Source organism: Ruegeria sp. BH6 (assembly GCF_056538105.1).
Map to the genome: position 1 here is coordinate 57,492 of NZ_JBQFSR010000006.1, position 210,937 is coordinate 268,428.

The following is a 210,937-nucleotide window of genomic DNA, read 5'->3' on the forward strand; positions in this document are numbered from 1 at the left end:
CATGTCCGAAACCGGCTCGTTACGGCAATGGCTGTTCGTTGATTTTGCGGTAATGACTGTCAGCTGGTTAACTGCACGTCTTGCGCTCAGGCGTTGATTGCATTTCTTTCCGTTGCGTCTTATTTGACGTCAATGCCGCAAAACAAGGTTCCGACATGAACTGGATCACAAACTACGTCCGTCCCCGGATCAATTCGATCTTCTCGCGCCGGGAAGTGCCCGAAAACCTTTGGCACAAGTGCGATGAATGCGGCACGATGCTGTTCCACCGCGAGCTGGCGGAAAACCAGAATGTATGCACCCAATGTGATCACCACATGGCGATCACCCCGCGGGACCGTTTCGCACACCTGTTTGACGGTGGTATTTTCACCGAGGTCGAAGTTCCCGCACCAACAGCTGACCCGCTGCAATTCCGCGACCAGAAGAAATACCCGGATCGCATGAAAGCAGCCCAGAAAAAGACCGGTGAGTCTGAGGCAATGCTGGTTGCTCGGGGCGAAATCGGGCGCACCCCGATTGTGGCTGCCGCACAGGACTTCTCGTTCATGGGTGGATCGATGGGCATGTATGTCGGCAACGCCATCATCGCCGCCGCGCAAGAGGCGGTGAAATTGAAGCGCCCGTTGATTCTGTTCTCAGCCGCAGGTGGCGCACGGATGCAAGAAGGTATCCTCAGCCTGATGCAGATGCCGCGTACAACCGTGGCCGTTGAGATGCTGAAAGAGGCGAACCTGCCCTATATTGTCGTGCTGACGCATCCCACTACCGGTGGCGTGACCGCATCTTACGCGATGCTGGGCGATGTCCATATTTCGGAACCCAATGCGCTGATCTGTTTTGCAGGGCCGCGCGTGATTGAACAGACCATCCGTGAAAAACTGCCCGAAGGGTTCCAGCGCGCGGAATACCTGCTGGATCATGGCATGTTGGACCGTGTGACCAAGCGGACCGAGATGCGAGAGGAACTGATCACCATTACCCGGATGCTGATGAACCAGCCGCCAGCAGTCAAAGGCGATCTTCCCGCGCCCCAGCCCGAAGAGGCCAAGGCCGAAACCCCAGCCGAGGAAACGGTCGAAGAATGACCAGCCCGACATCTGACGTCATCCTCGACCGGATGATGGCGCTGCATCCCAAGATCATTGACCTGACCTTGGATCGTGTCTGGCGTTTGCTGGCAGCTTTGGACAATCCGCAGGTCAAGCTGCCACCGGTGATCCATATCGCCGGAACCAATGGCAAGGGCTCGACCCAGGCGATGATCCGTGCAGGGTTGGAGGGCGCGGGGCTGTCAGTCCACGCCTATACCTCGCCCCACCTCGCGCGGTTTCACGAACGCATCCGATTGGCCGGAGAGCTGATTTCGGAACCCGCTTTGACCGCCGTTCTGGATGAATGCTACGCCGCCAATGATGGCGAAAACATCACTTATTTTGAGATCACGACCTGCGCGGCCCTGCTGGCTTTTGCACGGACGCAGGCAGATTACACGCTGCTTGAGGTCGGCTTGGGTGGCCGTCTGGATGCCACGAATGTCATACACGAACCGGCCGTAACGGTGATCACGCCAGTTTCGATCGACCACGAACAGTTTCTGGGAGATACGCTGGGCAAGATCGCAGCCGAAAAGGCGGGCATCATAAAACCTAGTGTGCCCTGTATCGTCGGCCCGCAACAGGACGAGGCGCTAGAGGTCATCGAATACACCGCCGCACGCCTGGGAGCGCCGCTGCTGGTCCACGGTCAGCACTGGCATGTGCATGAGGAAAACGGGCGCCTGATCTATCAGGACGAAACCGGGTTGCGTGACCTGCCATTGCCCAACCTGCTGGGTGCGCATCAGATGCAGAACGCAGGTGCTGCGCTGGCCGTTCTACGGTACCTTGATCTGGGCGACGACGCCTACGAGGCCGCAGTGACCCGTGCCGAATGGCCCGCCCGTATGCAGCGCCTGAAAACCGGTCCCCTGGTCGAGGCTGCGCCACAAGCTGAGCTGTGGCTGGATGGTGGTCACAATACCGCCGCCGGAGTAGCACTGGCGGATGTTTTGACCAAACTGCCAGAGCGCCCGACGCATATGATCTGCGGAATGCTCAACACCAAAGACGTGACAGGTTACCTCGCACCGCTCGCAAAACAGGCCCAAAGCCTGACCGCAGTATCGATCCCTGGCGAGGCCGCAACGCTGAGTGCCGAAGACACGGCCGCTGCCGCGGCTAAAGTCAACTTATCCGCCACAACCGCCGACAGTGTTGCCGACGCTCTGAAAGCAATTGTCGGGGAAAACCCACAAGCCCGCGTTCTGATCTGCGGCTCGCTGTATCTGGCGGGAAACATCTTGCGCGAAAACGGCTAAATTCTCTGCCCGCAGGGGCTTCATCTGGCCAAAAATACCTCGGGGGAGCCACGCAAAGCGCGGCGGGGGCTCAGCCCCCTATTTCCCCCAGTCCTGATCCTGCATTTCCCGCAGTCGCGAGGCAGTGCGTTCAAACTCGAACGTCCCTTCGCCTTCGACATACAACATCTCGGGCTCAGCCGCGGCGGAACAGATCAACCGAACCTTGGCCTCGTACAAGGCGTCAATCAATGTGACGAACCGTTTGGCTTCGTTGAAGTTGTTGCGCGACAAGCGCGGGATGTCCTCTAGCACCAGAACCTTCAACTCATCTGCAATTGCCAGGTAATCCGCCGGGCCTAACATGCGACCACACAGATCGTAGAACGTGGCCCGGGCAACTCCGTTCCGAAAGGCCGGCAGCTCGACCGACCGGCCTTTGACGTGCAAGACTAGCGGTTCCGCCGCACCGCCCGACAAATCGGTCCAGACGTCACGAATGTTATGCCGTGCCTCGGGTCCGATTGGGGTGAAGTATACCGGTGCGCCCTCCAGCCGGTTTTGGCGGTAATCTGTGGGGGATACCAGCTCCCACACCTGAAGCTGTTCCTTGATGCGGGCGATGAAAGGCAGGAACAACTGCCTATTCAGCCCGTCCTTGTACAAATCGTCAGGGTGCCGGTTTGACGTGGTCACAACCACAACGCCGCCTTCATAAAGCAGGTCGAACAGACGCCCGACGATCATGGCATCGGTGATATCGATAATCTGCATCTCGTCAAAAGCAAGCAGCCTGACCGAATTCACGACCTCTTTCGCCACCGGAGCCAAGGCATCCTCGACCCCATCCTGACGGGCTTTGTGCATGCCGGCATGAATTTCCTGCATGAACGCATGAAAATGCACTCGACGCGCAGGAATATCCTCCAGCGCATCGACAAACATATCCATCAACATGGATTTCCCGCGCCCCACGCCACCCCAAAGATACAACCCCTCGGGCGGGGGCGGAGCCTTGCGGAACAACCCGCGTTTAACCGGGGCGGACAGCGCCGCGCGGATGCGTTCGAAATGGGGTAGGACGGCCTCTTGCGCATCGTCCCGGGTCAGGCTGCCCTCGGCAATGCGGGCGTTGTAAATCGAAATCAGATCCGTCATGGGACCGAGCCATAGCGCCCACGTTGAGCCTTGAAAAGCGGCCATTTCCCACGACCCATCAAAATTACTTATCCGTGACCGCAAATCTGCTGATTTGACCAGCTGTTCAAATCCGCTACCGTCCGTCGAACCGATACCCCCGAGGTCCCTATGTCGCATTCTACGCGCCTGCTGAATCCGATCCTGATCGTAGGATGTATTATCATCACGGTCAGCTTTGCCGTGCGGGCGTCGTTCGGAGTGTTCCAGATTCCAATTGCCACTGAGTTTGGTTGGCTACGCACCGATTTCTCGCTGGCCATCGCGATCCAGAACCTGGCCTGGGGGATTGGACAGCCGATCTTTGCTGCAATGGCTGAAAAGATTGGCGACCGGAAAGCCATCATTCTTGGCGCGTTGACCTATGCGGCTGGTATGGTTCTGTCGGCTTGGTCTGTAACGCCGTTTGGTCATCAAATGTATGCGTGGCTGGTTGGATTTGGCATCGCGGGCACGGGATTTGGTGTCGTACTGGCGGTGGTCGGGCGTGCGTCGTCCGACAAGAACCGCTCGATGTCTTTGGCCATTGTCACGGCGGCGGGCAGTTTCGGACAGGTGATTGGCGCGCCGACGGCAGAATGGTTGCTGAGCTTCCTAGCTTGGCAACAGGTATTCCTTGTCTTTGCGGCCGCGATCCTGGGCCTAGTACTAACGCTGCCTTTCATGCGCGCGCCGCAACCGGTCAGTAAGGCCGAGCTTGAGGAAAGCATGGGCGAAATTCTGGGAAAAGCGTTGCGGGACCCGTCTTATGCGCTGATCGCCTTGGGCTTCTTTAGCTGCGGCTACCAGCTTGGTTTTGTTACCGCACATTTCCCGGCCTTCGTGACCGAGATGTGTGGCCCGATTCAACCCGGCGGAGTCCTGCACTCTATCGGAGTTACGACGACCTCGGCCTTGGGGGCTGTTGCGATTTCTCTCATCGGGTTGGCCAATATAGGCGGCACTCTACTGGCGGGGTGGGCTGGGAAACATTTCCCCAAGAAATATCTACTGGCTGCCGTCTACGCCGGAAGAACTCTCGCAGCGGCCGCGTTCATTCTGTGCCCGATCACACCGTTGACGGTCATCGCATTTTCACTGGTCATGGGCTCGCTGTGGTTGGCGACGATTCCACTTACCTCAGGGCTTGTCGCGCATCTGTTCGGGCTGAGATATATGGGCACTCTGTATGGCATCGTCTTCCTCAGCCACCAGATCGGCAGCTTTTTGGGCATCTGGCTGGGCGGGCGCATGTATGACATTTATAGCGACTACACGATGGTCTGGTGGATTGGTGTGGCCGTTGGTGCCCTCAGCACCATTGTCCAACTGCCCATCCGTGAAAATCGACCGGTTGCAGTGGTGGCCTGATCCGGGCCACTGCGGATTTGTCAGCGTAGTTCCGCTTCGGTGTTTCCGCCATCGACGGTTACGACATGACCCGTGGTCCGTTCCATTTTGGCCAGTGCCGCAAAGGCGCAGGCGACATGGACGGCTTCGACCTCGCGCCGCAGCAGGTTGCCTTCCATATAGGTATCGGTCGTAACCCCGCGCGCCTTGGCGCGTTCATTGATGAAATCATCCGTCAGCAACCCGGACCGGATGCGGTCGGCATTGACGCCATTGACCCGCACCCCGAACTCAGCGAGTTCCAGTGTCAGTTGCCGCAGCAGGAACAGCGTGGCCGCCTTGGGCGTGCCGTAGGCGCCCATGTTCCGGCCTGGATTGATCGCTTGTTTTGAGATGTTGAACAGAATCTGCCCGCCGCGACCCTGCGCCTGCATCACGCGGGCCGCGCTGAGGGCAAAAGATTTGTGCGCAAAGAAGTTTAACTCAAACGCGGCGCGGAACGCTTGATCGCTCAGCTCCAATAGCGCGCCGCCGGTGGCAGACCCTGCATTGCTGACAAGGATATCGAGGCCTCCGAACCGCTGAACGGCAGCCTGAACCGCAGCATTGGCCGCACCCTCCTGCGTGATGTCGCAGGCATGGGTGGCATGCCACCGTCCCAGCGATTTGCCTGCCTCGGCCAGAGCGGTTTCGTCCCGGTCCACTAGCAGAACATTTGACCCTTCACGGGCGAACGCCTTCGCCGTTGCCAGTCCGATTGCCCCTGCTCCTCCCGTGACCACGACCACCTTGCCCTGAAAGGCAGGGCGCTTACCCTTACCGAGTTTGGCCTGTTCTAGTGACCAGTATTCGCAGTCGAACTGGTCTTTCTCGTCCAGCGGGTAATATCCACCTGCATCTTCTCCAACAGCACGGACCCGCAGGTTTTGTTCGGCCAGATCAGCGGCGATGGAGGCCGCCTTGGCATTCACACCCATTCCGACCACGCCGATCCCTTCGACCCAGGCATGTTTCGGGTCGGTCGATAGGATTTTCTTGGGCTCGTCAGTCTGCGCCGCCTGACGTTCAAAATAGGCGCGGTAGGTTTCGGCGAATGCCTTGACCTTTTCCTTCAGTCGCGCAGGCCCACCCGACAGATCATGCGTGCGCAGCACCAGCGGAACCCCCTTGGTGCGCAAGACATGGTCGGGCGAAGCCATACCGCGCGCCGCCAAGGCCTCAATATCCGTCCGGTTAAAAAACGCCATCACGTCAGATCCGTTGCGCAGGTCAAACACCGGCATTGGATCGTCGCGCCCGGCTGAGACATCGGCAATGGCTCCGCGCAGGGCGGGCAGCACATCCAGATTATCCGCAGGATCGCGCACGCCCAGGGGCGTTAACTCTTTCATACTGAAATAGGCGGCGACCTCGTTGGTATGCGCTACGATCCGGTCATAGCTTTCCCGCGCATTCTCTCCGAAAGTGAAATGCCCGTGCTGCAACAGCAGCAACCCCTCAACTTCAGGGTTTTCCTCAAATACCTCAGCGGCTTTTTTTGCCAGCCCGAAGCCCGGCATGATGTAAGGGACAATGCCCAAACGATCACCAAAAATCTCGCGGCAAACCTCGGCAGCGTTGGGCAGGTTTGCCAGAACCAGAAACGGTGTAGCATGCGTATGATCGACGTATTTATGCGGCAGAAACGCGTGCAGCAGCGTTTCGACCGACGGATTGGGTGAACCTGAATCCAGCAGGTTGGCACGCTGCACGTTCACCATGTCGAAATCAGACAAACGATCCAGTGCGCGCAGCTTCATCAGTGGATCAAGCCAAACGCCGGGAAGCCCCGGTGGCTCAATCGTGTCCAGATCCCAGCCCGAGCCCTTTACGTGAAGGACACGCTGCATGTGACCAAACAGATCGGGGCGTTCCAATTTGACCGAGGTGTTTCCGCCCCCATGCATCAGCAGGTCGGGGTTTTGACCGATCAGACGCGACGTGTAGATACGCTCGCCCAGCTCCTGATCCGCAGGGTCCGCACCCGCGTTCTGACGCCATTTCTCGGCCTCATCCGCCTTGTACCAGTTTTCAATCATCGCTTTTCCCAGCCCATTTCTTCAACGCCTCTACAAGCGGTGGCCGCACCTTCCGGAATGCCTGAAAACAATTTGTTAACCGGCGCGCTCGGGAAACAGCTCCGCAAGCCCCTCGGCGGATGCATCGCAGATGCCGCGTTCGGTGATCAGACCCGTCACAAGCCGGTTGGGCGTGACATCAAATGCCGGGTTGCCGCCCTCGGTTCCGTTTGGTGTGATCCGGACATCTTCAACGGCCCCGAGATCGTCCACGCCCATGATGTGAGTCACTTCGCGCTGATCGCGCTCTTCAATCGGAATCTCCGCCACGCCGTCCAGCACGGTCCAGTCGACGGTGGGCGAGGGCAGGGCGACATAGAATGGTACACCGTTGTCATTGGCCGCCAGTGCCTTGAGATAGGTCCCGATCTTGTTACAGACGTCCCCTTGTGCTGTTGTGCGATCGGTTCCGGTGATTACCGCATCGACCAGCCCGTGCTGCATCAAATGCCCGCCTGCATTGTCGACGATATAGCGATGGGGAATACCGTGCTCGCCCAGCTCCCACGAGGTCAGCGCGCCCTGATTGCGGGGCCGGGTTTCATCGACCCAGACCTGAACGGGAATGCCGGCCTCATGTGCGTGGTACATGGGGCTGGTGGCGGTGCCCCAATCTACTGTGGCCAGCCATCCGGCGTTGCAATGGGTCAAAAGACGCACCGGCTCGCCTTTAGGCTTGCGAGCGGCAATCTCCTTGATCAGGTCCAGCCCGTGCCTTCCGATTGACGCGTTGATTTCGACATCCTCATCCGCAATCTCCTGCGCCAGCGCCCAGGCGTAGCCCGCACGGTCGCTGAGGGCCAAAGGCATCAACGCGTCCCGGCACCGATCCAGCGCCCAACGAAGGTTGATCGCCGTGGGCCGCGTGGCATACAGAATCTCGTAAGCGGCGTCAAATGAGGCATCAGAAGCGTCGCGCGACATCTGCTCGGCAATCCCGAAAGCGGCGGTCGCGCCAATCAGCGGCGCGCCACGAACCCACATCTCGCGGATCGCCGCGGCAAATTCGTCCAACGATTTGATCGTGACAACCCGAAACTCATGCGGCAACCACCGCTGATCGATGATCCGAACCTCTCTGGCCGCTTTGTCCCACCAAATCGACCGGTAATGATCGCCGTTCACCTTCATTATGCCGTCTCCCGTTTCAAATGCGCGCTCCTGTTTGGGCTTGAGTGTCCGGGTTGTGGTCGTAATGCGCAAGTGAAAGCTGCCGCCAAATCAGGGATGTGACGTTTTGGCCTTTCCCGCGCGACAGATGGATAAGCTACCGGCGAAGCGCGGCCCTGATCTCGCGTTCCAGCGCGTCCAGAAACCGGGATCGGTCGGCTTTCCCAAAAGGTTTACCGCCACCACCGGCACCCAGCGGGTTGGCGGCGCGCAGATCGGCCATCAGATCGCGCATCGCCAGTTGCTGACCTATATTGGCAGCCGTGAATGCCTCACCATTGGGGCGCAACACCCGCGCGCCGGCCTCGACGCATTTTGCAGCCAGAGGGATGTCCGACGTCACCACCACATCCCCTGATCCACAGCGTTCCGCGATCCACTTGTCGGCTTCATCAGCGCCCTCGGACACGATGACGACCTGCACCAAAGGATTGGCCGACGGCCGCAGCCCACCATTCGAGACCAATGCCACCGGCACCTTGTGGCGTGTCGCCACCCGCTCGGCTTCGGCCTTCACAGGACAGGCATCGCCATCGACATACAGGGTGGTCACGCCTTCTTGGCCTGTTTCTTGGCGGGTTCTGCGGGTTTCTTGCGCACCTTGAACTCTTCGGGGATCGGCATCCGGTTGAACGCGTCCAGACCGGCGATCTTGTAGGCTTCGGCCAAGGTCGGGTAGTTGAACGTGTTCTGCACGAAGTAGTCCACCGTGCCTTTCAGGTTCAGCACCGCCTGCGCGATATGGATTAACTCAGTCGCCCCTTCGCCCACGATCTGCACGCCCAGCACCCGGCGGGTTTTCAGCGAGAACAGCATTTTCAGCATGCCATGCTCCAACCCCATGATATGCCCGCGCGAGGTTTCGCGGAATCGTGCGACACCAACCTCATATGGGATGCCGCGTTCCTCCAATTCTTCCTCGGACATACCGCAGGTGGAAATCTCGGGCACCGAATAGATGCCATATGGATACCAAGGGCTTTCTGGCAGTGTGGGGGTGTCCAACGCATGACAGGCCGCGACACGGCCCTGTTGCAACGAAGTTGAGGCCAACGACGGGTGCCCGATCACATCGCCGGTGGCATAGATGTGCGGCACAGTGGTCTGATAGGTTTTGCGGTCCACCTTGATGCGGTTGCGATGGTCCGTCTCCAAACCAACTGAGTTCAAATTCAGCGCCGAGGTCGCACCCATGCGCCCGGCCGCAAACAGCAGCATTTCAGCACGGACATGGCGGCCATTATCGAGTGTGACTTCGACATGATCCCCTGTGTCCTCGATCTTTTCCACGGCAGAGCCCAGCCGCAGATCGACGCCGTTTTCGCGAATTTGATGGGTGAAATCGTGGATCAACCGCTTGTCGATGAAATCAAGGAAGGTTTCGCGCGGCTCGATCAGGGTCACGCGCACATCCAGTGCCGAGAACATCGTGGCATATTCAACGCCGATTACCCCCGCGCCGATCACGACAAGCGAGCGCGGAATCTCGGCCATTTCCAGAAAGTCATCGCCGTCGACCACGGTTTTGCCGTTAAAGGGCACGTAATCCGGTCGGTAGGTTTTGGTCCCTGTGGCGATCAGGAACTTGGCTGCAGTCAGGCGTGTGGTTTCACCGGCATCAGTGGCGACCTCAATCTCATGGGGGCCGACGAACCTGGCCAGACCGTTCAGGGTTTCCACGTGGTTGCGGTTGAACTGATGTTCCAGCACGTCAACCTCGTGATCCAGCGTCATGTGCAGACGCGCCTTGAGGTCTTCGGCGCGGATTTGATCCTTGACCCGGTAAGACCGGCCATAAAAACTGCGCTCGCGCCAGCCGGACAGGTTTAGCACCGTTTCGCGCAAGGTTTTCGAGGGGATTGTGCCGGTATGAACCGACACGCCGCCAAATCGGTCTTTGCGGTCAATCACCAGCACACGACGTTTCAGTTTGCCCGCCTGGATTGCCGCGGAACGCCCTGATGGCCCTGACCCGATGATGATCAGGTCATAGTCAAATTTGCTCATCCGTCAGTCCCCGTACAGCGCTTCGGCGTGGAAGGTGATGTGGTCTTCCATGAAGGTCGATACAAAGAAATACGAGTGATCATAGCCCGGTTGTAAACGATAGGTTGCCTGCTGGCGTCGTTCCGCGATGGCTGTCGCCAGCGCCTCGGGACGCAGTAGGTCGATGAACTGATCATTTGCACCGGTGTCGATCAGGATCGGTCCGTCAAAGCCAACCTCTTTCATCATCAGCGAGGCATCGTGCTTGGCCCAGGCAGCTTCGTCATTACCCAGATAGGCGCTCAGCTGTTTGCGCCCCCAATCCGCGCCGGTCGGGTTCGAAATCGGCGCGAAGGCCGAAACCGACCGAAACCGACCTGGCAAGTTCATCGCCAGGGTCAGCGCCCCGTGGCCACCCATTGAATGACCAGTGATCGCTTGACGATCCATGTCGATGGCGAAGTTTTCTGCCAGCAGGTTCGGCAGTTCCTCGGCCACGTAGTTCCACATGTTAAAATGCGGTGCCCATGGGGTTTGTGTTGCATTCACATAGAATCCAGCGCCCTGGCCCAGATCATAGTCATCGTGATCGGCCACGCCTTCACCCCGTGGAGAGGTGTCGGGGAACACAACGGCAATGCCTTGTTCGGCTGCCCAGGCCTGCGCACCGGCCTTGGTCATGGCGTTTTCGTGTGTGCAGGTCAGGCCAGACAAATACCACAGGACGGGAACCGGGCCGTCCTTCGCCTCGGCAGGTAGAAACAGACCAAAGGTCATGTCGCATTGGCAGGCTGACGACGCATGGCGGTAGACGCCCTGCACGCCACCGAAACAGGCGTTTTCCGAAAGGGTTTCCATCTGGCAGAGTCCTTAAATTTAGATCGCGTTATGGCTAACGATCCAAGGACGCCGCGTAAAGGCCGCACGACTTCGGCGCGCATTTTTTTGAATGCTTTGGCTCAGAGCGTCCCAACCCAGGCGATGACCACCGGCACGGTCAGGATACTGACCGCAGTCGACAGCAGGATCGCTGCCGAGGCCCGGTGCGGGGCCACACGGTAGTGGGCCGCCAGCATGTAAACATTTCCGGCCACCGGCAGCGCCGCTGCCGCAATTGCGACCGTGGCGGAAAAGGCATCGACTGGCATCAACCACAGCAGCACCACGGCCACACAAGCCGGGTGAATGACCAACTTGCAAAAACTCAGCCATGCCGCAACCTGAATGCGTTCGGCGGACTTGGACGCCAAAGAGGCCCCAATTGCAAACAAAGCCCCCGGTGTGGCCGCCCCGCCCAGAATGGTCAGAAAATCATTGAGTGCCGCCGGAACCGGCATTTGCAAAGCCGACCACAGAAGCCCTGCGGAAATCGAAACGATCATTGGGTTCTTCAACAATCCCAACCCAATCAGGCGCAACGTTGCCGGGGTCAGCCGCCCGTCGCGCCCCGCGTTGATCAAAATCACGATCAAGGACGAAAACACCACGAGATCAACGGTCAGAACCAGCATGACCGGCCCAATGGCGGCCTCGGACAACAACAGCGCCAGCATCGGTAGTCCCAGAAAGCCGACATTTCCGATGGCGGCACATTGGGCCTCGACCGCCGCGGTAGGAATATCAAGCCTGCGAACCCAGGCCACTCCAGTTGCCAGACCATACACGGCGAGAGTTCCCAGCAGATAGCCCGCCATCAGCCGACCATTGAAAATGTCGGCAAAGGGCAGGGTGGCGGCAAAGCGAAACAGCATCGCCGAAAGTGCGAAATAGAACACGAACTTTGTCAGATAGGCTGTCGCGTCTTCGGTGAAAAAGCGGCTGCGCCCGGCCCAGTATCCCAGGCCGATGATTGCAAAAAACGGAAGCGTGCGCAGAAATATTTCGACCATGCCCAAAGTGTTAGCATCGTTTGACCGCGCAGCAAGCCTTGAACGACAACGACCGGAAGCCGCGGGTTTGCGGGGCAAAACATTCAGAATTCACATTCCGTTACGCAACGGGACAACGCGAATCGTTGTATCTGTACTGATCGGTTTATAGTTTGAGGGGAACATTAACCCTAGGAGAGCTCATGACTCAGACAGCCGCCATCCTTCGCACGGGCCGCAAATTCGATCAGGTTTTGCGCGGAGCCCGAGAAGTTTTCATGGCGGATGGGTTCGAAGGTGCCAGCGTCGATGACATCGCTCGAGCGGCGGGCGTGTCCAAGGCGACGCTCTACAGCTACTTCCCCGACAAGCGTCTGCTGTTCATGGAAGTCGCCCAGACCGAATGCAAGCGTATGGCTGAAAGAGTCATTTCGATGATCGACGACTCCAAACCTGCGCGCGAAGTGTTGACGATCACGGCGACGCAGCTAACCGCATTTCTAGTGTCCGATTTCGCGCAGCAGGTATTTCGTATCTGCGTGGCCGAGCGGGATCGGTTCCCTGAATTGGGCCAAGCGTTTTACGAATCCGGACCTCAGAATGGCCAGCGTCATATGGTCGAATATTTGGAAAAGGCCGTTCAAAAAGGCGAATTGGTAATCGAAGATGTTCAGATTGCAGCCGAACAGTTCTCAGAACTGTGCAAGGTTCGCTTCTGGACCAAAGCCGCGTTGGGCATCCAGACCAATTTCAAACAATCCGAGATTGATGAGATCGCGTTGCACGCAGTGGACATGTTCATGGCGCGTTACGGCGTCTGACACTTAAGCACCCATTGATACTGGTTGGATCGGGACAACGATCTCAGAAATGCCTGCGCCCAAATCGCGGGCGCAGGCAGCCGTAATCACTCGATAAAGGTCTTGGCCAACCGATCGCTGATGGGTTGCGACAGATAGCTTATGACGGCGCGTTCGCCGGTATTGACGAACAAATCTGCGGGCATGCCGGGCACCAGTTCCAATGCGGCCACGTCTCGCGGTTGTTCGGCATTCAGCTTTACCCGCGCCTTGTAATAGGCTTCGCCGGTGCGTTCATCCTCAAGCGCATCGGCTGAGATGTCGAAGATATGCCCCAAAGCTTCGGGCACGTCCGCTTGCGCAAAGGCCGACAGGCGGATGCGCGTGGATTGACCGATCCGCAGCTTGTCAATGTCGCCGGTCTTGACCCGCGCCTCGACGATCAGGGCCTGATCGGCTGGGACGATATCCATGATTGGCGCACCCGGGCGGATCACCCCGCCATTGGTTGACACTTCCAAATTCACAACGCGTCCGCTGGTCGGGGCCAGAACCTGTGTTCGCTTCAGGCGTGCCAGCGTGCCCGCGAATTGCGGTCGAACCAGATCAAGCTGGGCCTCAACAACAGCCAACTCTCCGGCGAGGACCTCATCGCGTAGTTTTTGCTGGCTGAGCAGGGACAGCTCCAACTCTTGCACCTGATCTTCGGCCTGGGCGATCTGGGTGCGCAATGATGCGTCAACGCCAGCCAGCCGTTCCAACTCGATCTGCCGTGCGCTGACCCGCGTGGCGGCGACCAGACCCTTATTCAACAGCGTCTCTAAGTTGGACAACTCAACCCGCGTGATCTTGATCTGGTTCCGGGCCGCGCGGCGCTGTTCATCCAGACCTGTGACCTGGTTGCGTAGGCCCGCGATACGTTGCGCGTTGATCTGCGCTTCGGTCCGGCGGGCACGGGCTTCGGCGTCAAATAGTTGTTTCTGGGTCAGGTAGGGCGACACCCAATGCAGGCGGTCCATTCCTTCGCGGAATCCCGCCAGGGCGGTGGTTTCTTCAAATTGGCCGTCTGTGACCAGGATCGACTGAATTATGCCGCCGTCCAGATGTTCGACCGTTTTGCGTTGGCCCTCTACCACAAAGGATGCGGGTGCAACCACGGCACCATCGAGTTTCGAGGCAAAGGCCCAATAGGCGCTGCCGCCGACGAATACCGCCAGGGTGAACAGGCCGAACAGGACATAGCGGGCGATGCCAGGGGAACTGTCAGAAATCTCTTTCAGCTGTGTCTCGTGAAATCCCACGGCTGTGCGAGGGGCTGAGTATTTGACCAGGTCAGTTATTGGGCCGCTCCTGTGATCTGAGTTTCATCCACCCGACTGGGTGCCGGTTGTGTTGGTTTGTCCAGAACGTTGCGGCGATTGACTTTCAGAACGTCTTGCTTGTCGCCGAACTGGGTTTGATTGCCATTGCGCAACACCATCACCTTGTTCGCCGCCTGCAGCGTGGCTGGGCGATGCGTCATGACAATGGCAATCCCGCCGCGTTCCTGCACGGCCAGCAAAGCATCGCGCAGGGCCTGTTCGCCCTCGGCGTCCAGATCCGAGTTGGGTTCATCCAAAACCAGAACAAACGGATCACCGTATAGCGCACGTGCCAGAGCCAGCCTCTGACGCTGACCGCCGGACAGGAAAAAACCGCGGCCAAGCCTGGTTTCGTACCCGTCGGGCAAACCGCTGACCAGTTCGTGAACCCCTGCTTCGCGCGCGGCACGCAGGACCTCGGCATCGTCGATCGCGGTGGAGAACCGGGCAATGTTTTCGCGGATTGTGCCATCGAACAGCTCGACATCCTGTGGCAGGTATCCGATCTGTTTGCCCAAGTCTTCGGGGTTCCATTTCGACATCGGGCTGCCGTCCAGCAGAACCTCGCCCCGTTGCGGATGCCAGATGCCCGCAAGCATCTTGCCTAGCGTGGTCTTGCCCGAACCACTCTGGCCAATCACTGCCAGAACGTCCCCGGCCGTGAGGCTAAAATCAATCGCCCGGATGGTGGCATTGAGCGCAAGTGGAGGGCCTGCCTGAGCGATGCGGACGTCCATCGATTTGAACGCACGCGGCAAGTTCAGATTTGGAGGCGCCTCGGCGAAATCTTCGGTCAATTGTTTGATTTTGCTATAGGACCCGCGTGCAGCCAGAAAAGTGCGCCACTGGCCGATCAACTGATCAATCGGAGCAAGCGCGCGGGCCAGAACAATCGTGGCGGCAATCATGACGCCTGCGGTGGACTCGCCGATCACGGCCAGTGCCGCACCCATCCCCAGAACCGCTGATTGCAGGCCCATACGTATGGTCTTGGACAATACGGAAAAGCTGGCCACCCGATCAGCGGCGCGGGTTTTGTGTTGATGCGCGTCAGTTTGCAGCGCGGTCCAGCGGCGTACCAGATCGGATTTCATACCCAGCGCATGGACCAGTTCGGCATTCCTGTCGCTGATCTTGAACAGCGCATCCGACCGCCCTCGTGCCTGCGCGGCCTGCTGCATCGGGCCTCGGGATCGGGCGTTGTTGATCAGCGCCATCAATGTCAAGGTCAGCGCTCCGGCCAGACCCAACAGACCCAGAAACGGGTGCAGCACATAAAGAACCATCAAATAGATTGGTATCCACGGAGCATCGAAAAAGGCGGTCAGGGTGGTGCCGGAAATGAATTCGCGGAACCCGTTCACATCCTCGACCAGGTTTTCGCCTGCCTCAACTTCTCCTTGGACCCTGCGGCGCATGGCGGCCCCCAGGACGGGCGCGCCGACGCTGAGTTCGAACCGGGCGGCCAGGCGGCCCAGAATGCGCATCCGCATCAGGTCGAGGCACGCAATGACGATGAATACCCCCGCCAGCAGCACGGACAAGGCGATCAATGTGTCTATGTTCTGGCTGGTCAAAACCCGGTCATAGACCTGCAGCATGTATAGCGGCCCGGCCAGCATCAAGAGGTTCAGGAACAGGCTGAAGATCGCAACCGCAACAAAGCCTTTGCGCAGCGATCCCCAGGCGGTTTTGACGGGATTGGAATTCTGGAACATCGGATAGCCCTTTCCGGTTTGGCAAGCGGGGCGGCCACAAGGCCGCCCCGTTGTGGATCGCTTAGGCGACGAAGTCGTCTTCGGTTAGGTCTGCGCTGTTGATCCCAGCCAGACGGACCGAGCCTTCGTTGCCAAAGGTGATCAGGGTGTCATTGCCATCCTGCGCGACATTCACCGCGCCGCCGAAATCGGGTCCGAGGTCGCCGAACTGCAGCTGATCGCGACCGATCTCAAAGTCCTGGATCACGTCATTGCCGAAGTCTTCACCGAACGAGAACGTGTCTCGTCCCAGCCCGCCGATGAGAATGTCATCACCGCCTTCGCCCGAGATCAGGTCTCCGCCCGCGCCGCCATTCAGCACGTTGGACAGATCGCTGCCGACGATCACGTCGCCATCATCGGACCCGATGACGTTTTCAATGGACTGCAGCACGTCGGTCTCGAACTGGTTTTCGACAACATCCTGACCGATGACACCGGTGCCCCCGGTCGCATTCACATCCAGCGTTGCACCTGCGTCGACCAGAGTGTCCTGCACCACCGGGCCGTTCACGCCCGCCGGAGCATTGTGCAGATGGATCGCCGAAACAGTACCCGGGATTGGGGTGCCCAGCTCTGCTTCGCTGATGCCAACAACGCTCAGCTCGCTGGAATAGGTGACCTCACCAGTGTTCAGGTTCTGCGTGATGACAACGGTGGCCTCACCGGTCGCTTCGCTGTTTGACAGCGGCCCTGGCTCTTGCGCCGCGTCCAAACCGCCACTCAGGCTAACGGTGCGGATACCGTTTTCGGTCACGTCGCTGTCGACCGATAGCTGCCCGCGGATTTCACCCGCCGGGAACTGGTTGGTGTGGATGTTGTAGTAGAGGTTGCCTTGAACCGCCTGCTCAACAAAACCGGCACCATCGGCAATGTTGGACCCGAACTGATCCGGTGCCACGATAACCGCATCGGTGACCGAGATGTTGAACCCGGTATCGCGGGTGGCGGTGCCATTGCCGTTGGCGTCCAGACGAACCTCGACCGCGACGTCCAGATCCGAGAAGTCGGCCGTGTCGATGCCGTCTCCACCGTCGATGAAGTCATTGCCCAGACCACCGGTCAGAACATTGTCGGCATCGCCGGCAATCAGAACGTCATCACCTGCGCCGCCGTCGATGTCACCATTGGTAGTGCCCAGATCGACAAAGATATCGTCGCCATCGCTCAGCAGAACGTCACCGTTGATCACGCCTTCGTCGTCGTTAACGATGGTGACGGTGCCTGCGTCCGAGGCGTCGATTGCGTTGACCGTGCCGCGGATTTCGCCCTCGTTCAGGACGGCACCAACAAGGTTCAGACCGCCATCAACGCGCAAGCCCGCCGCAGCGTCCGAGTCCTCGGATCCCGCGATCAGACCTTCGTTGACGACAACTCCGGCAAAGGACGCGTCATCCTGGCTGGTGAACAGGCGCAAGCCATCGCCCACCTGGTTGCCCTCTGCGGCGTCTCCGCGGCCTTGCAGCGTGCCTTCGTTGACGACAGCGGCCGAGACCACATCCCCAGACACATCGCCGGTTTGCAACGAGACGGCTGAGCCGTTATTGCCTTCGCCTGCGTCAACCAGACCTGTGTTGGTAAAGGTATAGTTGTCGGCGGTACCATCGGCATAAACCGTACCGTTGCGCTGGTTGCCGGTGCCCAGAATGTCACCTTCGTTGATGACCTCGAGCCCTTCTCCGTCAATATTCAGCGCGCGGCTGTCCGAGGTGACAGTACCCCGGTTGACGAAGGACCCGCCCGAATGATCGCCTGTGCCAAAGTAGACACCGTTCTGACCACCCGAAAAGACGCCGGTTTCCTCGTTGACCAGTTGGCCTTGGAAATTGACGTTGTTCACAGCGCGGAACGCGCCGACAGTGCCATTTGCACCTTCGGACGAGACCGAACCTGTGTTGGTGATCGTTCCGGTGAACAGAGCAGGGCCAAAGCCGCCGCCTTCCAGCCGGGCGCCTTCCAGACGGATGCCATCTCCGGCGGTGCCCAGACCAGCGCCTGCATTGCCGCGACCGGCGACGGAGCCTGCGTTGGTCACTTCGACCTCACCATTGCCTTCGGCAGACAGGGAAAGTGAAACGCCAGCGCCTTGGTTGCCTTCGCCCGCATCGATTGAGCCGGTTGCCAGGTTGTTGATCGAGAAATCAGACGCGGTGTCGTCGGCGTAGATCGTGCCGTTGCGCTGATCGCCAGAGCCCAGAATGTCACCGCCATTGACCAGATCAACGCCGGAGCCGTCGATATTAACCGCGCGGCTGCCTGATTGGATGGTGCCAAAGTTCAGCACATCCAGATCATGTTCGCCTTCACCGATATAGAGACCGTTGCGAGGTCCTTCGATCACACCGGTCGAGGTGTTCAGAATCTCACCTTCGGCATTTGCGCCATTGGCAATGCGAATACCGGCGGCGGTGCCTTGATTGCTTTCGGTCGAAATCAGACCGCTATTGATGATCTCGGTTTCAAGAATGGCACCTTCTGCACCATCATCGATGCGGATGCCGTCTCCGGCCAGACCTGTATTTGCCGCCGCCTGACCGCGGCCTTGAATGGTCGCGCCAAAGCCGTTGAACACGTCGGTTTCCACGCGGTCTCCGAGTTCATCACCGACTTGCAGCGAAATACCGGCGCCCTGATTGCCGTCACCGGCATCAATCGTGGCGCCTGAGAAGTTCGAGATCGAAACATCCTCGGCGGTGCTGTTGGTATAGATCGTGCCGTTGCGCTGATCGCCGGTGCCGATGATGTCGCCAAAGTTGCGCACATCAATGCCCTGACCCTGAATATCAACCGCACGACTGTCCGAACTGATCACGCCGCCGCGGAAATTATCCAGGCTGCCAGAGCTGTCAGGCCCGGCAAACTGCACTCCGTTAAATTCCCCGGCTATCTCTCCGAAGTTTCGGACTGCGGCGCTGCCGGTCACCTGAACGCCGGTGGCCAGAACTTCGGGACCGTTATTTGCTTCGATCCGGCCCGAGGCAAAGTTGAAGATGTCGACATCTTCACCCTGCGCCTTCACCGCGGCCACCGCGTTGTTGGTGACTATCTCACCAAAGTTCAGCAGGCGCGAGAAATCATTGGCTAGCACAAAGGCCGGAGTGTCATCGACAACCGTGCTTTGGAAAAAGTTGTTCAAAAGGGTTTGGCCATCGCGGCTGGTCTCTTGCGCCAATGTGGACGTGGTTAAGAGACGTTCGCGTAAGCTTTCCATAAGTTGGGACAGCATGGGGGACTCCATCATGGGTTTGCGTAATGCGGTCCGCCCGCTGGTCTGGGCATTCCACGTAGCAAAGGGGTAGTCACCACCACGGCGCAGCTAAAATTCATCCTTCGAATTGGCGGTATAACCAATACAAATAGTCACGGATGGCGTGATATCTGGCCACCGTGCCTCGTTTCTTTTCAATTGGTTACGTGGCGTGTCTCCGCAGTGCCCTTCTATTCAATGGCGCGGATTGACGGTTTTGTCAGTGATTGTGATGCCGATTTCCTGCAGCGGCGCGCCGGTTGGCGTATGTAAAGGGCATCCCCAGCGGGATCGGGAAACGGATCACGGGCCCAAAACCATGAATTTCAGAGACCTGGAATATGTGCTTGCCATTGCCAGACACGGTCAGTTCAGTCAGGCGGCTGTGGCCTGCAATGTCTCGCAGCCCGCTTTGTCTAATCAGGTAAAGAAGCTGGAACAGGAATTGGGAACGGATCTGTTCCTGCGCCTGAATAGCGAAGTGCGCCCCACTGCCTGTGGCAATCGCGTGATCGCCATTGCCGAGCGCATCCTGAAAGACGCACAGAACATCCGCGATACCGCGACTCAGTTTCGCAACCCCGAGGCAGTGCCTTTCAATATCGGTATGACCCCGACACTGGCCCCCTATCTGACGCAGTATTTTTCCGAGCTGTTCAGCGCGCTTTTTCCCAACATGCGTGTCACCATGGTTGAAGATCTGCCACAGAACATGTTGCAAATGGTTGAAGATCACACGCTTGACGTCGCCCTGGTGGCAAAGGTCAACAACAGCGAAGCGCTGGATTTCACTTCGATCTGGTCTGAACCCCTGTTTCTGGCCGTACGCGAGGGCCACCCACTGTGCATGTTGCCATCCATCGCGCCAGAAGATGTGCCGGTGCATGACTTTATTCGGCTTCCCCATAGTTTTGGTTATGAACTGGAAGACCGGTTGCCTGAATCAGACCCCTCGAACCGGGCCAGCAAGCGGTTTGATCTAAGTGCGCTTCGGTTCGAGACGATCTGCCGCCATATCTGCCATTCGGATGATTGCACCATCGTCTCGGCATTGGCGGCGGAACAGTTCAAACGGGACAAGTGGCCTTTGTGCTTTGTCCCATTCGAAGGCCCCGGCAATCTGCGAAACTTGGGCGCGGCAACGCGTCCGGGCTGTCCCCGCCGACCGCTTTTGGACCGTATCGGTGCCTATATTAATGAACGGCCACCTGTCGGGGTTACGCCCACTTTTTCGCACTGAGCGCCAACTGATCTCTTGTATCTTGACCTGCGATGGCGGCCGGCACGCTGTCACGTAGCAAGACATGGGCCGTTAGGTCATGGTGATTATCCTCTTGCCCGAACGACCCAAAAGGCCGAACGTGTGGGGGTATCCGCCTTGTTAACGGGTTGCTCAAATTAGCGTGTGCAAGTCAGTTGACAATGGATTTTGTATTTTGGATACATTGGGCAGAGACATCGCGATGACACGAGTCGTCTAGGAATGCTCTGACCACAAAGAGCAACGCGAATGTCTGAATAAATTCATTTCTGGGAGACCCACATGAAACTGAAATTGATGGCCGCAACTGCTGCGATCGCCTTGTCGGCTGCCGCGGCACAGGCAAACACTCTGGTGTATTGCTCTGAAGGATCGCCCGAAGGGTTCGATCCGGCCCTGTTCACCGCCGGGACGACTTTTGATGCGTCTTCGCACCCGATCTACAACCGCCTGCTGGAATTCGAAACCGGAACGACCAACGTCATTCCCGGTCTGGCCGAAAGCGTCGAAGCCAGCGATGACGGTCTGGAGTACACGTTCAAGCTGCGTCAGGGCGTCAAGTTCCATTCCAACGACGAATTCACCCCGACCCGTGACTTTAACGCCGATGACGTGATCTTCTCGTTCATGCGTCAGAAGGACGAAGGTCACCCGTTCAATCAGGTGTCCGGCGGCACCTGGGAATACTTCCAAGGTATGGGCATGCCAGATCTGGTCGAGTCCATCGAAAAGGTCGATGACTATACGGTCAAATTCACTCTGACCAAGCCTGAGGCGCCGTTTGTGGCCAACATGGCGATGGATTTCGCCTCGATTCTGTCGGCCGAATATGCCGATGCGATGATGGCAGCAGGAACACCTGAAAAGCTGAACACTGCGCCCATCGGCACTGGTCCGTTCTCGTTCGTGGCCTATCAGAAAGACGCCGTGATCCGCTATGCGCAGAATGCGGACTACTGGAAAGACCCGGCGGACGTGGAAAACCTGATCTTTGCGATCACTCCAGACGCTTCGGTTCGGTACCAAAAGCTGAAGGCTGGCGAATGCCACATCATGCCGTATCCGAACCCGGCTGACATTCAGGCGATGAAGGATGACGGCGACATCAACATGATGGAGCAGGAAGGCCTAAACGTCGGTTATCTGGCCTACAACACCACTATGGAGCCGTTCGACAATCCGAACGTCCGCAAGGCGTTGAACATGGCGATCGACAAAAACGCCATCATCGATGTGGTGTTCCAGGGCTCAGGCCAGGTGGCCAAGAACCCGATCCCGCCAACCATGTGGGGCTATAACGACGCCATCACCGATGATGCCTATGATCCCGAAGCGGCCAAGGCGATGCTGGAAGCCGAAGGTGTTTCCGATCTGTCGATGAAGATCTGGGCGATGCCGGTACAGCGTCCGTACAACCCGAACGCACGCCGCATGGCGGAGTTGATCCAGGCGGATTTTGCTAAGGTCGGTGTGGATGTTGAGATCGTGTCCTATGAATGGGGCGAGTATCTGTCGCGCTCGAAAGAACTGAACCGCGATGGCGCCGTTCTTCTGGGCTGGACCGGTGACAACGGCGATCCAGACAACTTCCTGGCCGTACTTCTGGGCTGTGACGGTCGCGAAGCATCGAACCGTGCACAATGGTGCCACGAACCGTTCGAAGATCTGATCCTGAAAGCCAAGCAAACCACCGATCAGGCTGAACGCACCAAGCTGTATGAAGATGCTCAGGTCGTCTTCAAAGAGCAGGCGCCATGGGCGACCATCGCACACTCGGTCGTTTACATGCCGATGAGCAATAAGGTGCAGGGCTACAAGGTGCACCCGCTGGGTGGCCACATCTTCTATGGCGTGAGCGTCGAATAAATCACCACTCACTGACCGGAGCCGCCCAAATTGGCGGCTCCGGTTTTCTATTTCTGGAGGTCGGCGCGAATGCCGGATTTGTCCGAGTACCGTCAACTGGCAAAGGACATGTCAGTAGACGCCGTGGCGCTGGTGCCTGGCCCGAATTTCACCCGCGCTTTGGGAAAACCCTTCATGAGCCACGAACGGCCTTTCGTGGTTGTGATTCCAGCCGAAGGTGCCCCGGCCGCGATTGTGCCAAATCTTGAGCTGGGGTCATGGGCGCTGGTCGGGTTTGACGGCGCTGTCTTTGATTGGCGCGATCAAGCAGGCTATGACGAAGCCTTTGCCGCGCTGGCCGCGCATATGACTCTGTCGTCACTGGCGGTCGAAGGTCAGGTGATGCGGGTTTTCGTATCAAAGGCGCTGACCCGCGCGATGCCGGATCTGCGCATTGTGGACGGCGAGCGTGAAATTTCCGGCTTGCGCATAACCAAGACCGATGAAGACATCGCGGCGCTGCAGGCTGCGATTGACATCTCGGAACGGGCGTTGCAGCGGGTCATCGAAGATGTGCGTGTCGGCCAGACCGAGGTTCAGATCGAACAGGCTCTGATCCAGGCGTTGTTTGCCGAAGGCGCCGCCTCGCTGGCTTTTGCGCCGATTGTGGCCGCGGGTGATAACTCGGCTCAACCGCATGGCAAGGCGCGGGCGGATTACAGGATCAAACCCGGCGACGCGCTGTTGTTCGATTTCGGTGCCCGCAAACACGGTTTTGCCGCCGATATTACCCGGACCTTTTTCGTCAAAGAGGTCTCGGACGAGGGCAGGGCGGTCTACGATACAGTCCTGCGCGCCAATCTCGCCGGTTTCGAGGCCTGCCGCCCCGGCGTGACCGCGCACGATATCGACGACGCGGTCATCAGCGTGCTTGAGGCCTCGCCTTTTGCCGACCGCATCCGCACCAAGACCGGACATGGTCTGGGCCGGGACGTCCACGAGGCACCGTATATTATGCGCGGGAATGACCAGAAAATCTTGCCCGGAATGGTCTGGACCAACGAACCGGGCCTTTATGATCTGGACAATTTCGGCGTTCGCATAGAAGATGACGTGCTTGTTACACGGGATGGCTGCCGGTCGCTGACCCGCTTTCCCAAAGATCTCACAATCATAGGTCGCTGATGTTTGGCTACTTACTCACACGCCTTGGCATGTTCGTTCCGACATTTCTGGGCGTGACGCTGATTTCCTTCATGTTCATCCGGGTCCTGCCCGGTGATCCCATCATCGTCATGGCTGGCGAACGCGGCATGACCGAGGAACGCTATCAGGAGATGGTCGAGAAGCTGGGCTTCGACAAACCGGTCCTGCAACAATACTGGGATTACCTTGTCGGCGTCCTGCATGGCGATCTGGGCGAGAGCTTTGTCACCAAAAAGCCGGTGTGGGATGAGTTCTTCGCCTTGTTCCCTGCCACGCTGGAGCTGTCGCTTTGTGCAATGATCTTTGCGGTGGCACTGGGATTGCCTGCCGGCGTGATCGCGGCGGTGAACAGGGGCAAGTTCTTCGATCGGGCGCTGATGTCGTCAGCCCTGGTCGGGTATTCGATGCCGATCTTCTGGTGGGCGCTGCTGCTGATCATCGTGTTCTCGGGCAATCTGGGTTGGACGCCAGTCTCGGGTCGGATCGACCTGCTGTATTATTTCCCCAGTGTCACCGGTTTCATGCTGATCGACAGCCTGCTGTCCGGGCAGCCGGGAGCGTTTGGATCGGCCGTGAGGCACCTAATCCTGCCGACGATCGTACTGGGCACCATCCCGCTGGCGGTGATTGCACGTCAGACACGCTCGGCCATGCTTGAGGTTTTGGGCGAGGATTACATCCGCACTGCCCGCGCCAAGGGTCTGGCGCCGACACGGATCAACGGGCTGCATGCGCTGCGCAATGCGTTGATCCCGGTGATTACCGTGATCGGCCTGTCGGTCGGCACGTTGTTGGCCGGCGCGATCCTGACCGAGACGATCTTTAGCTGGCCGGGCATCGGCAAGTGGATGGTCGATAGCATTTTCCGCCGTGACTATCCGGTGGTGCAAGGTGGCCTGTTGATGATCGCGGTGATTGTCATGCTGGTGAACCTGCTGGTCGATGTCCTCTACGGCATCATCAACCCCAAAATCCGGAGGCGGTGATGGCTGAACTATCCGCAACCCCACCCAAAACCGAAGACCGCCCCAGCGCATTGCGCGAGTTCTGGTATTACTTCAGCGAAAACCGCGGCGCGGTCATGGGGCTTTGGGTTTTTGCCGCGTTTGTTTTGTGTGCCGCCTTCGCTCCGCTGCTGGCGCCTTACGATCCGACGGAACAGTTCCGCAATCACATCCTGCAGCCCCCGGCGTGGCAAGAGGGTGGCAGCTGGGCCTTTCCGCTGGGCACTGACCCATTGGGCCGGGATATGCTGTCGCGCCTGATCATGGGATCCCGCTATTCCTTCTTTGTCGGCATCGTTGTGGTCTGTGTGGCCGTGACAGGCGGTGTGATCATTGGTCTGTTGTCCGGCTTTGCACCCAAATGGGTTGATACGATGATCATGCGGGTGATGGATATCATTCTGTCCTTCCCGTCGCTACTGCTGGCATTGGTTCTGGTCGCCATACTCGGGCCCTCGCTGACCAACGCCATGATCGCCATCGCCATCGTTTTTCAGCCGCACTACGTGCGTCTGACCCGTGCCTCGGTCTTGTCTGAACGGCAGAAGGATTATGTCACCTCGGCCCGCGTGGCAGGTGCCAGCAAAGCGCGGCTGATGTTTAAGACCGTGCTGCCCAATTGCCTGGCCCCGATCATCGTGCAGGCGGCGCTGTCCTTCTCGACCGCCATTCTGGACGCCGCAGCCCTTGGCTTTCTGGGCATGGGCGCACAGCCGCCCACGCCGGAATGGGGCACCATGCTAGCCGAAGCGCGAGAGTTCATTCTTCGTGCTTGGTGGGTTGTGACATTCCCCGGCCTGGCCATCCTGGTCACCGTGCTGGCCATCAACCTGATGGGCGACGGTCTGCGCGACGCGCTGGACCCGAAACTAAAGCGGAGCTGACGACATGAGCCTGTTGGACATCCGAAACCTCACCGTCGAATTCGCCACCGCTTCGGGGAAATTCCGCGCCGTGGATGGCGTTGATCTGTCCGTCGACAAGGGTGAGCTTATGGCCATCGTCGGCGAAAGCGGCTCGGGTAAATCCGTGTCGATGCTGGCGTTGATGGGCCTGCTGCCATGGACGGCTACGATCACGGCCGATCAACTGAGTTTTGAAGGCATCGACCTCACCAAAATTTCGGCTCGTGACCGCCGTAAGATCATCGGCAAAGACATCGCCATGATCTTTCAAGAGCCGATGTCGTCACTGAACCCCTGTTTCACAGTCGGCTTCCAGATCAAGGAAGCCTTGCGGATTCACCTCGGCCTGAATCGCAGGGATCGCCACCAGCGCGCCATCGAGCTGTTTGATCAGGTCGGTATCCCGGCCCCCGAAAGCCGCTTGAACACTTTTCCGCACCAGATGTCGGGCGGGATGAACCAGCGCGTCATGATTGCCATGGCCATTGCCTGCAATCCCAAGCTGCTGATCGCAGATGAGCCGACAACAGCGCTGGACGTGACCATTCAGGCGCAAATTTTGGACCTGTTGGTTCGGCTGCGGGACGAACAAGGGATGGGGCTGGTACTGATCACGCACGATATGGGTGTGGTCGCTGAAACCGCTGAACGGGTTCAGGTGCAATATGCCGGTCAAAAGGTCGAGGAGCAGCCAGTCAAGGACTTGTTCCGCACCCCGCGCCACCCCTATACGGCTGCCTTGCTGAGCGCGTTGCCAGAACGGGCGACCTCGAAACTGTTGCCGACTATTCCTGGTGTCGTGCCCGGTCAGTTCGACCGGCCCAAAGGCTGCCTGTTCAGCCCCAGATGCCAATATGCGGACGACCTCTGCCGATCTCTGCCGCCAACCCCGCACAGCGCGGATTTCGGTAAGGCCCGTTGCCATTATGTTGAAAAGATAACCGCCGGAGAACTGGCATGACCGCCCCCATCGTTCAGGCCAGCGCATTGGCCAGATTCTATTCTGTCAAAGGCGGATTGCTGTCGAAACCGGCAACGGTCAAGGCTCTGTCAGGTGTGGATTTTGACCTGCAACCCGGCAAAACACTGGCGATTGTCGGAGAATCCGGCTGCGGAAAATCCACGCTGGCGCGCGTGGTAACGATGATCGAAGAACCGACCTCGGGCAGCCTGACCATTGATGGGGTCGACATTACCCCGTCGAAATGGGCGCAAATGCGCGAGACGGTGCAGATCGTGTTTCAAGACCCCTATGGTTCGCTCAACCCGCGTCAGCGGATCGGGCAGATCCTGCAGGAACCGCTGATCATCAACCGCCCCGACATGTCTGCCGCCGACCGCGAGGCCCGAGCGCGTGAGATGATTGACCTTGTCGGCCTGCGCCCCGAGCACTACGACCGCTATCCGCACATGTTCTCAGGCGGTCAGCGCCAGCGCATCGCCATTGCCCGCGCGCTGATGCTGAACCCCAAAGTACTAGTGTTGGACGAACCGGTCTCGGCGCTGGACGTGTCGATCCAATCGCAGATTCTGAACCTGCTGGTCGAGTTGCAGGAGCGTTTGAACCTTGCCTATCTGTTCATCTCGCACGACCTGTCGGTGGTAAAACATTTCGCAGATGATGTGATCGTCATGTATTTGGGCCGCGCAGTTGAAAAAGCCCCGAAAGAGCTGCTGTTCGCCGCGCCCCGTCATCCCTATTCGAAGGCTTTGTTGTCTACGACACCCCGCGCTGACCCTGAGGCCCGGAAAGAGCGGATCAAGCTGGAAGGTGAATTGCCGTCCCCGATGAATATCCCCAAGGGCTGTGCCTTTGCGCAGCGGTGCTGGCTGGCCACCGAAGAATGCCGCGCCGCGCCGCCCGAGCTGAGCGGAGACAGGCATCAGGTCGCTTGCTTGCACCCGTTGGACTAAACCCGTTTATTCGGTTTTTCGCGTCGCCGTAATCATGGCTAGCAATTGTTCCTTGGTGCGCTGGATATGCCGGGTCAGCAGATCGCAGGCATCATCGACCCGGCCCGCACGGGCCAGCGACAATAGCTCGCGGTGGTCTTTCTTGGCGGGTTCGCGTTGCTCCATGACACTTAGATGCATGCGAACATAGCGGTCGGACTGCACGTTTACCCGCTGAAGGATTTCGTTGCTCAGCCCGCGACCAGCAGCGGCGTAAAGCGCCATGTGATATTCATTGTTCAAGCTGCCCCAGCGGCCCACATCATATGCATCATAGGACTTTTCCATCGCATCCAGAATCCGATCGCATTCGTTGAAATCGGCGGCAGTCATCTGCTGAATGGCGCGTTTGAAAAGATCCACCTCAAGCAAGACACGCAGGTCGAAAATCTCTCCGATTTCGGACAGGGAATGCGATGTGACCGCAGCACCTCGGTTGTTGGTTAGCTGCACGAGGCCCTCGGCATCCAGCCGTTTCAGTGCCTCGCGGATCGGCATGCGCGAGACGTCGTAATCCTCAGCCAGTGCCTCTTGACGAATGGTTTCACCTTCGGCGATTTCACCGCTCAGAATCCGCTCGCGCAGGTCGTTGGTGATGACGTCGGGCAGGCTTTGTCGGGGGATCGCACGCGTTCTGGGCATTCACTTCGTCTCGGGTACTGGAAACTTGTATCCAAAATACAAAATGCCTGAACAATTTCCAAGCCTTTTGCAATAAGGATAACAATTAGCTGTCGCACAGATTCTGACGGACCATGAGCAGGGATTTCTTTGGTACGAAAATGGCGTTCTGAGGGTACGAAACGATATACAGGATAATTGACGTATTTATCTATGAAACAACAGCGGCGCTTAAGAAAAATGGACGGGATCATGAATACATCCGACATTCGCAACGAGGGCATGCGCATCGGGGGGCAGATCGTTTTCACCGAGGCTACGGTTCCCGTTCACTACCCTTATACCAACGAGGTTATTGGCACGGTGCCAGCAGGCACCGCCGAACACGCACGCAAGGCTTTTGAGGTCGCTGCAAGTTATACCCCCAAGCTTACCCGGTACGAACTCAGCCAGATTTTGCAGCGCGCAGGTGAATTGATCGGTGATAAACGCGACGATCTGGCGAAGTGGCTGACGCTGGAACTTGGCATCTGCCACCAGCATGCGATTTACGAAACCAAGCGGGCGCAGGATGTATTTCTGTTCGCCGCAGCCGAAGCGCTGAAGGATGATGGTGAGGTGTTCTCGTGCGATCTGACCCATAATGGCAAGCAGCGGAAGATTTTCACCAAACGCGAACCGGTCAAAGCTATCAGCGCGATCACGTCCTTCAACCACCCCCTGAACATGGTCAGCCACAAAGTTGCCCCGTCGATTGCCACCAACAATTGCATGGTCTGCAAACCGACCGAATTGACCCCGCTGACAGCGCTGACACTGGCTGACATCCTGTACGAGGCAGGGTTGCCGCCCGAGATGTTCCAGGTGGTCACTGGCTGGCCACAGGACATTGGTGATGAAATGGTCACCAATGAAAACATCGACATCATCACCTTCACGGGTGGAGTGCCGGTGGGCAAAATGATTGCTGAAAAAGCGGGGTTTAAACGTCAGGCGCTAGAGTTGGGCGGCAACGATCCCCTGATCGTCTTGAACGATCTGAGCGAGGCCGATCTGGACCGGGCCGCAGCCATCGCCGTGGCCGGGGCCACTGGCAATTCCGGGCAGCGTTGCACGGCGATAAAACGTATTCTCGTACAGGACAGCGTGGCGGATAGATTTGTGCCGTTGGTTCTGGAAAAGGCCAAGGCCATTCGCTTTGGCGATCCGCAGGATCCTGAAACGCAACTGGGCTGCGTGATCCATTCCGAGGCTGCGGAACTGTGCGAAAAACGTGTTTACATGGCTGAAGGCGAGGGCGCGGTGATCCTCTATCACCCCGGTCGTCAGGGCGCGCTTTTGCCGCCGATTGTCGTCGACAAGGTTCCCCACACCAGCGAGCTGGTGATGGAGGAAACCTTCGGTCCCATCATACCCATCGTCCGCGTGCCAGATGATGACGCCAAGGTCATGGAAATCTCAAACGGAACTGCGTTTGGCCTGTCCTCGGGCGTCTGCACCAACGATCTGAACCGCGCGATTGCCTATATCAATGGTCTGAATGTCGGAACCTGCAATATCTGGGAACAGCCCGGGTACCGGATCGAAATGTCGCCTTTTGGGGGCATCAAGGACAGCGGCAACGGGGTCAAAGAAGGGGTCATCGAGGCGATGAAATTCTTCACCAACGTCAAGACCTATTCCTTGCCCTGGCCAGAGTAAGGGTGTTCAGCCCTGCACTACGTCCTGTCGCTGCACGCCCAGCCCTTGGATGCCCAATTCCATCTTGTCACCGGGTTTCAGATAAATCTGAGGGGTCCGTCCCATACCCACACCCGGTGGTGTTCCGGTTGAAATCACATCCCCCGGCTGCAGTGACATGAACTGCGACAGGTGCGAAATGACTGTGGCCACACTGAAATGCATCGTATTGGTCGAACCATCCTGATAGCGATGCCCGTTCACCTCAAGATACATCTGCAGGTTCTGTGGATCGGCGATCTCGTCCCGGGTGACCAGCCAGGGTCCGATCGGGCCGAACGTGTCGGCCGATTTACCTTTGACCCACTGGCCCGAGCGGTGGAGTTGAAAATCCCGCTCGGACAGATCGTTGATCACACAATATCCGGCTACGTGGTCAAGCGCCTCGGCCTCGAAAATATATTTGGTGCGCTTACCGATGACGACGCCCAGTTCAACCTCCCAATCGGTCTTGACCGAACCGCGCGGGATTTCGACCGTGTCATTCGGACCTATGATGGCAGAGGTCGCTTTGAAGAAAATCACCGGCTCGTCGGGCAGGTCCAGACCGCTTTCGGCTGCGTGATCGGCATAGTTCAGGCCGATGCAGACGAATTTGCCAACATTCCCGACACACGCCCCAATCCGCGGATCACCGTCGACGACAGGCAATGTTCCAAGGTCGAGCCCACGCAGCCGCGCCATGCTTTCATCGCCAAGCATCGCGCCAGTTACATCGTCAACAATCCCCGACAGATCGCGGATTTTACCGGCCTCATCCAAAATACCGGGCTTTTCCGCGCCAACCGGCCCATAGCGTAACAGCTTCATATCCTGTTCCCTTTCAACTCAGTTGGTCCAGCCGACGAAGACGGCAATAGGCTGTTCGATGTGACCAAATCACCACCGCCTTGGGCGTGCAATAGACAAACCGGTGCGGTGCATACTTCAGGATCGTGCAACCAAGGGCATGTTGATCTTCGGCACGCCGGGTTCTGATCTTCGCAACCATAGGTATATAATCGCCGGGCCGCTTTTTTCCTATTTCGTATTTGTTGCCTATGTATGTTAGGCTCTGGGGTGTATATTTTCTGATATTAGTTAAAGGTAGTTGATCCATTGTCAGACAAGTCCGACAGCGTATTCAAACTGCGCCCACTTGAAAAAGCAGATCTGGAGGTAATCACACCCTGGTTTCAGGATATTGAGGACCTCGGCCGATTTGATCGTACATCGCGGATTCCGTTCAACCTTGCGCACACCGAAGACGTCTGGCGCGATGCATTCAGTGCGTCAGGCAGCAACGGAAAGTGCTGGTTCGTTGTCGTCTCCAATAGCGGACAAGTGGTGGGGATTGTTGGGCTCGAGGCGATTTCCCCGGTAAACCGGGACGCGGTCATCGCCATGTTTGTCGAAAAATCGGTTCGGCGTTTGGGCCTTGCCATCAGAGCGACGGCACTGGTGGCGGATTTTGCATTCCGTCAACTGGGTTTGAACAGGCTGACCTCATATTACAGGCAGGATAATCATATCAGCCGCGACCTTGTGGAAAGACTGGGATGTCAGGTCGAAGGTACCATGCGGCAAGCCTGGTATGCAGACGGAACGTTTCATGACATGATTGTTGTTGGACTTCTCCGTCAGGATTGGATGAATACTCGTCCGACCCTGGCAAAAAGCATTAGCTCAGAAACAGTTGTGACTTTCGGAGAGAACGGGTGCCCAAGCTGGTCTTGGCCACCACAGGTTGATAAGTGTGACTAACGGGGTGTGCAATTGCTCTGCAAGCGCAGAGGCACATTTTGCTATAAGGTGACCATAGGGTTCGAACGCAGCCCCTAATACGAGTTATGAATGTGAACACCAAGAGTCCAAACTCTTCCATAACGCAGAAGCTGGGTGCAGTCTTGTTTGCCGATGTCGTCGGGTATTCCCGCCTGATGAGTGAGAACGAGCTGGACACCTATAACGCATTGAAATCGTTGATTTCTCACCTTGAAGAGACCTGCGCCCGTTTTCAGGGCCGGGTGGTCGAGGTGCGCGGTGATGGTATTCTGGCTTTGTTCGAAACTGCCACCAGTGCCGTGGAGTTCGGCGTCGAACTGCACCGCATTGCCAGCCAGCACAATCAGGATCGCGCCGAAAATCAACGAATCAACTTTCGCGCGGGCGTCCATCTGGGCGAAATCCTGATCGACGATCGCGGCATTCATGGCGACAATGTGAATATCGCGGCGCGTCTTCAGGAAATTGCTGAACCAGAAAGGGTTTACGTCAGTTCCGCCGTTTATGACCAGGTCTGTAACCGGCTGCGCTATGGCTATGAATTTCTCGGTCCGCAACACCTGAAGAACATCCTTGCGCCTGTCTCGACCTATTGTGTCCGCAGCGAAGTCGCTGGCGCCACAATGGCTGGAACGATGCGGCCGGATATGCCAGGAAATATTCTGGAACGTCCCGATACACCCTCGGTGGCGGTTCTGCCCTTCAGCAGTAATGGCGGGGACGAATCTGACAGCTGGATTGCGGAAGGGTTGACCGACGACATCATCATGAACCTGTCCAAGTTCCGTAATCTGTTCGTAATCGCGCGGAACTCGTCCTTTTTCTTCAAGACGCAGGGGATGCCACCGAAAGAGGCCGCGCAAAAGCTCAACGTGCGGTATATCGCGCGAGGCAGCGTGCGTCGCTCGGCCAGCCGCATTCGGATCACGGCGGAACTGATCGATGCCTCAACCGAACGCACCATCTGGGGTGAGCGGTTTGATCGTAATATCGACGATATTTTCGACATTCTGGATGAGGTGACCGAGTGCATCGTGGCCGCAACCGCGGTGATGATCGAGTCGCATGAAAAGCAGCGGATGATCCAGTCGGTCCCATCCGACCTCGAGGCTTATGGCTCTGTTTTGCAGGGCCAGTATCACATCTTCAAATACACCAGGAATGACAACCGGAAGGCGCAAAACTTCTATCAGAGTGCGCTTGACCGGGATGGGGGTTATGCACGCGCTGCGGCTGCCCTGTCACGAACGCTGAATATCGACTGGCGCTATTCCTGGTCCGAAGATCCTACGCAAGCACTGGATCAGGCGCTGACTTTCGCACAGCGGGCGATTGAACTGGATCCCACGGACGCGCGCGGTTTTGGTGAATTGGGGTATGTCCACTTATACCGCAAGGAACATGACGCGGCCCTACAGTCGTATAGGCGGGCGTTGGCATTGAATCCCAACGACGCCGATATGCATTCAGACTATGCCGACGCGCTGGCTCACTACGGTGACAACGAAACGGCAATCACTCATCTGCAGCAGGCGATGCGGTTGAATCCATACTTCCCGGACCAATACTTATGGCATCTGGGTGGGGCATATTTCAATCTCAGGCAGTATCAAGACGCCATCGACGCCGTAAACAAGATGAACAACCCTACAGAAGGGCAACGTTTGCTGGCAGCAAGCTATGCACAACTAGGTGAAACCGACATTGCGCGTCAGATCGCGGATAAGCACCGTGTCGCGCATCCTAATTTTTCACTGGCACGTTGGGAAACAGTGCAGCCGGACAAGTTGGAAGAAGACACGCAACATTTTGTTGGGGGCTTGAAAAAGGCAGGTTTCTAAAGAAGACAGGCCCTGTTGAACCAGGACCTGTCGCAATCTTTAGTGATGTGAACCTTGGGTTCGATTCCGCGTCAGTCTTCTGAACCCCGTGCACGTGCGCCACTGACTCTGGCACCACTCACGCGTGCGCCGCTGACTCTGGCTCCGCTCACGCGTGCGCCGCTAACCCTAGCACCACTTACGCGTGCGCCGCTGATTGCTGGGCTGTCGAAGCCGAAATAGATGTCCAGCAGAACCTGTTCAAACTGACCAGTCATTACATCCATCCGGACGGTGTAATCGGCCTTGTCATAGTCCCAAACCTTAATGTCATTGGCGATCTGATAATCAGCTGAGGCAACGCCAGAGAGGGTTGGATCACTCGGGGCTCTGGACGCAAGGTTACCGGGTTTGTTACCTTCAGTTGGGCTTTCACCTTTACCGTGAACCAGGAAAATAGTGGGCTCCGGCAACTCATAATAGGTGCCCTCGTAAGAGAACCCATAGATACGCGCCAATCTGGCGTCATCGCCATATTGATCTTTGAGCTGCTGATTGGCTCCAAGTTTTTCTGAAAGTTCCTTACGGAATACAAACTCTTGCTTATTGAAGCCAGTCGGCGTGGGCAAAGTCTGTTCCCAATAGCTGTCTGCGTATTTATCCCCATCGGTGACCTTAACAAGAGCGCCCTCTTTCACCCGTGTCTGACTCTCTAGTGTATAGTTAGGGCTCGTTACTTTAACCGTGTAGATACCGTTCTTTTTGGGGCGATTTCCGGTAATCAGAACCTTGTCGTTATTTGCAACTTCTTCACCGTCGATAGTGTCATCCGCGACGGACAAAGTCTTGTTCACTTTGACCTTTTTCTTCGCAACAAGCTTTACGGTTTTAGCCGGCGTCACATTCTTCGAAGCTGCGACCTTCAGATCATTCAACAAACGGCCAAACAACAACACTTCTGAAAAACTGAGCAAAGATTCGGACATCTCATTTTCTCCCAACTATGGGATCGACGGAGTCTGAACCCTCATCTCCCCCCTTAAATTGAACTCGAACAAATAATTCGAGCAAATACATTCCAATAATCACCCCAAGATTGAATGCCATAAAACCATTTAAAAATAAAGGATTTTAGACGTTATCCCGGCATCTGCGTGCGAACCGAATGCGAATGGCTGTCTCCCTCAGGGTCCGGCACGCGAGGACCGGCCGTTGTCAGGCCGATATCACGCATGCGGAAATTACCCTCGATGATGCGGCGAAAGGCGCCGCCAGTAATCTCTTGATCCACGGCCAGCAAAGCCTTTTCGACACCGAAATAGCTTAGCATATCCGCGTCCAGTCGCTCCCACGCGTCAGCCAGATAGGTGCCCAGATAATCGCGCGCCTCAATCAGGGCGATGCGGAACCCTTCGGGGTTTTGGGCGTATCGTTTGTCAAAAATTCCCTGCATCACCCGGCTGTACTCGGGTGTGCCTTCCAGTTGATCTGACAGGTTTTCCTCTTCGGCTGAGATCAGGCCGTGTACCAGCAACCTCTCATGGTAAATATCGACAAAGACATCAAACATCGCGCCGGTCAGGGGTTCCGACAGGGCATGCTCGCTGGACCAACCGGCAGCGAATTCCGACAAAGAGCGGTCATTGGCGGCGATCCGGATTTGTGCGTTGTCCGACAGTTCTGCAAATCGGCTGAGACGGTTGAAAGTATAGAGATTACCCCGGGTGTTTTCGAGTAACGTGTCCACCACCGAACCGAAATGCAGTGACGCCAACAAGGCCACCAGATCGGCGGCAGATTCATGAAACCCGTAATACTCGCCTGAAGCATCTCCATCCGACGGCATCCCGATCACACTATAGATAATGGCATGGCCGATTTCATGCGCGACCACGTCGAAATTCAGGCTGTAGGGACGGTATTCATCTCCGTGTTCATGGGTGCCGCCAGTTTCCAGAAAACCCCAACCGATATGCGCATTGTCGAGGCTGGGCAGAAGTGACAGTTCCAGACGGTCGAAGTCGCGGGCAAAGTGCCATGGGATCGGACGGTCGAAATACCCCTGCCAAACATCCATGGTGAAATGGGCCGAACCATAAAGATGCGCTGCTTCGAAGGAGGGGTCGGTAGGATCGATATGGATGAAATTTCCGAATTCATCCGGCATGGCGGGCGGTTGGATATAGCCATCCCAAGGGGGCAGGTACATGCCGGGCCCGTTCGGCCCCGGTACAATCGCCCCATAAGGCGTGGTTTTGCCCACCGGGTTTACCGTGTACATGCGCGGCCCAGACGGTCCCGGGCCAACACTACCCTGAGGGGCAGAGATTTCGACCAGTTCCAGCGGGGCGTCAGGCTCAAGAAAGGGCGACTGTGGGTACAGCAGGAATCGGGTGCCGGGTTCTTCGTCTTCGATCTGTTCGGGGTAGTTCACAAAAATGCCCTCCCGTGTTGTGCCCGGTAAATTCCGGTGGCCTGCTATTCGGCGGCTCCGGTGTCGGCACTTCTATGGCAGTATAAAAACTCGGCTTCTATCAGGTCATAAAACGCGTCGCGCCCGGCCAGACCAAGCGCCACTGCGTAGGAGTCAAGATCATCAGGCACCTCTTGGTCAAGACGAGATTCAAAATACCACATTAGCACCCGCAATCGATCCACTCCGGATGAGCCCGCCGGAATGGCGTTCTGTCCCTTGCTGGCGGCCCGATCCCGCAACTGGGTGTATTGACCCGTGCGACGCAATTCTGACAGCAGTTGTGTGTCCAAATAGCTCGCGCGGGATGCAACGGTGGCGTCGATCCGCGCAGCGTCTGCCAGCATAGCCTCATAGCTTTCGGGGTTCAGATCGTTCGCCTCAATCCACGCCATCAGGTCAGACCGCCGTGACAAGCCTGTTGCCGCCCTATGATCGTCCATCTTCCGGACCAGATCAGCGCGTGTAGGGGTACGATCCCGTCTAGAGGCATCTTCGCGCGACAGCAGCGCCAACGCGGCGCGATCTTTCAATTGCGCGTATAAGTCAGGGTTCAGACGCAATTCGTCGACAATGGCGCGATCAGCTTTCGGCTCACCGCCATCCACCCTTGCGCATAAGGCTTTCCACATCAGGGTTGGTTCGGTACGCGTCACCTCGGTCGCGGGCAAAGGTGTACCATTCAAGTGGTCCGACATGCGGGTCAGCATGGCGCATGCGTCAACCGCCTTGGCGTCGACCCGACCCGTCGGCAGCCAATCCGCGAAACCGTCCACTCCTGGCAAGTCCTGCACGGCAGAGATAATATCCGCCCAAATTCGCTGGCGATAGTGCATGACCTTGGCGAGATGTAGCATCTCAGACGCCGTGTCCGTAGGCAGGACACCCGCAGCCTGCGCTTGCTCCACAGTTGCGCGGATCGACACCATCGGCTCGCTGAGAGGTTGGAACCCCAGTTCGGCCGGGCTGTGTAGCACGGCAACCTCATCGTCATCCTGCAGGACATCGGTGTAATAGTCCTGAAAGATCTGACCAACCCCGATCATTCCGAAATCAGCCAGCTCGGCCGCGCGCAACGCGCCCATGCTGGCGCTGCCAAAGACCGGAATACCCTGTTCGATCGCCCATAAGATTTCCTTGTGCCATACCGATGGAACCCCTTCGAAAAATCCGTCTATGATACCAATTGCGGTCGGTTTTTCGCGCGCGACGCGATAGACGTCGCCTTGTCGAACGGGTGGCAGAATGGTCGCATCCAGATGTTCGGCCACTGCGTCAGACGTCAGGGTAGGTCCCACAAAAACAACTGCCGTCATGCCAAACCATCCACTATGCACTGTGCCCGGGGGCCGGGCACGTAATCTGGATCGTCATGCGGAGCCTCCAGCCCGGGGATCACAGCCCGGATCACGGCGATATCAATTTCAGGCCGCGACAGATCAACCGTCACCACCTGTGAAATGCCCACGGCGGCAAGCCGTTGCAGCAGCAATTCCAGGTCTTCGTCAAAGGACCCGGTCACATGAGACGGACAATCGTCAAATCTTTGATCCGCTGCGGTACTATCAATTAGGTCACGCACATAGCGCCCCCGATCCATCTTGGCCTGATCGGTGAATTCCTCTGGATCCAGATCATCCCGCGCGCCAGAGATATAGGTAAGTCGCGTCTGTGCCGCCTCGGTCAGGGCCCGCAGCAATGCGATCGCACGGTCTGGGTGGCAACCATCACCAATACCGATATGGCCGGGCTGTCCGCCGCCTTCGCAAATCACACAGCGGAAACTGGCAATTCCTATATCTGAAGTCGTGTTCCACAACCCGATCTCAAGCCCGGCTGTGGCAATCATTTCGATGGCCTGACTACAGCGCGGGTCATCCACAGTGTCTGTATCAAGGCGGGGGGCGCTCGCACGGTAATGCCACAATGTTGTGGCGTCCCGTTCGATCAACTCGCAGATGGCGTGACAGCTGGCCTCGGCCACGTTGTTTCCCGACGCTAGACCGTTGGTCGTGCGAGGAAAGGCAGCCAGACCGCCAACCGGCGCGGTGGTATAGTCGGTATCGACCATCTCAAGTGGAACCCAGCACGCGTTGTCCGTGCCCAGATCACGACCCAAAACCCACAGCATGTTGGCATGCGGGTCGAAATGCCCGCCGGTCACGCGCGGCAGTTCCGCCACTTCAACAACGGTCGCGTTCTGGACCAATTCGGCATATCTGGCCAGACGCTGAGGCAAATGCACCCGTTCAGCATGCCAGGATTCAATCGCCTCCATGACGCCTGATGCTTCGGCTGCGCGCAGTGACAACCCTTTTCCCAGTGACACAGCAACCGACCGGGAATTGGGTCGGGCGACCATCACAGTGGGCAATCCGATCCTGTCCAGACCGGTCAGGTTTGCGATCCGGGTGATGCCCATGCCTTTTAGAAATGGTTTGACGATTTGCAAGGTGTGCTCGGGGTCGCGCAGCCGATGCGTGTCCAGCACATATTGCTTCTGCGATCCATCGGGCATGCTATGAGCCTTGCTTGAAATTGCCTCAACGTGAAATTAACTGCGCCGGGCCAGTCTGTTACGGGGCAGGATGATAGATCATACCCTGTCGGTCAACCGCTGCGGCCCTCGGACGTGCTGTGATCTGGGGCTAAGTTTTGCATGGGCCAGGTCATCTCTGCAATCGGATCGAACTTCGGTAGCCAATTCCGCGATTTGTATTAAAGGGCAGATTCCGGGCGTGCGGTGTCCTTAGCGGATCATCTCGGCCGCTTCGATTCCTTTAAGGAAGGTGGTTGCGTAATGGAAAGAGTTGAAGTCTGGCCGTTGGTATGTTCGCCGAAGCCATTGAGTATCATGTTAACAGCTTTGATTCCGGCGGATTTAGATACACGTTCATCGATCCAAATCTGTTGCGGATAGCCAATAGCTTCCAACATCCGGGGAATTAGCTTTGTCGCTGCCGAATTGCTTCGGCGTTGAGAAGGCATGGAATCCAACTTGTAGTTTGAAATGCTTGTTCCTTGCCAGTTCTTTCGATCGAATCGAGTGTTTAATAAAGGGGCTGGCGGTTAATAATTTACCATAACGCCGATTACGCGAAATTGTGTTGCAACCGGAATACTACTAACCGCTGCTGGTGAAACTTTTGCAGTTTCCGCGCAATGTTTGGTGCAAGTCTTTATATCTAAAGTGCGTTTTCCAGTTTCACGCCCAGACGTGCTTGAATCTGTTGGCTGAACCCCTGCGTGATGCGGTCGGCGATCATTGCGATGATGGCCATGCCTATCCCGGCAGTCATCCCGACCCCGAAATCGCCATCTCCGAGGCCGATATAAATCTGCTGGCCCAGATCGTCGGTTCCAACCAGTGCAGTGATAACCAACATTGAAATCCCGAACATGATTGTCTGGTTTAGGCCCAGCATGATTGATGGCACCGCAAGTGGCAATTTCACCTGCCACAGCAACTGCCGGGGCGTCGTTCCGATGGCTGTTGCCGCCTCGATCACGTCATGCGGCAGGTTGCGTAGCCCATGTTCGGTGTATCGGATCGCCGGAACAATCGCATAGACGATAATGGCCAGAAGAGCCGTGAATTCACCAATCTTGAACACCATCACAAAGGGGATGAGGATCACGAATAGCGGCATGGTCTGCAACGTGTCGATGACGGGCCTTACTATGCGGGACACAGTGTCATTCTCGGACGCCCAGATGCCGATGACGCTGCCGAACAGAAATGACAACAGAACGCCCACGCCGCAGAGGTACAAGGAAATGACTGACGGTTCCCAAATTCCGGTCAGAAGCAAAAAAGCGACCCCGGCCAGCGCCCAGAGTGCAAGGTTCTTCCCTCCGGCCTGCCAGGCCAGGGCCAAGATAACGGCGCAAAGCGCAATCCAAGCCAGCCCGGTCAGGCCGGAATACAGGACCAGCCCGAATAGGATCACCCAAAGAGCCTGCAACTGCTTGCCTTTGAACGCGAAATACCCTGCTATTGCCGCGACGATCAGTGCATACCCCGTGGTCACGGCGGGTGTCATGGCAAAACCCCAGGTAAACGGGCTGACGGCCTGAGACAGCCCGATCTTGATTGGCAGCATCAGGTAGAACAGCGCGACACGTTTGATTGCTTCAAGCGTGGTGCGGAATTCGACAAAGATCCACTCAAGCCCCGCGTTCATAGCCGGGGCGGGGTTTAGCACCCACGCTTCGGGCCAGTCTTTGAGGGGTGGGAAAACCATGGCCAGCGCCCAAGCAACGACAAACAGCGCTGCGCAGATGATCCAGCCCTTGGCCCCGCGTTTAGCTGAACTGGACTGCACCGCGAACCCCCAGGTGATCCGATCCAGCACCATGGCCATCAACGCGATCACGATCCCTGCCAATAGGCTTTCACCGAACTGCGCTTTGCGCATGGTCGATAGCACCTCCCAGCCGATATCGTTGGTGCCGCCGATGATCGATGCAATGATCACCATGGACAAGGATGCCATCGTTGTTTGGTTCACCCCCAGCAGGACTTGCCGCTGCGCCGTTGGAACCCGCACGCGCCAGAAAAGCTGGGATGGGGTGGCACCGCTCATCAGGCCGGACTCGATCACTTCGTCCGGAACACCGCGCAGGCCAACGATGGTATTGCGCACCATTGGAGGAAAGGCGAACAGGATGGAAGCGACCAAACCGACCGTAGTGCCAAATCCGAACAACAGCAGGATCGGCAGCAGATAGGCAAAGGCCGGAACGGTTTGCATCAGATCCAGGACTGGCATGATGATCCGATAGGCTCGGTCAGACAGAAACCCCCAGGTTCCCAGCGCAAAGCCCAGTGCCACCGCCATTGGAATCGAAACAACCACAAGCGCGAAAGAGTTCATGGACTGTGTCCAGAACCCAAACGTGACCATGTATAGAAGGCTGACGGCAGTAAAGATCGCAAGCCCCCGACCCCCTGCACGAAGGGCCAGATAGACCCACAGTATAAACCACGCCACCCATGGCACCGCATGCAGAACCGTCTTGGCCAAAAGGATGGGCCAATCCAACAGCCAAGAAATGGCTTTGAAAAACCAGCCGAAGGTCACCACAAACCACCGCATCGCGATATTCATCGGGTCGGTTACCGGCAGAACCAGTGCATCAGGATAGGTGACCAGTGGCCCAAGGCTTTTGGCAAAGACGACGCAAATGGCCACAAGCACTGTGACCGCAAGCCAGACCACCAGCGATCTGTTCGAAACTGCATCCATTAGGTCAGTCCTTGACCGCTGAGGCGTCTGATACACCGCTGGCCAAAGCGGCAATCACGTTCTGACTGGTCATGTGTACCAGCGCATTGTCGTCCTTGCGCACGGCCACCCCGTTGTCGTGTGAGGCCAGATAGGGCAGCAGATCGGCCACATTGGTTGAGGCCGGAACCTCTTTGATCCCGCTCGGCGGGACGTTGTCCGAAGCCACATCGCCCGCCGTCAGGATCAGCTCCCACGGGACGTCATTGGTGAATTCACGCACATAATCGTCGACGGGGTTCAGGATCAGATCGACTGGGCGCCCGATCTGAACCACTGCGCCATCCTTCATGATTGCCATTCGATCGGCAATGCGCAGCGCTTCAAGAAAATCATGGGTTATGAAGACGATAGACTTGTGCAGCTCTTGCTGTAGCCGCAGAAACTCGTCCTGCATCTGGCGTCGGATCAATGGGTCCAGCGCGCTGAAGGGTTCGTCCAGAAACCAGACCTCTGGTTCTACAGCCAGCGACCGTGCAATGCCGACACGCTGTTGCTGCCCGCCCGACAATTGGCTGGGAAAGCTGCTTTCGCGCCCTTCTAGGCCGACCAATGAGATCACGCGCTCGGCGCGCTCCAGACGCTCTTTGTCGTCCAACCCTTGCAACTTCAGGGGAAAGGCCACGTTTTCCAGAACGTTCAGGTGCGGCATCAGGCCAAAGCTTTGGAACACCATCCCCATCTTGTGACGGCGAATGTCTATCAGTTCCTTCGCCGAGACCTTCAGCAGATCCTCACCATCCAGCAATATTTCCCCGGCGGTGGGTTCGACCAGACGGGACAGGCAGCGCACAATGGTGGACTTACCCGAACCTGAAAGCCCCATGATCACAAAAATCTCGCCCGGCATGACATCAAAGCTGACATCGGTCGAGGCGACAATGCCGCCGTCATCGCGAATGTGTTGAGCCAGGGCCTTAGCCTCGCTTGGGTCCTGACCTGCCACACCGATGTTGCGCAGATGTTGATCCGCCCCTTTACCGTAAAGTTTCCAAACATGTTTGCAGGACAGTTTCGGGGTGCTGGTTGGGGAAGATGCAGTCATTTTAGCAGCCTTACAAAGGGTGGAGCGCATATGTCGCGCTCCACCATGGTCAGAGACGGGTTACTGTTTTGCCGCTGCAACCCAGGGCTGCCACACGTCTTCGTTTGCGCCCATCCACTCGGCCACGACTTCTTTGACTTCGCGCCCGTTCTGATCCACTTCCAGGATCAGTACGTTCTGTACGTCGTTGGTCAGGTTCATTTGCTCAACCATCTTCATCGCATCCGGATAGGTCGACGCGAAATCTTTCGAGACGATCTTATCGACAGTCGCCTGCTGGAAGCCGCACGCCTCGCCGCGTTTCTGGCTGGCCTCGTCGCAGGTGCCATGCGGCGTGTCCCATTCGACCCAGTTCACATCGGTCTCGGCAAAGACCCAGTGCGGCTGCCACATCATCATCAGGATAGGCTGCTCGGCGGCCACGGCGCTTTTCAGTTCGGCCAGCATCGCTCCTTCGGAACCGCCCGGAACCGGCTTGAACGGCAGATCGATCAGCTCAACCAGATCGGCTGACCGGGTTCCCCAGTCTGCCGGGTAGGTGATCAGACGACCATCCGGGAAGGTATCTGCGGCGGCAAAAGCCTGCGCGCAGTCATACAGCGCCTCATAGGCCGGTAGGCCAGGGCATTTTTCGGCCATGTATGGCGGATAAATCCAGCCTTCCTGCGGCTCAAGCCCCAGGCCGCCAACGACAATGATATCCCCGGCCTCAACGGCCTTGGGGTAGATGTCGCCGACATTGTTGGTCCAAAGTTCCGGCTGATAATGCAGGCTGCCCTCGGCAATGGCGGCCAGCTGCGGCACGGCACCGGCGGTCACGTACTCGACCTCGTGGCCCAGCTGTTCGAACAGCGCCCCTGCAAAATGGGCCGAGATATGCTGACCGGTCCATTCGTTGACAGCAATCTTGATGGGATCGGCCAGAGCAGCGCCCTGGCTTAAAAGCAGTGCGGCTGAAGCCAGCAAAGCAGGCTTCAGAGAGTTTGAAATAGTCATTGTGTGACCTCCGTTGGTGGACTGGCCATTTTGGCCTTTATTGTTTGCTGTATCGAAAAACAGTACAGTTGCAGGTATTTGGCCCAACAGACTGCTTTCTATCAACAGTGTTTTTATTAGCTCTTTCGAATGCGATCTTCACTTGCACCAAGTTGAGCATGAACGCGATCCTAACATGAGAAAACAGACCATCAAGGATTTGCACCGTAAGTAATTGATGCGCAACACGGGTTCGGTTCTTTTGCGCATCACTACACGATAAAGATCTGTACTCTGCTGATGATTGACCAGCCCGACCCAGATACCAATAAGACACGCTTCGGTATTTGTTTTGACCACCAAACCCGATCCACAAATAAAAATTCTTGAATTGTTAAGAAGCCGAAGGTTATTTGACTGCTGTACGTTCGTTTTTTGTTTTTTACGAGTTTTCCATGCCGACAACATTTACCGTCTTTTCCCTTGGCAACCAGCAAATCTGGGACACGGCTGAAGGCAACCAAACCCTTTCAACCGGCGCAGTGAATTCGTCCCTTGGCACCTATGGGTCTGCGGGAAATCCTCTGTTTGACAGTAGACAGACTTTCGCCGAGGCAGGGTCTGGTTTCAGCGGCGGGGATTCTACGGCCTATGATCTGGACAACAACGTCTCGAACGATCAGTTCAGCATCGACGGTGGGTCACCGCAGTCGTTTGATGCAGCAATGCAATTCGATGCTGTCATTACATATACCGATGGCTCGACCGTAAGTATTACAGCTGTTGTTTTTCAAGATACCAACGGCAACACCTATTGGGCACCGGAATTTCAGGATAACGCGGATCAGGACGCGATCGACGCAAGCGCGATCGAGTCGATTCAATTGGTCTCGCCGATCTATGCGAACGGCTTCAATACCGGATACTCGCTGTTCGGGGAAAGGGCCGATTCCGATCCGTTGTGTTTTGTGCGGGGGGCGTTGATTGCCTGCCCGGACGGGCCCAGGCCCATCGAGTCCCTGAAAGCGGGAGATCAGGTGCTGACCATGGATAGCGGCGCACAACCAATTCGTTGGATCGGTCGACGTACGATGGCGGCTATTGGAAAATTCGCACCCATCCGAATCCGCGCGGGTGTTTTGGGCGCCGAGGACACATTCGAGGTCAGCCCGCAACATCGCCTTCTGTTACAAGGCGCCGACATCGAGTTGCAGTTTGCCAGCCCACAGGTTTTGGCAGCAGCAAAGTATCTGGTTGACGGTGACGGAATATCTGTGCGCATCGGTGGCGAAGTCGAATATTTCCATCTGCTTTTTGATGATCACCAGATTGTCTGGGCCAATGGTGTCGCGTCAGAAAGCCTTCTTCTTGGCAAAGCGGGGACAGCCGCGCTGGATGAAGAGGATGTTTCGGAAATCCAGACGTTGTTTCCGGAACTTGATTTGCAATCAGGGCGGGGTCTTGAGGCTGCGCGCCCGGTTTTGAGATCTTATGAGGCGTCGTTGATGACCGCGGGGCGTTCAACGGAAAATCCAGGTGCCCTTAGAAAGATTGCTTGAGGCGGCGGAATAATTTCCTGTTTTAGAATGGCACGGATCGGGGAATTTAAGCCTCTGCGTCTTGCGGATCAGGATTAAAACCTCAGAAATATCTCTCAATTTTAGGCGTGTAGAGAAGTTAGAGCGCGAACGTGCGATATCTCGCAAATGCCTGGCTATGCGCAACAAGGTGATCCATCGCCTTTTTGGCAGTCGCGGTGTTGGTCGAGTGACCATTATTAGAGAGCTTTCCGCAAGAAACGGGTCGCGGTGTTGGGGGCGCGCGGACTAGTTTTTTGGGAGAAGCATTAACGAGGAACAGGCAACAAATGACTCCGCAGCCCATGCCATCGATGGATTTGAAGGCCACTGCCATGCTGCTGTTGCTTGCGGCCGTTTGGGGCGGTTCGTTTTTCTTCGGCGAGGTTGCCCTGACCGAAGTGCCGCCACTGACAATTACGCTGCACAGGGTGATCTGGGCGGTTCCTATTCTTGCCCTGATCGTCATAATCGAAGGATTGAGCGTGCCACGCACCCCTCAGATATGGGGCGCTTATCTTGTTATGGGCGCGCTCAACAATGCCATCCCATTCTCGCTGATCTTCTGGGGGCAAACGCAGATCGACAGTGGACTTGCGTCAATTTTAAACGCAACGACGGCAATGTTCGCAGCAGTTGTGGCTGGTTTGCTTCTCAAGGATGAGCCGTTGACGCCAAAGAAGATAGCAGGTGCTGCGCTAGGTATTTTGGGTGTGGCCTTTATCATGGGGCCAAGTGCGTTGACTGAGTTCAATCCCAGCAACCTGGCACAGTTGGCTATCCTTGGGGCCACACTTTCCTATGCTTTTGCCGGCGTCTGGGGCAGAACTGCCCTTTCAGGCCAACCGCCGCTTGTGAATGCGCTCGGTATGCTGATTGGCAGCACCGTGCTTATGATCCCAATTGTTCTTGTGATGGATGGCGCCCCCAATTTTGCTTTGTCTTTAGGCGTTTGGTCTGCGCTTCTTGGGATGGCCGCGTTGTCAACGGCATTGGCCTATGTTCTTTACTTTGCAATTCTTGCGCGTGCGGGTGCGGCCAATCTTCTTTTGGTGACGCTGCTGATCCCACCGTTTGCTATCGGTCTTGGCGTGACATTCCTTGGTGAGAGGATGGAGCCGAGCGCGTGGATTGGGTTCGCCATCATTGCTTTGGGCTTTGCCGTGACCGACGGTCGACTCTTTTTCACGCATCGCTAAAGGCAAGCCCAGACAAGCGGAATGAGACGCATCTTTGAATTTCACCGCATAATGGCAGGCGCGAGAAACACGAAGTTCGAATATGGATAACTTCTACATGGAATGAGGGAAGTTTCAGTGCAACAGGACACTAAGCAACATGGAAACTGCCCAGTGGCTTTCAAACAATAGCACTCACTTTCCGACTATTTCGTGAAACCGGTGTACTCACCGGCACCAACTTGGGCGGTCGTGGTATGGACGAGGTTCGGTGGCTTGCTCCTGTTTTCCCGGACGACACGCTCTGCGCTCGTAATACGGTCGAAGCGCTTACGCCGTCTCGTTCCAAACCCGACCGAGGAACGGTACGGTTTCGCTATCGGACATTTAATCAGGATGATGTCGAAGTGCTGAACTTGGTCATGCATCACGTGATGGTGCGGCGGGAATAAATCGGTTCATCTACGTATTGCCAGAGTTAGGTTCTGAGCCTTTAGCAAATCGCGAAACGCACATTCCGGGCGTTCTAAACCAGCTGACATTGGTGATTTTGGATCGAAAACAGCGCCCTTCTTCACACCGGCAACCTTCAATTTTAAGTTTCAGCCAAAATCTTTCAGAAAGAAATCCTTGCTCCTCCGATAGTTTCAATAAGCGGGGTTAGATGAGATTTGTAGTTTAGCCATTTTTCCTTTGAGGACTTGTACAGCGGCTGGCGCACTTGCTGAACACTGGCGGTACGAACTCGCCGCGCATCTTTGTGAAATTCAAGACAGCGATCATCCCATTCAAGACCACAAAAGGCGATCAGGCGACGCGCTTCAAACTCAATGTTCTCGACCAGGTTTTCATAGTGAACGGTGTGAAAACTGCCCGACGGAAGGATATCATTCCAGTGTTGCATGACGCGAACATAGGCGTTGAAGTACCGGCCAAGCTCGACCTGGTCATAGCTGTGATACTGGCTGCGCTGAAAAACCCGTGTGAAACAGGACAGGCACGTATCCATTGGATTGCGCGCGACATGCACGATCCGTGCGTTGGGCATGATCGCATGTATCAGACCAACCATCAGAAAATTCGCAGGCATCTTATCGACGATAAACGGTTTACCAGGCGCGTGCGCGTCAAGCTGCTGGATATATTGTTGGGCGCGTTTCGAAATCTCGTGATCCGGCAGAGCGGCGATCAGACTGCCCGTCTTCTTGTTTCCACCGCGCAGCTGATCGGTAAACAGCTTGTGCATATAGCTCAACTCTCCGGCCCCAAAAACGTAGGGGTGGCTGGCGAGGATCGACTCGGTCAGCGTGGTTCCAGATCGGGGCATACCAACAACAAAGATCGGCTGGCTGCTATCTACAGAATTTTGGCGGAGCTTTTGGACCAGCTCTGGCGTAAACATCGAAATCAGATCGTCGGCGGTTTCCTCGATCTGGTCCGCGTCAAAATCGATAATGCTGCGCTTTAGCGCGGCCCCTTTTGCAAAATGCTCAAAAGCGCTGTCGTAGCGCTTGAGGTCCTCATAGCATTTCCCCAAAGCGTAGTGATACGAAACCGATTGTTCGGGCGGCAACTTGTCGACCCCGGGCAACGCGGCCACAAGAGCCTGAAAATCAGGGTTGTCTTCGGCAACCTTGTCCAACCTGACCAACGCGATCTGCGCATTCAGACGCGCCTTGTCCCTTTCAGCCGCATTGTTGAACCAACTGCGGGCGGCGTCAAAGTTACCGCGCTCCATCTCCAGATGCCCCAATGCGATCATCGTGGCCGAAAAATCTGGTTTTAGTTCAAGGGTCTTTTCGTAGTTGGCAAAACCAGCCTCAAGGTCGCCAAGGTGCGATTTGCAGACGGCGATATAGTGATACGCAGGTGCGTGGCTGGGGTCTAAACGCTGCGCTTTTTCAGCCTCGACAAGGGCAAGTTCATGCAGGTTTTTCTCGGTCAGAACCTGTGCAAGCCCGACATAGGATTCGGGCTTCTTCTCATCCAGCGAAATTGCATTCCGAAAACAGCGTTCGGCTTCGTCCCATTGGCACTGCAAAACGTGTAACCGTCCCCGATTGCGATGCAGCTCTGCGGAAACATGTCCCTTGCCAAGGTAATCATCTGCCAGCTCTGTGGCCTCTTCCGACTGTTCAGCTTCGATCAATACGGAAATGAGGTTGTTGACACTCTCCAGATAGCCCGGGCGCAGGTCCAGCACCCGGCGATAGAATGAAATTGCCCCTTCTCTGTCCTCGTTGTCGCGCGCGATCGATCCCAGATTATTCAACGCCGCAATCAGATCGGGGTTTAGGGCCAACGCTCTTTTCTGACAGGCTTCGGCTTCGAACAGTTCACCCATATCATAATAGGCCAACCCAAGGTTTGAATGCGCATTTGCAACTCCCGGAGCAAGCTGAACCGCACGTTTACCGACCTTGAGTGCTTCTTCAGGTTTTCCGTTCGTGCGCAATACCTCGGTAAAATTTGACAGGAACCCGGCATTGTCTGGCTGCAATCGGATCGCTTCGCGCATGGCATTTTCGGCAGGCCCGGTCTGACCGGTTTGAAACGCAATTACGCCAAGCAGTTGATGCGCAGGGGCATATTCGGGCGCCGCCTTGAGGACTTGGTTCAGAACCTTGACAGCTTTGTTCAATTGCCCTGTTTCAAATGCCTGAACACCTTGGTTATAGGCCTCTCCGATAGACAAAGTCTGGTTTTTTGGCATTCAAGTAGCTCCGGGCTGGCGCATGATAGCAACCTGATACCAAGCGCCGTCAAATTGCCACATTGTGTTGCAGTTTTCCTACGAATTTCCAACAGCAATAGATCATCTTATGCAATGCAAAATTGGTGGATTGCATATATGTTAACGACTTTTTAACAGTTCATAAGCGGAGCCGATCGCGAATACGCGGCAAGCTTCGACAAAAAAGACAAAAAAATCTAACGGGATAGTAAATGTCTAAAAATGGGTCGGGGGTGAACGCCCCCAAGCTCCGTGGGGGGCGTCTTTTCAAGTGGAAAGGCCAAATTGTGAGTGCGGCTCCTGCCGCGTTGCTGGCACAGGTATCGATGGTTGCACTGACTGCCGGGAACGTACATGCGGATACGATCTCGAATGTGGTGACGACGCCTCAGGTTTTCGCAACCGATGCGGATCACGAAGTGACCGCAAGCGGCGCGATTGAGATTACATCTTCGACGGCCGCCGCCCTGACGATCACTACGGATTACTCAAGCACGTTTACCAATAACGGGTCGATTTCGGTCACTGCCACCGACACGGATACGGCGACGGGCCTGCGCCTGGATGGCGGCCTGCTTGAGGGCGGCGAACTGGTGAATAACGGCTCCATATCGCTGGATATTACGGGCTCAGACCCTCAGGATATTTATGCAGTCCAGGTCAATGGTGATGTCGCCGGTTCGATCGTGAACAACGGCACCATAGAGGTCGATGTGCAATCGACTGATGGGGACATCGAAGCTTGGGGTATCTATGTCGATGGAGACCTTACAGAGACCGGCGAAATCCTGAACACCGGCACGATAAGGGTCGATGGGCTTATCAACACCTCTGCAGGAAGCACCGCATCTATCTACGGTATCGCCGTTGATGGCGACGTTGGCGGCTCCATCCGAAACACGGGTACAATCGATGTACGCGCCAGATCCTTCGCCGACGATTACGCCTATGCCTGGGGCATCTATGTCGAGGATGACCTGCTAGAGACCGGTGAGATTGTGAACTCGGGCACCATAAAATCGGTTGCCATCACCACCGTTGACAGTACTGCCTCTGCATTCGGGATTTTCGTTGATGGCGATGCGTCCGGTGTGATCTTGAACACGGGCACTCTGGACATTTTCGCATCTGCTCCAACAACCTATGAGGCGATCGCCTATGGCATTGCTGTCGATAGTGATCTGTCCGGCCGAATTGAAAACAGCGGTACGATCAAAGTAACTGCCTTGGCGGTTGAATCCGACGCTTCGGCATATGGTATCTTCGTCGATGATGATATGCTGGAAGGCGCAATCATCATCAACAGCGGCACGATCACTGCATTCGCAAGTGCCGATACCGATGATGAGGCCTATGCAGGCGGCTTTTACCTCGAAGATCTGGTTGAAGGCACCGTAATCAACTCGGGTACGATCACCGGGACCGCGCTTTCTCTAAATACCGGTGACGAGGCGACAGCTTCGGGCATGTATATTGGCGATGACGTTTCGGGAACGGTCACCAACTCGGGGACCATGACCTTGCGTGCCGAGGCTGCCGAAGACTCGGCAACTGCCGCAGGATTTTATCTGACAGACAATCTGAGCGGTACCATCACAAACTCGGGCAATATCACGGCCACCGCCATCTCGCGGGATACCGAGGCCGAAGCCTACGGCGTATACGTCGACGAAACCGCAACCGGAGACATCTCGAACTCGGGCAATATCACGGTCACCGCCCAGGGTGGGATGGATGGCGGTGGACTATCGCCGGACCAATCAACGGCAATCGGTATCTACGCCAACGACATGCAGGGATCGTTCTCGAACACCGGACAGATCACTGTTCATGGGACCGGTTCTGCCGGGACACGTGCTGCCGGTATCCAATTCGACAACTTTGACGGCACGATCGACGGCCTAGGAACCATCCGGGTTTCCGGCAATGACGAGGTTTATGCCGTTTATCTCGGGACGGGTTCGGGCACGCTTAACGCTGACACCAATGATGATGTCGACGGCGTCATACGAGTCGACGCGCACAACGTAAATCTCGACGCGCAGGGCGGCAGCGCTGTGTTCAATTTTGAAGACGCCACGCCCGGAGCGGGTGTTTTCACGACCACCGTGTCCGAAGAGGGCTCTGCCTGGTTCGTGCAGGATGAGGGCGGAGCAGCACCGGTATATGCCGCTGTAGATGCTGATGATTTTGCGGTTTCAGGCGACGTCGTCGCCTTTTACGGCAGCGTCGTAGGCAGCAGTGGCAACGCGCTGAACTATGCACCGTCAGAGCAAGTTGCGCAGGGGTTCACCTTTGCGGGCTTCAGGCCATTTGCGATGATCGACGCACAGTATCGAGAGTTCGACCCTGAAACCGGCAGCGATCTGGACGTATCGCTTTTCAGCGGCAGCGCCGGGATTACCGGTCAAATGGACAACGGCATTGCGTTGGCTGTTGGCATGGGCGTGTTCTCGGCGGACGGAGATAACGAGTCCGCGGACTTTGACACGACCGGCTTTTATCTTGACGCCGCCGTGGGTCGACAGATTGGTGCCTATACGCTTGAAGCTGGGTTTGGCTATGGTTGGCTCTCGACAGACCGTACCCGTCAAATCAATGGCAGCGATGATGCTCATGCCGATTATGACAGCAGGCTGTTGACAGCGCATATCGCGGTCGAACGCGGGTTCGACGTCAGTGGTGATTTCGGGCTGCTCGGATTTGCGAACGCGCGCTATACCAACCAGAAGGACGATGGCTACACCGAAACACGCTCAAGCGCCAACGCCACGGTCGGAGATGTCACCACCGAAGTCATCGAAGCCCAACTGGGTGTAGAGGCTGAAAAGCAGTTCGGTAATGGCGGTATCCTAAGCGGGCAGCTCAGCGGTGTTCTGCGGCGCGATCTGGGAACAACAGATGCTGATGTGACCGTATTCTCATCGACTCAGTCGCTGATCTTTGCATCTACCGACTTCACCGGCGCTCGTGTCGCGGTTGGCTACGAGCAAGATATTGTTGAGGACATTCAGCTTGAACTGAATGCCGAACAGGAAATCGGCAGCGACGCCCAGGGCCCCTTCCTTCGGGCGGGACTTCGCTGGTCGTTCTAAATAAAAAATCTCCGCGGCACCCGGGACGGTGCCGCGGAATTTCAATTGGTCGAACTCACGCATTGCGGATAGAGCATCATTCGCTTCAACTGCTTCGACACAAGTCACTTAGCCTTCTGCATCCCATCTCAATTCTTTGGCAGGAACTACTGCGCTTCCCATGATCTTTATGAATGCAGCCTCTATGTCCTTTTTATGCTTGTCACGAAATCCCAAGTTCGAATCCGGACCAATTTCTTCTGCCAACATCACCCATTCAGAAAATTCACTTGCAGCTACGTTCCCATATTCATGAATGAAATGCGTTACATGCATCGGTTTCCCATCAACGACACCTCCACAATAGCCATAGCGGACGCAGACGAAATCCATCAGTTCATCAAAACGATTTTGGAGCATTTAGCATTCGACACGCTAGAGCTGTCGTGTGGCGCTAGATGAGCGCAGATTAATTTGTGTAGCTTGTCAAAATCGCAGAGAACCGCTGAACGTAAAGGGCCGTTTTCCCAGGCTGTGTTGCAAAGTACGGGCTCGAACCGAACATTCGCTGCGCCGATCATATATGACCGCTCCCCTGCTCGCACAATGTCAGCGAGAACAGCGATGAATACCTACAACAAATTCTGGGAATAGGTTCAATGGTCAGGAACTGGCCCTGATGTTCCCCGTGCAACCAAGGTCGCGGAATGCTCAAATTGACGGACTGGCAGTTCGGGTGTTCGCATTCGGTCCAGAAGGATTTCAGCCAATCGCGTGCCTAGTTTCTTTGGGTTGATTGCCATGGTTGAAAGGCCCGGCGTCGAAACGGCCGCGTCTTCGATATCGTCGAACCCCACGACCGAAAAATCATGTCCGGGCTTCAAGTTGGATCGGATCAAGCCAAAGCAGGCTCCAAGGGCAACGACATCCCCATTGCAAACGATGCCCGTCACCTCGGGGTGTTGGTGGCGAGGCGCGGCGATTGCTTCCACGCCCGAGCGCATTGTTTCCTCACATGGCCAAACAATCGGGCGCACGCCGTCCAATTTATCAAGGGCGCTAAGGTAGCCGGCAATGCCTTCCTCGCGCACCAAGGTTTGTTCGATGCTACCAAAATAAGCGATGTGCTTGTGCCCAAAATCAGTCAAATGCTGGGTCGAACGCACCGCCGGGCTGATGCATATTGAGCAACTTCAAAAACGCTATTCGGGTGAGCTGTCCGGCGATCAACGCCAACGTATTGCGATTGCCCTCGCATTGGCGATGGAGCCGGATGTGATTCTCATGGACGAACCCCTGTCGAACCTCGACGCGCTGTTGCGGATGGAAATGCGTGCCGAGTTGAAGGGGGTTCTGGCCGAAAGCAAAACCGCCGCCACTTACGTGACTCACGATCAGGTCGAGGCCATGTCCATGGCTGACCGGATCAGTGTCATACATCAGGGCAAAATTGTTCAGGCAGCCTCACCCATCGAGGTATATCGGGATCCAGCGGCCGAGTTTGTGGCCAGTTTCATCGGCGATCCGCCAATGAATTTCCTTCCGGCTGAGTCTTCGGGCTCTGGTCGCTGGACAGTTGCAGGGCAAAGCCTTGAGGGTCCAGCCAGCGGCAAAAACCTGAAATGGGCCATTCGCCCGGAAGATTTGCGCGTTTCGGATCAGGGCCTTGGCACGGGCCAAGATTGTGGAACCAATGGGCCCACATATGCTGGTGACGTGTGACGTGTGACGTGTGACGTGGAAGGGCACCAGTTCCGCGCGGTACTGGACAGTGAGCTTAGAGTGAAGCCCGGCGACGTTCTCACCCTGGCGCAGCAAGAAGGCCAGGGACGCTGGTTTAGCTATTATGTTCTGGATGTCAGGCTACGATCCGATCTGGATCGGTTCATTCTTTGCGACGTTCACCATGCCGTTCTTCCTGATGGTGCTGGCCGGAGCGTTGGTCATTTCCCGAACCTCGAAGAACCTGCCGGTGATCCAACTTATCAACCTGTCTGCCGTAGCTTGGGTAGTCTACCAAATTTCCGCGCGCGGCGGTTTCACGACCCCAAGTGAATACGTTGCCGTAGGACTGGCCTTGTTTGGCGCGATTACCATGCAATTGTACATCCACATCTTCTCGAACTATGGCCGCAAGCCGAGCGTTGCCATTGTGAAATGGTCAAGCATTATCTGAATTGCCGCTGCAACGGCTGGACGAAACGCACACGACCTCCGCGTCCTTTACAGGCGAACAAACACTGCTGGTTTTTTTCGCGCCAACTGGTGCCCTTTCTGCATAAACCAGCTCAAAGAGGTGAAGGCAAAGGCGGGTGTGAAGGTAAAGTTCATCTCTAACCAAGGCATCAAGAATTCCGAGAAACTAGCAAAGAATCTGATGTTACCGGCCCATTTCGAGATCCTTCAGGACAACGGATTGGCCGCCGCCAAGACCCTGGGCATCGAAGATTTGGGTGGAGCACCGTCTGAGATGCCCGGTTACCCTAGCGATAGTGTCAAAGCGACTGTCATCGCACTGGATGAAGTTGGCTCAGTGATCTCCGGCGATGAGACGGACAACTATCGCATTCGCCCTCATCCCGACACGTTCCTGCACGTCTTCGAACCGCGCGGCAGCGTTCAGGCCTTCTCGGCGGCATAAGTGTCGCAACGAACAAAGCAACGCGCGCCTGCGCGGTGCTGCTGCCCAACCAGACATTAGGATTGGACAGTTTCTTCAGGACAGTGGTGATACGCAAACAATCAGAAAAAGTGGTGCGGGTGGAGGGACTTGAACCCCCACGCCTTGCGGCGCCAGAACCTAAATCTGGTGCGTCTACCAATTTCGCCACACCCGCACGACCGGCCTTGAGCGCCGGATTGACGTGCTCAATAACAAAGGCTGCGACCGAGTGCGAGAGGGAAATTGGCTTTTGGCAAAGATTATTGCCCCCTTATTGGCGACAATCTTGGCGAGGCTGATCGTCATACCCGGCGCGCAGAATCCAAGCCTCTGAGGGTTCGTGAGCAGACTGAATCGGGCCAATAGTCTCAATTTATTGAATGTTTGGAACTTAGATCTCTGGCGAAAATCAGTACGACAGCATTTGATCCCTCAATTGGTCGTCCTACCAATAGTTGACGATTCATGCACATTAAAGATGGCCGAAAAATTACACTCGCTTACGTTGAGTTATCTGATTGAAAGACGGGCGCACCTAACACGGTTGCTTCGATCATCGCATCGGGAGGGTCGGAAAACCGGCTCGTAGATAAAATCTCTCTTCTAATTTATATTGTTATAAAACAATATATTACCCGCCACTCCCTCAAGATAGTTTATCCTACAATCAACGCCTTGCTCAGCTATGGCGCCTTGATCCTTCAGTGTCGAAATTCTTCCCACTCGGCCATGAGTTGAGCGATTGTAGGGGCTGTGACCATATTTGCGCCACAATTCAAACGCCAAAAAATCTTATTCGCGTCAAAATAACACCGCCTTGCCAACAATTATGGAGAGCGGGAATTAATGAGTCTTTTTGCCTTCGGGCAAGTACGAGTTTCTTTTTTGCTCAACTCGAACACGAGGATCTTAACCGTGACCAATATGATGAACGCTGCTTCTGCCGAGCAAGACGCCATTGGTCTTGCCCGTGAAAGTTTTCTTGGTGAACTGAAGTCCTTGAACCGGAATCATCCGAACACAGGCTTCGGCGTGTCATTGCGTACGCATTCGGGGGGTCACTACCTGTTGGCCAACTCGCGCATGCCGTTGCCCCGAACGAAATCAAAGAGTTTTCCGACCGGGCGTCGCCTGGCTCTGCTGGAAAACAGTGAACAGTTCAGCGAGATCGAAGTGCTTGCCGATTCTCAAGCTTATGAAACGATCTCACCCGGTGACGAGGCCGATATTCTGGGCACCGCGCTGAATCTGATTGCTCGTATCGACATCATGACCAGCTCTCATGACGGTCAGGACCACAATCCCATTGCTGCCACTGGAACCGGAGGCTGACCATGGCCCGAAACGACCATCTTCTGTCCGTAGGAAATGAGGCGCTGACGCCGATGACTTCGGCCATGACTGCCCTGTCTACGCAGATCGACCAATTGACAGAGGTGGCAGATGCGCGATCCTCGGCGCGGCTTGCAACGCTAAAGACGAAGATGGAGAATTTTACGGCCAGTGTGACACTGGTTGGGCAGGTCAAGGCTGGCAAATCCTCGATCGTGAACATTCTGGCCGGGCGCCCCGCCCTGCTGCCGTCGGATGTGAACCCGTGGACCTCGGTGGTAACCACGCTGAACATCAACACCCGCACGGAAGGCGACAAAAAAGCCAAGTTCACCTTCTTCGAACAAGAAGAGTGGGACAACCTGATGGTCGGCGGTGGCCGATTGGGAGAACTGGCCAATCGCGCCGGGGCCGATGATGAGATGGAAGATATTCGCCGCCAGATCGGCGAGATGAAGGCCAAATCCGAATCCCGCCTGGGCCAGCATTTTGACCTGATCCTGGGACAAAGCCACCAGTATGACTATTTCGACGACGAACTGATCCAGCGCTATGTCTGTCTGGGCGATGACGAAGACCCGGATATCAACCCCAAGACTGGGCGTTTTGCCGACGTTACCAAATCTGCGGAACTGTTCATGGACATTCCGCAATATCCGATTTCGCTGAAACTCTGCGATACACCCGGCGTGAACGATACGTTTATGGTGCGCGAACAGATCACGCTGCGCAGCCTGCGCGGGTCCGAGGTTTGCGTTGTTGTTCTGGCCGCCAGCCAGGCGCTGACCACCATGGATATGGCGCTGATGCGGATCATCGCACAGTTTGAAAACCGCCAGATCATCCTGTTTGTGAACCGCATCGACGAATTGTCAGATCCGGTCAATCAAGTGCCGGAAATCCGCGACCGCATTCAGGACACGCTGAAACAGAATAATATCGACACGAGCACAAGCGTTGTGTTCGGCAGTGCCCTTTGGGCCGAAGCCGCCCTGACCGGCAATCCCGACATTCTGACAGAAGAGTCGCGGCAAGCCCTGAATACCTTCTATTTGGCAGCAGGGTTTGGTGATCAGGCCCCGTCGCTGGATAAAATCTGGGCATTGTCGGGTCTTCCCGATCTGCTGCTGGCGATGAATGAACGGATCGCTGACGGAGCGGGTACTCGCCTGTTGGATCGCGTCCGGCATCGCGCCCGCAATATCGCCAGCCAGATTCGGGCGACGGCTGTGGCCAAGAACCTGTCCGACGGCCAAGGGATCGTGCGGGATCTGGATGGTGTGACCCCGGAAGAGGCAATCGCCAAGGTTGCTCAGGAATACGATAAGAAGGCTGGGGAACTGACGACCGCCTTGCGCGACAAAGTGCTGGAACGTCTGAAATCGGCCGAGGCGAACTTTGTCAAACGCGCAACGGACTCTTTGATTTCGCATCTCGAACAGAATGGCGAGGAAGGCACTTGGCAATATGACCCGGCGGGTCTGCGTACATTGCAGAAAGCGGCCTATTTCAGCTTTGCCCGTGCGATGCGCAAAGAGGCAGGCGCGCTTTACAGTACCGCCGCGGCGGATGTCGAAGCGCTGTATCAGAAGCTTTTGGGCAACCATCTGGGTGAATTCAGCATCGAAGCCCCAATCGTCCCTCGCGTACCTCCGCCACTGGGCATCGGGCGCACCATTGCGCTGGACCTGCAAAGCACATGGTGGCGTCGCTGGTGGCAACGACGCAAAGGGTTCGAAGCATACGCTGCCGATTATACGCGCCTGATCGCATCCGAGGCGAACTCGATCACCAAGGACCTTGAGGAAAATCAGATCGCGGCGGTTCTGGAAAATGTCCGGGCCGGGTTGTCTGACTTCCTGCGCGAGCAGGCCGAGACCCTGTTGAACATCTCGGCCTCAGCCGAGCAAGACCCAAGCCAGGCCGCGCTTATGGCCGGTATAGCACCCAAGAAATCGCGCGACGATATCCTGGGTGACATCCTGAAAGATCTTAGTAACGAGGCAGCATAAGTAGCGATATGGCAAAAGACACACAAACCCGCTTCGTCTCTCCTAAGGCATGGGAACGCATTGAGCAGTGGTCCCGGCGCAAACCGATCTTTGCGCTGATGGGAGAGTTCAGTGCCGGAAAATCGACGCTGATGAACTTTTTGCTGCGCTCGCACGCGCTGCCAACGCAGGTCACGGCCACGCAACTGCCCCCCGTCTGGTTCAGTTGGGGAAAAGGTTCGGCCTATGTGCAGCGCCATGATGGTAGCCGCGAGAACATTACGCTGGACCAGCTTGATACCGTAGGGGTCAACGACGTTCAGTTCGTTCGCATTTTCCTTGAATCCGACATTCTGGAAGCGGTGGACCTGATCGACACCCCCGGCATTTCCGACCCGAAAATTTCCAGCGATGTCTGGCGTCGCGCGGTCGGGCAAGCCAATGGCGTGCTGTGGTGTACTCATGCCACCCAAGCCTGGCGCGAGACCGAGCGGGCGACATGGGTGTCATTGCCCGAACGGTTGCAGCATAACTCGCTGCTGTTGGTGACCCGCGCAGATGTGTTGGGCCAGAAAGATCGCCAAAAAGTGCTGCGCCGCGTGAACCGCGAAGCCGGTCATCTGTTTAACAGATCAATCCTGTTCTCGGCTCGTGACGCGATCACGGCGCGGGACAAAAGCGGTGACGCCGAACTGTGGGCCCGCAGCGGTGGCGGCAAGATGGTCGACAGCTTCCTCGAAATCACCGAACAGATCATGGACAACCGCGCTGATATGCTGGCGCGTTACCAGATCGACAACAGCCTGTCAGGCGACCTTCGTGTTCAGCCAATTCGCCCCAAGCGAAAGGAAGAACAGGCCGACGAACCGGCGCCGTTGAAACTGGTCGACCCCGTATCCGAATCCGAGGCGGGTGGCGCAGACGAAGTGGTCACCAACTTTCCAATTCGTCCAACGCGTGTCGAGCGCCGCGCCGAGGATACCGACCGGGAAGAACGCATCGATGCGGCCGAGGCCGAGCGCCTGCGCGCCGAAATGGTGGCGGAAAAGCAGGATGCTGAACCCGTCCAGGACGCCCAAGAGGACGAGCTGCGCGCCTTTTTCCGCGACACGCCGGATACCGGCCTGAACCTGTCCGAGCACGTGCGGGGTTTCGACGAGGAAGACTCGTTCGATCTGCTGGATGATGACGAATTGGACGAAGATGACGATATCAACCTGTTGTCTGACCCCGAAGTGGACAGCCCTGCCGAAGAACTGGCCGCTTCGGACCCGATCCTTTCCTCGCCAGAAAGCGAGTTGGCAGACACGTCCGAGCAGAGTGAGAGCGCCGAACAGGCACCGGAAGACCGTCGCGCCGATGTCTCGGTGTCATCAATTACGGCTTTGCTGGCGGAACAGGCGAAAGGCGCAGATGATGAGTATGAGCCCGAGCCCGAATCCAGTGGTCTTGTGGACATGCAAGTTGTGCCGCTGTCCAACGGTGCTGCCCCTGACGAGGCAACCCCGGCCGCAAAAAACGGCGAAAAACTGGAAGACTTGCTGAACGTACCGGCAGGAAAACCGCTGAGCGCGGCGTCCATGTGGCGCGACATCACTGCGGATGAGGATTTGCCGGACGACGCTGAAGGCATGAAAAATGTGTTCGACGCGTTCCTCAAGGAATTCGACCAGATCGCAGCCGAACATTACGCACGTCAGGCCAAGGATTCGATGCATACGGTTCCGAACGCTTCGAAAAACGGCGGGGCGGAATTCCATGTGTTGTGACCCGAAGCGCAGGTAGCAAGCGATGACAATCGAAGCCGCATTGAACACCGCGATGGACACCATACCCGACTGCATTGCAGCCGGGTATGTCGATATGGAAACGGGGATGTTGCTGGCGACCAACACCTTGGACACAGACAGCGCGGACGTTCTGGACACTTTGGCCATTGCCGTGGCTAACCTGTTTCAGGGTCGCGGCGTCAAAGCCTTTGAGGAATTGTTGCGCTCGGCCACAGCAGAAGAGTCGGATAGTCCAGGATTTGGGGAAATCGCGGTGTTTTCGAACGATCGGCTGCACATCTTTCTGCGGACCCGGGAATATCCCGATCACGTGGTCTGCTACATCTGTCACAACAGCGCCAATGTCGGGTTGGCGTTGACCAAATCGCATCTCAGCCTGGGGCCGGTAGCGGCTGCAGTTTAGACCGGACCAGAGGGGGGTCCCGGCATGATGGACACGGACATACTTGATCTGCTCGACGATATCGGTCGCGCATCTGTCGCCCGCCTGAATCCGGCGGTGACCGTACCAGGCGAAACTGCCCAGGCGCGGCGCGAAAAGGTTTTGCGTACCATTCGCGGCACCATCCTGCCCCGTCGGTTGGAATTCACCGCCGCCAACGGCGATTGCCTGGCGATTGAGGTCAACAGCTCTCGGGTGACGGATGTGTTTCGCGTGCAATCCGGTATTGCCCCGGATTTCGAAACGGAATCGCGTGAGGATCTGGCCGTCAAACTGGCGCAGCTGGTCACGGACATCGCCTGTGCTCCTGCTCCGCTTGAGCTTGTTTCCCTGCAACCAGACACGGCGCTTGAGGCGGATGACGTTGGCATAACCTACAGCGAGATCGAAACCGCCTGTGAAAACATAGAAGTGCCGACAGAGCCGGTTATTTCCATTGTTGCGGATGCCGACCCGGACGAAATAGCATCCGTCGATGAAGCTTTGGAAAGCGAAGAAAACGACACTCTTGCGCAGCGTTTCTATGACGGGTCCGAGCGGTTTGCACAGGGGCGTGTTCTGGCAGCCGGGGCCGACGGGGCAGCACTGCAAATGGCAGGTGATTGCCAAGAAAATGGATCATTACACCCCGATTCTGACCTGCTGGCCCGCTTTGCCCGCGATCTTGCTGGTTGGAATGGCGACAGCGCCGCCGTGATGGACCATCCGCAATTGATTGTCATGCGCCCTTCGGGTGGCAAAGACGCCGGGCTGGCAATCCTGAACGATGGTAAAAACCTGGCAATGGCCGTACACGAGGCGCGCAAGCTGGGTGCCGTCGTCAATCTGTGGACCAACCTGAAGAGGCCGGACGGATGATTTCGGCCATAACATTCAATTTTTCGACTAATTCTATCCGTGATTACAAGTTACCAGGGTAAAGTTTATGAGTGAGAACAACCGTCGCGAGTTAATCCGTATTGCCGATGACATGAACGGCACCTCTAATGAAGAGACCCGCCAGTTCATTTCGCGAATTGTCAGCGACCTGACGAATCTGAAACCTTCGATTGCCTTTGTCGGGCAGATCAAGGCCGGCAAATCCCGTTTGATCAACGGCTTCACCGGGCAGGCCGAATACCTGCCGTCGGATGTGAACCCGTGGACGACGGTGATTACCGATATGCATTTCGGCCACCCATCGGGACGCACCGCAGGGGCCGAATTCCACTTTTTCGACAACCGCCAGTGGCAAGCGCTGATCGCCGAAGGCGAAGAGCTGCGCAACATGTTCCCCGATGACGAGGACAGCTATAAGCGCGAAATGATCGAAGAGCAGGTCGAGGCGATGAAAACCCGCGCCAAGCTGCGTCTGGGTGAAAGCTATAAACACCTGCTGGGTCAGCATCACGATCTGGATGACCTGAATTCGGACGATCTGGCGCGCTATGTCTGTGCCGGGGATGATCCGACCGAAGAGGGTGAGCACGACCCTGGATCAGATCGTGGTCTTTACAGCGACATCACCCGCAAGGCCGAGGTCTATTTCGACATCGGCCACTTCCCGTTCCCGCTGACGGTGACGGACACGCCGGGCGTCAACGACCCATTGCTGATCCGCGAGGAGATCTCGCGCCAGTACCTCAAGGAATCCGACTTCTTTGTTGTGGTTCTGTCTGCGCATCAGGCCCTGTCACGCGCCGATCTGAAACTGTTCCGCCTGATGCAGGCGCTGGAACTGGGTCAGATCGTAGTCTTCATCAACCGCGTCGACGAATTGGGCGGTGGAGCCGAAGATGCGGGCAAGGTCCGGGCCGATGTGATGGACGGTCTGGAAAAAGCACTTGGCAATTCGGATATCGATGTGCTGATGGGCAGCGCCCAGTGGGCGCACTATGCGCTGACCGGGGACGAAACAGGTATCAACCATGATGAGGTCCTGGCCTGGCTGCGCGCGCATCCGGAACAAATGAAGCAATATCTGGACGGGGTCGAAGAAATCAAACGCGGCTCGGGCCCGATCAGCCGCGAAGGCGTCTTGCGGTTTGCCGCCATGATCGCTTCGGGCTTGCCAGACCTGCGCCGTCACGTGACCAGTGCGCTGACCGAGGGACCGCGCAATGAACAGCTGCGGATGGCTTGGCAGCACCTCAACAGTTTTGCCCAAGGCGAGCTTGAGCGCAGCAAGGCCCATCTGCGCGTCATCGAAGAGGAAATCAGCCCTGCCCCCGACAGCGGTGACGAGAATAGTAAGACGCTCGCCGATCTGCGCACACTGGTAACGCAAAAAACCTCGGAAATCGTCAATGACATGGACGATGTTCTGGCCAATCTGCGCGGGGTCATGGACGATACCGTGGCCGAGTCTGTCTCGGCTGTGGTTCGGGGACCGAATGGCGACTCACCCCTGCTTGCTAAGGGTGGGGATACCGAACTAAACTTCACTCCGCTGCGCGACCGAATGCGCGAGTTGGTTCAAGGGGCCACGCAAGTGGTGCGGCAGCGGATGCTGAGCGAATTGTACTCGATTGATATGCAAAGCAATGCCGCCTTGCGCGCCCTGCCCGGCTGGCAAGACCCAAGCGACAACCGCATGAATACCAGTGCCGTACGCTGGTTCCGCCCGGATATCACAGCTCTGACCCGCGGCATTACGGTTGAACTGCGGGTCAGCTGGCTGTCACGTCTGATTTCACGCAAAAGCGTTGTCGCCCGCGCCGAACGCATGATCGTTCAGGAATTCGAGATGATCGGCGATGATCTGGTAGACACCGCCCGCAGCGATTTGTTGGAGCGCCTGAACACCGTTTTGGATCACTATCTGGCCTTGCTGGCCGGGCATCTTGAACATCGCATTGGAAGCGGCGAAACCAATGAGCGCACCGAGGCTCAAATGGCCTTTGATCAGGCACAGCGCATCGTGGCAGAACTAAGCGCAGTATTCGGCGCGGATGACGTAGACAAATTACTAGCAGAGGCGGCGGAATGATCGAATTTCCCGGAACCGAACAGGAAGTAAGACAACTTGAACGCTTTCTGACCGTGACCGAAAACCTGACAGCCGATGAGGCACTGGGCGATATGCGCGATAGAGCGCTGTCCCATGCCGAACGGCTGTCCAACGCGGTCAACATCGGTTTTGCCGGGGAATTCGGGGCTGGCAAGTCCAGCCTTGCCAACATGTTGGCCGGGGCCGATATCCTGCCCACCGGGCCACAACACCTGAAATTGCCACTGGTTATCGTCGCCTATTCCGAAACTCCGGAAACCACCGTGGGCTGGTGGGATCGTGAACCCAAGATTTATTCCGGCATCGCTCTGGAAAAAGCAGCCGCGGATGAACCCGATTTCATTTCGGTTGGGCTGAACACCCCTGCCCTGCAGGAAATCTCTTTGTTCGATCTGCCGGGAACCGGCGCGCTGGACGACAATTACAAAGAGACGCTCGATCTGCTGAAATTCGTCGATTGTGCGATCTGGTGTACCAACGGGACCAATGCCTGGCGTGAAACCGAACGGCATCTGTGGGTACAAGTCCCACAAGAGCTGCGCGCCAATAGTCTGCTGGCCGTCACCCACACCGATCTGCCGCATGTCAGCGAAGCACTGGATCGGGTTCTGTCGCGGCTCAACAAGGAAAAGGGCGATTTGTTCCGCTCGGTCGTGCCTATTGGCACGCCGGTTGCCGTCCGCGCCATGGCGCAGGAGCCCGAGCCCGATTTTACCCTGTGGGAAACTTGTGGTGGCCAAAATCTGGCCGAACAGGTTTTAGAGATCGCATCCGCCCGCCGTCTGGCTGACCTTGAAGCCGCACAGGCAGACCTGAAACAGGACTTTCTGCCCTTTCTGGAAACGCTGGACCTGCCCGAGGCCGAGCCGCAGCCGGCCGACACTACCTCGATGCATGCCACGCTGGAATCCGCACTGCCGCCGCTTGAAAACCCGATCCTCGAGGACTGGCTGGCCGCAATTGCCAGCATCTACGAAGACCTGCGTGAGTCGTCGGATATCGAACCGTCGGCCTTTTTGCATTCGTGCCAGGAAATCGTCGAAGATTTCGCCGAACGGTTAGAGCAAGGGGGAGAAATCGACCCCACGGCCGACTGGATCCCGGGCGAGTTCGAAAAGGCCACCGACCTGTTGTTGTTGTTGCAATTTGAAAGCGGTGACGCTCCCTTGAAGGACGCGATCAGCATTCTGGCACAGCTCAGCGATAACCTTGCCTGGGCAGGCAGCCGAGTGGATTCGGCGCAGCCAAAAACCGGAACCTGATAACTTCTCGTTAAAATTGAGTCGCGATACAGCGATTCGAATGCCCCAGAATCGCACCTAAAACTTTCTGACTCCGTTGACCAAGCGGAGACAAACAGTCGATTAGCTTGCATTTTGTGCAGGCTGATTTTCAACATTTAGAAACACCACCTCACAGAAATACAATATGTAGTATTGATCCGAAAACGGTCCATAGTGAAGCCATGAGGCGGCCCCAATAAAGTCAAATTTGAAACGTCTAACCGTCTTAAGTGTCCTGCGGTTGTGTTTGGTTGTGAGTTCGAGGGCGATTTAGCCCAGTTAAATAAACCGCAAAACGATCAGAACGGGCGGAAAGAAATGAGCCACAACCAGGCGGTCGGTGCATCGCACGACGAACCGAAAATTGAAGGACTTCAACGCGGCGCAAAACTACTGCGCGGTCAGTATGAAATCCTGCGTTTCCTAAGCAATGGCGGCTTTGGGATCACCTATTTGGCCCGCGACAGCCTAGAACGTGACGTGGTGATCAAAGAGTGCTTTCCGGGTGCCTTGTGCCGCCGCAATGGCGACATGGTCGAACCCGCCGATCCTGACCACAAGGACGATCTGCGCGCCATCATTGATTTGTTCATTCAAGAGGCACGCAACCACGCGCGTCTGGTGCATCCCAATATTGTAGACGTCCACCAGGTCTTTGAAGACAACAACACCGCCTATATCGCGATGGATTTCATCAAGGGATGCGATCTGTTGGATTACGTTGAGAACTCCGACAACAAGGCCGGGCCGGATTTCATCGTACAGGTGACCGAAAGGATGTTGTCTGCGGTGTCCTTCATCCACCAAAGCGGCATGCTGCACCGGGATATCTCACCCGACAATATCCTGATCAACGAGAACGGCGATCCGGTGCTGATTGACTTTGGCGCCGCGCGCGAGCAAGCGGCACAGCAATCCGCGGCTCTGTTGACCCTGCGGGTTATCAAGGACGGTTATTCCCCCCACGAATTCTATGTGCGTGGCGCCGATCAAGGCCCCAGCAGTGATCTCTATGTGCTGGCCGCCACGCTGTATCACGCCATCAGCGGAGAACGCCCAATTGATGGTCAGACCCGCCTGAACGCATTCAACAATGACCAGGACGACCCATACTCTCCGTTGGCTGGACAGTTCAAAGGCTATCCGGATGGGTTCCTTGAAGCGATCGACAAGGCGATGGAGGTTCACGTCACTGACCGCCTGCAAAGCGCGTTGGATTGGTTGCGCATGTTCCGCGGTCCGGGCGTGATGTTCGATACGTTCGACTATCGTCCGGTTTCCGTCATCGTTGCGATGGACCGCAAGGATGATGAGGTTGAAAAAGCCCGGATCAAAGCCGAAAGCGAAAACGCCGAGGCGGTGGTCACCGCACTACTGGCTGGCAACGCAGATCTGGCTCTGGGCAACGAAGATAAAAACGACGATGAACTGGCCAAGTTCACGTCCAAGGAAGACACGGCCGTCGCCGTTGACACTGTGGTCAAAAGTGGATCAGGCGGCAGCGGAAAACTGGTTGCGGGCATTGCCGTTGTTGTGGCCGGTCTGGCGGCGGGCGGATACTTCCTGATGACCAGCGAAAAACCGGAACCCGCACAGGACATTGCGGTTGTGGCCGAACCCGCAACGACCGAGACCACCACCCCAGCAACAACCCAGGTCGAAACTGAAACGGCAGCACCTGTCGAGCAGACTGCTGATACCGAAGCCCTTGTCGAGCAGGTGGCCAACACCGAACCTACGCCGGAACCAGTTGAACCGGCGCCCGTTACGGCAGAACCGACGCCAGAGCCTGTCGAGCAGACACAGGCCACCTCGGCTGACACACAAGAGGTCCAAGCCCAGACAGCCGAACCTTCACCCGCAGAAGTTTCGTCGGGAACCCCTGCGGAAACGCAAGTTGCCTTCTCGCATTGGGATGTTGAGATTCCGTTCCAGTTCTCGCGACGTCGTGTATCCACCGGCAGCATCATCGCCGTTACCGGTGTTGACCCGGCACAAGACATGTCGGTGATCGGCGATTGGGTCACGCGCGGCGCTGCGATCTATACGCTGAATGGCAAACCGATCCGCGAGAATGCAAGCTTCGCCGCGCATGTTCTGGATGATCTTTCCGTTGATCCTGACGGGTATATCCGTGTGACCGCGCGTTATCGTCCGCTGGGCAAGACCTTGGCCCAGAACGGCTTGCTGGCCCTGCCTGCCATCCGTGTGATCGGTTTGGAAAACGGCATTGGCTTTACCGTCCGCAATGAAGACGGTCAGGGCTGGAAGGCGACTGTAACGAGCACCCCCACCGACACGGCGGGAAGCCTTCGGACTGGTGATGTTCTAGTCTCGGAAGCGCAAACCGGGGCCATCCTGAACGAAGAAGAAAGCCTGGATGCCCTGCTGGAAGCTCTGGTTTCGGACAATCTCACGCAGGCCCGACTGACCGTGCTGCGCAACGGTGCCGAAGCTGAGGCCGTGATGCAGCTAGCGCAGGAGTAATCTGACCGGTTCGAAAGTGATCTGCCGCAAAGTCAAAGCGAAGGGTGGTGCCTGGAAATCCGCCACCCTGACGGGGACCGGCCCGTCGCGGCAGAATAAAGTTGGTTTGATTTCCAAATTGTAAGTGCCGTTGTGCCGATGCGCGCAGAGGCGAGTAGCAGCCCCGCAGGACGAAAACCCTGTGTCAAAAAGCAAAGGTGTCGACACCATGTTCAAATATAAAAGCCCTCTCAGCCGGCTTCTCGAAGGTGCCGGCAAACCTAAAGAAACAGAAACCGAAGTAGAAGTGGTCGCGGAAGAAGCCGCAGAGCCCGAGGCGGAAAAGCCCCAGCCGATTGCGGATTTCAACGCACTGCGTAACGCGCTGGCCGGTGGCAACATGTCGTCGGATTCCTACGAAGAAGCTGACGAACTGATCCCCGAAAAGGACATGCCTGAGTTTTCCGACGAGCCGGAAGAAGATGCCTCGGATGACGTCGTGGTGACCGAAGTGGTCGAAGAGGCCGAGGATAACATCTTCGAAACACCCGAAACCCTGCCCGAACCAGAAGAGCCGGTTGTAACCCTGCACATCGCCACCGACGAAGAGGTCGAGACGGAAGAAACCGCACAGGCCGAGGAGCCGCAGGAAGAGGCCATTCTTGAGGTTGTTGTTGAAACACTTGAGACCGCTCAGCCCGAGCCGGTTGAACCTGCGCAACCCGAACCAGTCGCTGAAATCGCGCCTGAACCAGAAATTACACCGGAACTGCCTCAGCCGGTTCAAGCGCCCGCCTCCGAGGACCGCCGTGGCCGCGTCAAGACCACGTTCCTTGGTTTTGAACGCGCCGACACGCACGTTCAGGAGATGATCGAAAGCGCAGAACCGGTAGCCAAGACCGAGACTGCGCAGGAAACCTTCCCTGTGGGTTGGCTGGTCGTAACCGCCGGACCGGGTCGTGGATCCTGCATCACCCTGACTGAGGGGCTGATGCAGATTGGTCGCAACGACGACCAGGCTATTCAACTGGACTTTGGCGACACCGGTATTTCACGCAGTAATCATGCGGTGATCGCCTATGATCCCGAAGACCGCAAATGCTATCTGGGTCACGGCGGCAAAGCCAACCTGGTCCGTCTGAACGGCAAACCGGTGCTGAGTACTGTTGCGCTGTCCAGTGGCGACCTGATCCGGATCAGCGAAACCTCAGTTCGATTTGCCGCCTTTTGCGATGACGGCTTTGACTGGCGGGATGCTTAATAGATGCTGGCGCAACCGGCATATGACATTGCTCTGATCCTGGAACAGGGTCAGCGCGACTCGCAGGAAGACGCGATCGCGGCGCGCATGTTCGATGCGGCCAATGCCAGCTATGTTGTTGTCGCCGACGGCATGGGTGGTCATGCGGCAGGCGAAGTCGCCTCGGAACTTGTGATTGCCGCCTGGCGCGAGGCCCTGGACGCTGAGCTTGAGAGCAATACCCCGACCGAAAGCGCGATAATCGACGCGTTGCCCTTGGCTGCCATGCAAGCCAATGCCGCAATTGCCGCGCGCTGCGAGGAAAACGGCGAGGGCCTCAACATGGGGTCTACCCTTTTGGGGGTGCTGTTGCTGGAACAGCGCGTGTTCTGGATTTCGATCGGCGACAGCCCGTTGTACCTGTTCCGCGACGGGGTGCTGCGCCAGATCAACGAAGATCACTCCATGGCTCCGGTCATTGACGCGCAGGTGGCCCAAGGCACTCTGACAGAGGCTGAAGCGCAGGTTCACCCGGATCGCAACCAACTGACGTCAGTGGTCATGGGGGCCGAAATCCCCAAGGTCGATTGCCCGGAAGAGCCGCTGCACCTGACTGCAGCAGACGTGTTGATCCTGGGCAGTGACGGGCTGCAGTTCCTCAGCGACGCGGAAATTCAGACCATTGTGCAGGCCAACGCGCATGCATGGGCGCAGGACATCGCCGAAGCGTTGTTGCAGGCGCTTCACGCCAAGTTTGACCCCGATCAGGACAATGCCTCGATCGGTGTTGTGAAATTAACAAGAAACTAACCAAGGCAAAGATACAGGACCCATGAAAACCCATCTGTTCATATCCAGCCTGGCACTTGCTGCCGCGGCCGGAGCCGCCTCGGCGCAAGAGGCGTGCTCAACCTACGAAATCCAATCAGGCGACAGCCTGCGCGAATTGACGATCAATGTTTATTCGACCGAGGATTTCCGCATCATCTTTGACGCCAACCGCGACGTGATCGGCAACAACCCGAATATCATCCGCGTGGGCGACGTACTGACCCTGCCCTGTCTGGAAGATATCGGGCGTGCGCGGGAAGTTCCGCAAACGGAAGCAGAAGCCATGGCAGCCGAGATGGCAGCCGAACTGGTCGCAGCAGCCGAAAAGCGGGCAGCTAAAGCAATAGCCGAGGCCGAAGCCCGCGTAGCAGAAGCCGAGGCCGAAGCCAAAAAGACAAGCGAGGACGCGGTGGTTGCAGCCAAAGCCGCGGCCCGCGAAGAAATCGAAGCCGCCCGCGCCGAGGGTGCCGCACTGATCCGCGACGCGGATGGCGGGATCCGCCCCGATATTCGGGATCGCCAGTTGCTGCTGATCACCGGCGGCAACTATGCGCCGTTCACAGATGAGGCCCTGCCCCATCGCGGCCTTTATACAAATCTGGTGGAAACCGCGATGCTTCGGGCCGCACCCGAGCAGGCCTACAAGATTCAGTTCGTCAACGACTGGTCCTCGCATCTGGACCTGCTGATGCCGACACTGGCCTTTGACGGCACCTTCCCCTGGTCGCGCCCCAATTGCGAAACGGCCGAGGCCCTGTCGGAAAATGACCGCGCGCGGTGCGAGACTTACAATTTCTCGAACCCGTTCTATGAGGTTGTGGACACCTTCTTTGCCCGCGAAGGCTCGGGCTATGAACAGACGCTGACCTATGCCGATTTTGCGGGCACCACGATCTGCCGCCCCGAGGGTTGGTCACTGTCGCATATGGATGCAGTAGGTCTTTATGAACCGGCGATCACGCTGATGCGCCCGGTGTCACCGGATGATTGCTTTCACGCGGTTATGGAAGGCACCGCAGACATCGTCGCGATCGAAGCTCACTTGGCCGTCGGTGCAATCAGCCGCCTGGGCTATGAGCATCGCATTCTCGAAAACCCCAACCTGGCGGCGATCAAGTCGCTTAACGTCATGACCCACAAAGATAATCCGGATGGGGAAGCGATCCTTGAGACGCTCAACCAGGGTCTGGCAATCATGCAGCAATCTGGCGAATGGCGTGACATCGTTTCGACCGCTCTGCGTCATCAAATGGAAAATGGCTAAGGCCTCAACCGGCCTGACAACTAAAAAGTCTGGAGGAAGTGGACATGTTTGAATTCAACCTGAAGAAAGTCGCGCTGTCGGCAACAGCCGTCACCGCCCTGAGCGCCGGAGCCGCCGCCGCACAAGAAGCCTGTACCAACTATACCGTCGCGGATGGCGACACGATGGCCACCATCGCCATCGCAGCCTATGGCACGTCGAACTATCAGCCGATCTTCAACGCGAACCGCAACCTGATCACCAACCCGAACGATCTGGCCCCTGGTCTGGTTCTTGCGCTGCCTTGTGAAGACGGCAGCCTGCCGAACGGTCAATCCGCTCAGGAAGTGATTGCGGCCGAGGAACAGCGTGCGGCAAGCGTCAAGCGTTCGAATGTCTATGCGCCGCCGATCAAGATGGTCGCGGGCAACGGATGGGAGCCATTTACAACTGAAACCCTGAACGGTGGCGGTATTATGACCCGTCTGGCAACAACCAGCCTTCAGCGTGCGGGCAACCAGCGCGAATACTCGGTCAGCTTTGTTGATGACTGGAGCTCGCACCTGGACACCCTGTTGCCGCTTGGGGCGTTTGACATCTCGATTGCATGGACCGTTCCGGACTGCACTAACCGCTCGTATGAGTGGTCTGAAGCTACCGAAGCCCGCTGCACGCAGTTTGTCGCATCGGTCCCGGTCTATGACATCGTGGGTGGCTTCTTCACACTGCCGGAAAGCGACTATGCAAGTGCGACTTCTTTCAAGGACCTTGAAGGCTCGACCATCTGCCGCATGGCAGGCTGGAGCATGGTGGTGCTTGAAGAGCAAGGCTTGAACCACAACAACACAACCGTGGTCCAGCCCAATACAGCCCGTGAGTGTCTGGATGCCGTATTGACCGGCACCGCAGATGTGGCGGCATTCGAAGTGGATCTGTTCGCATCGACAATGAATGACATGGGCTTGACCTCGGCTGACATCGTTGAAAACCCATATGTATCCACCTTGTCCTCGATGAGCTTCCTCGCGCACCGCACCAACCCGTTCGCACGCGAATACATTGCGATGATGAACAAAGGCCTGATTGAGATGCGTGAGTCCGGCGAGTGGTACGCGATCATCTCGGATACCCTGCGTGAGCAGAACGAAAAGCTGAACGCAGCGTCGAACTGATCTTTTAGTTCACCTGAAACCCTTAGGGCCGGTCTTAGGACCGGCCTTTTTTGGTTTCTGGTACCGTTATTCGGTCAATTTCTTGGGGTTCAAATGCGGAGCCTACGGGAATCCCCTAATACCCGGAATAGCTCAGAGTGATATTCTGAAATCAACTAAACCGGAGAGGCGCAGCCTCCCCACTCACTCGAAAAAGGGCCGACTTTTGGGGGTCGGCCCTTTTTTCTATTTTGATCTCCATTTTTCAGCGAAAAAGCCACGGCTAAAGGCGTGACTTTCGGCGATCAGCCGATGATCGCATTCAATGTTGCGCTGGGGCGCATCACAGCGGCGGCCTTGGCCGGGTCGGTGTGATAGTAGCCACCAAGATCGGCAGGCGCGCCTTGCGCGGCGGCCAGTTCACCCAGGATCTGACCTTCCTTTTCGGCCAGCTCTTTGGCGATTGGCGCAAATTCGGCCGCAAGGTCTGCATCGTCGGACTGTGCCGCCAGTGCCTCGGCCCAATAGCGCGCAAACCAATAGTGGCTGTCGCGGTTGTCGGGCTGGCCAACCTTACGGCTGGGCGATTTATTGTTGTCCAAAATGCCTTGCGTTGCGGCCTCGGCTGCCGCACCCAAAACACCTGCCTTGGCGTTGCCTTTGCTATCGGCCAGGAAGTTCAGCGATTCACCCAACGCGCAGAACTCACCCATCGAGTCCCAACGCAGGTGGTTTTCCTCGACCAACTGCTGCACGTGTTTCGGAGCCGAGCCACCAGCACCGGTTTCAAACAGGCCACCGCCATTCATCAGCTTGACGATGGACAGCATCTTGGCCGAGGTGCCCAGTTCCAGGATCGGGAACAAGTCGGTCAGGTAATCCCGCAACACATTGCCGGTGATGGCGATCGAATCCTTGCCAGCGGTGATCGTTTGCAAGCTTTGCTGGGTCGCTTCGCGCGGGGCCATGATCAGGAACTTGTCAGCCACGCCAGCAGCCTCAAGCGCCGGTTTGACGTATTTGATCAGCTCGGCATCATGGGCGCGGTTTGCGTCCAGCCAGAAGATCGCCTCGGAACCTGTCAGACGCTGGCGGTCCAATGCCAGTTGAATCCAGTTTTCGATCGGAGCTTTCTTGACGGTGCAAGCGCGCCAGATATCGCCAGCCTCAACCTCATGTGACAGCAGGGCGTCACCGTTAGCCAGCACGATGCGGATCACGCCATCAGCAGGCGCTTCGAACGTGGTCGGATGCGAGCCGTATTCTTCGGCTTTCTGCGCCATTAGGCCAACGTTGGCGACAGCACCGGCTGTGGCCGGGTTCAGCGCGCCATTGGCTTTGAAGAAGTTGATCGCCTCATCATAAACACCGGCATAACAGCGGTCAGGGATCACACAGTTGGTGTCGCCCTTGGCGCCAGTCTCATCCCAACCCTTGCCGCCCGCGCGGATCACTGCGGGCATCGAGGCGTCGATGATCACATCCGACGGTACGTGCAGGTTGGTAATGCCCTTGTCGCTGTCGACCATATACATGGACGGACGGTCAGCTTTCAGGGCGTCAATGGCGGCCACGATCTCGGCGTTGCCTTTGACGCGGTCCAGCAGATCACCCAGGCCCGAGTTCGGGTTCACACCCAAAGCATCCAGCTCAGCGCCGTATTTTTCGAACACCGGCGCCAACCAGGCTTTGACGGCATAGCCAAAGATGATCGGGTCCGACACTTTCATCATGGTCGCCTTCATATGAAGCGAGAACATGGTGCCGTCTTTCTTGGTGTCCTCAATGGCTTCGGTCAGGAAGGCAGACAGTGCTTTGACCGACATAAAGGTGGCGTCCGCCACGGTGCCTTGGTCCAGCGGCCAGCCGTCTTTCAGGACAGTCACGCTGCCATCTTTGCCGACGAATTCGATCTTTGCATCGCCCGCTTGTGCCGCGGTGATGGTGGCCGATTTTTCGTTGGCATAGAAGTCATTGCCGGACATCGACGACACTTTGGTCTTGCTGTCAGCGGCCCATTCTCCCATCGAATGCGGGTTTTTCTGGGCATAATTCTTGACGGCCTTCGCGGCGCGACGATCGCTGTTGCCTTCGCGCAGAACCGGGTTCACGGCCGAACCCTTGATGGCGTCATACCGCGCGCGGATCGCCTTTTCCTCTTCGGTCGAAGGCTCTTCGGGGTAGTTCGGGATATCATAGCCCTGCGATTGCAGTTCTTCGATGGCAGCAACCAGCTGCGGGACCGAGGCCGAGATGTTCGGCAGCTTGATCACGTTGGCCTCGGGCGTTTTCACCAGCTCACCCAGCGCGTCCAGATCGTCGGTGATGCGCTGTTCGTCGGTCAGGTTTTCGGGGAAGGTCGAAAGAATACGTCCTGCCAGCGAAATATCCTTGGTTCCAACACTGACACCCGCGGCGCCGGCGAATTTGCGAATGATGGGCAGGAAGGACGCGCTGGCCAGCTCAGGCGCTTCGTCTACAATGGTATACAATATATCGAAGTTCGATTTTTCTGCCATATTCTTTTACCTTTTTTCAGCCTTTCGGGGCGTGCGATCCAAGAGTAGCGCCACATCTGCGTGGCTGGTACCGGGGCGCGGGAATCCAGGCGCCCCAATGGTGACTCTGATTTGACAGGGTCTCCCTTAAATCAGGTTTGCCTTGGGATCAATCGTCTAGTGGGCGCGCAAATTGACACGGGTCGTGAGATTCCAGGGCTATACGAGCTGGAAAATGCTAAACTTGAGCCGGCAATCACTTTCTCTAGTTACCCGATGTCGCATTTTCCGAGCGAAAGCTAAGGTTCTCCAACAACTTCCCGGCTTGTATAACGTAGTCTGCAACCGCTTCGTTCAGATGTTTAGTCGACCCAGCATAGGCTTGTGGCGCAACTGACACCCCTCGCTTGCTAAACATGTCCAAGACCGCTTTTCGGCCTTTGTACGCAAGCGTTGGTAGAGCACTCTCTAATTCTGGTGTCGCCAATTCCGGGCGACCCATAACCGCAAAAAGATGACCGCGCCACAACGCTTCTCTTTTGTCCTTCCACAAATGCCAGTTAATAGCCGCGTAGAACCATCTTTTAATGAATATTCCTTTTAAATGCTCATCGCTTTCATTCATGTACGCAGCAAGCCTCTGAACGTATTCTATCCCCTGCTCTTCCTCTCCAATTGTAAGGTGGATAGTTGCTTGCATCAGCAACACCCCTTCTACATCCGAAGTCAAACGATCAACCTCTGACACTGCCTCCAATGCGCGCGAGAGGTCCCCTGTGTAGCCAAGGTGATAGTAAACTCGCACATTGTGAACCCAAGCCTGTTCCGGCCAACGCGTTGAAGCCTGATCCAAAAACGCCTTTACCCCATCTTTCCCGTCAATACGATTTAGTAAGCGTGCAACCGCATAACCGCTTTTGCTGCTGTCCGGCTTTATCTCGAGCACCCGTTTATGACCTTGGGCAGCGTCTTCAAGACGCCCATGTTTTTCGTCAATTTTCGACTTTTCAAGCAAGGCATTGATGTTGTTCGGATCAATTTGCAGCGTTTTGGCATACTCTGTTTCAGCCGCATCGAAATTTCACTGTGCGTCCAACCCCATGCCGCGTCTTAGATGCGAGGTCGCATCGTTCGGTCGCAGGGCCAAAGCCGCATCATAGTTGGAAATGGCCTCAGCGTAACGCCGACCGCAGTAATAGGCCCACCCCCGCGCCTTCATCAGTTCATTTCTCTGATCCGGAGTGAGCCCATTGACCTCTATCAATGCCGTACATGCCGAAACAACCGTAGCCATACTGCCATTGTTGCCTAGACATGTTGCGGTCAGCTGCGTGTATTTCGCTTCCAATCTGGAAGGTGAATTAAACGAAAGCAGCAATCACAATGATCAGGGCAGCAAGGCGTATATGCACATAGGCTCCTTTGGGTCAGAGATACTCACCTTTAGGTGGTTATCCCCGGCCCATTCTCAAGATGCCTTTACCGTCAACCTGCTGTAAGTGAGCCATAAAAACCACACGCGCAACCGCGGTGATTGATCACACGCCCCACGTGTCACTCAACCGGTATCCCTGGGGCCAGGGGTCGTCTGGGTCCAGCATGTGCTGGTGGATGCCGGTGATCCAACCACGGCCGCTGATCTCAGGGGTGATGGCCGGGCGGTCGCCGACGCGGGTTTCGGCGACAATCCGACCGGTAAAGTGAGAACCGATGATCGAAACTGCATCGAACGTCTGCCCGGCCGTCATCTGCCCCTTTGCAGCCATCAACGCCATACGCGCCGAGACCGCCGTACCGGTGGGTGATCGGTCGACCTTGCCCGGCTGGATGGCCACTGCGGACTTGCCGGTCAGGCCGGTTTCGGTGGTCTCAAGCGGGCCACAAAAGGCGCAGAATGAGATGTGGTTCCAATCCGGGTTCTCGGGATGGGCAAAGCCAAGCTGTTCGTTGGCGGCATTCGTGATCGCCACACCCATGCGCGCAATATCGCGGGCCTCATTTTCAACAATCTCGATCCCAAGCGCGGCGGCGTCGACCACCACAAAGCTGTCGCCGCCATAGGCCGTGTCCACGGTCAACGTACCAACGCCGGGAACCTCCAACGGTACTGCGATCTTGTCGGCGAAACTTGGCAAGTTCTGCACGTTAATACGCTGGGCCTTGCCGTCCCGGCATTCTGCGCGGACCCGGACCAATCCGCCCGGCGCCTCAAGCGTCATATAGGTTTCGGGTTCCTGCATCCGGATGATCCCGCCATCCAGCAGCACCGTCGACACGCAGATCGAGTTCGATCCCGACATGGGCGGCGTGTCTTCGGGCTCCATGATGATAAAGGCGGCGTCCGCCTCGGGGTGTTTGGGTGGCACTAACAGATTGACATGGCGAAACACGCCGCCGCGGGGTTCGTTCAATACGAAATTGCGCAGAGTCTGATCCTGGGCGATGAACGAGCGCTGATCCCACAGGGTTTCTCCGGGCGGTGGCTGGACCCCGCCGACGATGACATCCCCCACCTCACCTTCTGCATGGGCCGAAATCACGTGGATGGTTTTGATGCTGCGCATGTCTTGTCCTTAGAACCGGGTGGCGGAAAAAGGGGTTAGGGAAATCTGAGAAGGTTGCCCGTCAATCAAAGCTCCGACTAATTCAGCCGTTCCTGCCGATTGCGTCAGACCCAGATGACCGTGGCCAAAGGCATAAATGACGTCCGGCGCGTTCGGCGAGGCTCCGATCACCGGCAGACTGTCTGGCAGGGATGGGCGGAACCCCATCCACTGCGATCCCCCATCGGTGTTCAATCCGGGCAGGAATTGCACCGCTTTTTTCAGCAACGCGTCCGCTCGTTTGTAATTCGGCGGAAGGGTCAGCCCACCCAATTCAACCGCTCCGCCGATCCGAACGCCGCCATTGATTCGTGTGGCGACGAATCCGTGACCCGCAAATGTCAGATGCATGCGCAGGTCAAACGCACCGGCAGGAAGGGTAGTATTGTAGCCACGTTCAGTCTCAAGCGGAATCGCGTCGCCCAGTGTCCGCGCAAGGTGATGCGACCATGCGCCGGCACACAGAACCACCTTGGCTGCCTTTTTCTCACCGTCTGACAGAGCGATCCGAACGCCGCCTTCATCAGCAGTCAGCCCGCGCGTGTCATGAATTTCAATCTGCCCTCCGCGATCGCGAAAGGTCTGGGCCAGATGCGCAACCCATTTCTTTGGATCGACAGTGTTCATCCAGTTCGGCGTGAACCCTGCATGGGTAAAACGGGGGCTCAGGCCGGGTTGTTTTTCGGCAAGTGCCTCGCGACTGTCCAGCAGTTCGAAATCAATCCCATGTTGGCGCCGCAGCTCCCACTCGGGCAGGCTGGCGCGGAATTCGGCCTCGCTTTCGTACAGCTGCATTTGTCCGTCACGCTGCATCATCGCTTCGCCGTTCACCGAAGTGACCAAACGGTCCAAAGCCGCGCGGGACAAGTCCATCAGTCGCGCCTGCGCGCGCAGGTGGTCTTGATACCGTCCCGGTCGGCTGGCCCGCCAAAACCGGTACATCCACGGCGCGATTTTGAGTGCATAAGCAGGTGGTACGGACAGCGGCCCCAGCGGGTCCAGAAGCCATTTAGGTGCCTTGTGCATAATCCCTGGCTTTGCCAGAGGTTCGACCTCGGAAAAGGCAAACGCGCCTGCGTTCCCGGCCGAGGCCTGTGCTGCAACACCCTCACGATCCAGAACCAGAACGCGATGGCCCCGGCGCTGCAACTCAAGCGCGGTTGTGATGCCGATCACGCCAGCGCCGATCACGACGACCCGCGAGGTCATAGGTTGATGCCCGCCTTGAAGGGGTCATTGTCCCCAAAGATTAGCGTCGCCTCGGCCATAATATGGGCCCGCCCGGTTATCGACGGGATGACACCACCATTCGTGCCGGGCTGATATGACAGGTGATAGGCGCTGCCGATGACGCTGTGTTGCACAATCTCTTCGCCAGGTTTCAGCACCCCATCAGCGGCCAGACAGGCCAGACGCGCGGAACTGCCGGTGCCACAGGGGGACCGGTCATAATTGTCGTCCGGGCACAGCACAAAGTTGCGACCATGGACCGTCGGATCATCCGAGGCGCCCTGAAAGATCACATGGTCGATCGGTTCACCCTGCTCTCCGCCAATCCCTTGCGCAATCGAGGCCTCTCGGATCGCAACTGTCATATCGGTCAGCTGTGGGATATTTTCAGTTTCCACCGGTATAGGGCTGGGATCAACGATAAAGAACCAGTTGCCGCCATAAGCCACATCGCCGGTCACCGCGCCATAACCCGGCACATCCAGCGTCACCCCGCGATGCACCCGGCGGCTTTCGATATTCGTGACGGTGACAGTGTTGGCGTCGTGCAGGTCGACCGTTACGATCCCAGCAGGCGTTTCAATGCGATGTTGTCCAACACCGATCCGCCCCAGATGGGCCAACGTGACGGTTAGCCCGATGGTTCCGTGACCGCACATGCCCAGCACGGCATCCACGTCAAAATAGATCACGCCAGTCACACAGGTCGGATCAACCGGCTCGACCAGCAGCGCGCCAACCATGGCAGGCTGGCCGCGCGGCTCTAACATGATCGAGCGATAGAACTCCTCATGGTCTGTCGCCAACCGGTGGGCGCGTTCGCCCAACGGGCCGGAACCCAAATCGGGTGCGCCACTTAGGATAACCCGTGTGGGTTCGCCCCCGGTGTGGCTGTCGATCACATGCATTCAGCGATTACTCCGCCCTGTTTGGACCAGTCGGCGAACCATGTGCGAAATAGGTCATATTGCTGTTCGCAATAGTTGCGCTGCGCATCTGTCAACTCGTCCGTTTCATTGAAGTGCAGACGGTATTCCTGTTCCCCGTTCAGCACCAGAAGATGCTTGTAATACAGCACCAGGTCCGGGCCTTCGTCAAAGCTGGACAGCACATGGATCGCCTCGGTCAGCTCTCTCGCGCGCTGGCGAGCCTCGGCATGGCCTTGGGCCGCCTTTTTGGACAACCCGGCCAGCAACAATGCCTCACGCGGCAAGGCGGTGCCTATCCCGGTGATCGAGCCCGTCGCGCCGCAATTGACAAAGCCATGAAAAACCTCGGTATCCACGCCAACCATCAGGGTGACCTGATCATCCTGACTGGTGATGTTTTCGGCCGCATAACGCAGATCTTCCTTGCCGCCGAATTCCTTGAATCCGATTAGGTTTGGATGCTCGGAGCGCAGGGCAAAAAACAGGTCTGCCCGCGTGGCGAATCCGTAATACGGGCTGTTGTAGATGATCGCGGGCACATCCGGCGCGGCGGTCAGGATCGCCTGGAAATGGTTCTTTTGCGCTGCCGGAGAGCTGCCACGCGACAACACGCGCGGGATCACCATTAGGCCGACCGCCCCAACCTTCTGCGCATGGGCCGCATGGCCCACAGCAGATTTTGTATTGATGGCCCCGGTCCCGACCACCACGGGCAACCCTGCATCGATCAACCGTTCAACACCCTCCATCCGCTGTGCGTCTGTCAACAACGGCCAATCCCCCATCGAGCCGCAATAGACCACCGCTGACATTCCCGCGTCGATCATCTGCTTTCCCTTACGCACCAGCGCGTCGAAATCAGGCGTGCGATCAGCCTTACAGGGGGTCATAAGAGCAGGCATGGTGCCGGTGAAAACATTGGTCGTCATCGAAGTTTTCCTTCCAATAGGCAACGTAGAGGCGGGTTGAATTCACCCTTTTGACTCGCCATAACGGATATTGGATACAAAATCCAGAAAATTTACGACTGACAAAAAACGCACCAGATCACAGAGACCGGTGCGTTTTGCTTCACTCAGGATTTTGCGATTACCGGAACCGTTGCCCGGTTTCAGGATCGAATAGCATTGCACGATCTGACCGCACGGTGATACCGATACGCTCCCCTTGCTTGCTGCGCTGGTCTTCGCGCTCTTCAATGATCAGCTTGTCGCCATTGGGGGTCAACAGATAGGTATAACTTACCCCACCAAGCGCTTCGGTCAGATCAACGGCGCAGGTTTCGGCTGCACGATCAACTTCGATATGTTCGGGGCGGATGCCCAGGGTCACCTTGTTCAGACCCGCAGGTACATTGGCCGTCACCTCCAACGGTGCGCTAAGGGCGGGATGCGAGACTTTACCGTCCGCAAAATCACACTCCAGAAAATTCATCGCGGGCGAGCCGATGAACCCCGCAACAAAGCGGTTATCCGGGTCGCGATACAGATCCATCGGCGCGCCGACCTGCTCAATCCGGCCGTCCCGCAATACCACAATCTTGTCGGCCATGGTCATCGCCTCAACCTGATCATGGGTCACATAAATCATCGTTGCGCCGATCTCATTGTGCAGCCGCGCGATCTCCACCCGCATCTCGACACGCAGTTCAGCGTCGAGGTTAGACAGAGGTTCGTCGAACAAAAACACCTCGGGTCCCCGAACGATGGCGCGGCCAATGGCAACCCGCTGTCGCTGACCACCAGACAGGGCCTTGGGCTTGCGTTTGAGGTACTGATCCAGTTTCAGGATATTCGACGCCTGCTCAACCTTTTGGTCGATCTCGGATTTGGCGACCCCGTTCATACGCAGACCGAAGCCCATGTTCTCGGCCACAGTCATATGTGGATACAGAGCGTAAGTCTGAAACACCATCGCAACGCCGCGCTTGGCCGGATCCATATGGGTTACGTCACGCGCACCAATATTAATCTGACCCTCGGTCGTCTCTTCAAGCCCCGCGATCATACGCAGCAAAGTGGATTTGCCGCAGCCAGAGGGGCCAACGAAAACACAGAACTCACCATCTTCGATGTCCAGATCAATACCGTGGATTACCTGCGTCTCGCCATATCGCTTGATCGCCTGATTCAGAGTCACTCCGGTCATGTCGCTTGCATCCTGTTGTTGTCGGCGCATTGGCGGGTCTCGGGGAACCGCCAGGCCTGTGCTTCGGCTCCGATCTGTTCGGCCACTCGGCGAACACGGGGAACCCAGGTTTCCAATTGTTCGAAATTCATCCGCTCGGTCGATCCGGTGACCGAAATTGCCCCCAACATCCGCCCGCCCGACGTCAGAATCGGACAAGCGATGCAAATAATGCCCGGCTCGTGTTCTTCATCGTCGATGGCATAGCCGCGACTGCGGATCAGGTCGAGGTCAGCGCGCAGCGCCGCCTCAGAGGTCAGGGTTTTATCCGTGAATCGGTGATAGCTCTGCTGAGAAACGGCGCGCTCCAGCGCGACCTCATCCAAATACGCCATCATCGCCTTACCGACGCCGGTACAATAGGCCGGGCCGACCTTGCCCGCCTGCGAATACATCTCGATCGGTTGCGCGGCATTGCGCTTGTCGACGTACAGAACCTGACTGGCATCCAGCTGCGCCAGATGCACCGTTTCCCCAGTCTCTGCGCTCAAAGCATCCAGAAACGGCCGCGCTATCGGTGCCAATGAGCTTTGTGTCCAGGCCGAATGCGCAAGCCGCACCAGCCGCAAACCGGGCGTATAGGTTTGCCGATCAGGGTCATATGACAACATGCCCTGATTGGTCAGCGTTTGCAGAAACCGATAGAGCGTAGCCTTGGGGAAATCGCTGCTCTCCAATAGTTCCGCAAATCGGACCGGGCGCGCAAAAGCCGCCACCTGATCCAGCACCTCACATGCTTTTCCTATTGTTCCGTCACCTGCCACGGGCGTCTGTTCTCCTCCTATTGACCCATCGCCATCTTCACGAGGGTCTTGACAAGACTAACCGAGTCGATGTGTAGTTTTCAATATATAAAACACGGTTTCATTATTTGAAACTAAAAATGGAAGCTAAGGGAGGAAACCATGCATTCCATGTTCAAGCGTACTGCGGTGGCGCTGGCGGCCAGTGCGGCACTTGCCGCGCCCGTAGCAGCCGAACTGTCCGGCGAGCTGCGAATCTTCCTCGACACATCGAACCCGGCGCCCCGCGCGACGATGGAAGCGATGATCGATCGGTTCGCGCAACAGCATCCGGGGCTCGAGATTGAAACTACCGTGATCGACCGCGAGGCGTATAAGACTCAGATCCGCAACTTCCTTACGGCGGACACACCGGACGTTGCGACATGGTATGCAGCCAACCGGATGAAGCCCTATGTTGAGGCCGGCCTGTTCGAAGACGTGTCCGATCTTTGGGCCGAACCCGAGATCGCAGACAATCTCGCCTCGACCAAAGGCGCGATGACCCTTGATGGTAAGCAATGGGGCGTGCCCTATACCTACTATCAATGGGGCGTTTACTACCGCAAAGACATCTTTGATGAGCTGGGCCTGACCGAGCCGACCACCTGGGAAGAAGAGCTGGTCAACTGTCAGAAGATCGTCGATTCCGGTCGCGCCTGTTACACCATCGGCACCAAGTTCCTTTGGACTGCCGGTGGCTGGTTCGACTACCTGAACATGCGCACAAACGGCTTCGACTTCCACAACCAACTTGCCAATGGCGAAATCAGCTGGGAAGACGACCGGGTCAAGCAAACCTTCGCCAACTGGAAACAGCTGATCGACATGGGAGCGTTCATCGACAACCACCAGACCTATAGCTGGCAAGAGGCCCTACCCTTCATGGTCAACGGCGAGGCCGCGGCGTATCTGATGGGCAACTTCGCCGTCGCTCCGCTGCGCGAGGCCGGGCTGACCGATGATCAACTGGATTTCTACCAGTTCGTTGCCATCAACCCTGACGTTGAACTGGCCGAGGACGCGCCGACCGACACGTTCCACATCCCGGCCAACGCATCGAACAAGGAAGCCGCACGTGAGTTCCTGCGCTTCGTTGTATCCGCGGATGAACAGTCCCAGATCAACAACGGCGCCAATCTCGGCCAACTGCCAGTGAACGCGCAATCAACCGTGGATGACGACAAGTTCCTGCTACAGGGTTTCGAGATGCTGTCGTCGAACAGCCCCGGTGGCGTGGCGCAGTTCTGGGACCGTGACGCACCGGCCGAAATGGCCAAAGTGTCGATGGAAGGGTTTCAGGAATTCATGGTCAAGCCGGACAATGCCGACCGCATCCTGGCCAAATTGGAACGCGCACGTCAGCGCATCTACGACAACTGAATCGGTCGGGTCGGGCGAAATCCCGGCCTGCACCTCATCCTGCGTAAGACGGGTGGCAACCCGTCTTACTCAACATACCTAAAACCCGAGTTTGCTCATGTCAGCCGTCGACGTCCCAGAACAGGAAAGCTGGTTCCACAGAAACCAACAACGCATTGCGCCCTGGCTGTTTCTGGCCCCGGGCCTGCTGTTCTTCATGGTTTATGTGATCATCCCGGTGTTCCAGTCCTTCAACCTGTCCCTCTATGAATGGGATGGACTTGGGGCGGCTGAATATGTGGGCTTTCGCAACTATGAAGACCTCTATTGGGAATGGGTTGACCGGGATGCATTCTATACCTCGTTGAAAAACAACCTGATCTGGCTGGTCCTCTATCTGGCCGCGATCCCGGCGGGCCTGTTCATCGCGCTGCTCTTGAACCAGACGGTCTGGGGCATCCGCCTGTACAAATCACTGTTTTTCTTCCCCTTCGTTATTTCTCAGGTCGTCGTCGGCCTCGTTTTTACGTGGTTCTATGACCCGACCTTCGGCCTGCTCAATGAGTTCCTCGGTCTGTTCGGCATCGAGCCGCTGAACGTGCTAGGGGATGAGCGCTTTGTCACCTATGGCATCATCTTTGCCGGTCTGTGGCCGCAAACGGCCTATTGCATGATCCTTTACCTGACCGGCCTGAACGCCGTGGACCCCGAACAGATCGAGGCCGGGCGTCTGGACGGCGCCAAGGGCCTGCGGATGTTATGGCACATCATCCTGCCGCAACTGCGCCCCGCCACGTTCATCGCCTTTGTCGTGACCATCATCGGCGCGCTGCGCAGCTTCGATCTGATTTCAATCATGACCCAGGGCGGCCCGTTCGGATCATCTCGCGTGCTGGCCTATTACATGTTCGAGGTCGCGCTGTCCGAATACGGCTTCCGTATGGGGTATGGTGCCGCCATCGCTGTGATCCTGTTTCTGATCATGCTCTGCTTCATCGCCTACTTCCTGTGGTCGATGTACCGTGAAGAAAAGGGGCACTAAGATGTTTCCCAAACCCATCGAAAAACAATCCCGCGCGGCGCAGATCAGCTATCAGGCCATGCTGCCACTAGCCTTGCTGTTGTGGTTGGGTCCGTTGCTGGCGGTCGCCCTATTCTCGGTTAAACCGGCTGCGGACTTCACCAACGCGAACTATTGGGGCATGCCGTCCAGCTTTGAGGGTGCGTTCAACTACGGGCAGGTGTTCTTTAACTCGGACATGCCACGGTATCTGCTGAACTCGTTCCTGATCACCATCCCGACGGTGGTCGGGTGTGTCGCGCTCAGCACGATGACCGGGTTCGCGCTGGGGATCTACAAGTTCAAATCGAACATCTGGATATTCTTCATGTTCGTGGCAGGCAATTTCGTGCCGTTTCAAATTCTGATGGTTCCGGTCCGCGACCTGACACTGCAGCTGGGTCTCTACAACACCAAAACCGGGCTCGTGCTGTTCCACATCGCCTTCCAGACTGGGTTCTGCACCCTGTTCATGCGCAACTTCATCCGCGCCCTTCCGTTTGAGCTGATCGAAGCTGCCCGGGTCGAAGGTATCAGCGAATGGCGTATCTTCTGGTATGTAGTCCTGCCACTGATGAAACCAGCCATCGCCGCGCTCAGCGTGCTGATCTTCACCTTCATCTGGAACGATTATTTCTGGGCCGTTGTCCTGACCCAAGGGGCCGAAAGCCAACCTGTTACCGCAGGCATCACCAGCTTTAACGCACAATTCCGCGCCGCCTATCAGTTGATGAGCGCCGGCTCCATCGTGGCAGCCTTGCCGCCGGTGGCCATGTTCTTCCTGATGCAGAAACACTTCATCGCGGGTCTGACCCTCGGTGCCGTCAAATAGCTTCGAACCGGAGTTCGCCTTATGACCAAGATCACCTTTATTGGTGCGGGTTCCACGATTTTCATGCAGAACATCGTGGGCGATGCCCTGCTGACCCCTGCGCTGGCCGACAGCCACTTTGCATTGATGGATATCGACGCCGAACGCCTGGCTGAAAGCGAGGCGGTCGCCCGTGCGATGATCCGCTCGGTCGGATCGGGTGCGACCGTATCCACCCATAATGACCGCCGCGCGGCGCTGGACGGGGCGGATTTCGTGATCACCGCCTTCCAGATTGGCGGCTATGAACCCTGCACAGTCACCGATTTTGAAATTCCCAAGCAGTACGGTCTGCGACAAACCATAGCTGATACGCTGGGCATTGGGGGCATCATGCGCGGCCTGCGCACGGTTCCTGTTCTGTGGGATGTGGCGCGAGACATGATGCAGTTGTGCCCGAATGCAACCCTGTTGCAATACGTCAACCCAATGGCGATCAACACTTGGGCGCTGGCCGAGCAATTTCCAGCGGTGAAGCATGTTGGCCTCTGCCACTCGGTCCAGAACACGGTCGAAGAGCTGGCCCATGATCTGGACCTGCCTAAGGACGAGTTTCGCTATAAGGTCGCAGGCGTAAATCACGTCGCCTTCTTTCTACGGTTGGAACACCAGGGGCGCGATCTCTACCCCGCATTGCGGCGGGGATACGCAAGCGGTCAAATACCCAAGGCCCCGCTGTTGATGCCACGTTGCCCCAACAAAGTCCGGTATGAGGTGATGGACCATCTGGGCTATTTCTGCACCGAAAGCTCCGAGCATCTGGCGGAATACGTGCCGTGGTTCATCAAGGATGGGCGGCCGGACCTGATCGAGCAGTTTTCGATCCCGCTGGACGAATACCCCACCCGCTGCGTCGAACAGGTGGCCAGTTGGAAAGAACAGGCCAAGACCCTGACCGACGGGCGCAATATTAAGGTCACCCGCAGCCATGAATTCGCTGCCGATCTGATAAATGCCATCGTCACCGACACGCCCTACGTGGCCTATGGTAACCTGCCCAACACAGGCCAAATCCCGCAATTGCCCTTGGGGGCTGCGGTTGAAACCCCGTGCTTGGTGGACAGCAACGGCGTGCAGCCCTCGGTGGTCGCGGACATCCCACCGCAGTTGATCGCGCTGATGCGCAGTCAGATCAACGTGCAGGAGCTAACGGTGCGTGCGCTGGTCGACCGGAACCCCGAATACATATATCACGCCGCCATGATGGACCCGCACACTGCCGCCGAACTGGACCTGCGCCAAATCCGCAACATGGTTGATGATCTTCTCATCGCCCATGCCGATTGGCTGCCGGACTGGTGCAAACCGGCAAAAGCCGCCTGACCCCAAGAATAGAAGGCAGACCAAATGACTAAGAAACGCCGATCACAGCACTGGTATGGCAAGCTGGACAAAGATGGGTTCATCCACCGCTCGTGGATGAAGAACCAGGGCTTTCCAGACCACGCGTTTGACGGGCGCCCCATCATCGGGATCTGCAACACATGGTCGGAACTAACGCCCTGCAACTCGGGCCTGCGTGACCTGGCCGAAGGGGTCAAACGCGGCGTGTGGGAGGCCGGAGGTTTTCCGGTCGAATTCCCGGTCATGTCGCTAGGCGAGACGCAAATGAAACCCACCGCCATGCTGTTTCGCAATCTGTTGGCGATGGATGTTGAGGAATCGATCCGCGCCTATGGTATCGACGGCGTTGTCCTGTTGGGAGGTTGCGACAAAACCACACCGGGTCAATTGATGGGTGCGGCCTCGGTTGATCTGCCGTCTATTGTGGTCAGTTCCGGCCCGATGCTGAATGGTAAATATCGCGGCCAGGATATCGGGTCAGGCACAGACGTCTGGAAATTCTCTGAAGCCGTACGCGCAGGTGAAATGACCCTGCAGGATTTCATGAGTGCGGAATCCGGAATGTCGCGCAGTGCGGGCGTTTGCATGACGATGGGCACGGCCAGCACAATGGCGTCGCTGGTCGAAGCGATGGGCATGAGCCTGCCCACCAACGCCGCCCTGCCCGCTGTCGACGCCCGTCGCATGGCGCTGGCACATCTGACCGGCAAACGGATTGTCGAGATGGTGGACGAAGATCTCAAACCCTCGGACATCCTGACCAAGGAAGCGTTTGAAAACGCCATCCTGGCCAACGCCGCCGTGGGTGGATCGACAAATGCGGTGGTTCATTTGCTGGCATTGGCAGGCCGCGTCGGAGTCGATCTGACCCTGAAAGACTTCGAAATCGGTTCAGACATTCCCCTTTTGGTGAACTGCATGCCCTCGGGCAAATACCTGATGGAGGATTTCTGTTACGCAGGCGGCGTTCCCGTCGTTCTGTCCGAGCTGAAACCCTTCCTGCGGCCCGCGAAAACGGTTTTGAACAAGGATATCTCGGCCCATTATGAAGGGGCTGAATGTTTTAACCGCGACGTCATCCGCCCCTTTGACGATCCGGTGAAACCCGCCGCGGGCCTGCGCGTGCTGCGCGGCAATCTGGCCCCGAACGGCGCCATAGTGAAACCCTCGGCCGCGACGGACGCACTGTTGGAGACCGAGGCCGAAGTCTATGTCTTTGAGAACATTGAAGACCTCAAGGCCAATATCGACCGCGACGATCTGCCTGTCACGGCTGAGACCATTTTGGTGCTGAAAGGCTGTGGCCCCAAAGGGTATCCCGGCATGCCCGAGGTCGGCAATATGCCGATCCCCGCGCGGCTGGTGAAAGAGGGTGTGCGCGATATGATCCGCGTCTCGGACGCGCGGATGTCAGGCACAGCGTTCGGCACTGTAATCCTGCATGTCAGCCCCGAGGCGCAGGCGGGTGGCACATTGGCACTGGTAAAAACCGGCGACCGCATTCGCGTATCCGCCAGCAAGGGCGAGCTGGAGTTGCTGGTGGACCAAAAGGAACTGGACGCCCGGCGCGCAGCATGGCAACCCGACGCCCCGCATTACACCCGTGGATACGCGAAGCTTTATATTGATCATGTGCTGCAGGCCGATCAGGGCGCGGACCTTGATTTCCTTGTCGGCAAAGACACACGCCTTGTGACCAGAGAGAGCCACTGATGGACCAACCCGCCACTTTCCACGATTTGAACGGGGCATCCGTCTATATTACCGGCGGCGGCTCGGGGGTGGGCGCCGCGCTCACGGACGGGTTTCTGGCCCAAGGCGCAAACGTTGCCTTCATCGGCCGTTCGGACGCCAGCGATTTCGTCGAAGAGATGCGCGACAAACACGGCCGCGCGCCATTGTTCATGCAAGGCGACATGACCGATACCGAATTGCTGCACGCTACCATGCAAAAGGCGGCCGAGGCCCATGGCCCCCTGAACGTGCTGATCAACAACGCTGCCAACGACAAGCGCCACGCGCTTGAGGACACTACATCCGAGTTCTGGGACTGGATGATCGAAGTGAACCTCAAGGCCTATTACTTTGCCTGTCAGGAGGCCGCGCGCCAGATGCAGGATAGGGGCGGCGCAATCGTCAATTTCAGCTCGATCAGCTACATGATGGGCAATGCAGGTTATCCGATTTACACCACTTCAAACGCCGGGATCACCGGGATGACGCGATCCTTGGCGCGCGAATTGGGGCCGCAGAACATCCGCGTGAATGCGCTGGCTCCGGGCTGGGTTCTGACGCAGAAACAGCTGGACATGTGGGCCACGCCCGAAGATCTGGCCGCGCATTTGGACCGTCAATGCCTGAAAGAACACCTGACGCCCGAGGATATGGTCGCACCGACCTTGTTTCTGGCCTCGGACGCCAGCCGCGCGATGACCGGGCAATGCGTGGCCGTCGATGGCGGCGTTGTCGTAACGGGGTAAAGCCATGAGTACGGAATGGATTGCAGTCGACTGGGGAACCTCGCATCTGCGGGCTTGGGCAATGCAGGGTGATGCGGTGCTGGATCAGGCGCAGACGGACAAAGGCATGGCACGGGTGGACAAAGGCGGGTTTCAAGCCGCGCTGTTCGAACTGATCGAAGGCTGGCTGGGCACGGCGCCACTTGACGTGATCGCCTGCGGAATGGTGGGCGCGCGGCAGGGCTGGGTCGAAGCCCCCTATTCCGCCGTTCCGTGTGAGCCAACGCCGGTTGCGCCGTTTCGTGTTCCCGGCACCGACCCCCGCATTCGCGCCTTCGTGGTGCCCGGTCTGAAACAAACCGCACCACCCGATGTCATGCGCGGCGAAGAAACGCAGATCGCCGGGTTTCTGGCCTCGCGTCAGAACTGGGACGGGGTGATTTGCCTGCCTGGGACCCATACGAAATGGGTGCAGGTCAGCGCCGGAGAGGTTGTCAGCTTTCGCACCTTCATGACGGGTGAGATGTTCGATCTGCTGGGCGGGCAATCGGTGCTAAAACACTCGATCGGCGAGGGCTGGGAGGATGCCGCCTTTGCCGAGGCCACTGCCGATGCCTTGTCGAAACCTGAACAGTTGGCGGCGCGCCTGTTTGGCCTGCGGGCCGCTGATCTGCTGCAAGGGCAGGATGGCGGCGTTATCCGGGCACGGCTGTCAGGTTATCTGATCGGCGCGGAATTGGCGGCCACCCGCCCCTATTGGTTGGGGCAGCAATTGGCAATCATCGGGGCCGAGAGCCTGTCGGAAGTTTATGCCAAGGCGCTACAACAACAGGGCGCGTTTGTAGAAACCGCCAACAGCACGAAATGTACCCTGGCCGGTCTGCAACAGGCCCGCAACCTCACGAGGCAAACCGCATGAGCCGACCCATCATCGCCATTTTGCGCGGACTAGCCCCCTCGGACGCAACGGACGTTGGACGGGCGCTGATCGACGCTGGCATCGACAAGATCGAAGTGCCGCTGAATTCACCCGACCCGCTGGCCTCGATCGCCGTTCTGGCCAATGAGTTCAGTGATCGTGCTTTGATCGGGGCAGGCACGGTTTTGACGTCCCAGCAGGTCGACATGGTATCAGAGGTCGGCGGTCGTCTGATCGTGTCACCGAATTGCGACCCCGAGGTGATCTCGCACACACATCGGCTGGGGCTGGAAAGCTGGCCGGGTATTTTTACCCCGACCGAAGCTTTCGCCGCGCTCCAAGCAGGGGCATCAGGGTTGAAACTGTTCCCCGGCGCGCTGGCTGGACCAACAGGGTTGGCGGCCTTACGAGCGGTGCTGCCAGAAGGCACAAAGGTTTATGCCGTCGGCGGGGCAGGCCCCGAGAATTTCGACCTGTGGATCAAGGCAAGCGCTGATGGGTTCGGCATCGGATCGGCGCTGTTCAAACCCGGCATGACCGCCTCGGAAGTCGCAGAGCGGGCGACCCAAATCGTCACCGCCTACGACAAGGCCACTGGATGAGCATCGTCTACGACAACCGCGCCTGTGAACTGGGCGAAGGGCCGTTGTGGCACCCGGAACGGCAACAGCTGTTCTGGTTTGACATCCTGGGCAAACGTCTGATGACGCGGAACGGCAAAGCGCAGCGCAATTGGCAGTTCGACGAACATGTCTCGGCCGCGGGCTGGGTAGACCGGGATACGCTGTTGATAGCCTCTGAAACGGGCCTGTGGCGGTTCAACCTGCAAAACGACCAGAAAGACCTGATCGCCCCACTTGAGGCGGACAATCCGGTCACGCGCTCAAATGACGGACGTGCGGATCCTTGGGGTGGGTTCTGGATCGGGACGATGGGTAAAACCGCCGAACCCGGTGCAGGCGCGATTTATCGGTATTGGCGGGGGGAACTTAGGCAACTGGTGGACGATGTCACGATCTCGAACGCGATCTGCTTCGCCCCGGACCGGTCTTGCGCCTATTACACGGACACGGCCACCAAGCAGGTCATGCAATGGCCACTGAATTCCGAAACCGGCTGGCCCAAGGGCGACAGCACGGTATTCTTGGACCTACGCGTCGACGGTTTGAACCCCGACGGCGCCGTGGTTGATGCGAAAGGCAACCTCTGGATCGCGCAATGGGGTGCAAGCCGTGTTGCAGCCTATACACCGTCAGGACAGTTCCTGACGGCCATCCCATTTGAAGCCACCCATGTGTCATGCCCCGCATTTGGCGGCAACGACTTGACCACACTCTACTGCACCACTGCCCGCGAGGGACTGGACAAGGACACGCTTGCTGCACGCCCTACCAACGGTATGACCTTTGCCGCCCCCGGCGCGGGTACTGGGCAGGCCGAACACAGAGTCATTCTATGAAGCCCGAACTTGGTGTTTGCTACTATCCCGAACACTGGCCCGAAGAAATGTGGGCCACGGACGCCGCGCAGATGGTCGAAACCGGCCTGAGCTGGGTGCGGATCGGTGAGTTTGCCTGGAGCCGGATGGAGCCAACTCCGGGTGATCTGCAATTCGACTGGATGGACCGAGCAATTGAGGTGCTGGGGGCTGTGGGCCTTAAGGTTGTTCTGGGCACACCGACAGCTACGCCGCCCCGATGGATGCTTGAGAAACACCCTGACATGCTGGCGGTGGATGTTCAGGGGCAGCCGCGCAAATTCGGTTCACGCAGGCACTATTGCTTTAGTCATCAGGGATATATCGCCGAATGCGCCCGCATTGTCCGGCTCATGGGCGAACGGTATGGGCGCAACCCGCATGTCGCCGCCTGGCAGATCGACAACGAATATGGCTGCCATGACACGACCGTCAGCTACAGCCAGCCTGCCATGCGAGAGTTTCAGAGGTGGCTGGCCGATCAATATGGCTCGGTCGACGCTCTGAACGCCGCCTGGGGCAATGTGTTCTGGTCGATGGAATACGCAGGTTTCGATCAGATCGACCTGCCCAATCTGACTGTGACCGAACCCAACCCAGCGCATGTTCTGGCCTTCCGCCGGTTCAGCTCGGATCAGGTGGTGATGTTCAACAAAGCGCAGGTTGATGCATTGCGGCCACTGACTGACGCGCCGCTGCTGCATAATTATATGGGTCGGGTTCTGGATTTCGATCATTTCAAAGTCGGTGCGGATCTGGATATCGCCACATGGGACAGCTACCCGATTGGGTTTCTCTCAGACCGGCTTGAGGCGGACGAGGCCCATAAAGCCGCGTTCCTGCAACAGGGCGATCCGGATATGCAGGCCTTTCATCACGACCTTTATCGCGCCGTTGGGCGCGGGCGCTGGTGGGTGATGGAACAACAACCGGGCCCGGTGAACTGGGCTCCTTATAACCCTGCCCCCCTGCCCGGCATGGTGCGCCTGTGGTCGCTTGAGGCGGTGGCGCATGGGGCCGAAGTGGTCAGCTATTTCCGCTGGCGGCAGGCTCCGTTCGCGCAGGAACAAATGCACGCTGGCCTTTTGACACCGAACAACACACCCGCCCCGGCACTGGCTGAGGCACGTCAAACCGCAGTTGATCTGGCCGAGCTAGGCGCGCTGACGCAAACGCAGGCGGACGTGGCGATTGTGTTCGATTATGCCTCGGACTGGGCCTGGGCGACACAACCGCAAGGGGCCGGGTTCAACTATTTCCGGCTGGTTTTTTCAGCCTATCGCGCGCTGCGGCGGGCCGGGCTTTCGGTGGACTTCATTGCGGCCTCGGAAACGCCCAAGACCGGCTACAAACTGATCCTCGCCCCCGGTCTTGCCACGCTGGATGACGATCTGGAAACCCGCCTGACTGAGGGTTGTGATCTGGCCATCCTTGGCCCCCGTACAGGCGCGATCACTCGCGATTTCCAAATTCCAACCTCAGGCCGCCCGGGCCTGTCCGGGCTGGATTGCGGAGTTGATCTTGTGGAAACCCTGCCCCCTAACGTGCAGCGTGATGTTAACGGAGGTGGCGCGGCGCAACACTGGGTTGACCGCCTCTCCGGAGATGCCCCAGACCTTTTGACCTTTGTTGATGGCACATCTGCCCTAAAAGGCGAAAACGGTCTTTGGTACCTTGCGGGTTTCCCGGATGAGGCTCTTTGGGACAGGGTCATCTCGATGGCCGCCAAAACGGTCGACCTGACCTTGCATGCAATGCCCGAGGGCCTGCGCCGACGGGAAACCGTGCAGTATATTTTTCTGATCAACTACACCGCCGCACCCGTCCTTTGGAACGGGCACGAAATCGCAGCGTGTGACGTCGTCATCCTACCAAAGGGTCCACCCGCACAGGGGTAATGCTCAGGCGTTTAAAAATCTGTCGACAAACTCGGCCCGTGCTTTGGCATACCACGGAGCTTCGGCCAGCCACGGGTTGAGGTTGGCCAACGCGTCGCCCGGATAGGCCTCGGCAAAGTTCTTTCTGAACTCATCGCCCGCGAAATCCTCGGCGCCCAGTACGGCTGTGTTATATCCGTTCACTGCAGCGGCAGCTCCGGCTGGCTCAGGTCGGTACAAATAGTTGATGAGCGCATAGACCTGTTCGATGTTTTCCGCACCGACTGGCATTGCAAGACCATCCACCCACGCCATCGCTCCTTCGATCGGAGCCTGATAATTCACCGGTTCCCCTGCTGATTTCAAAGCCAGCGGCGGCCCGTCCCATGTTTGCCCCACAACCACGCCGCCATTCAGCAAGCCGTATTTCTGAGTTTCAGCATCGTTCCAAATCAGCTTGATCCGATCCCTGCGTTCAATGCACCAGTCCGTGATCCGGTCCCAGACCCTGCGCATGGTGTCTTCGTCGTCATAGGCATCCCAGACGGACTCGGGCTCCATCTCACCCAAGCGTTCCAAATACAGACCCGCACACAGCATCATAGAATGCGCACGACCCATGGTCATACCGGCATTTTCTTCCGCCCAGACATCCCCATAGGATGGAGCGTCGCCTTCGGGCGACCACAGATCGGTACGGTAGGCTATGCCCTCAGTCCCCCAGATATGCGGCAGCCAGTGCGCTCCGCTTTTGTTGAAATTCCAAGCGTCGGTCCCAATTCTAACCATGGAAGGGTTAACCGCGTCCAGGTTCACCTTATCCAGATCAAACGGTTGCAGCAGGTCCAGCGGCGCCCATTGCAAAGACCGCATGTTGGTAGGCGCGACAAGGTCAAACCCCTGGCCATTCGACGCAGTCATCATGTTGAGGATTTCTTCGTTCGATCCGATCCCGATATGATTGACCCTGATCCCCGTTTCCGCTTCGAACCCTTCCAGGAACTCAGGCGGCAGGTAATCCGACCACATCACCACGTTGATCTCACCCGAAGAGGCCAGCGCGCTTTTGCTGTAAAGCGGAGCCGCCAAAACAGCCGCACCCGCGCCTTTCAGCATCGAGCGTCTGGAAAGGGTTTTCCGTTCAGCCATTTTGATTCTCCTGCTATTGAGTTGTTTTGCAGCCTTTTACTTGCTGCCAACAGGAATGTGGACTGGCAAGATCACGTGTCCCGCCAGATTGAAACCCCATAGGGTGGGATTTCAGTGCCCCCAACCAAATAGGCATGTGGTTCGTCAGTCGGTAATGACAACCCATCTGCCCCGAAATTGAAGGCAAATTTCAATCCTCCGCGACTTGTGATCCGCAGGTCCGGTCCGCACTCCGTGACGGGAAGGCCCGCCCAGCTTAACGCGTCCGAAAGTATGGCATGCAGCAATTGGCCGCGTGGGATCATTGCCAGATAGATCGCTCGGTCAGAGCGTACAATCGCCGGGCTGCCATCCCGGTATGCGCTGCAAAACTCTGCCGTTACCGTTCCGCTGGTGTCGATGATTTCCCGCCAACCGGTGAAGTCATACGTCGTTCCGTCCTGCAAGCGCACCGATTCCTGCGCCAGTTCTGGTAGCGATTCCACCCGCAAGACCGTCACACCGGTAAGCTCAGCCAACGCTCCGGGCGCAAGGTTGTGCGGTGTGTGCATGTCGGGTGTCTTGCTGCCCGCGCGCGCGCCGATCAGCAGTTTCGCCCCACTGTCCCGCAGTTTGATGGCCAGATCGTATGGAACGATCATGCTTTGCGGGACAACAATCAGGGCATACCCGTTCAGCTCATCTTGTGGCCCCACAAAATCCAGATCGACCCCAAGCGCGCACAGCCCGGCATACCATTCGCGGATGATCTGAGCATTTGGGAAGGCATCGTCATTCGGCAGGATATCCGCCGCCCAGATGGATTCGTAATCCAGAATTATGGCCACCTGCGCCCGCTCACGTACCACGGCGGGCAACAAGTCGCGCTCCGCCGCAACCTGCGCCAATTCCACGGCGGCCTGATCCGGGCTGCCGTCCGAACGCAACAATGCTGTGTGATACTGTTCCTGCGCAAATTTAGCCTGTCGCCAGCGAAAAAACATCACCGCCTGCGCGCCATGCGCATAGGCTGCCCAGGTCCACAGTCGCACCATCCCGTCCGCGGGTGAGGGGTTTTTCTCGGCCCAGTCCACCGGGCCGGGTTGCTGCTCCAACACCCACATGCGCCCCTTGCCTAGAGAGCGATACAGATCGCAGTGAAACCCCTGATAATCCGGCGCGCCGGTCCGCAAATAGCGGTGCTTTTCGTCGTCAGACAGGGTCGAGCCCAACAGATTTCCTAAGGGGTAACTGTCGAAGCCAACAATATCCAGATCGGCGGCAACGGCATGGTGATCGAACTCAAAACTGCCCGCCATGAAATTATGGGTGATGTCCCGGTCCGGCGCGTACTGACGCAGCACATCCAACTGCGCGCGGTTGAACAACCGCACCCGGTCCGAGGAGTATCGCGCAAAATCCAGTGCATGGGTTGGGTTGGGGCTGGCCACCAGCCCGTTGGGCAATTCGATCTGGTCAAAGCTGGAATAGGCAGATCCCCAGAACACGGTCCCCCAAATTTCATTCAGTATCGCGATCGACCCGTACCTATCCGCCAGCCACCGCTGGAATCCGACCCGCGCCGCATCCGAATAGCTAAGCACCGTGTCGTGATCGTTATATTCATTGTCGATCTGCCAAGCGTGAACATAGGGGTTCTGGCCATAACGACGGGCATATTCGGTGGCAATCCGGCGGGCTTCGGCCAGATAGACATCGCTGGAAAAGCAATAATGCCGCCGCGATCCAAACCCTCGCACGCGCCTGTCCGGGCCAACTGGCAGAATTTCCGGATGTTCGTCGATCAGCCATTTCGGCGGGGCGGCGGTGGGCGTGGACATCATCACGCGCAGGCCTGCCTCGCCCAGAATGTCGATCACCTCATCCAGCCAATCCCAGTGGAAAACGCCGCGCTCCGGTTCAATCAGGCCCCAAGTGAATTCGGCGATGCGCACCCAATCCAGTCCCATCTCGACCATTCGCTGCGCGTCTTCACGCCAGAGCGACCGGTCCCATTGTTCGGGGTAATAGCAAACCCCAAGTTCCAATCTGCTCATCGATCTTCCCTTGCCGTGCGGCGTTCGATCCATTTGAGGAAGCTGGCGCAGCCCAACGTGATCACCACATAGAGGATTGCAGCTGTATTAAACGGCGCAAAGGGCAGAAAACTGGCGGCCTGAAATTCGCGCATACGCTGGGTCATATCGCGGACTGACAGGATCGACAGCAGTGAGGTATCCTTGATCATCGCAATGAACTCATTGCCCAAGGGCGGCGTGACGATGCGCAGCGCCTGCGGCAGGATGATCAGCCGCGCAGTTTGCCAGCGCGAAAGACCCAGCGAGCCACCAGCCTCGATCTGACCCCGTGGGATGGCCTCGATCCCGGATCGGAAAATCTCGGCCATATAAGCGGAATAGCCGACCGAGATCGCGATGATCCCGCGAGTCATATTGGTCATATCGATACCGCCACCCGTGGCATCTTTGACCGCCCCAGCCAAAGGCAGACCGATATAGAGGATGATCACTAGCATCGGAATGCCACGGATCGTGTCCACGAAGAACTCGGCCCCTACGGCCAGCGGATGCAGCTTGTGCTGCGCGCCGCCCACCGTCAGCGTCAGCAACAGAAAGCCAAACACGGCAAAAGCCAGCGCTGGGTTGCGGTACTGATCCGGCAGAAATTGCGTCTGCCAGATCACCGGATAGCCCTTGGTGTTGGCACCGACCGGGACAAAGGCGCCCGACACGCTGTCGACGGTTTCGATCTGTTCCACCGCGCTGGCAGCGTTTGGGGCGCTACGGATGCGGTATTGCTGGTCTTCGCCCCCGTCGAATTCACCAAACCTGATGATGTCGGCCTGCGCCTGCGGGGTGCCGCGCACAATGGCGATGCGCGCATCCAGCGTACCTATCAGTTCGTATTTGACCTGTGGCTGCATGAAGAAAAACGCCGATACACCCAGCAAAGTCAGGCTGATACAGCCATAGACAACAGTCGTGCGCGCCTTGGGTTTGAACGATTGCAGCCCGACCCAGATCAACCCCAGAATGGCGGCGAAGATATAAGCAAAAATGGCGGCGCGAAACGTGATCGCCACTCCGGTTGCAAATTGCCAATGGGCCATAAACATCAGATAGAACAGCGCGGCCCCGGTCAGGATTTCAAACCCAAGCTGAGCAAGTCCTCGCGCCCTGACGGGCAACCGGCCCGACAGCAAAATACCAGCAACCACAAGCGCATAGATTAGCAGTAACACCTGAAGACCTGTCTGAACCTGATCAACAACGTCTGGAAAAAGTACCCAAGTCTGCGCGGAGCGGTCGATCAAGGTCGAAGTATTTTCGCTGAGCGCATGAAAGAAGACGGACTCGGCAAATGGCATCAGCACCTGCGGCGCGACGAAAACCAAGACCGCCAACGCCAACGCTGCGGGCAAGGCCGCCCATGCCGAGATACGCACCCAACCCGGCGCCGTCTGAAATCGCGCGTTTCGGGCGCAGAGATATCCCAGAATGGCCACCGCAAGAACCAGCAGGAACCCGACAAAAATCGGGCCGGCATTATTCCCGATCCCGAGAATTGCGATCAAAGAGCGCAGGTATTTTGAAGAGGTAGCGAACAGGTAGATAATGAACGGGGCCGCGGCGAGCAGAACAAGATTGCTCGGGCGGATCGAGCTTAGACGCTTCATGGAACCTCACTGCAAACAGGCGGCCCGGTTGCCATCGGCACCGGGCCGTTTCGGATCGGACAGGTTTATTCGGTGCCCCAGTATTTGCCGACCAACTTGTCCAGCGTGCCGTCGGCCTTGATCGCTGCCAGCCCTTCGTTGATGGCGTCGACCGTAGCGTCGCCTTCCTGAAACACGATACCCAGCGGGTCGGATTGCAGGCCGGTGATGCCCACGGTCAGCTCACCCGCGAACTCCTGCTCATATGCGGTGGCCGAGGTGCCGTCGATGATCACACCCTGCACATCCGCATTTTGCAGTGCCAGTATCGCGGCAGAGAAGTTGTCATACAGGCTGACATTTTCGCGCCCTACTAGATCCTCGGCCAATTGCGCGTTGGTGGTACCGGTCTGCGCCGCCAACTTCTGACCACCGGCTTTGAAATCCTCAAGCGTCATGTCCGCATTGTCGACCTGGAGCAGAATGGCCTGACTGACCACAATGTAGGGTTCTGAGAAATCCATCGTCTCTTCGCGTTCCGGCGTGATTGAGACGCCCGAGATCACCAGATCGAACTCACCCTGCTGAAGCGCGGCAAAGATGCCGTCCCATGCGGTGTTGACGAAATTCGGGACGCAATTGACCCGTTCGCAGATCGCATTCATCACATCCACATCGAAACCCACGATCTGACCGGTCGTCTCATCGACAGTCTCCATTGGCGGATAGGTGGCGTCAGTTCCGATTTTCAGAACGCGCCCGTCCAGGTCGGCAGCAAAAACTGCGGGGGCTGCTATCGCGGTCACGACCGCTGCGGCCAGTAGATTTTTAAACATCTTCAAGTCCTCCTGAGTTGATTTACGTGGTGGGCGCCTTTTGCGGCGCGGGGGTGTCAGGTTGGCGCTCGATCAGCGTGGCCCTGATCTTTTTCTGGGTCTCGGACGGGTCGCCCCCTTCCAAAGCTTTCAACATGTACTCGCCCAGAAGACGGCTGGTTTCTTCGATGGGCACATAATAGGTGCTGGGCGGGGGTACGAAATATCGGCTAAGTTGCAGGTCATCAGTGGAAATCACCACCATGTCCCGGCCAATCTGCACACCCGCAGCATGGGCTGCGGACAAAACGCCTAGTGTCATCGCCTCATTCGCGCAGATACATGCCGTGGGTCGGTCGCTTAGCTGCATCAGAGCCTCAAAACACAACTGCCCAGTACGAGCGGTTGTGGGGCCATTGAAAATCAGCGCTGGGTCAGGCGCAAGGCCACCATTGGCCAACGCCTGTTCGTATCCGGTTTGACGTTGTGCTGCATAGATCAGTTCGGCCGGGGGGTTCACCAAGGCAATACGTCGGTGCCCCAATCCCACCAACCGCGCGGTGGCGTCAAACGCAGCCGCCTGACTGTCGAAGTCGACATAGGCATGGGCTGTCTTGCTGTCGCTCATACCCATGGTCACGAAGGGAAAACTGTGTTGCTGTAGAAAGGCGATGCGCGGATCGTCCTGCAATGTGCCCGAAAAGATGACACCATCGGCCAAACCGTCCTGAACAATCCGCGCCAGAACGGCCATGGCATCCGGCAGATCGGCCACGTTGAACACAGACATCTCGTATCGCGAACCCTGCAAGGACACCGAGATACCGGCCAGAATGCGGGTGAATTCTACCCCTTCCCATTCCTCTGCTGCGTCAGGTGACACGCTGACCAGCACCGCGATACGGTAGGATTTGTTGGTGCGCAGCTTCAAACCGTCCATATTGACACGGTACCCGAGACGCGTGGCTACAGCCTGAATCTCTTGGCGTGTTTCTTCCCGAACTGACGCAGCCCCCCGCAGCGCGTTCGAGACGGTGCCAACGGAATAGCCTGTCTCCTTGGCGATCGACTTGATCGTTGCGCGCGCCATTATCCGACCACCGAAGACATCTGTCCCATCAGACACTTTCGCCCCGTCCGCAACGTCTCGGCGTGGTCGGGCGTTTCATCGTGTTCGACAAACAGATCGCTGCAGGGGCTGTCATTCAGAATGCGCAACAGCCGGGGCCAATCGACCACACCCTGCCCCAGATTGCGCCAGCGATCATCACCCTGCCCTGAAGCCGGTTCTGCATCCTTGGCGTGTACTGATACGATCCGCCCCGCGTACCGCTGCAACACCGCGGCCGGTTCCGGCACCGAGACGGCCAACCATCCGATATCGGGCTGCCAATGCAGCGTGTCATGCGCCAAGATCAGGTCCAAAGGCGATTCTCCAACAGGGCCAACCAGATCAAAATCATGGTTGTGATAAGCCAGTCGAACCCCCTGGCCCGCCAATCGCGCCGCCCAGGCAGAGAGTTGGTCTGCTACATCCTGCCATCCCGCGACCGTGTCAGGGCGGGCCTGAGGCGCCAGCCATGGCATCACGGCAACCGGGCAGTTCAAAAGATCAAGCAGGGTCAGAATATCGTCAAACCGGGTTTCGAATTCTTCCCAATCGAAATGCGCCGACCGGACGGTCAGGCCCGACTGCGCAACTTGCAACGCCATGTGTTTAGGGGACAGATCGTGAAATCCAACCGTTTCAACATCCGCAAAACCGCAGGCGTGGATCAGATCCAACTGCGCAGCCAGACCCCCGAGCTGCCTGACGGTATAAAGCTGTGCCGCTATACGCATCTGCTTACTGGATGTCCCTCGATTGAAACGTTTCAATAACGTTGAAGCAGCAACACCCCTTTTGTCAAGATTCGGTCCAAAGGGGCTGGTATTTCGCCAGAAGTGCTGACAAAACACTCTAATCCATCGATGATACCGCTAACATATGGAATGCATCGGGCCGAACTGTTAGGTGGCGGCCCAACCGGCGCAAACAGGTTTTGACCATGAATTATACCCGCTCCGATTTCCCAAAGGATTTCCTCTTTGGCGTGGCAACCTCAGCGCACCAGATCGAACAGGAATTCGATCTGGTACACGAAGTCGGGTTTGACAGTTATCAATTTTCAATCAATTGGGCCCGCGTTCTGCCCGAAGGGCGCGGGGCGATGAACGAGACCGGGCTGGACTTTTACGATCGTCTGACGGACGCGCTGTTGGCGCGTGGCCTTCGACCGTGCGCAACACTGAATCAGTGCGAATTGCCTGCGGCGCTGGCAGATCTGGGCGGATGGCGGAATCGCGCCATCGCCGATTGGTTTGCGGATTTCACCGAAATCATTATGGAGCGCGTCGGCGACCGTATGTACAGCGTTGCGCCGATCAGCATCCCGGCTGGCATTGGCAGGTTGCGCAATTTCGCGTATCAGGCGCCCGACCCTGACAATACCCGCGCCATCGCCCGGACAAGGCATCACATGCTATTGGCCCATGGGTGTGCCATCGAAGCGATGCGAGGATTAGGCATGACCAATCTTGGGGTTGTGTTCGATCAAACACGCGCGGAACCGTCCAAGGACCCCAACACCGATCTGCTTGGTGACATCCTCAATCGGTTCTGTCCGGCTGGTGTGTTCAACAAGACCTACCCTGCAACGGCGCTTGAATCGCTGGAGCGTCATCTGCCGGCAAGCTGGCAGGGCGACATGGAAACCATTGGAACTGGCGTTGATTGGTGCGGTCTGACCTTTGACACGCATTGGCCATCTGCTGTGGACCTGAGCCGTTTTCAGCACGACTACACCCAAGACAGGCCTATCTTTGTCACCGGTATGGCTGGCCGCAAAACTTCGCACGGGGATGGGTGGGGTAACGATCTTACCCAACACCTATCGGCAGTGCAGGACGCGCTGAAACAGGGTGTTCCGGTGAAGGGGGTGTTTATCCGGTCTGTGCTGGACCGAGGCAATTGGGCCCCTTACGACGCTGAACCGAAAGACGTGGTCGACACAGTCTCTAGTGCGCCAGAAAGCAAACCGAAGGTGTCGTATAACATCCTTAAACCCGTCCTGTCTGGTGGCGCGGTGTCATTGCCTCTGGCTCAACCACCTGGTGCCATGCGCGCGCATTGGAACTTGGTCGCGGATATCGGCGGAACCAATACGCGCTTGGGCGTAATCGCTGACGGAAAGCTGACCGATCTGCGCAAATACCCAACCGGCACCCTGCCAGAATTGCTTAACGCCTTTCACACCCTGCGCGATGAGATCGGCACCGATCCACGCGCCGTGGTGGCCGCCGGGGCCGGGCCTGTGAAGAACGGGACGATCCGCCTGACGAATGCAAAGCTCGACTTATCCGAGTGTGATATCGGCAAGGCCACGGGCGCGCAGCATACCTTTGTCATCAACGACTTTACCGCCGCTGCTTGGTCGGTGGCCGAAATCACAGGCGATGATGTCGAGGTGTTGCAAGGCGCCGCGACCCCACCCCCTGGCACCCGGTTGGTTGTCGGTCCCGGCACAGGTCTTGGGGTTGGGGCGTTGCTCTATTCTGAGGGCCGGTATCACACTGCATCTGGTGAAGGCGGCCATATCGGCCTGTCACCGCGCCATGTGGATGAGGTCGAGATTTTCAAAGCCGCCCGGCACATCGCGCCGGATTGTTTCTTTAATGAAACTTTGGTGCTTGAGGCGGAAATGTTCCTTAGCGGCACAGGTCTGCCGATCCTGTACCGTGCGGCCGGTATGGCCGCCGGACAGGCCGACACGCCAATGCGCAGCGCCAAGGACATTCTTGATGACGCGCGCACGCAGACAGACCTGATCGCCGAAAAAACGGCGCATATGTTCACCACCCATCTGGGCGCAGTGATGGGTGATCTTGCCGTCGTGCTGATGCCTGTGGGCGGTGTGTTCCTTGTGGGTGGCGTGGCCGAGAAAAACCGCTGGCTCTTCAAGGAAGCCTTCCGCGATGCGTTCAACGCGGGCGGGCGGTTTACCGATTTGCGAAGGTCAATGAGCCTGTATGTTTCCGAACAGGACGAATTTGGCATTGTTGGCGCTAACAATTTCTGTAAAAGTGCGCTCGCGCGTTAATATGACCGCCTGATCCCACAAGACAGAAAGGACCCGGCATGATCCTGTGCTGCGGTGAAGCCCTGATCGACATGATCGCCACCCCGACCATTTCGGGCGGTGATGGATTTGTGCCCCATTCCGGTGGCGCGGTCTTTAACACTGCCATTGCCTTGGGGCGGTTGGGGTCGCCGGTTGGGCTGCTGACCGGTCTGTCTTCGGATATGTTCGGAGAGCAACTGACCGATGCCCTGAAGACCAGCCATGTGGATGCAAGCCATGTGATCCGAGCAGATCGCCCCACGACGCTGGCCTTTGTGCAGTTGAAGGACGGGCACGCCTCCTACAGCTTTATCGACGAAAACTCGGCGGGTCGCATGCTGATGCCCGAGGATATGCCGGATCAGCTCCCCGCTATTTCGGCGCTGTATTTCGGCGGCATCAGCCTGGCCTGCGAGCCTTGCGCCGACGCTTACGCCGCATTGCTGGACCGGCAAGGGGCGGATCGGGCGGTGATGATTGATCCCAATATCCGGCCCGATTTCATCAAGGATCAAACCCGATATCGCACCCGTCTGAACCGGATGATCGCACAGGCGGATATCGTAAAGGTCTCGGACGAGGATCTGGATTGGATCATTCCCGGCCCGGAAAGCATCACTGAGAAAGTGCCGCTGTTGCTGCAAGCCGGGCCTGCCGTGGTCATTGTAACGCGTGGCGGTGACGGCGCGTCAGGCTATCTGGCGGACGGGTCCGAAACCTCAGTCCCTGTTCGACCGGTTCAGGTTGTCGATACCGTCGGTGCAGGTGACACGTTCAACGCTGGTGTGCTGGCCGAACTGGAACGCGGTGGGCACCTGACCAAAACCGCCCTGCGCACCCTGCGTACCGAAAACCTGCGCGCCGCATTGGCCAAAGGCGCAGAGGTCGCAGCCATCACCGTTTCCCGCGCTGGGGCCAACCCGCCCTGGGCGCACGAGCTTTGAACCCCAAAGAGACCTAAATGAAACGTTCTGACATCAACGCCATCAAAACCGAAGCCGAGGCCTTTATACGCTCCTTCGGTGCGGTCCTGCCCCCCTTTGCCAATTGGTTGCCTGACCAAATGCGCAGTGACAAAGCCGCAGGCATTCGCGAACGTGGGCTGGGTTGGGACATCACCGATTACGGGCAGGGTCGCTTTGATGAGTTGGGCCTGTTCCTGTTCACCTTGCGCAACGGTGACGTGGGTGATCTGAACAGTGGTCGGGGCATGCTTTATGCCGAAAAGCTGCTGGTATCGCGAGACAAACAGCTGTCGCCAATGCACCGCCACATTGTGAAAGCCGAAGACATCATAAACCGCGGCGGTGGTGATCTGGTGATGGAGATCTATGCCTCGGACCCGCAAGGCGGTATCGACCGTGAAAATCCTGTTGTCGTGCCCAGCGACGGTTGCCCCGTCACAATTCGGCCCGGTGAGTTGCTTCGCTTGAAACCCGGCGAAAGCGTCACTCTGATGCCCGGCATATGGCACGCCTTCTGGGCTGAAAAAGGCGATTGCCTGATTGGCGAGGTCTCGACCGTCAATGACGACCGAACCGACAACGTGTTCGAAGACCCGATCCCGCGCTTTGCAACCATCGAAGAAGACGTCGCGCCGGATTTCCTGTTGGTCGCAGATTACTACTCTTGATACGCAGTTTTCAGGCTGACCTGACCCGCAAAATGATAAGTCGCTTTTCTTAAACCGGAAAAACGCATTAACATGGGCTGCGAAACCGTGGGTGGGGGTTCCAACCCTGACCTTTTAGCGCAACAACTGTTAGGGGGCCGGTCCAATGGTCACGAAAGCCGAGCTTGAAGCGCAAGTTGCCGATCTGCGCCGCCAACTGGCCGAGCAAACTGCGACCCGTGAACAGGCACAAAGGCCGGAACCACACGATACTGTGGCCGACAGGATTGCCGAGAACATCGACAACTGGACCGGACAGCTTGAAGAAGCCCTGACCGAGTTGGAGGATCTGCCGCACAAAAGACCAATCCTGTTTGCGCTTGGCATTTTTACGCTTGGCTATCTGCTAGGCCGATCCCGGTAGGAGCCTGAACATGAGCCGCATTTCCCGCAATATCTCGATCATTCTGCGCGCCGAACGGTTGATTGCCCAACGCCATGTTGCCGTGGCCGCACGGCGAACCGGCTTTTACGCTGCGGCGGGGCTGGCCGCGGGGCTGGCTGTCATCATGCTGAACGTGGCCGGTTTTTTCTGGTTGTCCGCAACCCTGTCCAAACCGCTGGCCGCGCTGATCATGGCTGGGGCCAACCTGTTGCTGGGTGTGATCCTGGTTCTGATGGCCAACACGCAGAACGCGCAGGCGGATACGACAGCCGCGGTCGAATTGCGCGATATGGCACTGTTAGATATCGAAACCGAGATCAAAGACACTCTGTCCGACGCACGTAACACCGTGACAGGCATCCGGCGCGACCCGCTGGGTGCCCTGACACCCGATGTTATCAGCGCCATTCTGAGTACGCTGATCAAATACGCCAAGCGTCGCAAAGACAAACCCGAGCAATAGCGACTATTGCACCATCCGGGCGGCGGCGCGGGCGATCACCATCTCTTCGTTCGTGGGAATTGCCAGAATGCGCACGCGGCTGAAATCGGTCGACAGAACCGTGCCATTGTCGGCGTTCCTGTTGGGATCCATTTCAATCCCGATCCAGCGCATCCCGTCACAAACCCGCTGACGGATCTGTACTGCATTCTCACCAATGCCGCCCGTGAATACCAGCGCGTCCAACCCTTCCAGCGCAGCAGACATGGCGCCAAGCTCTCGGCGAATGCGAAAGACATAATAATCGATCGCCTTGCGTGCCTCGGGCGTTTCGGCGGCCAGCAGGGTGCGCATGTCCGATGACATCCCCGACAGACCCAGCAGGCCGGAATTACGATAGAGCATGTCGGCGATTTCATCCGCGCTCATCCCTTCCTGCTGCATCATGTACAGCACGACACCCGGGTCCAGCTGACCGCTGCGGGTGCCCATCGGCAGGCCGTCCAAAGCGGAAAAACCCATGGTCGACGCCACAGCCCGCCCGCCTGACACAGCACACATCGACGCGCCATTGCCCAGATGCGCGATGACAACGCGGCCATCATACAGACTGGGCGCGATCTCTTTCAGCTTTTGCGTGATGTAGTCATAGCTCAGGCCGTGAAAGCCGTACCGGCGCACGCCCTTGTCATAATAGCTCTGCGGCAGGGCGAAGGTATCGTTGACCCATGGATGGGTGCGGTGAAAGGCGGTGTCGAAACAGGCCACCTGAACCGTGTCTGGAAAGGCGGCGCTAGCTGCACGGATACCGGCCAGACTGAATGGCTGGTGCAGCGGCGCATAGGGGATGAACCCGGCCAGAGTATCCAGAACCTTGTCGTCAATCCGCACGGGTTCGGAATACACCGTCCCCCCATGCACAACCCGGTGACCTATGGCGCGGATGTGGATGTCCGGCAGATATTCGCGTGTCATGTCCAGAAAGGCCTGGATTGCCTCGTCATGGCTTTGGGTATCCGTCAGCGCCTGGTTGATCGAGCGGCCCCCGGCAGATTCCGCCAACAAGCGCGGCGCATCCCCCAAGCGTTCGATCTGGCCGTGCCAACGCATGCTGGGGCGATTGCCTTCGACCAGTTCATACAGCCCGAATTTCAACGAAGACGACCCGGCGTTCAGCGCCAGCACATGGTCAGCCATGAATTTTACCCTTATTTGCTTGCGCATGCAGCGCCGCCACCGCACAGGAAGCCAACCGCGAGGCATCATCATCCGCTCGGGACGTCAGAATGATCGGGGCGGCGGCACCTACCACAATTCCCGCTGCCTCGGCATGGGAAATGTAAGTCAGCTGTTTGGCCACCATATTGCCAGCTTCGATATTCGGGGCCACGAGAATATCCGCCGCCCCGGCGACGGCGGACTTGATGCCCTTTGTTCGCGCCGCCTTCAGATCAACCGCGTTGTCCATCGCCAGTGGGCCATCGACCAGTCCACCGGTGATCTGACCCCGCTCGGCCATTTTCGACAACAGCGCCGCATCCACAGACGAGGGCATATGCGGGTTGATCGTCTCAACCGCCGACAAGACGCCAACCTTTGGTGTTTCTATCCCGATCGAGTGTGCCAGATGGATGGCATTCTGCACAATGTCTGCCTTGGTCTCGAGGTCCGGGGCGATGTTCACGGCCGCATCCGTCACCATGATGGGCCGTGAAAAGCCTGGCACATCCATCACAAACACATGCGACAAGCGACGGCCTGTCCGCAGACCTTTGTCCCGACGCAGAACCGCTCGCAGCAAAACATCGGTGTGCAAATGCCCCTTCATCAGGGTTTGCGCCTTACCTTCAACCACCAGGTCCACAGCGCGATGGGCCGCATTTTCATGACTGCGGGCTTCAATGATCTCGAGACTCGACAAATCGGCCTTCAACTCGGCGGCTGCAGCAGCGATTTTGTCAGGATCACCCAGAAGGATCGGCGCAATAATACCTTTGGAATGCCCTAGCAACGCGCCGCCCAGCGAGTTCGGCTCTTCCGGAGCGATCACGGCTGTGGGCATCGGATCCAGAGGCTTTGCCTTTGCGATCAGTGCATCGAAATGGCGATGGCGCTGAACGATCAGGCCGGGCACGTCAACCGAGTCAAAGGTCAGGTGTTTGGCTGGCGGCGTCACTTGCACCTCACCACTGAGGATCAGAGCGTTGTCGCCCACGCGGCGCACTTCGGTCGCACAAAGCAAATCACCGTCGTCCCGCTTTTCGGTCACGGTCAGCGTGGCGGTCACCTCGTCATCAGCCAGAACAGGCGCATGAAAAGACAGGTTCGCCGACCGCGCCTGGGTGCCCGCGCCAGGCAGGATATTGCCCAAAATTGCCGCAATCAGACCGGCAGGCCACAGGGCTGGGGCCACTGCCTCGGGGTGGCCATCGCCATCGCCATCATATCCTGCCAGATGCAATGGATTATGATCGCCCGAGGCCGAGGCAAAGGCATAAAGATCATCGACCGTACATAAGCGCGTCACCTGCGCCACGTCCCCGACCTTGATCTGCGCGTAGGTGCGGTTTTCCGTTATTTTCATTTCTGTTTGGCCTTGTTCGCAGCAGCCGAACTGCGCCCTTGAGATTTGCTCCGAGTTTCCGTTTTCTGTTTGATCTCAGCAAGATCAAGCGTGTCGTACAGTGCTTGTGCCATCTCAACAAGCTCAGGCGACGGGTCTGGAAGTTCGCCCAGAATACGCTTGAGCAGATCTACCGCCTGCTTTCTGTCAGCAACCCGCGGAAGCAAGTCGGGCAACGTATCTATCGCACCCTGTTCGTCAAAAGTGACGATCACTGTCTGTTCGCGCAACATGCGTTGACGGTCTTCGACGGTGAGATCCCTGAACGGGGCCTCATGTTGGAACACATGCGCCCAGCGATGCAGAATTTCAGCCCGAAAGCTTTGGTTGCTTGAGGCCAGCAACAGCAACAACCGGATCACGGCCTCGGGCAGCCCGCCCTGTTTCATATGCGCCAATGCTGCCTCAACCTCGGGCAAGGCTTTCAGGGTTTCAGGATCAGGCAAGGTACGGTGGGCTGCGTTCTTCTTGCCGAACCACGCGGCCAACGGACCACCCCAAAGCGCATAGAACATCCCTTCATACCAGGCGTCGCGCAGGTCTCGACTCAGATCCATAGCCTGTTCGATCCAGTCGCCGGTCAGCTTTTCCATCTCAAGAAACGCGTTATCAGCTGTCGCCGGGGCGCGCAGTTCGCGCGTCATCCCGGCCAATTGCGCAACCCCCTTCATCATCGGATTGTCCGAAGACATCGCCGTGCGTTGAACGCGCAGAGGGTGCAGATCACGCAAAGCCTTTGCGCCCATCGGTGTCGACACGGACCGCACAAAAGGACGCCCAAAGGTTTCATACGCATTCGCCTGCACTTCGGACATATGGGCCACCGCGGCAAAGCTGGCCTCGTCCTGCTGACCGTCGTCCAACGCGGCTACATCCCCGAGTGTGCGGTCATAGAACCGAACCTCGAACTGTTTATCCTGGCCTTCGCCTTGGGTGTTTTCGATCACCATCTCGTAGAGGCCTGGTGCCATTGCTTCGACCGTTTCCAGGGTCGAAGCCATCTGCGTATGTTCCTTACGCGCCACTTTGGACGAAACAAAAATGCCCAGATGGCCAACCTCATCATGCAACATGTAGATGATCCGCTGACCGCGCAGACGGATTTCCTCTTCATCTGCGTATGTGGCGGCAATCCAGTTGAGTGCCTGCTGGGGCGGTGTGATGTTGTCACCTTGGCTGGCAAAGACAAATATTGGGCCTTTCACCGCCTTGATGTCGATCGGCACGCCCGGTTCCAACTGCGCGGTGTTCTTGATCAGCCGATTGCCAACGAACAGCTGCTCGACGATCCAGTGAATCTCGGCCTCGTTCAATAGGAAGTAACCACCCCACCAGCGCTCAAAATCAATGAAGCGTTTCCGACCGCCATCAGGGTCGCGGTAGAGGTCGAAATACTTGCCGAAATAATTCCGGCTGGGGTTCAGCTGTTCAAAATTCATCACCAGATTGGCGCCATCGAACATGCCCGCGCCGACGTCCGACCAGAACATCGGTTGCCAGGTGCCGCCCAGAACACCGGCGTTATACCGCATCGGATTTTCCCCTACCTCGCCCGACCATGGCGCAATGGGGGCGCCATTCAGTATCAGCGGTCCAGTCAGGTCCGGGTTGCAGGCGGCCATCAGCAAAGTGGCCCACCCACCCTGGCAATTGCCGGTCACGACCGGCTGCGGGCTGTCGGGATGGCGCGCGCGGACAGTGCGCACGAACCCGGCCTCGGCATGCATGACGTCGGCAAGGGTCTGCCCCGACATAGGGTCTCGTCCGAAACTGACGAAATAAACCGGGTGCCCTTTTGACAGGGCAACGCCAACCTGACTGTCTGGTTTGAATCCACCGATCCCGCCGCCGTGACCGGCACGCGGATCGATGATGATGTAGGGACGCCGGGTGTCGTCAATGGTTACACCTTTGGGCGGCAGGATGCGCAGCAGTTGGTAATTGCAGGGGCGTTTCAGGGTCGCCCCGTCGACGATGACCTCATAGTCATAGATCAGCACTGGCGGGCAACCCGCGGCTTCATGCTCCAGAAAAGCATCTCCGCGTTCACGCAGCGCGTCCATGGTCAGCACCACGCGCTGGGTGGCGTCTTTCAGATAAGCAGTCCAATCGTCGACAATCGATTGCGAACGCGCAATGCGCTGCGAAACCTCGGCGAAGCCCTGCATCAGATCTCGGGTCCGCTCTGAATGCGTTTCGATAATCCGCGTCGATTGCAGCCGGGCGGATTGGGACAACAGGGTCCATTGTACGCCGGACCGATCCAAAGCGCGGGTTACGATATCAACCGTTCGGTCCTGAGCCGCAGCCGCATTTTCAGCCGTCTCGGACCGAAGGTTCAACGAGGTCTTCTGCACATTGGTCACCATGAGCCTGTCCTCTAACCATCGAAAACACATGCGCCACCACCGTGAAATTCTGCCAGTGGCCGAGTCGATTTCTGCGACGCAGCATAGTTTGTTTCGAAATGATACTCAAACCCAACTCTGCGCCGCGCCGTCTTGGTTCTAACCGTTGGTGCAGCCACCGCCTGAGCGGCATTGGACACCTTCAACTGTCAGGTGACTGGCGAAAAGGCGAAAAATAAATGTTTCAATAATGATCTGGATCAAGATTCATCACATTCGGAAACGCTATTGGGATAACCTAGTAAGGGAATCAAGCGCGTACAGTCCAGCCAAATGAGCCAGATGACCAGTCGTCGGGCGTTTCTAAGCGCCAAAGTATGTCGGGAGGACAGCAGCATTGTCCGTCCTCCGGGATCACATGTGCCGGGTTTCCTGGATCACTGCACCAAATGTGGCGACTGCGTCGACGCCTGTCAGGAAACGGTGATTGTCGTCGGTCAGGACGGTTTCCCCGTGTTTAAGCCCAGTGAAAACCCCTGCACCTTTTGCGGCGATTGCGCCACGGTCTGCCCGACAGACGCGTTGCAAATCGAACGCCTGCCGGACTGGCCCTGGCGCGCGGCGATTGAGACATCCTCTTGCCTGTCCATGAACGGGGTCAGCTGCCGCGTATGTCAGGATAATTGCGAACAGAATGCCATCCGCTTCAGGTTGCAACTGGGCGGTCTGGCCGAGCCTTCACTGGATGCCAAAACCTGCGTTGGGTGTGGTGCTTGCGTGCCCTCCTGCCCTGTCAATGCCATCGCGCTTGACCGTCAGCCCACATCTAAAACGGAAGCGATACAATGAATATTTGCGGTTGCCTTGTACATATCGTCCCTGACCAAGCTGAGGCCGCGGCGCAAACGATGCGCGACACACCAGGCGTCGAGGTGCATGCCCAGGCCGAAGACGGCCGTTTCGTCGTCGTCGTCGAAGACACATCCGATCACCTGGCGTCCGAGATCATCATGGATCTGCATCAGATCCCCGGAGTGGTCTCACTGACGCTGACCTATCACCATTTCGAGGATCTTGCGGAGGCTACCCCGCATCCCGATGCCCCAAGCCAAACCACCAGCCGGAGGCTCACGCTATGACTACTTCAGAATCTCGCCGGACTTTTCTCAAGGCCTCAGCGGCCGCTGCCACTGCATCAGCCGCTGGCATTCCTCTGGCCACCGGTCAGGCCAACGCGCAGGCCGGGGCCCCCGATATCCGCTGGGACAAGGCGGCCTGCCGGTTCTGCGGTACCGGATGTTCGGTGCTGGTCGGCACCAAGGACGGCCGTGTGGTGGCCACGCAAGGCGACCCGGACGCGCCGGTAAACCGTGGCCTGAACTGCATCAAGGGCTATTTCCTGTCCAAGATCATGTACGGCAAGGACCGTCTGACCACGCCGCTACTGCGCAAGACCAACGGCGAATACGACAAGAACGGTGAATTCGAGCCGGTCAGCTGGGACGAAGCCTTCGACGTCATGGCCGCCAAGTGGAAAGAGGCCCTGGCCAAGAAGGGTCCAACCAGTGTTGGAATGTTCGGTTCGGGTCAGTGGACAATCTGGGAAGGCTATGCCGCCTCCAAATTGATGAAAGCCGGATTCCGGTCTAACAATATCGACCCCAACGCGCGGCACTGTATGGCATCCGCCGTTGTCGGGTTCATGCGCACATTCGGCATTGATGAGCCGATGGGCTGTTATGACGATTTCGAACACGCGGACACTTTTGTGCTGTGGGGCTCGAACATGGCCGAGATGCACCCGATCCTGTGGTCGCGCCTGACCGATACGCGCCTGACCAAGCCGGGATGTGAAGTCCACGTGCTGTCGACCTTCGAACACCGTTCGTTCGAACTGGCAGACAACGGCATCGTGTTTGAACCACAGACCGATCTGGCGATCCTAAATTACATCGCGAACTACATCATCCAGAACAACGCGGTGAACGAGTATTTCGTCAGAAATCACGTCAACATCACGAAGACTGCCACCGATATCGGCTATGGCCTGCGAGAAACCAACGCGCTGCAACAAGAGGCAGAAAACCCGAACTCTGGCGCGCTTGAGAGCATCAGCTTTGAAGAATACGCCGAAGCGGTTGCGCCCTATACGCTGGAATACACCTCGGAATTGTCGGGCGTTCCGGCGGATAAGCTCGAGAAGCTCGCGCAGCAATATGCGGACCCGACCCGCAAGGTCATGAGCCTTTGGACTATGGGTTTCAACCAGCACACCCGCGGATCTTGGGTAAACTCGCTGATGTACAACGTCCATCTGCTGGTGGGTAAGATTTCCGAACCGGGCAACTCGCCCTTCTCGCTAACAGGTCAGCCATCGGCTTGCGGAACTGCACGCGAAGTCGGCACTTTTGCCCACCGCCTGCCCGCCGACATGGTGGTGGCGAATGATGAACACCGCGAGATTTGCGAAACTGCGTGGAACATCCCCGAAGGTACCATTCCGCCCAAACCGGGCTTCCATGCTGTTTTGCAGCACCGCAAGCTGAAAGATGGTGAGCTGAACGCCTATTGGGTGCAGTGCAACAACAACATGCAGGCCGCGCCCAACATCAACGAAGAAGGCTATCCCGGTTATCGCAACCCCGAAAACTTCATCACTGTCTCTGACCCCTATCCGACGGTCACCGCCGTTTCTGCCGACCTGATCCTGCCTACCGCCATGTGGGTCGAGAAGGAAGGCGCCTATGGCAACGCCGAACGCCGCACCCAGTTCTGGCGACAGCAGGTGCAGGCCCCTGGTGAGGCCAAGTCCGACCTGTGGCAACTTATGGAATTTTCCAAACGCTTCACGGTTGAAGAGGTCTGGGGCGAAGAACTGCTGGCCAAGATGCCCGAGCATCGCGGCAAGACCATGTTCGACGTGCTCTATGCCAACGGTAAGGTGGATCAGTTCCCGCTGTCCGAGACAGCGGAAGGGTTCCACAACGACGACGCCGAGCACTTTGGGTTCTACGTTCAGAAAGGCCTATTCGAAGAATACGCTGAATTCGGGCGCGGCCATGCGCACGATCTGGCTCCGTTCGAAATGTACCATCAGGCACGCGGCATGCGCTGGCCGGTCGTGGATGGCAAAGAAACGCTATACCGCTTCCGCGAAGGCTTTGACCCGTATGTTCCCGAAGGGGCTGACGTAAAATTCTACGGCCACAAGGATGGCAAGGCCAAGATCATCTTTGCGCCCTACGAACCCGCGGCAGAAGAGCCGGATGAAGAATTTGATCTGTGGTTGTCTACGGGACGTGTGCTTGAACATTGGCACTCGGGCTCGATGACCCGCCGGGTGCCTGAATTGCACCGCGCCTTCCCATCCGCTGTCGTCTACATGCATCCGCAGGACGCCAAGGATCGGGGTCTGCGCCGCGGGCAAGAGATCGTTCTGTCCACTCGCCGCGGCGAGGTTACCAGCCGGGTCGAAACCCGCGGACGCAACAAGGTGCCGCGCGGTTTGGTCTTCATGCCGTGGTTCGACGAACACCAGCTGACCAACAAACTGACGCTGGACGCGACCTGCCCACTGTCGAAAGAAACCGACTATAAAAAGTGCGCCTGCAAGGTCGAGCGCGCGTAACCGGCCCGGATCGCAAAGGTAGCCCCCATGTCTCTGGCTGGTACCCCCCTCTCGCCGCAACGGCGCCGTTTCCTGCAGGATTCGGCGCGCGCGGCAGGCGGCTGCGTGGTCGCAGGGTCTTTGTTGGCCTGGCTGGCCCGTGATGCCCGTGCGTTACCGGCCGAGGCACTGCGTCCACCCGGCGCACTGCCTGAGGAGGCGTTCCTGTCGGCCTGCATCCGTTGTGGGCTGTGCGTGCGGGACTGCCCTTACGATACGTTGAAACTGGCCGAACTTGGGGTGGATGCCGTGGCCACCGGCACCCCCTATTTCACGGCGCGCAATGTGCCGTGTGAGATGTGCGACGACATTCCCTGCGTTGCCGCTTGCCCCACAGGTGCGCTGGACCCGGGGCTGGACAATATCGACGACGCGAAAATGGGCGTTGCCGTTTTGGTCGATCAGGAGAACTGTCTGAACTTTCAGGGCCTGCGCTGCGACGTCTGCTATCGCGTCTGCCCCGTCATTGATGACGCGATCACGCTGGAAGCGGCCCATGACGCCCGATCGGGCCATCATGCGATGTTCATCCCCACCGTGCATGCCGATCGCTGCACCGGTTGCGGCATGTGCGAAAAAAGCTGTGTCCTACCGGAAGCTGCCATCAAGGTTCTGCCGGAACGACTGGCGCGGGGCAGCGCGGCCGACCACTATCGCAAAGGCTGGGAAGAAAAAGAGGCCCATGGCGGGCCTTTGGTGGACGGCTTGATCGATCTGCCCGACCGCTTGCCGGGACCGGGCACAGACAACCTGACCACACCGGGCGGCTTTGCACCGTCATATGACCTGCCGGGGGTAGGCCAATGAGCGCGCGCACGCATATTCCTGTCGGTCACGAAGCGATCGAAGCCAAAGGCTGGATCGGAGCGCATCGTTTTCTGCTACTGCGTCGTACCAGCCAGTTGTTCTTTCTGGTCCTGTTCCTGCTGGGCCCTTGGTTCGGCATCTGGATCGTGCAAGGCACACTGGCCGGGTCCCTGACCCTACGCGTGTTGCCTCTGACCGATCCGTTTATCGTATTGCAAAGCATCATTGCCGGGCATTGGCCTGAATTGACTGCTCTGATCGGCGGGCTAATCGTTCTGGTCGCCTATGCGCTGATCGGGGGCCGCGTCTATTGCTCGTGGGTCTGCCCAATCAACCCGGTAACCGACGCCGCCAATTGGCTGCACCGGCGACTGGACCTGCCGAAAGGTTGGCAACCAAAACGCAGCACACGCCTGTGGGTGCTGGCAATGGTTCTGGTCGTGTCGGGCCTGACCGGCGTGATCGCTTGGGAGCTGATCAACCCCATCACCATGCTGCATCGCGGGCTGATTTTTGGCGCGGGTTTTGTCTGGGCCATGATTGCTGCGATCTTTATCTTTGACCTGTTAGTCGCGCGCCACGGATGGTGCGGTCATATCTGCCCGGTCGGCGCTTTCTATGGTCTGATCGGCAGCAAAAGCTTGCTGCGGGTCAGCGCCGCAAACCGGGCGGCCTGTGACGATTGCATGGATTGCTATGCCGTCTGCCCAGAAAATCAAATCATATCCCCCGCGTTGAAGGGCAAACCCGGGACAACGCCACTGATCCTTTCCCCGGACTGCACCAATTGCGGCCGCTGCATCGACGTATGCGCTGTCGATGTCTTCACCTTTACTCACCGGTTCGACGACCATGTCGCCGCGCCTTCTGATCCAGTTCCCGCGCCCAACCGGCGCGCAGCCAGACCTATTTAAGGGAGTGCCAAGATGAAAAAATCAATCGTGACAGGCGGAATGGCCCTGATCCCCGTTTTGCTCCTGAGCGGGTTCGCCCTTGCCCAGTCGGCCCAAGTGGAAACCCTGCGTGGGGCGGATGTGGATGAGCTTATTCCACTCGATCAGATCCACAAAAATGTCGAAGGGCGCATGCAGCGCAACTATCGCCAGCAACCGCCGCTGGTTCCTCATTCGATCGAACAATACCAAATCGACGTGCGCACCAATCAGTGTCTGTCCTGCCACGACTGGACCAAGGCAGGTGAACGCAACGCGCCGACCCTGTCGATGACCCACTATCTGGATCGCGACGGCAACGAGCTGGATCACATTGCGGGCACCCGCTATTTCTGCAACCAATGTCACGTGCCTCAGGCAGACGCGCCTGCGTTGGTCGACAACGTGTTTGAACCCTCGTCCGGCAACTAATCCAACGCATGTCTGAAAGGAGCACCAAGATGGCAGACTCCCCCGAAAAACGCGGTTGGATTGGCCGCCTCTGGAACTGGATCTGGACACCGGCCGTGGCGTTCAGCTCGGGCTTTCTGATCCTAGCGGGCTTTCTGGCCGGCATCCTGTTCTGGGGTGGGTTCCACTGGACACTGGAACTGACCAACACCGAGGAGTTTTGTACCTCGTGCCACACGATGGAGGTCAATCTGGGCGAATATCGCGAAACGATCCACTACAACAACCATTCCGGTGTGCGCGCGATTTGTTCCGACTGCCACGTGCCGCATGAGTGGAACCACAAGATCAAGGCCAAGATCATGGCCGTCAAAGACGTCTATCACGAACTGGCCGGAACCATCAGCACGCCCGAAAAATACGAAGCGCACCGTCTGAGCATGGCTTCGGCCGTCTGGAAAAAGATGAAGGCGTCGGACAGCCGCGAATGCCGCAATTGCCACAACTTCGACTATATGGATTTCACCATTCAGGAAACTCGCGCCGCATCCGAACACCAACGCGCCATCGACACCAACATGACGTGCATCGATTGCCACCAGGGCATCGCGCACAGCCTGCCTTCGGATTACCTTGAGGAATACCAGAGAGTTACGGATGAGCTGGCCGGTGAGACAACGGGCGCACAATCGCATCAGGTTGCAGATAGCAGCGATGAGATCCGGTCATTTCTGAACAAGAGCGCGGATTAAAGAGAGGCACGATATGCTGGAACTTCTGGGAACAATCGGGGCCAACATCATCAGCCTTCCGGGCATTCTGGGCCTTGCGCTTGGCATGATGACCCGCCGCCTGTGGCTGGGCGGCTTGATGGGGGCCGTGGTCGGCGTGCTGGAAACGGTGATCTTCGCCCATTGGAACTTTGCCAATGTCAGTATGGTCGAACTGTTAATCGCCGTCGTCATCGGCCTGTGCGCAGGTACGTTGGGTTCGGTCATCCGCATCAAGGGTGCGACAGTCTGAATTCGCCAAACTTTGCATCAATTCGGCGCCCCGCTGCGGAATGCAGTTGGGGTTCGCCCGAATTCGGCCTTGAACGCACGGGTCATGGCGCCGGCGTTTTCATACCCGCAGCGACCGGCAATTTCCGCGATGGTTTGTTCGGTCTCCTCGACCAGTTTCCGGGCCATAGTCAGCCGCAGGCGCCGATACAGCGCCTGCGGCGTGGTGCGTAATTCGGCCTGAACCCGCATCTCGATCTTCTTTTGCGAACAGCCAAGTTTGCGGGCAACGTCCCGGATCGTCAGCGGTGTTTCTATGTTCCCCTGCATCACCGTCAACGCGCGATTGACCAGCGTATCTTCGGATTTCAAAGGTAAGGCATAGGGATCGGTCGCGCTGCGGCTCATCAGCAGGTGGGCTACCTCCATCGACAGTAGCGGGCCATGATCCCGACGAATGAGGGCCGAGGCCAGATCAAAGGCCGCCATCGCCCCCGAACAAGTCAACCGGTTGCCGTCTATGACAAAGCGTTCCTGCACAACGTCGACTGCTGGAAAAGCTTCTTCGAACCGCGACAGCTCATCCCAGTGAATCGTCGCGCGGTGATCGTCCAGCAAGCCAGCGCGCGCCAGTAGCCAACTGCCGGTATCCAGCCCGGCCACTTGCGGATGGGTCCGCGCCGCCGCCAGCAGCGCGCGCGTGGTGGCACGGGTATCCAGCGACAAATAGCCGTAAGATGGCATCACGACCAATACATCGCCGCTGTAATCGTGCAAGGCCCCATGCGGCGTGACGACCAGCCCGCTGGAACTTTGCACGGGCTTGCCATCCAACGAACAGAATCGCCAGAGATACAGCGTCTGCCGCGACAACGAGTTGGCCGCCCGCAGCGGTTCAACCATGTTGGCGAGGCAGTGATTCGAAAACCCATCAAACAACAGAATGTTATAGCGTTGGGACAATTTTTTCTAACTCTGCATACTAAGCGGCTAACTTTGCATGTCGTGACCGTGACCTGTGGCGTTTCATTCGTCAACCACCAGCCAGGGAACACGCGCTATGCAATTCGGTCTGTCAGAAGAACAGGAAATGATCGTTTCAACGGTCCGCAGCTTTGTCGAGAAAGAGATCTACCCCCACGAAGACGCGGTCGAGCGCAGCGGAACCGTGCCATCAGAGCTGGGCGAAGAGATCAAACAGAAGTGTATCGACCTTGGCTTTTACGCCTGCAACTTCCCCGAAGAAGTCGGCGGCGCTGGTTTGTCGCATCTGGATTTCACATTGGTCGAACGTGAATTGGGCCGTGGTTCCATGGCGCTGACCCACTTCTTTGGCCGTCCGCAAAACATCCTGATGGCCTGCAACGATGATCAACGCGAACGCTATCTGCTGCCCGCCGTGCGTGGTAAAAGGATGGACGCGCTGGCGATGACCGAACCGGATGCCGGGTCGGACGTGCGGGGCATGAAATGTCAGGCCGTGCGCGATGGTGGAGACTGGGTCGTCAATGGCTCAAAACACTTCATCTCGGGCGCGGAGCACGCGGATTTCTTCATCGTATTCATCGCAACAGGCGTAGACGAGACTCCGAAAGGGCCAAAGAAGCGGATCACCACCTTTCTGGTGGATCGCGGCACGCCTGGATTCGAGGTGCGAGAGGGTTACAATTCGGTCAGCCACAAGGGTTATAAGAACTACATCCTGTATTTCGACAATTGCCGCCTGCCCGATACCCAGGTTCTGGGCGAGGTCGACGGCGGCTTTGCGGTGATGAATGAGTGGCTCTATGCCACCCGGCTGACGGTCGCGGCCTTTTCAGTCGGGCGCGCGCGCCGGTGCTTTGACTATGCGCTGAATTATGCGGCCGAACGCAAGCAGTTCGGCCAACCCATCGGCAAGTTTCAGGGCGTCGGCTTTCAGATCGCCGACATGATCACCGAGATCGACGCTGCAGACTGGCTGACCCTCGCCGCCGCGTGGCGACTGGACCAGAACTTGCCATCGAACCGTGAGATCGCCTCGGCCAAGCTCTATGCCTCCGAGACGCTGGCGCGGGTAACCGATACCACACTGCAAATCTTCGGCGGCATGGGTCTGATGGATGACTTCCCGATCGAGCGGTTCTGGCGCGATGCAAGAGTTGAACGTATCTGGGACGGCACCAGCGAGATTCAGCGCCACATCATCAGCCGCGACCTGCTGCGTCCCTTGGGCGCCTGAAGATGAGCAAAGATCTGAACCGGCTGCTGCGCCCGAAATCTATTGCCGTTATCGGCGGTGGGGCGTGGTGTCAGCAGGTCATCCTGCAATCGGAACGCATGGGCTATGCCGGCCAAGTCTGGCCGGTCCATCCCAAGGCAAGTGATATCGCAGGGCACACAGTTTTCGCCCGTCTGGAAGACCTGCCACAGGCCCCGGACGCCGTTTTCATCGGCATCAACCGACACGCCACGATTGAGGCGGTACAGACCCTGTCCGCCATCGGTGCCGGTGGGGCGGTATGCTTCGCCTCGGGCTTTTCCGAAGCAGTTGCCGAAGATGACACGGGCGCGGACCTGCAGGCGCTGTTGCTAGCCGCCGCAGGAGACATGCCCATTCTGGGACCGAATTGTTACGGCTTCATCAACGCGCTGGACGGGGCGCTGCTATGGCCGGATCAGCATGGTGCAACGCCGGTGGACAAGGGCGTTGCGATCTTGACGCAAAGCTCGAACATCTCGATCAACTTGACGATGCAGAAACGCGCGCTGCCGATTGCCTATATGGTGACTTGCGGAAACATGGCGCAAACCAGTCAGGCCGAGATTGCCTCGGCCCTGATCGACGACCCGCGCGTGACCGCCGTTGGCCTACATATCGAAGGGTTCAAGGATATCCGACAGTGGGAGGCGCTGGCCGCTAAGGCGCATGCAAAGGGCATCCCCCTGATAGCGCTCAAGGTCGGTGCGTCGGAACAGGCGCAGGCGGCAACCGTGTCGCACACCGCGTCTCTGGCAGGCAGCGACGCCGGGGCGCAGGCGCTGCTGGAGCGGTTGGGCATACCGCGCCTGTCTGCCTTGCCTGATTTCCTGGAAACGCTGAAACTGTTGCACTGCTACGGGCCATTGCCGGGTGGCAACATCGCCTCGATCAGCTGCTCGGGGGGCGAGGCCAGCTTGATCGCCGATATGGCCATTGGCACTGGTCTGAGTTTCCCTCAGTTGACTGACGACAAGAAAACCCAACTGCGTGATGCGCTTGGTCCGATGGTCGCTTTGAATAACCCGCTAGACTACCACACTTATATCTGGCGCGATGAGGGTGCGATGACGCGGGCATGGTCGGGAATGACAGGCGACGATATCGACCTGACCTTCTCGATCGTCGATTACCCGACCACTGATCCGACAGATTGGGCCTGCGCATCGCGAGCGGCGCTGAAAGTGCGGGCCGAGACCGGAGCTCGTTTCGCTATCGCGGCAACTCTGCCTGAACTTCTGCCCCAGGACATCGCGCAAGACCTTATGGCCGGTGGCGTAGCCCCTCTTATGGGTCTGCAAGAAGCGCTTAGCGCCACCCGTGCAGCGGGTCAGGTCAAAGCACCCGCCGAGGCCGTAGTTTGCCTGCCCGGCACGATCGAGGCAACGCGTACATTGACCGAGGCCGAGGCGAAATCAGCGTTGGAAGTGTGTGGCTTGTGCGTCCCTCAGAACCGCACAGTTCGGGGCGCTGACGAAGCACGCGCTGCGGCGTCGGATATGACCGCGCCCTTTGCCATCAAAGGCATCGGGTTGGCCCATAAATCCGAACACGGCGCAGTATGCCTTGGCGTCCAGGTTGACGACGTAGCCGATGTGGCCGCCGACATCGGGACGGATGAGGTGCTGATCGAAGAGATGATCACCGGTACCGTAGTCGAGCTTTTAATCGGCGTCGTCCGCGATCCGGCGCATGGGTTCGTCCTGACGCTGGGCGCAGGCGGTGTGCTGACCGAAGTGCTACGCGATACCGCGTCGCTGTTGGTACCCAGCACATCCGACGATATCCGCGCCGCACTGGCCAAGTTGAAAATAGCCCCGTTACTTGCGGGCTATCGCGGCCAACCTGCCGCTGATATGGATGCGATCATCACCGCAATTCAGGCCGTTCAGGCCTATGTCATGCAAAATGCCGACACGCTTGGCGAGGTCGAAATTAACCCGCTTCTCTGCACGCCCGACACGGCGGTTGCAGTGGATGCCCTGATTAGAAAGGCCTGAGACATGGACCCGATCAAAACCCGACGCGACGGAGCGATCCTTGAGGTGACGCTGGACCGGCCCAAGGCCAATGCTATCGACCTGATCACCAGCCGCAGAATGGGTGAGGTCTTTACCGAATTTCGCGATGACCCCGAATTGCGCGTCGCCATTCTGACAGGCGCGGGCGAAAAGTTCTTCTGCCCCGGCTGGGATCTGATAGCCGCTGCCGATGGCGATGCAGTTGACGGCGATTACGGCGTTGGCGGGTTCGGCGGCCTTCAGGAACTGCGCGATCTGAACAAGCCGGTGATTGCAGCGGTAAACGGGATCGCCTGTGGCGGCGGTTTGGAACTGGCTCTGTCAGCCGACATGATCCTGGCGGCCGAGCATGCCACATTCGCCCTGCCTGAAATCCGCTCGGGCACTGTTGCGGATGCGGCCAGCGTCAAACTGCCCAAGCGTATCCCCTACCATATCGCGATGGAGCTGCTGCTGACCGGGCGCTGGTTCGACGCCGAAGAAGCCAACCGCTGGGGGCTGGTGAACGAAATCATCCCCGCCAATCAGTTGATGGATCGCGCGTGGGAGCTGGCCCGGCTGCTGGCCTCGGGCCCTCCTCTGGTTTACGCCGCGATCAAAGAGGTCGTGCGCGACGCCGAGGACAGCAAGTTCCAGGATGCCATGAACCGCATCACCAAGCGCCAGTTGCGCACGGTAGATGTGCTGTATGCCAGCGAAGATCAGTTGGAAGGCGCGCGCGCCTTTGCGGAAAAACGCGACCCGGTCTGGAAAGGAAAGTAAGCGTTCAGCGCGGCGGCGGAGTCAGCCATTGCGCTGACATCCCGAAGTTTGACTCTTTGATCTCTTGTTTCGCGATGGCCTGCAAATGCACCTCGTCCGGGCCGTCCGCATATCGCAATGCCCGCGCCCATGTATAGCTGTCGGCCAGCGGCGTATCCGGCGTCATCCCCATGGCACCAAAGACCTGCATTGCGCGGTCGGTCACGGCGGCATGCACATTGGGTGCCACCACTTTGATTAGGGAAATCTCACGCCGCGCCGCCTTGGCGCCCACCTGGTCAATCTTCCACGCAGCCTGCAGGGTCAGCAAACGTGCCTGTTCGATCTCAAGCCGCGATTTCGCGATCCATTCCCGGATTACGCCTTGGTCTGATAGTTGCTTGCCAAAGGTTTTCCGTTCTTGCGCGCGTTCAACCATCAGCGACAACGCCATCTCTGCGGCCCCGATTGAGCGCATACAGTGATGGATACGTCCCGGCCCCAGCCGCGCCTGCGCCAGAGCAAACCCGCTGCCTTCTTCGCCCAGAAGATTGCCGACCGGCACGCGTACATCCTTGAACAGCAGCTCGGCATGGCCTTCGGGGTCATGCATATTCAGGATCGTGGGGTTTCGGACAATCTCCAGGCCGGATGTGTTTTTGGGCACGATCACCATGCTTTGCTGTTTATGCCTGTCGGCATTGGGATCGGTCTTGCCCATGACAATGAACATTCTGGTGTTCGGATGGCAGGCATTGGTGATGAACCACTTGCGCCCGTTGATGACATATTCATCCCCCTCGCGCCGGATCGAGGTGGTGATGTTTGTCGCGTCCGAACTGGCCACATCCGGTTCCGTCATCGCAAAGGCCGAACGGATTTCGCCGTTCAGCAATGGCACCAGCCATTCTTGGCGCTGCTCGGGCGTGGCGAACATGTGCAACAGCTCCATATTGCCGGTGTCCGGCGCATTGCAGTTGAACACCTCAGAGGACCAGCTGACCTGCCCCATCAACTCGGCCAGCGGGGCGTATTCCAGATTGCTCAGCCGGGTGCCGGGTTCATCGTCGCGCAAGGAAGGCAGGAACAGGTTCCACAGCCCTTCGGCCCGGGCCAGCGCCTTGAGGTCTTCCATGAATGAGACCGGGAATTTGCCTGCTTCAATCTCTTCCTTATGGGCACGGATGCGCGGGTAGATATGCGCCTGCATAAAGCGTTTCAGCTGCTCGCGGATTTCCGCAGCGCGTGGCGATGGGGCAAAGTCCATGACGGTCCCTTTTCAGAACGTTGCAACACTACGTTGCCTCTGGGGGTACCCTATCCGCACCCACCGCATTTGTGAAAGCTGCCAGTTGGTTTCCAACGGTTTTTGCCGCGAGGTCACTTGAGTTGCTACAGGACTTGCCGGGTTTTGTATCGTCAAGCGTGGCAGAGTTAACGACCAAGCTGTTGCGACGACAACCATCACCTGTTGCCCATCACCTTGCAGAGCGATAATCGTCTGATCATATGACCAAAGCACCAAAGCGACGGAGTTCAGGTGTCTGAGCAGCAGATCAAAAAATCGGATGACATTGCGCAGAAACTGTTGACCAGGATTGTCCGTGGCGCATTGAAACCCGGCGAAAAGCTGCGGCAGGACCTGATCGCGCGTGAGTTCGGAGTCAGCCAGGTCACTGTACGCGAGGCGCTGCTGAACCTGGCATCAAAAGGACTGGCCGTCGCTGTACCACGCCGAGGTATGTGCGTGGCGCCAATGGACCAGAACGCCATTCAAGAGCTGCGCGTGATGCGACGCGCGCTTGAACCGGTGGCCTTGCTACATTCCGTTCCAAACCTGACGGCCCAGCAGATTGCCCAGATCGAACAGGTACACGAAGACTGCGACAGCGCCCAAACTGCTGAAGATTGGGAAGACGCCAATCAGCGTTTCCATATGGCCGTCATCGCGGCCTGCAACATGCCGCGCATGATTGACGAGATCAGGAACCTGCAAGTGCTGTACACGTGGCATTTCAACAACCTGTACACCGCCAAATGGCGACCGCGCGCCGATCCGGATCACGCTGCAATTCTGGCTGCCATCAAGGATCGCGATGCGGCCAAGGCGCATTCGGTCATGCAGCGCCACCTGACCCGCCTGCCCTAGGCGGGATCAGTCGGGTTTCCGGGCGATGATCCAGGTCGGGTGATAGGTCAACGGAACCCCGTCCTTGCCGCCAAACTGCCGAACATAGTCATTATTGAAGGAAAGCAGGCTCGACTTTGTCCACGGCTTCTGCGCGCGCCCGTTCACTCCGGTTCTGCGCAGATGGTCCAGCACGTCGCGAGGAGAGGAAAACTGCATCTGCTGTTTGGATTCTCCGGCACTGACGACGTTCAGAATACCTTCGACAGCAGCGGTCAAAACCTCTGGTCCACAAAGGCCGGGCGCCTTCGCCGCCGATCCAATCTGCACCAGTTCCTGATATTGCAGCGGGCCAAAACCGGAAACCGCCAGCCAGCCTCCGGGGGCCAGCGCCCGCGCGGCCCGGTGCAGGAACGCGGCGGGATCTGGCAACCACTGGATCATTGACGCCGAGGCAATCAGATCCGGTTTCGCAGGCCATGCGACCGTTTCCGCATCACCACACAGAAATCCTGCACCAAAGGACGCGGCGGTCTCATATGCCTCGGGTGACAGATCGTTGACGGTCAAACCATCAAACGCGAACTGCGCGCAAAGCCTTTGGGTCAAATGACCGGTGCCACAGCCAAACTCCAATCCGGACGCAAAATGCGTCGGAGCACCGTCACGTTGCAAATCCTGCGCCAATCGCTCAGCTATCCGCGCCTGTTGGTTGGCAGCCTCGTGGTACGAGCGGAAACTGCGGCTAAAACTACGCTGGACGCGGCTGGTCATCTGGGCATTCATGCGATCCACTCCTGCCAGTTCTGACCGCTGGCAAAGGGTATATGCGCGGTTGGAACAGTTCGGACTGCTTCTTGTTGATCAGCCCACGCTGCCTTTTGGGCGGATGTGGAAATGATCCGGTCCCTCAGCGGCATCCAAATCCGGTCGAACCCGGGATCGGGTGCCGGGCCACGTTCGATCACCGCGTGCAACTCTGCTTTTGCCGTGTCGATATCTATTTCGGGCGCTGGACCTTCCAGCCCAGCTCGGCGGCAGAACTTGGCAAAGCTGGCGGTGCTAAGTTGATCGGCCGTGGCCCGGATCATGTCCGGCGCGATGCCGCGTTCGACATCGGCGGGATGCAAAGTGCCGCTGACCGCGATCAGCCGATCTGGCCGCACCCCCGTTTGTGCCAACCAATGCGCGGCCGAGGCCACGCCAAACGAGAACGCGATCAGGGTGACCCTGTCATAGTTTGACAGCTCGCTCAGCGGGTTATCCAAACGGATATAGTCGTCGACGAACAAGACATCCGTATTGCCCTCAAGGCTTTCGAAAGGACCCGGGCCAAGGGCCCAGCCCCCGAAGACCAAAAGCACCTCGGCCGTGCCTGAGCGGGACAACCAGCGCTGTTTCATGACATCCCTCGAACCAGCGATACCATGGCCGAGGTTACGCGGCTTAGCTCATCTGAAGAGATGATATAGGGCGGCATGCAATAGATGTTGCGCGCGAACGGTCGCAGCCAGACGCCGGTTTCCAATGCCAACCCATGCGCCACCGACGGATCGACCCAGCCTTCCATTTCGATAACACCGATGGCGCCCAAGACGCGCACATCTGCCACACCGGGCAAGTCGCGCGCCAGAGCCAGCTCCTGCGTCATCTGCACAGCGATACCCGCCACTTCCGACCGCCAATCGCGGACCGAGAGTTGTTCCAGACTGGCCACTGCCGCCGCGCAGGCCAGCGGGTTAGCCATATAGGTAGGCCCGTGCATCATGACGCCGGCCTCGCTTTCCCCAATCCGTCGTGCAACGGTTTCGGTGGTGACCGTGGCCGCCAACGTGATATGCCCACCTGTCAGCGCCTTACCCACGCACAGGATATCTGGCACAATGTCGGCATGGTGCAGGGCAAACAGCTCACCGGTGCGGCCAAAGCCAGTGGCGATCTCATCGAAGATAACTAGCACGTCATGTGCCTTGCACATCTCATGGGCGCGCTGCAGCCAGGTCGGGTGGTAGAAATACATCCCACCTGCCCCCTGAACCACAGGTTCAAGGATCAGCCCCGCGATCTGGTCAACTTTCGCCTCCAGCAACTGTTCCAGTGCATTCAGCCCGTTCAGGTCACCGTCCTCGGACCAGTCCTGACCAAAGGCGATCTGTGGGCGCGGCAGGAAATGCTGAACGGACAGGGCACCCGCAAACAACCCGTGCATTCCGTTGACCGGGTCGCACACGCTCATCGCTTTCCAGGTGTCGCCGTGATAGCCGCCGCGGATGGTGGCAAACTGCGTTCGCCCCTTGCGACCCTGCGCCATTTGGTACTGCACCGCCATTTTCAGGGCTACTTCGATGGCGACCGACCCGCTGTCGCTGTAGAAAATGCGATCCAGCCCGGCTGGCAAAAGCCCGATCATTTTCCGGCCCAGTTCAATCGCGGGTTCATGTGTCAGCCCACCAAACATCACATGCGGCATCTGATCCAACTGCGACTGCATGGCTGCGATGATGGCCGGGTGACGATGCCCATGCACCGCACACCACCAGGACGACATGGCGTCGATCATCTGCGTGCCATCCTCAGCCGTCAGCCAAACCCCATCTGCTCCCGTGATCAGGTGCATCGGGCCGGGTTCCAGCACGTTTGTGTAAGGGTGCCACAGATGGCAGGCATCAAACTCCAGCGGTGTCATAAGGCACCTCGGATCGCGTCAATGTCGATGGCAGAGAATGCGTCGGACAGGGTTTCGCGTGAAAGGTTTTCGACGAAGGGCAACCTGCCCAAATGGCGGATATTGGTCATTTCGGCGATGGTCTGTTCCACGTCCGGCTCTGGGTCGCCAACAAAGGCCACACCAATCACTTTGCACCCTGCATTGCGCAATGCCATCAGGGATAGGGTCGTGTGATTGATCGTACCCAGTGCGGTACGCGCCACCAGCACAATCGGGGCCTGCCACTGCGCAATCACATCCAGGAAAAAGACCTGACGGTTCAGCGGCACCATCAACCCGCCCGCGCCTTCAACCACAAGTGGGCCGGGTACCGGCGGCAAGGTCAGGCGGGCCGGGTCGATTTCAATCCCCATATCCTCGGCAGAGAGATGTGGCGAGGCGGGCATGTTCAGCCGATACGCCTCGGGCAGCACCTCGGCCCCGGTCAGGGCCTTGACGGTTTCCGAGTCTGTGGCCTCTTCCAGCCCCGACTGCACAGGTTTCCAATACCGCGCGCCAAGGACTGCTGTCAGGCCCGCTGCAAAGACAGTTTTCCCGATGCCCGTATCCGTTCCGACTACGATGACAGGGCTCATGCGGCCTCGCTTTGTTGATGCGCTAGGGTTTCGAACAAGGCGGTAATATTGGCCTGTGAAACATTGCCTGTAATCGAAACCCGTAGCCGCGATGTGCCGCGCGGAACCGTAGGAGGGCGAATGCCGCGCACGTCAAAGCCTTGCGACTGCAGGGCTGCGGCCGTCTGCATCGTGCGCGCTTCGTCCCCAAGAATGACGGGGATGATCTGACTGTTCAGCGCACCCGGCGACACGCCGTTCCGGCGCGCTTCGGCATGGGCATGATGTATTCGAGCGTTCGCCGCCTCGGTCAGTCCGGTGTCTGATTGCAAATGCGCCAGTACAGCCCGCACCAGGGCCGCGTTAAACGGAGATGGCGCGGTCGCAAAAATGAACGGCCGTGCCCTGTTGATCAGCGCGTCGATCATCAGCCGTGGGCCACAGATCAGTCCGCCCGAAACGCCCAGACCCTTACCGCAGGTATGCAATGTCAGCACTTCGGCCTTCAACCCATGCGCCAGTCCTTTGCCGTGTGGGCCGAAAACACCGGTTGCATGGGCTTCGTCCACGACCAACACCGCTTCCTGCTCCACAGCCAGATCGGACAGCGCGTTCAGGGGCGCGAGATCACCCTCCATCGAATAAACGCTTTCCACGGCAATCCAGATTTGACCGGACCCTCCTGCGGAAAGCCAGTCGGCAATAACACGGCGTGCGTCGGCCACATCGTTATGAGCAAAGGCCCGCGTGTCGGCCCGGCCCATACGCATTCCTTCATGAGCGCTGGCATGAACCAGATCGTCATACAGGATCAGATCACCGCCGGCGGGAAGGGTCGAAAAAATCGCCTGATTGGCCTGAAACCCGCCACCCATGAACAAGGCGGCCTCGGCGTCGAAAAACGCGGCGGCCTCAGCCTCCAACGCCTCATGTTCCGGGTGATTGCCGCGCAGCAACCGCGACCCACCCGATCCCAGCGGCACACCGCGATCCAGCGCCTTTTGCGCGGCACCTTGCAGCCATGCAGATTCGGACAGACCCAGATAATCATTCGAGGCAAAGTCCAGCCCACGCCTCGGGGTCAGCACCCGGCGACGATGCCGGGCGCCTAATGTTTCAAGCATCGAGTTCAGGCGACCCAATGCTTTCATTCAGCAGCTTCCGCACAGCTTTGCCCGGCCACGGTTTCGGCTTGCAACCCAAGCTTGGCAAACAGGATCGCGTCGGTGTCTTCTTCCGGGTTCTCTGCCGTCAGCAGCGTTTCCCCCACAAAGATCGAGTTCGCCCCGGCCAGGAAACACATCGCCTGATGCTCATCGGTCATGTCGCTGCGTCCGGCAGACAAGCGAACATAGGATTTCGGCATCATGATACGGGCGGTGGCGATCACACGCACGAACTCGATCGGATCGATCGGCTTGGCGTCCGCCAGCGGTGTGTCTTCCTGCGGCATCAGCATGTTGATCGGCACTGATTCAGGTGCTGGTCCCATATTGGCCAGTGTGACCAACATATCAACACGGTCGCCGACCTCTTCACCCATCCCCAGGATACCGCCGGAACACACTTTGATCCCGGCTTCTTGCACGCGGGTCATTGTATCGATCCGGTCGGCAAAGGTGCGGGTGGTGATCACCTCGGGGTAATAACGCTCGGACGTGTCGATGTTGTGGTTGTAATAGTCCAGGCCGGCGTCACGCAGCCGAAACACCTGGTTGTCGTCCAGCATGCCCAGCGTCATGCAAGTCTCCATACCCATCTCGCGAACGCCTTCGACCATGGCCACTAGCGCATCCATGTCGCGATCTTTCGGTTCACGCCAGGCCGCGCCCATGCAGAACCGGGTAGCACCACCATCCTTGGCCTTGCGGGCCTCGGCCAACACGCGCTGAACCTCGATCAGTTTCGAGGCCGACAGTTTTGAGCCGTTGCGCGCCGATTGCGAACAATAGGCACAATCCTCGGCGCAGCCACCTGTCTTGATCGACAACAGCTTGGAGGTCTGAATCTTGTTGGGATCGAAATTCTCGCGATGCACGGTCTGCGCGCGGAACAGCAAATCCATCAGGGGAAGATCATATACGGCCTGCGCCGCCTCGCGGGTCCAAGTGGGGGAGGTGTTTTCCATTTTATCGATAATCTATCCAAAACTCCATGCCTAGCTTTTCTAATATCGATAATCCGACAAACTACAACTTAAATCTAATTCAACAGCGCCGAACCGCGAAGCGTGATCAAAGCCCAGCCACCTGCGGTAAAAGGTAGACTCCTGTTTCAGGGGCACAATTGACCGCAATACGGCAGCCATACGCCTGACTGAGCAAATCGTCGCACAATGTATCCACCGGCGTGCCCTGGCTGAGGATTTGCCCATCCGACAGTAGAATCACATTGTCGGCACACATGGCCGTCAGGTTCAGATCATGCATCACCATGACCACCCCGCCGCCGCTGGCCGCGAAATCCCGAACAATTTGCATCACCTGCAATTGGTGGCCGATATCCAGGCTGGAAACGGGTTCGTCCAGAAACAACCAGCGCGACCCTGCCGGCCCGGTCGGTTGCCACACCTGCACCAGAACGCGGGCCAGTTGAACACGCTGCTGTTCACCCCCTGACAGTTCCTGATAGAACCGCCCTTCAAATCCACCCAAACCGACACGAGTCAGCGCATGCAAGGCAATCCGGTCGTCCATAGCCCTGCGCATACGCCCCATGCGGAGCACCTCTAACACGGTGAAAGGAAAGCTCATCGGAGTCGCTTGTGGCAAGACGGCACGAATGTCGGATAGCTCAGCAGCGCTGGTTCGCGCGATATCCCGACCGTTCAACGTAACGGCCCCGTCATGGTCCAGATCGCCGGTCAGCGCGGCCAACAAGGTAGATTTACCCGCCCCCGACGGGCCGACAACAGCAGTCACCTGTCCGGGCTGGGCTGAGAAAAATAGATTGCTTAGGATCGTGCGGCGTCCCAGCTGAACGCTCAGGTCTGTGACAATCAACATGGTCTAAAGGTCCACAATTCCGCGTTGCCTCAACAAAATCCACAGAAAGAACGGCGCGCCGATGACTGCGGTGACAATCCCAATGGGCAACTCAGACGGCGCGATGATCATTCGGCTGATCAGATCGGCCAGCACCAGAAGCGCCGCACCCAGAAGGGCCGAATTGACCAGCAGGTATTTGTGATCGGGCCCCGAGGCCAGTCGCAGCAGATGCGGCACCACGATACCCACAAACCCTATCCCACCACTGACGGCCACAGCTGCCCCGGTCGATGCGGCGACGACTAGAATGGCGCAGGTTTTCAGATGTTGCACGCGGATGCCGATATGCCCGGCTGCGGCTTCGCCCAGGGCCAGACCGTTCAGACCCAGCGCCAGAAATGGCGACAGCATTAGGGGGATCAGGATCAACGGGGCCGCAACCATGATCTTGCCCCAACTGCTGCCCGCCAGAGAGCCCATGGACCAAAAGGTGAAATCCCTCAACTGCGCGTCATCCGCCGCATAGACAAGGATGCCTGTCAATGCCATCGCCAGTGCGGTCAGCGCAATCCCGGCCAGCAGCATCGTTGCAACAGAGGTTCGGCCACGCCGCGTTGCAACCCGATAGAGCAGCATTGTGGTGATCCAGGCGCCAAGGAACGCAGCAATCGGGACAAGCCATGTTGCCAGCCCGGCGGCAACGGTCAAAGTCCCGCCCAGAACAATCGCACCGACCGCCCCCAAGCTGGCCCCGGCGCTGACGCCAACTATGCCCGGATCGGCCAGCGGGTTGCGGAATAAGCCCTGCAGCACCGCCCCAGACACAGCCAGCGCCGCCCCAACAAAACAACCCATGATCACACGGGGCGCGCGGATATCCAGCAAAACCACCCGGTCCCGCAAGGACAGGTCTTGGCCCTGTGCCATATCAATCAATGCCTGCCACAACGACGTGCCCGCTGATCCCGTTGCAAGCCCGGTCAGCACCACCACACTCAATACAACGATCAAAACCCAGCTGAGCCGACGCGCGGTTACGCTCCGGTCGCCGTCGATTGCCATCCCGTCAGCGGTTTGGTCAGCCATTGGCGCCGCGCAATCCAGCTGCAAGATCAGAGATGGCCTGCCCGGTGCGCACCGAGAAACCCAACAACAACATGCCATCCATCCGCAACAATTTAGCGTTCTGACCTGCCGGTGTGGCCGCAATCGCAGGGTGTTTGAGAACCTCTTCATCTGTCAGGGAAACCTGTCGGCCGCTGTCCATCAGCAAGATGACATCGGGGGCTGCTGTAATGATCGCCTCATCCCCCAATGGTTTATAGCCCTGAAACCCCTCAACAGCATTTGTGGCCCCGGCCAGTTCGATAATACCCTGCGCTGCTGTATCCTGCCCTGCGGCCAGCACGCGCCCACCCTGCATTGCCAGTACAAACAGAACACGCTGATCGGCCAATTCGCTGTGCGCAGTGGCGGCATCGATTGCGCCGCCAACGCGTTGCGCCAGTGCTTCGCCCTCGTCAGGAACATCCAGCGCCTTGGCAACGGCCTTGATCTTGGCGACAACCGCCGCGCGATCATGGCCCATCGGTATACTGACAAAAGGGATATGAGTTTCGGCCAGAACCTCCAGCGTTTCCGGCGGGCCTGCGCCCTCTTCTGCCAAGATCAGATCGGGGCTGACCGACAGCAACCCCTCGGCGGACAAGCGGCGCACGTAGCCTATGTTTGGCAATGCGGCGACCTGCGGCGGATGGTTCGACGTGCTGTCGCGTGCCACCAACCGGTGTTCTTGTCCCAGCGCATAAATGATCTCGGTGATCGATCCCCCGGCCGAGACAATGCGTTGCGCCGGGTCGGCATGCAGACCAAATGCAGATACCAACAGCACCAATCCGGCAAGTTTCAGTTTTGCGCGCACCCGAGTCATGCCGGAACCTCCTCTGGGCGGCCCTCAAGCGACGCAACAAGGTCGTTCCAGATTGCAGCTGAGGCAGGCTCGGCCAGCACGCCAAAGATTTGCAATATCAGTGCGCCCTGCGCGTCAAACGCCTCGACCGAGATCGCATCGCCTCGTTTGGTGGATTTCCTGGCCTGCCAGACCTCGGCGATGTGATCGGTGCGTAGGTGCAGGTTAAAGCCAGGATCCAGCACATTCAGCCATGGGCCCATCTGCTTGACCTCCTTGATGGGTCCGGTGTGAATTTCGATGCACCCCTGATTGCCAACAAAAACCATGATCGACAGGCCTGTTTTTGCGGCGCTGTGCAGAATTGTGTCGACGGCCGATATCACCAGAGCCCGCACATATGGCGCCCCGGCCATGCGATAGGCCCCCAACCTGTTCAGCTTGAGCTTGCGAACCATCTGGAGAAACTGATGGGTATCTGTGATTTCATACCATCCAGCACGCAGACGGTCGGTTTTCTCGGGGTCGACCTTGGCAGGTTCGACCGCTGCGCGCGGTTCAACTGTCAGAGTGTCTGACTGGTCCGGCAGTTTCAGGGCCTCGATCACGGCATCCCATTCCTCGATCACAGAGGTATCGCGCAAAAAGACCTTGTGAACCGCATCACCTGCGGCGTCGAAAATCTGAAGGGACAGGCGTTCCGAGCCATCCTCAAGCGTTTTGGCCACGGCAAAGCCGTAAACCCAGTGACGCGGGAACATGCGCAGATCAATCTCGTGATTGGCGATCAGCGCCGCGTGGGGGCCGCCACGGTAATCATCGTAAATCCCCACCTTCTCGATCACGCAGCTTTCGTTGCGAGTCAGTGCCATGACCTCGCCCAATCGGTTCACCAAGGGCATAAGCCGATCCATGTCGGGGCTTATGCGGGTGGCTCCGTGTCCGACATGCGCGGCCACCAGCTGTGCCTCGGTGATGCCGAGTTGATCCGCCAGATCACGCTCGCGCCGCTTGGGGTTTTCCAACCGCGCAGCACGGATTTCAGAAGGGCTTGGATGGGTCATGGTCGTCTCCACAATGGTATCGAAACGCATTTGGCTGGGACCGAGACGACCGGGCTGCGCGCTTTTTTAGCTTTCTTTGCCCTTGTCCTAAGCGGTCCGGCCTGTGGCATCAAGGGCACGCAGCAGTTTTCTGACAAAAATAGTATGGTATTAAAAAATCTAATCCGCTAAGGAGCCGCCCACATGGACCACAGCGCGCAGCATCTAGCGCGCAGGCCCGTAGAAACACCCAGCACATCGCGAGGTAGCATCTGAATTTCGCCTGTTTCAGGCGGGTGCAACTCTGACTGCACGATACACATACTGGGGGTTTCAATGAAATCAGCATTAAAGCGGCCTACCGCAAGCGTGGCCCTGACCAGCGCCGTTTTGGCGGCAACGCCGCTATGGGCGCAAGAACAAGAAGACGACATCATCCAACTCGATGACATCATCGTCACCGGCACCGGGCTTCCAACCGAGGTTTTCGACAGCCCGTCCTCCGTCACCGTTGTGGATGCCGGTGAAATCCGCGAAATCCCCCCGGCCTCAGTCGCCAATCTGTTGTCGGATGTGCCGGGCGTTCAGGTGTCCGAGAATGATCTGGATCGTATCCGTATCCGTGGCGAAGATTCGCAGCGCGTCGCCATCCTGCTGGACGGTCAGCGCCTGTCGGATCACAACCGTTATGGAACACCTCTGCTGGTGTCACCCACCGATATCGAACGGATCGAGATCGTGCGTGGCCCTTCATCAGTTGTCTCAGGCAATCGGGCCATCGGTGGCGTCGTGAACATCATCACCAAACGCGGCGCAGACAAACCGGTCGAGGTTTCCGGCACCGCAGGTTACATCGGGTCCAATGACGGCTATCGCGCCGCTGCCAGCATCGCAGGTACGTTCAACGATTTTGACTATCGTCTGTCGTATTCGAAACTGGACCTGAACGACCGCGAAACACCCGACGGTGATCTGGTGCCCTCCAGCAGTGAAGAACACGGCGTGCTGGGCTTTGTCGGATACCGCTTTGGCAACAGCTATGTCGGCCTGCGCGCACAGGATTTCGACGCCTCGACCGAGGTGTTCACCGGCAGCCCGGATGCCCAGATCAACCTGCCCAAACGGGACCTGCGCAAATACAGCGCGTTCTACGAAGGCGAAGACCTGACGCCCTGGATGTCGATGCTGAAGTTCAGCGCTTACACGCAAAAGGTCGACCGCGTGTTCGACAGCGAATTCACCAGCAGCGGCGGGCCGGTCACCACCATTGTCAACGCGGGATCGGACGATGAACAGACAACCAGCGGGTTCGTGGCAACAGCAAACTTTGAATTTGCGCCCGGTCACCGATCGGTCATCGGGCTTGAATATGACGATGACCGGCTAGAGACCACCAAGACCTCTGATATCACGATCATTCCGCCCTTTGGACCGCCCAGCCAAATCAGCGTGCCCTCTTTCACGGATGCGGAAATCCGAACGGCCAGTATTTTTTTTCAGCATGAAGCAACCTTTGGCGATTTCGTCGCCACGGTCGGCGCGCGCTACTACAGCGTCGAAAGCGATCTGAACGAACGAACGGTCAACGGGTTTCCGCTGCCGGATGCCAGCAACAGCGATGACCGCTGGCTGGGCTCGATTGGTGCCGTCTACAATCTGTCAGATGACGCCATCCTGCGGGCCAACATCTCGCAAGGTTATACATTCCCGTCCCTGTCCGAGCTGTACCTGTCCACGTCGGCTGGCGGCCAGGTCATCAATGGCAATCCGAACCTGAAACCCGAAACGGCGACCAACTATGAAATCGGTGCGCGCGTGGATCGCGGGAACTTCGTGCTGGATACGGCCATTTTCTATACCGAAGCCAAGGACTACATCACCACCGTGGCCGATCCGGTCAATCCGGCCGAGCTGATTTATGACAATGTCGAAAGCGCAGACAGCTGGGGCATTGAAATCGCGGCCGAGGTTGATCCCGGCTGGGGCGGTGTGCGCCCCTATGTCATCGTGTCGAATGTGACCCGAGAGTTCACCTATTCCAACGGGTTCAGCACCAAAGACAGTGGCACGCCGGAATGGACAGGGACGCTTGGTGTGCGCTCAGACTGGCAGACAGCCAGCTTGACGGGCACCTGGGATATGTTCCTGCGGGGCGAAAGCGCGGCCAAGTTGCGCGACGAAAACGGCAATATCGTCGACAGCGGGACAGCCACCGGCACCAACCCGACCTCGGGCTGGACCACGCTGAACTTCCGCGGCAGCGTGGATTTGACCGAGAACGCATTGCTGACGCTCGAGCTTAACAACATCCTCGACAGGTCCTACCGGGCCAATGACCAGATCCCGGCAGCAGGACGCAATATCAACCTATTCGTCACTGCAACCTTCTGACCCGGAGAACAGCGGGGCCACGGGGTAACCCGGTTGGCCCTGCACACAGGAGAACCTTATGATATCCCGATTGATCCTGTTTATGGCCCTTGCGATGGTACCGGTTGCCCTCGCCGCGCAAGACACCCTGACACCCCCAGCGCCAGAGGTTCTGGTGTCAGGCGACCAGATTGGACCAGCGCAACCAGTTTCGGCTCAACCCAACGAGCCCGTGCCTGGGCACAGCACAGGTGTGGAAACCGCGCAGGATGCCTCGGTCCAGGCGGCCGAGTTTCTGCGCAAAGGCGGACCATCGATCTGGGCCATCGCGGCACTGTCTGTGGTCACCGTTGCCCTGATCCTGTGGAAGATTTGGCGGCTGGCCCTGATCGGGGCATGGTCGAGAGGCAAGGCCGGTCAGGCCGTGGATTTGTTCGAGACTGGGGAGCCCGATGCCGCTGCTACGACGCTCTATGGCCGCCGGGGAATTCGATCCAAGGTGATGAGCCATGCCATCCGGTCCATTCGCACCCTACCCGAAGACCGCGCCCGCGAAGAGGTTTCGCGCGTGGCCAAACGCGAGATTGCCGACGCCGGTACCGGCCTTCGAGCACTAGAGCTGATCGCAACGATCGCACCTCTGTTGGGTCTGTTGGGCACAGTTCTGGGCATGATTGCAGCGTTTCAGGCGCTGCAACAGTCAGGCAACCGCGCCGATCCCTCCCTATTGGCTGGCGGCATCTGGGAGGCGCTTCTGACCACCGCAGCAGGTATGGCCGTGGCCATCCCAGCCTCGGCCGCGCTGACGTGGTTCGAGGCCGTAATCGACCGCATCCGCCGCGATTTGGAAGACGGCGCAACCCGTATTTTCGTATCAGGCAAGCCGGGCAATCTGAAACTGGCTGCCGAGTGATCTGATGCAATTCGCCCCAATTGCAAAACCCAGACGCAAGCCCAACCTCACGCCGATGATCGACGTGGTGTTCCTGCTTTTGGTGTTCTTCATGCTGGCGTCCCGCTTCGGGTCCGAGACCATCTTCCCGCTGCCGCTGGCCTCTGCGGGCCACGAATATAGCGGACCGCCGCGCCTGATTGACGTCCTGCCCGACCAAGAGTTGCTGAACGGCATCGCCAGCGCGGATATAGCTCGCGATCTTGCACCACTGATGCAGGCCCCCACGGATTTGGTGATCTTGCGCGGCAGGGATGGCGCGACATTGCAACGGATCGTGACCGTCACCGAGATCCTGCGTGACGCCGGGCTTATTTCGGTCGTTTTGGTGGAATAGCGCGATGAATTTCTCGGACCCATCCGGCAAACCGCGCCCTGCATCCATCCTGCCGATGATCAATGTCGTGTTTCTACTGCTGATCTTTTTCCTGATGACGGCGAACCTAATCAAACCCGAGCCGTTCGAAGTTACCCCGCCAAAATCGACATCCGACACCGACCCCAAGGTCGAGCGGGTGCTTTATGTCGACAAAACTGGCCGTATGTCCTTCGAAGGGGAGGAAGGAAACGCGGCGCTGGTCGCCTTGGCAACGATTAGCGAAACCAACAGCGTCGTCCAGGTTCGCGCCGATGCGCAGCTTGAGGCCAAAGTGGTGTCCGGGCTGCTGCGTGGTCTTGCACAAGCGGGGCTGAACCGGGTCGAGCTTGTGGTGGCCCGAAAATGAAACGCTGGGTTGAAGCCTTTGTTTTTGTCGCTCTGGCCGCCGCCTTGCATCTCGCCGCCTTTGCCAGCCAGCCAAAGTCTGGTGTTGTTGCGGGCGGTGTTGGTGGTGCGGATCTGGCAACGATAAAAGCTGCCGCCCCCTCGGTGGCCGAGATGGTCAAAACGTGGGAGGCTGCGCCCATCACGCCCACCCGGCAGACACCGACCGTGCAAGTGCCGCAAACCCCGGCCGTCCCCGCCGGGCCAACCTTGAAAATCGATCAGGCCCCAATGGCTCAAATGACAATCGCACTTGCCCCGCAAGAACCGGAGAAGCTGCCGCAGGTGGACACGGCACAGCCGCCACCAGTTGTCGCGCCGACGGAAAGGGCCGAGCGTGAATCTCAACAGCCAGACAAGACGCCCGCGCAGGACGGTCGAAAAGCCAAGGTAACCGCCGCAGGTGTCAACAAACAGGTTTCCGCAGGTTCAGGTGACGGATCGCAGGCCGGGGCGGGATCGGCGAAAGTGAACGCTGGGTCCTCTGGAAAGCAAGCAAAGCTCAAGGTGTTTTGGGGTGCAAAAGTTCGCGCCCGCATCGAGCGCAACAAGCAATCGTTGCGCCGCACGGATGGTGGCAGCGCCATGATCACCCTGACCGTTTCGCGCGATGGGCGTCTGTTGTCGCATAAACTTCTGAAATCATCGGGCAATTCGGCACTGGATCAGGCCGCGCTTAGCGCTGTGGCCCGTACAAAGCGCGTACCGAAAGCACCCAAGGGGTTACAGGGCGACAGCTTTCGCTTTTCTGTACCGATCAGGTTTGAGCCCCGTTAACCGGCGCCACCGTCAGGAAAACGGGTGTGGTTCCAACAGAATACGAACCGAAATCGCGATGAAAAACAGCGCGCTGCCGGTCAGGACAAACACGTGCCAGATGGTATTGTGAAACGGCAGGTGTTCCGAAAGATAGAATGCAACGCCGACGGTATAAACGACACCGCCCGCCATCATCAGCCACACTATTGTCGGCGACAGCTCGGTCAGCATGGATTGTCCGGCCCAAATGATGGCCCATCCCATCATCAGATACAGGCCCAGACCAAACCACCGAAACCGGTTTGGATCGATCAGCTTCAATGTTGATCCCAGCGTCGCCGACGACCATAAGCCAATCAAAAGCCCCCATGCCTGCCCGCCCGAAAGCAAAACGAACGGTGTGTAGGTGCCGGCGATCTTGACGTAGATACCCGAATGATCCAGCCGGCGCAGTAGATCGGACCATCTGTCATTGTCGACCATGTTGTAGAGGGCGGAAAACGTCAGCATCAACACCAGTGTCACGCCATAGATCGAAACTCCCAGTACCGCCTCGGGCTCGGACCGGTGCTGGGCGGTGATCGTGATCAGAACCGGCACGGCAACAAGGGCCGCGGCCACGCCCAATACGTGTACAACCCCATCGCTGATACGTTCGGCCCGGGTATAGGCCGGCCGGATATCTGCAAAAGACCACATGTCTCAAATCTAGGGGCCGGATCGCAACCCGACAAGTTTAGGTCGGATCATCCCCCGCCTTCGGGTCTTTGTACCTGTTCAGGTCAAACACCCCTGCCTGTATTGGCTTCTGATCCAGGAATATCTCGTAAATCCGATCGCTGAGCGCCCAGAATTCGGGGCTTGTCCGGCGCACGCCGTATTCTGCCACCAAGGCCATGTAATCGCTTTGCGATCTGACGGATTTCAACGCAGTTATAAAGGGGGCCAACTGGTTCTGCCGGACATGGAAATAAAAGTTCGGATAACTGCCGATCAGGCCCGGAAGAATTGTCACCGTGTCCTCGGCCGGGAGTCGGCGCGACTTTTCTTCAAACAGAAAGGCGACGTTGGAATGCGCCTTGTCATGGGCCAGGGTGAACAGCTCTGCCGCGCCGCCATCTTGCTCGACCACAAGAACGGACAGGTCGGGCAGATATTTCACCCAATCTCCGATCTGATCCGCCAGATCGCGCAGCAAAATGCCTGACTGATCCGAGGGGCAATCACCGTCCACACATCGGTTGATCGGGTCGGTGGTGGGCCACAGGCCGTTGCCACGTTCCAGCAAGGTCAAGAGGAACTCTTGCTTAGGAGTGGTGGTTGCAAAGGTGATGCCGGTGGGGAAATGTCCATCAACGTGGCGACGGTGCCAATAGGTAAGCCATTCGGCCAACACGCCCTGATACCAGCCTTGATGCATCTGCGACCTGACATCCCGTGGCATGAAATACAGAAACGTATCCTCACTCTCCATCCGCAGCTCGTTCATATAAAGCCGCGTGGTCAGCTGATGCTCGACCCGGCCGAAAACATCATAGCCCGCGACCAGGTCATAGTAGATACGTTCGAACACCGGGAAATCCAGAACCCACGCGGTTTCGGGAATGCCGCCGTGAAATCCGGTCATGGCCGAGGCGTTGTCGAAGTGACGGAACACGGTGATCAGAGCGTTGGGGTTCGAGCCGTCGCCGTCCCAGATCGAGCCATAGTCAAACCCGGTTTCGTATATCGGGGCCTTCTTGTACCGTGCATCCCGAAACTCGAGATACCGAACCTGGTTCTTGTGCGAAAACCCCGGCAACGCGCCCAATGCACTGGCGTCGGCCTCTGACACGGGCAACTCCAGATAGATGGCCCCGTCTTGCAGAAAGCTGGGGTCGGTAACTGACAAATCCGCTTCCGAGTCAAGGAAGCTGACCCAGAACCGGTCTTCGATCACATCAACTGCGGTCGCTCCGTGACAGACAGGGCCGCGTATGAAGCTGCGGACAAAAAACAGCGCATCATCCAACAGGAACTGATAGCGGCTTTTGGCGGGCATCTGCATATAGGTGCTGAATGGATTGCCGCCCTCGGCATCGCCATAGGGGGGTAGCTCAGTGAGTGTCCAATCGGGATCCAGAAACAATTGTTGATAGCGCGCCATGCGATCTGGTCCCATCGAATAGACCAGATGTTCCTTGTGTACGATCGTTTCGGTGACCTGCTGCAAACGATAGTAAAACGCACCCTCCCCCGGATCATCGAATGGCCGCCGCGTGGCAATAATGTCTATGGTGTCACCCGGCGCGGTGGTCGAGCGGACAAGTTGGAAGAACCGCCGCGCATCGTCGCCCTGAAAATGGAGGCGGGCCAGAAACAGGTGTTCGTACAGATACCGGCTCATCAACTGGCTGCGCATGTCGTTTGAGTTCAGGAATGCCTCCCACTGCGTGATCTGGTCCTGAATCTCTGAGGGAATTTCGGTTGCAACAGGTGGCAGCGCTGCGCCGCTGCGCGCCCAGGTCATGAGGGCCTGAAATTCGGCATCCGCCAGTGGCGCTGTGCCATAGGGCATGCCCGCAAGCGCATGATCGCGGCTGAACTGATCAAATTCACCGGATGTCGGACAGACCAGAGGGCGATCAAGCGCCAGACCAAGCTCGCTCGGAAGTGGCGCGTTAATCGGCATCGGATTCTGTCGCCCCAGCTCAAGATACCGTTCCAGCAGGCCCGGAGCTTCGGCATCATTTGGATCACGGGTTACCGTGTGAAATCCCAGCGCCCGCCATTCGGGGACCGTTTGCGCATCAATCCCCAGCCGCGTGGGCTGGGCATCGGTCAAACGCTCGGTATGATAAACGGCCTGTTTGCTTGCTCCGCGCTGAACGCCTGCGGGCGAGGTGAGTTTCAACTGACAGGGTGCGTCATAGCAGCTGTGGCAGACGACACAGCGACGGTCCATGATCGATTTCACATCAGCCAAGCTTTGATCCTGCGCAGCGGGGCTGGTCGTTCCCTGGGCCCGGGCATCCAGGGTAAAAAGACCAATGCTGACCACAGTCATCGCGATTGCGACTTTCAGCAGCAATAGACGTTTTCGCATCTGCGCTCCCCCGTAACTTGCCGATATCATTGCAGTTACAGGGGGTATTAGGCAAGAATCGCTTGATCGTCAGCCGGTGTGATATCCGGGTGTCGAGCGTGAGATCGCAGTCTCTTCTTCTGTCATCTCAACCGGGAACCCGTCGAACAGGGGTGTACTCAGATACCGCTCACCCGTGTCAGGCAGCATGCACAGGACCGACGCGCCGGGCTCGGCCTGTTCAGCAATCTGCATTGCGACGGCAAAGGTCGCGCCGCCGGATATGCCGGTCAGGATACCCTCTTGGCTGGCCAACTTCTGCGCCCATTCAACCCCTGTCGGACCGGCCACCGGGATCAGCTCATCAAAATAGCGGTTGTCGATGGATTCCTGCAAAACTGCGGGAATAAAGTCTGGCGTCCAGCCCTGAATGACATGCGGTTCGAACGCGGGGTGGCTTGAAACTGGATCGCTATCCTTGCCACGCTCAGTCGCGACGCCGCTGCCCACCAACTGCGCGTTGGCCGGTTCGGTCAGGATGATTTTGGTCTCAGGACTTTCAGCGCGCAAAACCCGCGACACCCCAGTAACCGTGCCACCGGTGCCATAGCCTGTCACGAAATAGTCCAACCTGTCGCCATTGAAGTCACCCAGTATTTCCCGCGCGGTTGTTGCGGCGTGGATCTCAGCATTGGCCTGAGTTTCGAACTGACGCGCCAGAAACCAGCCGTGTTCCTCGGCCAGTTCAGCAGCCTTGCGGTACATGCCAAAGCCTTTTTCCGCCTTTGGCGTCAGAACAACCTTTGCACCCAGCATACGCATCAAGCGACGACGTTCAGTCGAGAAGCTTTCGGCCATGGTCACAACCAGCGGATAACCCTTTTGCGCGCAGACCATCGCAAGACCGATGCCCGTATTACCACTGGTGGCCTCGACAACCGTCTGGCCAGGTTTCAGGGCACCGCTGCGTTCTGCGGCTTCGATGATATTGACGGCAAGACGATCCTTGACCGATCCGGCGGGGTTGAACGCCTCAAATTTAACGAACAGGTTGACGGCCTCGGGTCCCAGATTGTTGATGCGGATCGTGGGGGTGTTTCCGATCGTGTCGAGTACACTGTCAAAGATCCGGCCATTGCCCGATGTGGTTCTGAGTTTGGCATCAGTCATTGGGTTTCCTTACATGGTCGCGCGTTTCATCAGACCTGTTTACTCGGCGCTTACGACAATGTCCCGAAAACCTTTCACCTCAGATATCCAGCACAACCGTGTCCGACCCCTTGGCGGGCACGGCACAACAGATCAGCACCTCGTCTTCTGAATGTTCAGCTGATGGTTCGGTGCGATAGGCAACTTGACCGGCAATCTTGCGGGTTAGACAGCTGCCGCATGATCCTGAACGGCAGGAAAAGGTTGGTGTCAATCCCTGCGCCTCGGCCACCTCCAGTAAGGTCGGGTCGCCTTGCGCCCATTGCACCTTTTGATTGCTGGCTTTGAATTCCACATTGGCTGCTTCAGCCTCAGGCTCGGGCTGGAACGCGACGGCGTTCTCGTCGACGCGCCGCGCCAATGCGGCAGGGCCAAAGGCTTCGGCATAAATACGGTCATCCCGCACGCCGAGACCGCGCAGCATGTCATAGATCGCTTGCATGAAAGGGGCCGGGCCACAAAGAAAGAAGTCGTAGTCATCCAGAGGCAACATATCTTGGATCAGTTCGGGCGTGATGTAGCCTTCGGCGTCAAAATCCACCCCCACGCGGGTGCCTTCTTCGGGCTGTGAAACAACCGAGACATAACGGATCTTTCCGCCGCCCTCGGCCGCAGCCTGTTGCAGGTCACTGTGAAAAGCCCGCTGTCCCACGGTTTGCGCGGCGTGAAAAATGGTCAGGTTGCGCGTGTGGCGGGTTCGCGCGCCTTCGTGCATCACGTGGCGGGTCATCGACATCATCGGTGTGATACCGACCCCGCCTGCAAACAGCACAGCAGGCCGGGTTTCAGACGCATCCAGAAAAAACTGACCTTTCGGGGCTTTGACCTCGACCAGATCACCGACCGACAGTGTTTCGTGCAAATGGTTTGACATCACACCACCCGGTTCGCGCTTGACGGAAATCCGATACCCGGCATCGCCGGGCGCCGAGGAAACCGTGTAGGTCCGCGTTGCCGGCGCCGTGCCATCGGGGCTAGTGCGAAGTGTCAGAAACTGACCTGCTTCAAACGGCAACAGAGGCAGGTCATCCGTGGCCTCGAAGATGAATGACCGGATCACGTCGCTTTCATCCTGAACAGCAGCCACCCGCAGGGTTCGCCACTGACGGCGCAGTGCTTCAGCCTCTCGCCTGGCCTCGGCTGTTTGCCAGTCATCCGCCATCAGACTGTTGGGCGAAAACTCCAGAAATTCAGCTCGGAACGGCAGTGCGTCATGAAGGCGTAGGCCGTGATCCAGATGAAACCACCAACCCCGACTTGCACCATGGAAGCCCGCGATATCGGGATGGTCTTCTGACAGCACCTCAACCGTCCCAGTCAGCATCAACACATCGCCGGTCTGATAATCCGGAAATACTAGGCCCGCCCTCGGATTTACGAGGAAGTTGCCCAGCGTGTTGAAGAAATTATTGCCCGCAAAATCAGGAACCAACAGGCTGTTGCCCTCAACCCGCACAAACCCCGACCGCCCGCCCCGATGTGAAACGTCAACGCCCGTATGGTCGGGGGTGTTGGCGTGGCTGGCGACATAAAACGAATTGGCCGTCGCAATCATGTCCCGGGCTCTTGGGTCCAGCTCAAGTAGCCGATCGACAGAGCAGGCAACGTTGGCGTCCGGCTCTCGGACAAAGGTAACATCATGGGTCTGGATGTACTGCGGACAATTCCCGAATGACTGCACCACATCCAGAGAGAAACCGCCATTTTCGATCCGCCCAACGGTGGCATTCATACGGTTGCGGCGCCGCGTGGAAAGTTCGACCCCGACGACACCGATGGGCGCACCAGGCTTCAGCGCCGTTCGCACCGGGTCGTCTGGCAGAGGCTGGACGTCAACATCAAGCCGACGGTCATGCGGTGAATGGATAAACCCCGGCCGACCCGAGATCATCGACGCCCAGGGCCAACCATCAGGATCGACGCTGCCCACTACAAGAAAAGGCAGCTTGCCAAAGAACTCTCGATGCTGATCGGGCATGTAGGGGCGGATGTAGTTCCGGCCAACAGCCTCCATCTTTTCCCGTTTGCCGATGCGGGATTGCATATCCCGTTCACCTGCGTGGAAAGGCGATGTATCTGATGCGGTCGGGGCGTTCATGGCAGACCTCATATGTCAGGGGCGGGTTGACCAGCCACAAATGCGCAGCTGGCCAAGGGGTGGATCAGGCCGCGTTCAGACCAACCGCGGTGCGAGGCATCGGGACAAAGCCGTCCAGCGCCTCGACATTGGCCAGAAGGCGGCGCACGTTTGCGTAAGGTTCAAGCGAAACGTCACCTTCAGGCGCATGCGCGGTGTAGCTGTAGATGGCGACATCCGCGATTGTTGGGGCATCCCCAACCAGCCACTCGCGGCCTTCAAGATGCGCATCCAGCTTAGCAAGAACCTTTGCCGCGGTGGCGTGGGTAAAGTCCTTGTTCAAGGGCGCATTGAAAACATTGATCAAACGCGCAGCGGCAGGGCCAAAGGCGATCTCACCAGCTGCGAGGGTCAGAAACTTCTGCACTTCGGCCTCATGCACTGGGTCCGCAGGCAGATAGGACGGTGCATATTTGCGCGCCAGATAGACCAGAATGGCGTTGCTGTCGGTGATGACCACATCACCATCTTCAAGCACCGGTACCTGCCCCGCAGGGTTCATCGCCAAAAACGGCTCGCGCTTATGCTCACCACCAGCCAAATCCACATCGATGACGTCATGATTAATACCGGCAATGCTGGCAAACAGGACGGCACGATGGGCATGGCCGGACAGGGGGAAGCTGTGAATTCGGATTGCGTTGGACATTTGAAAGCTCTTTCTCTGATTGAAGGGGTTCGGCTGAGGGTCAGCATCTACGCGCCAAACTTAGATTGCTTTATCAGAGGCGATAATATACGCATTCAGAGAATTACTATGAACGCAGTGTAGACAATGGACACGATCCAAGGCATGCGCACCTTTGCGGCGGTGGCGGCACATTCTTCGTTTACCGAAGGCGCAAAACAGATCGGCATCAGCACCAAGCTGGCCAGCAAATATGTCGGTCAGCTTGAGGACCGCCTGAACGCGCAATTGTTCAACCGCACCACCCGCAGCGTCACCCTGACCGATACCGGACGGTCCTATTACGAGCGTTGCCTTTCACTGCTGGACCAGTTTGATGAATTGGAAGGGCTGGTCCAGAAACGCCAGACCGAATTGGCGGGGCGTATACGGATCACCGCGCCAACCGGGTTTGGCTCGGCCGAACTGATACATCTGCTGAAACCGTTCCAAACCGAACATCCGAAAGTCACGATCGAATTGCACCTGTCTGACCATCACGTCTCGATGGTCGAAGAAGGGTATGACCTTGCCATTCGCTTTGGCGCACTGAAGGATTCCAACCTTGTGGCGCGCAAGCTGACGGACATGCGTATTGTCTGCTGTGTGTCGCCCGAATATCTGGCGCAACATGGGACGCCGCAAGAGCCCGCCGCCTTATCCACCCACAACTGTCTACTACAGACCACCGGCAACATGATCGACAATTGGGCTTTCAAGGGATCGGACGGCGAATACGTAGTTTCTGTATCCGGAAACTTTCGCGCAAATTCCCCTCGCGCTGTGGCGCATATGGCAGCGGACGGGCTGGGGATTGGCCGGATTCCCTTGTACACGGCACAGCCCTTTTTGGACACGGGCCGTCTGCAATTGCTGTTTGAAGCACAAGAGGCAATATCGCTGGGACTCTACGCAGCCTATCCGCAAAACCGCCACCTGACCGCTCGGATTCGAGCGTTAATCGACTTTCTGGTGAAACAGTTACGCGGGGCTTAGAGCCTCAACGCCTTCGAATATTTCTAACCGCAAGATGTGGGGGCTGAATCATGGTTGCAAAATTGTCTACCTTCTGATAGGTAGATTTTCATTGATAATACTTCCAAAGGAATCGCACCTATGAAAATCCATGATATCGAAGGGTTTCCAAACCCAACCCGCATCCGCATCGCCTTGGCTGAAAAGGGCGCATCTGACAAAGTTGAGTTCATTCCGGTGGACGTGATGGGCGGTGAGCACCGCACCCCTGAATTCAAAGCTAAAAACCCTGACGCCGCAGTTCCCTGCCTGGAGCTGCCCGATGGCACACATATCGCGCAGTGCAACGCGATCACCGAATATATTGATGCGACATTCGACGGCCCATCGCTGACTGGGGAAACAGCCAAGGAACGCGCGCAAATCTCGATGATGAACCTGCGGGCGGAAAACGGTCTGCTGAACGCGGTCGGCACATATTTCCACCACGCCACCCCCGGCCTTGGACCGGATCTTGAAACCTATCAATGTGCTGAATGGGGCATGAAACAGAAAGAGGTGGCCGGGCAAACCATGGCTTATCTGGATTCAGTTCTGGCCGAGAATGAATATCTTGCTGGCGACACTTTCTCGGTGGCAGACATCACGGCCTTCGCCGGATTGGCTTTTGCCGACTTCGCCAAGGTCGACATCCCGGAAAACCTGACCCATCTAAATGCATGGCGTGCAAAAATGGCGGCGCGCCCGTCCATCGCGGCCTGAACCAGCCCCTGCCACTGAAGTCGAAAGGAATACTATCAATGGAACTCAACTCGGATTTCTCATCCCGCGTCGTCGTTCACTCTGATCAGCTTGAGTGGCAGGCCTCGCCCATGAAGGGCGTGGACCGGCGCATGCTGGACCGGATCGGCGGCGAAGTTGCCCGCGCCACCACCATCGTGCGGTACGCACCGGGCAGCAAGTTTTCGGCTCATACTCACACTGGCGGTGAAGAGTTCATCGTACTCGATGGTGTATTTCAGGACGAACACGGTGACTTCCCCGCAGGAACCTATGTGCGCAATCCTCCAACCTCGGCGCATACACCCGGATCGGAACCCGGTTGCACTATCTTCGTCAAGCTATGGCAGTTTGATCTGGACGACCGCACCCAGTTCCGCAAGACCATGGCGGATGAACTGGCCGCCCCGGTAGATGGCGTGTCAACCGCCACGCTGCACAAGGATGACCGTGAGATCGTCACCTACAGTCATCTTGATCCGGGCGCGGTTCTCAACTCTGACGCCGCTGGCGGCATCGAGCTTTTGGTCATTGACGGGTCCATCACCACCGGCGGTGATGACCTGACCAAAGATGGCTGGTTGCGCCTGCCCGAAGGCCAGGCCCTATCAGCCACCGCGGGTTCCCATGGCGCAAAAGTCTGGATGAAAACCGGGCATTTGCCCTTTGCCAAAGCTCCGGCGGTCTAGCACGTGAAACGCGATCCCTCTGGCATTTTAGGGGCCGGGCCGGTACTGCTTTGAGGGTGTCAAAGGCAGGGGGAACACCGCTGCCTTTGTATAGCTCAGAAAGGGATTGAACACAGATGGGGACCGATACCAAAACTGCCTTGCTGGATGTTGCCGAACATGCCGCCCGCGCGCGCGGGTTCGATGGGTTCAGCTATGCCGATCTGGCTGATGCGGTGGGTATTCGCAAGGCTTCGATCCATTATCACTTTCCCACCAAGGCCGCCCTGTCGGCCGCTTTGATGGATCGCTACCACTCGACCTTTGAGGCCGAATGCCGCAAAGCCGAGGCCGCCCATGACACCGCGTCGCAACGATTGCTGGCCTTGATCGGGCTGTACCGAAATGCACTCAACGATGGCAAAACCCTGTGCCTGTGCGTTTCGCTGATCAGCAGCCTTGAAAGCCTGTCAGACGAGGTGATTGAAAAGATCAAAGCCTTCCGCGCCATGGTGATCAAGCAGATCGAAGCGACCTTTGAACTGGGCCTGCAAGACAAGTCAATCACAGGCGTGACAAATCCAGCGGCCGAGGCCCGCGCCACCCTGGCCGTACTTGAGGGGGCGCTTTTGACCGCCCGCGCCGAACAGGATGTACAGGCCTTTGATGCGGTCGTGGACGTTTTGAAATCCCGCTGCTGAGGCGAGCCGCACGCCGCGGATAGCGGGCCATCCCCACAGGTTTGTTTCAATATTCTTCGCTTTGTCACCTGTGCGTGAAAGCTCTTTCAATTCGTTGAATTCAGCCGCCGTTTCACAATTTAAAAGGCACAAAGCAACGCAACCGGCATGAAAGGTCATCCCATGGCGATGTCAGAAACTGCGCATTCTTCGACGGGTCTGTTCCCACGATTCAACATCCCGCTTTTGGGTATGATGTTCATTTCAGGTTTCTTCGCGTCCAATGCGTTTGACCTGTGGGGGCAGCTGATCAGCCCGTCATTGGGGTTTGCCAATTTGTCTCCGCACGGGCTTGCACGCAGCCTGCTCGGAACACTGGGCCTGCCCAATGGCGATTTCGCCGGGTATTTCGTTCACTTCTATCTGGTTGGCCTGATCGGTTATCCGATTGGCTGGCTCTACGTCTTCAACCCGGTTTGGGCGACGCTGTTCAAAGGCCGCCACATATTTGTGGGATCAGCAGTCTACGGTTTTGGGCTTTGGGTATTTGCCATTGGCGGTATCACGACCATCGCCGGTTTGCCGTTCTTCTTGAATTTCACCGGTATCACATGGGTCGCGCTAGTCGGGCATGTGATCTATGGCATCGTGCTGGTCTGGGCCATTCGCCTGATCGAACGCTGGTCGTAACCGGGATGCGTTGGCCGGGGGCAGCCCCCGGCCAGACAGCTTTGGATCGCGGTAGATCTCTACTTCTTACCGGCCACGATCCGATCCAGGATCAGCGCACAGAACAGGATTGCCAGCCCGGCCAGAATACCCTGACCTGCCGCCGCATACTGTAACGCTTCCAGCACGTCCTCACCCAGACCCTTGGCGCCAATCAGTGAGGCAACAACCACCATAGCCAGCGACATCAGAATGGTCTGGTTGACGCCTGCCATGATGGTCTTATGAGCCAGCGGCAGATCCACTCGCCACAGCAGGTAACGCGGCGTGGCCCCAAAAGCGAGCGCAGCCTCGCGCACCGTTTCCGGCACCTGCTGCAAACCCAGAACGGTGAAGCGGATCACCGGGGGACTACCGAAAATCATCGTGGCCACGACGCCTGCTGGTTTGCCTGACCCGATAAAAGCCACCACGGGAATCAGGTAGACAAAGGATGGCATCGACTGCATGAAATCCAGAATGGGCCGCACGATGGCAAAGGCACGTGGGCGGCGGGCGCAATAAATACCCAGCGGGATGCCCAGCGTGATCGAAATCAACGCCGCTGCACCCAGCAAGGCAATCGTGGTCATCGCCTTTTCCCAAAAATCCAAAAGCCCAAGATAGGCCAGCGCCGCCCCAGTAAAGATTGCCACGCGCGCACCGGCAGACAGGTAGGCCAGCATGATGATCACCAGAGCCACCACCGGCCAGGGCGTATCAACAAGCACCACCTCAATCCAGTCCAGCAGGGTGCGCATGCCATAGGTCAGGCCGTCGAAGAAGCCGCGCCCGGCGGTCTTGGTCCATTCAAAAACCGCCTGCACCCCGTCGCCCACATTCAGCCGCCAGTCGCGATTGGTCGGAAAGGTTTTCAGCACCGCCAAAGCGTCAGGCTGCGCAAATTTGATCATCGACAGCACAACAACAATGCCCGTCAATGCCGCGGCCACAACCACCCGGGGGGTCGACCAGCCATTTGCGACACTTGTGTCCGAGCGCCAGCGCGCAAACTGACCCTCAAGCGTCCAGTTGGCCAGCGACGCTGCCAGAAACTTGACCGCCAGCAACAGCACAATTCCAACCATCAGATAAGCGACACCGGTGGAATCCGCACTGCGCGCGGCCTCTTGGGCCCCGACCAACGCGCCCTCAAGCGATTCCGCCGCACGTTTCAACGACTCCAACGTGGCGGAGCCAGATTGTTCGGCAGCGGCAATCTGTTGGCGGCGCAGTTCCAGCGTCTGTTCGATCTGGGCTGCGCGTTCACGGAACTCGCGACCAAGGTCACCGAACAGCCCCAGCCCGATCTGGATATAGGCCAATGTTTCCAGCACCAGAAAGCCCAGAAACCACGACCACAACCCACGCGCGCCAAACCAGATCGGCCCCAGGATCGCTGCGGCCTTGTTCAGCGTGAAACGATAACCGGGCGCCTGCATCATATAGGCAAAGGTTTTTTGGTAGTATTCCTGCCCCTGCCCCACAAAATCGGCGATCAGCCCGTTCAGCCGATCAGCGGTTTCCGGTTGGATCTGTTGCACATCAACATGTTTCATATCGGTCCCCTTATGCCTGGCTGTCCTGAATGGCGCGGATCAGACCCGCGCGATTGATCACCCCGACCGTGTTGCCATCCTGCGTGACCGCGACGACCCCGTGGCCGTCGACGCAAAGGTTCATCAGATCGGACAAATCCATCTCGGGATGCGCTTCCTTTGCATCCTCCGGCACCTCGCCATGATGGGCCTCGAATTCGTCCACCGGTTTCATCACCGAATGGGCGAAGATCATGTTGAGCTTAGATATACCGGCAACGAAATCGGCAACATAGTCGTCGGCGGGGTTGAGGATGATCTCTTCCGGCGTACCAATCTGCACGATACGCCCGTCTTTCATAATCGCGATGCGGTGGCCGATGCGAATGGCCTCGTCCAGATCGTGGGTGATAAACATCGTCGTTTTATTCAGCTTGTGGCTGAGGTCCATGAACTGATCTTGCAACTGCTTGCGGATCAGCGGATCGAGGGCCGAAAATGGCTCATCCATCAACAGGATTTCCGGATCGGCTGCAATGGCGCGGGCAAGGCCCACGCGCTGCTGCATGCCACCCGAAAGCTCATGGGCGTATTTGTCTTCCCATCCGTTCAGTTCGACCAGCTCCAACACCCGGTCCGCCTCTTCCCAGCGGCGGGCTTTGCCGGTGCCACGTATTTCCAACGGCATCGCCACGTTGTCACGCACGGTGCGGTGCGGCATCAGGCCGAAGTTTTGGAACACCATGGCAACACGCCGGTTGCGTAAATCACGCAATCCTTCGTCATTCAGGCCCATCACGTCATCGCCATCCAGATAGATATGACCATCCGTTGGCTCGAGCAGTCGGTTTACATGGCGCACGAGGGTCGATTTGCCCGAACCAGACAGGCCCATGACACAGAACAGCTCCCCACGCTCAATTTCGAAACTGGCATCGGCCACGCCAACAACGCAGTTGAAGTGGTCCAGCACTTCGGCCTTGCTCAGCCCTTCGCTGTGGATGGCTTTCAAAGCCTCCTGCGAGCGCGCGCCGAATACTTTCCACACGCCTTTTGCGTCGATTGCGATATCCGCTGTCATACTGATCCCACCGCTGTTGAGAGTGTTACAGGGCGCCCCCGAAACACCGGGGGCGCGACGGCTTTAGTTTGTTTTCAGACCAAGCCAACCATCGACGGTATCGCCATTCCCGGCGATCCATTCGGCCACGACCTCGTCAATCTCGCGGCCCTTGACCACGACCTCGTAGGTCAATCCGCTAAGCTGGGCTGCGTCCATGTCGATATTGGCCAGAAAAGAGGCAGCCGCCGGATTGCGCTGTTCCAAAGACTTGGAATGCGCCACGGTCACGGTTTTAACCGGCTCGCCGGTGCTGACATGGGATTTGTTGTACCAGTCGGCATCCTGATCCGGCTGCACCATCTTGTAGGTGGCCGCGTCATGCTCGGGCTCTTCCAGAATGGTTACGTCATAGAGGGCATGCACATAATGCGGCGCATAGCAGTAGAACGCGGCCCCTTTCTGCTGGTCGATCTGATCCTTCAGACGCGAATAAAACACGGTTTCGTCTTCGGTGGTGGGTGTCAGGAAGGTTTCGATGCCGTAGTCCCGTACCCGCACCTTGAACGTGTTGGTCGACGCCCAGCCGGACGCGCCGACCCAGACCTCGCCCAGCCCGTCACCGTCTGAATCGAACAGCTCCTGCGCCATTGGGGTGGCCAGATCGTAGATGGATTTGATGTTGTGATCTTCGACCATGTAGTTTGGCACGCAAATCCCGGCGCGGCCTTCGTAGCTGCCCGAAGACAGTCCAACAGTACCCTTCTGATCAACGTACTCATCGGTGAACGAAGACTGGTTTGGCAACCAGACGTCCGGGTGTACGTCGATATCGCCGCGCCCGCCATCCATGGCGGCAAAGATCACCGCGTTGGCTCCAGGAGCATATCCGACTTCGCCGCCCAAACGGGTTTCGATGACCTGACCGATTACCCGGCTCATGATTTTGGCACCGGGCCAGCTGGGTTCACCCACCATGACCTTCTCCTGCGCCATTGCCGTTGTTGCGCCCAAGATCATGGTCAAGGTTGCCGTGAATGTTAGTTTCCTCATATGTCTTCTCCCGTTGCGTTGAGTTGCATGCGCCATCAGGCGCGCGCCCGCTTGCGTTGCGGATCTATGAATGGAATGTCCGAGACGGTGGCACACAGGCGCTTCATCCGCCCATCAAGCTGTCCGATCTCAAGTTCGGTGCCATTTTCTGCGTGTTCGACCGACAGCCGCGCCATCGCGATGGCGTGTTCCAACATCGGTGAGCGGGTGGCCGAAGTGACCACACCCACCTGCCGCTCACCTGCAAAGACAGGGGCACCGTGGGCGGGTACATCATCGCAGCCAATCAGCAACCCCTTGAGTACCCGGCGCGGTTCGCGCGCATTGCGTTCCAGCGCAGCCTTGCCGGTAAAGTCGGATTTGGTCAGGTCGACGGCAAAACCCAACCCGGCTTCGAACGCATCGACGCCCGGCGCGAATTCGGCGTTGGCGGCGGCCAGACCGGCCTCGATCCGGATAACGTCCAGCGCGGCCGAACCCATTGGCGTGATCCCGAATTCCTCACCCGCTTCCATCACCGCGTCCCAGATTGCGACTGCATCGGATTTGGAGCAGAAGACCTCATACCCCAGTTCTCCGGTATAGCCTGAGCGCGACAGCATGAACGGCGCGCCCTCGCGATCGCGCAGACGGGCGACGGTGACGCCAAACCATTTTAGGTGATCCAGCCCGGGCACATGAGGTTGCGTAAAGGCGATCTTGCGCAACAGGTCGCGCGATTTCGGACCCTGGATTGCCAGGTTCGGCATCGCACCGCGCAATGCATGCACGCGCACTTGCAATCCGTGTTCATCCGCCAGCGTCTGCAACACGCGCCCGCTTTCTTCCGAGCCACAGCACCAGCGAAAAATCTCGGGCGCAAGGCGGAATAACGTACCGTCATCAATGACGGCCCCGCTTTCGTCACACATCAAAGTGTAAGACCCACGCCACACCGGCAACTTGGCCACGTTTCGCGTGGTCGCCAGCTGCAACAACGCCTCGGCATCCGGGCCGATAATGTCGAATTTGCGCAGCCCGCTCATATCCTGAACCGTCACCGCCTGACGGCAGGCCCAATATTCTCCCAGCGTGCCATGGGCGGGATAGCTGACCGGCGCCCACAGATCGCGTGCCGGCGCGAAATGCTGGGTCAGCGGAGCGAGCCGGTCGTGAAACGCGGATTCCTGACTGATCGACATCGGGGCATCTTCCTTTTCGCGATAGGCCACCGCGCGGCGGATCGGTGTTTCGGGGCGATAGATGCGCACATGCACATCTGTCGGATTCCAACCATTAATCGGATCAATGTCATCCGGGCAGGCGGTCGAGACACAGACCAGATCCTCGATCGCGCGCATCGCGACATAGTCCCCAGGACGAGAATGGGATTCTTCGGTCTGGATGTGATGGGTCGCCGGATCGATCCATGTGTTCCAAAAGAAATTGATGGCCGGCCAGGCCGCACGCCGTGCGACGCCATACGGGGCCAAGGCATTCGACATGTTGTCGGAACAATTCAGATGACCGGGAAACCCCCGCTCCTCATACCCGCGTGCGGTGCAAGCCAGACCGAAAGTGTCATGCCGCCCGCAGGTATCCTGTATGACATTCAACAGCGGACGCATCTCGCGATCAAAAAATTTGTCCAGCAACCCGGGCCCCGGGAATGCACGACGCACCATCGAGCGGGTGGCGGTCGAGTCGATCATCCATTCGTCACCACAATCCAACCCATCAGCGCGCAGCGCCATGAAATCTGAACACTGCTGGCCTTCGACGTCGATGATCTGAACAAATTCTCCTGCCTTCAGTTCATAGGCAACTGCCCTGCCCCGCGGTACGGTGAATTCATCCCGTGTATCACCCAGCAAAGGTGGCAGGTGCGGGTCTTGCGCAGCGGATGATTTGTGTTGAACCGTAACGCATCCGGCCCCTGCACCTTCGATCAACCCCGAACGCTCAATGGGACGGATCACCCAGACCGTAACGGACGTGTCGGCGCGCAGAATCACCGGATCGGTCACTTGATCCAACCTGTGTCCGGGAACCGGTTCCCCCCCGCCCTGTGCAGCAATCCATCCTGAAAATTGGGCACTATCAAAGTCGCCCGCTGCGATCTGTCCGTTTGCAGTAAGCCCCAAGGTTGCCAACATTGGTTGCCCAACTTCGTCAAATGCCGTCAAATCCAGAGGTTGCGCCGGGCCAACCCCTTCTATCGACAGCAAATCCCCAGCGGACATTTTCAGTTGCAACGCCTCGCGCGGGGCCAGGATATGCGTACGCGCATCTGAGATTTTCGGAAAGCCCGGAAACCGCCGGCCAAGGCCGTTAAACCCCGTATTCGCGAACGTATGTAAGACTGAAGATCCGTGCATGGTGCAGCCAGATAGCCAAAATGTAACTAGTTACAAAGGTTGCTGAAACTAGTTACATATGTCAACACTTTCTTATACGACCGCAGAAACGGACCCAGAAAACGGTGAAGCCAAGAAGCCTTGAACCCAAAAAACGCGCAAATCTCAGAGACGTCGCCAAAGCGGCGGGTGTATCGGTCGCAACGGTGTCTCGTGTTCTCAATGAACCAGGCGTGGTGAAGAAAGACACGCTTGAGAAAGTCCAGGCTGCCATTGACGCGTTGAAATTCGTACCCAGCGCCGCCGCACGGGCGATCAATTCCGGCCGCACCCGATTTGTCGGAGCTTTGGTGCCAACGCTGGACAATGCGATCTTTGCCCGGTTCCTTGCCGCGCTAGAGCGTGAGCTGTCCGAACACCAATTGTCCCTTGTCGTTGCGACAACGAACTCGGACCTCGAAATCGAAGCCGAGAAAGCGCAAAGCCTTGTTGATATCGGAGCCGAAGGTCTGATTATCACAGGTGCCACCCACAGCGACGCATTGCACGACTTGATTGATCGGACGATGCTGCCGACGATCATCACATCCTTTTATGACGCAACAAACCCTCTGCCGACCATCGGGTATGACAACGAGGCGGTGGCTCAGCTTGCCCTGCAGCATCTTGCCGACCTTGGGCATCGCCACATAGCTGTTGTACACGGTCCGGTGCATGATAATGACCGAACACGCGCACGTCTTTCGGGGCTGCAGGACCTGCCCTGGGACGGACAGCTAACCTGCTACGAGACCCAGATTAGCCATCGTGGCGGCGCGGAAAGTGCCAAACTCATCTGCGGACAGGCTCAAAAACCGGACGCCATTTTGTGCCTGTCAGATGTCGTTGCCTTGGGGGTTTTGTTCGGTCTTCAGGCCGAGGATGTCCGCGTGCCCGACGATATCTCTCTGGTTGGGGTCGACGATCTGCCCAGTTCTGCTGTCGCAGTGCCTGCCATCACCACAGTGCATTTGCCGGTGTCTCAAATGGGCGAGAAAGCCGCCGTTGCCCTCGCACGCTGGATTTCGGATCAGGAAAGACCCAGCGCCGAACGGCTTGACGGTCAGCTGATCGAACGGCGGTCAGCCATTCCGAACCCGTCCCGTTTGACGTCCTGAAAACCAAGTTCCCGTTTCATACAATTACGGCATGATCCTCATAACCGTTGGCACATTACATGGAATCCCAGCTTCCTAAGGTGTCAGACGCTCGACTCCATTGGTGCGCAAAAATATGTCATTTTGCGCACCACATAACAGGTCCTATCTCACCTTCCCGCTTTATGTTTTGCCGCGAAACTCACGCAGGTAATCGGCCAACCGTTCAACGATGTTCTGCGCGTCTTCGGCAGGGATATCCATTCCACGAATACGAAGGCGTAATTCGCCTGCGGACACTTCGGCCAGAATTTCGCTGCCTCCGGTCAACGCCACCGGAGCCAGGCGCTGAACCTGTTGCGGACGCCCTCCCCTCGCCTTGTCTTTCACAGGGACAGGTGACGTCTTTAGGGCGGCTTCCAGCAACGCCCATTCCGATTTTTGGTCCAGCTCACCCACCTCGGCCAAAGCCTGACGCAATTGGGGTTGTGCCCCCTCCCGCAATGCGGCCGCTAGTTTCAGCCCTGCTTTTTCGGACAGGGCGACCGGGTGCTGCAACAAGTCACCAAGTGCTTCGTGTACCACCGCAAAACTACGAACCTTGGATCGTTTTGCCTTGGACGCGGCAGCAAACAAAACGTCAACAGCAGCTTCGGTCGATGCAAATACCCCCTGTCCCGCGGCCAAAACCGCAATGCGTCCACGTTCATAAGGGCTGAGATTTGCCCTAAGTTCGTTTTCCTCGACCATTGAGACATAGGCGCCCTGCCCCGAACCAGCCTCTCGGACAAAGGCTGGGATTTCAGAAAATCGCGGATCGGTCTCGGCCAGGCGCCGGAAGGCATTCAATCGTCGGAAGCCAGAAATCAACCCGTAACCTTCGCCGTCACGCGTGACCTCAATTGGTGTGCGCAACCCGTGAACGCGCAAGGACTCCAAAAGTTCCGCCATGGCTTCTTCATCTTCAACCATCCGGTCGCGACGAATGAAATCGGCATCAATCTGATCCAGCGACAGCATTTCCGCCACCAGTCCGGCATCCTGCGCATCGCGCCATCGAGCTGCGTCACCTTGATCCTGCACCAGAGCAAGGCGATCGGTCACCGCTGCCATGCCGTTGAGCGTTGCAGCCTCAGCCGCGACCTGTGCAATCGGAGGCGTCGATGACTTGGTTTCAAACGGGCTGATCGACGGTTTCGCCGCGAAACCAGCCTCAAGCTGTTCCAATTCTGACGTGTCCGGAGCGGTCAGTCTTCTGCGTTTAGCCATCTGCTTGTCCTTCCATCTGAGCGTCGCGCCACCAGCAACCGATCAAGACCTGTTTAAATTCGGCATAGGTCCGGTCGAATGTTTCCCGACCTCGTACATACGTATCGCGATTGAAGTCCCTGTAATCCGCTTCATAGATTCCATTTACCTGCTCACCCGCCTGACCAACCAGAGCGGTATAGTCCTGACGGTATGCATTCATGAAGTCCCCGAAATAGGCCTGAATCACATTTGCCATATCGGTTTGCTGGCTGGCATCAAACCGAGTGATTATGGCCCTAACTACGTCCCATTCAAACTTGAGCTCGGGTAAACCAGCCGCCCTTTGCGCCGCGTTCTCACCGTCCTCGATGCTGGCAAAAGTCGTGTAGAGCATGTCAAAGAACCGGCCCGTTGAGTCAAATTCAAGAAACGAGGCCCCCAACGGCACAAGCAAAATATCAGCTGCAGCCAGCGCGTTGATCGTTAGGTACCCAAGTGCAGGAGGCGTATCGAGGAAAACAATGTCGTAGTCGTTCAACACTCCTTCATCCTGCAGAAAGTTGGTCAAACCATCCCAAAGCGGCCAACTACGCAAACCCATGCGCCAAACGGGTATCTGAAACTCGGCCCAATACAGGTTCAACTGGGCGCCAATCAGGTCGATATTGGGCCAATGCGTTTTCTGAATAACATCGCGGGGCAGGGTATTGAGCGCTTCTTGCAGCGTTTCATCCAGGGGGATTTCAGGCTGCCCAGCCGCATTGCGGACCCGGTTTTCCTCTTGTACGGCACGCGCGTAGTCTTTGGCTATAAGTGGAAAAACCGTTTGCCATTCATCTGCAACACTTCCACCTAGAATTGAGGTCATCGAGCCCTGGCTGTCCAGATCTATAACCAATACTTTATATCCGTCCAGCGCAGCTGACATTGCCAGATGCGCGGCAGTTGATGTCTTACCAACGCCACCTTTGAAATTGGCCACAGCAACCACCTTTGCAGGAAGGCCATCTGGTCGGTACGGCAGATATTCCTTGGTGCTGACACCCTCGGCTGCAAAGTGTTGTCGGAGGATCAGTACTTCCTCCAGCGAAAACCACTTGGAGCCAGCCTCGCCTTCACCCTGCGGCAATTCGGGATTGGCTTTGAGCACCCGTCGCAGATGCGCCGGTGCAACAGGGATCAGGTATTTGGTGATCTCCCAGATGGAAAATCTACGCAGTCTTTTTTCGCCGTCCGGAGCATACCCACGTCGCGCCAGGTCTTCGCGCCCTTTTGCGCAGAATGTAGCCGCTTTGGCGAATCGAGAAGTTCCGATAGGATCAGGCAACTTTTGCGCTGCTAGCTCTGGATCCAGATTCAAATAGGGCGGCAGAGGAGGTTGGTTAGATTTATTCACTGTCGATGCCTCAGGTAATGTTCGCCTTAGCGGCGTATATTGCCCAACATAGCGAACATTTTCCAATGACGCTATCCTCAGAGTGAGAGTTTTCCACAGAATACGCCACTCTGAGTGGGTTTCGCCACGAAACCAGTAAAATAGGCAACACCAGAGCCAACAAAGAGTTTATTTATTTTAGATGTTTTAGAATCTTTGCGAAGAATTTAGTGTGCAAAGCCAATTACTTATACTCACTTCAGCACCTGTTTACGGTATGAAAGGGACCAGATTCCGGTATCAAAGGTACCCGTCTACAGGTTGCTGAGTGCCGAGTTTCAGGAAGAAGGGGGCCGATTCGCAGGACACTGAAACTTCGACCTGATTAGACCCTAAATTTTTGTTTTTCGCCGGGTCGCAGTACATGTAAAACCCTCAAATTGGGCGACCCTCGATCCGGTTCTGTGGATAACTGCGAGGATTTTCAGGTCAGGTACCCAGATACAGGATTCCCTCTTTCCTGTATTTGGGTACCCAAATAGAATTGATCCATGGGTACTTTTTGTGCAAGAAATACCAAAACGAGCAGCCAGGCAGAATCATGCCGGATACACAATTGGATATGGATCAGCTCTCTGGTGCATTGCGCCGGGAGACGGTCAAGAAAAACGTCGCTGCGATTCACATCAGCGGCAAGCTTACGCTTTTGCAACGTAAGCTCTCGAATGTCCTGTTGTTGAACGCGTATGACGCACTAACCTCGGCGCAGACACATACTATCGACGCGCGGACGCTTGCGATGATGGTCGGCTATAATTCAAACGACTTCGATACGCTGCGGGCGAGTTTGCGAGCGCTGGCCGAGACCGTCGCGGAGTGGGACATGTTGGATGAGCAGGGCAGACAAGAATGGGGCGTGTCCTCATTGCTCAGCTTCGCCAAGCTGAAGAACGGGGTCTGTGAATACGCCTACTCCCCGGCGCTGGCCCAAAAGCTCTATGATCCGAAAATCTATGCCCTGATCAATGTGCAGATCCAAAGGAACTTTAGCTCTGGGCATGGCCTGGCGCTGTATGAGAATTGTTATAGGTTCGTCAGAACCGGTTCTACGGGCTGGTGGGCGCTGGACGTGTTCCGCAAACTCATGGGGGTAGACGGCAGCGACTATTACGGCAGCTTCAAACACCTCAACGCCAAGATCATCAAACCCGCTGTGGCTGAGGTGAACAAAAGTTCGGACATACTGATAGAGCCACAGTTTCAAAAAAAGGGCCGCACGGTTACGGATATCCGGTTTCTTATCAAAGGCAATCCACAGAAGGCGATGTTCGAAATCGATGACAGCGATGGCGTCCGCAATCTGCAAGTTTACAAGACGCTCCGTAAGCAAGGGGTGTCCGACCGGTTGGCGCGACAGTGGATTGCGGAACATGGTGAAGACTATGTGCAACAAAAATTGGATTATGTAAGCGGGCAGGGGGATGTGAAATCAACGGTTGGATATTTGTCCGCCGCCTTGCGCGACGACTATCAACCGCCGGAAAACGATTCTCTGCCTGAACCCAGCCCCGAAGCCGTCGAGGCCGCGCGCGTACGGGACGTTGAGAAGGCGCTAGAAGATCAGGCTTACGCAGCCCGAGTGGCTGAGCGTACCGAGCGGTCGCGAAAGCTGTCTATCGTTGAAGAACTGGTTTCGCGGCGAAACCCAACCCAGCGGGATGCGGACAAACGCTTGTTTATGGCAGGGCTCGACAATGATCTGGACCGGGAACACTTCCGCGCCCATGGCTGGCGTTCTGGTCTGAACGCCAATGCCATCTTTGATTTTTGGGAAGAGCTTGAGCCGGACGCCTTCGCCTAGGCGTCAAAGGCAAAGGCTGTGAATGCCCGTTTTCATCAACGGTCCTTCATCGCAGATTTCAATGCATTCGCAAATGCGCTGTTATGCGCATTACTATCAGATTTTGCGCGTTGCGATCCTTTGGGTTTTGACAGGCCGGAGTTCTTTTTTGGTCCTCGACTGGCCCGATCTTCGCGAGCTGATGTTCCGCCATCCTTGCGCATGGTTAGGCCAATCCGCTTGCGGGGAACATCCACCTCGACCACGGTAACCTTGACGACCTGTCCGGTCTTGACCACCTCGTGCGGGTCTTTGACGAAGCGGTCGGCCAATTGGCTGACATGGACCAGCCCGTCCTGATGCACCCCGATATCCACAAAAGCGCCAAAGGCGGCGACATTTGTCACTGTGCCTTCCAACACCATGCCCGGTTTCAGGTCGGTGATGTCTTCGACACCGTCGGTGAACGAGGCGGTAACAAAACTGGGGCGGGGATCTCGGCCAGGCTTTTCCAGCTCGGCAAAGATGTCGCGCACAGTCGGCAAGCCGAAGGTGTCGTCGACGAATTGTTCTGCGCGTAACCCCTTTAGCGCTCCGTCGTGACCCATGATCTGACGGATGTCGCGCCCGCAGGCCGAAACAACCCGGCGGGCCACGTCATAGGCCTCGGGGTGAACTGAAGAGGCGTCCAGAGGTTCCGACCCGTCGCGTATGCGCAAAAAGCCTGCACTTTGCTCATAAGCGCGCGGGCCAAGGCGGGCGACCTTCAGCAGCTCTTTACGTGATTGAAATGCGCCATTCATGTCGCGATGCATGACAATTGCTTCGGCCAAGCCGGGCCCCAACCCCGAGACATGAGAGAGCAGGGGGGCTGAGGCCGTGTTCAGATCAACCCCCACCGCGTTCACCACATCTTCGATCACCGACGCCAAAGATTGCGACAGCCTGTGCTGGTCCACGTCATGCTGGTATTGGCCGACCCCAATGGATTTAGGTTCGATCTTAACCAGTTCGGCCAGCGGGTCCTGCAGCCGACGGGCGATGGAAACCGCACCGCGTAACGACACGTCAAGATCGGGGAATTCGCGCGCGGCCAGTTCTGAGGCGGAATAGACCGATGCGCCAGCCTCGGACACAACAACCTTGGTCGGGGCCGAAACAGCTTTTGGCAGCAGTTTCAGCGTATCACCCACCAGTTTCTCGGTTTCCCGGCTGGCGGTGCCATTGCCGATGGCGATCAGTTCAATCTCGTGCGCAGCGATCAGGTTCAGAATGGCGGCCTGCGCGCCGCGTAGATCGTTCTTGGGTTGAAACGGATAAAGCGTATCGGTCGCGACCACTTTACCTGTGGCATCAACCACCGCAGCTTTGACGCCAGTTCGAATGCCGGGGTCCAGACCCAAGGTTGCCTTGGCACCCGCCGGTGCAGCAAATAGTAAGTCTTTGAGATTGCGCGAGAAAACATCAATTGCTTCGTCCTGCGCTCGGCCGCGCAGATCCGCCATCAGCTCGACCATCATCGACAGCGACAGCTTAACCCGCCAAGTCCAACCCGCCACTTTACGTAGCCACAGATCTCCGGGACCGTCTCCACGTGTGTGAAGGTGCGCGGCGACAATCGCTTCGGCACGGGCGGCGCCGGTTTCGGGATCGGGCGCGATATCCAGTGTCACGATCCCCTCTTTCGAGGCCCGCAGCATCGCCAACGCACGATGCGACGGGGCTTTTGCCCAAGGCTCCGAATGGCTGAAATAGTCGCTGAACTTGGCGCCTTCCTGTTCCTTGCCTTCAATTACCTTAGAAGTCAGCAGGGCCTCGCGCTGCATGAAATTGCGCAGCTCGCCCAGTAGGGCGGCGTTTTCGGTCAGCTGTTCGGTGATGATGTCCCGCGCGCCGTTCAGCGCGTCCTTGACGGTTGCCACTGCTTTGGTGACATATCCCTGCGCCAGAATTTCTGGGTCAGCCGACCGATCCGTCAGAATGGCATCCGCCAGCGGTTCCAACCCATTCTCGCGGGCAATCATCGCCTTGGTGCGGCGCTTGGGTTTGTAGGGCAGGTAAATGTCTTCCAGCTGCGCCTTGGTATCGGCCTGTGCGATGGATTTGACCAGATCGTCGGTCAGCTTGCCCTGATCTTTGATCGAGCCCAGGATCGTCTCGCGCCGTGCTTCCAGTTCGCGCAGATAGGTCAGGCGGTCAGAAAGGGTGCGCAGTTGGGTGTCGTCCAGCCCACCCGTCACCTCTTTGCGGTAGCGGGCGACAAAAGGCACGGTGGCCCCTTCGTCCAGCAATTTCACCGCGGCCCCCACCTGTTCGGGGCGGGCATTGATTTCGGTGGCGATGGTGCGGGCGATGCGGTCCAAGGGGGCCTCCTGAATATGTCTGGAGGGACTTCTTAGCCAGCCGCATCGCCAAGGGAAAGGGGCTTTAGCGCGCCTGGGCCTGTTCGGCCAAAGCCTGCAGGTCGTCGTACAGTGTTTTGGCTATTTCGACGAAGCCGCGTTCAGTGTTGCGGGCCCGCGCGGCAAAGCGCCGTTGCGACGGCAGACGCGCGCCCTGATCGGTGATATCGGCGAACAAACGCTCGGCCCGCGCGCCATTCTCATCGCCTCGACCGCCGCTGAATTGCGCAGGATCGAAGGCCAGCAGGATTTCCCCGTGATAAGGTGCGCCGCCGGCGCCATCGGCGAATTCCATGCTTTCCAGACTGGTCAGATCATCGATTAGCGGACCGGCCAGCAGTTCGATCATAATCGACAGGGCCGAGCCCTTGTAGCTGCCAAAGGTCAGCATCGCACCGTCCATCGCGGCCTGTGGATCGGTGGTCGGGTTGCCGTGTTTGTCGATGGCGACACCTTCGGGCAGGGGCTTGCCTGCGCGGTGGTACAGTTCTATCTCTCCCCGGGCAAAGGCGCTGGTGGCGAAATCGAATGTAAACGGGTCTTTATTCTGGCGAGGCCAGCTGAAGGCCAGCGGGTTGGTGCCAAGGCTACCACGCGTGCCGCCGGCCGGGGCAACCCAGGCGTGACTGGGGCCCATCGCCATCGCCGCCAGACCGACCGCGGACAGACGCTCCACCTCGGGCCAGAGTGCCGAGAAATGGAAACACCGGTTGATCGCCATGGCGGCGATACCGTGGGTGCGAGTTTTCTCGATCAAAACCGGCAATGCTTTTTCGAACGCCAGCAGGGACATCCCTCCCTGCGCATCAACCCGAACGACTGCGTTTTCCGACGGTTCAAGGATTGGATCTACATGCCCGTCGATCTGCCCCGCTTTTATCGTGTCAGCGCACATGAACAGGCGGAACAATCCATGTGACTGGCAATCGTCGATTTGACAGGTGGTTAGCGTATCGGCGATCGCTGCGGCATGGTCTGGCCCGAAACCAGATGTGGTCAAAATAGAAAGGCTGAGGTCTCGGATTTCGTCCAATGACAATTTGACCGTTTCGCTCATGCCCTGCGTCTCCCTCATCGTGGCTGAGACAAGGGATAGCGTGGCAGAGCGGGCAAAGGGAACCCGGTTTTCGCCGGGTTCGGGTTCAGCCCTGCGCTTCGGCCTGCAGATAGGCGATCAGGTTGGTGATATCTTCGTCTTTTTTCAGGCCGGGAAACTGCATCTTGTTACCGGGAATCGTTCTGCGCGGGTCAGAAAGGAACGCAGTCAGGGTGTCAGCGGTCCAGACAATGCCCGACTCTTGCAATTGGGCCGAATACCGGAACCCGTCCGCCTGACCGGCTGTAGCGCCGATAACCCCGTGCAGTGACGGACCGACAGTGTGGCGGTCTTGCTCGAGCTTGTGGCAGGCGCTGCATTTGCGGAACACTTTCTTACCCGCCTTGATGTCTCCTTCCACTGCGGCGACGGCAGACGGGGCAGCAGGGGCAACCGCAGCCTGTTCGCCATCCAAGTTGAAGATCAGCCGGGCCGTCACCGGAACCGTGCGAGTGATGCCGGGCAGGCTGGCCAGCTCCATCAGTTTTTCGACCCCAGCATTGACGCCTGCGTCTTCGGCGCTGATGAACACCATGTCGTTGGTCGACACCATCACCGAGGACTCAGAAAGGCGGGCCACAAACATCTCGGCGTCGAAGGCCACATCCGTTCCAGCCAGGGACAACACGGCCTCGGTATCGACGGTGGTGGTTTCGCCAATACCCAGACTTGAGACTTCGGCCATGTCAAACGTGGCCGTCAGCGCCGCAGTACCTGCTTTGCGAAACACGTACTCGATCATCCGTTCGTTACGGATGTCGATATTGGTCTCGACCGAGGACAGGTCGATATGAATCTCGGCTTTGCCGTCCGGGCTGACATGACCGCTGAGGTTGGTGAAGGAATTGACCTCGCCCACGGTGTCTTTCTTGATGGTCCCATAGGCCAGATGCGATCCTTCGGGGACAAGGATCCAGCCGTCCGCCAGCGCCGGGGTTGCAACAATTACCGACGCAATCGTGACTGCCTTCAACAGAAGTTTCATTTCTTTCCTCCTCGGGTTATGTCAGTCCTGACCCCGCGGGCCCGGTCCGTGGAAAGCAAACACACACAGGTCGCGATTTATTCGATGGGTGGTGAGATTAGTTCGGAACAGGCCGTGCGCGGCGCGATCCAGATGCATTCGAAACGCGTCTGGCGGTTTGGGCTGGCACTGTCCGGCGCATCCGACGTGGCCGACGATCTGCTACAATCCACATGTCTGCGCGCGTTGGAGCGACACCACCAGGTCACGTCACATGACCGGCTGGATAGCTGGCTGATGACGATCTGCCGCTCGATCTGGTTGAATGAGGTGCGGGCACGTTCGGTTCGCAAGGCGCAAGCGCTGTCCGTGACACCCGAAGCAGACTTAATTGCACCCGGAAACGATTCAGAAACGAATATTTTCGCCACTGAAGTGTTTACACAAGTGATGCAGCTGCCAGAGGCGCAGCGGGAGACGGTCGTGCTTGTGTTCGTCGAGGGCTATAGCTACCGCGAAGCTGCCGCGTTGCTGGAGGTGCCGATAGGAACTATCATGAGCCGGTTGTCCAATGCCCGGCAGAAACTGAAAACTGTGATGCAGCATGAGGCGGCAGACACCGTTCGACGGAGTGGCAAATGAAGTTTTCCGACGAGACGCTGTTGGCGTATCTGGAAGGCAAACTGGATGAGGCCGAAGCCGCCGCGATCGAAAGCGCGGTTGAGGCGGATCCCGCATTGGAACAGCGCCTGATGGCGCTGGACCCGTTCGCACCTGTGGTGCAGGCGGTTTTCGAACGTGTGCCAGTGGAAACGCCCCAGGTTGATTTGCCACAGCCGGTGGCCCCGGTCGTGCGAGCCGGTGGTGGGCTGCGTCTGCTTGCCGTTGCGGCTTCGGTCGCGGTCGTTGCTGCGTCGGCGACCTTTTGGGCGACCCGTCCAGAGCCGCTGGGCTGGGTTCAACAGGCAGCGATTTATCAGTCGTTGTATGTGCCAGAGACGATTGCGTCGCTGGACAGTTCCTCTCAGGCTTTAGACGAGCAGTTCGCACAGGCTGAGGCACAGCTGGGTCGGTCGTTGAACCGCGAAGAGCTTGAAACCCTGCCGGGGATGGAGCTGAAACGCGCGCAGGTCCTGTCATTTAAGGGCAAGCCGTTGGTTCAGGTGGTGTTTGCCGATGCGGAAGGTCGGCCCTTTGCCTTTTGTGTCATCCGACAGGGTGAGGGCGCGCCGAACAAGGACGTACAACAGGCCGTGCTGAGCGGATTGGCCACAGCCAACTGGGCGCGGGACGGATATGGCTACATGCTGATCGGGAATAACGATCAGACTGATCTGAGCGGTCAGCTGGATTTTCTCACTGAAAGTTTTGCGGGTTAAACGCGTAATGCGCAAAAACGCCTTGTGAAGCGAGGCAAATCCTCGAAATATAATGGGTATGAAGAAAAAGCCCGTCATGCCTGATCCGGATGAGGACGCCGATGCGGTAGGCCCTTCCAGTATCTATGATGTGGACCCGCCCGAAGACGATGACTTGTGGTTTCTGCCGCCCGAGGATGAAGAGGCGGTCGAGGATTTTTTGCCCCCAGGCCCGAAAGTGGATCGCCGTTTGCTGTTCGATCCGCGCGATTGGCGTGCGGCTCAGGCCGAGCTGTCTTTTGAACTGGCCGACCTGGCGGCAATTTTCGGTGCTTTGGATGAGAGGTTGCGGGCCGGGCCGGATGGATGGACGCATCGGCTGGCGCTGATGGATGTATCCGATCTGGGCTGGTGGACCGGGGACCGGATCAGTGTTGACCGGCTGGCGTTGTGGACCGGTCTGCGGATCGGTGCAACCGGTGATGACGTTCAGGCTTTGTTTCGGGCCGGTTGGGCGGTACGGCGTTTAACTTCCGGACCGGGCCCGTCTTCGGATGGGTGGGAAATTGGCCTGACCGCTTTTTTGGATCGCATGGCGCAAGGTATCGAAGACATCCCCGAGGCAGTGGCCGATCTGGCAGAAGTGATGCGCAATTCCGAAGGCTTGCATCCGGTGACGCAGGCGGCCATGGGGTTCCATGCCTGGCGCGCGCTGTCTCAGGGGATCGGACAGGATACCGAAGCCGCAATTATCGCGGCCCGCCACGCGGCAACGATGGGGCGGGGCGGGGCGATGTTCATGCCTTTGGCGCTGTCCGGTCCCGGGGCGCTGCGCGGGGTTGGCGAGGTAGACGAAAAGCTTTCGGCCTGGATCAGAGGGGCAGGGCAGGCAACCTTAGCCGCGCTGATGCATCTTGATCGGGTCAGCGCTTGGGAACAACGCGCGCGCGAGGCAACCAGCGGGCTGAGCGGGCGGACACCGCCTTTGTTGATCGACGTTCTGACCGCCTGGCCCATGGTTTCAGCCCCACTGGCCGAGGAACTGACAAAAGCGTCACGTGCAGCGGTACAGCGCAATATCGACCGGTTCGCCCGGCGCGGCCTGATCCGCGAGGTGACAGGGCAGGGGCGTTACCGGGTCTGGACCGCCGCATTGTGATCCAGCAGCCATTCGCGAAAGGCACGCGCCGGTGGCCGCAGGGCTGCGCGGGATGGATAGACCAGATGGTAGGTTTCGTGACCTGCCACTTGAATGTCAGGCAGGCAGGGGATAAGGCCCGACATTTCCATGATCCGATCTGATGCGGGCGCGCGGGCCAGTGCGATGCCACCGCCGCTGGCCGATATCTCGGCCGCTATCAGGGAGTTATCCGCAAAGAAAAACCGCGCCTGACCTGTCGGCAGACGTAAGGTCTCGAAAAGATGCAGCCAACTGGCGCGGTGAGTCGAAACCTCGATCAAAGGGAAACGGAACAGATCTTGGGGGTGGTGAATCTGATTGGCGATATCTGGCGGGGCTACGGGATACAGGCGTTCATGCAACAACACATCACTGTCCGCGCCATAGAGGGTCGGATTGCCGAACACGATCTGCAAATCGGTGAACTGGTTGGCGAAATCTGAAACCAGATTGCCGGTGGTCAAGGACAGGCTGATCTGCGGATGCGATGCGTGAAAGTCTGGCAGCCCACCGGCCAGAATGCCGTGCGCATAAAGCAGAATGGATTGCACAAACAACCTCTGTTCCCGCGTTTCACCGAACAGCCCCGTGGTGGCGGTTTCCAACATCAGCAGCGATTGTTGAACCGACGGCAGATAGGCCCGCCCCGCCTCGGTCAGGGTTACGGCATGGGCGTGGCGGTGAAACAGCGGCGTGCCCAATCGCGTTTCCAGCGCTTTCACCTGCTGGCTGACGGCTGCAGCCGACATGTTCAACTGCGTGGCCGCGCGGGCAAAGCTTTCGGTGCGGGCGGCGGCCTCGAACACGCGCAGCCAGTTGAGGGACGGGATACGGGACGACATGAGAACAGGCTAAGCTGAACTTAGTCTAACGGGCAAGAGGTTGCGCGCTGAACTTGTGGCGTTCCGGCCTATCCTGCGTGAACCAGCATTCAAGAGGTGCCTCATGCCGCAATCATCTAATTCACCCCACGCCTTGACGGTGAACCAGTCCAAGAAATACTGGGAAGACGGATTTCTGTTCCCTCTGACGGTTTTTTCTCCCGATGAGATCGCCGAAATCCGCGCGGAATTCGAACAACTCGAGACCGACTGGCTATCTGCAGATCTGCCTTTGCCATTGAACACCTACAAGCGTGTAAACGCACATCTGGTCATACCTTTGGCCGCGAGGGTGGCACAGGACCAGCGAGTTTTGGATGTGGTCGAAGGCGTATTGGGCCCGGATATCATGGTCTGGTCTGCCGAGTTTTTCGTCAAAGAGGCCCATACCGAACACACGGTGGGCATGCATCAGGATCTGACCTATTGGGGCATGGGTGAGACACCGGATCAAGTGACCGCCTGGATCGCGCTGTCCCCGGCCACGGTCGAAAGCGGTTGTATGGATTTCGTACAGGGCAGTCATAAAAACCCGATCCTGCCGCATAACGACACCTATTCCGACACAAACCTGTTGTCGCGCGGGCAGGAAGTCGCCGTTGATGTCGCAGACGAAGACAAAACCCATATCGAACTTGCCCCTGGGCAATTGTCGCTGCATCACGGGCTGACTATTCATGGCTCGGGTCCGAACCGATCGGGTGATCGCAGAATTGGTCTGGCGATCCGCTATCTCAACCCTAACGCTCGGCAACTGGTTGCGGACCGAGACTATGCCATGTTGGTGCGCGGTCAGGACGAACGGTCAAACTTTGTTCATGTCGCCCCCCCGAGCGCGGCGTTCTCTAAACAATCGCTGGCTCTATATGAACAAGTACGCCGGGATCAGAGCAAAGCGCTGGCGGATGGTGCTAAGAGCAATGTGCCGCTCTACGGGACGTCCTGACGTTAAATAGTGACGTATACGCAGGCTGGCGGTTAATAGCCGCCAGTATTTTCAGTGATTTAATGCGTTGGGTTGCATTCCGCGAGTTCTTGCTGTTTCTGAGGTGGAAAAGATGCACACAGTATTTCGTGGGAAAATAAGATGACGAAAAAGGCGTTGATTACAGGTATTACCGGGCAGGATGGGTCCTATCTGGCCGAATTCCTGCTGGAAAAAGGGTATGAAGTTCATGGGATTAAGCGCCGGGCGTCGTCCTTTAACACGCAGCGGATCGACCACATTTATCAAGATCCTCATGACCCCAACCCCAAATTGCACCTGCATTACGGCGATCTGAGCGACACGTCGAACCTGACGAGAATCATTCAGGAGGTGCAGCCGGACGAAGTTTACAACCTGGGTGCGCAGTCGCATGTGGCGGTCAGCTTTGAATCTCCGGAATACACGGCAGATGTAGACGCCATCGGAACCCTGCGCCTGCTGGAAGCGATCCGTTTTCTGGGGCTGGAGAAAAAAACGCGGTTCTATCAGGCGTCCACGTCCGAGCTGTATGGTCTGGTCCAGGAAACGCCGCAACGTGAGACGACCCCGTTCCACCCCCGTTCGCCATATGCGGTGGCCAAGCTGTATTCTTATTGGATCACCGTCAACTATCGCGAAGCCTATGGTATGTATGCCTGCAACGGGATCCTGTTTAACCACGAAAGCCCGCGCCGTGGCGAAACCTTTGTGACCCGCAAGATCACCCGCGGTCTGGCCAATATCGCGCAAGGTCTCGAAGATTGCCTTTACATGGGCAATATCGACAGCCTGCGGGATTGGGGCCACGCGAAAGACTACGTGCGGATGCAGTGGTTGATGCTACAGCAGGACAATCCCGAAGATTTCGTAATTGCTACCGGCGTGCAATATTCGGTCCGCCAATTCATCGAATGGTCCGCTGCCGAGTTGGGTATCACGTTGGAATTCTCGGGCGACGGCGTGGATGAAATCGCAACCGTCACGTCGATTGAAGGGGAAAACGCGCCGGCCTTGAAACCTGGCGACGTGATCATGCGCATCGACCCGCAATATTTCCGCCCGGCCGAGGTGGAAACGCTGTTGGGCGATCCGTCGAATGCGAAAACCAAGCTGGGCTGGGAGCCCGAACTGACCGTGCAGGAAATGTGCGCCGAGATGGTTGTCGAAGACCTGAAAACCGCGAAACGTCATGCGCTGTTGAAAGAGCATGGTTACGAACTGCCGGTAAGTCTGGAAAACGGCTGAGGAACACGACATGCGCAAGATTTACGTAGCAGGTCACCGCGGCATGGTAGGTGGCGCAATTCTGCGCCGTTTGCAGGATCGTCAGGCAGCCGGTGAAGCGCTTGAGTTAATCACGCGTACACATTCCGAAGTAGACCTGACCGATCAGGTTGCCGTGCGCGACTTTATGCAGGCTGAACGCCCGGATGTCGTGATCCTTGCCGCTGCCAAGGTTGGGGGAATCCACGCCAACAACACCTACCCGGCGGATTTTATCTACGACAACCTGATGATCGAATGTAATGTGATCCATCAGGCCTTTGCCGCTGGGGTGAAACATCTTCTGCAATTGGGCAGTTCGTGCATCTACCCGCGTGCCGTGCCACAGCCGATGCGCGAGGATGCTTTGCTGACCGGAGTGCTGGAACCTACAAACGAGCCTTACGCCGTTGCCAAGATCGCCGGGATCAAACTGTGTGAAAGCTATAATCGGCAGCACGGGGTCGATTACCGCTCGGTCATGCCGACGAACCTGTATGGGCCGGGTGACAATTTCCACCCCGAAAACAGCCATGTCCTGCCCGCCCTGATCCGCCGGTTCCACGAGGCGCAGCGCGATGGTTTGGACGAAGTTGTGATCTGGGGTACCGGCAAACCCCGCCGCGAATTTCTGCATGTGGACGATATGGCCGAGGCATCGCTGTTCGTGCTCGACCTGCCGCGCGATGTCTATGAGGCGAACACCCAACCGATGCTGAGCCACATTAACGTGGGCTGTGGCGAGGATATTTCGATCGCGGAACTGGCGGCGTTGGTGGCCAAAACAACTGGCTACACCGGGCGGATAACTCAGGATGTCAGCAAACCGGACGGCACCATGCGCAAGCTGATGGATGTGTCCCGTCTCGCCGACATGGGCTGGCGCGCGCGCGTTGGGCTGGAAGACGGCATTCGCGAAACCTATGCTTGGTTCCTGGATCAGGCAGCGGCGGAGTTGCGGGCTAAGTAACTGCCCAGGTCGGGACCCGGGCAGTTCGTTCCGTCAGAACCAGCGGCCAATGGCAATGGCCGTTGGTGTCAGCGCCGTCGCATCGCTGTTGGCGGCCAAAATCTTGAAACCTACCTGCGTTTCGGTCGGGGCTTCAAAGCCGATGAACCGATTGCTGGCCCCTCCGCTGCCACTGACCGAAATGGTTGAACCGGTTGCAAAAGTCATCGGGAAATCCCAAACCGCCACGTCGCCTGCGAAAAGCGCGCCATCAGCATTTATACAGCCCGTTGCGGGCAGGGTGACGGTGCAAATCTGCGTTCCATCCGCAAAACGCACGTAGTCGCCATTGGGGGTTGAGCCCCGCTCGATCACCGCTCCGTCTGGTACACCGCCATTTTCGGAAACGGACCCTAACAGGTTGCCAGGGCCATAACCGTAGTCAGCCCGCATCAGGCGCCCGGGTGTGATGTCATCAGGGCTGGCCTGAATTGCCGCGCCATCTGCAATGCCGGTCGTGGGGTCAAAGCTTAGTGCGTCAGTCCAGTTGCTGCCATCGGGAGAGACTTTGATGGAAAAGCCTGTAGTGCCCGACAAACCCATCTCGGCATGGCCGGTCCAATTGGACTGAAACAGTAAGGACGCGGTGTCGCCTGCACCGGCCTTGTTGATTTTTAGCTGGTGCCCACCGCCTTCGTGGCTGAGCAATGTGGCCGGAGATCTTACCGACAGGCGGTTCGTGCTGTCATAGCTTGTGGCGATACCCACTCCGTCCAAATTCTGCGTCGCCACCGGGGGATCGATCCAGGCCCCACCGTCCCAGACTTTCATTTGACCGGTGCTTTCATCCCATGCGCGCCAGCCTGTGCCGGGCGCGGCGAAATACCAGGCGTTGTCCAGCCAAGCAGCTAACATTCCGGCCTGACCCTGCCAATCCCCTGTTGGTGCGATGCCCAATGCGTGAACCTCGCCCTGGTCTGGAACGGCAGGTGGAGTCGACGCGTTTGTCGAGGCCAGGCTCAGCTGGGTAACAACATCCAGCTGTCGCAGCGCCTCGTTATGGGTGACGTGTTTCTGGGCCTGTGAAGGTTGCAGAAATGGAAGGCTCAATCGGGGTGAATTTTGTGGCACGGGCGTCCTCCTGTGGCTGTCGGTCCGACAATTGCATTGCGCGCCACATTGCCTTTTGGTGGATGAATCCCGTCTGACCGTGCCGGACGCCCGAAAAACCAATTGCTAACTTTTCAGAAGCATCAAAAAAGCCGAGGCGCTGAGCGCCCCGGCTTGTGGAAATGCCGTGCCGAGGAAAACCCCGGTCGATGTGTCGTCAGAAGTTGTTACTGAGCAGCCTGATCCGTCGCCACAACGTCACGCAGATACTGGCTCAGATCCTCGCGCAAGTCCTGGCGGGCCAGCGCAAAGGCTACCGTGGCCTGCAGGAACCCTGATTTTGAGCCGCAGTCGAACCGCTGTCCGTTGAATTTGTACCCAAAGACCGGCACGCCATTGCCAATATCTTCGGCGATGGCGTCGGTCAGTTGAATCTCACCACCGCTGCCTCTTTTCAATTGGTTCAGATTGTACAATACCGACGGCCCCAACACGTAGCGGCCGATAACGGCCAGGTTCGAGGGCGCATTCTCGGGCTTGGGTTTTTCGACCATGCCGCGGGCGCGTACGACCGTTCCGATATTTTCACCTACGTCCAACACACCGTAAGCGCTGGTCTTGTCTTCGGGAACCTCCATGGCCGCCACCATGTTCCCGCCAGTTTCCTCATAGGCTTCGATCATTTGCTGCAGGCAAGGCTTGTCGGCAGCAATCACGTCGTCTGGCAACATTACCGCAAAAGGCTCGTCGCCGATCAGTCGACGGGCGCACCAGACCGCGTGACCCAGACCCAACGCTTTGTGCTGACGGATATAGGCAATCGCGCCACTTTCCATATTGGTGGCGTTCAGCGTTTCCAGCAGGTCTTCCTTGCCTTTGGCTTTCAGCTCCTGCTCAAGCACCAAGTTGTGGTCGAAATAGTCTTCTAGTGCAGACTTGCCGCGAGAGGTCACGAAAATGAATTCAGTGATGCCGGCGGCACGCGCTTCGTCGATGGCGTATTGTACCAGCGGGCGGTCGACCAACGTCATGATCTCTTTCGGGACCGACTTTGTCGCGGGCAGGAACCGCGTACCAAGCCCTGCGACGGGGAAGATCGCCTTTGTGACCTTACGTGTCATTTGACCTCTCAAGTTACTAATACAATGTCTGACTGTTAGCGTACTACGCGGGTCTCTTAGGCGCTGTGGTCCGAACATTCAACGCTATGTAACAACCAACGTATCATTTGCAAAGGATGGTGCCACCCGGTGCGGTAGAAGTCAAAACGATCGGGATTTACCCTGCGCGACATTGCGGATTTCTGCCCTTATCTGCAGCAGAAACGGATATCTGCCTGCCATAGATCCGCCTTGCCGACAGTTGCCGTAGTCACTGGGTCCAATTCAAACCCCGAAGCCGGGTGAACGGCTTCGGGGCAGCAGGGTCAGGCCCCGTTCATGATGATTTCCAGCGGGTCGTGTTCGGCCACGAAATGATCCGGCGTCACCTCGCTCAGCTGCGGCACATAATCGGTCTGACCTGCGGCCAACCGGCTGGGAAGAAACCGTAATGTGGCTTTGGGATCCATGGGTGAGGGCAGTTCACCAGGTAGCTTCAACCGCTGTCGGCTGCGTTCCACATCCGGGTCCGGGATCGGCACCGCCGAGATCAGGGATTTTGTGTAAGGGTGGATGGGATCAGAACAGATCACCTCTCCATCCCCCAGCTCGACTATTCGGCCAAGATACAGAACCATGATCCGGTTTGAGACCGCACGCACCACAGACAGGTCGTGGCTGATGAAGATCATCGACAGGCCAAACTCCTGTTGCAGTTCGCGCAACAATTCCACGATTTGCGCTTGAATGGACACGTCCAGCGCCGAAACCGCCTCATCACAGATGATCAACTTGGGTTTATTGATCATCGCCCGTGCAATGCCGACCCGCTGGTTTTGCCCGCCGGACAGCTCATGCGGATAACGGTTGATCATGTTGGCCTTCAGACCAACCCGTTCCATCATGTCGGCGACCATTTCCTTGCGTTCCCGATCCGTTAGATCGGGGCGGTAGGTCTTGAGCGGTTCCGCGATAGACGCCGAGATCGTCATCCGCGGGTCGAGGCTGGCCAGCGGGTCCTGAAACACGATCTGCAAGTCTTTGCGGTATTTGTTCAGCTCGGCCCGTTTTAACCCGACAATGGGATGGCCCAGCCAGCTGACATTGCCACCGCTGGGCTCGATCAGTTGAAGAACCGCCCTTGCCAGAGTGGATTTCCCACAGCCAGATTCGCCTACAACACCCAGTGTTTCACCTTTGCGGATGTCAAAACTGACGCCATCGACCGCCTTCAATGGCACCTTGCGTCCAAATATGCCACCCGGCACGTGGATCGGGAAATGGACCTTGACGTCATCAACTTTTAGCAGTGGGTCTTCGACTTTGTCCAAAGCCTTCGGCGCATCTCCAGCATCGATCCGCGGCATCGCCTCTAGCAGAGTGCGGGTGTATTCGTGCTGCGGTGCGCGGAAGATTTCGCGCGTGTCTCCGGCTTCGACAAACTGACCCAGACGCATGACCTGAATGCGATCGCACATCCGCGCAACAACGCCCATGTCATGGGTGATCAGAGCAATCGCCGTGCCTTCGTCCTTTTGCAGGCGCACCATCAGGTCGAGAATGTCGGCCTGCACGGTGACGTCCAGCGCCGTGGTCGGTTCATCCGCGATCAGCAGCTTGGGATTGCACAGCATCGACATTGCAATCATCACGCGCTGACGCATACCGCCCGACAATTCGTGCGGGTATTGATCCAGCCGCCGTTTTGCCTCGGGGATGCGGACGCGATCCAGCCATTCCAGACAGCGAGCCCGAGCTGCGGACCCTTGCAGCCCTTCATGTACCTGCAGAACCTCTCGCATTTGCTGGCCGATCCGCAGATGCGGGGTCAGCGCGGTCAGCGGGTCCTGAAAGATCATGCCGACATCATCGCCACGGATCTTGTTCAGCTTGTTGATAGGCAGGTTCAGGATTTCCTTGCCGTTTAGAGTAGCGGACCCCATGGCCCGTCCGGCAGGCGGCAACAATCCCATCGCGGCCATGAAGGTCTGGCTTTTGCCTGACCCGCTTTCACCCACGATGCCAAGGCATTCGCCCGGATTGATGTCGAAACTGATGCCTTTGACGGCCTCGACCACACCATCGGGCGTATTGAACTGGACGCTCAGGTCCTTAACAGAGAACAGGCTCATATCAGCGATCCTTCGGGTCCAGAGCGTCACGCAAACCATCGCCGATGAAGAACATCGAGATGATGATGGCGACATAGATTGTCAGCGGGTACATCAACTGCCACAGCGTCCCGTAAGCCATCGTTCCAGCGCCTTCGGCAATCAAACGACCCAAGGACGTGTAGGGTTCCGAAATGCCCAATCCAAGGAACGAAATGAAGCTTTCCATCAAGATCATTTCCGGCACCAACAATGACGCATAGACGATTACCACACCCAAAAGGTTTGGCAGGATATGGCGATACATGATGGTGAACTCGCTGACACCAGCAGCGCGGGCAGCCTCAATGAACTCGCGGTTTTTCAGGGTCAGGGTTTGCCCTCGAACGATCCGCGCCATGGTTAGCCAGCCCACCGCGCCAAGTGCGATGAACAACATGAAGAACGACCGCCCCGCCACGACGAGCAGCAAGATGACGATCAATGTGGCCGGGATCGCCAGCAGGATGTCGACAAACCGCATCATGACACCGTCGGTGCGCCCGCCGATATATCCGGCGGCGATACCGTAGCAGGTTCCGACAATCAGTGCGGTTGCCGCCCCGATAAGCCCGACCAGCAGCGATGTTGTAGTGGCCTGAATGACGCGGCTGTAAAGGTCGCGTCCCAGATCGTCGACGCCGAAATAGTGCCCGGTTTCAATTGAGGGCATCCCCATGCCGGCGACATCGCCCATGACGTTCCAGTCAATCTCCTCGTTGCTCCAGACGGCGAAATATGGGCCAAAGATTGTGAACAGGACGATCATGGTCAGAATGAAGACGCTGGCCATTGCGGCTTTGTTTCGAACAAAACGCATCCGTGCGTCTTGCCACAGCGAACGTCCCTGAATAACCGTATAGTCGGTTACGTCTCCGGCCAGCTGAGCGGCTTTTTGTGATTTTCCAAGCATTGCCAGCCCCTCAGTACCGGATTTTAGGATCGAACCAGGCATAGGCCAGGTCGGTCAGCAAGTTCACGACAACGGTCAGCGCGCCATAAAGGATCGTGACGCCCAACAGCACGGCATAGTCCCGCGACAGGGCCGAGCCGACATAGGCCTGACCTAATCCACCGGTCGAGAAATAGATGTCGACAAAGACAGAACCGGTCAGCACGTAGACAAAGACCGGCCCAAGATAGGACACAACAGGCAGAAGGGTCGGCTTCAACGCATGGCGCCAGATCACGGTTCTGGTCGGCAGGCCCTTGGCACGCGCGGTGCGTATGAAGTTCGAGTTCAGAACCTCAAGCATCGACGACCGTGTAATCCTTGCAATTGACCCCATGTAGGAAGTCGCCAGCGCAATGACCGGCATGATCAGATATTGCCACTGACCACCATTCCAACCACCGCCGGGCAGCAGCCCCAGCCACAGGGTGAAAGTCAGGATAAGGATCGGGCCCATGATGAAGTTCGGTAGCGCCTGCGCAGCAATGCCCAGACCCACGGCGAAATAGTCGATCCAGCTGTTGTGCTTGATTGCGGCGGCGATCCCCAGACCCACACCAACGGTGGTAGCAACCAGGAACGACAGCGACCCATAGGTCAGCGAGATTGGAAAACCCTGTGCGATGATGTCGTTCACATCGCGGTCCTTGAACTTGAAGGACGGGCCGAAATCGAAATGCACGACGATGTTATAGAGGTAATCCCACAACTGTTTCCACAGCGGTTGATCCAGCCCATAGCGGGCCTCGATATTGGTCAGAACCGCCGGTGGCAGAGGCCGTTCCGAGGTAAAGGGCCCACCGGGCGCGAAGTGCATAAGAAAGAAACAGGCGACGATCAGCAACAGGATCGTCGGTATGGCGACCAGCAGTCGCCGTAGACTATAGGCAAGCATTTCATGCCCCCATGTTTATTGGCCCTGCCCCGGTTGCATCCGGGACAGGGCGAGGTTCAAAGACGATTACTCGGCGCGTTTGTAGAGGTTCTTCGAGTACCAGTTCTGCTCGACATTGTTGATCGGCCAGTTCCCTACGTCGGTGTCCATCATGTAGACGCCAGCATAGTGGTAAATCGGGATCACAGGCGTTTCCTGTGCAATGATCCGCTCAACCTCGGTGTATAGAGGTGCAGGATCGTCCGAGGTTTTGGCTTCGGCCAGTAGCTCGTCAACGCGGGCGTTGTTGTACTTGCCGTCGTTATAGCCTGATTGCGATTGCAGCAGGTCCAGGAAGGTGGAGGCCTCGTTATAGTCGCCACACCATGCGCCGCGGGCCAAATCGAAGTTCTGGTTGCCGCGCTCTTCCAGGAAGACTTTCCATTCCATGTTGGCCAGCTCGACATTCACGCCCAGTTTCTGTTTCCACATCTGGCTCAGCGCCACGGCGACTTTCTTGTGATCTTCGTTGGTGTTGTAGACCATCTCAAAGCTCAGCGGATTGTCGGGGCCGTAACCGGCACCGGCCAGCAGTTCTTTAGCCAGTTCATCCCGCTCGGGCTGAGTCATCGAGGCCATCTCGACCTCGGGGACCGTGAATCCAGCGGTCGCTTCGGGAGCGAAAGTGTAAGCCTGCGGCTGGCCACCAGCCATGACTTTTTCGGTGATGATCTCGCGATCAACGGCCAGTGACAGTGCCTGGCGGACATTAGGGTCCTTGAACGCTTCGGGACCGTCTTCCGTCAGGTTGAATGTGTAATAGTAGTTACACAGGCGCGGGAAGCTGATGGCCTGATCCGGGTGTTCCTGGCTCATGCGGGGAAACTGCCCTGCGGGAACTTCGGTGCGGTCCAGTTCGCCAGCCAGATAGCGGGTCAAAGCGACGTTTTCGTCGTTGATGACCAGCGTCACGACTTTGTCCAAGATCGTGTTTTCATTATCCCAATACATCTCGTTACGTTCACGGACCGAGCGTTCCTGCGGCAGGTGTTCGGTCCAGATATAGGCACCGTTCGAGACGATGTTTTCGGGCCGGGTCCAGGCGTCACCATGTTCCTCGATCACTTTCTGCGGGGCCGGGAAGGTGGTGGAGTGCGTGGTCATCTGCGGGAAATAGGGCAGGGGCGCGCTCAGAGTGACTTCTAGAGTGTGATCGTCGAGGGCTTTGACGCCCAACTCGTCAATAGGCTTGTTCCCGGCAATAATTTCAGCAGCATTCTCGATCGACATCAGCTCCATGAACCAGGCGTAGGGCGAAGACAGTGCGGGATCGACAGCGCGTTTCCAGGCATAAACAAAATCACCTGCTGTCACCGGGTCGCCATTCGACCACTTGGCGTTGTCGCGCAGGGTAAAGGTATAAACGTCTTTGGTGTCGTTGGTGGTATAGCCGGTGGCGACGCCCGGAACCAGATTGCCGTCTTCGTCCTGGTTCATCAGACCTTCAAACAGGTCGCGGGTAATCTCAGCGCCATAGGTATCCTCAACAACCTGCGGATCGACCGAGCTGTGCTCATCGCCAAGGCGGTAGATAAAGGTCTGGTCATCCGCCAGCGCCTCGCCGGTTGTGGGATGGGTGCCCGCAGCAAAGGCGGCACCGGTGATCATGGTCGAGGTCAAAAGCCCCGCCAGAGATGTACGCATATACTTGTTCATGTTTTTCTACTCCCGTTTTTAGGGGTCCGGCACGCGCATCCTTTCAGGATGGGTACAGGCCACCTTGTTTGTCCGACCCTGAACAAGACCAAGACGGGTTCGAATTTTGCTTTTTCAGAGCGCAAGGAACACCGCGTCGCAGTCTTTCGGTTTGCAGTCGGGAACGTGTTTGCGAAAGTCGCCTTTCACTGCCGGTGAAGGTGGCATTATTTCAAATCGGGATAAAGATGGCGCCCACAATTTAAGCAACTACAGGTGGATCGTGAACGAAATGGACGTAGGTTGGGAAATTTAATAATGAAACTTCATCGTTTCTTGACATTTTTGTGAAGGTCGCCCCGCAAACTTGACGTCAAGGAAGCTCGAATCACATCAAATTTGCAGCGAATCGCTACTGCGCTAGAGCGGATTTCATGCTGGTTTCTGGGAAGCAGGTCGGGCTGCGTCCAGTCACTTGTTGCCAGCGCCCAATCGAGCGGCGAGTCTTGAACCCCGGCAATCCATCCGCACCGCCGACATCATGGCCCTGGTTTTCCAACGCCCGTTGCATGGCTGCGATATCTGACCGGTACAAGGTATCAACCTTGCCCCAGCGGGCTTTGAAGTCCCCAACGCCATACTGAATGCGGTCTCCGACATGGCCCACGAACAGAGCGTAGAGATCGCTTTTGTTGTAATCCTTGAGAACGTAGAAATTCGGCGTGACGATAAAGGCGGGTCCCTTGCGTCCAGCTGGCATCATCAGAAACCCCTCACCCGGCAGTTCGTGTGGTGGAAATGGCTTGCCAGATACGCGGGTGATCCCCATGGCAGCCCAGTCCTGAATAGTTCGACCCTGATCCGGTCCTTCCAGCGCACAGGTTATCTGGGTTGGAACCGTGACCTCGAACCCCCAGTCGCGCCCGGTGACCCAGCCATGTTGCGACAGGAAATGCCCGATGGAGGCGATTGTATCTTCGGCCGAGCCCCAGATGTCGGACCGCCCGTCGCCATTTCCATCCGCGGCAAAGGTCAGGAAGTTCGAAGGCATGAATTGCGGTTGACCCAACGCGCCCGCCCAGCTGCTTTTCAACGTGCCCGTTGGGGCGTGGCCGGCCTCGGCAATTTGCAGCGCGGCGATCAACTCGTCGGTGAAATACGCGGCCCGGGTACTCATGAACCCTTTTGTCCCCAACACCTGAAAGGCATCGTGGCGGATGGGTACTTGGCCATACCCGCTTTCCCGGCCCCAAATGGCCAGGATGATCCGTCCGGGAACCCCGGTTTCCGCCTCGACCCGCGCCAGGGTCTTGGCATGACGCCGGGCCATCTGCCGCCCTTTTGCAGTTGCACCCTGAACGGAACCGGCATTGAAGTATCGGCCAGGTGATCCAAATTCAGCCTGTTTTTGCTGTTTGGGTGTCTGAGCAGAACTGCCCGGCGGCACCAGATCGGGCAACTTCCAGTTGAGCGTTACCCCATCAAAGGCCCGCTGCATGGTTGCGCGCGAAACACCTTGGGCCTTGGCACGCGGCCAGACTGTATCTTGCAGCCATGCTTGAAACTGGCGTTCCACCGTCGCGCGATCCTGTGCGCTTGCACTTGTCGTAAGGCACCAAAGGCCGAGGGCGAGAATAATCCAACGCATCACCAAAATGTCTCACCCGGCTGCGATGCCAAGTCAACCGCATCATCGGAGGCGATTTGCACGGTCCTAATGCTGTGGTTGTTCAGGCAGGGTGTGAAACAATCGACGGTTTTGGAAAAAACCTTGAGAAAATCTGTGACTCTGTCGATAGTTGGCCGAAACGAAGGCTTAAGAGGACGATCAGGCGTGGCCTTACTCAAACCTTCAGCAATGGCATTGGTGATCGCGGTTGTTGTGGCCTCGGCACAGATGGCGTGGGCAAGCAACAGCTTCATGGACCCGCAAGGCCCTATTGCGGCGGTTCAGAAAACCCACCTGTTGCGGGCGACTGTTCTGATCATGATCGCCGTGTTGCCGGTTTTGGTATTGGTGCCGCTGATCGCCTTGCGGTACCGGCGGCGCAAGGGCAGCGCGGCAGAGTACCGGCCCAAATGGGATTTCTCGGGCAAGCTGGAATTTGCCATGTGGGGCGTGCCGGTCGTGATCGTGGCGCTGCTGTCGTTTTACTTGTGGAAAGCCACCCACCGGCTGGACCCTTACGCCGCACCGTTCGGTGAAACACCCGCGCTGAACGTGCAGGTTGTTGGCCTCGATTGGAAATGGCTGTTCATTTACCCCGATCTTGGTATCGCCACCGTCGGAGAGTTCGGCATTCCTGTCAAACAGCAAGTGGCGATGACGCTGACGACGGATACGGTGATGCAATCCTTTATGATCCCCGCCCTGGCGGGGCAGATCTACGCGATGCCGGGGATGACGACTCAGCTGCATCTGGTGGCCGATACGCCCGAGACGATGCAGGGCGAAAACACGCAGTATAATGGGCGGGGTTTTACCAAGCAGAAGTTTCTGACTCAGGCGATGCAGCCCGAAGGCTTCAATGCCTGGGTTGAAAGTGTTCGCACCCATGGGATCCCTCTGACCGAAGACACTTACAGAACGCTGGCCATGCGCACGGATCGGGATGAGGTACAGGCAGCGTTGGGGACCTCACTGATGCCACTCAATGCGCTTTATTTTACGCTGGAGGACGGTGATCTGTTCCAGTCCATTTTGCACCGCTATCACGGTGGGCAACCGTTGCCACGCGATCAACAACCGGGAACCGCTGAATACGGGCAAGAGGGCGCGCAATGACCGAAACAGGATTCTTTGGCCGTCTGAACTGGGATGCCTTCCCGATCATGGGTCTGATCCAAAACCCTAACGCAAACGAAATTGTGGCCAACGCGGCGGCGGCCGTGGTGATCGTAGGCGTCATTGTCGTGGTCGGATCACTGACATGGTTCCGCCTGTGGGGGCCTTTGTGGCGCGACTGGCTGACCAGCGCAGATCATAAGAAAATCGGGATTATGTACATCGTCTTTGCCATCGTCATGCTGGCGCGCGGCGTGCTTGAAGGCGTTGTCATGCGCGCCCAACAAGCAGCCGGGCCGGGCGATGGTTTCCTTGAGGCCGAACACTTTGCCGAGTTGTTCAGCACCCATGGCACGATCATGGTGTTCTTTGTCGCCGTGCCCTTTGTCTTCGGGCTCGCGAATTACCTGATCCCGCTGATGATCGGCGCGCGGGATGTGGCCTTTCCAGTAATGAACCAGATCAGTCTGGGCCTGACCGTCTCGGCGGGCATGATGTTGATGGTGTCGCTGGTGGTTGGCAATTTCTCAACCGGGGGGTGGACGGCTTATCCGCCTTATACCGGGGCCGCCTTTAACCCCGGCGTGGGGCCGGACTACTGGATATGGGCCATTGTTGTCTCAGGCATCGGTACCACGCTGACGGGGATCAACTTTGCAGTCACGATCTATAAGCTGCGGGCGCCGGGGATGAAGTTCATGCGGCTGCCAATGTATTGCTGGACAATCATCAGCAGCTCGATCCTGATCATCTTTGCCATGCCGCCGCTTGGCGTGGCGGCGCTGATGTTGGCGGCGGATCGGTATCTGGATTTCCATTATTTCACCAACGACCTTGGCGGCAACATGATGAACTATGCCAACCTGTTCTGGCTGTTCGGCCACCCCGAGGTCTATCTGCTGGTTCTGCCCGCTTATGGTATCTATTCCGAAGTTTTCGCCACATTCTCGGCCAAACGGCTTTACGGATACAACTCGCTAGTGATTGCCACAATGTGCATCGCGGTGCTGTCCTTTACCGTCTGGCTGCACCATTTCTTTACTATGGGCCAAAGCGCTCTGATCAATGCTGTGTTCGGCATCGCCACCATGCTGATCGCCATTCCAACCGGGGTGAAGGTCTATGACTGGATGGCGACTTTGTATCGTGGCCGTATCCGGTTTTCGGTGCCGATGCTGTACGGCCTGTCCTTTCTGATGTTGTTTGTGATTGGTGGCTTGTCGGGTGTGATCCTTGCCAACCCGACGGTCGATTATCAGGTGCATAACACTCTGTTCCTTGTGGCGCATTTCCACAATGTTCTGTTGCCGGGCGTGCTGTTCGGCCTGCTGGCCGGATACAATTACTGGTTCCCCAAGGCTTTTGGGTTCCGGCTGAACGAGCGTTGGGGGCGCATCACAGTGGTATTGTGGACGGTTGGGTTCATGCTGACTTTCCTGCCGCTTTATTTCGTTGGCCTCATGGGGATGCCGCGCCGGTCGTTCAGTTGGGAAGACCCCAGTTTCCACCCCTATATGATCATCGCCGTCATCGGCGCGCTGGTGATCTTGTCGGCGCTGTTGGCGGTGGTTATGCAATTGTGGGTCAGTATCCGCGACCGGGAAAACACCCGCGTGCCAGTCGGCGATCCGTGGGATGCGCGCACGCTGGAATGGTCGATCCCGTCGCCGCCGCCGCCCTACAATTTTGCCGTCATCCCGCAGGTGACGGATCGGGATAACTTTGCCGCCGCAAAGGAGCGGGGTGAGGCCTATCCGACACCTGATGAGTACGAAGATATCTCGATGCCGCGCAACACTGGGATCGGGTTCATCCTGTGTGTACTCAGCGGAGTCTGGATGTTCGCATTGGTCTGGTGGATCTGGTGGCTGGCCGCACTGGTAACTGCACTGATGTTGCTGTCCTTCATCCTGTGGACCTTCCGGCTGGACACCGAAGAGGTCATCCCTGCCGAGGAGGTTCGCAAACAACACGAAGCCTGGCTTGATTTGGTGCGCAGCTCTGCACCGGTGGATCGCGATCATGAAATCGCTCCGGAAAATCGCGGCCTTGCCCGCCCTGACCTGGAGGCAGTGACATGAAGCGCGCACCGACGCACAGCTATCCAGGGCTGAACCTCGGGCGGCGGCATGCCAGCGCGGACCAGGCCGCCGAGGTCGTCACTTTCGGATTCTGGGTCTTTCTGATGAGCGATCTGGTCTATTTCGGCCTGATGTTCGCCATTTACATCACCATGATCGATGCACAGGCTGGCGGGCCCGGTCCGCACGAGCTGTTCGATCTGAGAAGCATCTTTGCCCAGACGATAATCCTTTTGACCAGCAGCCTTACCGTGGGGCTGGCAATGCTGGCGCTGAAATACAACCTGCCCAGATGGCGGATCGTGTTCTGGTTCTGCGTGACGCTGGTATTGGGTCTCAGCTTTCTGGTGCTGGAAATCCGCGATTTCGTGGCGATGACCGAAAAAGGCGGTGTCCCTCAACGCAGCGGGTTTCTATCGGCCTTCTACGGTCTGGTGCCGCTGCATGGGTTGCACGTGGCTGCTGGGTGCTTGTGGTTGATCGTGTTGGGCATTCAGCTGCGCCTGTTTGGCTTGACCGATCTGCTGATGTCGCGCGTGGTGCGGTTGGCATTGTTTTGGCACTTTCTCGACCTGATCTGGATCGGGATTATCACCATCGTTTATTTCGGAGGGCTGACCTATGGATAAGCGCAGCGAGATGCACCGGCGCGAGCGTCGGCGCTACATAATTGGCTATGGTGGCTCGCTTTTGCTGACAGGGGCGGTGTTCGCGATAGCCTATAAATACGGCATCGAGACCAAGGGGGTTTACCTTTCAATCGCGTTATTGGGGTTGGCGCAATTGATCGTTCAACTGGTCTATTTCCTGCATATTGATCGCCGCCGCAGCAGCCGGGAAGACCTGGATTTGATCCTTTTCTCCACGCTGGTGCTATTGATCATCATCCTTGGAACTGTCTGGATAATGGGCAATCTGGCGGTGCGAATGCACACCTATCCGATGTAGCCAATTGTTTGAGGCCTGACCTATGAAAGCCCTTGCCGTTGCAGCCATGCTTACTGCTATCGGTGCAGGACTGTTCCTGTTTTGGCGGCATGAAGAGCGTTACCCTTCAACGAATGACGCGTATGTTAGTGCGAATATCATCAACGTGGCAGCACAAGTTACCGGGCAAGTGGCCGAGGTTCCGATCACGGAAAATCAGCCGATTAAGGCAGGGGATCTGCTGTTCGCCATTGACGAAACGCAATTCAAGGCATCCGTCGATCAAGCACGGGCCGATCTGGACAGCGCCATACAACAGGTTCAAACCATTTCCACCCAGATTTCAGCAGCTGAAGCGGCTGTAAATTCCGCTCAGTCGGCCTTTGACACGGCCAAAAGTAATTTTGAACGCAACAAGGCGTTATACTCGGACGGGGACGTGGCGCAGGTCACGCTGGATCAGGCGACGACGGAATTCGCGCAGGCCTCGGCCCGGCTGACCGCCAGCCAGGCTGCGCTGTTGGCTCTGCAAAGCAGTGTGGCCGCAAAGCAGGACAACGTCCTTTCTGCACGCGCGCAGCTTGAGATTGCAAAAGCGGATTTGGATTGGACCAAAGTCTATGCAGCGGCGGATGGTTGGATTGCTAACCTGACCTTGCGGCCAGGTTCAGCGGTGGCCGCCAATGCGCCGCAGTTTTCGATTGTCGAGGCTTCGGACTGGTGGGTGGATGCGAATTTCAAGGAAACCGCTCTGCCGCGCATTCGTCCGGGCCAACCGGTTACGGTTCAGATCGACATGCTGCCGGGTGTGACGCTGACGGGCAAGGTCGCCTCGATCGGGCGCGGCTCGGGGGATACTTTCTCGCTTTTGCCGTCCGAGAATGCCAGCGGCAATTGGGTCAAGGTCACCCGGCGCTTTGCGGTGCGCGTAGAACTTGATCCGACCGATGTGCCCCTGCGTGTGGGTGGCAGCAGCAAAGTGACTGTGGACACGACCGTCGATCAGGCAGAAAAATGACGGGATCGGCGGCCAGCCGCGTCAATCCGGTGATTGTGATCGCCGTTGTTCTCAGCGCTATACTCGAGGTGTTGGACAGCACCATTGTCAATGTGGCACTACCGCATATTCAGGCCGCTTTCGGGGCCACGACCGATCAGGCAACGTGGATATTGACCAGCTATATCGTCTCGGCTGTCGTGGTCATGCCGCTGACGGGGTTTGTTTCCCGCCGGGTCGGACGGCGACGGCTGATCCTGACCGCCATCACGGGCTTTACCGCTATGTCCGTCATGTGCGGCCTCTCGTGGAGCCTTGAGACCATCGTCTTCTTCCGACTGGCGCAGGGCATGTTCGGTGCGTTCCTAATCCCGTTGTCGCAATCCATCCTGTTTGATGCCTATCCCCGCGAAAAACGCGGGCAGGCGATGGCTGTTTTTGGTCTGGGCGTCGTGGTTGCCCCCGTCTTGGGGCCGACAGTCGGGGCCATCCTGACCGAGTATTTCTCGTGGCGAATGGTGTTTTTCGTAAACCTGCCGGTGGCGGCCATGGCCCTGCTGTTGCTGGCCGGAGAGCTGCCGGATGATGAAACCGAAGAGGTCAAGATCGACTGGATCGGTCTGGCGTTGCTGGCCATCGGCATTGGTTGCTTGCAATACATACTGGATCAGGGGGAAACCAAGGATTGGTTGACCTCTCGTGTGATACAGGTGGCGCTGATCGCGTCGGTCCTGGGCGCGTTGGGGTTTGTTGTTCATGCGCTCAGCTCGAAACGCCCGGTCGTTGATCTACGCCTTTTCGCGGACCGGAATTTTGCCCTGTGCAATCTGGTCATCGCAGGGTTTGCGATCTCGCTGTTCGGAGGCATCGCGATCCTGCCAACTTTTGTGCAGAACCTGCTGGACTATCCGGTCATCGCATCAGGTCATTTGTTCATTCCGCGCGGTATTACGGCGGGTCTGTCCATGGTGGTGACTGGCGCTGTGCTGGTGCATCGTTTTGATCCGCGTATTCTGGCCGGGCTGGGCATGGCGTTGACGGCGGTAAGCAACTTCATGATGGGCGCGCTGAATATGAATGCGGGGTTTTGGGAGCTGGCCTGGCCGGGTGCCGTCAGCGGTCTGGGTATGGGGTTGGTCTTTGTGCCCATGTCGATTCTGGCGTTCGAGAGTATTTCAAAAACCCGGCAGGACGAAGCGTCTGGATTGTTCAACGTGACCCGTCAGTTGGGGTCGTCGGTTGGAATTTCGCTTGTTGGGACATGGGTGGTGCGCGGGTTGCAGACGAATACCGCTGTGCTTGGCCAGAATGTGACCCCCTACAACCCGGCTGCGCAGGCTTATCTACAACCGCTTGGCCTGACGCCCGACAGTGCGCAAGGCGCTGCCATACTGGGGCAAGCGATCAGCCAGCAGGCTGAACTGATTTCATATCTGACCGTTTTCAATAACCTGGGTTTGCTGGCCCTGGCGACGATTCCTTTGCTGTTTTTCTGCCGCGCTCCTAAGCCAGGCACACAGTCTGCTGTTCCCGCGCACTAGTGTGTCAGGAACAATCCCAGCAACAAGGCAAGCCAACACAAGATCAGGCTAAGTAGAATATTCCCCGCCGCCAGCGCAATCGTGCGTTGCCGCCGCAACTCCAGCGATTGATAGGCAAAGCTTGAGAAAGTGGTGAACCCGCCGCAGAACCCGAAGACCAGCCGTTTTTCTTCTTCGCCCAAATCGACTGGCCCACCCAGGAAACCGATCCACAGACCAAGAAGCAGGCTGCCCAGAACATTTACAATCAGTGTTGCAAACGGCAGGTCGTGGCGAACCCGTAGAGAGACCCAATGGCGCAGCACTGCGCCCAGACCGCCGCCCAGGCCGAACATGGCGTGCAGATACAGCTCGGTCATTTTGCTGACCTCTGCCCTTGGAACCGCCGTCCGATAGTCTCGCCCAAAATAGCAGCAGCAAGGCCAACCGCGATTTCCAGACCAGCAGCTGAAATAGCGCCCCAAAGATGCGTTGCCGCCATACGCTCCAGCTCAGCCACAAATGAGGAAAACGTAGACAGACCACCGCAAAACCCGACCGCACCCAGATGCAATACATGCGCATGCACGCGATGCCGCACTGCATAAAGCCAACCGAGTATGAAACAGGCCACAATATTGATCCCAAACGTGGCCGTCAGAATCGGAGCGCCGGGGATCTGGGCCGAGAGCGCCTCGCGCAGCAACGACCCCGCAGCGCCCCCTACGAAAACGGCAGCGAACATGATGGCCGTGGTCCGGACGGCGGGTCGGGTCTGTGTCACGGCCTGGATTCCTGCCCAATTTCACCTTTGTTTTGGCATACCTATTGGGGCAAGGGGGATCAACAGTGGCTCTGTATTCTGCCTGTTTCGTAATCTAACCTGATCGCGTGATGTTTGGTTCAAACGCTTGCAATCAAAAGCCGAATTGATCCACGCTTGCCATTAGCCGGTTTGGCAACACCTTGGGAGAGCGCAAAATGATTGTACGTCAACTCTATTACTTCCTCAGCTACGTGTGTTTGCCGCTGACTGTGTTGTGGGGGCTGTACTGGCCACCGGCGCATTGGTTACTGGTCCTGCTGATCCCCTACGCAGTGGTTGGCCTGTATGACATGCTGACCACAAAGCATAACGTTTTGAACAATTATCCGGTTCTGGGGCATTTCCGGTACATGCTGGAATTCGTCAGCCCGGAAATCCGCCAATACTTTGTTGAGACCAACGAAAGCGGGCGCCCCTATAACCGTATCATCCGCAGCCTGGTCTATTCCCGCGCCAAGGGGCAGATGGATACACAGGCCTTTGGCACACAATTCGACATCATGACCGTAGGGTATCACCGGGCCAACCATTCACTTGCACCCAAAGAGGTGGCCGAAAGTGAGGAACGGGTCATGCTGGGCGGACCCCAGTGTACCAAACCCTATAATGCCTCGCGTCTGAACGTATCCGCCATGAGTTTCGGCGCACTCAGCGCCAATGCGATCCGGGCGTTAAACGGCGGTGCCAAAGATGGCGGGTTTGCGCATAACACGGGTGAGGGTGGGTTGTCTCCGCACCATCTGGCCGAGGGCGGTGATATCATCTGGCAGATCGGTACGGGCTATTTTGGATGCCGTACGCTCGAAGGTACGTTCGATAAGGATAAATTCGCTGAAAAAGCCCAAAAAGATGTGGTCAAGGCGATTGAAATCAAACTGTCGCAGGGCGCGAAACCATCCCATGGCGGGGTTCTGCCTGCGGCCAAGGTGGATAAGGAAATCGCCGAAATCCGCCACGTACCCGAGCATCAGGACGTCATATCTCCTCCCATCCATTCGGCCTTTGAAGGCCCGACGGGTTTGATGCATTTCGTTCAGCACCTGCGTGAATTGTCAGGCGGAAAACCCGTCGGTTTCAAGCTGTGCATTGGTCGTCCTTCCGAGTTTATGGCGATCTGCAAGGCGATGTTGGAAACTGGAATTTTGCCCGACTTTATTACCATTGACGGTGCCGAAGGGGGCACCGGGGCGGCTCCGGTTGAATTCACCAACCGCCTCGGCGTGCCCCTGAACGAGGCGTTGATCTTTGTTAACAACTGCCTGCGTGGCGCTGGTTTGCGCGACAAGATGCGGATCATCTGCTCGGGCAAGGTGGCCACGGGCTATGACATGGTCGAGAAATTTGCGCTTGGGGCTGATATGTGCAACGCGGCGCGGGCGATGATGTTTGCGGTTGGCTGCATACAGGCGTTGCATTGCAATACGAACCGCTGCCCTTCGGGTGTCGCCACACAAGACCCGGTCCGAGGACGGGCAGTGAACGTGCCGCAAAAACGCGTTCGGGTGCAGCGCTTTCATGACGCCACGCTGGAAAGCTTTCGAGAGCTTTTGGGAGCTATGGGTAAAGAAAAAGTCTCTGACCTGCATCCAAGCGATATCCGCTGTCGTAACGCGGATGAACACGAGCGATCCTATGCCGAAATGTACACTTTTATTGATGAAGGCGCCTTGCTGACCGATACCCCCCCCGAAGCCTTTGCTGCGGATTGGAAAATGGCATCGGCAAGTCATTTTTAATTTTTTTCGACCCGCCGCCAAGGATTGACCTTTCTGGTCCGTCTTACTCATCGTGATGCGTATGACAACTTCGGATGAGGATCTGGCCAAAGCTGCCGCGAAGGGGGACGCGGATGCGTTCGCTGCCCTTCTTGCGCGCCATTACGACCGAATATTTCGTTTGGCTTTTCGGTTGAGTGGGCGCGGGGATCAGGCCGAGGATCTGACACAGGATATCTGCGCTGCCTTACCAACCAAGATTGTTGGGTTTCGGGCGCAGGCCAAATTCACCACTTGGCTGTATCGTGTTGTCGTCAACGCCGCCGAAGACGCGCGCCGTCGGCAAGCCAGTCACAGCCGAGCTGCGGTCGGGTGGGGCGATGTCGAGCAGATGCGCCGGGCGGAAGCGGCGGAAACCGCCGAAGCCGTCGACTGGCTACAACGGGCCATGCGCGCGTTACCGCAAGAATTGCAGGACACCTTGGCCCTGACGCTTGAGGATGAAATGACTCATGCCCAGGCGGCACAGGTACTGGGCGTGTCTGAGGGCACAGTGTCTTGGCGCATGTCGGATATCCGCAAACGCCTGCGGGCCTTGCGGCAAGAGGAGCTGGCTCAATGACAGACGATCTTGAAGATTTCAAAACCTTGATGAATGCCGCCACCCCCGCGCCGGATGCGCAGCGTCGGGTGAAAAATCTGCAGCAGGCGCAGAAAAGTTTCGCCCACGCCCAAGGATTGCAATCTGGCGCGCGTCCGACTGTCAAGCGAGGCCCAATAGCCCGCCTGACAGAAGGAGCGAAGTCCATGTTGAATGTCTTGACGCATCGCGGCGCATTGACCGCAACTACAGCCATCGCCGCCGTGGCCTTGGTGGCGATCCTACCGCAGACGCGGGATTACATGTTGAGCCCATCCCCACTACCGAACGATGAACACGTTGAATCCCGGACCAAAACAGAAGAGGCGGATCAGGACAGTGAATTGTCTTTCGCCGTTCCCGACAGCGCGGTTTCAGAACCCGTGGTCGAAGCGCCTGTTGTGATGGAGGACTCGATCGCGCCTCGATCGCGTCCCAATGCATCGAGTAAAATACAAACCGGTGGCCTGGGTGCGACAAGTGAGAGCTATTCCAGTTCCGGATTAATTGGAGGTTCCCAACCATTGGTGCCGTCGCTGGACCAACGCGTTGTTGTTCTGGCACCCGAACAAAATACCGAAGATTTTGCCAACGCCGACACCAATCCATTGAAGGTCACGGCCGAAGATCCCGTGTCGACCTTCTCGATTGATGTCGACACGTCCTCATATTCGATTGTCCGATCCTCATTGATGCGCGGTCAGTTGCCGCCGAAAGATGCGGTGCGGGTTGAAGAGATGGTGAATTACTTCCCCTACAGCTATCCCGCGCCCGAAAGTGATGTGCCGTTCCGGCCTTCGATTTCAGTGACCCCAACACCCTGGAACGAAGGCACGCAACTGGTTCATATCGGCATACAGGGTGCGCTTCCGCAGATCGAAGATCGCCCACCGCTGAACCTGGTGTTTCTGATCGACACGTCGGGTTCGATGCAAAATACCGACAAACTGCCGCTGCTGAAACAATCTTTCCGCCTGATGCTATCGGAATTGTGGCCCGAAGATCAGGTGTCAATCGTCACTTACGCGGGCGGCGCCGGGCAAGTGCTGGAGCCGACGGCGGCGTCGGAACGGTCCAAAATCCTAAACGCGCTGGACCAATTGGAGGCCGGGGGTTCGACCGCCGGGCAGGCCGGGTTGCAGCAGGCCTATCAGGTGGCGGAAAGCATGGTTGAGGATGGCGAGGTCACCCGCGTTATCCTGGCCACGGATGGTGATTTCAATGTTGGCCTGTCGGACCCGGACGCTTTGAAAGATTTCATAGCCCAAAAACGCGACAGCGGCACGTTTCTAAGCGTTCTGGGCTTTGGTCGGGGAAATCTGGACGATGCGACCATGCAGGCGCTGGCGCAGAATGGGAACGGGCAGGCGGCCTATATCGATACATTAAGCGAGGCACGCAAGGTTCTGGTTGATCAGCTGACCGGCGTGCTGTTTCCGATTGCCAATGACGTCAAAATACAGGTTGAGTTCAACCCGGCGCAGATCGCCGAATACCATCTGATCGGGTATGAAACCCGTGCTTTGAAGCGCGAAGATTTCGCGAACGATAAGGTGGACGCGGGCGATATCGGGGCCGGTCATACGGTGACTGCGATTTACGAAGTGACACCTGTGGGGTCGGACGCCATCCGAAATGGTCCCTTACGCTATGCGGAACAAGCGGTGTCCGAGGGGTCGGACGAGATCGGATTTTTCAAACTGCGGTACAAAACTCCTGGGGCTGCGGAAAGCCAATTGATCCAGCATCCAATCCTGCCGGGGCAAGGGGCCGTGACCGAAGATGTGGAATTCTCATACGCCATTGCGGGCTTTGGCCAGTTGTTGCGCGGCGGAGAATATTTGGGCTCGTGGTCCTATGCGGATGCGATTGCGCTTGCAAATGAGGCAAAGGGTGAGGACCCGTTCGGGTATCGTGCCGAAGCCATCACATTGATGCGTTTGGCCCAGACATTGTCTCAATGAAACCGGTATGCGGGCGCTGAAACCTAAGAGCGCCCGTTTACCTACCCTAAAATCGATCAGAATTATTCGCGGCGTGGGTGTTGATCTTGCGCACACTCCATTCCACCGCATCCCGCATGGTCTTGCCCAACGCATCATCGAACGCTCGGACCAGATCAGGAGTTTTATCGCTGGCGGCGACCACATATTCCCGGAAGGAATCTGACGCGATGATCTTGTCTTCGAACTCGTCGATGATCTTGATATTCATTCGAACTTCGACCCGTACAGTTGACGATCCGTCGTCTTCGGCAATCACAAGGCCCTGAAATTCCCGCAAGTCAGGAACGATGACATAGTCCGCGCGCAACCCAACGGTCGAACGACCAACGGCAGCCACCTTGCCGCTGTTTTCATAGCTTTCCACCAGCAGCGCCTGAACGATCAGCGGCGCGCGGTCCACCCAACGCGCCCGAGGCAGATACTGGACCTGCAACGGTGTGGGTTGAATAGCAATCTGATCGGTGTTGACGGCTGCGGTGGCCGTTGGTTCCTGCACCACGACCTGTTTTTGAATGCGCGGCAACGAAGACGAAAACGTGCTTTTTGGTGTCAACAAGTACAAATCATTAGGCTTTGATGCCTGCCTGAGCGTTCCCAGCCCCGCGCATCCCCCCAGCGACACCAGGGCGAGAACCACAAGTAAATGCCTAATCATTGGCGAAACTCCGATGCTTGGGTTCCAAGAAGGAAACGCGCGGGATCACGTTCGACCTTATCCACCAGACGATCCAGGCTGATGACCAGTCGTTGCGATTCTTCGATAAAGCGGGTGAACTGCGGCAGACCGACCCGCAGGAAATCGGACAACTGACGGCGGTTGTCCTGGACGATACCGTCGATGGTGCCCAGCAGTTCCGAGGCTGATTTCGATGCGCTCAGGATATCGGCGGATATGTCGTCTAGACGTTGGGTGACGTTCTTCACAGTCGCGGATACCTCATTTGCGGCTGTACGGATGTCGTTCATTACAGTGCCGACGTCTTCGGTTATGACTTTGTTGGCCGAGTCAAAGGCACGTTCTGCCGAGGTCAGCGTGCCTTTTGCCGTGTCCATCGCACCCGTGATTGACCCCAGCGTTTTATTTGCATTCAAGAATGTCTCGGTGATAGTCGCCAGCGAGACTTCGGCCTCGCTCGTCAGACCGTTCAGGTTCTCGGCCAGGTTTGTGGCGCGTTCGATGAAGGGACGAATATCTTCCTGAATTATGCGATCCGCTGTTTCGATTGTGACCTTGGCGCTGTCGAGAGTTGCGGTTGCCGAGTCCGATGCGGTTTTCACGCTTTTCAGCGTATCCGTGCCGGTTGTCAGGGTCGTTTCGGCGGTGTCGGCCAACTGATCCAGTCGATCTGTGAAATCGCCAAGCTTTTTGGCGGCGCCCCCAAGGTCCGTCGACAGGTTTTCGAAATCCGAAAGCGTCTTTTCCAACTTGCCTGAAGCGGAAGCCAGATTGTCGAGAATGTCGCTGACGTATTTGCGGTTCTTGTCATCGACTACGGCATTGAGGTTTTCCAGTAGGGTAACGGCCTCGTCCAGCACCTTCGGGGCGCCCTCAAACAACGATTGAATGGCGCTGCGCTTGCTTTTAATCACACTGTCTTGTGGCAGTTTTGTGCCACTGGCGGACCCGCCGGTCAGTTCCACGTAACTAACGCCCGTGACACCCAGTGATTGCAACTGCGCAATTGTGTCTTCGGTTACGGGGATGTCTGCGTCGACCTCAAGCCTGACCCGTACCTTGGACGGATCGTCCTCGTCCAGATTCAGCGAAATAACCTGACCGACCGGCAGACCATTGTAGCTGACGCCACCTGCCGCAGACAGGCCAGATACGTTGTCGAATAGTACATCATAATAGGCGTATTGCCGCGACACCTCGAATTTCGCCAACCATAGGAAAAAGCCGAATGCGCCAAGGATACCCGCAAGGGTGAAGGCGCCGATCAGGATATAATTCGCTCGGGTTTCCATGACCTCTACCTGTCCTGCCCCTTCTTTTGCGCCGCGCGCGCCCGGGGGCCGGTGAAGTATTCCTGCACCCAAGGATGGTCGACTTTGGTCATTTCTTCAATCCGTCCTTCAACCAGAACGCGTTTTTCGGCTAGCACTGCGACACGATCGCAAATGGCATAGAGGCTATCGAGATCATGCGTAACCATAAACACGGTCAGCCCCAACGCGTGCTGCAACTCGCCGATCAACTCGTCATAAGCCGCCGCCCCGATCGGGTCCAACCCGGCGGTGGGCTCGTCCAGAAACACGATCTCGGGGTCCAGTGCCAGTGCGCGGGCCAAGGCTGCGCGTTTGCGCATACCCCCGGACAGTTCTGACGGAAACTTACCGCAGCTCAGTTGTGGCAGACCCACAAGGCTGATCTTCAGGCTGCCAAGGGCACACATCAGCTTTTCACTTAACCCGGTGTGTTCGCGCAGCGGGGCCATGACGTTCTGCAAAACTGTCAGAGACGAAAACAGCGCGCCATCCTGAAAGGCCACGCCCCAATGCCGTTCGATGCGGCGACGTTCCTGTTCGGGCCCGTTCAGGACGTCGACACCCAATACTTCGATGCTGCCTGCGGCGGGTCTGTTCAGCCCAACAATCGTGCGCAACAGCACCGACTTGCCGGTGCCGGAACCGCCAACGATGCCCAATACTTCACCGCGCCAGACGTCCAGGTTGAGGTTCTGATGCACCACCTGCGTTCCAAACTGGTTAGTCAGATTGCGCACGCGGATCACTGCCTCGCGCTGAGCGCCGGTTTCCGAGGTCTTTTCAAGCACGCTCCCGTCCATGTCAGACCTCCAACACCGAGAAGAAGATCGAAAACAGCGCGTCCAGTGCAATCACCATAAAGATCGACTGCACAACGGAGGCTGTTGTTCTTTGGCCGACGCTCTGGGCCGATCCCTTGACCTGCATTGCCTGCCAACAGGCGATAACGCCGATGACCACGGCAAAAAACGGGGCTTTGATCATGCCGATGGCAAAATGCCAGATGCCGGTGCTTTCCTTCAGCCGCGTCACGAACATTCCGGGGCTGATGCCAAGATCGATCCAGCTCATCAAACCACCACCGATCAGGGCGGCCATATCCGCAATGAAACCCAGGATCGGCAACATTATCAACAAAGCGACGACGCGCGGGATCACCAGCACTTCGATCGGGTCGAGGCCCAGCGTTCGCATGGCGTCGATCTCTTCCTGCACTTTCATCGATCCGATTGACGCGGTGAAAGCCGACCCGGACCGGCCCGCAACTATGATGGCCGTCAGCAGGATGCCCAGCTCGCGCAGCACCGAGATCGAGATCAGTTCGACCACGAAAATCTCGGCCCCGAATTGTTTCAGCTGAGTGGCCCCCTGAAAGGCCAGTACAACGCCGATCAAAAACCCCATCAGGGCAACAATCGGGATGGCCCTAAAACCCGTTTCCTCCATCTGAGATACCAGCGCTGCCTGTCGCAGCCGCCATGGCATAATAATGGTGCGGGCCAACCGATGCAGGGTCAGGCCCAGAAAGCCCAGCATTGAAAGGGTGTCTTTCCAAGCCCCCGCCGTGCCTTGACCAACGCTGGCGACCCAATCAACAAAACTGCGGTGTTCCGCTTCGATACCAGAATCGTCAGGTATGTTCTTGGCTACAGTGTCCAACAGGGCGGACTGAGCTGGGCTTAACCCTTCGAACCGAACCTCGGCGCCTACGGCCCTGTTTCGCCGGGCCAAATCGGCAACCAGCCATGCGCCACCAGTATCCAGCGCCTCGACCTGAGACAGATCAAACGTGACGTTGCCACCCTGGGGTTGAGCTGAGGCAAAAGCCTGTTCTACTGACGCCAGAGATTTGGTGAGCATTTCACCCGAAATACGCAGGCAGACGCCGTCGGCGTCATGTTCCGAATGTATCATGGGCTGCGTCATGGGCGTATGTGATGTGAAACCACGTTGTGCTGCAACGGATTTTTACGCTGTGACCAGATTTGCCGTCATACCATAGCAGGGGTGTGACAATTTGGGTCCGCCTGACGCTAGCCATGTGCGCCATCCCCTTAAATGACTGTTTTTTGTACGTGATACGAAAAAAAGCGTGCTCAAATATCAGCGCGATGAACGGCTTGCCGCGACCACGGAACCAAGTCACAGTCTGCAGCGGAAACGCCTCGTTGGAATCAAGGTAAGTGTCATGAAGCACGCGGGAAATGTCCTGTTCATCATTATTGATCAGTTGCGGGCAGATTGCCTGAACGGTGCCCTTGCGGATCACGTCGATCTGCCGAACATGCGGGCGTTCATGGATGAGGCCGTGACATTTGACCGCCACTTTTCGGTCACCAATCCTTGCGGGCCTTCGCGGGCCTCGATCCTGACTGGGCAGTATGCGATGAATCACCGCTCGGTCCGCAATGGCACACCGCTGCGGCACGACACACCCAATATCGCGACCGAGATGCGTAAGGCCGGTTACCTGCCCATGCTGTTCGGCTATACCGATACCTCGGCAGATCCGCGTGTGCATGACGCAGGTGACCCAGTTCTGAAATCCTATGAGAACCCGATGGCCGGGTTTGATGAAATCGTCGAGATGCGGTTGGAGGAATCCTACCCGTGGCGATCCCACCTGATGCAGAAAGGATACCGCTTTGACGATTACTGGGACGTTCACAAACCGGTGTCACCGACCGGAGATGCGCCGCGCCTGAATGATCCGGCCCTGTACCGGGCCGAAGACAGCGACACGGCCTTTTTGACCGACACATTCCTGAACAGTCTTGCCCCGCTCAAGGGCCAGAACTGGTTTGCCCATTTGACCTATATCCGACCACACCCACCGCTGGTGGCCCCGGCACCGTATAATGATATGTACGATCCGGCGTCATTGCCGCTGCCTGCGGGTTGCTCTGAAGCAGCTGAGGAACGGGCGATGCATCCCTTCTTTGGCCCGACGATGGACAAGCAGACGGCGGCGGATTTCGTATTGGGTTTCGATCACGTTGACCCCACGGTTGAGAATATCCAGACGCTGCGCTCGGTCTATCTGGGGCTGGCAACCGAAGTGGATCATCATGTCGGTCGTGTTATCCAGTACCTGAAAGACAGCGGGCAATACGACGATACGCTGCTGGTGATCACCGCCGATCACGGCGAGATGCTGGGTGATCGGCACAGCTGGGGCAAGATGACAGTCTATGACGCGGCCTATCATACGCCGCTGATGATCCGGTTGCCGGGTAATGAATCTCAGGCGGGCAAGGTAGTGTCTGCGCCAACCGAGTCGGTCGATATAACCCCGACGATCCTCGAATGGGTTGGTCAGACGGTTCCGAATGCGATGGATGGCCGGTCCTTGTTGCCGCTTATGCGTGGCGAAGTACCTGAGGATTGGCGCGGCTATTCTTTTAGCGAGCTTGATTTCTCGGAACCCGAAAACCCTACGTTGTGGCAACAGCAATTGGGCACGGGCAACAGCGACTCGTGTTTGGGCATTCTGCGCGACGACCGGTTCACTTTGGTCGAATTTGCTGCTGATTTGCCGCCGTTGCTTTTCGATCACGACGGCAAGGGCGAGCTGGAGGATGTTGCAAGCAACACTGATCATGCGGTGGACCTGGCGCGTTTGGGGCGGCAAATGTTGCGGCATCGGATGCGAAACATGGACCATACGCTGTCGCTGCATTCCATCACGCCGGATGGGGCAAAGTCCAAACCGCGGTACTGATCCAATCTGTCCTATACACCTGTGACGAAACCGGTGCTACGCATGGTTCGCGGAGAGGGCGAATTTGGACATAACTGAACAACAGATAAAGTCGATGACCAGTGCGGGTCTGAACCTGATCGGTCAGGCCCTGTCGATCTACGACAGCCAATTGCGGCTTGTGGTCAGCAACCACCGTTTTCAGGATATGTTCGATCTACCGGACGAACTTGTGCAGCCCGGAGCGCTGTTCGCCGACACGATCCGCTATCTGGTTGCGCACGGTGAATATGGTGAAGTTACTGATGTCGAGGATGCCGTCGCACAGCGGGTTCAACAGGCGCTGGCGTTCGAGCCTCATTACATGGAACGTGTGCGCGCCAACGGCTGCGTGATTTCGGTCGAAGGTGCGCCTTTGCCAACAGGCGGTTGGGTATCCGTCTACACCGATATCACCAACACCAAACAGGCCGAGGCCCTGCTGCGTGCCCGGTCCGAGGAACTGTCGGATCAATTGCTGGACCGCGCCGAGGAGCTTTTGGCAGCCAACCGGAAACTCGCGGCGACCAACTCCGCGCTGGAAGAGGCCAAACGTCAGCTGACCGAGATCGAAGCCCGCACACGCATGACGACCGAGATGATGCCGGCCCATATTGCCCATCTGAATCCGGACGGGCGGTATGATTACTCCAACCGACGGCTCAGCTCGGTCATGCCGAGCCGACCTTCTGAAATTCTGGATATGCACATATCTGACGCGTTGGGTGCTGCGGCCTTTACCCGTGTAGAACCTTACCTGCTCAAAGCCTATGGCGGTGAAACGTCGGTGTTCGAGTTCACAGAGGATCAGGATTCCCGCCGCATCCGCGTGTCGTTTTCACCAGATGGTGAGGGGGGCGTCTATGTGATGTCTGTCGATATTACCGAGGAAACGCAGGCGCGTGTGGCCCTGCAACAGACACGTCGCCGGGCCATGGCGGCGCAGATGACCAGTGGGTTGGCGCATGATTTCTCGAACCTGTTGACCATCATTTTGGGTATGCAGTCCCGGTTGGAAAAGATGGATTTGTCCGAAGCCGCGCGAGAGCTTGTGGCCGCGACCCAGCAAACCGCGCTGAGGGGCGGGCAATTGCTGAACCGGATCGCGGATATGACCGGCAACCGAACATTTCAACCAAAAGCAACCGACATGCGGGGCTTGTTGGAAGACTTACGCATCCTCGCCTCGCCATCCCTGCCGCGCGGCGTCGGCCTGTCGGTAGTCAACACTCTGCCGGATGAGGCGCTGATGCTGGACCCGGGCATGGTGCAGGACGCGTTGTTGAACCTTGTTCTGAACGCGCGCGATGCCTGTGGTGGATTTGGTCAGGTGACGATCAGCGCGCATAAGATCGGAGAGATCTGGATTGAGATTGCGGTCACCGATACCGGACCGGGTTTTTCCGAGGAAGGTTTGGAGAAAGCCCTGAACCCTTTCTTTACGACCAAGGGCAGCAAAGGATCGGGGCTGGGTCTGCCGATGGTCTATGATACTGTAAAACTGGCAGGCGGGGACCTGAACCTGCGCAACACGCCTTCGGGCGCAGCGGTGGCCATGCGTTTGCCCTATCGTCCAGCGCCGCCGGTGCAGGATGGGCTGGTCCTGCTTGTCGAAGACAATGATGATCTGCGCGGGCAGTTCCGCGATATGCTGGTCGATCTTGGATGTTCGGTGATCGAGGCAACCTCGGTCGATGAAGCCCTGGCTTTGACGGCGGATATTGACGATATCGCGCTGGTACTGTCAGACATCCGACTGGAAGGGCAGGCGACGGGTCTTGACCTGTTGGCGCAGTTGAAGCCAGGCTTGGCGTGTATTTTGATGACCTCGTTGCCCTATTCTGACCCGCTGCACCGGCAAGCGCTGACACTGGCGCCGGTCCTGAGTAAACCGTTTACGCGGGCACAGCTGTCCGCCCTGATCCGAACCGAGGGCACCTGATGAGTCAACCGCTGGTCACCATTGTCGATGATGAACCCGAAATCCGACGTGTTCTGACCGACGCGCTGGAAGAGGCCGGATTCCGCACCCAAAGTTTTGCCCGGGCGCGGGAATTCGAGGCTGCGCTGAAACGTGTGACGCCGGATGTGTGCCTGGTTGATCTGTCCCTACCCGATACGGACGGGTTGGCGTTGGTGCATCGGCTGGCACTGGAACAGGGGGCAGCGGTGATCATCATCTCAGGTCGGGCGCAGGTGCAAGATCGTGTGACCGGGCTAGAGCTTGGGGCGGATGATTACATTACCAAGCCGTTCGACCCGGCCGAGGTTGTGGCCCGCATTCGGGCCAGATTGCGGTCCCCTCGCCAGCAGACCTCGCAGTCGGATGTGGCGATGTTCAATGGTTGGACTGCGTATTTTGACCGCTATGTCCTGATCGATGCCAGTGGCGCAGAGACACCGTTCAGCCATGCGGAGGGGGAAGTTCTGCGATTGTTTTTGGACAGCCCGAAACGCCTGATCAGCCGATCTCAGATGCAAGAGGCACTGGGCGGTGCGGCTGGCGACAGCTTTGACCGGGCAATGGATGTGCGCATCTCTCGGTTGCGCACCAAGCTGGGCGAAGATCCGAAAAACCCGCGCCTGATAAAGACGATCTATGGCGCAGGTTACATTTTTCTGGGGGACGTCGAGTGGCGGTAAAGCGCCTATCAATAGCTGGAAGGCGGTCTTATACTAGAGCTCATGTTGTGAATATTTTAGCAAAACCACTTCGTTACACGAAAAATAGGACAAAATCCTAAACCTGATGTCAGCTGGAACACATCGCTTTTATTATCTGCGCACGGGCTATGGATTCTTGGCGCAGTCGCGCATAACTAACACCATCCTGTCCGGGGGTTGCCGGTGCAATGCGGGTTAAGACCATGACGCTGCCGGGTATCGGAACAGCTAAGGGTTTTGGAGAGTAGAATGATCAAAAAAACCTTGGCCAAATGGCAATCCGGTCATATCGGCCGTTTGCTGGGCGAAAGCCTGCGCAGCCAGGGCTGGTTGTATGGGATCGCGATGATGGCCATGGTTGTGGTTGCTGCAACCACTGCCGGTACCGCGTGGATGATGGAAAACATCGTCAACACCATGACCGAGCCTGAGATGCGCTCGCAGGTCTTTCTGGTTGCCGGGGCTGTAATTGCGCTGTTTTTCGGCAAGGCGGCTGCATCTTACGTACAGGCAGTGTTCTTGGCGCGGGCTGGAAACCGCATCATTGCCGTTCAACAAGAACGTCTTTATGCCAAGCTGATCAAGCGCGGTGTGGGCTTTTTCTCCAGAAACGAATCCTCGGGCCTTTTGATGCGCGTGACGCAGGGGGCTCAGGCGGCCAGACGGCTGGTCAACGTCGTTGTCACAAGCTTTGTGCGAGACTTACTGACATTGATCGGTCTGGTTTTCGTAATGGTCTATCAGCAGCCTTTATTGTCAGTGCTGTTCTTTGTTGTGGGCCCGGTTGCCTTGGTGAGTGTTCGTTTCCTGCTCAAGCGCGTTCGCTCGATCATGCAGTCCGAGATGGCGGCGCTGTCCGAGATCATCAAGGTTCTTCAGGAAACGTCCGGGGGTATTACGATCATCAAGGTCTTTGCTCTCGAAGATCATATGGTCGGACGGATGAATGGGGCTATCAGATCGGTTGAAAAACGGGCGAACTCGATTTCGAAACTGCAATCGGTCGCTAGCCCGTTGATGGAATTTCTGGCGGGCCTGGCCATAGCCGGGGTTCTTGTGATCAGTACCATAGGTATCGCAGGAAGCGGCCCAACCACCGCAGGTCAGCTGATGTCGTTCATCACGGCGCTGTTGATGGCATACGAGCCCGCGAAACGTTTGTCGAAAATGCGTGTTGTCATTGAAACGGCACTGGTTCCGATCGGTCTGATGTTTGATTTGCTGGACGAAGAAGAGCCCATGCGGGAAAGCCCCGATGCCAAACCGCTGGAACCTGGACCGGGTGAAATTCGGCTAAGGGATCTCAGTTTTGGGTACAAGGGAAACCCTAATGTCATTTCGGATATGAACGTGACATTTGAGGCTGGAAAGACAACGGCTCTTGTTGGTCAGTCCGGTGGCGGAAAATCTACTATCTTTGGTCTGATCATGCGTTTTTATGATCCTGATAGCGGAACGGTTGAAATAGACGGGCAGGATCTACAGGGGGCAAGCTTTGCCTCGTTGCGCCAAAAGATCTCGTATGTTGGTCAGGAAACGTTCCTGTTTTCAGCTTCGATTATGGAGAACCTCAGATTTGCGCGTCCCGAGGCCACCGACGAAGAGGTGACCGAAGCCGCGCGGGCCGCCCATGCACATGAATTTATCAGCAAGATGCAATTCGGCTATGACACGCAAGTGGGTGAGAATGGCGCGTTTTTGTCTGGCGGGCAAAAACAGAGGTTGGCCATTGCACGAGCAATTCTGCGAAAGTCTGAAATCTTGTTGCTGGACGAAGCCACCAGTGCCCTTGATGCAGAATCTGAAACCCTTGTGAAAACCGCGTTGGACAAGCTGACCGAGAATGTCACAACGATTGTCATCGCCCACAGGCTGTCTACCGTGTTGGAAGCGGACAAGATCATTGTCATTCAGGACGGTGAGGTTATAGAGGAAGGCAACTTGGAAACTCTGGTCGGGAACGATGGGGTGTTCCGGAAATTGTTTGACAAGCAGTTCAAACAACCGGTGTCCTGACAGCCGTCCATTCTGTAGGATCTGGTCAGTAACGTGGACCTATAACCGGGCTTAGCCCGTTTTGACCTATTCGCGCAGTGCCCTGTCTTTGACTTTGACCACAGGTTGCAGAAGGTATTCCATTACCGTCTTTTTGCCCGACAGAATGTCAATCTCGGCAATCATGCCGGGGATGATTTCGACGGCCAGACCATTGGCATCCAGCATCGAGTTGCTGGTCTCAATTTCTACGACAAAAACTTCTTCGTCATTACGTTCGGACCGCGTGATCGTGTCTGCACCGATGCGCGTGATTTGACCGTTCAAAGCCCCATAACGGGCAAAGTCATAGGCTGTGATCTTGACCTTGACCGGCTGCCCTGAGTGAAGAAAGGCAATGTCCTCTGGCCGCACATAGGCTTCGACAAGCAAGGTGTCGTTCAAGGGCACAATTTCAATCAATTCCTCTCCACTGCGGGCCAATCCCCCAATTGTGCTGCGATGCACCCGGTTCACGATACCCCGAACCGGCGATCGCACCTGTGCTCTATTGGCCCGGTTGCGCAGTGCTGGTAGAATTGGTTGCAACGCCGCAAGCTCTGTGGTCGCCAGCGCCAGATCAGTCAGCGCGGCGCTGCGAAACCGGCTGCGCGTTGCGCGGATGCGGTCGTCTATTTCGTCTAGACCAGTTCTCAGCCTATTGGTCGCGGCCACGGCCCGCGTTCTGCGGCCTTCCCATTCGGCCTCACCACGGCGGAGCGTTAAAAGCGTTGTGGCTGGTTCCATTTTCTTTTCCACCAGTGGCTGCATCATCGCGCGTTCTTCGGCCAGCAACTTAAGCGTCTGATCTGCTGTCACACGATCCACCAGCCCTTCCTCGTATTCCTGTTGGCGTTGCTGGCGCTGCCTTTCAAGAATTGCGATTTCAGCACGCAATTCGGATTGGCGCCCCTGATACAGCGCGGTTTCCGAATGCACGACCTCGGGGGACCCTTTGATCAGGTTCGGCGAAAACCTCAGTTCGGTCCCGTCAATTTCTGCCTGCAAACGTTGGGTGCGCGCCATCAGCCCGAATGCACGCTGTTGTTCCTGGTTTAGCTGACTGTCGATCTGGGTGGTTTCGAACTCCATCAGCAGCGTTCCTTTTTCAACCACTTGCCCTTCCCGAATTTTCAGGGATTGCAATACGCCGGGTTCAGTGGCTTCGATCACCTGAATGTCAGCCGAAGGCACGATCCGACCGTCAACGCGCGTCACGTCGTCCAATTCGGTGAGATGGGCCCACAGTCCAAGCGCGATGAGACAGGACGAAATCACCAACAAAAGCAGAGATCCACGTAACGGTGAGCGTCCACGTATTTCACGCGCGAGTGTGGCCAGATCAGGATGCCGCGACATTCAGGTGCCCCTGTGTTTTGCGGGCGTGTTGGGCCAGCAAGCTTTTCGGGCCGTCTGCGCCCACGCGCCCGCCTTCGATCACAATGACCCGATCCACCAGCTCCAGAAGGCTGGTGCGATGCGTGACGATGACCATCGTCGTGTCCTGCGTTGCCTGTTTCAGGCGACGGATCACTTCGGTCTCGGTTTTTACATCCATCGCGCTGGTCGGTTCATCTAGCAACAGGACCGGAGGTCGTCCGACCAGTGCCCTGGCCAAAGCAATGGCTTGCCGCTGACCGCCGGACAAACCTTCGCCCCGCTCCGCCAGTTTCAGGTCGTATCCATTGGGGGTATGAGCAATAAAATCTTCGACCCCGGCCACCTTCCCAGCATGGATCAAGTCCTGATCGCGTGGCCTGACGGTGCCGCTGTTTATGTTCTCGCGTACCGTGCCAGAAAACAGCCAGATATCCTGTAGGATCGACCCAACGTTTCGACGCAGATCACCAGGGTCGATCTGCCGGATATCTGCCCCGTCCAGCAGAACCGACCCCGAGCGCGGCTGGTAAAGTCCAAGCAACAGCCGGGCCACTGTACTTTTACCCGAGCCGATTGGCCCCAAAATCGCGACCTTCTCACCCGGTTCAATTGAAAATGACACGCCAGCCAAAGTGTCCTCGGTCTGATCGGGATAGGCGAAGTGAACATCCTTGAAGCAGATCCGGCCTTCGAAGCCGTTTCTGCTTACCCAATTGCGCCCTTGTGGCCTTTCGCTTTCGGCCTGCATCAAGGCATCCAGACTGCGGTAAGCGCTTCGGGCCTGGTTGACGCGGGTCAAGGTTTGGGCAAGCTGTCCCAACGGGGCCAATGCGCGCCCCGTTAGCATGACCGAGGCAACCAACGCCCCCATGCTGGCCTGACCGTCGGTGATCAGAAACACGCCATAGAAGACGATCAATACCTGTGCAGCCTGTTGGGTGAAACCGGTCAGATTCAGGGCAAACTGCGTCACCGTTCGGCTTCGCGCGCCGTGTGACGATTGTCGTTCTATCGCATTTTCCCAACGGGTTCGCATTTGCCTGGCCGCTGCGGTGGTTTTGATGGTCTCAAGCCCTGAAACCGTTTCTACCAGAACGGATTGCTTGGATTGCCCGTCTGAGAAGCTTTCCTCTGCCAGGCGTGCCAACACTGGTTGAACGGCAATTCCCGCAAGCAACACAATTGGAACCGCGAGGGCCGGGATAAGCGCCAGCGGTCCACCCACCAGATGGATGACAAAGATAAACAGCGCGATAAACGGCAGATCAACCAGCGCAACCAGCGTGGCCGAAGTAAAGAACTCGCGTAGAGTTTCGAACTCACGAACTGTGCTGGCCATGGCGCCAGTCGAGCCTGTACGCGACTTCATTCGGATGTTCAGAACCTGGTCAAACACACGACGCCCCATCAGCATGTCGGCCTTTTGCCCGGCGCGATCAATGAACCCGGCGCGCAACAGCTTTAGGATGAAATCGAAGCCTAGTGCGAGGCCGACGCCAGCGGTCAGCGCAATCAGGGATTCAGTCGCTTCGTTGGGTAGAACGCGGTCATAAACCACCATGATGAAGATCGACGTTGAAAGGCCAAGCAGATTGGCGAGCGCTGCCGCCAGAATAACCTGTGTGTAAGACCATCGGTTTGCGGCCATTGCCGACCAGAACCAATGCCCGGAATATGAGGAATCGCTGTTTGATACTTCGTCGCGATAATTGCGGCGAAACAGAATGGCATATCCGGTGTAAATGTGCCTCAACTTATCTTCTGACACTTCACCGATACCAGCCCCAAGATCAGGGTCGAAAATCAAAAGATGCCCATCGGGCGAACGACCGTGGTAAACAACGGCTTTATTGTCTTGCAACAGCAAAAGCGCTGGTGCCAGTTGGGTGTCGAAATCCCGCAGCTTTCGTTTGCCGTATCCGGCCTGCAAACCAGCCCTTTGTGCCACTTCGATAGCGTCACGGAGGGTAAGTTCCCCGGTCGTTCCTGATTGCGCGGCATACAAAGTGGCGCTTGTCATCGGCCGATCCAATTGAGCCGCGACGTGCAACAGGCATTTTTCCAAAGGCGTAAGCTCGGGGTCTCGTGAAATTGGCAGCAGTTGTGTCATAGACCCTCACCCCACTTGGCCGATGAAATCCCCAGAAGGTCCAGAATGTCACCAGTGAGGCTGAGCGCGGCATAGTTGGTCAGGAAAAAATTCTGCTCAGCCAGGATCAATCTTTCCTGAGCGTTCACATAATCTCGTTGCGCGTCCAGGATTTCGATCAGACTGCGCCGTCCTATTGTGAATTGCTCGCGTGCTGCTGAGACACTGTCGGCGTTGGCCTGCACTGCGATGCGGGCGGCCTGCAGCCGCACTGCGCCAGCTTGCTGATCCGAGCGAACAAATTCCAACTCTCGCCGTATGTCCCGGATTACAGATTCTCGTGTGAATTCAGCCTCTTTGACCTGTGCCTCTGCCGCCGCAATTGCAGCGCGGCGCTGTCCTGTGCTGTCGATCTCGTAATTGAATAACAGGTCGACGCCGAAATTCGCGTCATTCCTATCATCCCGATCAGCAAAGGCTGCAACCTGAACGCCAGGCTGGCGCCGGGATTGAGCAGCAGCCTGCTCGGCCTTTGCGGATAGCAGCGCTGCATCCGCCCGCCGAACCTGTGGGCTGTCCATCACGATCTGAGCATCAGTTCTCGACAGTTTTGGGGCCGCAACCGGAGGGGGCAATACCCCGGGGGCAGAGCCGAAAAATTCGCGAAACTGAGCATCCGCACGATCTAGTCTGGCCTCAGCATCCGCCAATCTTGTCTGCGCGTCAGCCATGCGAGAGCGGGCCGCCAGAACATCCGCATTTGAACCTACACCCTGCGCGGTTCGCTCGGCTATTTGGCGAAGCATTTCTTCGTGAGCCGACACGTTCTGTTCCGATATGCCCAGGATTTTCCGCCTGTCAAGAACCACAACATAGGCCTCGATTGCCGAAAGCGCGATTGCCGCTGCGGTTTGCAACTGGTCGCCCCGGCTTTGAAGCACGCGGGCTTTTGCGGCAGCCAGGTCATTCGAGGCCGCGCCGCCGTCATAGACTAGCTGCGAAATTCGCAAATAGGGGGTAACGTCAGCAATATCCGATTCAATGCGCTCGGATCGTGCGTTTACGCCGATGGACACTTGCGGTAAGAACGCCCCTTTGGCGGCGTCCTCATTGGCAGCAGCGACTTCAAGTCGAGTTGCGCTCTGCGCCAAGTCGGGGTTGGATTCGACAGCGACCCGGACCTTTTGACCAAATGCACTTTGCGCAAGCCGCGATGAAGGAGCGTTCGCGCCCGCGCCCACTGAGCCACGGGAAAGCGACATTTCAACCCCCGTCAGTTCGGGTGCGGGCGTGCAAGCCGAAGACAACGCGGCGAGACAGATTAAAGCTGCAAATTTTACTTTGCGATCATGTATTGGCATAGGTGTTTCACACCCCACTGGTTCCAAGAAAGTCGTCATTCTGAGCGTTGGCCATGGCATAGAGGAAACCGGAAATATCTGAATTTTCCGTGTATTTTTCTTGCGGGTTTTGCTGTGCAAGCTGTTGATGAGCCCGGGATAACCACCCGCAATGTGACAGTGAAATCTGATGCGCGTGGATCAAGAAAAGAGCACCCGAATCGACCAGTTTCAGCTTTTCAACCTGCGACAAAGTCTTGAGCCGCTGGACTGACACCCCAAACTTGTCCGGCGGCAGGGGTATCCCATCATGTGACGCAATTAATTCGAACAACCCAAGACTATCGATGATCTGACACAGGGCCAGGGTTGCCTCACAGGCCGCAGCGCGGGCTTGAAGAAAGATTTTCACCTCACGCAAAGCAGGTGAAACGGCTCCGGTATTGTCAAAAAATGCTTCGTCCTTTGGGTCGTCGCTTAGCAACCCAGAGGATTCATCCACATTTAATTGAAACAGAGGTGCCTGGTCTGCCGTTTTGCGACCGGTGGGTGCGGCCTGAAAAGGATAGCAACGTAAAGCTGAGGGCACATAGGCGGCAAGCCACCGGCCCGCCTGCGATACAAATGGGGTAGGCCTATCTTTGAGAACGGACAATATACCGGTTGGCTCAAAACCTCTGGCTGTTTTCTTGAACAAAATGGGAAAAGTGGCAGCCGCTTGTTGAGCTTCTTGAAAGACAATTGCGCATTCAGCGCGATTGGCCGCGAATTGGTAAGACATGAAACGTGTCCAGTAACGCCGCCCATGCCGGGAAAAGGTGACTGGAACCAGGCCATTCTGCGCCATTTTTACCCCGTGATTAGAGTGACTGCCGCCAGAAGCGGCGGCAGCCGAATTTCTGATCAGGCTGTGGCCCCGGTGGGGTCGGTGTGCAGGATGTTGTCCGCACTCAGACCGCTTAGGTCATCCAATCCGGAGAATTGCGCCACGGTTTCAACCGTTGCAGAGTTCGGGGCGGTATAGTCGACGTTGACCAGCACACTGTCGGTCCCATCCGTCGCCATCACGTAAATCTCGTCGCCAGTTTGAATCCCGGTCAGGCTTTCAACTGCAGTTTCGATCGTGTTCTCAGACAGGTCGCCCAATACCGTAGTCAGACCGACGACCCCGGTATCTGCGCCGATGGCGTCACCGACGGCCAGTGTCTCGACATCGGTGCCATCTCCGCGAAGTGTTCCGAAGCTTAGGCCGCTGAACATCACGGCATCAGACACTTCGGCCGCGGTGCCAATTGTAAAGCCTGTCACTGTATCGACGCCGTTTGCGGCTGGATCAGCTTCGAATATGATGACGTCGCGCCCAGCGTCCGAAACGTCAATCGCATCATCACCGTCTTGACCGCGGATAAAATTATCCAAATCAGAGGCTACCAAGGTGTCGTCACCGCTGGTGCCAATCTGGTAGACGCTTGGACCGCCATCCGGGGTCGTGATCGTCAACTCGATGGGCTGATTTGGGTCAACAACGGTCATCTCGAATGTAACCAGAGGCTGGTTCAGATCCGTGAAGGTGGTTGCTGCACCGGCAAAGCGGATCACGTTCCCTCCGATCGGGTTGGACACGAAGAAATCGAATGCCCCGTTGCCCACATCCGACCCAGTGTCGAAGGTTACGACGGATGGGTCAAAGCCCAGCTCTGCCGTCATTGCAAGACCGCTTGAGATATCCCGATCCGCATCTGCGTAGATCTCGAAAGTCACAGTGTTTCCACTGATTCCGGCCTGTGTGACGACATAGGCGGCTGGTTCATGGGCCGTATTGTCATCGTTTGCGGTCAGGGGGTCCGGACCGCCGGTAACAGTTGCGTCGGCGGAGAAATCAAGGTCGTCACCTGCGTTAATCCCCGAGAAATCCGAGGCAGGTACTGCCAGAGACCAGCTTCCATCTGCGGCGACCGTTGCAGAACCGATGGGGCTGCCGTTCAGGGTGACGTCCACCGCCTGACCTGCACTTAGTCCCGCAGATGTGCCCGATAAGGTTACACCTGACGCCTGCGCGTCGGCCAACGACACAGCGCCGTTTGAACCGACGGGGTTTATGGCCAACACGGGCCGAAGGTCAGTGGTCAATGTGATGGTCGCCGAGGTGGCCGGGTTTCCGGCCTGATCGGTTACGCTGGCTGAAATCGGATAGCCCGTACTGTCTGCAAGGGCCGCCAGATCAGCGGAAGGAACGGTTGCAGACCAGAAACCACCCGACGCGGTGCCAGTATACGTTTGGCCATTCAGGCTGACGGAGACGGTTTGCCCATCCTCGGCACTGGTTGTGCCCGAGATCGTGAGGTCGCTGCCCTGCTCGGTCACGTCCAATTCGGTTCCAATCCGCAAGGGGTCGAGAGTCACACTCGGAGCAGTGAAATCGGTGGCAAAGCTTGTGGTGTCCTGCGCGCTGTTGCCTGCCGCGTCTGTTACCGAAGCATCGACATCATATGATACGCCATCCTGCAATGCGCTAAGATCTGCAGCCGAGGCTGTATAGCTCCAACTGCCGCTATTGACCGTAGCGGTGCCCGTGACATCCACGGTTCCGTCGGGTCGGGCGATTTCGACCGTGACAACCGTGCCGTCTGCGGCGTCAGAGGTACCGCTGACAGTCAGGTCTGTGCCTTGTTCCACGGCATTCATGACGGCGCCATCGGACAGGTCTGTGACGCTGATCGAAGGGGCGGTAAAGTCTGTATCAATGCTGTTGCTGGCCTGGATCGCCGGATTTCCCGCCGTGTCGGAGACGTCTGCCGTGACCGGAATGGTGACACCGTCAGACAAGGCGGCAAGATCCGCCGCAGGAACAGTGACAGACCATGCGCCACCCGAG

Annotated in this window: 176 protein-coding genes and 1 tRNA gene (1 of these 177 running past the window's edge); 91 read left to right on the forward strand and 86 right to left on the reverse strand. The window is 57.6% G+C overall.

Annotation, left to right across the window (positions count from 1 at the left end):
* The 3 genes in view from ACR0B8_RS13620 to ACR0B8_RS13630 are tightly spaced (at most 58 nt apart) and all read left to right on the forward strand, a layout consistent with a single transcriptional unit that may run on beyond the window.
* A protein-coding gene (locus tag ACR0B8_RS13620; protein ID WP_170394654.1) for a CPBP family intramembrane glutamic endopeptidase crosses the window boundary here: on the forward strand, positions 1 to 97 show its 3' portion. Its footprint begins 794 nt before the window's first position; the window shows 97 of its 891 coding nt (coding positions 795–891); its start codon lies beyond the left edge, outside the window; the stop codon is at positions 95 to 97.
* A gap of 58 nt (positions 98 to 155) precedes the next feature.
* Positions 156 to 1,088 (forward strand): acetyl-CoA carboxylase, carboxyltransferase subunit beta, encoded by a 933-nt coding sequence (gene accD, locus ACR0B8_RS13625; protein ID WP_170361659.1) that lies wholly within the window; start codon positions 156 to 158, stop codon positions 1,086 to 1,088.
* A complete protein-coding gene (locus ACR0B8_RS13630; RefSeq protein ID WP_170361661.1) occupies positions 1,085 to 2,359 on the forward strand; it encodes a bifunctional folylpolyglutamate synthase/dihydrofolate synthase in 1,275 nt (424 codons plus the stop codon). The genes accD and ACR0B8_RS13630 overlap by 4 nt, the downstream gene beginning before the upstream one ends.
* A 78-nt stretch (positions 2,360 to 2,437) precedes the next feature.
* On the opposite strand, the gene zapE is transcribed toward ACR0B8_RS13630, so the two are convergent.
* Entirely contained in the window at positions 2,438 to 3,496 is a 1,059-nt protein-coding gene (zapE, locus tag ACR0B8_RS13635; protein ID WP_170361662.1) for a cell division protein ZapE, read from the reverse strand.
* Between the two features lie 150 nt (positions 3,497 to 3,646).
* On the opposite strand from zapE, the gene ACR0B8_RS13640 reads away from it, so the two are divergent.
* Positions 3,647 to 4,885 carry an MFS transporter gene (locus ACR0B8_RS13640; protein ID WP_170361665.1) on the forward strand — a complete coding sequence of 413 codons (1,239 nt, stop codon included), beginning with the start codon at positions 3,647 to 3,649 and terminating at the stop codon, positions 4,883 to 4,885.
* A gap of 20 nt (positions 4,886 to 4,905) precedes the next feature.
* Here ACR0B8_RS13640 and ACR0B8_RS13645 read toward each other — a convergent pair whose 3' ends face one another.
* The 6 genes from ACR0B8_RS13645 to ACR0B8_RS13670 all read right to left on the reverse strand — a co-directional run bounded on the left by ACR0B8_RS13645 (position 4,906) and on the right by ACR0B8_RS13670 (position 12,026).
* Positions 4,906 to 6,942 carry a bifunctional aldolase/short-chain dehydrogenase gene (locus tag ACR0B8_RS13645; RefSeq protein WP_170361667.1) on the reverse strand — a complete coding sequence of 679 codons (2,037 nt, stop codon included), beginning with the start codon at positions 6,940 to 6,942 and terminating at the stop codon, positions 4,906 to 4,908.
* Positions 6,943 to 7,017: 75 nt separating this feature from the next.
* Positions 7,018 to 8,112 carry an S-methyl-5-thioribose-1-phosphate isomerase gene (mtnA, locus tag ACR0B8_RS13650; RefSeq protein ID WP_170361669.1) on the reverse strand — a complete coding sequence of 365 codons (1,095 nt, stop codon included), beginning with the start codon at positions 8,110 to 8,112 and terminating at the stop codon, positions 7,018 to 7,020.
* Between the two features lie 136 nt (positions 8,113 to 8,248).
* Complete coding sequence (locus ACR0B8_RS13655; RefSeq protein WP_170361671.1) at positions 8,249 to 8,704, reverse strand: YaiI/YqxD family protein; 456 nt, start codon at positions 8,702 to 8,704, stop codon at positions 8,249 to 8,251.
* Positions 8,701 to 10,158: a Si-specific NAD(P)(+) transhydrogenase gene (sthA, locus tag ACR0B8_RS13660; RefSeq protein ID WP_170350050.1), complete on the reverse strand. Its 1,458-nt coding sequence runs from the start codon at positions 10,156 to 10,158 to the stop codon at positions 8,701 to 8,703. Before sthA ends, ACR0B8_RS13655 begins: the two co-directional genes overlap by 4 nt.
* A 3-nt stretch (positions 10,159 to 10,161) precedes the next feature.
* Positions 10,162 to 10,995, reverse strand: a complete 834-nt coding sequence (gene fghA, locus ACR0B8_RS13665; protein WP_480658716.1) for an S-formylglutathione hydrolase — start codon at positions 10,993 to 10,995, stop codon at positions 10,162 to 10,164.
* Positions 10,996 to 11,096: 101 nt separating this feature from the next.
* Complete coding sequence (locus tag ACR0B8_RS13670; RefSeq protein ID WP_170394637.1) at positions 11,097 to 12,026, reverse strand: AEC family transporter; 930 nt, start codon at positions 12,024 to 12,026, stop codon at positions 11,097 to 11,099.
* A gap of 182 nt (positions 12,027 to 12,208) precedes the next feature.
* Here ACR0B8_RS13670 and ACR0B8_RS13675 point away from each other — a divergent pair, with 182 nt between their 5' ends.
* Positions 12,209 to 12,826: a TetR/AcrR family transcriptional regulator gene (locus ACR0B8_RS13675; protein ID WP_170350053.1), complete on the forward strand. Its 618-nt coding sequence runs from the start codon at positions 12,209 to 12,211 to the stop codon at positions 12,824 to 12,826.
* Positions 12,827 to 12,912: 86 nt separating this feature from the next.
* Here the strand turns inward: ACR0B8_RS13675 and ACR0B8_RS13680 are convergent, their stop codons facing one another.
* From ACR0B8_RS13680 to ACR0B8_RS13690, 3 genes are all read right to left on the reverse strand, one after another.
* Positions 12,913 to 14,106, reverse strand: a complete 1,194-nt coding sequence (locus ACR0B8_RS13680; RefSeq protein ID WP_480658714.1) for an HlyD family type I secretion periplasmic adaptor subunit — start codon at positions 14,104 to 14,106, stop codon at positions 12,913 to 12,915.
* 35 nt (positions 14,107 to 14,141) lie between these two features.
* Positions 14,142 to 15,884, reverse strand: coding sequence for a type I secretion system permease/ATPase (locus ACR0B8_RS13685; RefSeq protein ID WP_170506059.1), 1,743 nt, complete (start codon positions 15,882 to 15,884; stop codon positions 14,142 to 14,144).
* A 61-nt stretch (positions 15,885 to 15,945) separates the two neighbouring features.
* A complete protein-coding gene (locus ACR0B8_RS13690) occupies positions 15,946 to 19,149 on the reverse strand; it encodes a beta strand repeat-containing protein (RefSeq protein ID WP_480658712.1) in 3,204 nt (1,067 codons plus the stop codon).
* A gap of 340 nt (positions 19,150 to 19,489) precedes the next feature.
* On the opposite strand from ACR0B8_RS13690, the gene ACR0B8_RS13695 reads away from it, so the two are divergent.
* The 7 genes from ACR0B8_RS13695 to ACR0B8_RS13725 all read left to right on the forward strand — a co-directional run bounded on the left by ACR0B8_RS13695 (position 19,490) and on the right by ACR0B8_RS13725 (position 27,305).
* Positions 19,490 to 20,410 (forward strand): LysR family transcriptional regulator, encoded by a 921-nt coding sequence (locus ACR0B8_RS13695; RefSeq protein ID WP_170350057.1) that lies wholly within the window; start codon positions 19,490 to 19,492, stop codon positions 20,408 to 20,410.
* A 303-nt stretch (positions 20,411 to 20,713) separates the two neighbouring features.
* Positions 20,714 to 22,297, forward strand: coding sequence for an ABC transporter substrate-binding protein (locus ACR0B8_RS13700; protein ID WP_170350058.1), 1,584 nt, complete (start codon positions 20,714 to 20,716; stop codon positions 22,295 to 22,297).
* Between the two features lie 69 nt (positions 22,298 to 22,366).
* Positions 22,367 to 23,461: a M24 family metallopeptidase gene (locus tag ACR0B8_RS13705; protein WP_170361683.1), complete on the forward strand. Its 1,095-nt coding sequence runs from the start codon at positions 22,367 to 22,369 to the stop codon at positions 23,459 to 23,461.
* Positions 23,461 to 24,468, forward strand: a complete 1,008-nt coding sequence (locus ACR0B8_RS13710; protein ID WP_170350060.1) for an ABC transporter permease subunit — start codon at positions 23,461 to 23,463, stop codon at positions 24,466 to 24,468. The genes ACR0B8_RS13705 and ACR0B8_RS13710 overlap by 1 nt, the downstream gene beginning before the upstream one ends.
* Positions 24,468 to 25,370, forward strand: a complete 903-nt coding sequence (locus ACR0B8_RS13715; RefSeq protein ID WP_170350061.1) for an ABC transporter permease subunit — start codon at positions 24,468 to 24,470, stop codon at positions 25,368 to 25,370. The genes ACR0B8_RS13710 and ACR0B8_RS13715 overlap by 1 nt, the downstream gene beginning before the upstream one ends.
* A 4-nt stretch (positions 25,371 to 25,374) precedes the next feature.
* On the forward strand, positions 25,375 to 26,352 hold the full coding sequence (locus tag ACR0B8_RS13720) for an ABC transporter ATP-binding protein (protein WP_170350062.1): 978 nt from the start codon (positions 25,375 to 25,377) through the stop codon (positions 26,350 to 26,352).
* A complete protein-coding gene (locus ACR0B8_RS13725) occupies positions 26,349 to 27,305 on the forward strand; it encodes an ABC transporter ATP-binding protein (protein ID WP_170376836.1) in 957 nt (318 codons plus the stop codon). Before ACR0B8_RS13720 ends, ACR0B8_RS13725 begins: the two co-directional genes overlap by 4 nt.
* 6 nt (positions 27,306 to 27,311) lie before the next feature.
* On the opposite strand, the gene ACR0B8_RS13730 is transcribed toward ACR0B8_RS13725, so the two are convergent.
* The gene (locus tag ACR0B8_RS13730) at positions 27,312 to 27,986 is read right to left on the reverse strand and encodes a GntR family transcriptional regulator (protein ID WP_170350064.1); all 675 of its coding nucleotides are present in this window, start codon (positions 27,984 to 27,986) and stop codon (positions 27,312 to 27,314) included.
* Between the two features lie 231 nt (positions 27,987 to 28,217).
* Between ACR0B8_RS13730 and phnY the strand changes: the two genes are divergently transcribed.
* Positions 28,218 to 29,666, forward strand: a complete 1,449-nt coding sequence (gene phnY, locus ACR0B8_RS13735; protein WP_480658709.1) for a phosphonoacetaldehyde dehydrogenase — start codon at positions 28,218 to 28,220, stop codon at positions 29,664 to 29,666.
* Between the two features lie 6 nt (positions 29,667 to 29,672).
* On the opposite strand, the gene ACR0B8_RS13740 is transcribed toward phnY, so the two are convergent.
* Positions 29,673 to 30,515, reverse strand: a complete 843-nt coding sequence (locus tag ACR0B8_RS13740; protein ID WP_170361688.1) for a fumarylacetoacetate hydrolase family protein — start codon at positions 30,513 to 30,515, stop codon at positions 29,673 to 29,675.
* A gap of 288 nt (positions 30,516 to 30,803) precedes the next feature.
* Between ACR0B8_RS13740 and ACR0B8_RS13745 the strand changes: the two genes are divergently transcribed.
* Positions 30,804 to 31,448 (forward strand): GNAT family N-acetyltransferase, encoded by a 645-nt coding sequence (locus tag ACR0B8_RS13745; RefSeq protein WP_170361690.1) that lies wholly within the window; start codon positions 30,804 to 30,806, stop codon positions 31,446 to 31,448.
* A gap of 92 nt (positions 31,449 to 31,540) precedes the next feature.
* Positions 31,541 to 33,310 carry a tetratricopeptide repeat protein gene (locus ACR0B8_RS13750; protein ID WP_226689484.1) on the forward strand — a complete coding sequence of 590 codons (1,770 nt, stop codon included), beginning with the start codon at positions 31,541 to 31,543 and terminating at the stop codon, positions 33,308 to 33,310.
* Positions 33,311 to 33,381: 71 nt separating this feature from the next.
* Here the strand turns inward: ACR0B8_RS13750 and ACR0B8_RS13755 are convergent, their stop codons facing one another.
* From ACR0B8_RS13755 to ACR0B8_RS13785, 7 genes are all read right to left on the reverse strand, one after another.
* Entirely contained in the window at positions 33,382 to 34,275 is an 894-nt protein-coding gene (locus tag ACR0B8_RS13755) for a hypothetical protein (RefSeq protein ID WP_170376830.1), read from the reverse strand.
* 152 nt (positions 34,276 to 34,427) lie between these two features.
* Positions 34,428 to 35,723, reverse strand: a complete 1,296-nt coding sequence (locus tag ACR0B8_RS13760; RefSeq protein WP_226689483.1) for a gluzincin family metallopeptidase — start codon at positions 35,721 to 35,723, stop codon at positions 34,428 to 34,430.
* 44 nt (positions 35,724 to 35,767) lie between these two features.
* The gene (locus ACR0B8_RS13765) at positions 35,768 to 37,078 is read right to left on the reverse strand and encodes a TfuA-like protein (RefSeq protein ID WP_226689482.1); all 1,311 of its coding nucleotides are present in this window, start codon (positions 37,076 to 37,078) and stop codon (positions 35,768 to 35,770) included.
* The gene (locus tag ACR0B8_RS13770; protein WP_226689481.1) at positions 37,075 to 38,280 is read right to left on the reverse strand and encodes a YcaO-like family protein; all 1,206 of its coding nucleotides are present in this window, start codon (positions 38,278 to 38,280) and stop codon (positions 37,075 to 37,077) included. The genes ACR0B8_RS13765 and ACR0B8_RS13770 overlap by 4 nt, the downstream gene beginning before the upstream one ends.
* A gap of 667 nt (positions 38,281 to 38,947) precedes the next feature.
* Positions 38,948 to 41,011, reverse strand: coding sequence for an ABC transporter permease (locus tag ACR0B8_RS13775; protein WP_226689480.1), 2,064 nt, complete (start codon positions 41,009 to 41,011; stop codon positions 38,948 to 38,950).
* A gap of 4 nt (positions 41,012 to 41,015) precedes the next feature.
* Positions 41,016 to 42,095, reverse strand: coding sequence for a quaternary amine ABC transporter ATP-binding protein (locus ACR0B8_RS13780; protein ID WP_170551862.1), 1,080 nt, complete (start codon positions 42,093 to 42,095; stop codon positions 41,016 to 41,018).
* Between the two features lie 60 nt (positions 42,096 to 42,155).
* Positions 42,156 to 43,091 (reverse strand): ABC transporter substrate-binding protein, encoded by a 936-nt coding sequence (locus ACR0B8_RS13785; protein ID WP_170361707.1) that lies wholly within the window; start codon positions 43,089 to 43,091, stop codon positions 42,156 to 42,158.
* A gap of 434 nt (positions 43,092 to 43,525) precedes the next feature.
* Between ACR0B8_RS13785 and ACR0B8_RS13790 the strand changes: the two genes are divergently transcribed.
* Positions 43,526 to 44,629, forward strand: coding sequence for a Hint domain-containing protein (locus ACR0B8_RS13790; RefSeq protein ID WP_226689479.1), 1,104 nt, complete (start codon positions 43,526 to 43,528; stop codon positions 44,627 to 44,629).
* 308 nt (positions 44,630 to 44,937) lie between these two features.
* Positions 44,938 to 45,846: a DMT family transporter gene (locus ACR0B8_RS13795; protein ID WP_226689478.1), complete on the forward strand. Its 909-nt coding sequence runs from the start codon at positions 44,938 to 44,940 to the stop codon at positions 45,844 to 45,846.
* A gap of 595 nt (positions 45,847 to 46,441) precedes the next feature.
* On the opposite strand, the gene ACR0B8_RS13800 is transcribed toward ACR0B8_RS13795, so the two are convergent.
* Positions 46,442 to 48,538, reverse strand: a complete 2,097-nt coding sequence (locus ACR0B8_RS13800; protein WP_170361710.1) for a tetratricopeptide repeat-containing sulfotransferase family protein — start codon at positions 48,536 to 48,538, stop codon at positions 46,442 to 46,444.
* Between the two features lie 308 nt (positions 48,539 to 48,846).
* Here ACR0B8_RS13800 and ACR0B8_RS13805 point away from each other — a divergent pair, with 308 nt between their 5' ends.
* Positions 48,847 to 51,654 (forward strand): autotransporter outer membrane beta-barrel domain-containing protein, encoded by a 2,808-nt coding sequence (locus ACR0B8_RS13805; protein ID WP_170361711.1) that lies wholly within the window; start codon positions 48,847 to 48,849, stop codon positions 51,652 to 51,654.
* Between the two features lie 108 nt (positions 51,655 to 51,762).
* Here the strand turns inward: ACR0B8_RS13805 and ACR0B8_RS13810 are convergent, their stop codons facing one another.
* Both ACR0B8_RS13810 and ACR0B8_RS13815 read right to left on the reverse strand, forming a co-directional pair.
* A complete protein-coding gene (locus ACR0B8_RS13810; RefSeq protein ID WP_226689475.1) occupies positions 51,763 to 52,053 on the reverse strand; it encodes a hypothetical protein in 291 nt (96 codons plus the stop codon).
* A gap of 236 nt (positions 52,054 to 52,289) precedes the next feature.
* Positions 52,290 to 52,799, reverse strand: coding sequence for a substrate-binding domain-containing protein (locus tag ACR0B8_RS13815; RefSeq protein ID WP_226689474.1), 510 nt, complete (start codon positions 52,797 to 52,799; stop codon positions 52,290 to 52,292).
* Between the two features lie 10 nt (positions 52,800 to 52,809).
* Between ACR0B8_RS13815 and ACR0B8_RS13820 the strand changes: the two genes are divergently transcribed.
* The 3 genes from ACR0B8_RS13820 (at position 52,810) to ACR0B8_RS13830 (ending at position 54,274) form a co-directional block, all read left to right on the forward strand.
* On the forward strand, positions 52,810 to 53,355 hold the full coding sequence (locus tag ACR0B8_RS13820) for an ABC transporter ATP-binding protein (RefSeq protein ID WP_226689473.1): 546 nt from the start codon (positions 52,810 to 52,812) through the stop codon (positions 53,353 to 53,355).
* Between the two features lie 124 nt (positions 53,356 to 53,479).
* Positions 53,480 to 53,809, forward strand: a complete 330-nt coding sequence (locus ACR0B8_RS13825; protein ID WP_226689472.1) for a hypothetical protein — start codon at positions 53,480 to 53,482, stop codon at positions 53,807 to 53,809.
* 201 nt (positions 53,810 to 54,010) lie between these two features.
* Positions 54,011 to 54,274 carry a hypothetical protein gene (locus ACR0B8_RS13830; RefSeq protein WP_226689471.1) on the forward strand — a complete coding sequence of 88 codons (264 nt, stop codon included), beginning with the start codon at positions 54,011 to 54,013 and terminating at the stop codon, positions 54,272 to 54,274.
* A gap of 111 nt (positions 54,275 to 54,385) precedes the next feature.
* Here the strand turns inward: ACR0B8_RS13830 and ACR0B8_RS13835 are convergent.
* A tRNA-Leu gene (locus tag ACR0B8_RS13835) sits at positions 54,386 to 54,470 on the reverse strand.
* A 671-nt stretch (positions 54,471 to 55,141) separates the two neighbouring features.
* Here ACR0B8_RS13835 and ACR0B8_RS13840 point away from each other — a divergent pair.
* The 12 genes from ACR0B8_RS13840 to ACR0B8_RS13895 all read left to right on the forward strand — a co-directional run bounded on the left by ACR0B8_RS13840 (position 55,142) and on the right by ACR0B8_RS13895 (position 71,074).
* A complete protein-coding gene (locus ACR0B8_RS13840; protein WP_226689470.1) occupies positions 55,142 to 55,627 on the forward strand; it encodes a hypothetical protein in 486 nt (161 codons plus the stop codon).
* Positions 55,628 to 55,629: 2 nt separating this feature from the next.
* Positions 55,630 to 57,639 (forward strand): dynamin family protein, encoded by a 2,010-nt coding sequence (locus tag ACR0B8_RS13845; RefSeq protein ID WP_226689469.1) that lies wholly within the window; start codon positions 55,630 to 55,632, stop codon positions 57,637 to 57,639.
* Positions 57,640 to 57,647: 8 nt separating this feature from the next.
* The gene (locus ACR0B8_RS13850) at positions 57,648 to 59,387 is read left to right on the forward strand and encodes a dynamin family protein (RefSeq protein ID WP_226689468.1); all 1,740 of its coding nucleotides are present in this window, start codon (positions 57,648 to 57,650) and stop codon (positions 59,385 to 59,387) included.
* Positions 59,388 to 59,409: 22 nt separating this feature from the next.
* Positions 59,410 to 59,811 (forward strand): hypothetical protein, encoded by a 402-nt coding sequence (locus ACR0B8_RS13855; RefSeq protein WP_170349886.1) that lies wholly within the window; start codon positions 59,410 to 59,412, stop codon positions 59,809 to 59,811.
* Between the two features lie 24 nt (positions 59,812 to 59,835).
* Positions 59,836 to 60,708, forward strand: a complete 873-nt coding sequence (locus tag ACR0B8_RS13860) for a hypothetical protein (RefSeq protein WP_226689467.1) — start codon at positions 59,836 to 59,838, stop codon at positions 60,706 to 60,708.
* Between the two features lie 67 nt (positions 60,709 to 60,775).
* Positions 60,776 to 62,818 carry a dynamin family protein gene (locus tag ACR0B8_RS13865; RefSeq protein ID WP_170361719.1) on the forward strand — a complete coding sequence of 681 codons (2,043 nt, stop codon included), beginning with the start codon at positions 60,776 to 60,778 and terminating at the stop codon, positions 62,816 to 62,818.
* On the forward strand, positions 62,815 to 64,101 hold the full coding sequence (locus tag ACR0B8_RS13870; RefSeq protein ID WP_170361720.1) for a dynamin family protein: 1,287 nt from the start codon (positions 62,815 to 62,817) through the stop codon (positions 64,099 to 64,101). The genes ACR0B8_RS13865 and ACR0B8_RS13870 overlap by 4 nt, the downstream gene beginning before the upstream one ends.
* A gap of 339 nt (positions 64,102 to 64,440) precedes the next feature.
* Positions 64,441 to 66,609 (forward strand): serine/threonine protein kinase, encoded by a 2,169-nt coding sequence (locus ACR0B8_RS13875; RefSeq protein WP_226689466.1) that lies wholly within the window; start codon positions 64,441 to 64,443, stop codon positions 66,607 to 66,609.
* 208 nt (positions 66,610 to 66,817) lie between these two features.
* The gene (locus tag ACR0B8_RS13880; RefSeq protein WP_226689465.1) at positions 66,818 to 67,849 is read left to right on the forward strand and encodes an FHA domain-containing protein; all 1,032 of its coding nucleotides are present in this window, start codon (positions 66,818 to 66,820) and stop codon (positions 67,847 to 67,849) included.
* 3 nt (positions 67,850 to 67,852) lie between these two features.
* Entirely contained in the window at positions 67,853 to 68,638 is a 786-nt protein-coding gene (locus ACR0B8_RS13885; protein WP_170361723.1) for a PP2C family protein-serine/threonine phosphatase, read from the forward strand.
* A gap of 22 nt (positions 68,639 to 68,660) precedes the next feature.
* Positions 68,661 to 69,923 carry a substrate-binding periplasmic protein gene (locus ACR0B8_RS13890; RefSeq protein WP_170349893.1) on the forward strand — a complete coding sequence of 421 codons (1,263 nt, stop codon included), beginning with the start codon at positions 68,661 to 68,663 and terminating at the stop codon, positions 69,921 to 69,923.
* A gap of 44 nt (positions 69,924 to 69,967) precedes the next feature.
* Positions 69,968 to 71,074: a transporter substrate-binding domain-containing protein gene (locus tag ACR0B8_RS13895; protein WP_170349894.1), complete on the forward strand. Its 1,107-nt coding sequence runs from the start codon at positions 69,968 to 69,970 to the stop codon at positions 71,072 to 71,074.
* Positions 71,075 to 71,358: 284 nt separating this feature from the next.
* Here ACR0B8_RS13895 and ACR0B8_RS13900 read toward each other — a convergent pair whose 3' ends face one another.
* From ACR0B8_RS13900 to ACR0B8_RS13940, 9 genes are all read right to left on the reverse strand, one after another.
* On the reverse strand, positions 71,359 to 73,572 hold the full coding sequence (locus tag ACR0B8_RS13900; protein ID WP_226689464.1) for an NADP-dependent isocitrate dehydrogenase: 2,214 nt from the start codon (positions 73,570 to 73,572) through the stop codon (positions 71,359 to 71,361).
* A 244-nt stretch (positions 73,573 to 73,816) separates the two neighbouring features.
* Positions 73,817 to 74,566, reverse strand: coding sequence for a hypothetical protein (locus ACR0B8_RS13905; RefSeq protein WP_480658841.1), 750 nt, complete (start codon positions 74,564 to 74,566; stop codon positions 73,817 to 73,819).
* Between the two features lie 66 nt (positions 74,567 to 74,632).
* Positions 74,633 to 74,845, reverse strand: coding sequence for a tetratricopeptide repeat protein (locus ACR0B8_RS13910; protein WP_480658839.1), 213 nt, complete (start codon positions 74,843 to 74,845; stop codon positions 74,633 to 74,635).
* 244 nt (positions 74,846 to 75,089) lie between these two features.
* Complete coding sequence (locus ACR0B8_RS13915) at positions 75,090 to 76,115, reverse strand: trans-3-hydroxy-L-proline dehydratase (RefSeq protein WP_226689462.1); 1,026 nt, start codon at positions 76,113 to 76,115, stop codon at positions 75,090 to 75,092.
* Between the two features lie 9 nt (positions 76,116 to 76,124).
* Positions 76,125 to 77,363, reverse strand: a complete 1,239-nt coding sequence (locus ACR0B8_RS13920; protein WP_170505931.1) for an NAD(P)/FAD-dependent oxidoreductase — start codon at positions 77,361 to 77,363, stop codon at positions 76,125 to 76,127.
* A complete protein-coding gene (locus ACR0B8_RS13925; RefSeq protein ID WP_226689461.1) occupies positions 77,360 to 78,292 on the reverse strand; it encodes a 4-hydroxyproline epimerase in 933 nt (310 codons plus the stop codon). Before ACR0B8_RS13925 ends, ACR0B8_RS13920 begins: the two co-directional genes overlap by 4 nt.
* Complete coding sequence (locus tag ACR0B8_RS13930; RefSeq protein ID WP_226689460.1) at positions 78,283 to 79,242, reverse strand: dihydrodipicolinate synthase family protein; 960 nt, start codon at positions 79,240 to 79,242, stop codon at positions 78,283 to 78,285. The genes ACR0B8_RS13925 and ACR0B8_RS13930 overlap by 10 nt, the downstream gene beginning before the upstream one ends.
* Before the next feature lie 160 nt (positions 79,243 to 79,402).
* On the reverse strand, positions 79,403 to 80,461 hold the full coding sequence (locus tag ACR0B8_RS13935) for an ABC transporter ATP-binding protein (RefSeq protein ID WP_480658836.1): 1,059 nt from the start codon (positions 80,459 to 80,461) through the stop codon (positions 79,403 to 79,405).
* Positions 80,458 to 81,264: an IclR family transcriptional regulator gene (locus ACR0B8_RS13940; protein ID WP_480658834.1), complete on the reverse strand. Its 807-nt coding sequence runs from the start codon at positions 81,262 to 81,264 to the stop codon at positions 80,458 to 80,460. The genes ACR0B8_RS13935 and ACR0B8_RS13940 overlap by 4 nt, the downstream gene beginning before the upstream one ends.
* A 141-nt stretch (positions 81,265 to 81,405) precedes the next feature.
* On the opposite strand from ACR0B8_RS13940, the gene ACR0B8_RS13945 reads away from it, so the two are divergent.
* The 10 genes from ACR0B8_RS13945 (at position 81,406) to ACR0B8_RS13990 (ending at position 92,672) form a co-directional block, all read left to right on the forward strand.
* Complete coding sequence (locus tag ACR0B8_RS13945) at positions 81,406 to 82,665, forward strand: ABC transporter substrate-binding protein (RefSeq protein WP_170361732.1); 1,260 nt, start codon at positions 81,406 to 81,408, stop codon at positions 82,663 to 82,665.
* A gap of 97 nt (positions 82,666 to 82,762) precedes the next feature.
* Positions 82,763 to 83,686: a carbohydrate ABC transporter permease gene (locus ACR0B8_RS13950; RefSeq protein ID WP_170361733.1), complete on the forward strand. Its 924-nt coding sequence runs from the start codon at positions 82,763 to 82,765 to the stop codon at positions 83,684 to 83,686.
* A gap of 1 nt (position 83,687) precedes the next feature.
* On the forward strand, positions 83,688 to 84,536 hold the full coding sequence (locus tag ACR0B8_RS13955) for a carbohydrate ABC transporter permease (RefSeq protein WP_170349905.1): 849 nt from the start codon (positions 83,688 to 83,690) through the stop codon (positions 84,534 to 84,536).
* Positions 84,537 to 84,557: 21 nt separating this feature from the next.
* Positions 84,558 to 85,898 carry an alpha-glucosidase/alpha-galactosidase gene (gene melA, locus ACR0B8_RS13960; RefSeq protein WP_226689459.1) on the forward strand — a complete coding sequence of 447 codons (1,341 nt, stop codon included), beginning with the start codon at positions 84,558 to 84,560 and terminating at the stop codon, positions 85,896 to 85,898.
* Positions 85,899 to 85,922: 24 nt separating this feature from the next.
* A complete protein-coding gene (locus ACR0B8_RS13965; protein WP_170377071.1) occupies positions 85,923 to 87,632 on the forward strand; it encodes an IlvD/Edd family dehydratase in 1,710 nt (569 codons plus the stop codon).
* Complete coding sequence (locus tag ACR0B8_RS13970) at positions 87,632 to 88,399, forward strand: SDR family NAD(P)-dependent oxidoreductase (RefSeq protein WP_226689458.1); 768 nt, start codon at positions 87,632 to 87,634, stop codon at positions 88,397 to 88,399. The genes ACR0B8_RS13965 and ACR0B8_RS13970 overlap by 1 nt, the downstream gene beginning before the upstream one ends.
* Before the next feature lie 4 nt (positions 88,400 to 88,403).
* A complete protein-coding gene (locus ACR0B8_RS13975) occupies positions 88,404 to 89,297 on the forward strand; it encodes a 2-dehydro-3-deoxygalactonokinase (protein WP_170505945.1) in 894 nt (297 codons plus the stop codon).
* The gene (locus ACR0B8_RS13980) at positions 89,294 to 89,899 is read left to right on the forward strand and encodes a 2-dehydro-3-deoxy-6-phosphogalactonate aldolase (protein ID WP_480658830.1); all 606 of its coding nucleotides are present in this window, start codon (positions 89,294 to 89,296) and stop codon (positions 89,897 to 89,899) included. Before ACR0B8_RS13975 ends, ACR0B8_RS13980 begins: the two co-directional genes overlap by 4 nt.
* A complete protein-coding gene (locus ACR0B8_RS13985; protein ID WP_480658828.1) occupies positions 89,896 to 90,756 on the forward strand; it encodes an SMP-30/gluconolactonase/LRE family protein in 861 nt (286 codons plus the stop codon). The genes ACR0B8_RS13980 and ACR0B8_RS13985 overlap by 4 nt, the downstream gene beginning before the upstream one ends.
* Positions 90,753 to 92,672, forward strand: coding sequence for a beta-galactosidase (locus ACR0B8_RS13990; protein ID WP_480658826.1), 1,920 nt, complete (start codon positions 90,753 to 90,755; stop codon positions 92,670 to 92,672). Before ACR0B8_RS13985 ends, ACR0B8_RS13990 begins: the two co-directional genes overlap by 4 nt.
* 3 nt (positions 92,673 to 92,675) lie before the next feature.
* Here ACR0B8_RS13990 and ACR0B8_RS13995 read toward each other — a convergent pair whose 3' ends face one another.
* From ACR0B8_RS13995 to ACR0B8_RS14020, 6 genes are all read right to left on the reverse strand, one after another.
* Positions 92,676 to 93,800 carry an ABC transporter substrate-binding protein gene (locus ACR0B8_RS13995; protein WP_226689454.1) on the reverse strand — a complete coding sequence of 375 codons (1,125 nt, stop codon included), beginning with the start codon at positions 93,798 to 93,800 and terminating at the stop codon, positions 92,676 to 92,678.
* A 71-nt stretch (positions 93,801 to 93,871) separates the two neighbouring features.
* Entirely contained in the window at positions 93,872 to 95,836 is a 1,965-nt protein-coding gene (locus ACR0B8_RS14000; protein ID WP_226689453.1) for a beta-galactosidase, read from the reverse strand.
* Entirely contained in the window at positions 95,833 to 97,476 is a 1,644-nt protein-coding gene (locus tag ACR0B8_RS14005; protein ID WP_226689452.1) for an amino acid ABC transporter permease, read from the reverse strand. The genes ACR0B8_RS14000 and ACR0B8_RS14005 overlap by 4 nt, the downstream gene beginning before the upstream one ends.
* Positions 97,477 to 97,541: 65 nt before the next feature.
* Positions 97,542 to 98,291 carry a basic amino acid ABC transporter substrate-binding protein gene (locus ACR0B8_RS14010; protein ID WP_170361743.1) on the reverse strand — a complete coding sequence of 250 codons (750 nt, stop codon included), beginning with the start codon at positions 98,289 to 98,291 and terminating at the stop codon, positions 97,542 to 97,544.
* Between the two features lie 22 nt (positions 98,292 to 98,313).
* Entirely contained in the window at positions 98,314 to 99,360 is a 1,047-nt protein-coding gene (locus ACR0B8_RS14015; RefSeq protein ID WP_226689451.1) for a LacI family DNA-binding transcriptional regulator, read from the reverse strand.
* Positions 99,360 to 100,112: a sugar phosphate isomerase/epimerase family protein gene (locus tag ACR0B8_RS14020; protein ID WP_226689450.1), complete on the reverse strand. Its 753-nt coding sequence runs from the start codon at positions 100,110 to 100,112 to the stop codon at positions 99,360 to 99,362. Before ACR0B8_RS14020 ends, ACR0B8_RS14015 begins: the two co-directional genes overlap by 1 nt.
* A gap of 206 nt (positions 100,113 to 100,318) precedes the next feature.
* Here ACR0B8_RS14020 and ACR0B8_RS14025 point away from each other — a divergent pair, with 206 nt between their 5' ends.
* The 5 genes from ACR0B8_RS14025 to ACR0B8_RS14045 all read left to right on the forward strand — a co-directional run bounded on the left by ACR0B8_RS14025 (position 100,319) and on the right by ACR0B8_RS14045 (position 104,950).
* Positions 100,319 to 102,409 carry a family 1 glycosylhydrolase gene (locus tag ACR0B8_RS14025; protein WP_226689449.1) on the forward strand — a complete coding sequence of 697 codons (2,091 nt, stop codon included), beginning with the start codon at positions 100,319 to 100,321 and terminating at the stop codon, positions 102,407 to 102,409.
* Positions 102,410 to 102,447: 38 nt separating this feature from the next.
* A complete protein-coding gene (locus ACR0B8_RS14030; RefSeq protein ID WP_170361747.1) occupies positions 102,448 to 103,374 on the forward strand; it encodes a carbohydrate kinase family protein in 927 nt (308 codons plus the stop codon).
* A gap of 17 nt (positions 103,375 to 103,391) precedes the next feature.
* Positions 103,392 to 104,063: a D-lyxose/D-mannose family sugar isomerase gene (locus ACR0B8_RS14035; RefSeq protein ID WP_170361748.1), complete on the forward strand. Its 672-nt coding sequence runs from the start codon at positions 103,392 to 103,394 to the stop codon at positions 104,061 to 104,063.
* Between the two features lie 145 nt (positions 104,064 to 104,208).
* Positions 104,209 to 104,466 carry a hypothetical protein gene (locus ACR0B8_RS14040; protein WP_170349923.1) on the forward strand — a complete coding sequence of 86 codons (258 nt, stop codon included), beginning with the start codon at positions 104,209 to 104,211 and terminating at the stop codon, positions 104,464 to 104,466.
* Between the two features lie 10 nt (positions 104,467 to 104,476).
* A complete protein-coding gene (locus ACR0B8_RS14045; RefSeq protein WP_170349924.1) occupies positions 104,477 to 104,950 on the forward strand; it encodes a hypothetical protein in 474 nt (157 codons plus the stop codon).
* Positions 104,951 to 104,953: 3 nt separating this feature from the next.
* Here the strand turns inward: ACR0B8_RS14045 and ACR0B8_RS14050 are convergent, their stop codons facing one another.
* The 3 genes from ACR0B8_RS14050 to ACR0B8_RS14060 are packed head-to-tail and all read right to left on the reverse strand — an operon-like array spanning position 104,954 to position 109,921.
* Positions 104,954 to 106,126 (reverse strand): acetate/propionate family kinase, encoded by a 1,173-nt coding sequence (locus tag ACR0B8_RS14050; RefSeq protein ID WP_480658822.1) that lies wholly within the window; start codon positions 106,124 to 106,126, stop codon positions 104,954 to 104,956.
* Positions 106,119 to 107,513 (reverse strand): bifunctional enoyl-CoA hydratase/phosphate acetyltransferase, encoded by a 1,395-nt coding sequence (locus ACR0B8_RS14055; protein ID WP_480658820.1) that lies wholly within the window; start codon positions 107,511 to 107,513, stop codon positions 106,119 to 106,121. Before ACR0B8_RS14055 ends, ACR0B8_RS14050 begins: the two co-directional genes overlap by 8 nt.
* On the reverse strand, positions 107,510 to 109,921 hold the full coding sequence (locus ACR0B8_RS14060) for a DUF3141 domain-containing protein (protein WP_480658818.1): 2,412 nt from the start codon (positions 109,919 to 109,921) through the stop codon (positions 107,510 to 107,512). Before ACR0B8_RS14060 ends, ACR0B8_RS14055 begins: the two co-directional genes overlap by 4 nt.
* Positions 109,922 to 110,233: 312 nt before the next feature.
* Between ACR0B8_RS14060 and napF the strand changes: the two genes are divergently transcribed.
* The 8 genes from napF to ACR0B8_RS14100 are packed head-to-tail and all read left to right on the forward strand — an operon-like array spanning position 110,234 to position 116,740.
* A complete protein-coding gene (napF, locus tag ACR0B8_RS14065; protein ID WP_170361754.1) occupies positions 110,234 to 110,749 on the forward strand; it encodes a ferredoxin-type protein NapF in 516 nt (171 codons plus the stop codon).
* Complete coding sequence (locus ACR0B8_RS14070; RefSeq protein ID WP_170361755.1) at positions 110,746 to 111,039, forward strand: chaperone NapD; 294 nt, start codon at positions 110,746 to 110,748, stop codon at positions 111,037 to 111,039. Before napF ends, ACR0B8_RS14070 begins: the two co-directional genes overlap by 4 nt.
* Positions 111,036 to 113,528 carry a nitrate reductase catalytic subunit NapA gene (gene napA / locus ACR0B8_RS14075; RefSeq protein ID WP_170361756.1) on the forward strand — a complete coding sequence of 831 codons (2,493 nt, stop codon included), beginning with the start codon at positions 111,036 to 111,038 and terminating at the stop codon, positions 113,526 to 113,528. Before ACR0B8_RS14070 ends, napA begins: the two co-directional genes overlap by 4 nt.
* Before the next feature lie 27 nt (positions 113,529 to 113,555).
* Positions 113,556 to 114,374 carry a ferredoxin-type protein NapG gene (gene napG / locus ACR0B8_RS14080; RefSeq protein ID WP_170361757.1) on the forward strand — a complete coding sequence of 273 codons (819 nt, stop codon included), beginning with the start codon at positions 113,556 to 113,558 and terminating at the stop codon, positions 114,372 to 114,374.
* A complete protein-coding gene (gene napH, locus ACR0B8_RS14085; RefSeq protein WP_170361758.1) occupies positions 114,371 to 115,288 on the forward strand; it encodes a quinol dehydrogenase ferredoxin subunit NapH in 918 nt (305 codons plus the stop codon). The genes napG and napH overlap by 4 nt, the downstream gene beginning before the upstream one ends.
* A 12-nt stretch (positions 115,289 to 115,300) precedes the next feature.
* Positions 115,301 to 115,738 (forward strand): nitrate reductase cytochrome c-type subunit, encoded by a 438-nt coding sequence (locus ACR0B8_RS14090; protein WP_170361759.1) that lies wholly within the window; start codon positions 115,301 to 115,303, stop codon positions 115,736 to 115,738.
* Positions 115,739 to 115,767: 29 nt separating this feature from the next.
* On the forward strand, positions 115,768 to 116,469 hold the full coding sequence (locus ACR0B8_RS14095; protein ID WP_170349934.1) for a NapC/NirT family cytochrome c: 702 nt from the start codon (positions 115,768 to 115,770) through the stop codon (positions 116,467 to 116,469).
* Between the two features lie 13 nt (positions 116,470 to 116,482).
* On the forward strand, positions 116,483 to 116,740 hold the full coding sequence (locus ACR0B8_RS14100; RefSeq protein ID WP_170349935.1) for a hypothetical protein: 258 nt from the start codon (positions 116,483 to 116,485) through the stop codon (positions 116,738 to 116,740).
* A 17-nt stretch (positions 116,741 to 116,757) separates the two neighbouring features.
* On the opposite strand, the gene ACR0B8_RS14105 is transcribed toward ACR0B8_RS14100, so the two are convergent.
* Positions 116,758 to 117,681, reverse strand: a complete 924-nt coding sequence (locus tag ACR0B8_RS14105) for a GlxA family transcriptional regulator (protein WP_254437246.1) — start codon at positions 117,679 to 117,681, stop codon at positions 116,758 to 116,760.
* Positions 117,682 to 117,778: 97 nt separating this feature from the next.
* Here ACR0B8_RS14105 and ACR0B8_RS14110 point away from each other — a divergent pair, with 97 nt between their 5' ends.
* Genes ACR0B8_RS14110 through ACR0B8_RS14120 form a run of 3 tightly spaced genes read left to right on the forward strand, consistent with a single transcriptional unit; the run spans position 117,779 to position 121,740 of the window.
* The gene (locus ACR0B8_RS14110) at positions 117,779 to 118,939 is read left to right on the forward strand and encodes an acyl-CoA dehydrogenase family protein (RefSeq protein ID WP_170361760.1); all 1,161 of its coding nucleotides are present in this window, start codon (positions 117,779 to 117,781) and stop codon (positions 118,937 to 118,939) included.
* A 2-nt stretch (positions 118,940 to 118,941) separates the two neighbouring features.
* Entirely contained in the window at positions 118,942 to 120,957 is a 2,016-nt protein-coding gene (locus ACR0B8_RS14115) for an acetate--CoA ligase family protein (protein ID WP_480658814.1), read from the forward strand.
* Positions 120,958 to 120,960: 3 nt separating this feature from the next.
* Positions 120,961 to 121,740, forward strand: a complete 780-nt coding sequence (locus tag ACR0B8_RS14120) for a carnitinyl-CoA dehydratase (protein WP_170361762.1) — start codon at positions 120,961 to 120,963, stop codon at positions 121,738 to 121,740.
* A gap of 4 nt (positions 121,741 to 121,744) precedes the next feature.
* Here the strand turns inward: ACR0B8_RS14120 and ACR0B8_RS14125 are convergent, their stop codons facing one another.
* Complete coding sequence (locus ACR0B8_RS14125; protein ID WP_170349939.1) at positions 121,745 to 122,986, reverse strand: acyl-CoA dehydrogenase family protein; 1,242 nt, start codon at positions 122,984 to 122,986, stop codon at positions 121,745 to 121,747.
* A gap of 273 nt (positions 122,987 to 123,259) precedes the next feature.
* On the opposite strand from ACR0B8_RS14125, the gene ACR0B8_RS14130 reads away from it, so the two are divergent.
* Positions 123,260 to 123,868: a GntR family transcriptional regulator gene (locus tag ACR0B8_RS14130; RefSeq protein ID WP_170349940.1), complete on the forward strand. Its 609-nt coding sequence runs from the start codon at positions 123,260 to 123,262 to the stop codon at positions 123,866 to 123,868.
* A 6-nt stretch (positions 123,869 to 123,874) separates the two neighbouring features.
* Here ACR0B8_RS14130 and ACR0B8_RS14135 read toward each other — a convergent pair whose 3' ends face one another.
* The 10 genes from ACR0B8_RS14135 to ACR0B8_RS14180 all read right to left on the reverse strand — a co-directional run bounded on the left by ACR0B8_RS14135 (position 123,875) and on the right by ACR0B8_RS14180 (position 133,089).
* A complete protein-coding gene (locus ACR0B8_RS14135) occupies positions 123,875 to 124,633 on the reverse strand; it encodes a methyltransferase domain-containing protein (protein WP_170361764.1) in 759 nt (252 codons plus the stop codon).
* Positions 124,630 to 125,250 carry a pimeloyl-ACP methyl esterase BioG family protein gene (locus ACR0B8_RS14140; RefSeq protein WP_170361765.1) on the reverse strand — a complete coding sequence of 207 codons (621 nt, stop codon included), beginning with the start codon at positions 125,248 to 125,250 and terminating at the stop codon, positions 124,630 to 124,632. Before ACR0B8_RS14140 ends, ACR0B8_RS14135 begins: the two co-directional genes overlap by 4 nt.
* Positions 125,247 to 126,533 (reverse strand): adenosylmethionine--8-amino-7-oxononanoate transaminase, encoded by a 1,287-nt coding sequence (gene bioA / locus ACR0B8_RS14145; RefSeq protein WP_170361766.1) that lies wholly within the window; start codon positions 126,531 to 126,533, stop codon positions 125,247 to 125,249. The genes ACR0B8_RS14140 and bioA overlap by 4 nt, the downstream gene beginning before the upstream one ends.
* Positions 126,530 to 127,150, reverse strand: a complete 621-nt coding sequence (bioD, locus tag ACR0B8_RS14150) for a dethiobiotin synthase (RefSeq protein ID WP_226689442.1) — start codon at positions 127,148 to 127,150, stop codon at positions 126,530 to 126,532. The genes bioA and bioD overlap by 4 nt, the downstream gene beginning before the upstream one ends.
* Positions 127,147 to 128,280 carry an 8-amino-7-oxononanoate synthase gene (locus ACR0B8_RS14155; protein WP_226689441.1) on the reverse strand — a complete coding sequence of 378 codons (1,134 nt, stop codon included), beginning with the start codon at positions 128,278 to 128,280 and terminating at the stop codon, positions 127,147 to 127,149. Before ACR0B8_RS14155 ends, bioD begins: the two co-directional genes overlap by 4 nt.
* Complete coding sequence (bioB, locus tag ACR0B8_RS14160; protein ID WP_170349946.1) at positions 128,277 to 129,257, reverse strand: biotin synthase BioB; 981 nt, start codon at positions 129,255 to 129,257, stop codon at positions 128,277 to 128,279. Before bioB ends, ACR0B8_RS14155 begins: the two co-directional genes overlap by 4 nt.
* A gap of 106 nt (positions 129,258 to 129,363) precedes the next feature.
* Positions 129,364 to 130,134 carry a heme ABC transporter ATP-binding protein gene (locus tag ACR0B8_RS14165; protein ID WP_425081924.1) on the reverse strand — a complete coding sequence of 257 codons (771 nt, stop codon included), beginning with the start codon at positions 130,132 to 130,134 and terminating at the stop codon, positions 129,364 to 129,366.
* A gap of 3 nt (positions 130,135 to 130,137) precedes the next feature.
* A complete protein-coding gene (locus ACR0B8_RS14170) occupies positions 130,138 to 131,202 on the reverse strand; it encodes a FecCD family ABC transporter permease (RefSeq protein WP_480658810.1) in 1,065 nt (354 codons plus the stop codon).
* Entirely contained in the window at positions 131,195 to 132,046 is an 852-nt protein-coding gene (locus tag ACR0B8_RS14175) for a heme/hemin ABC transporter substrate-binding protein (protein ID WP_480658808.1), read from the reverse strand. The genes ACR0B8_RS14170 and ACR0B8_RS14175 overlap by 8 nt, the downstream gene beginning before the upstream one ends.
* On the reverse strand, positions 132,043 to 133,089 hold the full coding sequence (locus ACR0B8_RS14180) for a hemin-degrading factor (protein WP_480658806.1): 1,047 nt from the start codon (positions 133,087 to 133,089) through the stop codon (positions 132,043 to 132,045). The genes ACR0B8_RS14175 and ACR0B8_RS14180 overlap by 4 nt, the downstream gene beginning before the upstream one ends.
* Positions 133,090 to 133,404: 315 nt before the next feature.
* On the opposite strand from ACR0B8_RS14180, the gene ACR0B8_RS14185 reads away from it, so the two are divergent.
* Genes ACR0B8_RS14185 through tolA form a run of 5 tightly spaced genes read left to right on the forward strand, consistent with a single transcriptional unit; the run spans position 133,405 to position 137,930 of the window.
* Positions 133,405 to 135,459 carry a TonB-dependent receptor gene (locus ACR0B8_RS14185; RefSeq protein WP_226689436.1) on the forward strand — a complete coding sequence of 685 codons (2,055 nt, stop codon included), beginning with the start codon at positions 133,405 to 133,407 and terminating at the stop codon, positions 135,457 to 135,459.
* Between the two features lie 58 nt (positions 135,460 to 135,517).
* A complete protein-coding gene (locus tag ACR0B8_RS14190) occupies positions 135,518 to 136,351 on the forward strand; it encodes a MotA/TolQ/ExbB proton channel family protein (RefSeq protein ID WP_170361775.1) in 834 nt (277 codons plus the stop codon).
* Between the two features lie 4 nt (positions 136,352 to 136,355).
* Entirely contained in the window at positions 136,356 to 136,727 is a 372-nt protein-coding gene (locus ACR0B8_RS14195) for an ExbD/TolR family protein (protein ID WP_170361776.1), read from the forward strand.
* 4 nt (positions 136,728 to 136,731) lie between these two features.
* Positions 136,732 to 137,115: an ExbD/TolR family protein gene (locus ACR0B8_RS14200; RefSeq protein WP_170361777.1), complete on the forward strand. Its 384-nt coding sequence runs from the start codon at positions 136,732 to 136,734 to the stop codon at positions 137,113 to 137,115.
* Positions 137,112 to 137,930 carry a cell envelope integrity protein TolA gene (tolA, locus tag ACR0B8_RS14205; protein ID WP_170361778.1) on the forward strand — a complete coding sequence of 273 codons (819 nt, stop codon included), beginning with the start codon at positions 137,112 to 137,114 and terminating at the stop codon, positions 137,928 to 137,930. Before ACR0B8_RS14200 ends, tolA begins: the two co-directional genes overlap by 4 nt.
* A 12-nt stretch (positions 137,931 to 137,942) precedes the next feature.
* Here tolA and trhA read toward each other — a convergent pair whose 3' ends face one another.
* From trhA to ACR0B8_RS14230, 5 genes are all read right to left on the reverse strand, one after another.
* Positions 137,943 to 138,611 (reverse strand): PAQR family membrane homeostasis protein TrhA, encoded by a 669-nt coding sequence (gene trhA, locus ACR0B8_RS14210; protein ID WP_170349956.1) that lies wholly within the window; start codon positions 138,609 to 138,611, stop codon positions 137,943 to 137,945.
* A 37-nt stretch (positions 138,612 to 138,648) separates the two neighbouring features.
* Complete coding sequence (locus tag ACR0B8_RS14215) at positions 138,649 to 140,997, reverse strand: fatty acid cis/trans isomerase (RefSeq protein WP_480658802.1); 2,349 nt, start codon at positions 140,995 to 140,997, stop codon at positions 138,649 to 138,651.
* A gap of 69 nt (positions 140,998 to 141,066) precedes the next feature.
* Positions 141,067 to 142,146, reverse strand: a complete 1,080-nt coding sequence (gene cysK / locus ACR0B8_RS14220; protein ID WP_480658800.1) for a cysteine synthase A — start codon at positions 142,144 to 142,146, stop codon at positions 141,067 to 141,069.
* A 79-nt stretch (positions 142,147 to 142,225) separates the two neighbouring features.
* The gene (locus ACR0B8_RS14225; protein ID WP_480658798.1) at positions 142,226 to 144,283 is read right to left on the reverse strand and encodes an FAD-binding oxidoreductase; all 2,058 of its coding nucleotides are present in this window, start codon (positions 144,281 to 144,283) and stop codon (positions 142,226 to 142,228) included.
* A gap of 64 nt (positions 144,284 to 144,347) precedes the next feature.
* Positions 144,348 to 144,971 (reverse strand): glutathione S-transferase family protein, encoded by a 624-nt coding sequence (locus ACR0B8_RS14230; RefSeq protein ID WP_170349959.1) that lies wholly within the window; start codon positions 144,969 to 144,971, stop codon positions 144,348 to 144,350.
* Positions 144,972 to 145,097: 126 nt separating this feature from the next.
* On the opposite strand from ACR0B8_RS14230, the gene ACR0B8_RS14235 reads away from it, so the two are divergent.
* The 5 genes from ACR0B8_RS14235 to ACR0B8_RS14255 all read left to right on the forward strand — a co-directional run bounded on the left by ACR0B8_RS14235 (position 145,098) and on the right by ACR0B8_RS14255 (position 148,782).
* Complete coding sequence (locus ACR0B8_RS14235) at positions 145,098 to 145,985, forward strand: LysR family transcriptional regulator (RefSeq protein WP_170412265.1); 888 nt, start codon at positions 145,098 to 145,100, stop codon at positions 145,983 to 145,985.
* A gap of 120 nt (positions 145,986 to 146,105) precedes the next feature.
* On the forward strand, positions 146,106 to 146,726 hold the full coding sequence (locus ACR0B8_RS14240) for a glutathione S-transferase family protein (protein ID WP_480639277.1): 621 nt from the start codon (positions 146,106 to 146,108) through the stop codon (positions 146,724 to 146,726).
* Between the two features lie 38 nt (positions 146,727 to 146,764).
* Entirely contained in the window at positions 146,765 to 147,433 is a 669-nt protein-coding gene (locus ACR0B8_RS14245; protein ID WP_170361784.1) for a cupin domain-containing protein, read from the forward strand.
* A gap of 116 nt (positions 147,434 to 147,549) precedes the next feature.
* Complete coding sequence (locus ACR0B8_RS14250) at positions 147,550 to 148,113, forward strand: TetR/AcrR family transcriptional regulator (RefSeq protein WP_226689431.1); 564 nt, start codon at positions 147,550 to 147,552, stop codon at positions 148,111 to 148,113.
* 162 nt (positions 148,114 to 148,275) lie between these two features.
* Positions 148,276 to 148,782 carry a hypothetical protein gene (locus tag ACR0B8_RS14255; protein ID WP_226689430.1) on the forward strand — a complete coding sequence of 169 codons (507 nt, stop codon included), beginning with the start codon at positions 148,276 to 148,278 and terminating at the stop codon, positions 148,780 to 148,782.
* A 59-nt stretch (positions 148,783 to 148,841) separates the two neighbouring features.
* Here the strand turns inward: ACR0B8_RS14255 and ACR0B8_RS14260 are convergent, their stop codons facing one another.
* The 4 genes from ACR0B8_RS14260 to ACR0B8_RS14275 form a co-directional block, all read right to left on the reverse strand.
* Positions 148,842 to 150,359: an ABC transporter permease gene (locus tag ACR0B8_RS14260; protein ID WP_170361786.1), complete on the reverse strand. Its 1,518-nt coding sequence runs from the start codon at positions 150,357 to 150,359 to the stop codon at positions 148,842 to 148,844.
* Positions 150,360 to 150,369: 10 nt separating this feature from the next.
* Positions 150,370 to 151,419, reverse strand: coding sequence for a quaternary amine ABC transporter ATP-binding protein (locus ACR0B8_RS14265; RefSeq protein WP_170361787.1), 1,050 nt, complete (start codon positions 151,417 to 151,419; stop codon positions 150,370 to 150,372).
* Positions 151,420 to 151,482: 63 nt separating this feature from the next.
* On the reverse strand, positions 151,483 to 152,451 hold the full coding sequence (locus ACR0B8_RS14270) for an ABC transporter substrate-binding protein (protein WP_170349966.1): 969 nt from the start codon (positions 152,449 to 152,451) through the stop codon (positions 151,483 to 151,485).
* A gap of 35 nt (positions 152,452 to 152,486) precedes the next feature.
* Complete coding sequence (locus ACR0B8_RS14275) at positions 152,487 to 154,808, reverse strand: DUF1989 domain-containing protein (protein WP_226689429.1); 2,322 nt, start codon at positions 154,806 to 154,808, stop codon at positions 152,487 to 152,489.
* A gap of 104 nt (positions 154,809 to 154,912) precedes the next feature.
* On the opposite strand from ACR0B8_RS14275, the gene ACR0B8_RS14280 reads away from it, so the two are divergent.
* On the forward strand, positions 154,913 to 155,944 hold the full coding sequence (locus tag ACR0B8_RS14280; protein WP_170361790.1) for a LacI family DNA-binding transcriptional regulator: 1,032 nt from the start codon (positions 154,913 to 154,915) through the stop codon (positions 155,942 to 155,944).
* Between the two features lie 162 nt (positions 155,945 to 156,106).
* Here the strand turns inward: ACR0B8_RS14280 and ACR0B8_RS14285 are convergent, their stop codons facing one another.
* Positions 156,107 to 157,192 (reverse strand): ParB/RepB/Spo0J family partition protein, encoded by a 1,086-nt coding sequence (locus tag ACR0B8_RS14285; RefSeq protein WP_170361791.1) that lies wholly within the window; start codon positions 157,190 to 157,192, stop codon positions 156,107 to 156,109.
* The gene (locus tag ACR0B8_RS14290; protein ID WP_170361792.1) at positions 157,185 to 158,570 is read right to left on the reverse strand and encodes an AAA family ATPase; all 1,386 of its coding nucleotides are present in this window, start codon (positions 158,568 to 158,570) and stop codon (positions 157,185 to 157,187) included. Before ACR0B8_RS14290 ends, ACR0B8_RS14285 begins: the two co-directional genes overlap by 8 nt.
* A 580-nt stretch (positions 158,571 to 159,150) precedes the next feature.
* On the opposite strand from ACR0B8_RS14290, the gene ACR0B8_RS14295 reads away from it, so the two are divergent.
* Positions 159,151 to 160,410, forward strand: a complete 1,260-nt coding sequence (locus tag ACR0B8_RS14295; RefSeq protein WP_170349971.1) for a replication initiation protein — start codon at positions 159,151 to 159,153, stop codon at positions 160,408 to 160,410.
* Between the two features lie 35 nt (positions 160,411 to 160,445).
* Here the strand turns inward: ACR0B8_RS14295 and ACR0B8_RS14300 are convergent, their stop codons facing one another.
* From ACR0B8_RS14300 to ACR0B8_RS14310, 3 genes are all read right to left on the reverse strand, one after another.
* Entirely contained in the window at positions 160,446 to 162,752 is a 2,307-nt protein-coding gene (locus ACR0B8_RS14300; RefSeq protein ID WP_319003529.1) for a Tex family protein, read from the reverse strand.
* Between the two features lie 64 nt (positions 162,753 to 162,816).
* Complete coding sequence (locus ACR0B8_RS14305) at positions 162,817 to 163,848, reverse strand: Ldh family oxidoreductase (protein ID WP_480658793.1); 1,032 nt, start codon at positions 163,846 to 163,848, stop codon at positions 162,817 to 162,819.
* An 85-nt stretch (positions 163,849 to 163,933) separates the two neighbouring features.
* On the reverse strand, positions 163,934 to 164,872 hold the full coding sequence (locus ACR0B8_RS14310; RefSeq protein WP_226689426.1) for a c-type cytochrome: 939 nt from the start codon (positions 164,870 to 164,872) through the stop codon (positions 163,934 to 163,936).
* Positions 164,873 to 164,920: 48 nt separating this feature from the next.
* Here ACR0B8_RS14310 and ACR0B8_RS14315 point away from each other — a divergent pair, with 48 nt between their 5' ends.
* Genes ACR0B8_RS14315 through ACR0B8_RS14325 form a run of 3 tightly spaced genes read left to right on the forward strand, consistent with a single transcriptional unit; the run spans position 164,921 to position 167,368 of the window.
* Positions 164,921 to 165,493, forward strand: coding sequence for an RNA polymerase sigma factor (locus ACR0B8_RS14315; RefSeq protein ID WP_226689425.1), 573 nt, complete (start codon positions 164,921 to 164,923; stop codon positions 165,491 to 165,493).
* A complete protein-coding gene (locus ACR0B8_RS14320; protein WP_226689424.1) occupies positions 165,490 to 166,230 on the forward strand; it encodes a hypothetical protein in 741 nt (246 codons plus the stop codon). Before ACR0B8_RS14315 ends, ACR0B8_RS14320 begins: the two co-directional genes overlap by 4 nt.
* A 58-nt stretch (positions 166,231 to 166,288) precedes the next feature.
* The gene (locus tag ACR0B8_RS14325; RefSeq protein WP_170361833.1) at positions 166,289 to 167,368 is read left to right on the forward strand and encodes a helix-turn-helix domain-containing protein; all 1,080 of its coding nucleotides are present in this window, start codon (positions 166,289 to 166,291) and stop codon (positions 167,366 to 167,368) included.
* On the opposite strand, the gene ACR0B8_RS14330 is transcribed toward ACR0B8_RS14325, so the two are convergent.
* Positions 167,341 to 168,231: a LysR family transcriptional regulator gene (locus ACR0B8_RS14330; protein ID WP_170361797.1), complete on the reverse strand. Its 891-nt coding sequence runs from the start codon at positions 168,229 to 168,231 to the stop codon at positions 167,341 to 167,343. The two genes, ACR0B8_RS14325 and ACR0B8_RS14330, sit on opposite strands and share 28 nt — an antisense overlap.
* Positions 168,232 to 168,334: 103 nt before the next feature.
* On the opposite strand from ACR0B8_RS14330, the gene ACR0B8_RS14335 reads away from it, so the two are divergent.
* The 3 genes from ACR0B8_RS14335 to fcl all read left to right on the forward strand — a co-directional run bounded on the left by ACR0B8_RS14335 (position 168,335) and on the right by fcl (position 171,470).
* Positions 168,335 to 169,216, forward strand: a complete 882-nt coding sequence (locus ACR0B8_RS14335; RefSeq protein ID WP_480658790.1) for a phytanoyl-CoA dioxygenase family protein — start codon at positions 168,335 to 168,337, stop codon at positions 169,214 to 169,216.
* Positions 169,217 to 169,357: 141 nt separating this feature from the next.
* On the forward strand, positions 169,358 to 170,482 hold the full coding sequence (gmd, locus tag ACR0B8_RS14340) for a GDP-mannose 4,6-dehydratase (RefSeq protein WP_170349978.1): 1,125 nt from the start codon (positions 169,358 to 169,360) through the stop codon (positions 170,480 to 170,482).
* A 10-nt stretch (positions 170,483 to 170,492) separates the two neighbouring features.
* On the forward strand, positions 170,493 to 171,470 hold the full coding sequence (gene fcl, locus ACR0B8_RS14345; protein ID WP_226689422.1) for a GDP-L-fucose synthase: 978 nt from the start codon (positions 170,493 to 170,495) through the stop codon (positions 171,468 to 171,470).
* A 33-nt stretch (positions 171,471 to 171,503) separates the two neighbouring features.
* Here the strand turns inward: fcl and ACR0B8_RS14350 are convergent, their stop codons facing one another.
* The 7 genes from ACR0B8_RS14350 to ACR0B8_RS14380 form a co-directional block, all read right to left on the reverse strand.
* Positions 171,504 to 172,580, reverse strand: coding sequence for a DUF2793 domain-containing protein (locus ACR0B8_RS14350; protein ID WP_480658788.1), 1,077 nt, complete (start codon positions 172,578 to 172,580; stop codon positions 171,504 to 171,506).
* Positions 172,581 to 172,786: 206 nt separating this feature from the next.
* Complete coding sequence (gene galU / locus ACR0B8_RS14355; protein ID WP_170361802.1) at positions 172,787 to 173,680, reverse strand: UTP--glucose-1-phosphate uridylyltransferase GalU; 894 nt, start codon at positions 173,678 to 173,680, stop codon at positions 172,787 to 172,789.
* Positions 173,681 to 173,985: 305 nt separating this feature from the next.
* Complete coding sequence (locus tag ACR0B8_RS14360) at positions 173,986 to 175,791, reverse strand: ABC transporter ATP-binding protein (protein ID WP_425081898.1); 1,806 nt, start codon at positions 175,789 to 175,791, stop codon at positions 173,986 to 173,988.
* A 1-nt stretch (position 175,792) separates the two neighbouring features.
* Positions 175,793 to 176,722: an ABC transporter permease subunit gene (locus ACR0B8_RS14365; RefSeq protein ID WP_170349983.1), complete on the reverse strand. Its 930-nt coding sequence runs from the start codon at positions 176,720 to 176,722 to the stop codon at positions 175,793 to 175,795.
* Positions 176,723 to 176,732: 10 nt separating this feature from the next.
* Positions 176,733 to 177,656, reverse strand: coding sequence for an oligopeptide ABC transporter permease OppB (oppB, locus tag ACR0B8_RS14370; protein ID WP_480658785.1), 924 nt, complete (start codon positions 177,654 to 177,656; stop codon positions 176,733 to 176,735).
* A 66-nt stretch (positions 177,657 to 177,722) separates the two neighbouring features.
* Positions 177,723 to 179,351, reverse strand: coding sequence for a peptide ABC transporter substrate-binding protein (locus tag ACR0B8_RS14375; protein ID WP_170376949.1), 1,629 nt, complete (start codon positions 179,349 to 179,351; stop codon positions 177,723 to 177,725).
* A gap of 391 nt (positions 179,352 to 179,742) precedes the next feature.
* Positions 179,743 to 180,978: a lytic murein transglycosylase gene (locus ACR0B8_RS14380; RefSeq protein WP_226689420.1), complete on the reverse strand. Its 1,236-nt coding sequence runs from the start codon at positions 180,976 to 180,978 to the stop codon at positions 179,743 to 179,745.
* Positions 180,979 to 181,164: 186 nt separating this feature from the next.
* On the opposite strand from ACR0B8_RS14380, the gene ACR0B8_RS14385 reads away from it, so the two are divergent.
* Genes ACR0B8_RS14385 through ACR0B8_RS14410 form a run of 6 tightly spaced genes read left to right on the forward strand, consistent with a single transcriptional unit; the run spans position 181,165 to position 187,661 of the window.
* Complete coding sequence (locus tag ACR0B8_RS14385) at positions 181,165 to 182,115, forward strand: cytochrome ubiquinol oxidase subunit II family protein (protein ID WP_226689419.1); 951 nt, start codon at positions 181,165 to 181,167, stop codon at positions 182,113 to 182,115.
* Positions 182,112 to 184,196: a cbb3-type cytochrome c oxidase subunit I gene (locus tag ACR0B8_RS14390; protein WP_170361806.1), complete on the forward strand. Its 2,085-nt coding sequence runs from the start codon at positions 182,112 to 182,114 to the stop codon at positions 184,194 to 184,196. Before ACR0B8_RS14385 ends, ACR0B8_RS14390 begins: the two co-directional genes overlap by 4 nt.
* Positions 184,193 to 184,825 (forward strand): cytochrome c oxidase subunit 3, encoded by a 633-nt coding sequence (locus tag ACR0B8_RS14395; RefSeq protein WP_170349988.1) that lies wholly within the window; start codon positions 184,193 to 184,195, stop codon positions 184,823 to 184,825. Before ACR0B8_RS14390 ends, ACR0B8_RS14395 begins: the two co-directional genes overlap by 4 nt.
* On the forward strand, positions 184,818 to 185,144 hold the full coding sequence (locus ACR0B8_RS14400; protein WP_170376942.1) for a cytochrome o ubiquinol oxidase subunit IV: 327 nt from the start codon (positions 184,818 to 184,820) through the stop codon (positions 185,142 to 185,144). Before ACR0B8_RS14395 ends, ACR0B8_RS14400 begins: the two co-directional genes overlap by 8 nt.
* A gap of 22 nt (positions 185,145 to 185,166) precedes the next feature.
* A complete protein-coding gene (locus tag ACR0B8_RS14405) occupies positions 185,167 to 186,141 on the forward strand; it encodes an HlyD family secretion protein (RefSeq protein ID WP_226689418.1) in 975 nt (324 codons plus the stop codon).
* Complete coding sequence (locus ACR0B8_RS14410; protein WP_170349991.1) at positions 186,138 to 187,661, forward strand: DHA2 family efflux MFS transporter permease subunit; 1,524 nt, start codon at positions 186,138 to 186,140, stop codon at positions 187,659 to 187,661. Before ACR0B8_RS14405 ends, ACR0B8_RS14410 begins: the two co-directional genes overlap by 4 nt.
* On the opposite strand, the gene ACR0B8_RS14415 is transcribed toward ACR0B8_RS14410, so the two are convergent.
* Together ACR0B8_RS14415 and ACR0B8_RS14420 are read right to left on the reverse strand one after the other, a co-directional pair.
* Entirely contained in the window at positions 187,658 to 188,020 is a 363-nt protein-coding gene (locus tag ACR0B8_RS14415; RefSeq protein WP_170361810.1) for a fluoride efflux transporter FluC, read from the reverse strand. The two genes, ACR0B8_RS14410 and ACR0B8_RS14415, sit on opposite strands and share 4 nt — an antisense overlap.
* Positions 188,017 to 188,424, reverse strand: a complete 408-nt coding sequence (locus tag ACR0B8_RS14420) for a fluoride efflux transporter FluC (RefSeq protein WP_226689417.1) — start codon at positions 188,422 to 188,424, stop codon at positions 188,017 to 188,019. Before ACR0B8_RS14420 ends, ACR0B8_RS14415 begins: the two co-directional genes overlap by 4 nt.
* A 197-nt stretch (positions 188,425 to 188,621) precedes the next feature.
* Between ACR0B8_RS14420 and ACR0B8_RS14425 the strand changes: the two genes are divergently transcribed.
* The 3 genes from ACR0B8_RS14425 to ACR0B8_RS14435 all read left to right on the forward strand — a co-directional run bounded on the left by ACR0B8_RS14425 (position 188,622) and on the right by ACR0B8_RS14435 (position 192,785).
* Positions 188,622 to 190,202 carry an FMN-binding glutamate synthase family protein gene (locus tag ACR0B8_RS14425; protein ID WP_170349993.1) on the forward strand — a complete coding sequence of 527 codons (1,581 nt, stop codon included), beginning with the start codon at positions 188,622 to 188,624 and terminating at the stop codon, positions 190,200 to 190,202.
* Between the two features lie 61 nt (positions 190,203 to 190,263).
* Positions 190,264 to 190,803, forward strand: a complete 540-nt coding sequence (locus ACR0B8_RS14430; protein WP_170361811.1) for an RNA polymerase sigma factor — start codon at positions 190,264 to 190,266, stop codon at positions 190,801 to 190,803.
* Positions 190,800 to 192,785, forward strand: a complete 1,986-nt coding sequence (locus tag ACR0B8_RS14435) for a vWA domain-containing protein (protein WP_226689416.1) — start codon at positions 190,800 to 190,802, stop codon at positions 192,783 to 192,785. Before ACR0B8_RS14430 ends, ACR0B8_RS14435 begins: the two co-directional genes overlap by 4 nt.
* A gap of 46 nt (positions 192,786 to 192,831) precedes the next feature.
* On the opposite strand, the gene ACR0B8_RS14440 is transcribed toward ACR0B8_RS14435, so the two are convergent.
* From ACR0B8_RS14440 to ACR0B8_RS14455, 4 genes are all read right to left on the reverse strand, one after another.
* Complete coding sequence (locus tag ACR0B8_RS14440; RefSeq protein ID WP_254428493.1) at positions 192,832 to 193,383, reverse strand: ABC-type transport auxiliary lipoprotein family protein; 552 nt, start codon at positions 193,381 to 193,383, stop codon at positions 192,832 to 192,834.
* Positions 193,384 to 193,478: 95 nt separating this feature from the next.
* Positions 193,479 to 194,795, reverse strand: coding sequence for an MlaD family protein (locus ACR0B8_RS14445; RefSeq protein WP_170349997.1), 1,317 nt, complete (start codon positions 194,793 to 194,795; stop codon positions 193,479 to 193,481).
* 5 nt (positions 194,796 to 194,800) lie between these two features.
* Complete coding sequence (locus ACR0B8_RS14450) at positions 194,801 to 195,616, reverse strand: ABC transporter ATP-binding protein (protein WP_170349998.1); 816 nt, start codon at positions 195,614 to 195,616, stop codon at positions 194,801 to 194,803.
* A 1-nt stretch (position 195,617) separates the two neighbouring features.
* Positions 195,618 to 196,730, reverse strand: coding sequence for an ABC transporter permease (locus tag ACR0B8_RS14455; RefSeq protein WP_226689415.1), 1,113 nt, complete (start codon positions 196,728 to 196,730; stop codon positions 195,618 to 195,620).
* 274 nt (positions 196,731 to 197,004) lie between these two features.
* On the opposite strand from ACR0B8_RS14455, the gene ACR0B8_RS14460 reads away from it, so the two are divergent.
* From ACR0B8_RS14460 to ACR0B8_RS14475, 4 genes are all read left to right on the forward strand, one after another.
* Positions 197,005 to 198,537, forward strand: coding sequence for a sulfatase-like hydrolase/transferase (locus ACR0B8_RS14460; protein ID WP_226689414.1), 1,533 nt, complete (start codon positions 197,005 to 197,007; stop codon positions 198,535 to 198,537).
* Positions 198,538 to 198,631: 94 nt separating this feature from the next.
* Positions 198,632 to 200,497 (forward strand): hybrid sensor histidine kinase/response regulator, encoded by a 1,866-nt coding sequence (locus ACR0B8_RS14465; protein WP_226689413.1) that lies wholly within the window; start codon positions 198,632 to 198,634, stop codon positions 200,495 to 200,497.
* Positions 200,497 to 201,198, forward strand: coding sequence for a response regulator transcription factor (locus ACR0B8_RS14470; RefSeq protein WP_226689412.1), 702 nt, complete (start codon positions 200,497 to 200,499; stop codon positions 201,196 to 201,198). Before ACR0B8_RS14465 ends, ACR0B8_RS14470 begins: the two co-directional genes overlap by 1 nt.
* 270 nt (positions 201,199 to 201,468) lie before the next feature.
* Positions 201,469 to 203,235 (forward strand): ABC transporter ATP-binding protein, encoded by a 1,767-nt coding sequence (locus ACR0B8_RS14475; protein WP_226689411.1) that lies wholly within the window; start codon positions 201,469 to 201,471, stop codon positions 203,233 to 203,235.
* Positions 203,236 to 203,301: 66 nt separating this feature from the next.
* On the opposite strand, the gene ACR0B8_RS14480 is transcribed toward ACR0B8_RS14475, so the two are convergent.
* From ACR0B8_RS14480 to ACR0B8_RS14500, 5 genes are all read right to left on the reverse strand, one after another.
* Entirely contained in the window at positions 203,302 to 204,612 is a 1,311-nt protein-coding gene (locus tag ACR0B8_RS14480; protein WP_480658780.1) for an HlyD family type I secretion periplasmic adaptor subunit, read from the reverse strand.
* Complete coding sequence (locus tag ACR0B8_RS14485; protein ID WP_480658778.1) at positions 204,596 to 206,743, reverse strand: type I secretion system permease/ATPase; 2,148 nt, start codon at positions 206,741 to 206,743, stop codon at positions 204,596 to 204,598. The genes ACR0B8_RS14480 and ACR0B8_RS14485 overlap by 17 nt, the downstream gene beginning before the upstream one ends.
* Positions 206,740 to 207,984 (reverse strand): TolC family protein, encoded by a 1,245-nt coding sequence (locus tag ACR0B8_RS14490; RefSeq protein WP_480658776.1) that lies wholly within the window; start codon positions 207,982 to 207,984, stop codon positions 206,740 to 206,742. The genes ACR0B8_RS14485 and ACR0B8_RS14490 overlap by 4 nt, the downstream gene beginning before the upstream one ends.
* 106 nt (positions 207,985 to 208,090) lie before the next feature.
* Positions 208,091 to 208,909, reverse strand: coding sequence for a SapC family protein (locus ACR0B8_RS14495; protein ID WP_226689407.1), 819 nt, complete (start codon positions 208,907 to 208,909; stop codon positions 208,091 to 208,093).
* Between the two features lie 56 nt (positions 208,910 to 208,965).
* On the reverse strand, positions 208,966 to 210,937 hold a 1,972-nt coding region (locus ACR0B8_RS14500), incomplete at its 5' end, for an Ig-like domain-containing protein (RefSeq protein WP_480686153.1).

Coding starts and splice junctions, on each gene's coding strand:
- accD (WP_170361659.1), top strand. CDS start 156: ATGAACTGGATCACAAACTACGTCCGTCCCCGGATCAATTCGATCTTC.
- ACR0B8_RS13630 (WP_170361661.1), top strand. CDS start 1,085: ATGACCAGCCCGACATCTGACGTCATCCTCGACCGGATGATGGCGCTG.
- zapE (WP_170361662.1), bottom strand. CDS start 3,496: ATGACGGATCTGATTTCGATTTACAACGCCCGCATTGCCGAGGGCAGC.
- ACR0B8_RS13640 (WP_170361665.1), top strand. CDS start 3,647: ATGTCGCATTCTACGCGCCTGCTGAATCCGATCCTGATCGTAGGATGT.
- ACR0B8_RS13645 (WP_170361667.1), bottom strand. CDS start 6,942: ATGATTGAAAACTGGTACAAGGCGGATGAGGCCGAGAAATGGCGTCAG.
- mtnA (WP_170361669.1), bottom strand. CDS start 8,112: ATGAAGGTGAACGGCGATCATTACCGGTCGATTTGGTGGGACAAAGCG.
- sthA (WP_170350050.1), bottom strand. CDS start 10,158: ATGAGCAAATTTGACTATGACCTGATCATCATCGGGTCAGGGCCATCA.
- fghA (WP_480658716.1), bottom strand. CDS start 10,995: ATGGAAACCCTTTCGGAAAACGCCTGTTTCGGTGGCGTGCAGGGCGTC.
- ACR0B8_RS13670 (WP_170394637.1), bottom strand. CDS start 12,026: ATGGTCGAAATATTTCTGCGCACGCTTCCGTTTTTTGCAATCATCGGC.
- ACR0B8_RS13675 (WP_170350053.1), top strand. CDS start 12,209: ATGACTCAGACAGCCGCCATCCTTCGCACGGGCCGCAAATTCGATCAG.
- ACR0B8_RS13685 (WP_170506059.1), bottom strand. CDS start 15,884: ATGTTCCAGAATTCCAATCCCGTCAAAACCGCCTGGGGATCGCTGCGC.
- ACR0B8_RS13690 (WP_480658712.1), bottom strand. CDS start 19,149: ATGCTGTCCCAACTTATGGAAAGCTTACGCGAACGTCTCTTAACCACG.
- ACR0B8_RS13695 (WP_170350057.1), top strand. CDS start 19,490: ATGAATTTCAGAGACCTGGAATATGTGCTTGCCATTGCCAGACACGGT.
- ACR0B8_RS13700 (WP_170350058.1), top strand. CDS start 20,714: ATGAAACTGAAATTGATGGCCGCAACTGCTGCGATCGCCTTGTCGGCT.
- ACR0B8_RS13705 (WP_170361683.1), top strand. CDS start 22,367: ATGCCGGATTTGTCCGAGTACCGTCAACTGGCAAAGGACATGTCAGTA.
- ACR0B8_RS13710 (WP_170350060.1), top strand. CDS start 23,461: ATGTTTGGCTACTTACTCACACGCCTTGGCATGTTCGTTCCGACATTT.
- ACR0B8_RS13715 (WP_170350061.1), top strand. CDS start 24,468: ATGGCTGAACTATCCGCAACCCCACCCAAAACCGAAGACCGCCCCAGC.
- ACR0B8_RS13720 (WP_170350062.1), top strand. CDS start 25,375: ATGAGCCTGTTGGACATCCGAAACCTCACCGTCGAATTCGCCACCGCT.
- ACR0B8_RS13725 (WP_170376836.1), top strand. CDS start 26,349: ATGACCGCCCCCATCGTTCAGGCCAGCGCATTGGCCAGATTCTATTCT.
- ACR0B8_RS13730 (WP_170350064.1), bottom strand. CDS start 27,986: ATGCCCAGAACGCGTGCGATCCCCCGACAAAGCCTGCCCGACGTCATC.
- phnY (WP_480658709.1), top strand. CDS start 28,218: ATGAATACATCCGACATTCGCAACGAGGGCATGCGCATCGGGGGGCAG.
- ACR0B8_RS13740 (WP_170361688.1), bottom strand. CDS start 30,515: ATGAAGCTGTTACGCTATGGGCCGGTTGGCGCGGAAAAGCCCGGTATT.
- ACR0B8_RS13755 (WP_170376830.1), bottom strand. CDS start 34,275: ATGTCCGAATCTTTGCTCAGTTTTTCAGAAGTGTTGTTGTTTGGCCGT.
- ACR0B8_RS13765 (WP_226689482.1), bottom strand. CDS start 37,078: ATGACGGCAGTTGTTTTTGTGGGACCTACCCTGACGTCTGACGCAGTG.
- ACR0B8_RS13770 (WP_226689481.1), bottom strand. CDS start 38,280: ATGCCCGATGGATCGCAGAAGCAATATGTGCTGGACACGCATCGGCTG.
- ACR0B8_RS13775 (WP_226689480.1), bottom strand. CDS start 41,011: ATGGATGCAGTTTCGAACAGATCGCTGGTGGTCTGGCTTGCGGTCACA.
- ACR0B8_RS13780 (WP_170551862.1), bottom strand. CDS start 42,095: ATGACTGCATCTTCCCCAACCAGCACCCCGAAACTGTCCTGCAAACAT.
- ACR0B8_RS13785 (WP_170361707.1), bottom strand. CDS start 43,091: ATGACTATTTCAAACTCTCTGAAGCCTGCTTTGCTGGCTTCAGCCGCA.
- ACR0B8_RS13790 (WP_226689479.1), top strand. CDS start 43,526: ATGCCGACAACATTTACCGTCTTTTCCCTTGGCAACCAGCAAATCTGG.
- ACR0B8_RS13795 (WP_226689478.1), top strand. CDS start 44,938: ATGACTCCGCAGCCCATGCCATCGATGGATTTGAAGGCCACTGCCATG.
- ACR0B8_RS13800 (WP_170361710.1), bottom strand. CDS start 48,538: ATGCCAAAAAACCAGACTTTGTCTATCGGAGAGGCCTATAACCAAGGT.
- ACR0B8_RS13810 (WP_226689475.1), bottom strand. CDS start 52,053: ATGCTCCAAAATCGTTTTGATGAACTGATGGATTTCGTCTGCGTCCGC.
- ACR0B8_RS13820 (WP_226689473.1), top strand. CDS start 52,810: ATGCATATTGAGCAACTTCAAAAACGCTATTCGGGTGAGCTGTCCGGC.
- ACR0B8_RS13825 (WP_226689472.1), top strand. CDS start 53,480: ATGTTCTGGATGTCAGGCTACGATCCGATCTGGATCGGTTCATTCTTT.
- ACR0B8_RS13830 (WP_226689471.1), top strand. CDS start 54,011: ATGTTACCGGCCCATTTCGAGATCCTTCAGGACAACGGATTGGCCGCC.
- ACR0B8_RS13840 (WP_226689470.1), top strand. CDS start 55,142: ATGAGTCTTTTTGCCTTCGGGCAAGTACGAGTTTCTTTTTTGCTCAAC.
- ACR0B8_RS13845 (WP_226689469.1), top strand. CDS start 55,630: ATGGCCCGAAACGACCATCTTCTGTCCGTAGGAAATGAGGCGCTGACG.
- ACR0B8_RS13850 (WP_226689468.1), top strand. CDS start 57,648: ATGGCAAAAGACACACAAACCCGCTTCGTCTCTCCTAAGGCATGGGAA.
- ACR0B8_RS13855 (WP_170349886.1), top strand. CDS start 59,410: ATGACAATCGAAGCCGCATTGAACACCGCGATGGACACCATACCCGAC.
- ACR0B8_RS13860 (WP_226689467.1), top strand. CDS start 59,836: ATGATGGACACGGACATACTTGATCTGCTCGACGATATCGGTCGCGCA.
- ACR0B8_RS13865 (WP_170361719.1), top strand. CDS start 60,776: ATGAGTGAGAACAACCGTCGCGAGTTAATCCGTATTGCCGATGACATG.
- ACR0B8_RS13870 (WP_170361720.1), top strand. CDS start 62,815: ATGATCGAATTTCCCGGAACCGAACAGGAAGTAAGACAACTTGAACGC.
- ACR0B8_RS13875 (WP_226689466.1), top strand. CDS start 64,441: ATGAGCCACAACCAGGCGGTCGGTGCATCGCACGACGAACCGAAAATT.
- ACR0B8_RS13880 (WP_226689465.1), top strand. CDS start 66,818: ATGTTCAAATATAAAAGCCCTCTCAGCCGGCTTCTCGAAGGTGCCGGC.
- ACR0B8_RS13885 (WP_170361723.1), top strand. CDS start 67,853: ATGCTGGCGCAACCGGCATATGACATTGCTCTGATCCTGGAACAGGGT.
- ACR0B8_RS13890 (WP_170349893.1), top strand. CDS start 68,661: ATGAAAACCCATCTGTTCATATCCAGCCTGGCACTTGCTGCCGCGGCC.
- ACR0B8_RS13895 (WP_170349894.1), top strand. CDS start 69,968: ATGTTTGAATTCAACCTGAAGAAAGTCGCGCTGTCGGCAACAGCCGTC.
- ACR0B8_RS13900 (WP_226689464.1), bottom strand. CDS start 73,572: ATGGCAGAAAAATCGAACTTCGATATATTGTATACCATTGTAGACGAA.
- ACR0B8_RS13910 (WP_480658839.1), bottom strand. CDS start 74,845: ATGGCTACGGTTGTTTCGGCATGTACGGCATTGATAGAGGTCAATGGG.
- ACR0B8_RS13915 (WP_226689462.1), bottom strand. CDS start 76,115: ATGCGCAGCATCAAAACCATCCACGTGATTTCGGCCCATGCAGAAGGT.
- ACR0B8_RS13920 (WP_170505931.1), bottom strand. CDS start 77,363: ATGACCTCGCGGGTCGTCGTGATCGGCGCTGGCGTGATCGGCATCACA.
- ACR0B8_RS13925 (WP_226689461.1), bottom strand. CDS start 78,292: ATGCATGTGATCGACAGCCACACCGGGGGCGAACCCACACGGGTTATC.
- ACR0B8_RS13930 (WP_226689460.1), bottom strand. CDS start 79,242: ATGACGACCAATGTTTTCACCGGCACCATGCCTGCTCTTATGACCCCC.
- ACR0B8_RS13935 (WP_480658836.1), bottom strand. CDS start 80,461: ATGACCGGAGTGACTCTGAATCAGGCGATCAAGCGATATGGCGAGACG.
- ACR0B8_RS13945 (WP_170361732.1), top strand. CDS start 81,406: ATGCATTCCATGTTCAAGCGTACTGCGGTGGCGCTGGCGGCCAGTGCG.
- ACR0B8_RS13950 (WP_170361733.1), top strand. CDS start 82,763: ATGTCAGCCGTCGACGTCCCAGAACAGGAAAGCTGGTTCCACAGAAAC.
- ACR0B8_RS13955 (WP_170349905.1), top strand. CDS start 83,688: ATGTTTCCCAAACCCATCGAAAAACAATCCCGCGCGGCGCAGATCAGC.
- melA (WP_226689459.1), top strand. CDS start 84,558: ATGACCAAGATCACCTTTATTGGTGCGGGTTCCACGATTTTCATGCAG.
- ACR0B8_RS13965 (WP_170377071.1), top strand. CDS start 85,923: ATGACTAAGAAACGCCGATCACAGCACTGGTATGGCAAGCTGGACAAA.
- ACR0B8_RS13970 (WP_226689458.1), top strand. CDS start 87,632: ATGGACCAACCCGCCACTTTCCACGATTTGAACGGGGCATCCGTCTAT.
- ACR0B8_RS13975 (WP_170505945.1), top strand. CDS start 88,404: ATGAGTACGGAATGGATTGCAGTCGACTGGGGAACCTCGCATCTGCGG.
- ACR0B8_RS13980 (WP_480658830.1), top strand. CDS start 89,294: ATGAGCCGACCCATCATCGCCATTTTGCGCGGACTAGCCCCCTCGGAC.
- ACR0B8_RS13985 (WP_480658828.1), top strand. CDS start 89,896: ATGAGCATCGTCTACGACAACCGCGCCTGTGAACTGGGCGAAGGGCCG.
- ACR0B8_RS13990 (WP_480658826.1), top strand. CDS start 90,753: ATGAAGCCCGAACTTGGTGTTTGCTACTATCCCGAACACTGGCCCGAA.
- ACR0B8_RS13995 (WP_226689454.1), bottom strand. CDS start 93,800: ATGGCTGAACGGAAAACCCTTTCCAGACGCTCGATGCTGAAAGGCGCG.
- ACR0B8_RS14000 (WP_226689453.1), bottom strand. CDS start 95,836: ATGAGCAGATTGGAACTTGGGGTTTGCTATTACCCCGAACAATGGGAC.
- ACR0B8_RS14005 (WP_226689452.1), bottom strand. CDS start 97,476: ATGAAGCGTCTAAGCTCGATCCGCCCGAGCAATCTTGTTCTGCTCGCC.
- ACR0B8_RS14010 (WP_170361743.1), bottom strand. CDS start 98,291: ATGTTTAAAAATCTACTGGCCGCAGCGGTCGTGACCGCGATAGCAGCC.
- ACR0B8_RS14015 (WP_226689451.1), bottom strand. CDS start 99,360: ATGGCGCGCGCAACGATCAAGTCGATCGCCAAGGAGACAGGCTATTCC.
- ACR0B8_RS14020 (WP_226689450.1), bottom strand. CDS start 100,112: ATGCGTATAGCGGCACAGCTTTATACCGTCAGGCAGCTCGGGGGTCTG.
- ACR0B8_RS14025 (WP_226689449.1), top strand. CDS start 100,319: ATGAATTATACCCGCTCCGATTTCCCAAAGGATTTCCTCTTTGGCGTG.
- ACR0B8_RS14030 (WP_170361747.1), top strand. CDS start 102,448: ATGATCCTGTGCTGCGGTGAAGCCCTGATCGACATGATCGCCACCCCG.
- ACR0B8_RS14035 (WP_170361748.1), top strand. CDS start 103,392: ATGAAACGTTCTGACATCAACGCCATCAAAACCGAAGCCGAGGCCTTT.
- ACR0B8_RS14040 (WP_170349923.1), top strand. CDS start 104,209: ATGGTCACGAAAGCCGAGCTTGAAGCGCAAGTTGCCGATCTGCGCCGC.
- ACR0B8_RS14045 (WP_170349924.1), top strand. CDS start 104,477: ATGAGCCGCATTTCCCGCAATATCTCGATCATTCTGCGCGCCGAACGG.
- ACR0B8_RS14050 (WP_480658822.1), bottom strand. CDS start 106,126: ATGGCTGACCATGTGCTGGCGCTGAACGCCGGGTCGTCTTCGTTGAAA.
- ACR0B8_RS14055 (WP_480658820.1), bottom strand. CDS start 107,513: ATGAAAATAACGGAAAACCGCACCTACGCGCAGATCAAGGTCGGGGAC.
- ACR0B8_RS14060 (WP_480658818.1), bottom strand. CDS start 109,921: ATGGTGACCAATGTGCAGAAGACCTCGTTGAACCTTCGGTCCGAGACG.
- napF (WP_170361754.1), top strand. CDS start 110,234: ATGAGCCAGATGACCAGTCGTCGGGCGTTTCTAAGCGCCAAAGTATGT.
- ACR0B8_RS14070 (WP_170361755.1), top strand. CDS start 110,746: ATGAATATTTGCGGTTGCCTTGTACATATCGTCCCTGACCAAGCTGAG.
- napA (WP_170361756.1), top strand. CDS start 111,036: ATGACTACTTCAGAATCTCGCCGGACTTTTCTCAAGGCCTCAGCGGCC.
- napG (WP_170361757.1), top strand. CDS start 113,556: ATGTCTCTGGCTGGTACCCCCCTCTCGCCGCAACGGCGCCGTTTCCTG.
- napH (WP_170361758.1), top strand. CDS start 114,371: ATGAGCGCGCGCACGCATATTCCTGTCGGTCACGAAGCGATCGAAGCC.
- ACR0B8_RS14090 (WP_170361759.1), top strand. CDS start 115,301: ATGAAAAAATCAATCGTGACAGGCGGAATGGCCCTGATCCCCGTTTTG.
- ACR0B8_RS14095 (WP_170349934.1), top strand. CDS start 115,768: ATGGCAGACTCCCCCGAAAAACGCGGTTGGATTGGCCGCCTCTGGAAC.
- ACR0B8_RS14100 (WP_170349935.1), top strand. CDS start 116,483: ATGCTGGAACTTCTGGGAACAATCGGGGCCAACATCATCAGCCTTCCG.
- ACR0B8_RS14110 (WP_170361760.1), top strand. CDS start 117,779: ATGCAATTCGGTCTGTCAGAAGAACAGGAAATGATCGTTTCAACGGTC.
- ACR0B8_RS14115 (WP_480658814.1), top strand. CDS start 118,942: ATGAGCAAAGATCTGAACCGGCTGCTGCGCCCGAAATCTATTGCCGTT.
- ACR0B8_RS14120 (WP_170361762.1), top strand. CDS start 120,961: ATGGACCCGATCAAAACCCGACGCGACGGAGCGATCCTTGAGGTGACG.
- ACR0B8_RS14125 (WP_170349939.1), bottom strand. CDS start 122,986: ATGGACTTTGCCCCATCGCCACGCGCTGCGGAAATCCGCGAGCAGCTG.
- ACR0B8_RS14135 (WP_170361764.1), bottom strand. CDS start 124,633: ATGAATGCCCAGATGACCAGCCGCGTCCAGCGTAGTTTTAGCCGCAGT.
- ACR0B8_RS14140 (WP_170361765.1), bottom strand. CDS start 125,250: ATGAAACAGCGCTGGTTGTCCCGCTCAGGCACGGCCGAGGTGCTTTTG.
- bioA (WP_170361766.1), bottom strand. CDS start 126,533: ATGACACCGCTGGAGTTTGATGCCTGCCATCTGTGGCACCCTTACACA.
- bioD (WP_226689442.1), bottom strand. CDS start 127,150: ATGAGCCCTGTCATCGTAGTCGGAACGGATACGGGCATCGGGAAAACT.
- ACR0B8_RS14155 (WP_226689441.1), bottom strand. CDS start 128,280: ATGAAAGCATTGGGTCGCCTGAACTCGATGCTTGAAACATTAGGCGCC.
- bioB (WP_170349946.1), bottom strand. CDS start 129,257: ATGGAAAACACCTCCCCCACTTGGACCCGCGAGGCGGCGCAGGCCGTA.
- ACR0B8_RS14165 (WP_425081924.1), bottom strand. CDS start 130,134: ATGTTGATTGTCACAGACCTGAGCGTTCAGCTGGGACGCCGCACGATC.
- ACR0B8_RS14170 (WP_480658810.1), bottom strand. CDS start 131,202: ATGGCTGACCAAACCGCTGACGGGATGGCAATCGACGGCGACCGGAGC.
- ACR0B8_RS14175 (WP_480658808.1), bottom strand. CDS start 132,046: ATGACTCGGGTGCGCGCAAAACTGAAACTTGCCGGATTGGTGCTGTTG.
- ACR0B8_RS14180 (WP_480658806.1), bottom strand. CDS start 133,089: ATGACCCATCCAAGCCCTTCTGAAATCCGTGCTGCGCGGTTGGAAAAC.
- ACR0B8_RS14185 (WP_226689436.1), top strand. CDS start 133,405: ATGAAATCAGCATTAAAGCGGCCTACCGCAAGCGTGGCCCTGACCAGC.
- ACR0B8_RS14190 (WP_170361775.1), top strand. CDS start 135,518: ATGATATCCCGATTGATCCTGTTTATGGCCCTTGCGATGGTACCGGTT.
- ACR0B8_RS14195 (WP_170361776.1), top strand. CDS start 136,356: ATGCAATTCGCCCCAATTGCAAAACCCAGACGCAAGCCCAACCTCACG.
- ACR0B8_RS14200 (WP_170361777.1), top strand. CDS start 136,732: ATGAATTTCTCGGACCCATCCGGCAAACCGCGCCCTGCATCCATCCTG.
- tolA (WP_170361778.1), top strand. CDS start 137,112: ATGAAACGCTGGGTTGAAGCCTTTGTTTTTGTCGCTCTGGCCGCCGCC.
- trhA (WP_170349956.1), bottom strand. CDS start 138,611: ATGTGGTCTTTTGCAGATATCCGGCCGGCCTATACCCGGGCCGAACGT.
- ACR0B8_RS14215 (WP_480658802.1), bottom strand. CDS start 140,997: ATGCGAAAACGTCTATTGCTGCTGAAAGTCGCAATCGCGATGACTGTG.
- cysK (WP_480658800.1), bottom strand. CDS start 142,146: ATGACTGATGCCAAACTCAGAACCACATCGGGCAATGGCCGGATCTTT.
- ACR0B8_RS14225 (WP_480658798.1), bottom strand. CDS start 144,283: ATGAACGCCCCGACCGCATCAGATACATCGCCTTTCCACGCAGGTGAA.
- ACR0B8_RS14230 (WP_170349959.1), bottom strand. CDS start 144,971: ATGTCCAACGCAATCCGAATTCACAGCTTCCCCCTGTCCGGCCATGCC.
- ACR0B8_RS14235 (WP_170412265.1), top strand. CDS start 145,098: ATGGACACGATCCAAGGCATGCGCACCTTTGCGGCGGTGGCGGCACAT.
- ACR0B8_RS14240 (WP_480639277.1), top strand. CDS start 146,106: ATGAAAATCCATGATATCGAAGGGTTTCCAAACCCAACCCGCATCCGC.
- ACR0B8_RS14245 (WP_170361784.1), top strand. CDS start 146,765: ATGGAACTCAACTCGGATTTCTCATCCCGCGTCGTCGTTCACTCTGAT.
- ACR0B8_RS14250 (WP_226689431.1), top strand. CDS start 147,550: ATGGGGACCGATACCAAAACTGCCTTGCTGGATGTTGCCGAACATGCC.
- ACR0B8_RS14255 (WP_226689430.1), top strand. CDS start 148,276: ATGGCGATGTCAGAAACTGCGCATTCTTCGACGGGTCTGTTCCCACGA.
- ACR0B8_RS14260 (WP_170361786.1), bottom strand. CDS start 150,359: ATGAAACATGTTGATGTGCAACAGATCCAACCGGAAACCGCTGATCGG.
- ACR0B8_RS14265 (WP_170361787.1), bottom strand. CDS start 151,419: ATGACAGCGGATATCGCAATCGACGCAAAAGGCGTGTGGAAAGTATTC.
- ACR0B8_RS14270 (WP_170349966.1), bottom strand. CDS start 152,451: ATGAGGAAACTAACATTCACGGCAACCTTGACCATGATCTTGGGCGCA.
- ACR0B8_RS14275 (WP_226689429.1), bottom strand. CDS start 154,808: ATGCACGGATCTTCAGTCTTACATACGTTCGCGAATACGGGGTTTAAC.
- ACR0B8_RS14285 (WP_170361791.1), bottom strand. CDS start 157,192: ATGGCTAAACGCAGAAGACTGACCGCTCCGGACACGTCAGAATTGGAA.
- ACR0B8_RS14295 (WP_170349971.1), top strand. CDS start 159,151: ATGCCGGATACACAATTGGATATGGATCAGCTCTCTGGTGCATTGCGC.
- ACR0B8_RS14305 (WP_480658793.1), bottom strand. CDS start 163,848: ATGAGCGAAACGGTCAAATTGTCATTGGACGAAATCCGAGACCTCAGC.
- ACR0B8_RS14310 (WP_226689426.1), bottom strand. CDS start 164,872: ATGAAACTTCTGTTGAAGGCAGTCACGATTGCGTCGGTAATTGTTGCA.
- ACR0B8_RS14320 (WP_226689424.1), top strand. CDS start 165,490: ATGAAGTTTTCCGACGAGACGCTGTTGGCGTATCTGGAAGGCAAACTG.
- ACR0B8_RS14325 (WP_170361833.1), top strand. CDS start 166,289: ATGAAGAAAAAGCCCGTCATGCCTGATCCGGATGAGGACGCCGATGCG.
- ACR0B8_RS14330 (WP_170361797.1), bottom strand. CDS start 168,231: ATGTCGTCCCGTATCCCGTCCCTCAACTGGCTGCGCGTGTTCGAGGCC.
- ACR0B8_RS14335 (WP_480658790.1), top strand. CDS start 168,335: ATGCCGCAATCATCTAATTCACCCCACGCCTTGACGGTGAACCAGTCC.
- gmd (WP_170349978.1), top strand. CDS start 169,358: ATGACGAAAAAGGCGTTGATTACAGGTATTACCGGGCAGGATGGGTCC.
- fcl (WP_226689422.1), top strand. CDS start 170,493: ATGCGCAAGATTTACGTAGCAGGTCACCGCGGCATGGTAGGTGGCGCA.
- galU (WP_170361802.1), bottom strand. CDS start 173,680: ATGACACGTAAGGTCACAAAGGCGATCTTCCCCGTCGCAGGGCTTGGT.
- ACR0B8_RS14360 (WP_425081898.1), bottom strand. CDS start 175,791: ATGAGCCTGTTCTCTGTTAAGGACCTGAGCGTCCAGTTCAATACGCCC.
- ACR0B8_RS14365 (WP_170349983.1), bottom strand. CDS start 176,722: ATGCTTGGAAAATCACAAAAAGCCGCTCAGCTGGCCGGAGACGTAACC.
- oppB (WP_480658785.1), bottom strand. CDS start 177,656: ATGCTTGCCTATAGTCTACGGCGACTGCTGGTCGCCATACCGACGATC.
- ACR0B8_RS14375 (WP_170376949.1), bottom strand. CDS start 179,351: ATGAACAAGTATATGCGTACATCTCTGGCGGGGCTTTTGACCTCGACC.
- ACR0B8_RS14380 (WP_226689420.1), bottom strand. CDS start 180,978: ATGCGTTGGATTATTCTCGCCCTCGGCCTTTGGTGCCTTACGACAAGT.
- ACR0B8_RS14390 (WP_170361806.1), top strand. CDS start 182,112: ATGACCGAAACAGGATTCTTTGGCCGTCTGAACTGGGATGCCTTCCCG.
- ACR0B8_RS14395 (WP_170349988.1), top strand. CDS start 184,193: ATGAAGCGCGCACCGACGCACAGCTATCCAGGGCTGAACCTCGGGCGG.
- ACR0B8_RS14400 (WP_170376942.1), top strand. CDS start 184,818: ATGGATAAGCGCAGCGAGATGCACCGGCGCGAGCGTCGGCGCTACATA.
- ACR0B8_RS14405 (WP_226689418.1), top strand. CDS start 185,167: ATGAAAGCCCTTGCCGTTGCAGCCATGCTTACTGCTATCGGTGCAGGA.
- ACR0B8_RS14410 (WP_170349991.1), top strand. CDS start 186,138: ATGACGGGATCGGCGGCCAGCCGCGTCAATCCGGTGATTGTGATCGCC.
- ACR0B8_RS14415 (WP_170361810.1), bottom strand. CDS start 188,020: ATGACCGAGCTGTATCTGCACGCCATGTTCGGCCTGGGCGGCGGTCTG.
- ACR0B8_RS14425 (WP_170349993.1), top strand. CDS start 188,622: ATGATTGTACGTCAACTCTATTACTTCCTCAGCTACGTGTGTTTGCCG.
- ACR0B8_RS14430 (WP_170361811.1), top strand. CDS start 190,264: ATGACAACTTCGGATGAGGATCTGGCCAAAGCTGCCGCGAAGGGGGAC.
- ACR0B8_RS14435 (WP_226689416.1), top strand. CDS start 190,800: ATGACAGACGATCTTGAAGATTTCAAAACCTTGATGAATGCCGCCACC.
- ACR0B8_RS14445 (WP_170349997.1), bottom strand. CDS start 194,795: ATGGAAACCCGAGCGAATTATATCCTGATCGGCGCCTTCACCCTTGCG.
- ACR0B8_RS14450 (WP_170349998.1), bottom strand. CDS start 195,616: ATGGACGGGAGCGTGCTTGAAAAGACCTCGGAAACCGGCGCTCAGCGC.
- ACR0B8_RS14455 (WP_226689415.1), bottom strand. CDS start 196,730: ATGATACATTCGGAACATGACGCCGACGGCGTCTGCCTGCGTATTTCG.
- ACR0B8_RS14460 (WP_226689414.1), top strand. CDS start 197,005: ATGAAGCACGCGGGAAATGTCCTGTTCATCATTATTGATCAGTTGCGG.
- ACR0B8_RS14465 (WP_226689413.1), top strand. CDS start 198,632: ATGACCAGTGCGGGTCTGAACCTGATCGGTCAGGCCCTGTCGATCTAC.
- ACR0B8_RS14470 (WP_226689412.1), top strand. CDS start 200,497: ATGAGTCAACCGCTGGTCACCATTGTCGATGATGAACCCGAAATCCGA.
- ACR0B8_RS14475 (WP_226689411.1), top strand. CDS start 201,469: ATGATCAAAAAAACCTTGGCCAAATGGCAATCCGGTCATATCGGCCGT.
- ACR0B8_RS14480 (WP_480658780.1), bottom strand. CDS start 204,612: ATGTCGCGGCATCCTGATCTGGCCACACTCGCGCGTGAAATACGTGGA.
- ACR0B8_RS14485 (WP_480658778.1), bottom strand. CDS start 206,743: ATGACACAACTGCTGCCAATTTCACGAGACCCCGAGCTTACGCCTTTG.
- ACR0B8_RS14490 (WP_480658776.1), bottom strand. CDS start 207,984: ATGTCGCTTTCCCGTGGCTCAGTGGGCGCGGGCGCGAACGCTCCTTCA.
- ACR0B8_RS14495 (WP_226689407.1), bottom strand. CDS start 208,909: ATGGCGCAGAATGGCCTGGTTCCAGTCACCTTTTCCCGGCATGGGCGG.